This window comes from Streptomyces sp. NPDC052040, assembly GCF_044548405.1.
Classification (GTDB): Bacteria; Actinomycetota; Actinomycetes; order Streptomycetales; family Streptomycetaceae; genus Streptomyces.
The window spans coordinates 803,145-969,828 of the sequence record NZ_JBIUBV010000001.1; the positions used below are offsets into that span (position 1 = coordinate 803,145).

A 166,684-nucleotide genomic window follows, 5' to 3' on the forward strand; every position below is an offset into this window, starting at 1 on the left:
GCCGTCCCCCGCGTCCCAGAAGTATCCGTAATTCCCGAACCGCTCATGGTTCCAGGGCCTTTCGTCTCGTACCGCCTGCGCTTACAGATTGGAATAGATCATGACAGACATCGACGGGGTGTCCGGCGGCAATGCCCATCTCTCGGAGGTCCCCCGAGCGGTGAATGGTTCCACTCGTGGCGTCACCCGGGTTGTCAATGCCCCGCTGCCCACCAAATACGGTGATTTCGAAGCCGTCGGCTACCTCGACCACGACCGCGGCGACGAACAAGTCGCCCTGGTCTACGGCGACATCGAGGAAGAAGGCATGCTGGTCCGCCTGCATTCCGAATGCCTCACCGGAGACGCCTTCGGGTCCACGCACTGCGAGTGCGGCCCCCAGCTCTCCACCGCACTGCGGCAGATCGTGGCCGAGGGGCGCGGCATCCTGGTCTATCTGCGCGGTCACGAGGGGCGCGGCATCGGCCTGCTCGGCAAGCTGCGCGCGATGAAGCTCCAGGCGGAGGGCCTGGACACGGTGGAGGCGAATCTCGCCCTCGGCTTCCCGGTCGACGCGCGCGACTACCGGGTCGCCGCGGAGATGCTGCACGACCTCGGCGTACGGTCCGTGCGGCTGCTCTCCAACAACCCGCGCAAGCGGGAAGCGCTCGTCCGGCACGGCATCACGGTCCAGGAGCAGGTCTCGCTGCTGATCCCGCCGTGCGAGAACAACATCACCTATCTGCGGACCAAGCGGGAGCGGCTCGACCACTACCTTCCGCACCTCGACGCGGTGGTGCACTCCTCCTGAACGGGTGCGCGGCGGCCCCCGCAGCCGGCCGCCGCGCCCGCACTCCTCGGGACCGTCCGCCGGTAGACCGCGGAGCCCCCTGGACGTGCTGTACCCGGATGACCCGGATGCCCTGGTGACGTGGGCCCGGATCCCGGAAACAATCAAGGAATGACCGACGACGTCCTGCGCCTGACCGACGAGCAGGTTCTGGAACTGCTGGACACCGACCGCGCGATCCGTTCCCAGCGGGCCGCCTTCACCGCGCTCGGGGAGGGCACCGCCGACCTCCCCGGCAAGATCATGCACCCCAGCCGCCACGACGACAGCGTGGTCTTCTGCTATCTCGCCCGGCTGTCCCCGGACACCGGAACCGTCGCCAAGGTCGGCAGTGTGAACCCGGGCAACACGGCCGCCGGACTGCCCACGGTCCACGCGGTGATCAACGCTCTCGACCCGGTCACGGGAGAACTGGTCGCCGTCCTGGACGGCACCGCGGTGACCACCCTCCGAACCGCCGCCGCCAGCGCCGTGGCCTTCGACACCCTCGCCACCGCCGACAGCGCGGAACTCGGCCTGCTCGGCTCCGGTACCCAGGCACGGGCGCACGCACGGGCCGTCGCCCGGGTGCGCCCACTGCGCTCCGTACGCCTCTGGAGCCCCTCACCGGAGCGGCGCGCCCGGGCCGCCCGCGATCTCGCCGCCGAACTCGGCATCCCGGTCGTGGCGGTGGACACACCGCGCGAGGCCGTCACCGGACTGCCGATGGTGGCCGCCTGCACCCTCAGCAGCACCCCCGTCCTGCACGGTGACTGGCTCACCCCCGGATGCACGGTCGTCAGCGTCGGGTCCTTCGAACCCACACGCAGCGAGGTCGACCAGGAGACCGTGCGGCGGGCTGCGGCCGTGGTCGTGGACGACCCGGAGACGGCCCGGGACCACACGGGGCCGGTCGTCACCGCACTGCGGGACGGACTGCTCACCCCGGACGACCTGATTCCGCTGGGCGCTGCGGTGACCGGCCGCCGACAGGCGCGGACCGGATCCGATGACATCGTGCTGCACCTCAGCGTCGGAATCGGCGTCCAGGACGCGGCCGCGGCCTGGGCCGTGATCGACGCCGCCCGCGGCCGGGAGCACCGCTCATGACCGCCCGTGCGAGCGTCGTCGTCATCGGCGGCGGGGTGATGGGGATCAGCGCCGCCTACCATCTGGCCCGCGCGGGCGTCCCCGATGTCGTCCTGGTCGAGCGCGGTGAACTGGGCGCGGGCTCCACCGCACGGGCCGCCGGCGGCGTCCGGGCGCAGTTCTCCGACGAACTCAACATCCGGCTCGGCGCGCGCAGTCTGGAGGCGTTCGCCCGCTTCGCCGAGGAGCCGGGGCAGGACATCGGACTGCACCGGGTCGGCTATCTGTTCCTGCTCTCCACCCCCGAGGAGGTCACCTCCTTCGAGGCCGGGGTCGCACTCCAGAACTCCCTCGGCGTGCCCAGCCGCATGATCGACCCGGCCGAGGCGCGGCGGCTGTCGCCGCTCATCACCACCGACGGGCTGCTGGCCGCCGCCTACTCACCCGACGACGGCCACTGCACCCCCGAGTCGGTGGTGCTCGGCTACGCGGCCGGGGCACGCAGGCACGGCGCCCGGATTCTGCGGCACTGTGCGGCCACCGGCATCGAACGGCGGGGCGACACCATCACCGCCGTCCACACCGAACGGGGCCGCATCGAGACCGGCACCGTGATCTGCGCCGCGGGCGCCTGGTCGCGGGCCGTTGGCGCGATGGCGGGTGTGGAGCTGCCGGTGGAGCCGCTGCGCCGTCAGATCGCCGTCACCGAGGCCGCCCCCGGCCTGCCGCCCGGGCTGCCCATGACCATCGACTTCACCACCAGCTTCTACTTCCACTCCGAGGGCCCCGGCCTCCTCGTCGGCATGTCCGACCCCGAGGAACGGCCCGGCTTCGACACCGGCACCCACGACCGCTGGATACCCCGGCTGTGCGCGGCGATGGAACACCGGGCGCCCGCCCTGCTCGACCTGCGCCGCACCGGCGGCTGGGCGGGACTCTACGAGGTCACCCCCGACCACAACGCCCTGATCGGCGAGGCGACTTCACCCTCCCGCTTCCTGTACGCCACCGGGTTCTCCGGCCATGGCTTCCTCCAGGGGCCCGCCGTCGGCGAGGTCCTGCGGGATCTCTGTCTGGGCCGCGTACCCTTCGTCGACGTCAGCCCCCTGAGCGTCGAACGCTTCGCCGCCGACGCCCCGCGCCCGGAGGTCAACCGCGTATGACCGCACTCCATCTGTGGCTCCGCCACGAGACCCGCACCACCGAGCGGCGCACCCCCCTGGCGCCGTCCGACGCCCGACGGCTCGTCGACGGCGGAGCGACCGTCACGGTCGAGGACTCACCGCAGCGGGTCTTCCCGGCCGAGGAGTACGAGGCGGCGGGCTGCCGTCTCGCCGCCCCCGGCTCCTGGACGACGGCACCCCGGGACGCGGTGGTCCTCGGCCTGAAGGAACTCCCGGACGAGCCGCCCTCACTGAGTCACCGTCACATCTTCTTCGGACACGCCTACAAGGGGCAGCCCGGCGCCACGGACCTGCTGCGCCGCTTCCTCCGGGGCGGCGGGACACTGCTGGACCTGGAGTATCTGGTGGACTCCACCGGGCGCCGACTGGTCGCGTTCGGCTACTGGGCCGGTTATACGGGTGCCGCCCTCGCCCTGCTGCACCACCGCGCGCGGCTGACCGCGCCGCTGCGGCCCACATCGAAGGAGGAGCTGGACGACCGGTTGCGCGCGGCCTCGGGCCCGGCGAAGGCCCTGGTGATCGGTGCGCTCGGGCGCAGCGGGCGCGGGGCGCGGGCCGCGCTCGGCGTCGCGGGTGCCGACCCCACCTGCTGGGACCTGGCCGAGACCCGCGATCTGGACCGGACGGCCCTGCTGGACCACGAGTTGATGGTCAACACCGTGCTCACCACGAGCCCGGTGCCGCCGTTCCTGACGGACAAGGATCTCGACGACCCCGCCCGCCGTCTGCGCACCGTCTGCGATGTGACGGCGGACATCGGCTCGCCGCTGAACCTCCTGCCCGTCTACGACACCCCCACCGACTGGGAGAACCCGGTCCGGCGGCTGCGCGAGGAGCCCGTCCTCGACCTCATCGCGATCGACAATCTGCCCTCCCTGCTGCCGCTGGAGGCGAGCACGGACTTCTCCGCCGCGCTGACCCCGCTGCTGGCGGAGTTCGCAGCGGGCGGGGACGGCGGCGGAGCCTGGCAACGCTGCCGGGAGCGCTTCGACGCGGCGGTCCGCGGACTCCGCACCGGGGAGGGAGCCGACGGCTGATGCCCGAGCCCCCTCCGACCCGGCACGCAGCACGGCATCCGCCTCGGCTCCGGCCGCACGGGCCGTCCGTCACATCCTGCACATCCCGGCCGGTCAGTCGGTCAGCGCCGCGTGGAGCAGCCGCTTCAGCTCCGGATACACCGTGTGCGAGCCCTTCGGACGCAGCTGGGTGAGGAACTGGACCGTCAGATCGTGCTCCGGGTCGACCCAGAAGGTGGTGGTGGCGACCCCGCTCCAGCCGAACGTACCCCGGACCGCGGGGGACTGGCCGAGTGCGGGGTCGGTGACGACCGAGACCCCGAGTCCGAACCCGAGGCCCGCCCGGCCGGCATCTTGGTGCACCGGGCTGCCGAAGGAGCGCAGGTCGGCACCGCCGGGGAGCTGGTTGGAGGTCATCGCGGCGACCGTGTCCGCGCCGAGCAGCCGGACACCGTCCAGTTCGCCGCGGCGGCGCAGGAACTCCATGAAGCGGTGGTAGTCGTACGCCGTCGCGACCATGCCGCCGCTGCCGGAGAGCAGCCGCGGCCGCCCGTGCAGGGGCAGGCCCGGCACCGGGGCGATCCCGCCGTCCTCCGTCTCGCCGTAGAGCTCCGCGAGCCTGGGCGCCTGCTCCTCGGTGACCCAGAAGCCCGCGTCCGCCATGCCCAGCGGGGCGAAGATCCGCTCGCCGAGGAAGGCGGCGAGGTCCTGTCCCGACACCACCTCCACCAGGCGTCCGAGCACATTGGTCGCCACGGAGTAGTTCCACTGGGTCCCCGGCTCGAACTGGAGGGGCAGCCGGGCATAGGCCTCACAGGTTCCGGCGAGATCCGTACCGGGCAGCACGGACGACTCGATGCCCGCCTCCCGGTAGCAGGCGTCCACGGGGTGCGCGTGGTAGAAGCCGAAGGTCAGCCCCGCCGTGTGGGTGAGCAGATGGCGGACGAGAAGGGGCTGCTCGGCCGGGCGGGTCCGCAGCTCCGGTCCGGAGCCGCCGGTATGGACCCGCGGCTCGGCGAAGGCGGGCAGGAAGTCCGCGAGGGGTGTGTCCAGCCCGAACCGGCCCTCCTCCATGAGCATCAGGGCGGCAACCGAGGTGACCGGCTTGGTCATCGAGTACATCCGCCACAGGGTGTCGGTCCCGACCGGGAGCCGTTTCCGCACATCGCGGTACCCGTACGCCAGGAGGTGCGCGAGACGGCCGTGCCGGGAGACGGCCACCAGACAGCCGGGCAGCGCCCCCTCGTCGACCTGGCGTGCGAAGTGCCCGTCGAGGCGGGCCAGGGCCTTCGGGTCGAGGCCGACCTCGTCCGGCTCCACCTCTTGACGCAGCTGTCCCATCGTTCCCCTCCGGTCCCACCCGGCGCCGTCCCCGGGCTGTGGGGATCAACATGCCACGGCCCCGCCCGGCTCCCGGGCGGTCCCGCGCCGCTGCGATCCGGATCACGGCCGGGAATGTGCGACCGGGTCGGACCGGTTGATCCTGATATGACTGAGGACGCCACGCAGAACGCACTGCTCGCACTGCTCTCCGCGGAGCACGGCGGGGTACTGGTCACCCTGAAGCGCGACGGCCGCCCGCAGCTGTCGAACGTCGTCCACACCTACGACCCCGAGGAGCGGATCATCCGGGTCTCCCTCACGGACGACCGTGCCAAGACCCGCAACCTGCGTCGGGACCCACGGGCCTCGTACCACGTCACCAGCCCCGACCGCTGGGCGTACACGGTGGCCGAGGGCACCGCCGAGCTGTCCCCCGTCGCACAGGAGCCGTACGACCCCACCGTGGAGGAACTGGTCCGCCTCTACCGCGACCTCTCCGGCGAACACCCCGACTGGGACGACTACCGCACCGCCATGGTCCGCGAACACCGCCTCCTCCTGAGGCTGCGGGTCGAGCGGGCCTACGGGGTGCCGCGGAGCTGACAGCCCTGCGGGACCACGGAAGCGATGCCCCTGCGCACCACGCGGACATGGGCGCGCCCGCGGAACGCCGTCTCCGGCCCCCCGACGACCGCCGGGGGGCGCCCCCGGTGGGGTCAGAGGTCGAACTCGTGGGGCGGCAGGTCGAGGGCGAAGCAGGCCTCGCGGACCACTGCCTGCTCGTCCTTGTCGAAGTCCCCGTCGGCGCCGCCGATGACGATGCCGATCTGGATCACGGCGCGGGCCTCGGCGGGCTTCTTCTTCGCCTTGCCGATCTCCTGGAGCACGCTGACCTTGCCGAAGGCGAAGTCGGTGGTCAGCTTGTTCAGATTGTCCTCGAAGCGGCGGCGCAGGTCGTCCGCCGGGAAGTTCTGCAACACCTCGTTGGTGGCGATGAGCTGGGCGACGCGCTGGCGCTCCGAAGGGTCCACCGTGCCGTCCGCGGCGGCGACCAGCGCGCACATGGCCATGCTCGCGTCGCGGAACGCGCCGCTCTTCAGATCGTTCTTCTTCGCCACGAGCTGGGTCTGCATCGTCGAGGCCGATTCCTTGATGCGGTCCCACAGGGCCATGCGAACTCCCAACGTCGTCGAGGCCGGCCCGCCCCCGCGGGACGGGCCGTGACCTCGCGTTTCTACAGCAACGTAGAAGGAAACTGACGGGGAGCCGCGGAAGTTCCGCCCGCGTTCCACTCCGCGATCACGGGCCAGCCGTGCTCGGTGGAGAGCCTGCTGACCGTCGCCGTCTCCAGGCGCAGCAGCCGCCCCTCGGCGGCCGACAGGCCGAGGTAACGGGCGGCCAGGACGCGCAGGAAGTGACCGTGGGCCACCAGCATCGCGTCGCCCTCCGCGAGGGCGGGCGCGACCCGGGCCAGCACCCGGTCGGCGCGCCCCGCCACCTCCTCGGGCGACTCGCCGGGGCGCCCGGGCGGGCCGGGCGGTGTCCCGTCGGTCCACAGGCACCAGTCGGGCCGGGTGCGGTGGATCTCGGCGGAGGTGATGCCCTCGTAGCCGCCGTAGTCCCATTCGTGCAGGTCGGCGTCTGGTACGGCGCCGGGCAGCCCGGCGAGTTCGGCCGTGCGGACCGCGCGGCCGAGCGGGCTGGTGAGGGTGAGAGCGAAGGTGCGTCCGGCGAGCAGCGGAGCGAGGGACTTGGCCTGTTCCTCGCCCCGCTGGGTGAGCGGGAGATCGGTCCAGCTGGTGTGCTGTCCCGAGACGCTCCACTCGGTTTCGCCGTGGCGGACCAGCAGAAGGTCGCCCACGGCCGGTTACTCCTTCGCCGACTCGACCGCGTGGCCGCCGAACTGGTTGCGGAGCGCCGCGATCATCTTCATCTGCGGCGAGTCGTCCTGCCGGGAGGCGAACCGCGCGAACAGCGAGGCGGTGATCGCGGGCAGCGGCACCGCGTTGTCGATGGCGGCCTCCACCGTCCAGCGGCCCTCGCCGGAGTCCTCGGCGTAGCCGCGCAGCTTGTCCAGGTGCTGGTCCTCGTCGAGGGCGTTGACCGCGAGGTCCAGCAGCCAGGAGCGGATGACCGTGCCCTCCTGCCAGGAGCGGAAGACCTCGCGGACGTTCTCCACCGACTTGACCTTCTCCAGCAGCTCCCAGCCCTCGGCGTAGGCCTGCATCATGGCGTACTCGATGCCGTTGTGGACCATCTTGGAGAAGTGCCCGGCGCCCACCCGTCCGGCGTGGACGTACCCGTAGGGGCCCTCGGGCTTGAGCGCGTCGAAGATCGGCTGGAGGCGGTCGACATGCTGCTTGTCGCCGCCGACCATCAGCGCATAGCCGTTCTTCAGGCCCCACACGCCGCCGGAGACACCCGCGTCGACGAAGCCGATGCCCTTGATGCCCAGTTCGGCCGCGTGCTTCTCGTCGTCGGTCCAGCGGGAGTTGCCGCCGTCGACCACGGTGTCCCCGGGCTCCAGCAGCTCCTTCAGCTCGTCGATGACGGACTGGGTGGCGCCGCCGGCCGGGACCATCACCCAGACCGTGCGCGGTGCTTCCAGCCGCTCGACCAGCTCGGGCAGCGACGTGACGTCGGAGACGTCCGGGTTGCGGTCGTAGCCGATGACGGTGTGGCCGGCGCGGCGGATCCGCTCGCGCATGTTGCCGCCCATCTTGCCGAGGCCGATGAGGCCCAGCTGCATCTGCGTCATATCAGTTCACTTCTTCCTGAGCGTGCGGTAGGCGGCCACGAGGGCGGTGGTGGAGGGGTCGAGACCGGGCACCTCGGCGCCCTCGGTCAGGGCGGGTTCGACGCGCTTGGCGAGGACCTTGCCCAGTTCGACGCCCCACTGGTCGAAGGAGTCGATGTTCCAGACCGCGCCCTGGACGAACACCTTGTGCTCGTAGAGGGCGACGAGCTGGCCGAGGACCGAGGGGGTCAGCTCGGTGGCGAGGACCGTGGTGGTGGGGCGGTTGCCCTTGAAGGTGCGGTGCGGCACCTGCTCCTCGGGCACCCCCTCCGCGCGTACCTCGTCACCGGTCTTGCCGAAGGCGAGCGCCTGGGTCTGGGCGAAGAAGTTCGCCATCAGCAGGTCGTGCTGGGCCTTCAGTTCGCCGCTCAGCTCCTCGACCGGCCGGGCGAAGCCGATGAAGTCCGCCGGGATCAGCTTGGTGCCCTGGTGGATGAGCTGGTAGTAGGCGTGCTGCCCGTTGGTGCCGGGGGTGCCCCAGACGACCGGGCCGGTCTGCCAGTCCACCGGATGCCCGTCGCGGTCCACGGACTTGCCGTTGGACTCCATGTCCAGTTGCTGGAGGTAGGCGGTGAACTTCGACAGATAGTGGCTGTACGGCAGCACCGCATGCGTCTGTGCGTCGAAGAAGTTGTCGTACCAGATCCCCAGCAGGCCCAGCAGCAGCGGGACATTGGCCTCCGGCGGAGCCGTCCTGAAGTGCTCGTCGACCAGGTGGAAGCCGTCCAGCATCTCCCGGAACCGCTCCGGGCCGATGGCGATCATCAGCGAGAGGCCGATCGCCGAGTCGTAGGAGTAGCGGCCGCCGACCCAGTCCCAGAACTCGAACATGTTGTCCGGGTCGATGCCGAACTCGGCGACCTTGCCGGTGTTCGTCGACAGCGCGACGAAGTGCCGGGCGACCGCCTTGGTGTCGCCGTCGAACGCGGCGAGCAGCCAGGACCTGGCCGAGGTGGCGTTGGTGACCGTCTCGATCGTGGTGAAGGTCTTGGACGCCACGATGAACAGCGTCTCCGCCGGGTCCAGGTCCCGCAGCGCCTCGTGCAGATCGGCGCCGTCGACGTTGGAGACGAAGCGGAACGTCAACTCGCGTGCGGTGAAGGGCCGCAGCGCCTCGTACGCCATCGCCGGTCCCAGGTCCGAGCCGCCGATGCCGATGTTGACGACATTCCTGATGGGCCGTCCGGTGTGGCCGGTCCACTCGCCCGAGCGGACCCGCTCCGCGAAGCCGGCCATCTTGTCGAGGACCGCGTGCACCTGGGGCACCACGTTCTCGCCGTCGACCCGGACCACCGCGTCCCGCGGGGCGCGCAGCGCGGTGTGCAGCACCGCCCGGTCCTCGGTGACATTGATCCGCTCGCCGCGGAACATGGCGTCCCGCAGGCCGAACACATCGGTGGCGGCGGCCAGTTCCTGGAGCAGGGCGAGGGTCTCGTCCGTGATCAGGTTCTTGGAGTAGTCGACGAGCAGATCGCCGACGCGCAGGGAGTAGCGCTCGGCCCGCCCGGGGTCCTGTGCGAACAGGCCCCGCAGATCGGGGTGGAGCAGCGGACCCGCGCGGTGGTCCTCCAGGGCCGTCCACTCGGGGCGACGGGTGAGCCTGGGGCTGTCAGACATGGCTTGCATTCTCCTTGGCGCCCTCGCCGCGCAGGGCGATGGCATACATCTCGTCCGCGTCGAGGCGGCGCAGTTCCTCGGCGATCAGTTCGGAGGTGGGGCGGACCTTCAGCGCGAGGGTGCGCGGGGGCTGGTCCGGCAGGGTCAGGGTGGCCAGCGGGCCCTCGGGGCGGTCGATGACGATCTCGCCCTTCGTGGTGCCCAGCCGGACGGCCGTGACGACCGGTCCGCCGGTGACGACCCGCTCCACCGGAACCCCGAGCCGGGCGCCCAGCCAGCGGGCCAGCAGCTCGGCGCTGGGGTTCTCGGCCTCGCTCTCGACGACCGCGTGGGTCAGTTCGGGGCGGGCCTGGTCGAGCGCCGCGGCCAGCATCGAACGCCAGGGCGTCAGCCGCGTCCAGGCGAGATCGGTGTCGCCGGGGGCGTAGGAGACGACCCGGGCCTCCAGGGCGTCGAGCGGGTGCTCGACGGCATACATGTCGGTGATGCGGCGCTGCGCGAGGGCGCCCAGCGGGTCCTGGGAGGGGTTCTCCGGGGCGTCCACCGGCCACCACACGACCACGGGGGCGTCCGGCAGCAGCAGGGGCAGCACCACCGAGTCGGCGTGGTCGGACACCTCGCCGTACAGCCGCAGGATCACGGTCTCGCCGGTGCCCGCCTCCGAACCCACCCGGATCTCGGCGTCGAGCCGGGACGCGGTGCGGTCCCGGGGGGTGCGGGCGTGCCGCTTGATGACCACCAGGGTGCGCGAGGGGTGCTCGCGCGAGGCGTCCTCGGCGGCCTTGACCGCGTCGTAGGCGTTCTCCTCGTCGGTCACGATGACCATGGTCAGGACCATGCCCACGGCCGGGGTGCCGATGGCGCGGCGGCCCTGCACCAGCGCCTTGTTGATCTTGCTTGCCGTGGTGTCGGTCAGGTCGATCTTCATGGCCTGCGCCAGCTCCGTCCGTCTCGTGCGAGCATCTCGTCGGCTTCCTTCGGACCCCAGGTGCCCGACGGGTACTGCGCGGGCTTGCCGTGGGTGTCCCAGTACTCCTCGATCGGGTCGAGGATCTTCCAGGACTCCTCCACCTCCTCGGTACGGGGGAACAGGTTGGCGTCGCCGAGCAGTACGTCCAGGATCAGCCGTTCGTACGCCTCCGGGCTGGACTCGGTGAACGACTCGCCGTAGGCGAAGTCCATCGTGACGTCCCGGATCTCCATCGAGGTACCCGGCACCTTCGAACCGAAGCGGACGGTCATGCCCTCGTCGGGTTGCACCCGGATGACGATCGCGTTCTGCCCGAGTTCCTCGGTGGCGGTGGAGTCGAAGGGGGAGTGCGGGGCGCGCTGGAAGACCACCGCGATCTCGGTGACCCGGCGGCCCAGCCGCTTGCCGGTGCGCAGATAGAAGGGGACGCCCGCCCAGCGGCGGTTGTCGATCTCCAGCTTGACCGCGGCGTAGGTGTCCGTCTTCGACTTGGGGTCGATGCCCTCCTCCTGGAGGTAGCCGACGACCTTCTCGCCGCCCTGCCAGCCGCCCGCGTACTGTCCGCGCACGGTGTGCTGCCCGAGGTCCTCCGGCAGCCGCAGCGACTTCAGCACCTTCAGCTTCTCGGTGAGCAGCGCCTCCGCGTCGAAGGCGATGGGCTCCTCCATGGCGGTCAGCGCCAGCAGCTGGAGCAGGTGGTTCTGGATGACGTCGCGGGCGGCGCCGATGCCGTCGTAGTACCCGGCTCGGCCGCCGATGCCGATGTCCTCGGCCATGGTGATCTGGACGTGGTCCACGAAGGACCGGTTCCAGATCGGCTCGTACATCTGGTTGGCGAAGCGCAGCGCCAGGATGTTCTGGACGGTCTCCTTGCCCAGGTAGTGGTCGATGCGGAACACCTGGTCGGGACCGAACACATCGTGCACGATCGCGTTCAGCTCACGGGCGCTCGCCAGGTCGTGGCCGAACGGCTTCTCGATGACCGCGCGCCGCCAGGAGCCCTCCGGACCGTCCGCGAGGCCGTGCTTCTTCAGCTGCTGAACGACCTTCGGGAAGAACTTGGGCGGTACGGAGAGGTAGAAGGCGTAGTTGCCGCTGGTGCCCCGGGAGGCGTCCAGCTCGTCGACGGCGGTGCGCAGTTGCTTGAAGGCGGTGTCGTCGTCGAAGTCGCCGGGGATGAAGCGCATCCCCTCAGCGAGCTGCTGCCACACCTCCTCGCGGAACTCGGTACGGGCGTGCTCGCGCACCGCGTCGTGCACCACCTGGGCGAAGTCCTGGTCGGCCCAGTCGCGCCGGGCGAAACCGACCAGCGAGAAGCCCGGCGGCAGCAGGCCCCGGTTGGCGAGGTCGTAGACCGCCGGCATCAGCTTCTTGCGGGACAGGTCGCCGGTGACACCGAAGATGACCAGACCGGAGGGGCCCGCGATACGGGGGAGCCGTCGGTCGCGGGCGTCGCGCAGCGGGTTGTCCCAGTCGGCGGCCGGGACGGCCGGGCCGCCCTTGCGGTCCCCGGTGCCGATCTTTTCGGCGGCGTCCGAGGCCTGCGCGGCCGCGTCGGAGGCGTCCGCCCCTGCGGCCTCGGCCTCGGGCGCCTTGGTCTCCTCGGCGCCCTCCTCGGCCGACGACGCCTTGGTCCTGGCACGTTCCTTGCTCATGCTGCGTCAACCCCCTTGCTGTTCAGCGATGTCGTCACGGCATCCAGCAGGTCCTGCCAGGCCGCCTCGAACTTGGCCACGCCCTCGTCCTCGAGCTGCTTGACCACCTCGTCGTACGAGATGCCGAGCCGCTCCACGGCCGCGAGGTCGGCGCGGGCCTGCGCATAGCCGCCGGTCACCGTGTCGCCGTGGATGTCTCCGTGGTCGGCGGTGGCGTCGAGGGTCGCCTCCGGCATGGTGTTCACCGTGCCCGGCGCCACCAGCTCGTCGACGTACAGGGTGTCCTTGTACGCCGGGTCCTTCACTCCGGTCGAGGCCCACAGCGGACGCTGCTTGGTGGCCCCGGCCGCGGTGAGGGCGGCCCAGCGCCCACCGGCGAAGACCTCCTCGTACGCCTCGTAGGCGAGCCGCGCGTTCGCCAGCGCGGCCCGGCCCTTGAGGGCGAGCGCCTCGTCCGTGCCCAGCTTCGTCAGGCGCTTGTCGATCTCGCTGTCGACCCGGGAGACGAAGAAGGAGGCCACGGAGTGGATGGCGGACAGGTCGAGCCCGGCCTCCCGCGCCTTCTCCAGACCGGCCAGATAGGCGTCCATCACCTGGCGGTAGCGGTCCAGGGAGAAGATCAGCGTCACATTGACGCTGATGCCCTGCGCGACCACTTCGGTGATGGCCGGCAGACCGGCCTCGGTCGCCGGGATCTTGATCATCACATTGGGGCGGTCGACGAGCCAGGCGAGCTGCCGGGCCTCGGCGACGGTCGCCCGGGTGCGGTGGGCGAGCCGGGGGTCGACCTCGATGGAGACCCGGCCGTCGCGGCCGTCCGTCGCCTCGTACACGGGCCGCAGTATGTCGGCGGCGGCGCGGACGTCGGCGGTGGTCATCATCCGGACGGCCTCTTCGACGCTCACCCCGCGCTCGGCCAGATCGGCCAGCTGCTCCTCGTAGCCCTCACCGGAGCCGATGGCGGCCTGGAAGATGGACGGGTTGGTGGTGACGCCCACCACGTGCTTGGTGGTGAGGAGTTCGGCGAGGTTGCCGGAGGCGATCCGCTTGCGGGACAGGTCGTCCAGCCAGATCGACACGCCCGCCTCGGACAGGCGCTTCAGGGGCTCCGCTGCTGCGGTTGCTTCGGTCACTGTGATCATCTTCCTCGGTGCGATCGGATCAACCGCGGACGGCGGCGAGGGATTCCCGCGCGGCGGCGGCCACGTGCTCGGCCGTGAAGCCGTACTGGGCGAACAGGGTCTTGGCGTCGGCGGAGGCACCGAAGTGCTCCAGGGAGACGATGCGTCCACTCTCACCGACGTACCGGTACCAGGTCAGGGCGATGCCCGCCTCGACCGCCACGCGTGCCTTCACGGACGGCGGAAGGACACGCTCGCGGTACTCGGCGGACTGCTGCTCGAACCACTCCACGGACGGCATCGACACCACCCGGGTACCCACGCCCTCGGCCTCCAGCCGTTCGCGCGCGGCGACGGCGAGCTGCACCTCGGAGCCGGTGGCGATGAGGATCACGTCCGGGGTTCCGGTGGAGGACTCCCGCAGGACGTAACCGCCCCTGACCGTCTCGGGGTTGGGGGCGTAGGCCGGGACGCCCTGGCGGGTGAGCGCGAGGCCGTGCGGGGCCGGGTCGGTGGAGTGGCGGCGCAGGATCTCGGCCCAGGCGAGCGCGGTCTCGTTGGCGTCGGCCGGTCGGACCACGTTCAGACCCGGGATGGCGCGCAGGCTGGCCAGGTGTTCGACCGGCTGGTGGGTGGGGCCGTCCTCGCCCAGGCCGATGGAGTCGTGCGTCCACACATAGGTGACGGGGAGCTGCATCAGGGCCGACAGCCGCACCGCGTTGCGCATGTAGTCGGAGAACACCAGGAAGGTGCCGCCGTAGATACGGGTGTTGCCGTGCAGGGCGATGCCGTTCATCTCCGCGGCCATGGAGTGCTCGCGGATGCCGAAGTGGATCGTGCGGCCGTAGGGGTCGGCCTCCGGCAGCGTGTTGCCCCTGGGCAGGAACGAGCTGTTCTTGTCGATGGTGGTGTTGTTGGAGCCGGCCAGGTCGGCCGAGCCGCCCCACAGCTCCGGGATGACCGCACCGAGGGCCTGGAGTACCTTGCCGGACGCGGCACGGGTGGCCACCGAGGTGCCCTCCTCGAACACCGGCAGCGCGTCCTCCCAGCCTTCGGGAAGCTGACCGGCCAGCACACGGTCCAGCAGCGCGGCGCGCTCCGGCTGGGAGGTGCGCCACTCGGCGATCCGCTTGTCCCAGGCGGTGTGCGCCTCGGCCCCGCGGTCCAGGGCCCGGCGGGTGTGGGCGAGGACCTCGTCGGAGACCTCGAAGGTCTTCTCGGGGTCGAAGCCGAGGAGGCGCTTGGTGGCCGCGACCTCCTCGTCGCCCAGCGCCGAGCCGTGCGAGGCCTCGGTGTTCCGGGCGTTGGGGGCGGGCCAGGCGATGACGGTGCGCATCGCGATGATCGAGGGGCGCCCGGTCTCGGCCTGCGCCGCCTTGAGCGCCGTGTACAGCGCGTGGACGTCGATGTCACCGCTCTCCGCGGGCTCGATGCGCTGCACATGCCAGCCGTAGGCCTCGTAGCGCTTCAGCACGTCCTCGGAGAAGGCGGTCGCGGTGTCGCCCTCGATGGAGATGTGGTTGTCGTCGTAGACGAAGACCAGATTGCCGAGCTTCTGATGGCCGGCCAGCGAGGACGCCTCCGCGGAGATGCCCTCCTCCAGGTCGCCGTCGGAGACGATCGCCCAGACGGTGTGGTCGAAGGGGGAGGTGCCCTCGGGGGCGTCGGGGTCGAACAGGCCCCGCTCGTAGCGGGCGGCCATCGCCATGCCGACCGCGTTGGCGACACCCTGGCCGAGGGGACCGGTGGTGGTCTCCACCCCTGCGGTGTGCCCGTACTCCGGGTGGCCGGGCGTCTTGGAGCCGTGGGTGCGGAAGGCCTTCAGGTCCTCCAGTTCCAGTTCGTAGCCGGACAGGAAGAGCTGGGTGTAGAGAGTGAGCGAGGTGTGGCCGGGGGAGAGGACGAAGCGGTCACGGCCGGTCCACTCGGGGTCCGCGGGGTCGTGCCGCATCACCTTGTGAAAGATCGTGTACGCGGCAGGGGCCAGGCTCATCGCGGTGCCCGGGTGGCCGTTGCCGACCTTCTGCACGGCGTCGGCGGCCAGAATCCGGGCCGTGTCGACGGCCCGGCGGTCGATGTCGGTCCATTCGAATCCGTCTGAGCTCTGCGCACTCATCTTCAAGAAGTCCTCACTGGATGCCTGATCTGTGGCGGAACACCGTCAAACCTAAAAGTCTGACTTTTGCCGGGGAAGGTGCGCCTGTGTCAGCCTTCGGTGAAAGTGGGACATCGAGATCGGTTTCGAGGCGGCACGAGTAGGACATGGCGGACAGAACCATGCAAGACGGGGACGGCATCAGGACGTACCCGTTCCCCGTCGGCCTGAGCGTCGGCGGTGTCGGAATCCAGGTGGGCCCCATGGGGTCCGGCCGCACCTGGCACGAGGACGCGCCCCTGGACCGCGTCCACCGCATCGACTTCCATGTGGTGATGTTCTTCGACGGCGGTCCCGTGTCGCACATGGTGGATTTCGCCGAGCACCGCGCGGACGCCGGTGATGTGCTGTGGATTCGCCCCGGCCAGATCCACCGCTTCTCGCGCACCAGTGAGTACCGCGGCACCGTCCTGACGATGCAGCCCGGCTTCCTGCCGCGTGCCACCGTCGAGGCCACCGGCCTCTACCGCTACGACCTCCCGCCGCTGCTGCACCCCGACACCGGGCAGCAGGCCGGACTCCGCGCCTGCCTGGACCAGCTGCAACGCGAGTACGAGGACACCAGCACCCTGCCGCTGAGTCTGCACACGGCGGTGCTGCGCCACTCCCTGACGGCCTTCCTGCTCCGGCTCGGGCACCTCGCGGCCAGCTCCGCCGAGGCGGCGCACTCCCGGGCCGACACCACCTTCACCCGGTTCCGGGACGCCGTGGAGCAGGACTTCGCCAGCAACCACAGCGTCAGCGCGTACGCCGACGCCCTCGGCTACTCCCGCCGCACCCTGGTGCGCGCCGTCCGCGCCGCCACCGGCGAGACCCCCAAGGGCTTCATCGACAAACGGGTGGTCCTGGAGGCCAAGCGCCTGCTCGCGCACACCGATCTGCCGATCGGCCGGGTGGGCGCCGCCGTCGGCTTCCCCGACGCGGCGAACTTCTCCAAGTTCTTCCACCAGCACACGGACATCGCACCGGCCGCCTTCCGGGCGGAGCTGAGATGACCGGGCTTCGGGCGGAGCCGGGGTGACGGGGCTTCGGGCGGAGCCGGGCTGACCGGGGTCCGGGCGCGGGCGGGGTGACCGAGGGGGCGGCCCGGTGGGCCGCCCCCTCGAAGAACCGCCCGCTCAGTGCCCGAAGTCGAACCAGTTCACATTCACGAAGTCGCTCGGCTGGCCGCTGGTGAAGGTGAGATAGACGTCATGGGTGCCGGTCACCGGTGCGATGTTCGCCGGTACGGTCCGCCAGCTCTGCCAGCCGCCCGTACTGGCCACCGAGAAACTGCCGACCGGTGTGGCGGTCCGGCTGTCGAGCCGCACCTCCACCAGTCCGCTCACCCCGCCCGCCGCGCCGCTCGCGACCCGGCCGTAGAACTGGGTGGCCGCCGTGGAGCCGAAGTTCACGCCCTTGTAGAGCGCCCAGTCGCCGTTCGCCAGCGAGCCGATGTCCTGGCCGCCGCCGCTGTCCGTGGTGGTCTCGGGGACCACCCCCGACTGGCCGTCGCAGGACTCCGCCTGGATTGCGGAGTACGCGTCCCGGTTGCCGGACGGCGGCGGCCCGGTGGGCGGTGGCGTGGTGCCGCCGCCCGAGGACTGGAGCACCTGGACGTAGTCGACCGCCATCGGGTGGCCGGGCTCGGTGCCGCCGTCCGGTCCGCCGCCGAAGGCGCCCGGGAAGCCGCCGCCCATGGCCACGTTCAGGATGATGAAGAAGCCGTGGTCGGTGGCATTGGCCCAGGTGGTCGCGTCGACCTGGTTCGCCCGTACGGTCTGGAAGGTGACGCCGTCGAGGGAGAAGCGGATCTCCTCGGGGCTCGTCGAACGGTCCCACTCCATCGCATAGGTGTGGAATCCGGCCTGGCAGGTCGTGCCGGTGCAGGCCGTGGAACTGCCGATGCCCGTCGTCTCGTTGCAGGGTCCGCCCGGGCTGGTGCCGCAGTGCATCGTCGCCCAGTCGGTGTTGAGGCCCTGGACGTTCTCCATGATGTCCAGCTCGCCCACGCCCGGCCAGTTCTGGTAGTTCCCCCGGAAGGGCGCGCCCAGCATCCAGAAGGCCGGCCAGTAGCCCTTGGCCGCGGCGCCCGTCGCGTTGGGCAGCTGGATCCGGGCCTGCACTCGCAGTTTGCCGCCCGCCGGGGGCCGGAAGTCGGTGCGGTTGGTCTCGATCCGGCCCGAGGTCCAGTGCCCGGAGGCGTCGCGGCGCGGGGTGATCAGAAGGTTGCCGTTGCCGTCGAGCGCGACATTGCCGGTGCTGGAGGTCATCGACTCGACCTCGCCGGTGCCCCAGTTGGCGGCGCCGCCCGGATAGGACGTGCCGGTGTCGTACTGCCAGTCGGCGGTGTTCACCCCGGAGCCCGCCGCGCCGTTGAAGTCGTCGAGGAAGACCTGGGTCCAGCCCGAGGGGGGAGCGGGGGCGGAGGCGTCCGCGGGCAGGGTGACGGCGGTGGCGGCGGCCACGGCCAGAGCCGTCGTGCCGAGCGCGGCGAGCAGGACACGGCGCAGGGGCCGCCGTCGCGAGGGGGTGCCGGAAGGATCCTTCATGGGCTGCCTCATTCGTACGGAGTGGGGGTGTACGGGGTGGGGGAGCTACGGAGTAGGGGCGTGCGGGTGGGAGCCGGTGGGGGTGCCGAGGACCGTGAGAGCGCTCTCACGCGCCGCGCCGCCAATGTGCTCTCGGTCACTCCAGCCGTCAAGAGGTAAATCCCCGAAAGTCCTTGCGAGGCCGGGGAGTTCAGGCATCGAAGCGAGAGGGCCCGGTCCCGCGCTCCGGGACGCCCGCCCCGGCCTTTGCGCCCGGGAAGCCCCCTGCCCCGACCGGACCGTCCCTCCCTGACGCGTGGTTTGACTCCTTGAAGCGGGCGGGTGCCGTCCCGGGCCGCCGCGGAGTCGGGCCGAAACCACGGTTGTCCCGGTGCCACCCGAAAAGGAGAGAGTAGGAGCCGTCAGCACAAACGGACATCCGCCGGGCAGCCCCGGCCCGACCTCGCCGGAGGTGCAAGTGAGCCCGGACCCTGAGCGGCACACCGTGGCCATCGTCGGAGCGGGCGCAGCCGGCGCGCTGACCGCCGTCCAGCTGTGCGAGACGGCCACCCGCCGCCGCACGCCCCTCGACCTCGTCCTGGTCGATCCCGCGCCCGAGGCGGGACGCGGCGTCGCCTACGCCACCGCCGACCCCCGGCACCGGCTCAACGTGCCCGCGGGCGGCATGAGCTGCTACCCCGACGACCCCGGCCATCTCACCCGCTGGCTCTGCCACCACGGGGAACGCGCCGTCACCGCCGCCGACTTCATCCCCCGCTACCGCTACGGCGCCTATCTCGCCGACACCCTCGGCCAGGCCCTCGTCCGCGCGCACGGGGTGGTCCGGGTCCGGCGGCTGCGGTCGCGTGCGGAGGCCTGCGCGGACACCCCCGACGGGCGGCTGCGCCTCCGGCTCGCGGACGGCGGATCGCTGACGGCCGACAGCGCGGTGCTTGCCACCGGGCCCGCCGCCGGGCGCAGCGCCTGGGCCCCGGCCGGGCTGTCGGCCTCCCCGCGGTTCATCACCACGCCCTGGGCGCCGGGCGCGCTGGCGGGGCCGCTCGCCGACACCGCCGACGTCCTGCTGGTGGGGACCGGGCTCACCGCGGTGGACCTGGCCCTCACCCTGGACCGCCCCGGCCGGGTCGTCCACGCCGTCTCCCGCGGGGGCCTGCTGCCGCAGCCGCACGCCCTGAACCCCCTGCGTACCGTGGCCCCGCCCCGCATCCCGGCCGGGGTACCCCTCGACGCGGTGCGCAGGGCCGTCTTCCGGCACGTCGGCCGGACCGTCCGGCTGCTCGGCGACTGGCGGCCCGCCCTCGACAGCCTGCGCCCGCACACGGCCGGGCTGTGGCAGGGCCTGACCCCCGCGGAACGGGCCGAGTTCCTACGGCGCGACGGGTCGCTGTGGAACACCCACCGGCACCGTATGGCGCCCGCCACGGCGGAGGCGCTGGACCGGCTGCGGGCCGCGCGGCGGCTGCGGGTGCGCCCCGGCCGGATCGCCGCCGCCCGCACCGGCCCGGACGGAGCGGTGGCCGTCACCCTCGCCGACGGCCGTACCCTGCACGCCGGTTGGGTCATCGACTGCACCGGCCCCGGCCACCACCTCGACGACCCCCTGTGGCAGTCGCTCGCCGAGGCCGGTGCCGTCGTGCCCGGCCCTCTCGGCCTGGGGGTCGCCACCCGGGACGGCAGGCTGCTGGATGCCGCGGGCCGGGCGGAACGGGCGCTGTTCACGCTCGGTGCCCCGCGCCGCGGCGAGCTGTGGGAGACCACCGCGATCCCGGAGATCCGGACGCAGGCGGCGGACGTGGCACGGCAGGTGCTGGCCCCGCTCGCGCCGCCGCCCCGCCGGGGCAGGCGCCCCCTCGACACCCACGGCCTCCCCCTGTCCACGCACGCCGAGGCCGCCGCCGCCCACCGCGCCGGGCTGGAGCGGGTGCTCAAGGTGCGTTCCGGCGCCGAGGAGTCGTTCCGGCGGGCCGTCACCCTGGACCCCGGGTTCGCCCTCGGCCACGCCGCCCTGGCCCTGCTCGGCCATGAGTGCGGCGCACAGGTCGACGTGGACCGGGAACTCGCCGAGGCCCAGCGGTGCGCCCGGGAGCGGGCCGACGCACGGGAACGCTCGTTCGTGGCGGTCGTCACGCACCGCGTCCAGGGCACCGACCCCGACGGCTCCGCGCTGCTCGGCCACCTCGACGCACACCCCGGCGACGCGCTGGCGCTGGCCGCCGCCGTGCCCACCATCGCCTTCTCCGGGGTCCGCGACCTCGACGACGACTATGCGCTGCGGCTGGTGGAGCGCACCTCGCCCGCGTACGACGGCCACTGGTTCCACACCTCGCTCCTGGCCTTTCTGCGCCAGGGGCAGGGCCGCTTCCACGAGGCGGGTGAACTCGCCCACCGCGCCCTGGCCGCCGAGCCCGCCTCCGGCCACGCGGTGCACGCCCTGGCCCATGTCCACTACGAGAGCGGCGCCCATGAGGCGGGCCGCGACTGGCTCGACTCCTGGGTCTCGGGGCGGGGGCGCGGCGCGGTGCACCGCGCGCACTTCTCCTGGCACATCGCCCTGCACGAACTGGCCCTGGACGACCCCGCCGCCGTACGGCGCCGCTGGCTGGCGCAGCTGGCCCCCGGGCGGGTGTCCGGGGTGCGGGCGCTGGTGGACTCGGGGTCGCTGTTGTGGCGGGCGCGGCTGAGCGACAGCTGGCCGGGCGAGGCGCCCGCCGCCGACGAGGTGCTCGACGCGGTCGAACGCGAGGTCCTGGAACGGCCCGCCACGGCGTTCACCGCGCTGCACGCGGCCGTCGCGCTCGCCGCTGCGGGCGATGTGGCGGCCCTGCGACGGCTGCGCGACCACGCGTTCGGCGCCGACGCGGTCCAGCGGGAGGTCGTCGTACCGCTGTGCGAGGCGCTGGCCGCGCTCGTCGAGGAGCGCTTCCAGGACGCGGCCCGGGACCTCACCGCGCTGCTGCCGACGGTACGCAAGGTCGGCGGCAGCGCGGCCCAGCGCGAGGTCGTCGAGGAGACCCTGCTGTACGCCCTGGTCTCCGCGGGACGCTGCGAGGCGGCCCGCCGCCTGCTGGACTCCCGCCTGGACCGCAGACCGGCCTCCCGGGACCGGCGGCTGCTGGCCGCGCTGCCGGGGTGAAAGGAGTGAGCCGCGGTGCTGCCGGGGTGAAAGGGAGGAGCTGCCGCGCTGCCGGGCCGGGGTGAAAGGGGTGAGCCGCGGTGCTGCCGGGTGGTGCGGCGCGCGTGGGCCTCACACCGCCGCGGGCCGTCCCGCGGCGGCGCCCCGGCCCGGGCGGTCCGCCAGGGCCCCCGGCCGCCCGGCGCGCCGTTCCGCCTTCCCCTGCCCCTGACCCTGACCACACGGGCGGGCCCCCGGGCCCCGGGGACGTCGTAGGCGCGAACTCCCTGCCCGACGAGCCGCGGACCACCGGAGGCGGGGCGGTCCGGTGCCGGGACGGCCGCCTCGGGCGCGGGTCCCCGCAGCCGTATCCGGGGCCCGCACACCTCGGTGCCGCGCGGGGCCCCGGGCTCGTCCCGGGCCGTGCGGACCCGGAGGGTCAGCCAGGCCTCGCCGCCCCACCCGGGAAGGGCGAACGGAAGCCCCACCGCCGCCGATTCCCCCGGAACGAGCCGGGGCAGCTCGGCCGGGGCCCTGAGCGTGCGGCCGTCGGCGAGCGACAGCTCCCACTCGGCGGTCAGCCAGTCCAGGCCCCGGCGGCGCTGGTGGTTGCGGAGCACGATGCCCTCGTGCCGGAAGCACCTCATCCGCACCGGGTCCGCGTCCTCCCGGCGCGCGGACCTCGCCGGTCCGGGGACACGGACCGCACCGTCGCGGAGGAGCGGCGCCCCGTCCTCGCGGCCGCCGCCCGACGCGCCCTCGTACCCCGGGCCGCGCAGAACGAGCACGGCACCCCCGTCGTCACCGCGGCCGTCCGCTCCCACATCGCTCACAGTCCGGACCATGCCGTGGCCCCGGAACCGCCCGGTGACGCCGCCCTGAAGGCCGGGGGTGGGTCCGATGGCGGCGGGTCGTCGGCGACGGCACGGGCGAGGGCGGGGGCTAGGGTGCACAGCGGTGCCGTGGGACACATCGGCACCGCCTCCACCGGGCGGCCCGGCAGCAGCGTGGTCCCGGGGACCTGGACGTGGGGGCGGCGACGGGAGGGAGAGGCGGAGACGTGAGGCTGACGATTCTGGGCGGCGGCGGATTCCGGGTGCCACTCGTCCACGGCGCGCTCCTCCGGGACCGCGGCGAGGGCCGGGTGACCCGGGTGGTGCTGCACGACGTGGACGCCGGGCGGCTCTCCGCGGTGGCCCGGGTGCTGGCCGAGCAGGCCGCGGGCGTCCCGGACGCGCCCGAGGTGACCGCCACCACCGATCTCGACGAGGCGCTGCGCGGCGCCGACTTCGTCTTCTCCGCGATCCGTGTCGGCGGTCTGGAGGGCCGCGCCCACGACGAGCGGGTGGCGCTCGCCGAGGGGGTCCTCGGCCAGGAGACGGTCGGCGCGGGCGGTATCGCCTACGGGCTGCGGACCGTCCCCGTCGCCGACGACATCGCACGCCGGGTGGCCCGGCTCGCCCCCGACGCCTGGGTCATCAACTTCACCAACCCCGCGGGCCTGGTCACCGAGGCCATGTCCCGTCGGCTGGGCGACCGGGTGATCGGCATCTGCGACTCGCCCGTCGGGCTCGGCCGCCGGATCGCCCGGGTGCTCGGTGCCGCGGACCCCCGCGAGACCTTTGTCGACTACGTCGGCCTCAACCATCTCGGCTGGGTCCGCGGACTGCGCGTCCGGGGCCGTGACGAACTGCCGCGGCTGCTCGCCGACCCGGCCCTGCTCGGCTCGTTCGAGGAGGGCCGGCTGTTCGGTGCCGACTGGCTGCGGTCCCTGGGCGCGATCCCGAACGAGTATCTGCACTACTACTACTTCAACCGGGAGACGGTGGCCGCCTACCGCGAGGCCGAGCGGACCCGCGGCGCCTTCCTCCGCGACCAGCAGGCCCGCTTCTACGAGGAGATGCGGCGCCCGGACGCCGGGGCCCTCGCCGCCTGGGACCGCACCCGGGCCGAACGCGAGGCCACCTACATGGCCGAGAACCGCCGTACGGCGGACGCGGGAGAACGCGAGGCCGAGGACCTCTCCGGCGGCTACGAGCAGGTCGCCCTCGCCCTGATGCGGGCCATCGCCCGCGATGAGCGCGCCACCCTGATCCTGAACGTGCGCAACCGGGGCACCCTGTCCGTGCTGGACACCGACGCGGTCGTCGAGGTCCCCTGCCTGGTGGACGCGAACGGGGCGCACCCCCTCGCGGCCGACCCGCTGCCCGGCCATGCCACCGGTCTGGTCTGCGCGGTCAAGGCGGTGGAGCGAGAGGTGCTGTCCGCGGCCGAGTCCGGTTCCCGCGCGACGGCGGTGAAGGCGTTCGCACTCCATCCGCTCGTCGACTCCGTGCGGGTCGCCCGGCGGCTGGTCGACGGCTACACCGCCGTCCACCCCGGGCTCGGGTATCTCGGCTGACCCCGCCGGACCACGGAGGGGATGCCCGGACGACCGGGCACCCCCTCCGTCCGCTCAGCCGGTGAACCCGGCGTTGATGGACGTGAACTGCCAGTTGTCCTGGCCGATGCCGGAGCAGTTGTCCACCACCCCGCCGCCCGCGCACGGCCGGTCGCGGTTGACGGCCCAGAAGGCGAGCCGCGCGATGTGGTGGGAGTTGGCCCAGTCACGGATCTGGGTGAAGATCGCCGGTGTGGTGTTCTCCTGCTGGTCGGACAGGCCGTTCATCCCGGAGATGCCCATGTGTGCGTAGGCCGTTGCATCGTCCCAGCCGAAGGTGGACTTCAACTTGGCCTTCAGGGCCTCGGCCGCGTTCACCGTGTTGCCGTACATGTCCGAACCGCCGCCGAAGTCGAACGGCATGATGGTGAAGACGTCGATGTCCGCGCCGAGCGACTGGGCCTGCTCGATGAGCCGGTTGCCGTAGTAGGTCGGGCCGGTCGTCGCGGTGCCGAAGGTGACGATGGTCCGCAGACCGGGGTTGTCGGCCTTGACCGTCTTCAGCGCGGTCAGGATCCTCGCCTGCACGGCCTCGTTCTCGAACTCGTCCGAGTTCTCGATGTCCATGTCGATCGCCTTCAGCGAGTAGGCGTCGATGACCTTCTGGAGGGCTCCGGCGAGCGCGCCCGCGGAGGAGCAGTTGGCGCCGAGCTTGCTGCCCGACCAGCCGCCGAAGGACGGCACGATGTCACCGCCCGCGGCCCGGATCTGGTTGATGGCGGTCTGGTCCGCGCCGCCGGTCAGCGGGCGGCTGCCGTCCCAGGCGGGGGTGCAGCCGCCCGAGTCGAGCACGAACGCCATGGTGAACCACTTGATCCCGGTCGCGTTCATCACCGTGGCCGGGTTGGGCGGGTCGCCCCAGCCCTCGTAGAGGTACGGCGCGGCCTGCTTGAAGCCGGTGGTGCCGCCGCCGCTGCCCGGGTCCGTGGTGACCGCCACCGCGTTGGAGGCGGCAGAGGTGTTCCCGGCCGCGTCCCGGGCCTTCACGGTGAAGGTGTAGCCGGTGGCGGGGGAGAGCCCGGACACCGTCGCGGAGGTACCGGAGACGCTCGCCACCCGGCTCGCGCCGCTGTAGACGTCGTAGGCGCTCACTCCCACGTTGTCCGTGGCCGCGTTCCACGCGAGCGACACACTGGTGGAGGTCTTGCCGGTGGAGGTCAGGCCGGTGGGCGCGGTGGGTGCCTGGGTGTCCGTACCGCCCCCGCCGCCGGGGCCGTCCAGGCTGAAGTCGTCGGCGTAGTAGCTCCCTTGGGCGTACCAGCCGTGGACGTAGACCGTGGCGCTGGTCTGCGAGGCGCCGGTGGTGAAGGAGACGGAGAGCCGGCTGTACGCCGACGGGGACGTGGTCCAGGTCGAGGCGCCGCCGTTCACCCCGAGGTAGACATAGCTGCCGCGGACCCAGCCGCTGAGCTGGTATGTCGTGTTCGGCTGGACCGGAACGCTCTGACTGCACTGCGCGGTGTCGCTCGAACTCACCGCTCCCTGAAGGGCTTTGGAGCCGCCGTTGACGGGGCTGGAGACGACCGAACCGAGGTTTCCGGTGCAGGACCAGGGGGACAGGCCCGACTCGAAACCGGGGTCGGGGAGGATGTTGGCCGCCTGGGCGGTCCCGGGAAGGGCGACCGCGCCGCCCAGGGCCAGGGCGGCGGAGCCGACGACGGCCAGGAAGGCACGTCTGAAACGTCCGAGGAGTGTGCGCACGCGATCTCCCTGAAGGCAAAGGGGGGTTCGTCAGGGCAGGAAGTGCAGAAGGGTGCGCAACCAAGTTGGTATGGACCAATCTCGGTGTCAAGGGTCGCGGAAGGGCCGGTCCTTACGGGACGGGCCGTGCGGCCGCTGTACCTGAGGTCTAGAGGGGCAGAGCCGGTGCCGCCCCGCTGCCGACCTCGACCGGGCCGATCGGCGCCGCGGGCGGCACGGGCGCCTGCCCCGGCTCGCCAGCCCGCTGCTGCCCCACCTCGGCCGCCTGCTGCTGCGGCTCCTCCGTCCGCTGGCGCGGAAGCGAGACCGGGCGCACCGGCCGCGGCCCCGACACCACCGCGTAGTCCGCGCCCAGGAACGGCGGCTCCACCGTCCCCGGATCCTCGCCGAGCGCCAACTGCACCGCCGCCCAAGGCGCGTTGACGCCGCACTGCGACAGCTGGTGCAGTCCGCCCGCCGGGCGGGTGTTCACATCCAGGAGCACCGGCTCCCCGTCGTACATCCGGAACTGGATGTTGGACAGATGGTGCAGCCCGAAGCCCTCCGCGAGCCGCCTGGCGGGCTCCAGCCACCGCTCGTGCAGGGTGAAGCCCCGGCGGCGCCCGTTCTTGGTGCGGCCCACCGCCATCCGGATCAGATTGTCCGTGCCGGTCAGGCAGTCGACGGACACCTCCGGCTCCGCCAGTCGCGGCATCACCAGCCAGTCCACCGGCTCCTCGGCCTCCCGCACCGCCCGGGCCACCAGGTCCAACGGCACCTGGGGGCCGGGGAATCCGTTCAACTGCGCCATGGAGAACGGGGCGCGGGTGATGACACGGAAACCCACCCCGCCCGCGCCCGCCGCAGGCTTGAAGCACGCCCGGTGGCCACCCGCCTCCAACTCCTCTACCGCGGCGACAAGCTGGTCCTCGTCGGTCACCCGCCACCACGGCGGCACCGCAACCCCGATCGACCTGGCGGCGTGATAGGCCGTGTCCTTGTCCCGGAACACCGCGACCGCCTCGGCGGGCGGCGCCAGCAGAGCCGTACCGACGGCCGCGAACTCGGCGCGGTGCGCGACGATCGCGTCCTGGTGCAGACGCGGAACGAAGACGTCGATACCGCGCCGCACACACTGGTCGAGGGCGTACTCCACGTACGCGGCCGGGGACAGCCCCTCCGGCTCCGGCTCGGCCGTGTCCGCCGCGGCGAGCACGGGCGAGTCCGGGTCACCGTGCGTGGCATGGATCTCCACGGCCCGGTCACAGGGGTTTCTCCGCAGCTGATCCATGAAGAACACGTTCTCCGCGTACGTGCGGTTGAGCCAGACGCGTACGCGAGAGACCATGCAGGCCGCCTTTCACGGTGCGCGGGCACGGCGAAGCAGACCGTGCCCGGCCAGGGGAGAGGGAGGAACACCGAACCGCCCTGCGCAATGGCGCCCGTGGCGGTGGTGACGCGCCGATCATAAGGCCTCCCGCCCCCTCCCCGTGCTACGCCCGGGTTACGGATTCCCCCTTGTTCTCCGACCGGGACGAGGCCGGGGGCCGGGTGCGAGCTCCTCGGCCGCGTCTCCCGGGGTGAGGGGTGCCGACAGGGGAAATCCAGCCGTTTCCGGAGCGGTCCGGGGTCCGGGGCGGGTCGCTCTTGTCGCCCGGTGGGGCGATGTGGTCTTGTGTTCCCATTCGGGATCTCGAAAGGTGGCGAGGGTGGAGTCGACGGACGGCCGTGGACAGCTGCTCGCCATCAGCGACCTGCACATTGCATACCCGGAGAACCGCGCCCTCGTCGAGCAGTTGCGGCCCACCTCGGACGAGGACTGGCTCCTCGTCGCCGGGGACGTGGCCGAAACCGTCGCCGACATCCGCTGGGCCCTGGAACTGCTGGCAGGCCGCTTCCGCAAGGTGATCTGGGTGCCGGGCAACCACGAACTGTGGAGCCACCAGAAAGACACTGTCACCCTGCGCGGCGTCGCACGCTATGAACATCTGGTGGCCATGTGCCGGGAGTTGGGTGTGATCACACCCGAGGACCCCTATCCCGTCTGGGACGGTCCGGGCGGCCCGGTGGCCGTGGCGCCGCTCTTCCTGCTCTACGACTACTCGTACCTGCCGCAGGGCTGCACGACCAAGGAGCAGGGGCTCGAATACGCCCACGGCACCGGCATCGTGTGCACCGACGAGTATCTGCTGCACCCCGACCCCTACCCGAGCCGCGACGCCTGGTGCCGGGCCCGGGTGGCCGAAACCGAGCGCAGGCTCATGGAGATCCCCGACGATCTCCCGACCGTCCTGGTGAACCACTACCCCCTGCACCGGCACCCCACGGACGTCCTGCGCCACCCCGAGTTCGCCATGTGGTGCGGCACCGCGCTGACCGCCGACTGGCACCACAGGTTCCGCGTCGCCTGCATGGTCTACGGCCATCTGCACATTCCCCGCACCACCCACCACGAGGGCGTCCGCTTCGAAGAGGTGTCGGTGGGCTATCCCCGGGAGTGGCGCCCGCGCGCGACGCCGCCCGGACAACTGCGCCGTATTCTGCCGATGGAGGTCTCAGCAGGTGATCGAGGAGCTGCTCCCGGGGTCGGTCGCGGTCGTGGAGGCACACGGACGTGACGCGCTCGGCGACGGCGTCGTCCTCTATCCCGAGGAAGAGGCGGTCGTGGCGCGGGCCGTGGAGAAGCGGCGGCGCGAGTTCCGGGCGGCGCGCGGCTGCGCCCGCCAGGCCATGGAGAAGCTCGGGGTGGCACCGGCCCCCGTCCTGCCCGGTGAGCGCGGCGCGCCCCGCTGGCCGGACGGGGTGATCGGCAGCATGACGCACTGCGACGGCTACTGCGCCGCCGCCCTGGCGCACCCCGGCGACCTGGTCTCCCTCGGCATCGACGCGGAACCGCACGACCGGCTGCCGGAAGGCGTCCTGGAAGCGGTCGCGCTGCCCGCCGAGCAGACCAGGCTGGCGGACCTCGCCCGCAGCCACCCGTCCGTCCACTGGGACCGGCTGCTGTTCAGCGCCAAGGAGTCCGTCTACAAGGCGTGGTTCCCGCTGACCCGGAAGTGGCTCGACTTCCTGGAGGCCGACATAGAGATCGACCCGGTCTCCGCTCCCGGCGCGCCCGGCCGTTTCCGGGTACGGCTGCTGGTCCCCGGGCCCGTGGTCGACGGCCACCGCATCGAGACCTTCGACGGCCGCTGGACGGTGGACCGTGGCCTGACCTCGACGGCCATCGCGGTCCCCCGCCCCTGACCTCGCGGGCGACCTCCCGGGGGATCTCCCGGGAAACCTCGCCGGGCAGGACACCTACCGCGCGACCACGGAGTCGACGATCATGCGGGTGACCGCCTCGACGCCTCCCGCGGCCAGCGCCCGGCGCTGAAGCTCCGCCCCCGTGCCCCGCTCCAGCAGCCGGGTGACCAGCGAGGTCACCAGCCGGGTGTCCCCGTAGGCGTCCAGCGCGGGTCCGGCCCGCTCCAGGAGACCGCCCACCACATCGGCGGCGGGGCGCCGGACGCCGCCGGGGTCGATCAGATCCCCGCTCAGCCCGTGGCGGGCGGCCTGCCACATCGCCGCCCGTACGAATTCGGCCTCGCCCCCGGGCGCCGGGCCGCCCGCCGCCGCATCGCGCACGGCGGTGTCGGCGAGGGCGCGGATCAGACCCGTGAACATCACGGCGTCGTCCGCGCGCAGTTGGACGTCCAGGCAGCGGATCTCCACCGTGGGGTAGCTCTCGGACAGCCGGGCCTGCCAGTACAGCTGGCCGGGGTCGCTGATCACGCCCGTCGCGAGCAGCCTCCCCACCCGCCGGTCGTAGTCCGCGGCGTCGGCGAACAGCGGCGGCACACCGCTCACCGGCCAGCGGTCGAAGACGATGGTGCGCCAACTGGCGAAACCGGTGTCATGCCCCTCCCACAGCGGGGAGTTCGCCGACATGGCCGTCAGCGTCGGCAGCCAGGCGCGCAGGCGGTTGAGCACCTCGACGCCCGTCTCCCGGTCCGGCACCGCCACATGCACATGCATACCGTTGACCAGTTGCTCGGCCACCAGCTGAGGGGCCTGCCGCTGCATCTCCCGGTAGCGCGCCCGGTCGGTGACGGGCACGGGCAGCTCCTCCGCCGGGGGCGGTGTCCCACCGGCCATGACCCGGCAGCCGCAGGCCCGCGCCGCCTCCGCCACGGCGTGCCGCAGCCGCAGCAGATGCCCCCCGGCCTCCTCCAGGGTGGCGCACACCGGGGTGGCCACCTCGATCTGCGCCTGGAGCAGCTCCGGCTGGATCTCCTCGTCGGAGACGGACGACGCCAGTCCGGCCCGGGCCCGCACCTTCTCCCCCCGCGGGACCAGACGGCCCGTGACGGGATCGATCAGCAGGTACTCCTCTTCGACACCGACCGTTGTCATCGCCGTCCCTTCCCTCCCCCCGGGCCCCGCTGCCGCAGCGGCACCGGGCCGGGCGCGGCCCGCCCGGCCCGTCCACGCCGGGGTGCGCAGAACAAGTTCCGCGCCCGGGCCGCCTCAAACCGGCCCGGGCGCCGGGCGCCGGTACCCGGCCAACCGCTCGGCCCCCGGGGCCGTCCGCCCGCCGCCGCCCGGCGTACCCGTCGGCTCACGGGCACCCCCACCGCCTCAGGGCACTCCGGTCATGGACACCACCGCCCGCACAACCGCAGAAACTCCTCCTCGGTGCCCCGCACCCCCGCCTGAGCCAGCGCGTGGTCCGCCTCGGCGAGGGCGGCGGTCGGGATCACGGGCGGTCGTCCCGGATCCAGCGGCTCGTCGAACGCCGCTCGTACGGTCTGAAGGAGGCGCAGATAGGCCTGCACGGCGGCGCGTTGGCGGTCGGTCACTACGGCGGACGGCATCGGTCGGCTCCCCGGTTCGGCCGCGCGGCCCGTGGGCGCGCGGTGGTCCATGCGGATGCGCGTCCCGTGCGCGGCCCCTCGCCGCGCGCATCGGTGACGCACCCCCAGCTTGCCGTTCACCACTGACAATCCCGGGGCCGAAGCCGCGGGTTCGCCCGCTCAGCGGAACCGCAGCCGTGCCGAAACCCCTTGCGGAAAAGGGTTCCACACCGGGAAACGACGGTACCGGGGCCCGGCGGTGGGGGAGTTGGCCGCGGTGGGGGAGTTGGCCGAGGTATGGCGCAATTGCCCGGCTCGCAGAGTGCTGCCCCTGTGCCTCTGTGCCGGACGCCGGTTGAGGACCACCGAGATATGACTACTGTGGCGATCTGGATGTTCCACGAGCCATACGGACCGGCCGCCGTCCCGGTGCGGGCGACCGCCGGACGGCTTCGGGCACCGACGTCGAAGAACGGGGAGTGACGACGTGAAGACCAGGCGCGAGAAGAGGATGAAGGAACTCAGCGTCGAACTGCTCGCCTGCCTGGGCAGCGCCGCGCCGGGTGACGACGACGAGATCTTCGCGGCGCTCGGCGGCATCCTCACCGGTCTGCGCGGCCGCCCGGTGGTGCTGAAGCGGACCGCCTTCCCGCCCGGCACGGCAAGCGGACTCTGGCTGGACCTGGAGGACATGGACATCGTCGCCGTCCGCGACGACACCACCAACAGCGAACACGAACACGTCATCCTGGGCCATGAGATCTGGCACATGTTCGAGGGGCACTGCGGGGCCCACATCCCCGCGGGCCGGGTCGCCGCGCGGGCGCACAGCTTCCACGCCGGGGGCGTCGAGGACGTCGTACGACGCCTCCTCGCCTGCCGGGACAGCCGGTTGGGCGCGCTGGGCGCGGACCGGCTCGGCGTTGCCGCCCGCACCCGCTTCGACGACCGGCACGAGGCGGAGGCCGAGATGTTCGGACTGCGGCTGGGCACCGATCTGCGCACCTTCCGCCGCACCCACTGGCGCGCCGACCTGGGCCAGGTGGCCGGGCGCATCGAGGACTCGCTCGGCAGAGGTCTCTGGGTCTGAGACGTGGACGGCCGGTTCTACTATCTGACGGCCCTGCTCCTGTGGAGCGGCCTCGCCATCAGAATCCCCAGACTGCTGCACAGCAGACGCGATCCCGCGCTGGTGTCGCTGTGCGCGGTCGTCCTCGCGGCGGGCATCTCCTTCACCCTGTCCGCCCCCGCCAGCGTCGCCGCCGTCAACCGTCTGACGGGGGTCCCGAACATCGCCGCACCGCTGGTGTACACGGTGGTGACCGCCTTCAGCGCCGCCTGCCTCGTCGTGATCGTCTACTGGCGCGGCGGCGATCCGGGGCAGGTGCGCCGGGTCGCCCGCCGGTGGATGGTCGCCTACGCCCTGGTCATCGTTGCCCTCTGGGCGCTGTTCGCGGCGGGCGACGCGCCGGTGGAGCGCCTGACCGACCTGGACACCTACTACGCCACCACCCCGGGCCTCGCCGAGATGATCACCCTGTATCTGGTGGCCCACCTGGTGGCGGCCTTCACCACGACGACCCTGTGCTGGCGCTGGGCCCGCAAGGTGACCGGCTGGACCCGCCGGGGCCTGGTGGTCCTCGTCCTGGGCTGGCTGCTCAACGGCGTCTTCGGGGTGGTGAAGCTGGCCGCCGTGGCGGGCCGCTGGACCGGACGGCACTGGGACCCCCTGAGCACCGACGTCGCCCCCGGTGTGGCAGCCGTCGCGGCCGCCCTGGTCACCATCGGCTACGCCCTGCCGCTGGTCGGCCCCCGGGCGGAGAGCATCGCCGCCTACGCCCGGCTCCGGCCGCTGTTCCGACTCCTGGTGGACCCCGCCGACACACGCTACTGGGTGCCGCTGTCCTGGTGGTCGCTCGGCGACATCGACCTCCGTCTCACCCAGCGGGAGACCGGGATCCGCGACAGCATCACCCGCCTGGAGCCCCGCTTCGACGAACGGATCCGCGAACAGGCCTACCACCGGGCGATCTCGGCGGGAGCGAGCGCACCGGAGGCCGAGGCCATCGGTGCCGCCGCCATGGTGGCCGCCGCCACCCGGCCCGGCGCCCCGGACGGCCTCCCGCCCGGCGGGCACGGCTGCACCGCACTCGACGGCAGCCTGAGCGACCTGGTCCGGGTCTCCCGGGCCGTCCACACCCCCATCGTCACCGAGGCGCTGCGCACGGACGGCAGCCCGGAGAGCCGACGGACATGAACTTACCCGCCCGGGCGGGGGCCCCTGGGGTCTTTCGTTGGGATCAGGCCGGATCAGGGAGCGGTGCCAGGGCCCGCGAGCTCGGCGTGATCCACACGAGAGGCCCTAGGCCCGCGCCCTCCGGGGCCGCCGCATCATGAGGGCCAATCTCGGCTTCTACGTCGCCGGCGGACTGCTGCTCCTGGCCTGCCTGCTCAAGCTGCCCGCGCTGGTCCGCGCCCGGGGCCGGGACTGGCTGCTGTCCTCGATCTGCGCCCTGCTGCTGGTCGGCTCCGGAGTCCTCTTCACCTCCGCCCCCCGCACGATCATCCTGGTCAACCGGACCACCGGGGTGTCCAACTTCTCCGCCCCGCTGGTCTACTGCGCGCTCACCGGTTTCTCCGCCGCCTCGGTCGTGCTCGTGCTGAACTGGCGCGGCGGCCCGGACAAGGCCCACACCCGGCGGCTGTCACAGCGGATCATCGCGCTGTATCTCCTGGTGTGGATACTGATCATCGCCCTGTACGCACTCGGTGACGCCCCCGTGGAGCGCCGCACCGACTTCGATGTGTACTACGCCGACACACCCTGCATCCGCGAGATGATCCTGCTGTACCTCCTGGCCCACGGTCTGGCGTCCTATCTGTGCAGCCGCCTGTGCTGGCGCTGGTCGCGCGATGTGCGCGGCACCATGCGGATCGGCCTGCGCGCCCTCGCCCTGGGCTATCTGATGCACTACGCCGGTTACGACGCCGCCAAGCTGGCGGCGATCGGCGCCCGCTGGGCGGGACTCGACTGGGACGTCCTGGCCACCGGGGTCGCGCCCAGCATGGGCCAGCCCAGCGCCCTGCTCGTCGCCGTGGGCTTCATCCTGCCGCTCGTCGGACGGCGCAGCGAGGACGCCGTCCGCTACTGGCAACTCGGCCCGCTCGCCCGGGCGGTGAGTGGCGTGCCCGGGGCGCCCGGACTCCCCCCGCTGCCGCTGTCCCGCTGGGCGCCCGAGTACCGGCTGAGGTTGACGCAGCGTCAGACCTATATCTCCGACCGCATCGTGGCGTGCCGGGGCTTCTTCGACGCGCGGATCCGGGACGAGGCGCACGCCGCCGCCCTCGACCGGGGAGCGGGCGCCCAGGACGCCGCGATCATCGCCGAGGCGGCGATGATCGCCGCCGCCGTGGACATATGCAGTGCCCTCGGCTCCCGGGCCGGGGGCGGCCCTCCGTCCGGCCGGGAGCCCGCCGGGCCGCCCGGCCCCTCGCCCTGCACGGGTGATCTGGCCCGGCTCTCCCGGGCCCTGCGGACCCGTGTCGTCAAGGACGTCCGCCGGGCCGTACGGGAGCAGACTCCGGCCTGATCCGGGGGCCCGCAGACCGTGCCCGGCGGTCAGACCTCCCCGCCGAAGGGCGCGGTGCCGAGGACCGCCTTCCGCTCCTGCTCGGTCAGCGGAACACCGTCGAGCGGCGGCTTCTTCCGGCCGAGGTACACCAGGGCGAGCATGTCGGGCATCAGCAGCCGGGACGGGGGCGCCTCCATGCTCATCACGTCCAGCAGCACCCGCAGCGCCCGCGGATTGCGCGATCCGGCGTCGACGGCCCGGTCGACGAAGGCGGCGAGCGCCCGCTCCAGCCGGGTGGGGGGCTGTTCCTGTGCCCCCGGGTAGAACACGTCCTGGCCCACCGCCAGACTCCAGGCGCTCTCGACGGGCCGGGCCGCCGCCCTCTGGATGCGCCGGGCCGTCCCCGGGGCGGTGAGCGGCTGCCGCTCCAGCACCCGGCGCATGGCGAGCACGGCCAGGGCGGAGGCGCTCAGCCCGTGCCCGTAGACCGGGTTGTACCCGGCCACGGCGTCGCCGAGGACGGCGAACCCGTCCGGCCAGCGGGCCGCCTTCTCGTAGTAGCGCCGCTTGTTGGCGGTGCTGCGGGTGGTGACCACGTCGCCGAGCGGTTCGGCCTCGGCGAGCAGTTCACCGATCACCGGATGGGGCAGGGAACGGGCGAAGTCCAGGAAGGCGTCCAGGTCCGCGGTGGGTTCGCCGCCGCGCGTTCCCGAGAGGGTCACCAGCCAGCGGCCCCCCTCGACGGGGACGAGGACGCCGCCCCGGCCGGGGGCCTGCCGGGGGTCGGCCTGGACATTGACGACGGGAAAGCCCTCGGCGGTGGTCCCGGGCGCCCGGTAGAGCCTGCTGGCGTAGGCGACCCCGGCGTCGACCGTGCGCTCGGTGACCGGCGGAAGGCCCAGCTCCCGCAGCCACACCGGGGCCCGTCCGGCCCGGCCGCCCGCGTCCACGACCAGATCGGCGGCGAGCACCTCCGTCCCGTCGGCCGAGCGCACGCGCACCCCGGCGACCCGGTCCGCGTCGCCCTCCAGGGACAGTGCCTCGGTCCCGGACCGCAGGGCGATCCGGGGGTCCTCAAGGACCCGTTCCCGTACGACGGCGTCCAGCAGGTCGCGGCTGCACAGCAGATTGGTGTGGCGGCTGTGCTGGAAGCGGCGGAACCACTGGCCCGAGGGGGCCTTGGACACCAGATCGGTCATGATCCGCGCCGTGCGCGCCCCGCGCGCGACCAGCAGGCCGACCACGCCGGGGAGGAGTTCCTCCAGCGCCTTCACCCCGCCCGACCACAGGATGTGCGCGTGCCGGGCCTGCGGCAGCCCCTTGCGCGGGGCGGGACCGTCCGGCAGATGGTCGCGTTCGACGACCGTGACATCGGCGTGCCGGGCGAGCACGGCCGCGGCGAGCATGCCCGTCATCCCCCCGCCGATCACCACGGCGGTACGGCGGGCGGCGGGTCCGTCGGACATGGCCTGGTACTCCTTGTGTTGCGGGGTGGGGAACTCGGGGGCGGCGGTCCGTCAGGGACGCAGCCGGGAGGTGTGGTCCACGAGCCGGCGCAGCACGGACGCATGGGTCCCGTCGCCGCCGAGCCGGTCCAGGAGGCCGTACGCCGTGCCGCGGAACTCGCCGAGGTCCTTCTCGCAGTAGGCCAGCGCGGACGGGCCGAGGAGCAGTGCGGCGAGGTCCGAGCGGGCCCCGGCGGAGGTACGGGCGGCGGTCTGGAGGGCGAGGATCCGCTCCCGGGCGTCGGGCGACGCCTCCTCCAGGGCACAGGCCAGGGCATAGGTCACCGTGCCGTTCAGCAGATCCTCGTGACGGCCCGAGGCGAGGTCCTCGTAGTCGTTGAAGACCTGCCACAGCAGACCGAAGACATCGCCGAACTCGCGCCACAGCGCGACGCGTTCGCCGTCCGCCCCGGCCAGGATCGCGGCCATCGCCGTGATCATGGCGAAGGGGGCGCCGGACTTTCCGCGGTACGCCGCGAGGACCGTGTCCCGGGTCGCGTCGCCGGTGTTCTTGCGCATGTCGTCGAGCTGGCCCTCGGCGGCCGTGGTCCCGCAGTCCAGCAGCTCCGCCGTCAGGGCGGGCCGGACGGCGGCCGGGACGCCGGGCGCCTCCAGCACCCGCAGCGGCAGCAGATGACCGGTGACGATGGCGGCGAGCAGCGCCTCGTGGGGACCGAGACCCTCGGGGAGGGCCGAGGTCTGCCCGTCGGCCAGGTCGTCGAGATAGCAGGCCGATGTCCACCACAGGATGTGCACGGCCGACAGCGGCAGGGCCGGGGCGGGGGAGCCGGTCTCCGTGCCGTGCACCAGCAGCGGCAGCACGGACAGCGGGTACCTCATCTGCTGGTGCCCGAGCAGGCGGCCGACCGCGTCGCGCAGCGCGGGCGCGGCGGCGCCGGTACGGGCGAGGGCGGCCTCGACCTCCGCGTCGATACCGGCCGAGAACTCCCGGTGCAGATCCAGATATGTCGTCATACGGAGCCCCCATATGGCTGTGGTCGGCGTGGGGCCCGCTCTTCCGTCGGCGCGGGCGCGGGCACGGTCCGGGGACGGCCGAGGCGTGCTCGGCCGCAGGTCGGGTCGGTCATGTCAGCCGCGCCCCGGCCGTGCCCCGGACGGCCGCGACGACCGGGGATCTGCGCAGCGCAAGGGACATGCGTACGAGGTCGCGGGGGCCGTCGTGGGGCCCCGCGGCGGTTTCGGCGGAGCTGATGACCCTGCCCTCCGGATCGTCCGCCCTGGCCCGCACCGCGGCCGTGACCATGGCCGCGTCGGCCTCCGCCCGGGCCTGGGCCGGGTCGGAACCGGCGGCCACGGCGGCGTCGTAGGCATCCGCGCGGACCCCGGAGTCGAAGTAGGGATACAGGCTCAGCATTCCGTCGTGGATGTCGGACTCCCGCCGGGTGACCAGGAGTTCCACCGACGACCACCAGGAGATGCGCCCCTCGCGGCCGCCGTGGGCGGACACCGGCCGCAGCTCGCGCCACAGCGGTCCCAGCCTGCGGTACGTCGACCAGGTGGTCCACTGGTCCCCGACGCGACGGCCGGCCAGCGGCAGGCAGAAGCCGACCGCGCTGATCTGCCCGCCGATGGAGGCGAGCGCGGGCGCGACGGAGGTACTGAGGTCGTCGAGGTTTCCGCCGTCCCAGCGGGCGGCCACGGCCGTGAACTTGGTGGCCAGATAGGCCAGGTGGAACAGGTACGAGGTCACGATGATCAGCAGCCCGGCCCGGAGCCAGCCGCGGACCTGGAGGGCCCACCGCCAGCACAGCACGGTCATCGCGAGGCCCGCCACGGCCAGCGCCGCCAGATAGAGCACGATCATCTCGCGGATGAACGGGGTCCGGGCGTAGTAGGTGTCGAAGTCCCGCAGCCGCTCCACCGGTGCGTCGCCCAGGGCGAACAGCACCACCAGTGCGGCGATCACCACCCCGTAGCCCAGGGTGATCCGCCGGGTCAGCGCCCGGGTGACCGCGGCGGGCCCGCCGCGCCAGTTGACGACGAGCACCAGACAGGCGGCGCTGTAGGCGCTCAGCAGCGCGTACACCAGCGGCGCCGAGACATTGGTGATGCCGGTGAGGTGGTTGACCTTCACGATCGTCGGCGGGGCGGCGAAGAAGAAGACCGCCCCGGCCAGGGCGAGCAGCGCGCAGACCGAGCGCAGCAGTGGATCCCGCCAGGAGTGCGCCAGAGCAGGGGACTTGACGGCGAAGGCGACCGCCAGCGCGGCCGAGGGTATGTAGTAGCTCGAACCGTCCATCGGTGTCGGCATCCCGGGCCGCTCAGCGGGCCTGCGGGCCGCGGTAGCCGAGCGACGCCTCGATCCGGCCCGCCAGGCCGTCCCGCTCCACGGGCCCGCGCAGCGACGAACCCGCAAGCCACGCACGGCACTTGCTCGCCAGCAGCAGGCCGAAGCTCTCGGCCTCCTGCTCGTCCGAGAGGTCGAAGCGGGTGCGGGCGGCGACCGAGAGGACGGTCGCCCGGAGGTCGGCGGTGTCGCTCAGCAGGCGTGCCGCGACCGCCGTCCCGTCCACGGAGTGGCTCCGGTGGCCCGCGTTCATGTGCCACAGCTCGTGCCCGAGGATCACCAACTGGTGGTCGGGAGCGGTGCGTTCCTCGACCACCACCAGATCCTGTTCGGCCATGTCCAGCCACAGTCCGCTCGCGGTGCCGGGCGGGAAGGGGGCCATCCGGAACCGGACGGGGCGGCCTCGGCGTCTGCTCATGCCCGCGCACAGCGCGGAGTACAGCTCGGCGGGTGCCGCCGGAGCCGGGAGCGACAGCTCCGCGACCAGTTCGCCGCACAGACGGCGCATTTTCCTTCCGATGCCCACGGTTCTCCCCTGGATCAGGACTCGGGCCGCTTGACGCTCTCCAGCAGCATGTCCAGCCACTCGGCGACCTTGTCGCGGTGCTGGTCGGTGGGCAGCTGGGCCGCCCGCCAGGCGATGCCGCGGACGCCGTGGTCCTGGAGCAGCCGCTCCAGCGGGTCGTCGGCGGCCCCGGACGCCGCGCGCTCCCGGTCGGCGAGCTGCTGGAGGAGTTCCTGTTCCGAGCGCTGGAGGGCGTTGACGAGTGCCTCGGGGTCCTCGGCGGTGAGGAATCCGGCGTGCACTCTGAAGAAGCGCTGAATGGCGTCGCAGTGCTCCATCGTGGGGCGCCGGTCGCCGTTGATGAGGGCTCCCGCCTGCTGGCGGGACATCCCCGCGCCGTCGGCGATCTCCTGCTGCGTGTACTTGCGGCCGTTGGGCTTGAGCCGGGTGCGGCGCAGCAGGTCGAGCCGCTGGAGGAAGCGCGCCTGGAGATCCTGCTCCCCGGCGGCCACCCCGCCGAGCAGGGCCTTCACCACCGGCTCCGGGACGCCGGAGGCGACCGACAGGCGTGCGACGTCGAAGACCTCCTGGTGCGGCGCGCCCACCCGGTCGGCGAGGGCGGTGACACGCGCCACGACGGCCGGCAGCAGACCCGTCGCCGTGGCGCCCGGAACCTCGAAGCCATCCGTCACCGACAGATCTCCTACGTCTCTTCTCACATCGTTCTCATGGTCGTCCGGAACCATCCGGAGGTTAGCCGTTCCCTCGAACTCACATCCAGGTCTCGCCACAACTGTGGCGAGATTCGGCCGTCAACCGGCGCTAAATGCCACGATAGTTGACACCACTCGACCCGGGGCAGCAGGATCGGGGCGCCGCGTGAAGGCCGCAAGGGCAAGAGGGGTGACCTCCCGATGGCGTTTCAGGCAGGAGGACAGCGGTCGAGGCCGCGGCCGGTCCCCGAGACTCCGGAAGCGAGGGCGTATCTGCACGACTACGCCGCGCTGCTGGAGGCCGCCCCCTTTCCGTCCGTGGTCTTCGACCACCGCTGGGACGTCGTCCTCGCCAACACGGCGTTCGACACCCTCTTCGGCGCGGTGGCGCCGCATCCCACCGCCATGCCCGGCGACAACTTCCTGCGCTTTGTGCTCTTCCACCCGGACGCGGGCACGATCCTCGGTGAGCACGAGTCGCGTTGGTGCCTGCCGATGCTGGCCCACTTCGCGGCGGCGGTGGAGCGCCACGGCCACGACCACGGGCTCCAGTCCATCCGCCGGGACATCGCCCAGGACCCGATCATGGAAGCCGCCTACCGGCAGGGTCTGCCGCACTGGATCCGCGCCTTCGGCCCGCACGCCACGGAACACGACGGGGCGGTGCGTCCGCTGCTGCACCCGGATCCGCGGTGGGGCGGCGACTGCCGGGTGGTGGGGGAGACCCCCAAGACCCTTCAGGACATGGGGTATTCCAAGCTGACCCTGGTGCTGCGCGAGGCGCCCCGCCCGGCTCCCCCGGCCGCCCGGGGCCCGCGCCGCACCCGGCGCGCCGGGCACCTCAGCGTGGTGCCCGCCCAGCCGGACTGAGACCCTCCCCCTCGCCCCGGCTCCGTCGGTGTTCAGGTCACCGACGGCGCCGGGGTCCGCCGCCGTGCGTCACGGCACGGCGGCCCGCGTGATGCCGCCCCGTGCGGGGCCCCGGCGCCGTGCGGACCCAGGGGCGGCCACCGGGGCGGCCGGGCCCGGCTTCCGTACCGTCCCGTGTTTTGAACATATGGCGCGGGGGATACGAGAAGTAGGATTTATCGGGCAAACCATAAGGGGATGCGGCCCGATGTCAACGGGAATGCTACTGGCGATCATCATCCCCGTCGTGGTGGTGGTGGCCTTGATCGCACTGGGGTCCTCCCTCGTCATGCGCCGACGGCGACTGCGTCGGCGCTTCGGCCCCGAATACGACCGGACGGTGGAGGAGGCCGGCGGCCGGAGGGCTGCCGAACGCGAGCTCCAGGCCCGCGAGCGGCGGCATGAAGCGCTCGACATCAAACCCCTGCCCAGCAGTGTCCGCGACCGGTACGCCCGGGAGTGGTCCGCCGTGCAGGAGGAGTTCGTGGACCGGCCCGAGGACGCCGTGCACGACGCCGACCGGCTGGTGACCTCCCTGATGCACGAGCGCGGCTATCCGACGGAGGGTTTCGAGGACCGGGTGCGCGACCTCTCGGTGGAGCACGGCCGGACCCTGGAGCACTACCGGGCCGCCCACGAGGTCGAGCGGCTCGGACCCCGGCGGACGGCCACGACGGAGCAGATGCGGAACGCCATGGTCCACTACCGTGCGCTGTTCGAGGAGCTGCTCTCCGACGGCGGCCGGACCCAGGCCGCGGGAGCGTGACGTCTCCCGCCGCGCCCTTGTCGCCCGGCCACCATGTGACACACCCCTGACAGGGAGGACACCATGGTCATCCTGGGGATCATCCTGCTGATCATCGGCTTTGTGGCGAAGATCGCCATTCTCTGGACGATCGGCATCATCCTGGTCGTCGTCGGGGCCGTACTGTTCCTGCTCGGCTCCCTCGGCCACGCCGTCTTCGGACGACGCCACTACTGGTAGCGGTACGGTCCGGCCGCCGCGGCCCTCGGCCCGCGGCGGCCGGACCGCTGCCGCCGCGCGGACCCGGCCCGGAGCCGGGGCTCCGGCGCGTACGGGTTTGACCCGGGCGATTACGTCAACGGGAACGGTATGGCCCAGTCGAAATCAGAAACGGAACGCAAATACACGGCGCCTGCGGCCGACGACATCCCGTGGCTGTCCGACCTGACCGGTGTGGAACCGGTCGCCGCGCTGGCCGACCAGGGGGTCCAGGACCTTGACGCCGTCTACTACGACACCGCCGACCTGCGGCTGGCCCGCAGCTCGGCGACGCTGCGGCGCAGGACGGGCGGCACGGACGCCGGGTGGCACCTCAAGCTGCCCCGCGGCGGCGACACCCGGGAGGAGGTGCAGGTCCCGCTGTCCGAGGAGATCCCGGACGAGCTGCGCGAGCTGGTCCTGTCCCGGACGCGCGGCGCACCGCTGCGGCCGGTGGTGCGCATCCGCTCGACCCGCTCCGTGCGCGATCTCCTGGACGCCGACGGCGGCACCCTCGCCGAACTGAGCCTGGACTCGGTGCGCGCGGACTCGCTGCTGGACCAGGGCGGCCATGCCGTATGGACCGAGATGGAGGTCGAGCTGGCGCACGGCGATCCCGCGCTGCTCGACGCCATCGAGGAGGCCCTGGCCAGAAAGGGCATCGACCGCGCGGAGTCGCCCTCCAAGCTGGCCCGGGCGCTGACGGAGACGGCCCCCGCCGGGACCGTGGCCCGGGAACCGGGCCCCGTCGAGGACCCCGCCACCGCGGGCGGCCAGGTCTGCGCCTATCTGCGCGAACAGGCGCGGACCCTGGTGGACCTGGACCCGGCGGTCCGCCGCGGCACACCCGACGCGGTGCACCGGATGCGGGTCGCCTGCCGCCGTCTGCGCAGCACCCTGCGCTCCTACCGCTCCGTCCTGGACCGCGCCGCCACCGACCCGCTCCGCGCCGAACTGAAGTGGCTCGCCGGGGAGCTGGGGGCCGAGCGCGACCAAGAAGTGCTCGACGAGCGGCTCGACCGCGCCGTACGGGAGCTGCCCGCCGAGCTGGTGCTCGGTCCCGTCGCCGCCCGCCTCACGGCATGGGACGCGGCACAGCGGGCCGACGCGCACCGCCGCACCCTCGACGCCCTGGCCTCGCCCCGCTACACGGCCCTGCTGGAGCGGCTGGCGGAGCTGACCTCCCGTCCGCCGCTGCGCGCCAAGGCCGCCCGGTCTCCCGGGAAGGTGATGACCAGGACGCTGGAGAAGGAGTACGAGCGGCTGCGGCGAAGCATGGCTCCCGCGCTGGAACTGCCGCCGGGGCCGGACCGGGACACCGCGATCCACCAGGCCCGCAAGGCCGCCAAGCGGCTGCGCTACGCCGCCGAGGTGGCCCGGCCGGCCCTGGGCGGGACCGCCCGGCGGCTCGGCAGGCGCGTCAAGGCGGTGCAGCAGGTGAGCGGCGACCACCACGACGGGGTCGTCGCCCGGGACGCCCTGCGGCGGCTGGGCATCGCGGCGCAGGCCGCGGGGGAGCCCGGTTTCACCTGGGGCCTGCTGCACGGCCAGGAGCGGGCCGCGGCGGGCGTCCGGGAGGAGCAGCTTCCGGGGGTGTGGAAGCGGGCCCGGCGCAGCCGTCCGGGCGGCGCACACCGCTGAACCGAACCCCGGCGGCATCCGGGAGACGGCCCCGGCACCGCGTCCACCGCGGTGCCGGGGCCGCGTCGCGGGGCAGGGCCCGGCGCGGGCCGCAACGGTCGTACCGGTGATTTCACATGGGCGCCATCGCACCCTTTCCTGACGTTTGGTGTTCCTGGAACACTCCTTTCGCGCAGGTTCTTTCAGCACCGGGCGTCGTCCGCCCGCTCAGGACAAGAGGTCACCCCTTCATGCCTCATGCGAATCGGCGCCGCTTCCTCCAACTGGCGGGCGGCACCGCCGCGTTCAGCGCGCTCTCGGGCAGCATCGAGCGCGCCGCGGCCCTTCCGGCGCACCACCGTTCCGGCACCATCGAGGACGTCGAGCACATCGTCGTCCTGATGCAGGAGAACCGTTCCTTCGATCACTACTTCGGCACCCTCCGAGGCGTACGCGGCTTCGGCGACCCGCGTCCGGTCGCCCTCCAGAACGGCAAGCCGGTCTGGCACCAGTCGGACGGCACCAAAGACGTCCTGCCGTTCCACCCCGACGCCGACGACCTGGGCCTCGCCTTCATCCAGGACCTCCCGCACGGCTGGAACGACGGGCACGCCGCCTTCAACGGCGGCAGGTACGACACGTGGGTGCCCGCCAAGTCCGCGACCACGATGGCGTATCTGACCCGCGAGGACATCCCCTTCCACTACGCGCTCGCCGACACCTTCACCATCTGCGACGCGTACCACTGCTCGTTCATCGGCTCCACCGACCCCAACCGCTACTACATGTGGACGGGTTGCACCGGCAACGACGGCAAGGGCGGCGGCCCGGTCCTCGGCAACGACGAGGCCGGATACAGCTGGACGACCTACCCCGAGCGCCTGGAGGCCGCCGGGGTGTCCTGGAAGATCTACCAGGACGTCGGTGACGGCCTCGACGCCAAGGGCTCCTGGGGCTGGATCCAGGACGCCTACCGCGGCAACTACGGCGACAACTCGCTGCTCTATTTCAACCAGTACCGGAACGCGGCGCCCGGCGATCCCCTCTACGACAAGGCGCGCACCGGCACCGACGCCCGCAAGGGCGAGGGCTTCTTCGACCGGCTCAAGGCCGATGTCACCTCCGGCAAGCTGCCGCAGGTCTCCTGGATCGTCGCCCCCGAGGCGTTCACCGAGCACCCCAACTGGCCCGCCAACTACGGCGCCTGGTACGTCTCCCAGGTCCTCGACGCGCTCACCTCGGATCCGCAGGTGTGGGCGAAGACGGCCGTGTTCCTCACGTACGACGAGAACGACGGCTTCTTCGACCACCTCGTCCCGCCGTTTCCGCCGGGCTCCGCGGCGCAGGGCAAGTCCACGGTCGACGCCGGGCTGGACCTCTTCAAGGGCGATGCGAGCCACCCCGCCGGTCCCTACGGGCTCGGACAGCGGGTGCCGATGCTGGTGCTTTCGCCCTGGAGCAAGGGCGGATACGTCTGCTCCGAGACCCTGGACCACACCTCGATCATCCGGTTCATCGAGCGCCGGTTCGGCGTCCACGAGCCGAACATCTCGCCCTGGCGGCGCGCGGTCTGCGGCGATCTGACCGCCGCGTTCGACTTCTCCCGCAAGGACGCGAGGCCGGTGTCGCTCCCGGCCACGGACGGCTACCAGCCGCCGGACCACGACCGCCACCCCGACTATGTGCCGACCCCGCCCGCGAACCCGGCACTGCCCCGGCAGGAGCGTGGCTCGCGGCCCGCCCGGCCGCTCCGGTACGCGCCCGCCGTGGACGGTTCCGCGGACACCGCGACGGGGAAGTTCACCCTGTCCTTCGCCTCCGGCGCACAGGCCGGTGCCGCCTTCCTGGTCACCTCCGGCAACCGCACCGACGCCCCCTGGACCTACACCACCGAGGCGGGCAAAACCCTCTCGGACACCTGGAACTCGGCCTACTCGGGCGGCTCCTACGATCTGACCGTGCACGGCCCCAACGGCTTCCTGCGGACCTTCCGGGGCCCGAACCACACGGCCGGACCGGAGGTCACGGCCCGGCACACGGGCGAGGACCTCGAGCTGACCTTCACCCACCAGGGCTCCGGCACGGTGCGTCTCAAGGTGGTCTGCGGCTACGGCGGTCACACCCGGGCGGTCTCGGTGCGAGCCGGTGCCACCGTGCGGCGCACCTTCACCCTGGCGGCCAGCAGGCGCTGGTACGACCTCACCGTGACCTCCGAGGACCCCGCCTTCCTGCGCCGCTTCGCCGGACACGTCGAGAACGGACGGCCGGGCGTGAGCGACCCCGCGATCGCCACCGAGTGATCCGGAGTCCCGGAGTACAGGCCCCCGGTATCGGCGCCCGGCCGGGTACCGGGGGGTCCGGGGTAGTGTGCCCCGGTGACCACGCAATCGAACACACCTGCTGGCTGGTACCCGGATCCGGACGGTACGTCCGGGCTTCTGCGGTACTGGGACGGCGCCCAGTGGACCCAGCACACCCACGCCGACCAGGGCGGCGCCCCCGACCGGGCGCCGCACCAGGCTCCCCCCGCACAGCAGCCGCAGCAGCACCAGGCCCACGGCGGCCCAGCAGCGGCGGCGAACCCGCGGGTGCAGCGCCAGGTGCAGCAGCAGGCGGGGGTCGCCCCGAGCGGCGCGGGCGGCGGCACCCTGTTCAGCGAACCGGTGCTGGTCGTGAACCAGAAGGCCAAGCTGATCGAGCTGACGAACGAGTACAGCGTCTTCGACCAGAACGGCAACCAGCTCGGCTCGGTCACCGAGGTCGGTCAGGGGCTGCTGCGGAAGGTGCTGCGCTTCGTCTCCAGCCTCGACCAGTACCTGACGCACCGGCTGGAGATCCGCGACGCCCACGGACAGCCGCAGCTGCGGCTGGTCCGGCCCATGAAGATCTTCAAGTCACGGGTGCTGGTGCAGCGCCCGGACGGTCAGCCGGTCGGCGAGATCGTCCAGCAGAACGTCTTCGGGAAGATCAACTTCGCGGTGATCGCGGACGGCCGCCAGCTCGGTGCGATCAAGGCGGAGAACTGGCGCGCCTGGAACTTCGCGATCGTCGACCACGACGGCAACGAGGTCGCCCGGATCACCAAGACCTGGGAGGGCCTGGCCAGGACCATGTTCACCTCGGCGGACAACTACGTCCTCCAGATCCACTACCAGCTGCCCCAGCCGCTGCTGAGCCTGGTCGTGGCGGCGGCGCTCACCGTGGACACCGCGCTCAAGCAGGACTCCCGGGGACTCGGCTGACCGGGCGGCCACCCCGGGTGCCGGGGCGGCCCTGACATGACGGAGGCCGGTACGTCGGTGACGACGTACCGGCCCCGGTGCGTTCACAGCGCGGTCAGATGCTCCTGCGAGGGAGGTGCGGGCTGCGGGGGCACCAGCGGCGCCCGCCCGGCGGCCGCCCCGGACTCCAGTGCGAGCACCGCGGCCACGGGGTGGTCCGGGTCCGCCACGGCCTCCGCCCGGCAACCGCCCCCGCCGGGCAGGGACGGACCGCCGTCCGCCGCCGGGACCGGCCGCGACAGCGTCACCACGCCCCAGGAGGCGAGCGCCGCGCCCGCCGCCGTGAGCAGCAGGCCCGCCGTACCGCCCTGGAGGTGCTCGCCCAGGAAGGAGAGGCCGATCACGCCGGCCGCCACCGGATTGGCGAGGGTCACCACGGCGAGCGGTGCGCCGAGCCCGTCCCGGTAGGCCGTCTGGGACAGCAGCAGACCGCCCGTCGCGAACGCCGTCACCAGCAGCGCCACCGTCACCACCGGCACGCTGAGCACCGGCTGCGACCGGTCCGTGGCCGCCACCGTCACCGTCTGGGTGAGCGCCGAGGCGACACCCGACGCGAAGCCGGAGGCGGTCGCGTGCCGCAGCCCGGTACGGCCCGGCCGGAGCCGGGAGTGGGGGAGGGCCAGGGTGCCGATCAGGGCGGCCGTCGCGCCCGCCACGGCCAGCGCCTCCGGCAGGCTCAGTACGGTGTCGGGCTCCGGCCCGGAGGCCGTCACCAGCAGCGCGGCCAGCCCGGCCAGGGTGAGCGCGGTGCCCCGCCACTCCAGCGCCCCGACCCGGCGCCCCGCCGCCCGCGCGCCGAGCGGCACCGCCGCGACCAGGGTGAGCGCGCCGAGCGGCTGGACCAGGGTGAGCGGGCCGAACTTGAGGGCGGCCACGTGCAGTAGGGCGGCGCAGGCGTTGAGGGCCACCGACCACCACCAGGCACCGTTGGCGAACAGGCCCAGCACCCCGGTGCCCGCGGACCGGGCGGCGAGCCGCTCCTGGGCCACGGCGGCGGCCGCGTAGGCGACGGCGGAGAACAGGGACAGGGCGACGGCGAGCAGCGGGGCGGTCATCGGGCCGCCCCCACAAGACCGGGGCCCTCGGCCGCCGGGGATCCGGCATCCGGCGTGCCCCGCGGGGGCACCGGGCGCGGGACGCTCGGTGCGGCCTCGGCGGCCCGCGGCGCGGGCACCGGGCGCGACGGCACCGGGCGTGCGGTCTGCTGGACCTTCGCGGGGGCGCGGACCACGGCCAGGGAGATGCCGAGCAGGGCGGTCGCCACGATCGCGTCGAGCCAGTAGTGGTTGGCCGTGCCGACGATCACGACCAGGGTGATCAGCGGATGCAGCAGCCACAGCCAGCGCAGCCGGGAGCGGGTGGCCGCGATCAGGCCGATCGCCACCATCAGGGCCCAGCCGAAGTGCAGCGACGGCATGGCGGCGAACTGGTTCGCCATCGAGTCGGTCTGCGGGTGGGCGCCGTAGACCGTGGGGCCGTAGACCTGCCCGGTGTCCACCAGGCGGGCCACGTCCAGCATCCGCGGCGGGGCGAGCGGAAAGGTCAGATGGAGCGCCAGCGCGGCGCCGGTGAGCAGGGCGAGGACCCGCCGCGCCCACAGATAGTGCGCCGGGCGCCGCAGATACAGCCAGACCAGGACGGCGGCGGTGGCCGTGAAGTGCACGGACACGTAGTAGAGGTTGGCGGCGCGGACGAGGGCCTCGCCGTGCAGCAGCACCGACTGCACGGAGCCCTCGCCCGGCAGATGCAGGGAGCGCTCCCAGTGCCAGACGCGGTGTGCGTTGCGGTAGGCCTCGGCGGTGTGCCCGTTCGCCAGCTGCCTGCCGAACTTGTAGACGAGGAAGAGTCCGGCCACGAGCAGCAGCTCACGGACGAGGGGCGGCCGTATCGCGGCTGCCCCTGCGTTTTCAGGCTCGGTTCGGGAATCCATCCCCCGGCCCCTTTGCTGACGGTCTTGCGTGAGGTGGTGCGTGGTGAGCCCAGGAAAGGGTCCACTCGGTGTCCGAGTAGGTCCTTGCCAAGGCTCATCGATACGACAGTGTACCGATACGCTTGCGTACCGGTACACTCGCGTATCGATACACTGGTGTGAGGCGGCCCACGGGCCGGGACCACGACGGAGGAGCCAGCCATGACGTCGCAGGCAGCGGACGCACCGGAGACGGTTGCCGCCTCGCGCCGCTCCAAGCTCACGCCCGAGCGTGAACAGGAGTTCTTCGACGCCGTGCTCGAACAGATCCGTGAGTGCGGATATGACTCGGTCACCATGGAGGGCATCGCCACCAGCACCCGGTGCAGCAAGTCGACGCTCTACCGGCAGTGGAAGACCAAGCCCCAGTTCGTGGCCGCCGCGCTGCGGTCCAACCGCTGCTTCCGGATCGTCGGCGTCGACACCGGTTCCCTCGCCGAGGACCTGCGCGAGGCCGCCCGGGCCACCGCCGCGTGGTCCAGCCGCGACACCAAGCTGGTCCAGGCCCTCGGCCCGGCCGTGATGCAGGACCAGGAACTCGCCCAGGCGCTGCGCGAGGCGCTCATCGAGCCCGAGACCACGGCGCTTCAGGAGATCATCCGGCGCGGGGTCGAGCGCGGCGAGGTGCCCGCCGACCACCCGGCCCTGGAGTACATCCCGGTCCAGCTGCTCGGCGTGCTGCGCGGCCGGCCGATGCTGGAGGGGCAGTACGCGGACGAGGAGTACCTCGTGCGCTTCGTCGAGGCGGCGGTGCTTCCGCTGCTGGGACTGACCTAGAGACCGGGCCGCCGTCCGCGGGATGACCGGACGTCGGCCCGTTCGCGCCGCACCGTGGGGACGGGGGCGGCGCGCACCCCGGCCGGGCGGGGCTCCTTCTGAGCGGAAGGGAGCCCCGCCCGGCCCGCTTGTGCACCGGGCCGCCGCTCAGACGGTCTGTCCGCTGCCGCCCGCGGAGGCGGCCTTGATGCCCTGGGCGACCTGGTCCAGGACGGACGGCTTCGGCGCGCCCGAGCCCATGTCGATGCCGAAGCGGACGACGACGAGCTGTCCGGAACGGCCCGGCGAGGGGAACACCAGCGACTCGACACAGCCGTCCGCGCCCTTGCCGGTCACCGCCTTCCAGCGGACGAGATAGCCCTGCTGCCCGGCCACCGTCACCGCCTTGGCGGCCAGCACCTGGTGCGAGGTGATACCGCCGTAGGACGAACCGCCGTAGGACTCCTCGGCGTTCTTGGCGATGTCCTGCTCGGCCGCCGCCCGCGCCGTGGTCGCGGTGAGCCCCTGCGCCTTCGCGGACGCCGAGTACGCCCCGCCGGAGTTGCAGGTCTTCGAGGTGTCGCCGGGGCACTTGTACTGGTGCTTCGACTGGATCGCCGCCCCGCCGTCGGTGATGCCTCCGCTCCAGCCGTCGGGCACCGGAATGCTGATCCCGTTGAACGGGTCAGTGGTGAAACCGTCCTCGGTCCCGGGCAGTCCGCCGTCCGGGCCTCCGGACCCGCCCTGCCCGCCGAAGGGGTCGCCCTGGCCCCCGCCGTCGCCCTGACCCCCTTGGCCCCCTTCGCCGCCTTGCCCGCCCTGGTCCCCGAACGGGCCGCCGCCCTGCCCCCCTTGCCCACCGAAGGGATCGCCCTGGCCGCCCCCGCTGCCCTGGCCGCCCTGACCCCCGCGGCCGCCTTGTCCTCCCTGGCCGCCGAAGCCGCCCCCGCTGCCCGGCCCCCGGGACTGCGCGGAGCCGCCGCCCCCGTCGTGCGCGGTGAGCGCGTAGACGCCGCCGCCTATACCCACGAGGACGGCGACCGTGACGGCCACGGCCAGCCCGGTCCGCAGCCCGCGCCGTGCCGGGGCGGGCGGAACGGGCGGATAGGGCACGGCACCGAACGGGCCGCCGAACGGCCCCCCGGGCTGACCGTCGGCGCCCGGCGGCTGCGCCGGGGAACCCCATACGGCGGTCGGGTCCGCCGGGCGGGTCCGGTCCGTCCACGCCCCGCCGTCCCACCAGCGCTCGGTGGCGGGCCCGTCACTTGTCTGCCCCGGGTCGGGGTACCACCCGGGAGGAGTCGCCTGCGTCATGGGACCACCGTAGGAGGCATGCGTGAAAGGGGGATGAGAGGCCCCGGAGCCCGGCGGGCCGTCGGCGTCCGCTCCGGGGGCGGTTTTGCGAGGAGTTGACTGGTGAAACCTTTCCCCGGCTGGTTGGCGGCCCCTTTCGTCGCCCCGCGACCTCACGAGTCACCCATCACGGCAACAGGTGCCCCGACCCGGCTCCGCCGGAGCGCCGGGACGGCTAGGCTCGGTGCCTGTACGTCGTTTGGGCGACCTGGGGAGGTACCGGGATGACGGAGGTACGGCCCGGCGCGGCCGCCTCGGCTTCCCTGTGGGAACGCGACGCGGAACTCGCGGTCGTCGGCGAGGCGGTGGACGCCTTGCGCGACGACGGCTCACCCTCCGCGTCGGGGAGCCTGCTGGTGATCGGCGGTGAGGCGGGCATCGGCAAGACCGCGCTGCTCACCGAGACCCGCCGCCTCGCGGAGCGGCGCGGCTGCACGGTGTGGTCGGCACGCGGCGGCGAGACCGTCACCTCCGTTCCCTTCAACGTCGTACGCCAACTGCTCCAGCCCGCGCTGCTCTCCCTGATGCCGGAGGAGGCGCGCGAGTACCTGGGCGACTGGTACGACGTCGCGGGCCCGGCCCTCGGCATAACCGAACCCGGCGACCGGCAGGCCGACCCGCAGGGTGTGTGCGACGGCCTGGTCGTCGCCGTCTCCCGGCTCGCCAAGCGGGAATGGCCCCTGGTGCTGCTCATCGACGACGCGCACTGGGCCGACCAGGAGACCCTGCACTGGCTCGCCGCCTTCTGCGAACGCCTCGGCGAACTGCGGGTGCTGGTCGTCGTCGCCCTCCGTCCCGGGGAGGCCACCGGGGACGGCGCCCGTCATCTGGACGCCATCGCCGCGGCCGCCCACCGCCCGGTCAGCACCCTGAGCGAGCTGACTCCCGAGGCGACCGCCGGACTCACCCGCACCACCCTCGGCTCCCACGCCGACGCGCCCTTCTGCCGCGAGGTGTGGGCCGTCACCGGCGGCAACCCCTACGACACCGTGGAACTCCTCGCCAAGGTGCAGGACAGCCAGCTCGAACCGGTCGAGGCATCGGCCGCCGAACTGCGCGCCCTGAACCGCTCGGCCCGCGGCAACGGCCTGGTCGCCCGGCTGGAGAGCCTCGGCATCGAGGCCACCCGCTTCGCCTGGGCCGCCGCCATCCTCGGCACCGGCATCACCGTGGACCTGGTGGCCCGGCTCGCCACCATGCGCCACGAGGAGGCGGTGCGCTGCGCCGAACTCCTGGGCGCCGCCCGCATCCTGGCCGAACCCGATCCGGCGGCCCGCCATGCAGCCGACGGCGAGCTGGAGTTCGTCCACCCGCTGATCGCCACCGCCGTCTACCGTTCCATCCCCGACGGGCTGCGCACCGCGATGCACGGCATCGCCGCACAGGTCGTCACCGACTCCGGACTCGGCGCCGCGGCCGCCTCCCGCCATCTGCTGGAGGTCCACCCGGACGACGACGAGGAACTCGTCGAGCAGATGCGCGAGGCGGCCCGCGAACACCTCGCCGTCGGCGCCCCCGAAGCGGCCCGCCGCTGTCTGGAGCGGGCCCTGCTGGAGCCGCCACTGCCCGAGGTGCATCCGTATGTCCTCTACGAACTGGGCTGCGCCACCCTGCTGACCTCGCCCGCGACCACCATCGACTACCTCCAGGCGGCCCTGGCCATGCCCGGACTCGACGGCCAGGTGCGCATCGACGCCGTCTGCCGCCTCTCCCAGGCACTGCTGCACAACGACCAGCTGGACGAGGCGGTCCGCACCGTCGACGCGGAGGCCGCCCGCCTCGGACCCGGCCCCGCCCGGATGCGCCTCCAGGCCGTGCACTACATGTGGGAGGGCATCCACGCCGGGGAGGAGGACTCCCCGCACCGCTCCCGCGAACTGGCCGAACTCGCCCGCACCTGCACCGGCCGGGACAACTCCGAACGCGCCCTGCTCATCCTGCGCGGCTTCGACGCGATGACCCACGGCGAGAACGCCGAGGAGGTCGTGGAGCTGTGCGACCGCGCCCTCGTCAACGGCCGCCTCGCTCCCGGACTCGGCTGGACCGACACCGAGTGGGGCATCGAACTGCTGCTGATGCTGGGCAGTGCGTACGCCTACACCGACCGCCTCGACCGGGCCGAGAGCCTCTTCACCGAGGCCCTGCGCGCCTACGAGTCCGCCGGGTGGAGCGGCGGCCACCTCGCCCTGGCCCACGCCTACGTCGGACTCGCCCACCGCAGGCGCGGACGCCTGAGGGAGGCGGAGACGTCCCTGCGCGAATCACTGCGCCTGGCGGAGCGCGTCGGCCGGGGACTGCCCCTGTACTGGTCCGCCACCTGCGGACTCGTCGACACCCTGCTCGCCCGCGGGCACACCGAGGAGGCCTGGTCGATCGCCGAGCGCTACGGCTTCGCACCGCCGTACCCGTCGACCATCGTGCTGCCCGACATCCGGTGCGTCCGCGGTCGGCTGCTGCTCGCGGTGGGCCGCACGGAGGAGGGCGTGGGCGAGCTGGAGGCCGCAGAGAAGGCGGCAGCCGGGCGCGGCCACAACACCGTCCTGGCTCCCTGGGCCACGGACCTGGCGCGTGCGCTCGCCGCCGACGATCCGCGCCGGGCCGCCGAACTCGCCGTCACCGCGCGGCGCCAGGCGGAGCGGTTCGGTACGGACACCGCGATCGGCGAGGCCCTGGGCGTGGCCGCCGCCCTGGAGACCGGCCAGCGTGCCACCGCGCTCTACGCCCGCGCGGTGGACTGCCTGGAGTCCTCGCCGTCCGCCTACGAGCATGCGGTGGCCCGGGTCGACTACGGCATCGCCGCCCGCTCGGCGGCCGACCTGACCAGGGGACTGACGCTGGCCCGGTCCTGCGGGGCGGACGGTCTGGCGGCCCGGGCGGAGCAGGCACTGGAGGGCGTCCGGGTGACCGGCTGAGGCACCCCTGTGGTCCGTTCAGCGCACCGCACCCGCCGCGCGATGGATCACCGGCCTAGACTGGCGGCCACGGCAGCCCCCGCACGCGCATCCGGCAAGGAAGGCGGCACCACCGTGGAGCAGACCCTCGTCAGCCCGTCTCCGCACACCGCCGCCGGCTGGTGGGTCACCGCGGACCAGGCACGGCACGCGGCGCAGAGCGGACTGTCGGACGCGGTGACGGCACCCGCGCTGCTCCGTACGCTCGCCGAACTCGACCGGGCGCGCCGGGAGACGGTCGTCGCCGTCGGCGCGGCCGTGGAGGCGCTGCTCGAAGGCGGTGTCGCCTGGGAGGCGATCGCGGCGGCCCTCGGACACACCTCTCCGCAGGACGCGCAGTCCGCGCTCGCCCCCGCCCGCAGCGCCGCCGGTGCGGCGATCGAACGCCGGCTCGGCCGCCGGGTGTAGTGCCCGCACTCGAACGGCGGCTCGGCCGCCGGGTGCGGCGCCCCTGACGTACGGTCAGCCGGGAGTGCCGAGGATCTCGGCGAGGTCGTACCGCACCGGCTCCTCGAGCTGGGCATAGGTGCACCCGGCGGGGTCGCGGTCCGGGCGCCAGCGGCGGAAGCGCGCGGTGTGCCGGAAGCGCACCCCGTTCTCCATGTGGTCGTACGCCACCTCCGCCACCCGCTCGGGCCGCAGCGGCACCCAGGACAGGTCCTTCTTCCCCGACCAGCGGCTGGGAGCCCCGGGCAGCCGTGCCGTCTCGTGCGCCGCCTCGTCGGACCAGGCCGCCCACGGATGGTCCCCGGCCTCCTCCAGCCGCAGCGGCTCCAGCTCCGCCACGAGTTCCGCGCGCCGCTTCATGGTGAACGCGGCAGCCACGCCCACATGCTGGAGTACGCCCCGGCCGTCGTACAGCCCGAGCAGCAGGGAGCCCACCACCGGTCCGCTCTTGTGGAAGCGGTAGCCCGCGACCACCACATCCGCCGTGCGCTCGTGCTTGACCTTGTACATCACCCGTTCGTCGGGCCGGTAGGGCAGGTCGAGCGGCTTGGCGATCACTCCGTCCAGGCCCGCGCCCTCGTACTGGCTGAACCATTCCTCGGCCACCGCCCGGTCCGTCGTCGCGGGCGCGAGATGCACCGGTGGGGTCACCGAGGACAGCGCCCGTTCCAGCAGACCGCGCCGCTCGGTCAGCGGGGCGGGCAGCAGAGAGCGGTCGTCCAGCGCCAGCAGATCGAAGGCCACGAAGGAGGCCGGGGTCCGCTCGGCCAGGGTGCGCACCCGGGAGGCCGCCGGATGGATCCGCTCCGTCAGCGCGTCGAAGTCCAGATGCCCCTCCCGGGCGATCACGATCTCCCCGTCCACCACGCACCGCTCCGGCAGGCGCTCCCGCAGTGCCGCCACCAGCTCGGGAAAGTACCTGGTCAAGGGCTTGCCGGTACGGCTGCCGAGCTCCACTTCGGCGCCGTCGCGAAAGACGATCGCCCGGAAGCCGTCCCACTTCGCCTCGTACTGCATGTCCGCCGGGATCGTCGCCACGGGCTTGGCGAGCATGGGCTTGACGGGCGGCATCACCGGCAGATCCATGGCTCCGACTCTAGGAGCCGAGGCCGGGCCCCGCCCTTTCTGCCCGTCCGCCACGCCGGGCGATGGGCCCGTCGTGCGAGGCCCCTGCCGTGCGCCTACCGTGGCTCGCATGGGCGATGCGGTGGAGCTGGAGGCGGGCGGCCGGACGGTACGGCTGTCCAACCCGGGCAAGATCTTCTTTCCGGAGCGCGGTTTCACCAAACTGGACCTCGCGCAGTACTACGTCACCGTCGGACCCGGCATCCTGCGCGCCCTGCGCGACCGGCCCACCACCCTGGAGCGGTACCCCGACGGTGTGACCGGTGAGTCCTTCTTCCAGAAGCGGGCGCCGAAGAACATGCCCGACTGGATCCCCACCGCCCACATCACCTTCCCCAGCGGCCGCAGCGCCGACGAGATGTGCCCCACCGAGGCCGCCGCCGTGGTGTGGGCCGCGCAGTTCGGCACGCTCACCTTCCATCCGTGGCCGGTGCGCCGCGACGACGTCGACCACCCCGACGAACTCCGTATCGACCTCGACCCCCAGCCCGGCACCGACTACGCCGACGCGGTGCACGCCGCCCATGAACTGCGCGCCGTACTCGACGAGTTCGGCGGACTGCGCGGCTGGCCCAAGACCTCCGGCGGGCGGGGACTGCATGTCTTCGTGCCCATCGAGCCGCGCTGGACCTTCACCGAGGTGCGCCGCGCCGCCATCGCGGTGGGGCGCGAGCTGGAGCGCCGGATGCCGCGCCGGGTGACCATCGCCTGGTGGAAGGAGGAGCGGGGCGAGAAGATCTTCGTCGACTACAACCAGACGGCCCGCGACCGCACCGTGGCCTCCGCCTACTCCGTGCGCCCCCGGTCGAACGCCACCGTGTCCGCGCCGCTGCGCTGGGAGGAGGTCCCCGACGCGGTGCCCGACGACTTCGATCTGGCCACCATGCCCGCCCGGTTCGCCCGGCTCGGCGATGTGCACGCGGACATGGACGACCACGCCTTCTCCCTGGAGGCACTCCTCGACCTGGCCCGCCGCGACGAGCACGACCACGGCCTCGGGGATCTGCCCTATCCGCCGGAGTACCCGAAGATGCCCGGCGAGCCGAAGCGGGTCCAGCCCAGCAGGGCCCGTAAGGACGGCACATCACCGGCCTGAGAGAAATGCCGATATGAAGAGATAAGGGGTATTTGCCCTCAAGGGGGATAAGCTCACGACGTGCCGCTGCCGTCCCCGGCTCGTCCCAGCGGCCCTTCTCCGAGAACTCGGCACAGGATGGGGAGTCCGGCATGGACAGACGCAGCTTCAACCGCCGGATGCTGCTGGGGAGTGCGGCTGTTGCGACCTCGCTGGCCGTGGCACCGGAGGCCGCCGGTACGGCACTGCGCACAGCACCGCCGGGCGGCAAGGTCCGGCACATCAAGATGTACGCCGAGAGGCTCCACGGCGGACAGATGGGTTACGGGCTCCAGCGGGGGGAGGCGAGCATCCCCGGCCCGCTGATCGAGCTGACCGAGGGCGACACCCTCTACATCCACTTCGTGAACACGATGGACATCACGGCGAGCCTGCATGTGCACGGTCTGGACTACGCCATCAGCCAGGACGGAACCCGCCTTAGCCACAGTGCGGTACCCCCCGGCGGCTCCCGCACCTACATCTGGCGCACCCACACACCCGGCCGCCGCCCCGACGGCAGCTGGCGGGAGGGCAGTGCGGGCTACTGGCACTACCACGACCATGTCGTCGGCACCGACCACGGCAGCGGCGGGGTCCGCAGGGGCCTGTACGGGCCGGTGATCGTGCGCCGCGCGGGAGACATCCTCCCCGTCAGGACACACACCATCGTCTTCAACGAGACGATGATCAACAACCGCAGGCCGCACTCCGGACCCGACTTCACGGCGACACTCGGGGACCGCACGGAGTTTGTGATGATCACGCACGGCGACGCCTTCCACACCTTCCATATGCACGGCCACCGTTGGGCGCACAACCGCACCGGTCTGCTGAGCGGCCCGGAGGACCTGAGCCCGATCATCGACAACAGGATCGTGGGCCCGGGCGACTCCTTCGGCTTCCAGGTGCTCGCGGGAGAGGGCGTCGGACCCGGCGCGTGGATGTACCACTGCCATGTGCAGCACCACGCCGACAAGGGCATGGTCGGACTGTTCCTGGTGAAGAACCCGAACGGGTCGATGCCGTCCTACCAGTCGCACGAGCGCTGACCGGCTGCCGGTTTCACCGGAGCCCGTAGTCGAGCAGCACATCCTGGAGCCGGTGCACGCCAGGGGTGCGGGCGATGGCGGCGATCCGGCCCGCCTGCCCGGCCGCCGCGGGAGCGTCTTTCGGGGCGGCCGCGAGCGCGGCCCCCCCGATCACCGGGAGGGGCGGACCGGCGGACAACTGCCGGACGAGGTCGGTGTGGGACAGGCCGAGGGGCAGCAGGACGAGGCAGCCCTCGTTGCCCGGCAGGCTGAGCGCCCGGCCGTCCGTGGCGGGCGCCAGTCTGCCCAGGACCTGGTGGAGCAGCCGTCGCGCGGCCACCGGTTCCTGGGGCACCGTGGAGCGGACGGCGAGCACCAGATAGCCGGGTTCCAGGGGGAGTCCGCACCGATCGGCCACCTCCTGCGGCGCGTCACCGCGGAGCAGTGCCGCGGCCAACTCCGCCGTGCCGCCTGCTGGTCGGCCGTTCCCGGGAGGAACGCCTCGGTCACCTCCTCGACCAGCGCGCCGACCGTCGTGAACAACCGGCGGGTCAGCCACAGCAGGGCGGCCTCCTCCCCTGGGTGGGCGGCGGCGCAGAGCACGTCCGTCACCACCTCGACACCCACGTGGTACGCCTTGGACATCCGCCTCCAGCACGACGCCCCGGCGGACGGACGGACGGACCGGCTGGCTGCCCGCACCCTCCGGCCCGTTCTCCGTGATCCTGCGCATGTACGCACCCAAGTCCGCTGTCCTGAACGGCACATGGACCCCGCCCGCGATCACCATGACCAGCTAGGGCCTCTCGTGTGGATCATGCCGGGCTCGCGGGGTCTGGCCCGATCCAGACGAAAGACCCTAGGGCCTACCGGAAGGGGCGGCCGCGGGGCCCCGGCCCCCACGGCGGGAAGGCGCTCCCACCGCCCGGCGGCCGCGGGCTATTCTGGCCCGTGACCGCCGAGTGAGGGGGCCCACGTGACCGATGCCGTGCCGCGCCCCACCCTGGAGGCCGTGGCCGCCCGGGCCGGGGTCTCGCGGGCCACCGTCTCCCGGGTGGTCAACGGCGGGGGAGGGGTGCGCGAACCGCTGGCCGCCCGGGTGCGCAGGGCCGTGGAGGAACTCGGCTATGTGCCCAACCAGGCCGCGCGGAGCCTGGTGACCAGACGGCACGACGCGGTTGCCGTCGTCATCGCCGAACCCGAGACCCGGGTCTTCGCCGATCCCTTCTTCGCACTCCAACTCCGCGGCATCAGCCAGGAACTGACGGCCCATGACTGCCAGCTCGTCCTGCTGCTGACGGAGGGCCGCGCCGACCACGCCCGGGTCGGCCGCTATCTCGCCGGCGGCCATGTGGACGGGGCCCTCGTCTTCTCGCTGCACCTGGAGGACCCGCTGCCCGAACTGGTACGGCGCGCCCGGGTACCGACGGTGTTCGGCGGGCGGCCGGGCTGGAGCGACGCCACCCGCAGCGCCCTGTACGTGGACAGCGACAACCGCGGCGGGGCGCGCGAGGCCGTACGCCATCTCGTGGGCCTCGGCCGCCGCCGGATCGCCCATATCACCGGCGCACTGGACCAGACGTCCGCGGTGGACCGGCTCGACGGGTTCCGGGACGTCCTGCCCGACGCCGAACCCCGGCTGATAGCCGAGGGGGACTTCACCCCGGCGGGCGGTGCCCGCGCGATGGCCCGGCTGCTGGAGCGGTGCCCGGACCTGGACGCCGTGTTCGCCGCGAACGATCTGGCCGCGTCCGGCGCCCTGCGGGTGCTGCGCGCGCGGGGACTGCGGGTGCCCGAGGACATCGCCGTCGTCGGCTTCGACGACATGCTGCCGGTCGCCGAGCACACCGATCCGCCGCTGACGACGATCCGTCAGGACATCGAGGAGATGGGGCGGTTGATGGCCCGGCTGCTGCTGCGCGGACTGGACCGCCGGGACGGCACGGCCGGACCCGGCACCGCACCCACGGCAAAGGACGGTCCGTCCGGCGTGGTGCTCCCGACAACACTGGTGCGGCGCGCGTCCGCGTAGGACGGACGGCCCGTCCTCGCATCCGGGGCGGCGAGTGCGCAGGCACGGTGGGACGGCGGCCTCCGCCGCTCAAGTTGCCCCTGCCCGCGGATTCGCTCAGCCCTGCTGGCGCGGGGCGCTCTTCAGGACCGCGAAGCGTGCTCCGAACGGGTCGGCGAACCGGGCCACCCGGCCCACCCCCTCGAGGTCCTTCGCCGGCATCCGGACCGTGCCGCCGAGCCGGTCGGCGTCGCTCACCGCCGCGTCCGCGTCCAGGACGGAGAAGTACGGCAGCCAGTGCGCGGCGGACCCCGTCTCCACAGCGTCTTCGCCCAGCGGCACCAGACCGCCGAACATGGCGTCCAGGCCCGCGCCCGCCGGACTGACACAGGTGTACATGGCTCCGGGGAAGGGCACGCCCTCGGTCTCCCAGCCGAGCACCCGGTGGTAGAAGGCGGCGGCACGGGCGATGTCCGGGGTGTACAGCTCGACCCAGCACAGCCCTCCGGGGGCGCCCGCCACCTCGATGCCCTTGGTGCGGCCCGGCTGCCAGATGCCGAAGGGCACCCCCGCGGGATCGGCGAGGATGGCCATGCGGCCCTCGTCCATCACATCCATCGGCTGGACGCGCACACTGCCTCCGGCCTGCTCCGCCGCCTTCGTCGTGGCCTCCGCGTCGGAACTCTGGAAGTAGACGGTCCAGGAGGGCGGACCCTGCTCCTCGGTGATCTCCATACCCCCGGCGGCCGTCCGGCCGGAGAGCTGGAAGAAGCCGTACTCCCCGGCCTCGGGTCCCGCCGACTCGAACTGCCAGCCGAAGAGACCGCCGTAGAAGGAGACGGCGCCGCCGAGGTCCGGGGCGCCGACATCGAGCCAGTTCGGAGCGCCGTCGACGAAGCGGGTGGTGAGCATGGCTGCTCCTTCGAGGGTTCTCGGGGGATGGTCTCGGAGGGGGTCCCGCGGTCCTGCACTGCCGAGTCTTCCACCGCCCACGGACAATCGCCGCCCAACTCCCCGGTTCTGCCCCCGTGACATTCGGTGACCGGTAGGGTGTGATTGTGTGAGTACCTCCGGGGCATGTGCTGCCGCGCGCCGCCGTGCGTCACGGCCCCCGCGCGGTCACCCTGGAAGCCGAGGGCGGGGCTCCCGGGCGGGGCGTTGATTCGCCGTTGATCGGACGTTTTTCGCGGCACGCCACGCTCTCCACCATGCACATCGAAGCGAGCACCGTAACCGACATCGCCTGGCACGAGCAGGCGCTCTGCGCGCAGACGGGAGCCGATTTCTTCTTCCCGGAGCCGGGCAGTTCGGTACGTGAGGCGAAGCGCATCTGCGGTCTGTGCCCGATCCGCTCCGCGTGCCTGGAGTACGCGCTCGCCCACGACGAACGGTTCGGCGTCTGGGGCGGTCTGTCCGAGAAGGAGCGCCTGCATCTGCGGCAGGCCCGAGTGAACCGGTGAGCCCCGGCCGGTCCGCCGCGCGACGCGCCGGACCGGCCAGGGAAGCTGCGCGCGCCGGGGCATGAGGCCGGGGGAGTCGTGTCGGGCGCCGCTCGTCCGGGACGTGGTCTACGCGCGTCCGGATGCGGTTCCGCAGGTGCGGGACGATGCTGGAAACATGTCCGGACGGGCCCCTGTCACCGTTCATCCGCCGTCGGGCACCGGCGGCCGACGGGTGACCGCGCGCGGGGAGAGCCTGGGGCTCGCCTTCACCGACGAGGACGTGATCGAGTTTCTGGGCCGTGCGGGCCTGCCCGACGCCGAGGACCTGCTCGACGATCCCGCGTGGGTGAAGTGGCGCGGAGCGGAGGCGCACCACTACGAGGCGGTGTAGGGAACCCGGGACGGCTTGGAACCCGGGACGGCTCCCGCCCCCGGCTTCAGTCCGCGCCGACCGGTGTCAGGACCGCGAGCGTCTCCGCCGCCTCGCGCAGCGCCGCCCCGAGTATCAGCGGCGGATGCAGCGCCCCGCACGCCGGGGGTGGAACGATCCACTCCAGGGTGCGCGCGGGCCGGTGCGGCGGCGGTAACGCGACCCACGCCCCCTTGCTCGCATGACGGATCCCCGCCCCGGACCAGTGACGAGCCGGGTCCGGCGGCACGAGGAACCCGACCCGGTGCGCCGCCGAGTCCACCAGTGTCGGACCGGGAGCGCGCAGCGGCTCGTGCCACAGGATGTCCAGGGTGAGCAGGCCGAGCCGGCGCGGGACGCTCACCAGGTCCCAGAGGCGCCCCGCCTCCATCAGCACGGTCCCGTCGCCCCGGCACCACGCCCGCTCACCTGCCCGGGGGCCCGGCCCGGCGGCCGTCGGCCACTCCACGCCGTATGTCCACATCGCATTCGTCATGAGCAGCTCCAGGGGCCGGGTGGCCCGACCAGGCGTCGTCGGAGGCGGAGCCGGGTGAATGCCCGCAGGGGAAACACCAACCGGCATATGCATGCTGAGGGATGGGCCCCCGCCGCAAAAGGGTGGCGCGGCCTGGCGTTTGCTGCTGAAACGTTGCGGCACCTCCGAGGGGAGCCCGGTGGCCCCTCGCGCTACGCCCCCTTGCGCGCCGCCAGCCGGGCCTTGCGCGCCGCCAGCCGCTCGTCGAACCGCAGCGCCTCGGTGTCCAGCCCGTCCATGAACAGCCCCAGTTCCTCCTGGGCCCGGAGGCCGTCGGGACCGAGGCCGTCGATCTCCATGACCTTCAGGAAGCGGAGCACCGGCTGAAGGACGTCGTCGTGGTGGATCCGCAGGTTGTAGACCTCGCCGATCGCCATCTGCGCGGCGGCGCGCTCGAAGCCCGGGATGCCGTGTCCCGGCATCCGGAAGTCCACCACGACATCCCGCACCGCCTGCATGGTGAGGTCGGGGGCGAGCTGGAACGCGGCCTTCAGCAGATTCCGGTAGAAGACCATGTGGAGGTTCTCGTCGGTCGCGATCCGGGACAGCATCCGGTCGCAGACCGGATCCCCGGACTGGTGGCCGGTGTTGCGGTGCGAGATACGGGTGGCCAGCTCCTGGAAGGCGACATACGCGACGGAGTGCAGCATGGAGTGCCGGTTGTCCGACTCGAAGCCCTCGCTCATATGGGCCATGCGGAACCGTTCCAGCTGGTCGGGGTCGACCGCGCGGGAGGCGAGCAGATAGTCCCGCATCACGATGCCGTGCCGGCCCTCCTCGGCGGTCCAGCGGTGCACCCAGGTGCCCCAGGCCCCGTCACGGCCGAACAGGGAGGCGATCTCGTGGTGGTAGCTGGGGAGGTTGTCCTCGGTCAGCAGATTGACCACCAGCGCGATCCGGCCGATCTCGGTGACCTTGGACTGCTCCTTCTCCCAGGCCGTGCCGTCCTCGAAGAAGGCGGGGAAGTTGCGGCCGTCGCCCCAGGGCACGTACTCGTGCGGCATCCAGTCCTTGGCGACCGCCAGATGGCGGTTCAGCTCGTTCTCGACCACTTCCTCCAGGGCGTACAGCAGCCGGGCGTCGGTCCAGGCGGACGGGCTGCCGAGGTGCGGGGAAGTGATCGTCACGAGAACTCCAGGGGGGACGCAGAGCAAAGCGGCGGGGACCATCAGAACTTACGGGATCGTAGGCTACGAGGCCGTAGGTTACGAATCCGTAGGTTAAGTGCGCTGTAAAGAAGGCGCCCAGGCGGGTGCGCGCGCCGGGCTCCACCTGCCCCCGTGTGCCGTCGGCGGACACGCCGAGGACCCCGTGGACGAGGGTCCACGGGGTCGTGCGGGGCCCGGCTCCCGGTCGGCTCGCGCGGCCGTACCGAGAGGCAGGTCACATCGCTCGCACCGCCTCCGGTGTGGTCTCCGTGAGGGAACCGTCGAGCAGCAGCCAACGGGTGATGCCGATCGACTCCAGGAACGGCAGGTCGTGTCCGGCCACGATCAGCGCGCCCTCGTACGATTCGAGCGCCGTCGCCAGCTGGCGCACGCTCCCCATGTCCAGGTTGTTGGTGGGTTCGTCGAGCATCAGCAGCTGCGGCGCGGGCTCGGCCAGCATCAGCGCGGCCAGCGCGGCACGGAAGCGCTCGCCGCCCGACAGGGTCCCGGCGGACTGGCCGGCCCGCGCCCCCCGGAACAGAAAGCGCGCCAGCCGCGCCCGGATGCGGTTGTCGGTGGCGCCCGGCGCGAACCGGGCCACGTTCTGCGCGACCGTCAGCCCCTCGTCGAGGACGTCCAGCCGCTGCGGCAGAAAACGCACCGGCACATGCGCCACCGCCTCGCCCGACACCGGTGAGATGTCGCCCGCGATGGTCCGCAGCAGGGTGGTCTTCCCCGCGCCGTTGCGCCCCACCAGCGCGATCCGCTCCGGGCCGTGCACATCGAGGTCGCCGGTCACCCGCGTGCCGTAGGGCAGTTCGAGATCCCGCAGGGAGAGCACCGACCGCCCCGGCGGGACGGCCGTGTACGGCAGATCGATCCGGATCTCGTCGTCGTCCCGCACCGCACCCGCCGCCTCGTCCAGCCGCTCCCTGGCCCCGGCGAGCCGCTCCTCGTGCATGATGCGGTGCTTGCCCGCGGACTCCTGGGCCGCCCGTTTACGGGCTCCCATGACGATCTTCGGCTCGCGCTTTTCGTCCCACATCCGCTGGCCGTACCGCTTGCGGCGGGCCAGCTTGGTCTGGGCGTCCGCCAGTTCGCGCCGCTGCCTGCGGACGTCCGCCTCCGCGACGCGCACCATGCGCTCCGCCGCCTCCTGCTCGGCGGCCAGCGCCTCCTCGTAGGCCGAGAAGGTGCCGCCGAAGCAGACGACCTCCCCGGCCCGCAGGTCCGCGATCCGGTCGACCAGGTCGAGGAGTTCGCGGTCGTGGCTGACCACGACCATCACCCCGGGCCAGGACTCGACCGCCGCGTACAGCCGTCGGCGGGCGTGCAGGTCGAGGTTGTTGGTGGGCTCGTCGAGCAGCAGCACATCGGGGCGGCGCAGCAGCAGCGCGGCCAGCCGCAGCAGGACGGACTCGCCGCCGGAGACCTCGCCGACGGTGCGGTCCAGGCCGATGTGACCGAGGCCGAGTTCGCCGAGCAGCGCCGTGGCGCGCTCCTCCACGTCCCAGTCGTCGCCGAGGGCCGTGAAGTGCTCCTCGGCCGCGTCGCCCGCCTCGATGGCGTGCAGTGCGGCGCGCTGCGCGGCGATACCGAGGGCCTGGTCCACGCGCAGCGCGGTGTCGAGGGTGATGTTCTGCGGCAGATGGCCGATCTCGCCCGTGACGCGCACGGTGCCGTCCGCGGGGGCGAGTTCACCGGCGATCAGCTTGAGCAGGGTGGACTTGCCCGCCCCGTTGACGCCGACGAGCCCCGTTCTGCCGAGGCCGAGGGAGAGCTGGAGGCCGTCGAAGACAGGGGTGCCGTCGGGCCAGGAGTAGGACAGGGCGGTACAGGTGATGGCAGGGGCGTGTGCGGTGGATGACATGCGGGCCTCGCGACTGCTCGGAGCGGGTGGGGGCGACGCGTGGGAGACACCGCAGGGGGCGACGGTCCGCAGACGCGGAAGAACCCGGGTCCGGGAGGCGGGACGGCTCGTACGCCGAGGTCGCACACGAGGCACACAGACGCGGACAGCGCTGTGTGACACGGTGTCTCAGGACCTCAGACGAGCAACGTCCTTCTCCTATCGACGGCAACAGGACCGCGTATCACGGTAGGGAGGGGGGCGGAGGGCGTCAAAGCATTTATCGCTGCCTCGGCGGGCCCAACGTCTGGTGGGCCGCCGGGTGCGGTGGGGCGGCTGGGTCGCGGTGGGGCGGTCGAAGTCCTGGTGGGGCGGCGGCTGGGGTCGTTGGTACGTCCGGGTTCGGTGGGGCGGCCGGTATCCGTGCGCGTACGGGGCACTCGTACCGCGGACCGAACCCGCGCGCCAGGAGGCATCGTGTCCGACGACTTCCCCTCGCTGCCCGCCCGGCTGTATCTGCTCTGCTGCGACCCCGGCCGGGCCGGGTCCGGCCATGACCCCGCCCTCGCCCGCCTGGTGCGGTCGGGCGCCCTCGCCGAGCTGGCGGGGCGGGGACTGCTCACCGGCACGGACGGCGCGGATGGCGTGGTCGAGCCGCGCGATCTCGACGCCCACAGCGGCGACCCCGCCCTGGACGGACTCCTCGAACTCGTCATGGAGTCCCGGCCCCGCCCCTGGGCCTCCTGGGTGACCTGCTACGCCGGGGTCACCCTCGACGCCGTCCGCGCGCAGCTCACCGCCGCGGGCCTGCTGCGCGCCGATCGCGGGAAGGGCTTCGGATTGCTGCGGCCCGTACGGTACGAGCCGGTGCGGGCGCAGCCGGTGCGGGAGCTGCAACGGCGGGCGCGGCACACGCTGACGGGCCCCGGGCCGGTCACCGCGGTGAGCGGGGACGACGCGGTCCTGGCCGTTCTGGCCGTGGCGGGCGGGGTGTGCACGGTGACGGGTCCCGCGGACCGTGTGTGCCCCGGAGACTGCGCGTGCCACGGGGACCGCGTCGAGGCGCTGACGGAGCACGCCGCCCGGGCGGTGCCCCCGCTGAAGGAGATCGTTCGCGGGCTGTGGAGCGCGGTGTCCGGGCCGGGTGCCGCCGCGCGGCCCGGCGGCTGACATCCGCGGGGAGGCCCTCGGAAGCGCGGCCCGGCGGCCGACCCGTGGGCGGCGTCAGATGCGCTGCCCCGCCGGGACCCGCCTGCGGCAGCCGGGCCGGGCCGGGTTCAGCAGGCGTCCCGCATCAGTTCGGCCAGGTCGTGGTCCAGGTCCACCTGGAGGTGTTCGCGACCGACCGGCACCAGCTCCGTAGACCGCCGCAGAAAGCGACGGATCTCCTTGGAGTGGACGTGCACCACGGCGGTGCCCTCCGGAGCGTGGAACTCCAGCACGGTGCGGTCGTACCCATAGGGCCGCACTCGGACGTCCCCGTGTCCCTCGGCGCCCTTCAGGCCCGCCGTGAGCAGCTCGCGCGCGAAGGTCCAGCACACCTCGACGCCCTCCAGGGTGGCGGGCGCCGGGAAGGTCATCCGGACGGCGAAGGGGTCGCGCCGGTCGTAGTGGAGCGTCGCCGGAATGCTCGGCATCCTCGGCGCGGCGGCGACGAGACGGGCCTCCACGGGCTGCTCGATGAGGGTGGACAACGCCTTGCTCCCTTGTGACGGCTGGATGGACTCCGGGCGGATCGGGCCGGGCATCGGAAGAGACGATGGAATCGGCCAATGCGTGCATCTGAAAAGCACGTGACCTCTGTCACCGAAACCATGCCCGTGGTGCTGGCGTTGCGGATGGTGCGCCGCCCCCGGACTCCCGGACACCGGGGAGGACACGGGACACGGCGGCACGGTTCCCCGTGCGGGCCGTCTGGACGGCGCCGCGCCGGTGGGCTAGCTTCCCGCGCCATGACAGGGATGGGGAACAGGGGACGCGGGATCCGTACGGTGGCCGCGGGGGTGTGCGCGGCGGTGCTGGCCGTCCTGCCGACGGCCTCCGCACAGGCGTACGAGTCGGCCGCCTCCGCGCAGGCGCACGGCTCTACCGCCCTCGCGCGGGTGCAGAGGCCGACGGCTCCCGCGCAGGCGTACGGCGGGCACGACGCGGCATCGCGGCCGGGGCCGCAATGGCGGCTCACGGACACCGGCAGCGGCGCCCGCTTCCGGGGACTGGCAGCGGTCAGCCGCAACACGGCCTGGCTGGCCGGGTCCCAGGGCACCGTGCTGCGCACCACGGACGGCGGCGCGCACTGGCGGAATGTCTCCCCGCCGGGTGCCGCCGCTCTGGAGTTCCGCGACGTCCAGGCGTTCGACGCCCGGCACGCGGTGGTGTTGGCGATCGGCGAGGGCGACGCCTCCCGCCTGCTGCGCACCGAGGACGGCGGCCGAACCTGGACCGAGGCGTTCCGCAACACCGACGCCGGGGCCTTCTACGACTGCCTCACCTTCTTCGACCGCCGTCACGGTCTCGCCGTGAGCGACCCGGTGGACGGCAGGTTCCGCCTGCTGTCCACCGGCGACGGCGGGCGCTCCTGGCGGGTCCTGCCCACGGCCGGGATGCCCGCCGCTCAGGACGGCGAGGCCGGTTTCGCGGCGAGCGGGCAGTGCCTGGTCGCCTCGGGCCCGCACGACGTCTGGCTCGCCACGGGCGGTGGCGCCGAGGCGCGTGTGCTGCACTCCGCGGACCGCGGACTGACCTGGACGGCCGCCGTGACACCGGTCCCGGCGGGCGACCCGGCGCGCGGCGTCTTCGCGCTCGCCTTCCGTGACCGCACCCATGGGCTCGCGGTCGGCGGCGACTACCGCGCCGACCAGCCGTCACCGCGGTCCGCCGCGGTGAGCCGGGACGGCGGCCGCACCTGGACCCCCGCCGCCGAGCCCCCGCCCGCCTACCGCTCGGGCGTCACCTGGCTCCCGCACAGCCGTTCGGCCGCGCTTGCCGTCGGCCCGTCCGGTACCGACCTCACCACGGACGGCGGCCGCACCTGGCGGACCGTCGACACCGGTTCGTACGACACCGTCAGCTGCGCCCCCGACCACGGCTGCTGGGCCGCGGGCGAGAAGGGCCGGGCCGCCCGCCTCGCCCCCTGAACGGCGCATCCCCGGCGCTCCCGCCCGACCGTTCTGCCCGACCGGGGGCCGCGGCCACACCGAGAACCACGAGAACCACGAGGACACCGAGATCACCGAGAACAAGGCCCCGGCCCCCGTGCCCGTCGGTGACCCCGGCGAAAACGGGGTACCCGGGGCTGATCCATACCGAAAGGAAGTGACCGGCCATGCCACGCGGCTCCAGTCCCAAGCGGGAACGTCAGTACGAGCACATCAAGGAGAGCGCGCAGGACCGGGGGGAGAGCCCGCGCCGCGCCCAGGAGATAGCGGCGCGCACCGTGAACAAGGAACGCGCCAGGGCCGGTGAGTCCAAGACCGCGAGCCGTACCTCGCTGAAGGACATCTCGTCCGGCAGGCGGGGCGGACTGCGGTCGGGGCACGGTTCGCAGGGGCCGACGTACGACCAGCTGTACGAGGAGGCCAAGCGGCGCAACATCCGGGGCCGTTCGGACATGAACAAGGGCGAACTGAAGCGGGCGCTGGGCGAGAAGTGACCCGGGCCCGCGGGGACGTACGCTCGGCGGCACCATGACGATCGTATGCATCCCCGCGGGCTGGCCCGCGACCGAGGAAGAGGCCCGCGCCGTCCAGGACGAACTGCGCGGCCGGGTGGCCCTGGACGAGCCGGGGCCGCCGCCCGGAACCGGCCGGGTGACCGGGGTCGATGTCGCCTACGACGACGAGCGCGGCGTCGTCGCCGCGGCGGCCGTCGTCCTGGACGCGGCCACGCTCGACGTGGTCGAGGAGGCCACCGCCGTCGGCGAGGTGTCCTTTCCGTACGTACCCGGCCTGCTCGCCTTCCGCGAGATACCGACCGTACTGGCCGCCCTGGACGCCCTCGGCCGGGACCCGGGCCTGGTGGTGTGCGACGGCTACGGTCTTGCCCACCCGCGCCGCTTCGGGCTGGCGAGCCACCTTGGCGTGCTCACCGGCCTGCCCGTGATCGGCGTGGCCAAGAACCCCTTCACCTTCACCTACGAGGAGCCGGACGCACCGCGCGGCAGCGCCAGCCCCCTGCGCGCGGGCAGCGACGAGGTCGGCCGAGCCCTGCGGACCCGGGCGGGCGTCAAACCGGTGTTCGTCTCGGTCGGTCACCGCGTCGGCCTCGACCGGGCCTGCGCCCACACCCTCGCGCTCACCCCGCACTACCGCCTCCCGGAGTCCACCCGGCGCGCGGACGCCCTGTGCCGACGGGCCCTGCGCGAGGCGGTGGAGGGCACGGCCGAAACGGCCTGACCCACCCGGGAAGCGGCCCGCCCCGGAACCGCCGCGACGCCCGCGACGCCCGCGACGTCCACGACGTCCACGACGCCCGCGACGTCCACGACGTCCACGACGCCCGCGACGCCCACGACGTCCACGACGCCCGCGACGCCCACGACGCCCACGGCGGGCCGCGAGCCCGCCGAGAGGCTGCCGGAGCCGCCCGGCAGGGGGCCGCCGTAGCTCGGAGTCGCCCGGCTTGGGACCGCCGCGCCGTCTGCGACGGGCTGCGAGCCCGCCGCGGAACTGCCGGAGCCGCCCGCCACGGGGCCGCCGTGGCCCGGAATCGCCCGGCCCGGGCCAGCCGCGGCCCGGGACCGCCCAGCCCCGTCATGAGACGCGTCCGGGCGCTCGCCCGGCCCCCGCGCTAGCGCCGCGCCGCCACCCGGAAGGTGATGCCCGCCGTGCGCAGCCGGTCGATCAGGGCGTCGCCCATCGCCTCGGCGGTCGTGACCTGGCCGGATGTGTGCGGAAGCTCGTCGAGGGCGAGTGACAGGGCCGACTCGGCGAACATCTTCGCCGTCTCGCCGTAGCCCGGGTCCCCGCCCGCGACCTCCGTGAAGACGCGCCGCCCGCCGCCCTCGCCCACGAACCGCACCGTGAACCAGCTCCTGGCCCGCCGCTCGGGATCCGGACCCTCGCCGGGAGCGAGCCGGTCCGACAGCCGGCGCCGGACGGGCGGCAGTTGCGCCGCCGTGAACAGCGCGCCCGCCGCCGCCACCCCGCCCAGCGCATACGGCAGGGTCCGGACCGCCGCGTAGTGCCGGTAGCGGAAGTCGGGCCCGTAGCACTCCAGTGCCCGGGCCGAACGGCGCACCACCTGGGCGTCGATGGTGGGCAGCGGCAGCGCCCAGGCGCCGACCTCCTTGGCGAACCGCGGTGCGCCGACGGGGGCCTGTGCCCGCCGTCCCGGCAGGCGCGGTTCATGGCGTCCGCGCTCCCGGGCGGCCGCCAGCATCCGCGGGCCGCGCGCCATCTGGCCCAGCGCGGAGGCGAGGGTTCCGCCCGAGAACATCGCCTCCGCACGGACGTAGCCGTCGACCCTCAGCGGCACCCCTTCGGGGAGCTGCCGGACGGTGAAGTACGCCCCCAGATCGTGCGGAACGGAGTCGAAACCGCACGAGTGCACCAGCCGCGCCCCCGTCTCCCGGGCACGGGCGTCGTACCGCACATAGACCAGATCGACGAACTCGGCCTCGCCGCAGAGGTCCAGGCAGTCGGTGCCTGCTTCGGCGCAGGCGGCCACCAGTTCCTCGCCGTACTCCAGATAGGGCCCCACGGTGGTGGCCAGCACCCGGGTGGAGCGGGCGAGTTCCCGCAGCGAGGCGGGGTCCCCGGCGTCGGCCCGCAGCACCTCGGGCCCGCTGGTCCCGGAATCCTCCGCCAGTTGCTCCCGCAGCCGCTCCAGCTTCCCGGTACTGCGGCCCGCCAGGGCCCAGCGCAGCCCCTCGGGGGCGTGCGCGGCGAGGTACCGCGCGGTGAGCGTGCCCACGAAGCCCGTGGCTCCGAACAGCACGACGTCGTATGCGCGCTCCGTCTTCAGCCTGCCCATGACACCTCTCCGCCCGTGCCGTTGTCGGTGGCTGAGGCTAGCGTGAGAGCCGGATCGCCGGTCGAGGAGGTCGGCCCGGCGGCCGCGACCAGGAGCTTCGTCCATCCGGGTGGCCCCCGGGGCGTCCGGCCGGGACCCGCACGGTTCTCCCGCGGCTAAGCGCTTGCTCGTTCAGGTATTGCCCGAACTGGAACACGTTCTTAACATCGGTGGTGTCACATCGGTGATGTCACGAGGCTGGGGGCCTGATGGCAGAGGCAGGGTCGCCGGGGCAGGGCCCCCTGGCCGGAGTACGGGTGGTCGAACTGGCGGGCATCGGGCCGGGCCCGTTCGCCGCCATGCTCCTCGCCGACCTCGGCGCCGACGTCGTACGGGTGGACCGGCCCGGCGGCCCGGGCCTCGCCATTCCCGCCGGGTTCGACCTCACGAACCGCGGCAAACGCTCGGTTGTCGCCGACCTGAAGACCGAGCACGGCCGCACCGTCGTCCTCGACCTCGCCGAACGCGCCGACATCCTCATCGAGGGGTACCGCCCCGGCGTCGCCGAGCGCCTGGGCGTCGGCCCCGACGCCTGCCACGCCCGCAACCCGCGGCTCGTCTACGGCCGGATGACCGGCTGGGGCCAGGAGGGCCCGCTGGCCGCGCGCGCCGGGCACGACATCGCCTACATCGCCGTCACCGGCACGCTCGGCCTGATCGGCTCCCCGGACGCCCCGCCCGCCGTCCCCGCCAACCTCCTCGGCGACTACGCGGGCGGTTCGCTCTATCTCGTCGTCGGCGTGCTGGCCGCCCTCCACCACGCGCGTGCGACCGGCGCCGGGCAGGTCGTGGACGCGGCGATCGTCGACGGCGCCGCGCATCTGGCCTCGATGATCCACGGCATGCTCGCGGCGGGCGGCTGGCAGGACCGGCGCGGGGCCAACCTCCTCGACGGCGGCTGCCCCTTCTACGGCACCTATGAGACGGCCGACGGCCAGTACATGGCGGTGGGCGCCCTTGAGCAGCACTTCTACGCCGAGTTCGCCGATCTGCTGGGCCTCGGCGACCTGGCACCGGACCGCGGCGACCTCCCCCGCTGGGGTGAACTGCGGGAGGCCGTGGCCGCCCGCTTCAAGACCCGGACCCGGAGCGAGTGGACCGCGGTCTTCGAGGGCTCCGACGCCTGTGTGGCCCCCGTCCTCTCGCTGCGCGAGGCCCCGGCACACCCCCATCTCGCGGCCCGGGGCACCTTCACCGACCACGGTGGCATCACCCAGCCGGCCCCGGCCCCCCGCTTCTCGGCCACCCCCACGGCGGTACGCGGCGGACCGGCACTGCCGGGCACCGGCGCCGAGGAGGTAGCCCGCGACTGGGACGTCCCCCGACTCGCGGCGGAGGACGACGCATGAGGCCCCAAAACGAGCCGCCGAACCACCCCCGCACCCGGACGGCCCCGCCGAACCGTTCCAGCCCCCGGACCGCCGCCCGCCGCCGCACCCCGCACGCCGTACCGGGCTCCCGGAAGCGGCACCCCGCCGCGGCCCCCCGCACCGGCGGCCGTACCCCGACCCCGCACGACCGGACCACCGGGATCATGCAGAGGATCCCCGGTCGTCCCACGCTCGGCCGACCCTCCCGAAAGGCTTATCAGTGAGCACCGAAGCGTATGTGTACGACGCGATCCGCACCCCCCGCGGACGCGGCAAGGCCAATGGCGCCCTGCACGGCACCAAGCCCATCGACCTGGTGGTGGGACTGATCCACGAGATCCGCACCCGCTTCCCGGACCTCGACCCGGCCGCGATCGACGACATCGTGCTCGGCGTCGTCAGCCCGGTCGGCGACCAGGGCTCCGACATCGCCCGGATCGCCGCCATCGCCGCGGGCCTGCCCGACACGGTGGCCGGAGTCCAGGAGAACCGCTTCTGCGCGTCCGGTCTGGAAGCCGTCAACCTGGCCGCCGCCAAGGTCCGTTCGGGCTGGGAGGACCTCGTCCTCGCGGGCGGCGTCGAGTCGATGTCCCGGGTGCCGATGGCCTCGGACGGCGGCGCCTGGTTCGCCGACCCGATGACCAACCTCGCCACCGACTTCGTGCCCCAGGGCATCGGCGCCGACCTGATCGCCACCATCGAGGGCTTCTCCCGGCGGGACGTCGACGACTACGCCGCACTGTCCCAGGAACGTGCCGCGGCCGCCTGGAAGGACGGCCGCTTCGACCGGTCCGTGGTCCCCGTGCGCGACCGCAGCGGACTGGTCGTCCTCGACCGCGACGAGCACCTGCGGCCGGGCACCACCGCCGACTCCCTCGCCCGGCTCAAGCCCTCGTTCGCGGACATCGGCGAACTCGGCGGCTTCGACGCGGTGGCGCTCCAGAAGTACCACTGGATCGAGCAGATCGACCACGTCCACCACGCGGGCAACTCCTCCGGCATCGTCGACGGCGCCGCACTCGTCGCCATCGGCTCCAAGGAGACCGGCGAGCGGTACGGACTGCGCCCCCGGGCCCGGATCGTCTCCGCCGCGGTCTCCGGCTCCGAGCCGACGATCATGCTGACCGGCCCCGCGCCCGCCACCCGCAAGGCCCTCGCCAAGGCAGGACTGACCATCGACGACATCGACCTGGTCGAGATCAACGAGGCCTTCGCCGCGGTCGTCCTGCGCTTCGCCAAGGACATGGGCCTGCCCCTGGACAAGATCAACGTCAACGGCGGCGCCATCGCCCTCGGCCACCCGCTCGGCGCGACCGGCGCCATGATCCTCGGCACCCTGGTGGACGAGCTGGAGCGGCAGGACAAGCGGTACGGGCTGGCCACGCTGTGCGTGGGCGGCGGCATGGGCGTCGCCACCGTCGTCGAACGCGTCTGACCTCCCCCAACGGATCGAACGGATCGTACGGAGCACCCCTGATGAAGCTTGAGCCCACCACCATCCGCTGGGAGCAGGACGCCACCGGCGTCGTCACCCTCGTCCTCGACGACCCGAACCAGTCCGCGAACACCATGAACCAGGCGTTCAAGGAGTCCCTCGCGGCGGTCGCCGAGCGCGCCGAGGCCGAGAAGGACTCCATCCGCGGCATCATCTACACCTCCGCCAAGAAGACCTTCTTCGCGGGCGGCGACCTCAAGGACATGATCAAGGCCGGTCCCGAGGACGCCCAGCAGGTCTTCGAGGCCGGCCTGGCGATCAAGAACTCGCTGCGCCGGATCGAGACCCTCGGCAAGCCGGTCGTCGCGGCCATCAACGGCTCCGCCCTCGGCGGCGGCTACGAGATCGCGCTCGCCTCGCACCACCGGATCGCCCTGGACGCCCCCGGATCCAAGATCGGCCTTCCGGAGGTCACCCTCGGCCTGCTGCCGGGGGGCGGCGGTGTCACGCGCACCGTACGCCTGATGGGCATCGCCGACGCCCTGCTGAAGGTGCTGCTCCAGGGCACCCAGTACACGCCCCGGCGCGCACTGGACAACGGCCTCGTCCACGAGGTGGCCGCCACCCCCGAGGAGATGCTCGACAAGGCGCGCGCCTTCATCGACGCCCACCCCGAGTCGCAGCAGCCGTGGGACTTGCCGGGCCACCGGATCCCGGGCGGCACGCCGTCCAACCCCAAGTTCGCCGCCAACCTGCCCGCCTTCCCCGCCAGTCTGCGCAAGCAGCTGAACGGCGCCCCCTACCCGGCGCCGCGCAACATCCTCGCGGCGGCCGTCGAGGGCTCCCAGGTCGACTTCGAGACCGCCCAGACCATCGAGGCGCGCTACTTCGCCGAACTGGTCACCGGGCAGACCGCGAAGAACATGATCCAGGCGTTCTTCTTCGACCTCCAGGCGGTGAACTCCGGCGCCAACCGCCCCCAGGGCATCGAACCCCGCAAGGTCCGCAAGGTGGCCGTGCTCGGCGCCGGGATGATGGGCGCGGGCATCGCCTACTCCTGCGCCCGCGCGGGCATCGAGGTCGTCCTCAAGGACGTCTCCGCCGAGGCCGCCGCCCGGGGCAAGGGCTACTCGGAGAAGCTGTGCGCCAAGGCCGTCGCCAAGGGGCGTACGACCCGGGAGAAGGCGGACGCGCTGCTCGCCCGGATCACGCCCACCGCCGAGGCCGCCGACCTCCGTGGCTGCGACGCCGTCATCGAGGCCGTGTTCGAGGACCCGGCGCTCAAGCACAAGGTGTTCGAGGAGATCGAGCACCTCGTCGAGCCGGACGCGCTGCTGTGCTCCAACACCTCCACCCTGCCGATCACCCTGCTCGCCGAGGGTGTGGAGCGGCAGTCCGACTTCATCGGGCTGCACTTCTTCTCACCCGTCGACAAGATGCCGCTCGTCGAGATCATCAAGGGCGAGCGCACCGGCGAGGAGGCCCTCGGGCGCGCCTTCGACCTGGTGCGGCAGATCAACAAGACGCCGATCGTGGTCCATGACTCGCGCGGGTTCTTCACCTCCCGGGTCATCGGCCAGTTCATCAACGAGGGCGTCGCGATGGTCGGGGAGGGCCTCGAACCCGCCTCCGTGGAGCAGGCGGCCGCCCAGGCGGGCTACCCGGCCCGGGTGCTGTCCCTGATGGACGAGCTGACGCTCACCCTGCCGCGCAGGATCCGCAACGAGTCCCGGCGCGCCGTCGAGGAGGCGGGCGGCACCTGGACCCCGCATCCGGCCGAGGCCGTCATCGACCGCATGGTCGACGAGTTCGGGCGCCCGGGCCGCAGCGGCGGAGCGGGCTTCTACGAGTACGGTGAGGACGGCGGGCGCGGCCTGCTGTGGCCGGGCCTGCGCGAGCACTTCACCCGGCCGGGACACACCATCCCCTTCGAGGACATGAAGGAGCGGATGCTGTTCTCCGAGGCGCTGGACACGGTCCGGCTCCTTGAGGAGGGCGTACTCACCTCCGTGGCCGACGCCAACATCGGCTCGATCTTCGGAATCGGCTTCCCGGGCTGGACCGGAGGTGTCCTCCAGTACATCAACGGCTACCAGGGCACCGCCGAGACCGGCAACGGCCCGTCCGGCTTCGTGGCCCGCGCCCGGCAGCTCGCCGAGCGCTACGGCGAGCGGTTCACGCCGCCCGCGCTGCTGGTGCAGAAGGCGGAGCGCGGCGAGCACTTCACCGACGCACGCTGAACCGGCACCGCCCGGGGGCGGGACCGGCCACCACGCCGGCCCCGCCCGCCGGTCCGACCCGCCGCCGGTCCCGCCCGCCTGCGGGTCTCGTCTGCCGGGAGTCCGGGCCCGCGGTCAGGGCCCCCGCGGAGCCTCCTCGTCCCCCAGCCACTCCCGCAGCTCCTCCCGCAGGGACCGCTGGAACGTGGTGAGCAGGGCCTGCACCACCAGGGGCTGCATATGGGCCGAGAGCGACTTCACCTCGGTGGAGTCGCGCTCGGCGACCGCGTCCCGCAGCAGTGACGACAGTTCCCGCGCCGCCGCCCGCGAGTGCTCGATCAGCACACTCCGGGCGGCGAGGACCGTGTCCAGGCCGAGGGGCACGTCGAGCAGCTCGACGCCGAGCCCCAGCAGCCCCGGATCGACGCGGTGGCCGCCGTCGTCCGGGACGGCCACGTTCATCGCCGCCAGCCGCTGGAGCTCCTCCTCGCCGAGCGGCCGCCCCGCCCGCCGCTCCAGCTCCTCGCGGGTCAGCACGGCGACCGTGTCCGGCGCCCAGGAGGCCACCACGGCCCGGTGAATGGCGAGGTCCCGCGCGCTCAGGTCGGCCGGCAGACGGCCGAGGTGCCGCTCGATCGCGGCCAGCGTCATGCCCTGGCGCTGAAGCTCCTCGATGAGCGCCAGCCGGGCCAGATGCGTCTGCCCGTAGCGGCCCACCCGCCGGGGGCCGATCACGGGCGGCGGCAGCAGCCCCTTGGCGCTGTAGAAGCGGACGGTGCGGACCGTGACCCCCGCACGCGCGGCCAGCTCGTCGACGGTGAGGGACGGCTCCTCGGTCTCGGTCGTCATGTGCAGCAGTATCGCTGTCCCACCACCGCTGTGACACCGGAATCGAAGGCGGCACGGCCCTGTGACGAACGGGCGACGGGAATGTGGCGATCATGTGAGAAGAACCGCTATGTGACGTACGCCATCGCATATGAGGTGATCCACGGGGGAAAGTGGCGCCTTGGTCTGTGCCGCGTCAGCGGTGGCCCGGGCCGTGCCCCATCCGGACACCCGCGCATCTTCTCTGCGCCGGGCTGACCAGAGAGTAGATCCATTCGTGAGCAAGGACGCCGTGAATACGGCCGCGGTTGCATCCCCTGCGGATGTGGCCCGGACGCCCGCGGACGCGGGCGATGCCGGCTACAGCAAGGACCTCAAGCCCCGCCACGTGAACATGATCGCGATCGGCGGTGCCATCGGTACCGGTCTCTTCCTGGGGGCCGGCGGCCGACTGCACAACGCGGGGCCCGCCCTCGCGCTGGCCTACCTGGTCTGCGGCGTCTTCGCCTTCTTTGTCGTCCGTGCCCTCGGTGAGCTGGTGCTCTACCGGCCGTCCTCCGGGTCCTTCGTGTCGTACGCGCGTGAGTTCCTGGGCGAGAAGGGCGCCTATGTCGCCGGGTGGATGTACTTCCTCAACTGGTCGACAACCGGTATCGCCGACATCACCGCCATCGCGCTCTACACCCACTACTGGAGCTTCTTCACCTCCATCCCGCAGTGGGTGCTCGCCCTGATCGCCCTCGCGGTCGTGCTGGCCGTGAACCTGATCTCGGTGAAGATCTTCGGCGAGATGGAGTTCTGGTTCGCGATCATCAAGGTCGCGACCCTGGTGAGCTTCATGCTCGTCGGCATCTTCCTGCTGGCCACCCAGCACAAGGTCGGCGGCCAGACCCCGGGCCTGAGCGTCATCAACGACCACGGCGGCTTCTTCCCGCACGGCATGATGCCCGTCGTCCTGGTGATGCAGGGCGTGATCTTCGCCTACGCGGCACTTGAGCTGGTCGGTGTCGCCGCAGGTGAGACCGCCGAGCCGGAGAAGATCGTCCCGCGCGCGGTGAACTCGATCATGTGGCGGGTGGGCCTCTTCTACGTCGGCTCGGTCGTCCTGCTCACGCTGCTGCTGCCGAGCTCCGTCTACTCCGGCGACCAGAGCCCCTTCGTCACCGTGCTCTCCAAGATCGGCATCCAGGGCGCCGGCGATGTGATGAACCTGGTGGTGCTGACCGCCGCCATGTCCTCCCTGAACTCCGGCCTCTACTCCACCGGCCGCATCCTGCGCTCCATGGCCATGGCCGGTTCGGCGCCCCGCTTCACCGCGCGGATGAACCGCAGCCAGGTCCCGTACGGCGGCATCATGCTCACCTGTGCGGTCTGCGTCCTCGGTGTCGGCCTGAACTACCTGGTGCCGAGCCAGGCCTTCGAGATCGTGCTGAACGTGGCCTCCCTCGGCATCATCAGCACCTGGGTGATCATCATGATCTGCCACCTGATCTTCGTCCGCCGCGCCAAGGAGGGCCTGCTCACCCGGCCGTCCTTCAAGCTGTGGGGCAGCCCCGTGACCGAGATCGTCACCGTGGCCTTCCTGATCGCCGTCCTGGGTCTGATGTGGGACGACGCCGAGGTCGGCCGCAAGACGCTGCTGCTGATCCCGGTGGTGGCCGTACTGCTCGTCGGCGGCTGGTTCGCGCTGCGCCGCCGGAGGGACACGATCGCCGACCAGGAACTGACCGACCTGTCGAAGTAGCGCGATGTAGCGAAGTAGCGAAACAGCGGTCCGGCGGAAGGCCCGGGGCACGGCGCCCCGGGCCTTCCGCGTGCCCGGGTCAGCGCCCGTGCACGTCGTTCGTCGCCTCGATCTTCGTCCAGGACTTCGGCCGGACCGGAGCGGCCTGCGTCCTCGCGACGGCCGCGCCCCGGGCCGCGGACGCGGCGGGCTTGGACGGCTGGAACAGCCAGGTGTCGAAGAGCCCGGCCAGCGGCTTGCCGGACACCTTCTCCGCGTAGGTCTGGAAGTCGGCGACCGACGCGTTGCCGTAGGCGTGGTCCTTCGGCCAGCCCTTCAGGATGGCGAAGAACGCGTCGTCCCCGACCGCGTTGCGCAGCGCCTGCACGGCGAGCGCGCCCCGGTCGTAGACCGCGATGTCGAACTGGTCGTCCGGCCCCGGGTCACCCGGCTTGACCGTCCAGAAGGCGTCGTCGGCCGGATGCGAGGCGTAGACGTAGTCCGCCAGCTGCTGGGCCGTTCCCTCGCCCTCGTGCTCGGACCACAGCCACTGCGCGTACCGGGCGAAGCCCTCGTTGATCCAGATGTCCTTCCAGCCCTTGAGGGACACGTCGTCGCCGTACCACTGGTGCGCCAGCTCATGGACGACGACCGAGGTGTTCGCGCCGTTCGCGAACTGCTTGGGGCTGTAGTAGACCCGGGTCTGCGTCTCCAGCGCGTACCCGGTCGTCGTGTTCGGCACATAGCCGCCGACCGATTCGAAGGGGTAGGGGCCCAGATAGCCGGTCAGCCAGTCGACGATCTCCCCGGTCCGCTCCACGCTGGCCCGCGCGGCTCCGTCGTTGTCGCCGAGGTCCTTGCTGTACGCGTTGATCACCGGGACGCCCGCCGAGGTCTTCCCGGTGGTGATGTCGAACTTCCCGACCGCCAGGGTGGCCAGATAGGTCGCCTGCGGCTTGGCGGACCGCCAGTTGTAGCGGGTCCAGCCGAGCTGGGAGCCGGTCGACTGGAGCGTGCCGTTGGAGATCGCCTGGGTGCCGTCGGGCACGGCCACCGAGACGTCGTAGGTCGCCTTGTCACTGGGGTGATCGTTGCTCGGGAACCACCACCACGCCGACTCGGGCTCGTCGGCCGCGACGGCACCGTCCGGGGTGCGGTGCCAGGCGGTGAAGCCATAGGCGCTCTTCGTCGACGGCACCCCGTGGTAGCGGACCACGACGGTGAGGGGGGTGCCCTTCGGCAGCGGGGCAGCCGGGGTGATCACCAGTTCCTGCTGGCCGGAGGTGGTGAAGGACGCCTTCGCGCCGTTCACCCGCACCTCGCTGACATCGAGCAGGAAGTCCAGGTCGAACCGGGACAGATCCTGGGTCGTCCGCGCGAGGATCGTCGCCGTGCCCTCCAGCTCGTCCGACTGCGGCTGGTACTTCAGCCGCAGGTCGTAGTGGGAGACGTCGTATCCGCCGTTGCCGTAGTACGGGTAGTAGGGGTCGCCGATCCCCGGGGCACCGGGCTGGAAACCGGCCGCCGAGGCCGGGACCGCCAGCAGCAGGGAGGCCGCCGCGAGTGCGCCCGGTGCGATGAGTCTGCGGTACACGAGAGCTCCAAGTCGTAGGGGCACGTGATCTGTTCGGAGCCTATTCACTCCCTGTGCGCCCAGGCATGTCCATGGCACCGGCTGTCACACGATCGCCATCCGGCCGTCATCCGCACGGCCGTCCCCCCGGCCAATCCCGGCCATCACCTCCCCCGCGCCCCGCGCGTTCGCCAAAAGCCCCCTTCTGTACGGGAGTTGTCCGCTGTACCGTCCGCGCATGCCGAAACGCACACACCTCACGACCCTCTGGAGAACGCTCGCGACGGCGGCCGTGGCCGCCCTGCTGGCCGTCTTCCTCGCCCCACCGGCCGCCCAGGCCGCACCCCGGGAGAGCACACCCGTCTACTCGTACGAGCACGCCATCCGCGAATCCGTCTGGGTGGACACCGGCCTCGACGCCGACGGCGACGGACGGACCGACCGGGTCGCCGCCGACATCGTGCGCCCCAGCGAACCCGCCGCGCAGGGCCGCCGCATCCCCGTGATCATGGACGCCAGCCCGTACTACTCCTGCTGCGGGCGGGGCAACGAGAACCAGGTCAAGACCTATGACGCAAGCGGCCATGTGGTCCAGATGCCGCTCTTCTACGACAACTACTTCGTGCCCCGCGGCTATGCCTTCGTCGGCGTCGACCTGGCCGGAACCAATCGCTCCGACGGCTGCGTGGACGTCGGCGGCCGCTCCGACGTCCAGTCGGCCAAAGCCGTCATCGACTGGCTGAACGGCCGGGCCAAGGGCTACACCACCCGCACCGGCACCACCCCCGCCCGGGCCACCTGGACCAATGGACGCACCGGCATGATCGGCAAGAGCTGGGACGGCACCATCGCCAACGGAGTCGCCGCCACCGGCGTCCGGGGCCTGAAGACCATCGTGCCGATCAGCGCCATCTCCTCCTGGTACGACTACTACTTCGCCCAGGGCGCCCCGCTCTACGACTCCGGCCCCGACTGGCTCTCGCAGTACGTCGACAGCCCCGCCGCCCTGGCCAAGTGCGCCGCCGTGCAGAAGCGGCTCGTCGACGGGGCACCCCGCACCGGCGACTGGACACCGCTGTGGACCGAACGCGACTACGTCAAGGACGCGAGCAAGGTCCGCGCCAGCGTCTTCCTGGTCCACGGCATGCAGGACCTCAATGTGCGCACCAAGAACTTCGGCCAGTGGTGGTCGGCGCTCGCCCGGAACGGCGTCCACCGCAAGATCTGGCTCTCCCAGACCGGCCATGTCGACCCCTTCGACTTCCGGCGCGCGGCCTGGGTGGACACCCTGCACCGCTGGTTCGACCACGAACTCCTCGGCTACGACAACGGCATCGACCGCGAGCCCATGGCCGACATCGAGCGCCACCCCGACCAGTGGACCACCTCCGCCCTCTGGCCGCCCCGGACCACCGCCGCCACCACCCTCCGGCCCGCCCAGGGCGCCCGGGCCGGTGTCGGCACCCTCGGTCTGCACCGCGGCACCGGCACCGAGACCTTCACCGACGACCCGGGGCTGAGCGAGACCGACTGGGCGGCACACGCGGACGAGCCCACCGCGGGCAAGGCCGGGTTCCTCACCCCGCCGCTCTCCCGTGACCTGCGGGTGTCCGGCTCCTCCACGGTGACCGTCACCGTCACACCGACCACCGCCACGGCCCACCTCTCCGCCGTGCTGGTCGACCTCGGCCCCGACACCATCCGCGACTACGGCGACGACGGCGAGGGCATCACCACCCTCACCGACCGCACCTGCTGGGGCGCCAGCACCTCGGGCGACAGCGCCTGCTTCCGGACCACCGCGGCCACCAGGGCCGATGTCACCGCCACGGTCTTCAGCCGCGGCTGGGCCGACCTCGGGCACTACGCCTCGCTCCGCAAGGACGTTCCGCTGACCCCGGGCCGCGCCTACCCGATCACGCTCGACCTGGCCGCCACCGATCATGTGGTGCCGAAGGGCCACCGGCTCGCGCTGATCGTCGCGGGCACCGACAAGGACCTCATCGACCCCGCGTCGACCACCCCGACGCTGACCGTCGACCTGTCCCGTACGGCGGCCCGGCTGCCACTCGTGGGCGGCGCGACCGCCTTCAACCGCGCCCTGACGGCCACCCCGACCCCCACACCCACCGCGCCCACGGCCGCCACAGTGCGAGCCCCGGCGGCCACCGCCCACCGCATCCCGGGCGACACCCACTGAACGACGGGGCCCCGACGCCGCTGAACGTCGGGGCCCTGACGCCCGCTGGCGTCCGGGCCTCGACGGCCGGTGAGGGCCGGGCCCTGGCATCTGCTGACGTCCGGGCCCAAAAGCTCGCTGAACATTCGGGCCCCAACGCCCGCTGGCGTCCGGGCCTCGACGGGCGGTGAGCCCCGGGCCCTCGGCGCCCGCTGACGTCCGTATCCCGGCCCCCCGCGGGCGGCCGGGATACGACGCCCGGTGGCGTCCGGGCCCCGACGGCCGGTGAGCCCCGGCCCCTGGCGCCTGCTGACGTCCGGGCCCCCAGGCCCGCTGACGTTCGGGCTCAGACGCCCGGAGAGGGCCGGATCCCGACGCCCGCGGGAGGACCGGGCACACGGTCCGGCCGGTGGGCCGGGCACACGTGCCCGCCGGTCCGGCTCGCCCGCCGGTCCGGCCGCCGTGCTTCCCCCCGCCTCCCGGCCCCCGCGCCGGGACGCGCCCCGGGACGCGCCTCGACCCCCGCGCCGGGACACGCCCCGGGAGGCGCCCCGGCGCTGCCGCCCGTCGCGCCACCGCCGGGGCGCGGCGCACCGCGGCGCACCGCGGCGATCCGTACGGCCCCCGCGCACCGGGGCCCAGCGGGGCTTTCGCGTTGGGAGCAGCCGGGCGCGCTCGCTAGGATCGGCGGTCTGATGACTGCCACCCTCGTCGCCAAGGACCTCGCCGCCGGCCACGGCGACCGCTCCCTGTTCTCCGGACTGGACCTCGTCGTCGCGCCCGGCGATGTGATCGGACTCGTCGGCGCCAACGGCGCGGGCAAGTCCACGCTGCTGCGGCTGCTCGCCGGACTCGCCGCCCCCGAGCGGGGCGAACTGCGCCTGTCCCCGCCGACCGCCACGATCGGCCACCTCCCGCAGGAGCCCGACCGCAGGCCGGGGGAGAGCGTCCGGGAGTTCCTGGCGCGCCGCACCGGAGTGGCCGAGGCCCAGCGGCTGATGGACGAGGCCACCCAGGGACTCGTCGACGGAGCGCCCGGCGCCGACGACGCCTACGCGGTGAGCCTGGAGCGCTGGCTCGACCTCGGCGGCGCGGACCTCGACGAGCGCGCCGAGGAGGTGGTCGGCTCCCTCGGACTGGGCGTCGGCCTGGACCAGCCCATGACCTCCCTGTCCGGCGGCCAGGCGGCCCGCGCCGGTCTCGCCTCCCTGCTGCTCTCGCGCTACGACGTCTTCCTGCTCGACGAGCCGACCAACGACCTGGACCTGGACGGCCTGGAACGCCTGGAGCGCTTCGTCGCCGGACTGCGAGCCGGGACGGTGGTCGTCAGCCACGACCGCGAGTTCCTCACCCGCACGGTCACCAAGGTCCTCGAACTCGACCTGGCGCAGCAGCAGATCAACCTCTACGGCGGCGGCTACGAGGCCTATCTCGACGAGCGCGAGTGGTCCCGGCGGCACGCCCGCGAGGAGTACGAGGAGTACGCCGACAAGCGGGCCGCCCTCCAGGACCGGGCCCAGATGCAGCGTTCCTGGATGGACAAGGGAGTGAAGAACGCGCGCCGCAAGGCGAACAACGACAACGACAAGATCGGCCGCAAGTTCCGCAGCGAGGCCAGCGAGAAGCAGGCCGCCAAGGCCCGGCAGACCCAGCGCATGATCGAGCGCCTGGACGTCGTCGAGGAGCCCCGCAAGGAGTGGGAGCTGCGCATGGAGATCGCGTCGGCCCCCCGCTCGGGCGCGGTCGTGGCGACGCTACGGGACGCCGAGGTACGGCGCGGGGACTTCACCTTCGGACCGGTGTCGTTGCAGATCGACTGGGCGGACCGGGTGGCGGTGACGGGCGCGAACGGAGCGGGCAAGTCGACCCTGCTCGGCGCGCTGCTGGGCCGTACCGCCCTGGATGCGGGCCAGGCCGCCCTGGGCCCGGGGGTCCTGGTCGGCGAGGTCGACCAGGCCCGTGCCCTCTTCCATGGCTCGGAAACCCTGCTGGACGCCTTCTGCGCGGCCGTCCCGGAGACGGAACCGGCCGAGGTCCGCACCCTGCTGGCCAAGTTCGGCCTGAAGGCGGACCATGTGCTGCGCCCGGCGGCCACCCTCTCCCCGGGAGAGCGCACCAGGGCCGCCCTCGCCCTGCTCCAGGGCCGCGGGGTCAACCTGCTGGTGCTGGACGAGCCCACCAACCACCTCGACCTGCCGGCCATCGAGCAGCTGGAAGCGGCCCTGGACTCCTACACGGGCACGCTGCTGCTGGTCACCCACGACCGCCGGATGCTGGACGCGGTCCGGCTCACCCGCCGTCTGGACGTGGCGGACGGCAAGGTCACGGAGCGCTAGGGCCTGTCTGATAAATGATCAAGCTATGGGCGGGCGTAATTGTCGGCCGCGTGGCCACGACGGCAGCCGTAGCCGTGGAAGGGCAGACCCTTCAAACGGACGCATCGGCGCGTGAAGGGCTGAGCCGCATGACCAGTGAAGCCGATGAACTGCGTGAGCGGGCGACACGTCTGGCAGTCGAAGCCCGCTGGTACCTGGAACTTGACTGGTCCTGCACTACTGGTACGGCAGGGACGACGTGGGCGCGCATCCCTGGGTCCCGTACGCCGGATAGTCCGTCCGCCCCGTCGGAGAGCGGACCCGCACGGATCGGGGCGGCGGGCCGTTGCCGTCGTCACCGCGGCGCTCACGGCTCCGTCGTGAGCATTTCCGGAAACAGAATGGCCTGAAATATCACGGCGCGGCATGGACGCCTCTGACTCCATGCCGCAGAATCTAGCTCGCGGTCGGTCCGTGAAGATCGCGAACTTCTTTTCCTTGGGATGCTCGCCCTGCGGCAGGCGCCTTCAGCGGCACACGTTGCGCTCGGCCGTTCTCTGCTCATCACTGATCAAGCGCTGCGCTGCGGCGGTTGACCACCGTGCTCAGTCTCCCCTCTCCAGATCGAGGTTGCATGCGCACTAAAATATTGGGCTGCCTGTTCGGCGTGGCCTCGATGACCGCTGTCGCGCTGATCGGCGCCCCCGGCGCTCAGGCCGCTCCGCCCACCGCCTCCCACTCGGCCCACGCGGCCACCATCAGCGTGCCGGCCGGCGAGAACAGCGCGACCATGACGGTGGGCGGAAGCACAGTGACCGTCACCAGGTCAGCACCCTCCGTCGCCGTACTCACCTGCACCGTCAGCCCCGGCAAGCCGTACCACGGCGCTGCCGGCGTGACATCCACGGTCTGGGCCTACTGCAACAGCAACGCGGCCACACTGTCGTTCGGGACCGCCCTGTACTTCTACGGATCCAACGTCAGCCAGAACAATGCGACCAAACACAACTGCACATCGTGCTATGTGACCGTTACGGCGCCCTACGAGGCCGGCCAATGGAAATCGGGCGCGATTCTTGGATACTTCGACAGCAGTGGGAACGGGCAGTTCACCGCTGATGCGTACAGCGCAACGGCGAGTCTGTAAAGACCCGTTGTCGGCCTCTCGTGTGGATCATGCCGGGCTGATCCGGCCCGATCCAAACGAAAGACCCCAGCCGTCGGCACCCCGGACGTCACGGGTGCGGGCCCCCGCGCCTGGCGGGGGCCCGCACCCGGGCGGCTCAGCGGCGGCCGTCCTTGGCGTTCAGCAGGCCCGCGCGGCGCAGGGCGTCCGCCATCGCGCTGTTGGCCGGCGGGGGAGCCTGACGTGAGCCGCCGCCCTGCCGGGAGGCACCACCCCCGCCCTGCCGGGAGGCGCCGCCGCCCTGGCGGTTCTGCCGCTGCTGCGGGGGGCGCCCGCCGCGCTGCCGGCGTCCGCCCCCGCCGCCCTGGGGGCTCTCCGCCGCGGCCTCGTCGTCCAGCCGCAGGGTCAGCGAGATCCGCTTGCGCGGGATGTCGACGTCCAGCACCTTCACCTTGACGATGTCGCCCGGCTTCACCACGTCCCGCGGGTCCTTGACGAAGGTCTTGGACATCGCGGAGACATGCACCAGACCGTCCTGGTGGACGCCGATGTCCACAAAGGCGCCGAAGGCGGCGACATTGGTGACCACGCCCTCCAGGACCATCCCCGAGGACAGGTCGGAGAGCTTCTCCACGCCCTCCTTGAAGGTGGCCGTCCGGAACGCGGGCCGCGGGTCGCGCCCGGGCTTCTCCAGCTCCTTGAGGATGTCGCTCACGGTCGGCAGACCGAAGGTCTCGTCCACGAACTCGGACGCCTTCAGCGACCGCAGCACACCGGTGTTGCCGACCAGCGAGGCGACCTGCTGCCCCGTGGTCTTCACCATCCGGCGGACCACCGGGTACGCCTCCGGGTGCACGCTGGAGGCGTCCAGCGGGTCGTCGCCGCCCCGGATCCGCAGAAAGCCCGCGCACTGCTCGTAGGCCTTGGGGCCGAGCCTGGCCACGTTCTTCAGCTGGGAGCGGGAGGTGAAGGGGCCGTTGGAGTCCCGGTGCGCCACGATGTTCTCGGCGAGCCCCGAGGAGATGCCGGAGACCCGGGAGAGCAGCGGCGCCGACGCCGTGTTGACGTCCACGCCCACGCCGTTCACACAGTCCTCGACCACCGCGTCCAGCGAGCGCGACAGCTTCACCTCGGACAGGTCGTGCTGGTACTGGCCGACACCGATGGACTTCGGGTCGATCTTCACCAGCTCGGCCAGCGGGTCCTGGAGACGGCGTGCGATGGAGACCGCCCCGCGCAGCGACACGTCCATGTCCGGCAGTTCCTGGGAGGCGAACGCCGAGGCCGAGTACACCGAGGCGCCCGCCTCGGAGACCATCACCTTGGTGAGCTCCAGCTCCGGGTGCCTGCCGATCAGCTCGGCGGCCAGCTTGTCGGTCTCGCGGGACGCCGTGCCGTTGCCGATCGCCACCAGCTCGACCGCGTGCTCCCGGGCCAGACGCGCCAGCTTGGCGATCGCCTCGTCCCACTTGTTCGCCGGGACGTGCGGGTGGATGACGTCCGTCGCCACGACCTTGCCGGTCGCGTCGACCACGGCCACCTTCACACCCGTACGGAAACCGGGGTCCAGACCGAGCGTCGCCCGCGTACCGGCGGGAGCCGCCAGCAGCAGGTCGCGCAGGTTCGCCGCGAAGACCGCCACCGCCTCGTCCTCGGCGGCCGTCCGCAGCCGCAGCCGCAGATCGATGCCGAGATGGACCAGGAGGCGGGTGCGCCAGGCCCAGCGGACCGTGTCCGTCAGCCACTTGTCGCCCGGGCGCCCCCGCTCGGCGATGCCGAAGCGGCCGGCGATGATCGGCTCGTACGACGAGGGGCCGTCCGTGGGCTCCTCCGGCTCCAGGACGAGGTCGAGGACCTCCTCCTTCTCGCCGCGCAGGATCGCGAGGACGCGGTGGGAGGGCAGCTCGGCGAAGGGCTCGGTGAAGTCGAAGTAGTCGGAGAACTTGGCCCCGGCCTCCTCCTTGCCGTCGCGCACCTTGGCGGCCAGGCGCCCGCGCACCCACATCCGCTCGCGCAGCTCCCCGATCAGGTCCGCGTCCTCCGAGAACCGCTCGGTGAGGATCGCCCGCGCGCCGTCCAGCGCGGCCTGGGGGTCGGCCACTCCCTTGTCGGCGTCGACGAACGCGGCGGCCGCCGCGAGCGGCTCCACCGACGGATCGCCGAGCAGACCCTCGGCCAGCGGCTCCAGACCGGCCTCGCGGGCGATCTGCGCCTTGGTGCGCCGCTTGGGCTTGTACGGCAGATAGATGTCCTCCAGGCGCGCCTTGGTCTCCGCGCCCCGGATCTGCGCCTGGAGCTCCTCGGTGAGCTTGCCCTGCTCGCGCACCGACTCCAGGATCGCCGTGCGCCGCTCCTCCAGCTCCCGCAGATAGCGCAGCCGTTCCTCGAGCGTGCGCAGTTGCGCGTCGTCGAGCATCTCGGTCGCTTCCTTGCGGTAGCGGGCGATGAAGGGCACGGTCGAGCCGCCGTCGAGCAGCTCGACCGCGGCCTTCACCTGCCGCTCCCGTACGCCGAGTTCTTCGGCGATCCTGCCTTCGATGGACCCTACTGCAAGGGACCCGGGTGTCGTCACGATCCCGTACCGCCTTCTCCACTGGGTTGCGCGGCAATTGTGGCAGGTCGCACCGACAACAGGGGGTCAGGGCGGCGATCCGGACACGGCACGGGGCGTCCCCGGGCCCCCGCCGCCCCCGGACGGAGGCACGTCGGGGGCGCCGCGCGCCCGGCCGTCCCGGGGCCGCCGCCCGGCCGGACGGCCTGGCCAGAGCCCGGAACGGCCGGGCCTGCGGGGCGGCGTCCCGGCTCGGCCGGTCCGCGGCGGCCGCCCGCCCGGCGGACCGTCCCCCGGGCCGTCCCCCGCGCCGCCCCTCGGCGTGTCCGCCGGGCGCGGCCCGGGACTCAGCGCGAGATCAGGTCCCGGGGGAAGGCACCGGCCTCCTGGGCCCTCGTCAGCAGGGCGCCCGCCAGCTCCATCAGGCGCCCGACGCCCTCGGCGCCGAGGTGCTCGTAGGGGGCCCGGTCCAGGCGGTCGGTCTCCTCCTCCAGCTCCCGGCGCAGCGCGGTGCCCGCCTCGGTCAACTCGCCGTCCGGGCCGAGCAGTCCCCGCTCGCACAGCCGCCCGCGGGCCGCGTCCAGCTCCTCCTCGCTCCAGCCGCGGGTGGCGAGGATCCACTTCCGGGACATGCCCTTGCCCGTCGCACTGTGCGTCACCAGGGCCTCCAGCGGGTCGAGTTCCGCCCGCAGCAGCACCGCGAGATGACCGTCCCCGCGGTGTTCGCGCAGCAGGGTGGCCGCGTGCCAGAGCGCCAGATGCGGTTCCTCGGGCACCGGCAGGTCGGCGTGCGCTGCGTACAGGGGGCGCGCGTGCGGGGCGCACGCCTCGGTGGCGCGCAGTGCCAGCCGGGCCGCCTCGGCCGTCTCCCCGGCGGCCAGTGCCTCCTCGCCGAGCACCCGCCGCAGCGTGGTGTCGACGGCACGCAGCCGGGCCGCGAGCACCGCTTCGGGGGACGCGGTCTCCCACACGGCGGGCACATGCCGTGCCACCAGGCCGGGGGAGAAGTTGTAGAACGCCGCCGCCACCACGCCCGCGCCCACGGCTCCCATGGCGGCGGACCGGCTCGCGAAGTAGGCGGCCCGCGGGTTGTCGACCCCCAGGGCGGTCATTTCCTGTTGCAGATCCGGTGAGAAGTAGATCGTCGCGTGGAGGGGGTTGATCACATTGTGGCAGCGCCGCACGGCGCGCTCCGGAAGTGATGTCGTCATGCCCCGAAGGCTACTGACCGGTCGGAAACCGATGCTGCCGAGGCGTCGGAGCAGAAAAATCGGGTTATTCCTCTCACAGAGTGAGCACCGCGGCCCCGACCGCGTACCGCTCCACCGCCATCGAACGACCGGCCGACGAAGGGAAACCCGTGCAGATCGCCATCGTCCTCTACGACCGCTTCACCGCACTCGACGCGGTGGGCCCCTATGAGATCCTCTCCCGCCTGCCCGGCGCGGAGACCGTGTTCGTCGCCGAACGGACCGGGCCCGTACGCACCGACACCGGAGCCCTCGCCCTGCTCGCCGACCGGACCCTGGCCGAGGTGTCCGCGCCCGACATCGTGGTCGTCCCGGGCGGCCCCGGCCAGACACCGCAGATGGAGAACGCGGCACTCCTCGACTGGCTGCGCGCCGCCGACGCCACCACCACCTGGACGACCTCCGTGTGCACCGGCTCCCTGCTGCTGGGCGCGGCCGGGCTGCTCACGGGCCGCCGCGCCACCTCGCACTGGCTGGCCCTGGAGGAGCTGGGACGGTTCGGCGCCCGGCCCACCGGTGAGCGGGTGGTGTTCGACGGCACGTACGTCACCGCCGCCGGGGTCTCCGCCGGCATCGACATGGGGCTCGCCCTGCTCGGCCGGATCGCGGGCGACGACCACGCCCGCGCCGTACAGCTGATGACGGAGTACGACCCCCGGCCGCCCTACGACGCGGGGGCCCCGCACAAGGCCCCGGCGCACCTCGTGGAGAAGGCGCGCGCGGGGAGCCGGTTCACCGCGACGGAGTCCAGGTGAACCGGGGCGGTCTGCGCTCCATGAACGCGGCGACGCCCTCCGCGGTCTCGGTCCCGGCGCGCGCGTGCCGGGCCCAGTGGGCGTCGCGGTCCGTGCGCCCGTTGGCGAACTCCTTGGCCGCGGCCTGGGTCAGCTGGGAGCGGGAGGCCAGCACCCGGGTGAACTCGGCCACCCGTTTGTCGAGTTCACCCTCGGGCAGCACCTCCTCGACCATGCCCGCCCGCAGTGCCCGGCCGGTGTCGATCAACTCGCCCGAGAACAGCAGGTACTTGGCGGTTCCGGCGCCCACCAGGGCCACCAGCCGACGGGTTGAGGAGGCCGGATAGACGATGCCCAGCCGGGCCGGGGTCACCCCGAAGAGCGCCCCCTCTTCCGCGAACCGCAGATCGCAGGCGACCGCGAGCTGTGATCCGCCGCCCACGCAGTGGCCGCGGATCGCCGCCAGCGTGGGCTTCGGAAAGGTGGCCAGTGCCTCCTCGGCCAGGACCGACAGATGCTGCGGGCCCTCCTGCGACCCCTGGAAGCCCGTGATGTCGGCCCCCGCGCAGAAGGTGCCGCCCTCGCCGGTGAGCACCAGTGTCCGTACGTCCGGATCGGCGGCGAGGGTGTCGAGCAGCGGTGGCAGCGCCTCCCACATCGCCTCCGTCATCGCGTTCCGCTTGGCGGGGTTGTGGATGACGACGGTCGCGACTCCGTCCGTGACGCGATGCAGCAGCTGCGGCTCCATGGGCCGGATGCTATCCGTACCGCACGGACGTGTGGGCGCCGAGGGCCGAGACAGGAGGCCGCCGCCGTGCCCGGACCCGGCCGGGGGTCCGGCACCGGAACCCGTACAACCCGAAGAGTTCCGAAGTCGCCACGGGGAAGAACAGGATCGGTCATGCAGTGGACCGTGCCGTGCACCAAGGGTCGAAATGTCGTCGATACCAGCCGACTTGCGTTCAGTCATTCGGGACGGACCAGCGCATTCCCAACACTCGACGCGTGGTGACAATCGAGCGCGAGGGTGGCGACCGGGCTATGGACAACAGAGGGCGGGGGGCCGACCCGCGCCCTGACCGCGGCGGGGCCGAGCCGGACGGCCCGCAGCCGCCCGCGCCGCTGCCGTACGAGGGGGTCTGGCGCTTCACGGCCGCTGCCGTGGAGGCCTCGGTTCCGCAGGCCAGGCACGCCGTCCGGGATCTGCTCGGCCGCCAGGGCGTGCCCGTCTCGGACGACACCGTGCACGCCCTGCTGCTGATCGTCTCCGAACTGGTCACCAACGCGGTACGGCACGCGGCGCTGCTGTCGCCGATACTCGCCGTCGAGGTCGCCGTGGGCCCGGAGTGGGTGCGGGTCTCGGTCGAGGACGAGCACCCCTACCGGCCGAGCGCGCTGGAGGCCGACCACGGGCAGACCGGCGGCCGGGGGCTGCTGCTGGTTCGCGAGATCACCAGGGAATCCGGCGGGGTCTGCAATGTCGAGCACACGGCGAGCGGCGGCAAGGTGATCTGGGTCGCGCTCCCGCTCAAGCCCACCCGTTTCCTGTGAGGCGGTCCCGCACCGCCACGGCTCGTCCCGGGGCGGGCGGAGCCGTGGCCGCGGACGGGGACCGGCGGCCGGTACGGACACCCCGGCCGACGCCCCGGATCACCAGCCTGCGGACGGGCCCGTCAGCTCCCTGACCGCCGGGCGCGCCGCGTCCAGGACCGTCATGAACCACGACGAGAACGGGTCCTTCGCATGCCGCTCGGCCAGCTCGGCGGGCGTCACGAAGGCGGTCGCCCCGACCTCCTCCGGATCCGGGCGCACGGGGGACTGCACCAGTCCGACGAAGAGGTGGTTGTACTCCTGCTCCACCAGCCCGGAGTCCGGGTCCGGGTGGTTGTAGCGGACCGTGCCCGCCTCGGCCAGCAGCGACGGGGAGATCCCCAGCTCCTCGTAGGTCCGCCGGGCCGCCGCAGCGAACGGGGCCTCGCCAGGGTAGGGGTGGCCGCAGCAGGTGTTCGACCACACACCGGGGGAGTGGTACTTGCCGAGCGCCCGCTGCTGGAGCAGGAGCCTGCCGCGCTCGTCGAAGAGGAACACCGAGAACGCGCGGTGCAGCTGTCCCGGCGGCTGATGGGCTGCGAGCTTCTCCGCCGTGCCGATCGTGGTGCCGTCCTCGTCGACCAGCTCCAGCAGGATCGCTTCAGCGGTGCCGTTCGGCGAACGGTGCGTCGCGGTGGCAGGTGTGATCGGCATACCCATCCTTCGCATTGGTTGTCCAGTCCCCAGTCTGCCGCACGAATCCGGCACTCCCGGCACTTCCCTGCTTCCCGCATGTCCCTCCCGGCCGGTCCGCACGGGCCTCGGAGGCCTTGCGGAACACAGCCCGGACCAGGCCGGGGAGCCGGTCGTGAGCGTGCCCGGCGCCGCGGAGCGCGAACCGTTCCCGCCGTGCGCTCCGGGTGCCCGGCGCTCGGGCGCGCGCCGTACTTCCGGCGCGCACGCCCGGCGTGCACGCGGGGCCCGCAGGGCCGCACGCCGGTCCCCGGAGAGCCGCACGCGGAGTCCGGCGGCCGGTGACCAGCCCCGTGCCGGTGACCGGCCCTGTTGTGGGCCCTCACCCTATGCCCCGGGGGTCGGCCCGGACCGAGCCCGGCCCCCGGTCCCGAGCGGCATGGCCGGAGGGTGAGAAGGCCGTGAAGGTGCGGCGACAGCAGGGCGCCGATGCGCCCACCCGCGGCCCCCGGGGGACGGCCACAGGTCCGGTATTCCCCGCGATGACGGGTGTGTGACCGGTCTGTCCGGTCGCGGCACCGCCGTGATGCCGGGAATGTAGGGGTCTGGGTCCGCGGTTTGTTGCACACCCGTCCGATCCCCGATGATGATCGCGGCGGCGGACGCACAGACCGGGTTGATCACCCCGTGAACGGCCGGTGAACACCGGCTTCCCGGTATCGGATAGCCTTCGCCGACATGCCGCCCGGCCCCCGGCCCGGGCGCCCCCACCACGTACACACGACCGGCGCCCGTACGCGTCGGGCCCCAGGGAGTGAGTTCGTCTGCCGACCGCCATCCTCACCGGACAGCCGGTCCCCGGATCGTCGCTCGAGGGCGATCTGCGGGCCCTCGGCTTCGACGTGCGGGTCGCCACCGACGCCGGTGACGCCGAGACGCTCCTCGCCGCCGTACCGGCGGACCAGCGGGTCGCGATCGTCGACAGCCGCTTCGTCGGACACCCGCACGCGCTGCGGCTCGGTCTGACCGACCCCCGCTTCCCGGCCGCCGCCGTCCCCGGCGCCGTGACGGTGCAGGCCGCCGCCCGGCAGGCGCTGACCCGGGCCCTCGCCCGCGAGAACACCGCCGCGACCGAGGCCGCCCACCCGCTGCCCGCGGCCCCCTCCCCGCTCCCGGTGCCCGAGCGGGCGGACGTCCCGGCCCCGACCGACAACCTCCCCGAGCGCCTCACCGAGGCCCTCGACGCGGACGACGTCGCGGTCCACCGCCCCGAGCTGGGCACGCTCGTCGCCGCCGTCCCCGCCGACCCCCAGGCCCGCAACGAGGCACGCCAGGCCGTCGCCGCCGTCGACGACGAGGCCGTACGCCTGCGCAGCGCGGTCAAGGCCCGCGACGGCTTCTTCACCACGCACTTCATCAGCCCCTACTCGCGCTACCTCGCCCGCTGGTGCGCGCGCCGGGGTCTGACCCCCAACCAGGTCACCACCGCCTCGCTGCTCACCGCCCTGATCGCGGCCGGGAGCGCGGCCACCGGCACCCGGACCGGCTTCATCGCCGCGGGCGTCCTGCTGATCCTGTCCTTCGTCCTGGACTGCACCGACGGCCAGCTCGCCCGCTACTCGCTCCAGTACTCCACGCTCGGCGCCTGGCTGGACGCCACCTTCGACCGGGCCAAGGAGTACGCCTACTACGCGGGTCTCGCCCTGGGCGCGGCCCGCGGCGGCGACGACGTCTGGGCGCTGGCCCTCGGCGCGATGGTCCTCCAGACCTGCCGACATGTCGTCGACTTCGCCTTCAACGAGGCGAACCACGACGCGACCGCGAACACCAGCCCCACCGCCGCCCTCTCGGACCGCCTCGACAGCGTCGGCTGGACGGTCTGGCTGCGCCGGATGATCGTGCTGCCGATCGGTGAGCGCTGGGCGCTGATCGCCGTCCTGACCGCGGCCACCACCCCCCGGATCACCTTCACCGTGCTGCTGATCGGCTGCGCCTTCGCCGCCGTCTACACCACGGCGGGCCGGGTGCTGCGCTCGCTCACCCGCAAGGCCCGGCGGACCGACCGCGCCGCCCGGGCGCTGGCCGACCTCGCGGACAGCGGCCCGCTGACCGAACTGCTCGACCGCTCCGCCCGTGGCCCCGGCCGCGGCGCGGCCCCCTGGCTGGCCCTCGCGGCCGCCGTCCTCGCCGTGGCTCCCGCCCTGGTCTGGGGCGCGGGCTGGCAGAGCGTCCTGGGCGCCGCCGTCGCCGCGGTCCTGTCCGCCGCCGCCGTGCTGCGGCCCCTCAAGGGCTCCCTCGACTGGCTGGTGCCGCCCTTCTTCCGGGCCGCCGAATACGGCACGGTGCTGGCACTGGCTGCCAAAGCCGGGGTGAACGGAGTACTGCCTGCGGCTTTCGGGCTGGTGGCGGCCGTCGCCTACCATCACTACGACACGGTGTACCGCATCCGCGGTGACGCCGGAGCGCCGCCGCGCGGGCTGGTGCGCGCGGTCGCGGGGCACGAAGGCCGGACACTCCTGGTCACCGTGCTGGCCGCGCTGCTCACCGCCGCGCAGTTCCGGGTCGCGCTCACGGCCCTCGCCGTCTATGTGGCCCTGGTGGTGCTCGTGGAGAGCATCCGCTTCTGGGTGACCGCCCACCAGGGTGGCGCACCCGCCGTACACGATGAAGGAGAACCCGCATGATCGGCCTCGTGCTGGCGGCAGGCGCCGGGCGGCGCCTGCGCCCCTACACCGACACCCTGCCCAAGGCTCTGGTGCCGGTGGGGCCCACGGGCATGGAGGAGGACCTCACGGTCCTGGACCTCACCCTCGGCAACTTCGCCGAGGTCGGTCTGACCGAGGTCGCGATCATCGTCGGCTACCGCAAGGAAGCCGTGTACGAGCGCCGGGAGGCCCTGGAGCGCAAGTACGGCGTGAAGCTCACCCTCATCGACAACGACAAGGCCGAGGAGTGGAACAACGCCTACTCCCTGTGGTGCGGCCGTGACGCCCTGCGCGACGGTGTGATCCTCGCCAACGGCGACACCGTGCACCCGGTCTCCGTCGAGAAGACGCTGCTGGCCGCCCGCGGCGAGGGCAAGCGGATCATCCTCGCCCTGGACACGGTGAAGCAGCTCGCCGACGAGGAGATGAAGGTCGTCGTGGACCCCGACAAGGGAGTCCGCAAGATCACCAAGCTGATGGACCCGGCCGAGGCGACCGGCGAGTACATCGGCGTCACCCTGATCGAGGGCGACGCCGCCGCCGAGCTGGCCGACGCGCTGAAGACCGTGTGGGAGACCGACCCGCAGCAGTTCTACGAGCACGGCTACCAGGAGCTGGTCAACCGCGGCTTCACCATCGACGTGGCGCCCATCGGCGATGTGCCGTGGGTCGAGATCGACAACCACGACGACCTGGCCCGGGGACGGGAGATCGCGTGCCGCTACTGACGAGGCTCATTCCCTCGCCGGTCGTCGTCGACATCCGCCCGGGTGCCCTGGACGACCTGGCGACCGTGCTCGCGGACGAGCGCATCTCCCACTCGGGCAAGCTCGCCGTCGCGGTCAGCGACGGCTCGGGCGCCCGGCTGCGCGAGCGGCTCGCCCCGACCCTGCCCGGCGCCACCTGGTACGAGGTCGGCGGCGGCACCCTGGACGACGCGGTCCGGCTGGCCGGCGACATGAAGGCGGGCCACTACGACGCGCTCGTCGGCCTGGGCGGCGGCAAGATCATCGACTGTGCCAAGTTCGCCGCGGCGCGCGTCGGCCTGCCGCTGGTCGCCGTGCCCACCAACCTGGCCCACGACGGTCTGTGCTCGCCCGTCGCGACCCTCGACAACGACGCGGGCCGCGGCTCCTACGGTGTGCCGAACCCGATCGCGGTGGTCATCGACCTCGACATCATCCGCGAGGCCCCGGTGCGCTTCGTGCGCGCGGGCATCGGCGACGCCGTGTCGAACATCTCCGCGATCGCGGACTGGGAGCTGTCCAACCGGGTCAACGGCGAGAAGATCGACGGTCTCGCCGCGGCGATGGCCCGGGGAGCCGGTGAGGCCGTGCTGCGCCACCCCGGCGGCATCGGTGAGAACGACTTCCTTCAGGTGCTGGCCGAGGCGCTGGTCCTCAGCGGTATCGCCATGTCGGTGTCCGGGGACTCCCGTCCCTCCTCCGGCGCCTGCCACGAGATCAACCACGCGTTCGATCTGCTGTTCCCCCGCCGCGCGGCCGCCCACGGCGAGCAGTGCGGACTGGGCGCGGCCTTCGCGATGCATCTGCGGGGGGCGCACGAGGAGTCGGCGTACATGGCCCAGGTGCTGCGCCGCCACGGGCTGCCGGTCCTGCCGGAGGAGATCGGCTTCACGGTGGACGAGTTCGTCCGGGCCGTGGAGTTCGCTCCGCAGACCCGGCCCGGCCGCTACACGATCCTCGAACACCTCGACCTGAAGACCGACCAGATCAAGGACGCGTACGCCGACTATGCCAAGGCCATCGGTAGCTGAACTCCGCCCCGTCGTGCACCCCGCCGGGGTGAAGGACCGGCGCAGCGGTGAGCACTGGGCGGGACGCCTCTACATGCGCGAGGTCTCCCTGCGCATCGACCGCTATCTGGTCAACACCAGGGTCACGCCCAACCAGCTGACCTATCTGATGACCCTGTTCGGCGTCCTCGCCGCCCCGGCGCTGCTGGTGCCGGGCATCGCGGGCGCCGTCCTGGGCGTGGTCATGGTGCAGCTCTATCTGCTCCTGGACTGCGTGGACGGCGAGATAGCGCGCTGGAAGAAGCAGTTCTCGCTCGGCGGGGTCTATCTGGACCGGGTCGGCGCGTATCTGTGCGACGCGGCGGTGCTGATCGGCTTCGGGCTGCGCGCCGCCGACCTCTGGGGCTCCGGCCGGATCGACTGGCTGTGGGCCTTCCTCGGCACCCTCGCCGCCCTGGGCGCCGTCCTGATCAAGGCCGAGACCGACCTCGTCGGTGTCGCCCGGCACCAGGGCGGGCTGCCGCCGGTCAAGGAGGCGGCCGCCGAGCCGCGCTCCTCCGGCATCGCGCTGGCCCGCCGGGCCGCCTCGGCGCTGAAGTTCCACCGCCTGGTGCTCGGGATCGAGGCCTCCCTGCTGATCCTGGTCCTGGCGGTCCTGGACGCGGTACGCGGCGATCTGTACTTCTCCCGGCTCGGGGTCGCCGTACTGGCCGGCATCGCGCTGCTCCAGACCCTGCTGCACCTGGTGTCCATCCTCGCCTCCAGCAGGCTGAAGTGAGCGGCGGCATAAAGGTCGGGGCGGTCGTCATCACGATGGGCAACCGCCCCGCCGAGCTGCGCGACCTCCTCGACTCGGTCGCCAAGCAGGACGGCGGCCCGGTCGAGGTCGTCGTGGTCGGCAACGGCTCGCCCGTCCCGCACGTCCCCGACGGCGTCCGCACCATCGAGCTGCCCGAGAACCTCGGTATCCCCGGCGGCCGCAACGTCGGCATCGAGGCGTTCCGCCGCGCCGACGGCCGCCCCGGCTACGACGTCGACGTCCTGCTCTTCCTGGACGACGACGGCCTGCTCGCCCGGAACGACACCGCCGAGCTGTGCCGCCGTGCCTTCGCCGCCGACCCGGCGCTGGGCATCATCAGCTTCCGTATCGCCGACCCCGGCACCGGCGAGACCCAGCGCCGCCATGTGCCGCGGCTGCGTGCCTCGGACCCCCTGCGCTCCTCGCGGGTGACCACCTTCCTGGGCGGCGCCAACGCCGTCCGCACGGAGGTCCTCGCCGAGGTCGGCGGACTGCCGGACGAGTTCTTCTACGCCCATGAGGAGACCGACCTCGCCTGGCGTGCCCTGGACGCGGGCTGGATGATCGACTACCGGTCCGACATGGTCCTGTACCACCCCACGACCGCGCCCTCCCGGCACGCGGTCTACCACCGGATGGTCGCGCGCAACCGCGTGTGGCTGGCCCGCCGCAACCTCCCCGCCGTCCTCGTCCCGGTCTATCTGGGCGTCTGGATGCTGCTGACCCTGCTGCGCCGCCCCTCGCGGGCCGCCCTGAAGGCATGGTTCGGCGGTTTCCGCGAGGGCTGGACGAGCACGTGCGGCCCCCGGCGCCCCATGAAGTGGCGTACGGTGTGGCGGCTGACCCGACTGGGCCGGCCCCCGATCATCTGACAAGCTCGATAGCCGGAAACACACCGTGGGACCCACATCCCGGCTCCCACGCGTGCGCGGCCCCGCCGCGCTTTCTGAACACGGAGAGTTTGCCAACCAGTGAGTGAGACTACGCACGACGGCGGCGTCGCGCTGAGCGCCCGCCCGTCGCCCGACGACGGACTGACCCCGGCCGAGCTGGCCGCCAAGTACGGGCTCGCCGTGAGCGGCGCACGGCCCGGCCTCGGCTCCTACGTCCGCCAGCTGTGGGGGCGGCGCCACTTCATCCTCGCCTTCTCGCAGGCGAAACTGACCGCTCAGTACAGCCAGGCCAAGCTGGGCCAGGTGTGGCAGGTCGCCACCCCGCTGCTGAACGCGGTCGTGTACTACCTGATCTTCGGGCTGATCCTGAAGGCCAGCCGGGGCATGACGCACGGTACGTACATCCCCTTCCTGGTGACCGGCGTCTTCGTCTTCACCTTCACCCAGAGCTCGATCATGGCCGGTGTGCGGGCCATCTCCGGCAATCTGGGCCTGGTGCGCGCCCTGCACTTCCCCCGCGCCTCGCTGCCGGTCTCCTTCGCGCTGCAGCAGCTCCAGCAGCTGCTGTTCTCGATGGTCGTGCTGTTCGCCGTGGCCGTCGGCTTCGGCAGCTATCCGCGCATGTCCTGGCTGCTGATCGTCCCGGTCCTGCTGCTCCAGTTCCTCTTCAACACGGGCCTCGCGCTGATCGTGGCGCGGATGGGTGCCAAGACCCCGGACCTGGCCCAGCTGATGCCGTTCCTGCTGCGCACCTGGATGTACATGTCCGGTGTCATGTTCTCCATCCACAACATGCTCGTCGGCCGCCCCGAATGGGTGGTCCGCGCCTTGCAGGTGAACCCGGCGGCCATCTACATGGACCTGATGCGCTTCGCGCTCATCAAGGACTACGGCCCGGGGAACCTGCCCCCGCACGTCTGGGCCATCGCGGTGTTCTGGGCCGTGGTCGTCTTCGGCGGCGGTTTTGTGTACTTCTGGAAGGCGGAGGAGCGGTACGGCCGTGGCTGAGCAGAACTCCGGGGCCCTGATCCCCACCGTCATCGCGGACGAGCTGCACATCGTCTACCGCGTCAACGGCGCCAAGTCCGGCAAGGGCAGCGCGACCGCCGCCCTCAGCCGCATCCTCAGGCGCGGCTCCGACGACGAGGCGCGCGGCGTGCGCAAGGTGCACGCGGTCCGCGGCGTGTCGTTCGTCGCCCACCGCGGCGAGGCCATCGGGCTCATCGGGTCCAACGGCTCCGGCAAGTCCACCCTGCTGCGCGCCATCGCCGGGCTGCTGCCCGCCGAGCGGGGCAAGGTCTACACCGACGGCCAGCCCTCGCTGCTCGGTGTGAACGCGGCCCTGATGAACGACCTCACCGGCGAGCGCAATGTCATCCTGGGCGGTCTCGCCATGGGCATGTCCCGTGAGCAGATCAAGGAGCGCTACCAGGAGATCGTCGACTTCTCCGGCATCAACGAGAAGGGCGACTTCATCACGCTGCCCATGCGGACCTACTCCTCCGGCATGGCGGCGCGGCTGCGCTTCTCCATCGCGGCCGCCAAGGACCACGATGTGCTCATGATCGACGAGGCCCTGGCCACCGGCGACCGCGCCTTCCAGAAGCGCTCCGAGGAGCGCATCCGGGAGCTGCGGAAGGACGCCGGCACGGTGTTCCTGGTCAGCCACAACAACAAGTCGATCCGTGACACCTGCGACCGGGTCCTGTGGCTGGAGCGCGGCGAGCTGCGGATGGACGGTCCGACCGACGAGGTCATCAAGGAGTACGAGAAGTTCTCGGGCAAGTAGCCCGCGGTGGCCGGGGGCCCGGCCGGAGTGTTCCGGCCGGGCCCCGCTACTGCAAAGGAAGCGCCAACTCTCTTTGCCGGTAGGAATCTTGACGCCAATCGGTGTGTTGTTGTGATCTGCGGGACACCCCGCCGGAGGGCCGTTAGTTGTACAACGTAAGCTGTACCGGTGCTGATTCGCGGCAACTGGGGCGATAATGACCTACACCCTCCTACCTGCGGCGCTGCGTGGACGGCCGGGCGGCGTGTCCGAAATAGGATGTATTGGGTCGGCAGTGTAGAACGGGAGATGTGACGGCAATGGCTACGGAAAGTCTCCAGCTCCGCGAGGCATGTGCCGTCTCCGCGCCGGGCGGCGAGCGGTGACCCAAGCCGGGACGACGCGCACCGGCGACCCGGAGCGCGCCACCCTCGACAAGGCCGCGGCCGAGAACTTCCCCGTGGCGCCCTTCTTCCTGCCCCGCGCCTGGCGCGCCGACCTGATGGCCGTCTACGGCTTCGCCCGGCTCGTCGACGACATCGGCGACGGCGATCTCGCCCCCGGCGGCGCCGACGCCCGCCTCCTCGGCGTGTCGCCCGAGCGGGCCGAGGACCGCCTCGCCCTCCTGGACGCCTTCGAGGCCGACCTGCACCGGGTCTTCGACTCCACCCCGCGCCACCCCCTGCTGCGCCGCCTCCGGCCCACGGTCCGGCGCGCCGGACTCACCCCCGAGCCGTTCCTCGGCCTGATCGCCGCGAACCGCCAGGACCAGCTGGTCAAGCGCTACGAGACCTATGACGACCTCCTCGCCTACTGCGAGCTGTCCGCCAACCCGGTGGGCCGGCTGGTGCTGGCCGTCACCGGCACTTCCACCCCCGAGCGCGTCCGTCACTCCGACGCGGTCTGCACGGCGCTCCAGATCGTCGAGCACCTCCAGGACGTCGCCGAGGACCTCGGCCGGGACCGGATCTATCTGCCCGCCGCCGACATGAAGCGGTTCCATGTCCAGGAAGCGGACCTCGCCACGCCCACAACAGGCGCATCGGTGCGCGCGCTGGTTGCATACGAAGCAGAACGCGCCCGCGGTCTCCTGAATGAAGGCGCCCCCCTGGTGGGTAGCGTCCACGGCAGGCTGAGACTGCTGCTCGCGGGTTTCGTGGCGGGGGGAAGGGCGGCGATCGGCGCGATCGCCGCCGCCGAATACGACGTACTTCCCGGCCCGCCCAAGCCCGGCAAGCTCCGGTTGCTGCGCGAGGTGGGCGTGACTCTGCGAGGAGAGGGGTGATCCGGACCGTGGAGTCGGAACAGCACGTGCCCCCGCCGGTACTCGCCGCATACAGCTACTGCGAGGCCGTGACCGGGCAGCAGGCCCGCAATTTCGCCTACGGCATCAGGCTGCTGCCCACGCCGAAGCGCCGGGCGATGTCGGCGCTCTACGCGTTCTCCCGGCGGGTCGACGACATCGGCGACGGCGCGCTGGCGCCCGAGGTCAAGACCGAGCGGCTGGAGGAGACCCGGGCGCTGCTCGACCGCGTCCGGCACGGCAAGGTGGCGGAGGACGACACCGACCCGGTCGCCGTCGCCCTCACCCATGCCGCCACGCACTTCCCGATCCCGCTCGGCGGCCTCGACGAACTCATCGACGGCGTGCTCATGGACGTCCGCGGCCGGACCTATGAGACCTGGGACGACCTGAAGGTCTACTGCCGCTGTGTGGCCGGGGCCATCGGACGCCTCTCGCTCGGCGTGTTCGGCCCCGAGCCGGGGGCGCGCGGAGCCGAGCGCGCGCCGGAGTACGCGGACACGCTGGGCCTGGCCCTGCAACTCACCAACATCCTCCGGGACGTCCGCGAGGACGCCGAGGGCGGCCGGGTCTATCTGCCCGCCGACGACCTCGCCAAGTTCGGCTGTTCGGCCGGGTTCTCCGCCCCGACCCCGCCCGAGGGCGCCGACTTCGCGGGGCTGGTGCACTTCGAAGTGCGCCGCGCCCGCGCCCTCTTCGCCGAGGGCTACCGGCTGCTGCCCATGCTCGACCGGCGCAGCGGCGCCTGCGTCGCCGCCATGGCGGGCATCTACCGGCGGCTCCTGGACCGCATCGAACGGGAGCCCGAGGCCGTACTGCGCGGCCGGGTCTCCCTGCCGGGCCGCGAGAAGGCCTATGTCGCCGTGCGAGGCCTCTCCGGCCTCGACACCCGCACCGTCTCCCGTCGCACGGTCAGGAGGCGCGGCTGATGGACGGTTCCCTCGCGGCCGGGTCCACCGGTGGAGCACCTCGGGCAACCCTCCGGTGCGGCGCGGCGTCCCTGACTGCGACGCTCCGCCGTGCATCGTTCAAGCACCACGGCGGACCGGCAGGGGAGGAAGCACGATGAGCGACGGCACAGGTCCGGCGGCCCCGTCCCCGGACGGCCCGGGCCACCGCGGGACGCCGTCCGGGGACGGGACGTCCGCCGTGGTGGTCGGCGGGGGACTGGCCGGGATCACGGCCGCCCTGGCGCTCGCCGACGCCGGGGTGCGCGTCACCCTGCTGGAGGGCCGCCCGCGCCTGGGCGGACTCGCCTTCTCCTTCCACCGGGGCGAGCTGACCGTCGACAACGGCCAGCACGTCTATCTGCGCTGCTGCACCGCCTACCGCTGGTTCCTCGACCGCATCGACGCCTCCGCGCTCGCGCCCTTGCAGGATCGTCTCGACGTGCCCGTTCTCGACGCCGACGGCGCCCCGGGACGGCGACTCGGCAGACTGCGCCGCGACGCACTGCCCGTACCCCTGCATCTCGGGCGCAGCCTGGCCACCTACCCCCACCTCTCCCTCGCCGAGCGCGCCAGGGTCGGGCGTGCCGCACTGGCGCTCCGAGCCCTGGACCTCGCGGATCCCGCGCTGGACGAGCAGGACTTCGGCAGCTGGCTCGCCGCGCACGGCCAGTCGGCGCGCGCCATCGAGGCACTGTGGGACCTGGTCGGGGTCGCCACCCTCAACGCGGTGGCCAAGGACGCCTCGCTCGGGCTCGCCGCGATGGTGTTCAAGACGGGTCTGCTGTCCGACCCGGGCGCGGCCGACATCGGCTGGGCCCGCGTCCCGCTGGGCGAACTGCACGACCGGCTGGCCCGCAAGGCGCTCGACTCCGCGGGTGTCCGCACCGAGGTCCGTGCACGCGTCACCTCCCTCTCCCGCCGTGAGAACGGCGGCTGGAGCGTCCAGGTTCCCGGCGAGCGCATCGAGACCGACGCGGTCGTCCTCGCCGTACCGCAGCGCGAGGCGCACGACCTGCTGCCCGCCGGAGCCCTCGACGCCCCCGAACGACTGCTCGACATCGGCACCGCCCCGATCCTCAACGTCCATGTCGTCTACGACCGCACGGTGCTCACCGGCCCGTTCTTCGCGGCGCTCGGCTCCCCGGTGCAGTGGGTCTTCGACCGCACCGAGGCCTCCGGACTGCGCGAGGGCCAGTATCTGGCGCTGTCCCAGTCGGCCGCCCAGGACGAGATCGACGAACCGGTGTCGGTGCTGCGCGAGCGTTATCTCCCGGAGCTGGAGCGGCTGTTGCCCGCCGCCCGCGGCGCCCGAGTGAAGGACTTCTTCGTGACCCGGGAGCGCACGGCGACGTTCGCGCCCGGTCCCGGCGTCGGGCGGCTGCGGCCCGGCGCCCGCACCAAGGCCCCCGGCCTCTGCCTGGCCGGAGCGTGGACCGCCACCGGGTGGCCCGCGACCATGGAGAGTGCGGTCCGCAGCGGTGTCAGCGCGGCGGGCGCCGCGCTGGACGCCCTGGGCCGGTCCGGCGCCCACCTCCCCGACCTCTTCGAGGAGGCGGCATGACCATGAGCGTTCCCGCGCACAGAGCCGGTTCCCGCACCCCCGGTATCGCAACAAGAGGAGAGACTGTGCCCACTGTGCCCCCGGCCGAGACGGCCGCTCGAGAGAACGCGGTGGACGTGTCCGCGCTCCTGGAGCGCGGCCGGACCCTGGCCACCCCGGTGCTGCGGGAGGCAGTGGACCGCCTGGCACCGCCCATGGACACCGTCGCCGCCTACCACTTCGGCTGGATCGACGCCGAGGGCAACCCGGCCGACGGCGACGGCGGCAAGGCCGTGCGTCCCGCCCTCGCCCTGCTCTCCGCGCAGGCCGCCGGCCGGGCCCCCGAGGTCGGCGTGCCCGGCGCGGTCGCGGTGGAGCTGGTGCACAACTTCTCGCTGCTGCACGACGACCTGATGGACGGCGACGAGCAGCGCCGCCACCGCGACACCGTCTGGAAGGTGCACGGTCCCGCACAGGCCATCCTCGTCGGCGACGCCCTGTTCGCCCTGGCGGGCGAGGTGCTGCTGGAGCTGGGCAGTGTGGAGGCCGGGCGCGCCGCACGGCGGCTGACCGCCGCCACCCGCGCCCTGATCGACGGTCAGGCACAGGACATCTCCTACGAGCACCGCGACCGCGTCAGCGTCGAGGAGTGCCTGGAGATGGAGGGCAACAAGACCGGCGCCCTGCTCGCCTGCGCCTCCTCCATCGGCGCCGTCCTCGGCGGCGCCGACGACGCGACCGCCGACACCCTGGAGAAGTACGGCTACCACCTCGGCCTTGCCTTCCAGGCCGTCGACGACCTGCTCGGCATCTGGGGCGACCCGGAGGCCACGGGCAAGCAGACCTGGAGCGATCTGCGCCAGCGCAAGAAGTCCCTGCCGGTGGTGGCCGCGCTGGCAGCGGGCGGCCCGGCCTCCGAGCGGCTCGGACGACTGCTCGCCGAGGACGCCAAGAGCAGTGACTTCGAGAACTTCTCCGAGGAGGAGTTCGCCGCGCGGGCCGCGCTCATCGAGGAGGCGGGCGGCCGCGAGTGGACCGCCCAGGAGGCGCGCCGCCAGCACACCATCGCGGTCGAGGCCCTGGCCTCGGTCCGGATGCCCCAGGAGGTGCGCGCGCAGTTCACCGCCCTCGCCGACTTCGTCGTCGTACGGAAGAGATGATCAGTATCGGTCGAACCCACCTCGCGTAGTCGCCGGCCGGTGCCTCCCCGACGCCCGACCTTCCTCGGGCGGAGGGGAGGACCCCCACCGCGCGGACCCACCGGCCGACGGCGGACCCAGCAGCAGCACGACTCGCACGACTGCACGAAGGGGAAGCCATGACAGCGACGACCGACGGAAGCACCGGAGCACTGCCGCCCCGCGCTGCCTCGGCCAGCGACACCGACGTACCGCTCCCGGAGGCGGCCGGGGCGGACGGCACTCGCGACACCGCCGAGCGCGCCCTGCGGCGCGCGACCGATTTCCTGCTCGCGCGGCAGGACGCCGAGGGCTGGTGGAAGGGCGACCTCGAGACCAACGTCACGATGGACGCCGAGGACCTGCTGCTCCGTCAGTTCCTGGGCATCTCCGACGAACGGACCACCCGGGCCGCCGCCCTGTTCATCCGCGGTGAACAGCGCGAGGACGGCGCCTGGGCGACCTTCTACCGCGGGCCAGGCGAAGTGTCCGCCACCGTCGAGGCCTATGTCGCCCTGCGGCTGGCGGGAGACCCGCCCGACGCACCCCACATGGCGAGGGCGTCCGCCTGGGTGCGCGAGCGGGGAGGCATCGCCGCCGCCCGTGTCTTCACCCGGATCTGGCTCGCCCTCTTCGGCTGGTGGAGATGGGAGGACCTGCCGGAACTGCCGCCCGAGATCATCTATCTGCCCCGCTGGGTCCCCCTCAACATCTACGACTTCGGGTGCTGGGCGCGCCAGACGATCGTCCCGCTGACCGTCGTCTCCGCGAAGCGCCCGGTACGGCCCGCGCCCTTCCCCCTGGACGAGCTGCACACCGACCCGGACGACCCCAGCCCGGCCCGGGACCTCGCCCCCGTGGTGAGCTGGGACGGCGTCTTCCAGCGGCTGGACAGGGCGCTGCACGTCCTGCGCCGGGTCGCCCCGCGGCGGCTGCGCAGGGCCGCGATGAACAGCGCAGCCCGCTGGATCGTGGAGCGGCAGGAGAACGACGGCTGCTGGGGCGGAATCCAGCCGCCCGCGGTGTACTCGGTGATCGCCCTCCATCTGCTCGGCTACGACCTCCAGCACCCCGTGATGCGCGAGGGCCTCGCCTCCCTGGACCGTTTCGCGGTGTGGCGCGAGGACGGCTCCCGGATGATCGAGGCGTGCCAGTCCCCGGTGTGGGACACCTGCCTCGCCACCATCGCGCTCGCCGACGCGGGCCTGCCCGCCGACCATCCGCAACTGGTGAAGGCAGTGGACTGGATGCTCGGCGAAGAGATCGTCCGGCCCGGCGACTGGGCGGTGCGGCGCCCCGGACTCCCGCCCGGCGGCTGGGCGTTCGAGTTCCACAACGACAACTACCCGGACATCGACGACACCGCCGAGGTGGTCCTCGCGCTGCGCCGGGTCGGCCATCCCGACCCGGACCGGGTCGAGCGCGCCATCGGACGCGGGCTGCGCTGGACCCTCGGCATGCAGTCCAAGAACGGCGCCTGGGGCGCCTTCGACGCCGACAACACCAGCCGGTTCCCCAACCGGCTGCCCTTCTGCGACTTCGGCGAGGTCGTCGACCCGCCGTCGGCCGATGTCACCGCGCATGTCGTGGAGATGCTCGCGGTCGAGGGCCTCGCCCACGACCCGCGCACCCGTCGCGGCATCGACTGGCTGCTGGCCGAACAGGAGCCGGACGGATCGTGGTTCGGGCGCTGGGGCGTCAACTACGTATACGGGACCGGCTCGGTGGTCCCCGCGCTGACGGCGGCCGGTCTGCCCGCGGCCCACCCGGCGATCCGCCGGGCCGTCGCCTGGCTGGAGCGGGTGCAGAACGACGACGGGGGCTGGGGCGAGGACCTGCGCTCTTACCACGACCCCGGGCAGTGGAGCGGCCGGGGCGCCTCCACCGCCTCCCAGACCGCCTGGGCACTGCTCGCGCTGCTGGCCGCGGGGGAGGGGGAGGGCAAGGCGGCGCAACGCGGCATCGAGTTCCTGGTCCGCACCCAGAACGAGGACGGCTCCTGGGACGAGCCGTACTTCACGGGCACCGGCTTCCCCTGGGACTTCTCCATCAACTACCACCTCTACCGCCAGGTCTTCCCGCTCACCGCGCTCGGCCGCTACCTCCACGGCGAGCCGTTCGCCGGGGCCAAGGGGAGCTGATGAACCGGCAGCCCGGGACGGCACCGCTGCTGATCGCCTGCGCGCTCGGCATCGAGCACCTCGCCCTGCGCAGCGGCGACCGCACCGGCGCCGGCGGGCGTGTCACCCTGCTCCGTACGGGCATGGGACCCCGCGCGGCGGAACGCTCGGTCACCGGCGCGCTCGCCGACCCGGCGCATGCCGGGGCCGCCGTCCTCGCGACGGGGTTCTGCGCGGGGCTCGCCCCCGGTATGCACCCCGGAGACCTGGTGGTCGCCGAGGAGACCCGGGACCCCCACGGCACCACCCCCTGCGTCGGCCCCGAACTGCTGGTGAAGGAACTGACGCGCCGCCTTCCGGGGCGCACGGTCCACACCGGGCCGCTGACCGGCTCGGACCATGTCGTCCGAGGCCAGGAGCGGTCGGAACTCTTCGCGACCGGAGCGATCGCGGTCGACATGGAGTCCGCGGCCACCCTTCGCGGTGCGCTGCTCACCGGCGTCCGCCCGGTTGCGGCCGTCCGGGTGGTCGTGGACGCTCCAGAACATGAACTCGTCCGGATCGGCACGGTGCGCGGTGGAATATCAGCCTTCCGCGTACTTCGTGCCGTTCTTCCCGCTTTTTTCGAATGGCACCGTTCCTTGCTGCTCCCCAGGAGGTGAGCCAGATGGCCATGCCGCTGCGCCAGTCCATCAAGGTGGCGACCTATCTCTTCGAACAGAAGCTGCGCAGGCGGGACAAGTTTCCGCTCATCGTGGAGCTGGAACCCCTCTTCGCCTGCAATCTGAAGTGCGAGGGCTGTGGCAAGATCCAGCACCCGGCGGGGGTGCTGAAGCAGCGCATGCCGGTGGCCCAGGCGGTGGGCGCGGTGCTGGAGTCCGGCGCGCCCATGGTGTCCATCGCGGGCGGTGAGCCGCTGATGCATCCGCAGATCGAGGAGATCGTGCGGCAGCTGGTGGCCCGGAAGAAGTACGTCTTCCTGTGCACCAACGCCATGCTGATGCGCAAGAAGATGGAGAAGTTCACGCCCTCCCCGTACTTCGCGTTCGCGGTGCACATCGACGGGCTGCGCGAGCGGCACGACGAGTCCGTGGCCAAGGAGGGCGTGTTCGACGAGGCGGTGGAGGCCATCAAGGAGGCCAAGCGGCGCGGCTTCCGGGTCACCACCAACTCGACCTTCTTCAACACCGACACCCCGGGGACCATCATCGAGGTGCTCAACTTCCTCAATGACGACCTGAAGGTGGACGAGATGATGATCTCGCCCGCCTACGCCTACGAGAAGGCGCCCGACCAGGAGCACTTCCTCGGTGTGGAGCAGACCCGCGAGCTGTTCCGCAAGGCGTTCGCCGACGGCAACCGGCGCCGCTGGCGGCTCAACCACTCCCCGCTCTTCCTCGACTTCCTCGAGGGCAAGGTCGACTTCCCCTGCACGGCCTGGGCGATCCCGAACTACTCGCTCTTCGGCTGGCAGCGGCCCTGCTATCTGATGAGCGACGGGTATGTGCCGACGTACCGGGAGCTGATCGAGGAGACCGACTGGGACAAGTACGGCCGCGGCAAGGACCCGCGCTGCGCCAACTGCATGGCGCACTGCGGCTACGAGCCCACCGCCGTGCTGGCCACCATGGGATCCCTCAAGGAGTCGCTGCGGGCCATGCGGGAGACGATCGCCCCGAACCCCGGAAACGACGGCTGACACCATGACCGCCGTTTCCTTGGGTGTCCCCGAGGTACCGGCCCGTCCGATCGCCCCGCGACGCCTGTCGCGGCAGATCCAGGTCGGGCCGGTGGCGGTCGGGGGCGGGGCGCCGGTGTCGGTGCAGTCGATGACGACGACGCGGACGTCGGACATCGGTGCCACGTTGCAGCAGATCGCGGAGCTGACGGCGTCGGGCTGCCAGATCGTGCGGGTGGCGTGTCCGACGCAGGACGACGCGGACGCGCTGGCGGTGATCGCGCGGAAGTCGCAGATCCCGGTGATCGCGGACATCCACTTCCAGCCGAAGTACGTGTTCGCGGCGATCGAGGCGGGCTGTGCGGCGGTCCGGGTGAATCCGGGCAACATCAAGCAGTTCGACGACAAGGTCCGGGAGATCGCGACGGCGGCCAAGGACCACGGCACGCCGATCCGGATCGGGGTGAACGCGGGCTCGCTGGACCGGCGGCTGCTCCAGAAGTACGGCAAGGCCACCCCGGAGGCCCTGGTGGAGTCGGCGCTGTGGGAGGCGTCCCTCTTCGAGGAGCACGACTTCCGCGACATCAAGATCTCGGTGAAGCACAACGACCCGGTCGTGATGATCGAGGCCTACCGCCAGCTCGCCGAGCAGTGCGACTACCCCCTCCACCTCGGTGTCACGGAGGCGGGACCCGCCTTCCAGGGCACCATCAAGTCCGCCGTCGCCTTCGGCGCGCTGCTGTCCCGGGGCATCGGCGACACCATCCGCGTCTCCCTGTCCGCCCCGCCCGCGGAGGAGGTCAAGGTCGGCATCCAGATCCTGGAGTCCCTCAACCTGCGTCAGCGCGGCCTGGAGATCGTCTCCTGCCCCTCCTGCGGCCGCGCCCAGGTCGACGTCTACAAGCTGGCCGAAGAGGTCACGGCGGGCCTGACCGGCATGGAGGTCCCGCTGCGTGTCGCGGTCATGGGCTGTGTCGTGAACGGCCCGGGCGAGGCCCGCGAGGCCGACCTCGGCGTGGCCTCCGGCAACGGCAAGGGCCAGATCTTCGTCAAGGGCGAGGTCATCAAGACCGTGCCGGAGTCGAAGATCGTGGAGACCCTGATCGAGGAGGCCATGAAGCTGGCCGAGCAGATGGAGGAGGGCGGCGCAGGGGCCGGAGCACCGGCAGTCACCGTGAGCTGAACAGCACGGACGTGAGAGGGGGCCCGAGCGTGACCATTCTGGAGAGCATCCGGGGACCACGTGACCTGAAAGCGCTGTCCGAGGCGGAACTGAAGCAACTGGCCGGGGAGACAAGGGAGTTCCTGATCCACGCGGTGGCAAGGACGGGGGGACACCTGGGGCCCAACCTGGGGGTGGTGGAGCTCACCGTCGCCCTGCACCGGGCCTTCGAGTCACCCGTGGACCGCATCCTGTGGGACACCGGTCACCAGAGCTATGTGCACAAGCTCCTGACAGGCCGCCAGGACTTCTCCAAGCTGCGCGGCAAGGGCGGCCTGTCCGGCTATCCCTCGCGCGAGGAGTCCGAGCACGACATCATCGAGAACAGTCATGCCTCCACCGCGCTCGGCTGGGCCGACGGCCTCGCCAAGGCCCGCCAGGTGCAGGGGGAGAAGGGCCATGTCGTCGCGGTCGTCGGGGACGGCGCGCTGACCGGCGGCATGGCCTGGGAGGCGCTCAACAACATCGCGGACGCCAAACACCGCCCGCTGATCATCGTCGTCAACGACAACGAGCGCTCCTACGCCCCCACCATCGGCGGCCTCGCCAACCATCTGGCCACCCTGCGCACCACGGACGGCTACGAGAAGGCGCTCGCCTGGGGCAAGAAGGTGCTGCAACGCACGCCCGTCGTCGGCAAGACCGTCTACGAGGCCCTGCACGGCGCGAAGAAGGGCTTCAAGGACGCCTTCGCCCCCCAGGGGCTCTTCGAGGACCTCGGTCTGAAGTACGTGGGGCCCATCGACGGGCACGACATCCGGGCCGTCGAGTCGGCGCTGCGCCGCGCCAAACGCTTCCACGGCCCGGTGGTGGTCCACTGCCTCACCGAGAAGGGCCGCGGCTACGAGCCCGCGCTCGCCCACGAGGAGGACCGCTTCCACTCCGTCGGCGTGATGGACCCGCTCACCTGCGCGCCCCTGACGCCCTCCGGGGGCCCCTCCTGGACCTCCGTGTTCGGCGAGGAGATCACGAGGATCGGGGAGGAGCGCGAGGACGTCGTGGCCCTCACCGCGGCCATGCTGCACCCGGTCGGCCTCGCCCCCTTCGCGGAGCGCTTCCCGGACCGGGTGTGGGACGTGGGCATCGCGGAGCAGCACGCCGCCGTGTCCGCGGCCGGACTCGCCACCGGCGGACTCCACCCGGTCGTCGCCGTCTACGCCACCTTCCTCAACCGGGCCTTCGACCAGCTGCTGATGGATGTCGCCCTGCACCGCTGCGGTGTCACCTTCGTCCTCGACCGGGCCGGGATCACCGGCACCGACGGGCCCTCCCACAACGGCATGTGGGACCTGTCGGTCCTCCAGGTCGTACCGGGCCTCAGGATCGCCGCCCCGCGCGACGCCGACCAGCTCCGGGCGCAGCTGCGGGAGGCGGTGGCGGTCGACGACGCGCCGACGCTGATCCGCTTCCCGAAGGAGTCGGCGGGCCCCGCGATCCCGGCCGTGGACCGCGCCGGCGGCCTGGACGTGCTGCACCGCGGGACGCGGCCTGAGGTGCTCCTCGTCTCCGTGGGCGTCATGGCGCCCGTCTGCCTCCAGGCCGCCGAACTGCTCGGGGCCCGAGGCATCGGCTGTACGGTCGTCGACCCGCGCTGGGTCAAGCCCGTCGACCCGGCCCTGCCCGGACTGGCCGCCGGGCACCGGCTGGTCGCGGTCGTCGAGGACAACAGCCGGGCCGCCGGGGTGGGCTCCGCGGTCGCGCTGGCACTCGGGGACGCCGACATCGACGTACCCGTGCGCAGGTTCGGCATCCCGGAGCAGTTCCTCGCGCACGCCAAGCGCGCCGAGGTCCTCGCCGACATCGGCCTCACGCCCGTCGAGATCGCGGGGCGGATCAGCGCCTGCCTGGCCGCCCAGGACGAGCCGTCCAAGGAGAAACAGGAATGACCAACCCCTCCGGCAGCGGTGGGTTCGACCTCGCCGCGCTCCTGGCCGAGCGCGGCGCCGAGCGCTACGAGCTGCACGCCCGGTACCTCAACCACCAGCTCCCGCGGATGCTGCACACCATCGGCTTCGACAAGGTCTACGAGCGAGCCGAGGGCGCCCACTTCTGGGACGCGGACGGCAACGACTACCTGGACATGCTCGCCGGATTCGGGGTGATGGGCCTGGGCCGCCACCACCCCGTGGTCCGCCAGGCGCTGCACGACGTCCTGGACGCCCAGCTGGCCGACCTGACCCGCTTCGACTGCCAGCCGCTGCCCGGTCTGCTGGCGGAGAAGCTGCTCGCCCACAGCCCCCACCTGGACCGGGTGTTCTTCGGCAACAGCGGTACCGAGGCGGTGGAGACCGCGCTGAAGTTCGCCCGGTTCGCCACCGGCCGGCCGCGGGTCCTGTACTGCGCCCACGCCTTCCACGGGCTGACCACCGGCTCCCTCTCGGTGAACGGCGAATCCGGCTTCCGCGACGGCTTCGCCCCGCTGCTGCCCGACACCCCGGTCCCGCTCGGCGATCTCGACGCCCTGGCCGGGGAACTGGCCAAGGGCGATGTGGCGGCCCTGATCGTCGAACCCATCCAGGGCAAGGGCGTGCACGAGGCCCCGCCCGGCTATCTGCGGGGCGCCCAGGAACTGCTGCACCGGCACAAGGCACTGCTGATCGCCGACGAGGTGCAGACCGGGCTCGGCCGCACCGGAGACTTCTACGCCTACCAGCACGAGGACGGTGTCGCACCGGACCTGGTGTGCGTGGCGAAAGCGCTCTCGGGCGGCTATGTGCCGGTCGGCGCCACCCTCGGCAAGGAGTGGATCTTCAAGAAGGTCTACTCGTCCATGGACCGGGTGCTGGTGCACTCGGCCAGTTTCGGGTCCAACGCCCAGGCGATGGCCGCCGGTCTCGCGGTCCTCGCCGTCATGGAGAACGAGGGGACCGTCGACCGCGTACGGGTCGTGGGCGAGCAGCTGAAGTCCCGCCTCACGGCGCTCGTGGACAAGTACGAGCTGCTCAGTGACGTACGCGGCCGGGGCCTGATGATCGGCATCGAGTTCGGGCGGCCCAGCTCGCTGCGGCTGCGCGGACGCTGGACCGTGCTCCAGGCCGCCCGCAAGGGCCTCTTCGCGCAGATGGTCGTGGTCCCGCTGCTGCAACGGCACCGGATCCTCACCCAGGTCTCCGGCGACCATCTGGAAGTGATCAAGCTGATCCCGCCGCTGGTCCTCGACGAGCAGGACGTCGACCGGTTCGTGGAAGCCTTCACCGCGGTGATGGACGACGCGCACGGCGGCGGGTTGATGTGGGACTTCGGCAGGACCCTGGTCAAGCAGGCGATGGCCCACCGCTGACCGGAACGGCCCAGCGGCTGACCCGAACGGCCACCGGCCGACCGGAACGGCCCACCGCTGACCGGAACGCCCCAGCGGACTTTGCCTCAGAGGCAAGAAATTTGCCGCTGAGGCAAAGCTCGGGCTGAATGGGAGGCATGAGCTTCCCCGAAGACGGGCCGGGCCTCCCCGAGGAGCTGCCCACGGTCGCACCGCAACTGCGGGCACTGCGCCGCCGCGCCTCGCTCACCCTGGAGGCCGCGGCCGGTGCCGCCGGGCTCTCGCCCGCCCATCTGTCCCGTCTGGAGACCGGCCGTCGCCAGCCCTCGCTGCCGATGCTGCTCACGCTGGCCCGCATCTACGGTACGACGGTCTCCGAACTGCTCGGCGAGACCGTCGCCGACCGGGACGCCGTCGTCCGCGCCCCCGCCATGGAGCCGACCCGGGCGGGCGGCTGGACCTACTGGCAGGCCGGTGCCCCCGGACGCGGGATGCAGGCCCTCCGGGTCCACATCCCGCACGGCACCCAGGGCGACATCGTGCGCGTCCACCCCGGCGAGGAGTGGCTCTACGTCCTCACGGGACGGCTGCGGCTGCGCCTCGGCGACACCGTGCATCTCCTCGACCCGGGGGACAGCGCCCACTTCGACTCGCTGACCCCGCACCGCCTGGCGGCCGCCGACCACGGCGGAGCCGATCTGCTCTTCGTCCACACCCTGATGCAGAGCCCGCTCACCGCACTCTGCCTCGGCCCTCACCCCGGAGAAACGCCATGAGCGACATCGAGGACAAGTTCCCGCGTTCCCTGTGGGTGCGCCTGATCATCTATCTCGCGGTCGGCCATCTCTTCGCCGGTTTCATCTGGCTGCTCTTCGAGATGGGCGCGAAGTAGGAGACCGGCCCCGCACGGCCCGGGCCACTCAGTCCAGCAGGCGTCCCCGCAGCCGCTCCCGCAGCCGCGGGGTCACCCCGAGACCCCGCTCCAGATAGGCGTCCACCCCGCCCCAGGTCTCCTCGACGGTCCCGAGCGCCGCCGCCAGATACTCGGCCCGGGCGTCGAAGAGGGGGCTCAGCAGCTCCATCACCTCGGGAGAGTAGGTGTCGGGCGACGAGCCGTTGCGGCGCACCTTGTAGCGGCGGTGCGTGGCATTGGACTCCAGATAGTCCGCGAGGATCGCCTCCCGCTCCACCCCGAGGGCGAGCAGCGTCACGGCGATCGAGAGACCTGCGCGGTCCTTGCCCGCCGCGCAGTGCATCAGCGCGGGCACACTGTCCTCGGCCAGCGCGCGCAGCACCTGGGAGTGCTCGGCCGTGCGCTCCCGGACGATCGCGCGGTACGAGGCGATCATCCGGTCGGCGGCCCGGCCCTCGGAGAGCAGCCCGCGCAACTGATCCAGATCGCCGTCGCGCACCATCCGCCAGAACTCGGCCCCGTCCGCCGGATCCGACAGCGGGAGATTGACGTTCCGCACGCCCGCCAGCTCGACGTCCGGCCCCTCCAGCTTCATGTCCGCCGCGTTGCGGAAGTCGAAGACCGTGTGCAGTCCGAGAGAGGAGAGGAAGGCCGCGTCCTCCTCCGTGGCGTGCGCGAGATGGCCGCTGCGGAAGAGCACGCCGTGCCGTACACGCCGCCCGTCCACGGTCGGCAGGCCGCCCACATCACGGAAGTTGCGCACTCCGGTCAGCTCCGGCTCGGTGGACGGGATCTGCTGCGTCACGGGGGCTCCTCCCATACGACCGCCCACGCCGCTCGCCGACGGGCCGCGCCTCGACGATACGACATGGGCCGATCGGACCGACGGCGCGGACTTGGCGCCGGACGGAACCCCCACCAGGAGCCGTCGCCGCGTCCAGCGATGCACGTCGGGCCGTTCAACACCCCTGCTCGGAGAGTTATTCCACATCGACGCACATGATCCGAGTGGTCTATCTCACCGTCCGTCAACCCCTTCCTACGGTCGCGTAGCTCACATCCGAAGGTGAATCATGGGCCGACGTGGCAGACGATTCGAAGAGTGACAGCAGATCAGTGATCGGGTCGTACGTGGCGGTGGGGGACAGCTTCACCGAGGGCGTCGGCGATCCCGGCCCCGACGGGCAGTTCGTCGGATGGGCCGACCGGTTCGCGGTGCTCCTCGCCGACCTGCGCCCCGAGGGCGACTTCCGGTACAACAACCTCGCGGTACGTGGCAAACTGCTCGACCAGATCGTCGAGGACCAGCTCCCCAGGGCCCGGGAACTCGCCCCGGACCTGGTCTCCTTCTGCGCGGGCGGCAATGACATCATCCGGCCCGGCACCGACCCCGACGAGGTCGCCGAGCGCTTCGAGCGCGCCGTCGCCGACCTCACCTCCGCCGTCGGCACGGTGATGGTCACCACCGGCTTCGACACCCGCGGCGTGCCCGTGTTCAAGCATCTGCGCGGCAAGATCGCCACGTACAACGGGCATGTCCGGGCCATCGCGGACCGGTACGGCTGCCCGGTGCTGGACCTGTGGTCGCTGCGGACCGTCCAGGACCGGCGTGCCTGGGACGGCGACCGGCTGCACCTCTCGCCCGAGGGGCACACCAGGGTCGCGCTGCGGGCCGGCCAGGTGCTCGGCATCGAGGTACCGGCCGACCCGGACCAGCCCTGGCCGCCGTTGCCGCAGCGCGGCACCCTCGAAGTACGGCGCGACGACATCCACTGGGCGCGTGAGTACCTGGCCCCCTGGATCGGCCGCCGACTGCGCGGCGAGTCCTCCGGGGACCGGGTGGTCGCGAAGGGTGCCCTGTCGCCGGACGACATCAGGATGCGGATCGCTCAGGCGGTCTGACGCGGACGGGGGTCTTGGCCCGGATCACCGGCCCGGACGGACCGGGCTGGATCGGTCCGGACTGTCCGGGCCGGGACCGAGGCCAGGCGGACGGCCCGGTGCTCTCGCTCTTGGCCCGGGCCGGTGATCCGGACAGCGGGTCCGCGGTGGTCCCGGCCGCCCCGGGCACCCGGGCGCTTCAGGCGAACGGGCTGTGACGGCGTCGAGAGGCGCCGGGTCGCGCGGGCCGGCCCCGGCCGTGTCCGGGGGCGTCAGCCCCTCGTCGCCGTCAACTGGGAACGCTCCACGCCCAGTTCACGGGCAAGCGCCTCGTCCACCCACTCCTGGGCGCGCGCCCGTGACACGGTGCCCTCGTACGCCGTCATCTGCACGGCCAGCCCGTCGAGCAGTGCCGTGAGCCGCAGTGCGGTGGCCGCCGGGTCGGGGCAGTGGAACTCGCCCGCGGCCACCCCCTCCGCCACCACCTCGGTGATCGCGTTCTTCCACTCCCGGTCGAGACCGCGCGCGACCTCCCGCAGCGCGGGCTCGCGCAGCGCCGCCGCCCACCCCTCGATCCACAGCCGCCACCCCTTGGCCTGCCCGGTCGGCGCATACCAGCGCACCGCCGCCCGCAGCCTGCGCAGCGCCGACGTACGGCGGCCGAGCAGTTTCCGCAGATGGCCGAGGTCGCCCTCGGCGGCGTAGGTGAAGGCCTCCGCGACCAGCCTCTCCTTGGTCGAGAAGTGGTACAGCACCAGCGCGTTGCTCACCCCGAGGGCCGAGGCCACGTCGGCGATCCGCACCGCCGCCACACCCCGCTGCTCGATCTGACCGACGGCGGCCCGCAGCATCTCCTCACGCCGCTCGGCCACGCTCAACCGCACCCTCGTCACGCGGCAACCCTACGTCAGCGGTACCGGCCGAACCGCTCGGCGATCATCGGCAACCGGTCCGCGACCAGGGCGTGCGCGGCCGCCCTCGGACTCGTCCCGTCCGCCTCCGCCCGGTCCAGCATCCGGCCGACCAACTCCCGCATCGCCCGCCGGGTGTACGTGAACGCCTGGTCCGCGTCCGCCTCGACGTCGCCGAACAGGGTCCACCACCACCAGGCGTTCGTACCGGAGTTGACCACCACGTCCGGCAGCACGGTCACCCCCCGCGCCGCGAGCAGCTCCTCTGCCTCGGGCAGCACCGGCATATTGGCCGCCTCGGCGATCCACCGGGCGCCGATCACCGCCTGGTTCTCCGTGTCGACCGCGTACGACACCGCCGCGGGCACGAGCACCTCCGCCTCCGCCGACAGCCAGGCGTCGCCGGGCAGTTCCCGGTCGGCGGGGCGCAACGCGGCGCGGTCCACCGTCCCGTAGGCGTCGCGTGCCGCGAGCAGCGCCTCCACATCGAGTCCGTCCGGATGGGCGAGGGTGCCCTTGATGTCCGCGACCGCGACGACCGGGAGCCCGGCACGGGCCAGGAAGCGCGCCGTGGCCCCGCCCATGGTGCCGAACCCCTGCACGGCCACCCGGGTCCCGGCCCGGGGGGCGCCCGCCCGGTCCAGCGCGGTCAGCACGGACTCGGCGACTCCGCACCCGCCGACCAGGGCGTCCAGCCCGATCCCGTCCACCTCGACCGTGAACGCCTCGGCGAGCCGCCGCCGCGCCGCCGTCTCGTCCTCCAGCAGCGGATACACCGCCTGCACCGACGACACGAGCCCCGCCTCGGCGGCCGCCCGGTCCACCAGCTCCTGGCTGAGCCCCAGGTCCTCGCCGGTGGTCCACATGGTCTCGACATACGGCTTCACGGCCCGCAGATAGCGCACCAGGACGTCGTACGCCTCCGGGGCGCGGGGGTCGCAGTCGATACCGCCCTTGGCGCCGCCCAGCGGGACGTACCGGCCCTCGGGGTTGTAGTGCAGCGCCTCCTTCATGGTCATGCCGCGGGCCAGCCCGGTGACCTCGTCCAGGGTGCAGCCCGGCCGCATCCGCAGCCCGCCGCTGGCGACCCCGCGCACCAGCCGGTCCACGACGAGGTATCCGCGTCGGCCGGTGATGTGGTCGGTCCACACGAGCGATATGAAAGGGGCGTTCCGATCCATGGTCATCCGCTCACTGTACTGACTGGCCATTCAGTTGTGGACCGGGTTTCCGAGGGTCCTCCCGGTACGGGCGGCCGAGAGGAAAGGGCGGTCCCGACGTCGACGGACGGCGTGGCCCCGGCCCCCGGCGGGGGAGGGCGGAAGAAGAACGCGCGACCCGTGGTTGCAGTGCTACGGGCCCGGTGTGCCGCAAGGTGCGTGCGGGCCCGCACACCGCGCCGGAGCCGGACCGCCGCCCTGTGCCGTGGCTCGTCCGGCACTGTCACAGGGCCCGCCCATAATGGAAGCCCGCACCGATTCCTTGGAGGACCCGTGACCGGTTCCCGTTCCCTGAGCTCCGGGCTCCGCGCACTGCGGCCCACCGCCTTCGGTGCGGATCCGGGCGGGGAGCGCCTGGCGCGCATCCGCAGATCACCGAATTTCGCGAACGGCGCCTTCGTGAACCCGGAGGGCACCCGGATCCGCCCGTCCGGGAACTCCACGCTGGAGCTGGCGAAGGTCTACTTCCAGAAGGAGTCCCGGGCCCGCCGGGTCCCGGCCGGCACGATCCCGGTGCACCCGACGACCTATGCCGATCTGGCGAAGCCCCCGGCCGACGGGCTGCGGCTGACCTGGATGGGGCACTCCAGCGTGCTCGCCGAGATCGACGGACAGCGGGTGCTCTTCGACCCGGTGTGGGGAGAGCGCTGCTCGCCCTTCGACTTCGCCGGACCCCGGCGGCTGCACCCGGTCCCGCTGCCACTGGCCGCGCTCGGCCCGGTCGACGTCGTGGTCATCTCCCACGACCACTACGACCACCTCGACCTGCCCACCATCAAGGCGCTGGCGGGCACGGACACCCTGTTCGCGATACCCCTCGGCGTCGGCGCCCACCTCGAACACTGGGGCGTGCCCGCGGACCGGCTGCGCGAGCTGGACTGGAACGAGTCGGCGAAGGTCGGCGGCCTCACCCTGACCGCCACCCCGGCCCGCCACTTCTGCGGCCGGGGGCTGCGCAACGGCCAGCACACCCTGTGGGCGTCCTGGTCCGTGGCCGGTGACCGGCACCGGATCTACCACAGCGGCGACACCGGCTACTTCGACGGTTTCAAGGACATCGGCGCCGCCCACGGCCCCTTCGACGCCACGATGATCCAGATCGGCGCCTACTCCGAGTTCTGGCCCGACATCCACATGACACCGGAGGAGGGCATGCGCGCCCACCTCGACCTCCAGGGCGGCCGTCCGCACGGGGTGATGCTGCCGATCCACTGGGGCACCTTCAACCTCGCCCCCCACGCCTGGTCCGAGCCCGGCGAATGGACCAAGGCCGCCGCCGACGCCGTAGGCCAGACCGCCGCTTTCCCCATCCCGGGCCGGCCCTTCGAGCCGTCCGGGGACCTGCCCACCCGCCCGTGGTGGCGGGACGTGTCCGCACCGCTCCATGGCACATGGCCGGTGCCCGAGGTGCCCCGGACGACGGCTCGTGAAGACCTCGAACTGCTGGCGGAGGGCTGACCGGCCGGGCTGGTTCGCCATTCCGCAGATCGTGCGGCGGCGTCGGCTACGCGCTGCGGGCTCCGGTTCAGTCTGAACCGGAGCCCGGCTCGTTTCCCTCGCCGCGCCGGGTCAGACCCGCGGGGGTGGGGCGATGCCCCGGCTCAGTGCCTCCAGGGCCTGGACCTGATCCTTGTCGACGTCTACCGCCGCCATGGACCCGTCGGAAAAGTGCAGTTCCACGCGTCTCGACAGCGATGTGTGCCGGACGTCGACATTTCGCAGCTGCTGCGGCAGCATCTCGCCCAGACGGAAGCCTTCCCTGTGCAGGCGCTCGCGTGGAAGATCGCGGGGCTGTGGCCCCTTGGCCAAGACCGTGTCCATCAGCAGGATCCTGGAGTCGGTGAAGACCATGAGCGCGCTGATGCTGTCGTAAGAGCTCGAGGCGGCGGATCCGATGCGCACAGCGATCGCGAACTGGCCCGCCTGGCTCTGCCATCCACCCTTGAAACCGGTTCCGCGCACGACACGCCGAATGGTGCGGGTGATGCCGAAATCGTAGTTCTCAAAGGCATGTACGACCTCGAGGACGGCCTCGAAGGCGCCGGCCATCACACCGAGCAGGCCCGTTGCGTGCTTGCCGGGTCGCACCTTGCGGGGCAGTTTGCGGCGGATCATGTCGCTCAGCTTCACCTCGACGATCCCGAGCAGCCGCTCATGCGGATGCAACCACGGTGTCATCAACGGCACATGGGAGCCGCCATCCCACATGCGCGGTTCGAAGACGGGCTCCGGCGGGCCGTACTGGTGGGCTTTCATCCGAAGCCCTCCTCGATGCGTGTTCTCGGTACCCGGGAGGGAGCCTCGTCCCTGCGGCCGTCGAGCTGCCCGGTCAGGGCATCCACGGCGGTGTCCTTGCTCGGCTCGCCGTGACGTGCGTGGACGACGCTCTCTCCCGGCACGGTGAGGGCAGTCGTCGGCGTCCAGGTCCTGTCGTACGGTCAACTGCCAGCACATGGCCGGACCGTGATGTGGCGACCGGGATCGTGCGGGAGTCGCGCCGACCGCTTCCGCATGGAAGCGACCGGCTTCGATCGGCTCTGATGCGTCCTCTGAGCACATCCGTGACGCGGTTATCGGGCTGTCGTACGACGGCTCATACCAGAGCAGGAAGCTCTCCGTAGGACTTTGTCAACAGGGTCCCAGGCCTCTCCCGCGGGCGACTACTCTGAGTCGCCGTCGATCGACGCAGAGCCCGGAGAGGGCTCTGTCCGACCGGTGCCGCGATGCCGTATGCCCGATTCGCGGGGATCCGCGGGAGCCCCACGCCCCGACGCACCCAGGACGAGGACGCCGATGTCTCACCTTCGCGCACCGGCCGCACGCGCAGACCGCCGTGAGGGCGGTCGGCACGGGCGGCCGGTCGCCCAGCCCGCCCCCGCACCGGCCGAGACCCCCCTACGGCACCAGTTGATGCGCCTGGCGGTCCTACCGCCGGTCGCGGTCGCCCTCAGCGCCTGCGCCGCCGTGCTCTTCACCATCCGCAGCACCGGCGCGCGTCCCACCACCACGCTCTGGACCGTGCTCGCGGGCGCCCTCGCCGTGACCCTCGCGGGCATCGTCATCGCCGCCGTGGCCGCCCGACGCGCCACCGCCTCCGTACGGGAACGTCTGCACACGCTGCGCGGCGCCAGCGCCCGCGGCGAGGCCGACCTGCGCACCCTGGTCGAGGCGCTGCGCCGCGGCGAGACACCGCCGACACCCGGACCGCGGGGCGGACCCGGCACGGGTGCCGACGAATTCGAGCTGCTCGCCGCCGAGTTGGCGCACGCCCACGACAACGCGGTCGCCGCCGTACTCGGAGCCTCCCAGCTCTCCAGCCGGACCGGCAGCGAACAGAAGCTGGAGGTGTTCCTCAACCTCGCCCGGCGCCTCCAGTCCCTGGTGCACCGGGAGATCTCGATCCTCGACGAGCTGGAGAACGAGATCGAGGACCCCGACCTGCTCAAGGGCCTCTTCCACGTCGACCACCTCGCCACCCGCATCCGCCGCCACGCGGAGAACCTCGCGGTGCTCGGCGGCGCCGTCTCCCGCCGCCAGTGGAGCACCCCGGTGCCCATGACCGAGGTGCTGCGCTCCGCGACCGCCGAGGTCGAGCAGTATGTGCGGGTCCGACTGGTGCCCCCGGTCGAGGGCACCCTGCGCGGGCACGCCGTCGCCGATGTGGTCCATCTGCTCGCCGAACTCGTGGAGAACGCCACGGTGTTCTCCCCGCCGCACACCCAAGTGGTGCTCCGCGCGGGCCTGGTCACCTCCGGGCTCGCCGTCGAGGTCGAGGATCGCGGGCTCGGTATGCCCCCGGCCGAGCTGAGCAGGATGAACGCCCTGCTCGCCGACCCCGACCAGGTCAATGTCGCGGGTCTGCTGGCGGACGGCCGCATCGGCCTGTTCGTGGTCTCCCAACTCGCCCGCCGCCACGGCATCCACGTACGGTTGCAGGCCAATATCTACGGCGGTGTGCAGGCCGTCCTCGTCGTGCCCCCCGGCCTGCTGGGGGAGGACTCCGGTACGGCGGAATCCATGGCGGCGGGTCCCCCACGGACGGGGGAGAGCGGCCGGGCGCCCCTCATGGCCGCCGGGGTCGCCGGTGTCCGCGAGGCCGACGGCGCGGGCACCCACACCCAGGCCCTCCCGCAGTGGGACGGTGCCGTCGGCCGCCCCGCGTCCGGAGCCCTGGAGCACCCCGTGCCCCGGCACCTCCACGACGACCGGACCGCCCACCCCCAGGGCGACCGGACCGCCGTCGGGCGCGCACGATCACCGCTCCCCGCGCCCGCGCGTGACGCCGGTGACCTCCGCCCCGAGTCGGCCGTCCGGCCGCCCCTCCCGGGGATTCCCGGCGGTGCCGCCCCACTGCCGGACGCCCCCGCGCAGGTTCTGGGCGGGCCGCCGAGGACGGGCAGGTTCCCGATGGCCCCGGGCGGCCGCCCAGTACCGCAGCCGGGCATCGCGGACGGGGAGCCGGGCAGGCCCCACCTGCCCCGCAGACGCGCCCAGGAGCACATCGCACCCCAGCTCCGGGGCAGCCGCCCCGCGCCCGCCTCCCAGGACACGGGCACGCTCGCCGGTCACGATCCGGGCCTGATGGCCGCCTTCCGCCGGGGAATCTCCCTCGCCGAGGCACGGCAGCAGCAGGATGCCGAGCCCGCCGGGACGACGGGCCGCGCGGAAACCGGAGCCCCGACCGCGCACCGCCCCGACCTGACGGTCCGTCGCCGCGGGACCACACCGTCCGGATGACCACCCCCACCCCGTCCGCTCGCGCGGACCTGCGTACCCCAAGGAGTCGATCCACCATGGAGAGCGACGTGCCGACCGCCCACGCTTCCGATCTCGACTGGCTGATGAGCGGCCTCGTACAGCGCGTACCCCACACCAGGAGCGCGGTGCTGCTCTCCTGCGACGGACTGGTGAAATCCGTGCACGGCCTCGACACCGACAGCGCCGACCACATGGCCGCCCTGGCCTCCGGCCTCTACTCGCTCGGCCGCAGCGCGGGGGTCCGCTTCGGGGACGGCGGCGACGTACGGCAGATCGTCGTCGAACTCGACTCGACCCTGCTCTTCGTCACCACCGCCGGATCCGGTACCTGTCTCGCCGTGCTCGCCGAACGCGAGGCCGACGCGGCCGTTCTCGGCTACGAGATGGCGATGCTGGTCAAGAGCGTGCGGCCCTATCTGGCCACCGCGCCCCGCCGCGGCGCCGTACAGCCCCCGGTGCCCAGGTCTTGAGGCTGACCGCGGCCGGTGACGGCCCCTGGCTCGACGGCGCGGCCGGGCGGCTGCTCCGCCCGTACACGGCCAGCAGCGGCCGCACCCGGCCGAGCACCGCGCTCGATCTGCTCTCCCAGGTGATGGCCACCGGCACGACCGCCCTCGGTTCGCTCGGACCGGAGCACTCCGAGGCGCTCGGCCGGTGCACCGCCCCCGTGTCGGTCGCCGAGGTCGCCGCACACCTGAGGCTGCCCGCCGTGGTCACCAAGGTGCTGCTGTCCGACCTCGTCGACTGCGGTGCCCTCACCGCCGGACCCCCCGCCTTCCACCACAACCCGACAGACCGGTCTCTGCTGGAGGCAGTGCTCGATGGACTACGACGACAGCTCTGACCCCTTTCCCACCGCGCTGAAGATCCTGGTGGCGGGAGGGTTCGGAGTAGGCAAGACGACCTTCGTGGGCGCGGTGAGCGAGATCGCCCCGCTGAGCACGGAGGAGCTGCTCACCACGGTCAGCGCCGCGACCGACAGTCTCGACGGGATCGAGAACAAGGTCGAGACGACCGTGGCGATGGACTTCGGCCGTATCACCCTGGACTCGGAGCATGTGCTGTATCTCTTCGGCACACCCGGCCAGGAGCGGTTCTGGTTCATGTGGGACGAGCTGTCCGAGGGCGCGCTCGGAGCGGTCGTACTGGCCGACACCCGTCGGCTGGAGGACTGCTTCGCCGCCATCGACTTCTTCGAGCAGCGCGGACTCGGCTTCATCGTCGCCCTCAACGAGTTCGACGGCGCCCACCGCTACGACCCGGGGGAGGTGCGCTCCGCCCTCGACCTCGATCCGGCGATCCCCGTGGTGTGCTGCGACGCGCGGATCTCCAGTTCGGGGGTGGAGACCCTGCTCACGCTCGTCCGCCACCTCCTCTCGCTCGCCCCCGCGGTACCGGCACCTCGGCGCGGAGCCCGCACATGACCCTGAGCCGACTGCTGCTGACCCCCGAGGACCGGGACGCCTCCGAGCGCGTCCGCAGGCTGCTCCGGCTCGGCCTCGGGGTGCACGGCGAACCGGAGTTCGACGCCTTCGCGGGCCGGATGGCGGAACTCACCGCGGCGCCCTACGCGATGGTCACCTTCATGGACGAACACCGGCAGTTCTTCGCGGGACTCCACCAGCCCGGCGACCGCCCGCTGACCGCGGTCGCCGGAGCGCCGGACGGCGGCGCGGCGACGGCCCGTCACCTGGGCCGCGAGTACGGCTTCTGCCCGCATGTCGTCGTCCGGGGCCGGGCGCTCGTCCTGGAGGACGTCCGCGACTATCCGCGCTTCGCGGGCAACCCGCTGGTCGACGAGATCGGCATCCGCTCCTATCTCGGGGCGCCGCTCGTGGACCGTACGGGCACCGCTCTCGGCACGGTGTGCGCCGCCGATGTGGAACCGCGCCCCTGGGGCAGGGCGGGCCTCGCGACCATCAAGGCACTGGCCGCGGAACTGGCGGAGGAGATCGCGCGCCGGGAGGACGACCCGCCCCTGGCCGACCCCGGCCCGGACCGCCCCGGCACCTCCGCCGACGCCTCCGGGACACCATGACCGGCGCGTCGCCCGGCCGCTCCCCGCGGCGCGCCGAAGGGTGAAACCGCAGGTGACAGAGGGGGCGTGAAGGTAAGCTGTGGCGGCGCTTAAGAAATCCTCGATGGACCCGCGCCGCGCCGTACGGCACATTGCTACGTGATTCCACTTCTTACCCCGGTGCGGGCCACTTCGCCGTGCCCGGAACCGGGACCTCACCCACAGGAGCCGTAGCGTTGAAGGCGCTGGTCAAGGAGAAGGCGGAGCCCGGACTCCGGCTCATGGACGTCCCGGAACCCGCCGTCGGACCCGGCGACGTACTGATCAAGGTCCTGCGGACCGGGATCTGCGGCACCGACCTGCACATCCGGGCCTGGGACGGCTGGGCCCAGCAGACCATCCGTACCCCGCTCGTGGTCGGACACGAGTTCGTCGGCGAGGTCGTCGGGCTCGGCCGCGATGTCGTGGACGTCTCGGTGGGGGACCTGGTCAGCGGAGAAGGCCACTTGGTGTGCGGGAAGTGCCGCAACTGCCTGGCCGGACGCCGTCATCTGTGCCGGGCGACGGTCGGCCTCGGGGTGGGGCGCGACGGCGCCTTCGCCGAGTATGTGGCGCTGCCCGCGGGCAATGTCTGGGTGCACCGCACTGCCGTGGACCTCGACATCGCCGCGATCTTCGACCCGTTCGGCAACGCCGTGCACACTGCCCTGTCGTTCCCGCTGGTCGGCGAGGACGTCCTGATCACCGGTGCGGGACCGATCGGCCTGATGGCCGCGGCCGTGGCCCGCCACGCGGGCGCACGCAACGTGGTCGTGACCGATGTGAGCGAGGAGCGCCTCGCGCTGGCCCGCAAGCTCGGTGTCAGCCTCGCCCTGAACGTCGCCGACGCGACGATCGCCGACGGCCAGCGGGAACTGGGCCTGCGCGAGGGATTCGACATCGGCCTGGAGATGTCCGGCCGCCCCGAGGCGATGCGCGACATGATCGCCAATATGACGCACGGCGGCCGGATCGCCATGCTCGGGCTGCCCTCCCAGGAGTTCCCCGTCGACTGGGCCCGGATCGTCATCTCCATGATCACGATCAAGGGCATCTACGGCCGTGAGATGTTCGAGACCTGGTACGCGATGTCGGTCCTGCTCGAAGGCGGCCTGGACCTCTCTCCCGTGATCACCGGCCGCTACGGCTTCCGCGACCACGAAACGGCGTTCGAGGACGCGGCGAGCGGCCGGGGCGGCAAGATCATCCTGGACTGGACCGCGTAGCACGTCCCTCCGCGGTCCCGCGGTACCTCCGCGGCCCCGTGCAAGCACTCCGCCGTCCCGCGTAAGCATTCTGAGGAGCTTTCCATGTTCGACTCCGTGCGCGACGATCTGCGCGCCACCCTCGACGAGATCCGGGCCGCCGGGCTGCACAAGCCCGAGCGGGTGATCGGCACCCCGCAGTCCGCCACCGTCGGCGTCACCGCGGGCGGCCGCCCCGGCGAGGTGCTCAACTTCTGCGCCAACAACTACCTCGGTCTCGCCGACCACCCCGAGGTCGTCGCCGCCGCCCACGAGGCGCTGGACCGCTGGGGCTACGGCATGGCCTCGGTGCGGTTCATCTGCGGCACCCAGGAGGTGCACAAGGAACTGGAGGCGCGGCTGTCGGCGTTCCTCGGCCAGGAGGACACGATCCTGTACTCCTCCTGCTTCGACGCCAACGGCGGTGTCTTCGAGACCCTCCTCGGCGCCGAGGACGCGGTGATCTCCGACGCCCTCAACCACGCCTCGATCATCGACGGCATCCGGCTGTCCAAGGCGCGCCGCTTCCGCTACGCCAACCGCGACATGGCCGATCTGGAGCGCCAGCTGAAGGAGGCCACCGAGGGCGGCGCCCGCCGCAAGCTCGTCGTCACCGACGGTGTGTTCTCCATGGACGGCTACGTCGCCCCGCTCCAGGACATCTGCGACCTCGCCGAGCGCTACGACGCGATGGTGATGGTCGACGACTCGCACGCCGTCGGCTTCGTCGGCAAGGGCGGCCGCGGCACCCCCGAGCTGCACGGCGTCATGGACCGGGTGGACATCATCACCGGCACCCTCGGCAAGGCGCTCGGCGGCGCCTCCGGCGGCTATGTCGCCGCCCGCGCCGAGATCGTCGCCCTGCTGCGCCAGCGCTCGCGCCCGTACCTCTTCTCGAACACGCTCGCCCCGGTGATCGCGGCGGCCTCGCTGAAGGTGCTCGACCTGCTGGAGTCGGCGGGCGACCTGCGCGAGAAGCTGATCGCGAACACCGCTCTCTTCCGCCGCCGGATGACCGAGGAGGGCTTCGACATCCTGCCCGGCGACCATGCGATCGCCCCGGTGATGATCGGCGACGCGTCGAAGGCCGGACGCATGGCCGAGCTGCTGCTGGAGCGCGGCGTCTACGTCATCGGTTTCTCCTACCCGGTGGTGCCGCAGGGCCAGGCCAGGATCCGGGTGCAGCTGTCCGCCGCGCACTCCACGGACGATGTGAACCGGGCGGTGGACGCGTTCGTGGCGGCCAGGAGCGAGCTGGAGGGCTGACCACCCGCGCGACTTGCGATAATCGGTTGCATGATCGAAGCGCGGCGGCTGCACATCCTCCGAGCCGTGGCGGACCACCGCACGGTGACGGCCGCCGCCGCCGCGCTCCATCTCACCCCCTCCGCCGTGTCCCAGCAGCTCGCAGCGCTGGAGCAGGAGACCGGCCACCGGCTTGTCGAGCGCAGCGCCAAGGGGGTGCGGCTGACCCCGGCCGGCGAGATCCTGCTCGGCCACACCCACACCGTGCTGGCCCAGCTGGAGCGGGCCGAGGCCGAGCTGGCCGCCTATGGCGCGGGCTCGGCGGGCACGGTGACACTCGCCTCCTTCGCCACCGGCATCGGCCTGGTGGTCGCCCCGGCCCTGGCGCGGCTCGCCCGCACCGCACCCGGCATCCGGGTCCGGGTCCAGGACGCCGAGGGCGACGAGAGCCTGCCCATGGTCCTGGACCGCCAGGTGGATGTCGCGGTCGCCGTGGAGTACCGGGGCGCGCCCGCCGCGGACGACCCCCGGCTCACCCCCGTACCGCTCTACGCCGAGCCCTTCGACGCGGTGGTCCCGGTCACCCACCGGCTCGCCGACGCCCCCGAGGTCCCGCTGTCCGAGCTGGCCAAGGACCCGTGGATCGGCCCCTACCCCGGCAACCCCTGCCATGACGTCGTCGTCCTGGCCTGCGAGCACGCCGGGTTCCAGCCCCGCCTGGAGCACTCCTCCGACGACTTCCGCGCGGTCGTCGCCCTGGCCTCGGCCGACGCGGGCGTGGCCCTCGTCCCCCGCTCCGCCCTGCGCGGCATGGACCTGACGGGCGTGGTCGTCCGCCCGGTCGACGGGGTCGCCCCCACCCGGCGGGTCTTCGCCGCCGTACGCCGCGGGGCGGAGACGCATCCGCTGATCAGCCCGGTCCTGGACGCGCTGACGGCTGCCGCCATGGAGGACTGAGGGGCCGGCGCGGGCCCGGGCCCGCGCCCGGCTTCCGCGACGACGGTCTCGTAGCCGCCGGGGTGCCGGGGTGTGTGGCCCCGAGTCGATCGGCGGCCCGGTCGCGTGGGCGGCTGGGTGGCGGCGAGCCGTAGGGCCGTGCGGGCGGGGTCGGCGATGTCAGTGGGGTTGGCTAGCGTGCGGTGCATGCCGGACGCCGAAGACGTACGCCGTATCGCCCTGTCACTGCCCGAGACGGCCGAGAAGACCGCCTGGAGCATGCCCACCTTCCGGGTCGCGGGGAAGATGTTCGCCACGCTGCCCGAGGACGAGACGTCCATGGCGGTGCGCTGCCCCAGGGAGGAGCGGGAGGAACTGGTGCTCGCGGAGCCCGGGAAGTTCTGGGTCGCCGGGCACGAGTCACAGTTCGCCTGGATCCGGGTGCGGCTCGCCACCCTGGAGGACGAGGGCGAGCTGCGGGACATCCTGGCCGACTCCTGGCGCCAGGCGGCCCCGCCCCGGCTTCTGGAGCACCATCCGGAGCTGGGGCTGCCGACCGGAGGGTGACGCGCGCGGGAGCGGTGTCCTCACCGGCGCTGTGCCGTATGGGTGCGCGACCACCGTCCCGAGTGCGGTATTGTTTCTGTGCGCGTTCGGCCAAGGGAAACCCCAGGTCAGACGGGTATCGGGACGTGGCGCAGCTTGGTAGCGCACTTGACTGGGGGTCAAGGGGTCGCAGGTTCAAATCCTGTCGTCCCGACCATGCGGAATCGCAGGTCGGAGGCCGTTCTCTCATCCGTGGGAGGGCGGCCTTTCGTGCGTCCGGGCCGTCGTCCTCGGGGACAACCGAGAACTGTGGCGGCGTACCGTGTCCGCGTGGCAAACAAAGGCCTGGGTCGGACCCTGCGCCACTTGCGCCGTCTGGTCTCCCTGACGCAAGAAGAGCTGGCCGAGCGCTCCCGCGTGTCCGTCGATGTGATCCGCCAGCTTGAACAGGGGCGGAAGCACTCGGCACGGCTTCCCGCACTCCACGCACTGGCCAACGGCCTCGGTGTCGAGCTGACCACGCTTCTTGGTGACCCGCCCGCCGTCTCCACGGGCGAGACCGACGGTCCACGCTTCGTGGCCGTCCGCAGGGCCGTCATGCCCGTGCTCTGGGGGGCGGAGCCTGAGCCGCCCGGCGCCGACTTCTCGCTGGACCGTCTCCGTGAGCAGATCGCGGACGGCTGGACGCGGTACCACGCCGCCGAGTTCGACACGGTGATGAAGGCGCTCCGGACTTGCTCTCGGACGCGCGCACCGCCACGGCTTCGGACAACGAGGGCGATCGGGGGGCCGGTTTCGCGGCCCTGGGCAAGGCGCTTCAGCTCGCCGGACATGTCGCCGTGCGGATGGGCAAGACGGACCTTGCGCTGACGAGCCTGGAGCGTGCCATAGATGCTGCGGGGCGGTCGTCCGACCCGCAGCTGCCGATGATCGTCAACTCCACGGCCTGGACCTACCAGAGGCAGGGACGCCTGGAGGACGCGTTGAGCATTGCCCTTCGTGCCGCCGGCGACATGGTGAACGCAGGCAGCGACCGGACAGCCGACGGACTGAAGGTGTGGGGGGCTCTGACCATGAGCGCCGCCACGTCGGCCGCGCGGAGCGGCGACTATGAACGCGCGGCGGCGATGATGGAGACGGCGGAGAAGGAAGCCGCACGGGTCGTGAAGCTTCCTGACGGTGGCGACAACCGCATGGTCAGCATCTTCAGTCCGTCCTCGGTCCGCATCGAACGTGTCCGTCTCGCCGTGCAGTACGGGCACCCCGAGAACGCCTTGGCACTGGCCAAGGGGATGCGGTTGAGCAAGGACACCCCGCCGTCCTGGCGCACATGGCTGCTGCTGGACGTGGCCCGGGCCCACACCGACACCGGGGACGCGGCCGGGGCGGTGAAGACCCTGGAGTCCCTGCGCCGGGTGGCGCCGACATGGATGCAGCACCACACACTGGCCGTGGCCATCGTGCGCGACCTGTGGGCGCTCCCCAACCACCCCTCAGCCCCAACTGATCGTTTCAGAATGAATGGCGTTGAGGAGCTTGGCAGTTGAGTGTTGCGTCGGCAGGATCTGTTGGGTGCCTGCTGATCTTGTGCCCGATGACCTGTGGAAGCGTGTGGCCCCGCTGTTGCCGGCTCGTCCGCCCAGGCGGCATCGGTATCCCGGGCGGTTGCCTGCGGATGACCGGGCTGCGCTGCGTGGCATCGTCTGCGTGCTGTGCAAGAGCGTGAGCTGGCGGGACGTTCCCGCGGAACAGGTCGGCTGCGGCGGCGTGACGGCCTGGCGGCGTCTGCGGGACTGGACCGAAGCGGGCGTCTGGCCGCAGCTGCACGAGGTGCTGCTGGCAGAGCTGCGGGGCGCGGGCCTGTTGGACATGGACGACGCCTCGATCGACGGCTCGCACGTCCGGGCGCTGAAGGGGGGGGCTCACACCGGACCTTCGCCGGTCGACCGGGCCCGGCCCGGCAGCAAGCACCACTTGATCGTCGACAGGCATGGCACTCCCTTGGCCGGCCACGTCACCGGCCAGGCCGGCTGTTCGCCGACCGCGGCTACGACTACGACAAGTACCGCCGGCTGCTCCGGGCCCGCGGCATCACACCGAAGTTCGCCCGGAAAGGCACCGCGCACGGATCCGGACTGGGGAAGACCCGCTGGGTCGTCGAGCGGACCTTCGCCTGGCTCCACCAGTTCAAACGACTCCGGATCCGCTACGAGATACGCGCCGACCTCTCCAACTCGCCTGCCGTACCCATGCCCTACCCCGGCTCTGCAAGCCACTGACCAGAACTGACGCCGGAACTACAGCTGCCGTGACTGTTCCGGCCGGCCGCCTCGTGCTTGTCGTAGCCGAGGTGATTGGTGATCTCGCCCTCCGGGGCGGACTCGAGGACCCGCTTCGTCAGCTGCTGCAGCAGCCCGCCCTGACCGGTCAATTGCAGGCCCCCGCTCCGGGCCCGGTCCACCAGCATCGCGATCAACTGGATCCGCAATCTGCGGAGCCTGAGCCGCCTCAGCGGCCTCGACCTGCCTCAACTCCACACTCTGATCCGTCACTTGGCTTCTCCTCCTTGCTGGGCGGATCAGCCGTTAGTTTTCCACTCCCGACGTGCCGACGAGGCCTCTCCCGGATGTCCTACGGGTGACCAGGTAATGGTCTCGATCTGGGTATGTCCTCCGCCCGCCTGCACTGCGGGAGGGGCGCACCCCACAGCGCGCGCAGTGTTGGCGACCGAGCGGAACTTTAATATAACTTGGTCTACCTATGGACTTAACTTGACCATGCGGCCATACTTGTTGAACCCCGACTGAAGTAAAAACTGCAAGGAGTCACGTCCGTGATCAGACGACTGTGCGTGCTAACGACTGCAGGCGCTGCGATAGCTCTCTCGATGCCAGTATCTAACGCAGCTGCCGACGGACTCGCCAGTCCTGTTCAGGAAGCCACGCGGGATGCTGGTACCGCCTTCGGTGACCTGACCGGGACCAACGAGGTCAGCAAATTTCACAACGACTGGATAAGGAACGATGTTCCGGGCGCCAAACGCACCTGGTTCTCTTACCCGAACAAGGGATTGGAGATGACGATCGGCGGAGGCGGGTCCGTCAGCGTCGGAGTCGCCAATAACATCAACTCTGACCTGCTGCCCTACACGACGCAGGCTCCGCTCATCGTCTCGCCTAACGCGCCCTTCACCGTCAAAAACACAGGCCCTCAGACGACTGGGAACAACGACCCCGTCGAGGGTAATGAAATCGCCTGGCAGAAAGATTGGGGATTTGGCTGGTCGCACGCCACCTTCACCATCACATGTGACCGGCCCGGCACAGGAGACCTCCGACTCGTCGACATACGTGTCGGACAAGTCGTTAACCCAGGCGGAGGCGGAAGCGGCTTGGAAATGCCAGAGCGCGGCGTGGCAGCCAAGCAGCCATACAAGATCACGTGCGGTAGCCCCTCACAAGTGAATCCCGCTCAGAATCGCTACCAGCCTGGGCAGCAGGTGGAAGCATCCTACGAGCTAGGGGCGCCAGTACCGCCCGGAGATAAATGGATAGGCCTCTACAGGAGAGGCGCTGCACTCGAAAAAGAATCACCCATAGCCCGAATAGACATTTCGACCCCGAGCGGAAAGGTTAACTTCGGTTCCCTCGAGACAGGGCTGTACGAGCTATACGCCTTCAGCGGCAATCAGGCACTCACGGACGCGGCCGTGGTCACGGTGGACAAACCATGCGAGAGTCTCCCCTCCCCCTGGCAGTGCTGAGAAGAGGCGCCGGCAGACACGGCAGCTGTAGTTCTTGATCAAGGCTGGTCGTGGCGGTGGTGTCGTTGCTGGTGGCAGGCGGTGGCGACGGCTTGGTGATGGCGTCTGAAGGCGATCCAGTGCAGGACGTGGCCGCGGTCTTGGGCGGGTGGTGGCAGCACGAGGGCTCGCATGAGACGGACGAGCTCGGGACAGGTCAGCGGGACGAGTCCGGGCTGTCGCTGGGAGCCCTCATGGACCGCGGCGGCCGTGAGAGCGAGGACGGCGGCGGCGATCAGGGAGAACAGTGACCAGCGCATCCAGGAGTTCCAGCAGGTCACCTGAGCCTGGTCAAAGCCGGTGAAACCCTTGCCGAGCTGGAAGGTCTCCTCGATCCGCCACCTGCGCGAGATCACTTCCACCAGCGCGCCGAGCGAGACGTCGCCGGGCGCCCGGCAGCGGAAGTAGGACACCTCACTGGTGTAGCGGTGCCGCCGCGCGACCAGCACACTCGTCCCCGCCCCGGCCCCGGCAGCGTGCTCGTGCTCGTGCTCGTGCTCGTGCTCGTCGGGAGTGTCATCGGGGCGGACGTCGCGCCAGGCCCGGTCGTACTCGCGGGTGCCCTTGGTGCCGTGTCCGGTCTGCCGGCGCATCCACTGCTCGGGCCGCACCTTGTTGATCAGTTTGCGGGCCTCCCACCTGCGGCCTGATCCGTCGGTGACCTGGTACGTGGCGGCGATGCCGACCGCATAGCCAAGACCCAGCGACCGTATGACCCGACGTAGTTCGCGCCCGCAGTACACCTCGTCGCTCGCGAACCAGCGGGCCCCGGTCCCCGTGGCAACCGCGCCGGTGACCATGGCCAGCGCCTGCTGCGGCTTCGTCGCGAAGACAATCTCCTCCGGCACCCCGGTCGCCTCGCGGCGTTCCTCGTCGGCGGCCCATCCGCCGGGAGATACAGGACACGGTCGATGATCACTCTCACCGTCGCCGTGACCGCCGCCAGGTGCACCGCCACCTGGCACAGACCGACACCGCCGATCGTCCCCGAGTACTGGCGTCCTACCCCCACGCAGTCCGTGGAGGACTTCGCGTCGCCCGTCTCGTCCACCACCAGCACCACGTCCTGGCCGGCGAGTTCACCCGCGACCAGCCGAGCGATCTCCCGCCGGGCCCGTTCATGGTCGAACCGGGCACGCGACAGCAGGTGCTGCAGCCGGTGCGGGCCCGGATGCCCCAGCGCCTGCCCGAGCGTCCAGCAGTTGCGCGTGTCCACCTCCAGCAACAGCCCCGCGGTCAACTCCGCCGCAGTCAAACGCGCTTCACGCCGCGCGAAGCAACCCGCGACCACCCTCATCGCCGCCCCGAACGTCTCGCTCCACGCCTGCCCGGCTATGGTCGCTTCCACGGCCACCGCGTCCTGATACGTCACCACAAACGTTCATGATCACGGTGGCCGTACCCATGCCCTACCCCGGCTCTGCAAGCCACTGACCAGAACTGACGCCGGAACTACAGCTGTCGTGGCTGAACCTCAACGAAGTCGCCGACCATAAAGAACAAGCTGAATGCGTGTTCCCAAACCTGAGACACAGAGGTAAAGTGAGGGTAAATTTTCCTCGTGGAGGTGGTTTGTGAAGACCCATCAGAACGCGGCTGTCATCGCTGCCGGCGTCGCGCTCGCTACGCTGCTCGGGGCGGCACCGGCGTCCGCAAAGATCACCGCGCCGGACAGAGACGGAAAGCCGACAGCCCTGTACGAGGAGGGGGACCTCTCCTCGTACCTCAGCTTCCTCAACATCCCGGACCGGATCAGTTCGGGGCATCTCCCAGCCTATGACTCAGTCAACGACCGGGAAGTCAGCACGGCGGACGCCACCAACGCGGTCAGTATCGCTCAGGTCAGCCAGTACATCAGGGACAAGTTTGCAGACACCGGCTCCATAGATATTCGCGTCAATCCCGGGGAAGTTCCCCTGGGCGGCGGAATGTCTGTCAATGCAAGTGGCAGGAGCACAAAGACCAAGGTGGCCTTCATGTCCGGGCCTCACTGGGGGAAGACGGACTACGGGTTCGTGGGGAAGCTGGAGGAGAAGTACCCCCGAGTGGCCACCACGGACGGAGTGGGAAGCCTGATGAACCTCACTTACACCGTGTCGTCCACAACGACCAATACGACGGCTCACACGACCGGCTGGACCCTTGGCGGTAAGGTCAGTGCGAATGCCTCCGGGAAAGACGGTACACCGGGAGTCGGAGGCGAGTTCAACTTCTCTTACACCGATACGACGACCACTACGGACACGCAGTCAGGGACCATCTCGCAGGCTATGGACCTGCGTGTGCCCGACAGGGCAACCGGCTGGCTTGAGGCCCGCTTCAACGGCGGAGTGTATGTGGGATGGGTCGTCGCCACGACCGGCGACCACCGCTACAGCCTCTACCCGGCCAGGGTGAGCTACAAGACACCAGACAGGGACGTTGCCCGAAACGTGACGTGGGTTCCCCGCGGACGCACCACGCCCATCTTCTGAGCTTGTCCGACCTTTTTCAAGCGGGGGTCTGAGCTGTCATTCGTGGGATGGGCAGGCCCGGGGGTTCTGGGTATGGCTAACGGTAGCCCCGGGATCGGTGGGACCGCGTCCAGCAGTGGCAGGAGCTGGGTGACGTCGTGCCGGTTGCCGCCGGTGAGCGTGACGGCGAGCGGGGTTCCGTGGCGGTCGACGATCACATGGTGCTTGGAGCCGGGACGGGCGCGGTCGACGGGCGAGGGTCCGGTGTGGTCCCCCCTTTGAGTGCTCGCACGTGGGACCCGTCCACAGCGCAGTCGCTCAGGTCCAGCAGGTCGGCGCGGCGAAGCTCGGTCAGCAGGGCGGCGTGCAGGCACGGCCAGACACCGGCCTCTGTCCAGTCCCGCAGCCGGCGGCAGGCCGTCACCCCCGAGCAGCCGACGGTCTCCGCGGGTACGTCGCGCCAGGCGACACCGGTCCGCAGTACGTACAGGACGCCGGCGAGTGCTGCCCGGTCCGGAACACGCAGCCGTCCGGGGTAGCGGTGGCGTCGTTCGGGAGCGGGCGGCAGCAGCGGAGCAACCCGCTCCCACAGGTCGTCAGGAACAAGGTCAGCACGCATCCCTGCCACCCTGCCGACCAAGATCGCCGAGCGCAGGACCCACAGCTCAACTCATTCTGAAATGATCAGTTAAAGGCCGGTGACGAGGTTCGTGGAGCGGGCAGGGGCTTTTGCTACTGGTCCGACAGCGAATAGAAGGGCATCTTCCGGTAGGTCGGCAGTGCGGGATCGTCGGCCCTGGGCTGGAACGCCACCAGTGGGGTGACCAGCCAGGTGGCGAGCTTGCGTTCCTGGCGAGCGAGCCACTGTGCCTGATAGAGCATTCCGCTGCCTGTGCCCACCAGCGAGAGCCCGGCCGGGACTCCGAACCTGTAGGCGCTGAACAGACCAATCCCCAAGCCGATCAGCAGTGGCACGGCCATGTTCCGGGAAATGGCTTCGAAAGTCGCTTCGCGGGCGGTCACCGGTGCACCCTGCGGAGCGGGGGTGACCTGGTCGAGCCGGGCCTGGAACCAGGCGCGGCGGGGGCCGGCGAACCAGAGGAAGGGCACCGCAAAGAGCGCCGTCGCGAGCAGAACAGCGGCCACCGTGCCGAGTCCACCCGTATTACCGAAGGCGACAGGCAGCGAACCGACCATTCCCACCAGCAGAGTCAACGTGCCCATGGAACGGGTGGAGGCGACCGCTCCGGCGAGGCGGGGGTGAGTGTTCATGCGTTCCTTCTGTCCGGCGTCCGAAGATGGTCGGTCCACGCCCTGGGGGAGCGGTCCGGGTGAGGTGCCGTGTGGTGCGGTGGTGGTCAGGCCGTGGCTGCGGGAGCCGGAGCGGGGGTGTGGTGCGGTTGTTGCATGTGGGTGAGTCTGCGGACGAAGACGATGGCGAGAATCGCCGCCACCGCGTTGAGGAGGTCGCCGAGTGCGATGATGGCGACCGCGTGGCGCAGACCGTCGAGGGTGTTCGAGGAGTTGCTGAGGCTGGAGCCGGCCCGGGCGATGACGGCGGAGGCGACGGTCAAAGTCCACCAGGCCGTGAGCGGGGTCTTCGGGACGGTGCGCCATGAGCCGTCGGGGGCGGTCTGGGCGCTGGCCTGCCAGATTTCGCTTGCGACGCGGTAGGGCAGCCACAGATTGCCGACGGGGACCAGCCAGGCGCCGATGGCCCATCCGCGGGCCATGGTGCATATGTCCTGAGCGAAGTACTCGGCGTTGACACGTGCCCGGTAGAACCAGGCGATGAAGACGACCCCGGTGACCAGGACGGCGCCGATCTGGGCCTTGCCGGCCACGTCGAGGACGTGTGCGTCGTGGGCGAGCTGATCGGTGCGGTCGGCCAGCGCGGTGCCCAGGTGGCTGTACAGGCCGGCATCGGCCCACAGGGCGAAGACGTCGACCGCGGCGGCGACACCGAGCAGCACCGAGACGGCCGCGGCCAGACCCGACACCGAACGCAGCGCAGAACCGCCGACCGGTCTGTCGGCAGGATCGTAGGGACCGTAGGACATGACAAAACTCCCCCGACGGAATGCGTCCTCACCCGCGAGTGAGGATCAGTTGAATGTGTACGCGCCACCGCGCGGGCCAGGGCGGGCTGCGGGGTTCCTTCTCTGGCCGTCCAGGCACCGGAAAGGCGGACCGCGTCGCTGCCCCGTTACGATTCCCGGCCGTCTCGCCTGCTCAGGGCGGCGGACGTGAACGCCTCCGGTCAGCACAGGAGTTCTAGGCGCGTCGCGGTGATCCTACCTGTGAAGAACCTGTGCGTGAACACCACGGCCGCCTCGGGCTGCACCACGGTGCACAGCCGCATACGTGAGCGCCGTTCGTCGATCGGGATGGCCGTGCCGCTTGCAGGTGTACAGGGCCAGAAGTAGATCCCGTTGTCAGCCGCGCGTCACTCCGACACGGAACTCGTCGAAGATGCTCAGCGGGGACGTCATGTACTGCACTCCCAGGGCTCGGCGGGAGGTGGCAAAGTCCGCCCATTGGACACGGAAGAGTGGCTCTGCGCGGCTCGAACGAAGACAGTCGTACAGTGCGTCGAGGTTCGAGCCGAAGTAGCCTCCAGGACCGTTGACGGCCTCACCAAGGGCGCAGTACAGCCCGGCCTTGGTGGTGATGCGGCCGCCGTCGAGGGCAACGACCTCCGAAGTTCCGCCGAGCTTGCCTTGGCGGTCGGCCGTGAACCACGCGTTCTGCACGACGTGCAGCCAGCTCTCGTGATACGAGTCGGGGTAGCCGGCCCACTCCCCGTATGTGACAGGCTCCGCGGAAGCCCATCTGCGCCAGATCTCTCCGGCTTTCGGGTATTCGCACGTGTAGCCGGAGAAGGAGAGGGAGCCGTCCTGGGCAGGGGGAGTGAGACGCACCCGTCCGAGGTAATAGCCGCCGGTTGGTTGCTGTCTGTGTCCGAGTACCTCCAGGTATCCGCCCTCGGTGCTCCGGAGATGGGCGTGAAGTGACCGGACTCCGGTGAAGATCAGTGTCCGCGGCGTGTCCAGGTCGACGTCGACGAAGAAGCCATGCAGGTCGTCGGCTGCCAAAAGGACGTCCTGTGTCTCCTGGGCAGTGAGGCGATAGAGGGGTGGGCCAAGGATTTCGTGGATCAATTGCATCAGACCAATCAAAGTGGGTTTGCCCTGCGCCGATCGGGACACGCGGTGGGGCGTTGGACACCCGGTGGCAGGACTGCGGGTGGTCCGAAAACCGAGAGACGGATGGCTGTGCAATGCGGGATGCCCGGCCGGGTTCACCCCGGCCGGGCACCTCCTCGCGCTGACGTGGCTTGATCAGAGACTTGTGCGTGCCACCTCTTCACGCATCAGCCGATGCCGGGCTCCACGTCGCACCGGCGCGGCATGGCGGCCTCAATAGCCGAACCGCAGATCGGGCAGGCTGCGCAGGATGGCCCGCACCTCGTCCTTCGTCCCGCCTGTACGCGTCTGGAAGTCGCGATCGTCACCCGACTCGACCGCTTCGCTCATCAGCGACAACACGAGGAAGAACTCCTCCCGGGGCATGGAGACCACGATCTCCGCACCACGATCCTCCACCTGCATGGTCCAATCCCTCTGTTCCGGCCTGAAGCGCGTGTGACAGGGCGGAAGAGCCCCGCCGGTCCAGGACCAACGGGGCTCTTCCGTCCGGCGTACTAGTCTGCGGGACCCAGGGTCCAGGATCCCTCGAGAGTCGTCCGCGCTCCGCCGGCCGTCACCCGTAGGTCCTCCCACTCGACTGCTGCCGAGAGAGCGTCCTCGCTCCAGATGGAGTCCGGCCCCGCGTTCACTCGCTCCACCTTGTCGCCGACTTCCAGAAGCAGCTGAAGGTCCTCATGTGCGAGCGAGCCGTCGGCCGCTCTGGCGCGAGCTACATGCAGTACGTCATCGAACTGAAGCAGCAGCTCGTCCGCCCCCACGGCCGACTCCCGCAGGTATGCGACCTGACGATCGGCCGTGGCGCTGAGCAGGTCCAGCACGGCCAGGGACCACTGGTGGAAGCCTGCCAGCTTTCGATCATCGGTCACCTGATGATCCCTCCCAGGTCTCCTTCCGGGCCCACGACTCGCCAGTAGGCGCCAGGGCCATGATGACCGCCACCAGGATTCCACCTGAGCATCCGCCCGGTCGGATTCCCACGCTCGGTGTACTCGCGGATCACCCAACCGCCACCTTGGTTGAGTCCCCTTCCGAGCCCTTCTTCCCGACGAAGAACGGACGAACCTGATCCGGCGTGACGCCGCCGCTCAGCACGGAGGGCGTGTCGAAGATGTCATCCGCCGAACGGACCCCGGGAAGCTGTCCGGCCTGCTCACTGAGATTCTTGCGCAGGCGTTCACGGCTGGCCGCACTCGTAGGGCAGTCCGAATTGTGGACGAGGATCGGCGTCTCGCCTGCCAGTACGTAGTACGTGTGCAGATCGGTGACGGTGAGGTTGTAGGTCCGGGCGGTCTTCTCGAAGGAGCGGTTGTTTCGGACGGTGACGGTGGTGCCGTCGACGGTCCGGAGGGTCGCCCCTGCGCGCAGCCGGCCGGCCCCCACCCAGGCCCCGGCCGACGGTGACCAGAACGGATGCTCGTTCGTGGCGGTGAGATGCTCGATGCCGCGGCGGGTGGCGATGGTGAGGTCGTTGAAGCGCTTGTCGTGTTCGGTGATGATCAGGTCGGTCACCGTCCGGGCTCCGGTGACTCCCCTCACCGGGTCAGTGGCGAGAACAAGGTCTCCCATGCCGACGGACTCGATGTTCTTCGTCGAGCCGTCCGCCATGAGCACCTTGGTGCCGGCAAGGAAGCACTTGAGGCAGGCTTCCGCTTCCTTCGCTGCCTTTGCGGCGCGGGATGCCTCAGCGATCTCCTCGACGCCGTCGGCGGCCTTCTTGAGCAGTCTCAGCTTGCCGATGGGGAGTACGCCGACAACGGCGAGGGTGCACTTGCCGAGCGTGGGGTCCTTGGCGCAGTCGATGAGGTCATTGATGCCGAGAACCTCCATGCCGCCCTTGAGCAGGAGCTTGGCCAGGTCCGGGGACGCTTCAGGCAGTTCGACCGGCTGGCCGGCCAGCCCACACGGCGGGAGCTCGTCCCGGGACATGTAGGCGATGCAGTGCTTCTCGTTCTTTGCCTGCTCCTCCTTCTCGCGCTGCTGCCTGCGCTGCTCCTCCGCCTGCTTCCTGGCCGCGGCTTCCTCGGCCCGGCGTTTGGTGGCCACGTCCGACCATGCCTTGGATGCCTCGGTCTTGGCCTCGGAGGCACTCTTGCGCGCCACCATGGCCTGCCAAGAGGCGTCGTCGGCCGCGTCGTTGGCGGCGGAGGCCGAGTCCCGCGCGTATGAGGCGGACCATTCTGCCTGGTCGGCGGATTCGTTGGCGTCGGCGGCGTCCTGGTCGGCGCGGTCGGCGGCGCCGCGGGCGGTCTTTGCGGAGTCGGCTGCCTGGTCGGCGCTGGTCTGTGCCTGGGCGGCGGACTTCTTGGCGTTGGCGGCGTACGTGTTCGCCTGCTCGGCGTTCTGCTGTGCCTCGGCCGCCGCCTGCTTGGCTTCGTCCTTGGCGTTCTTGGCGGTTGCGGCTGCCTTGGCTGCCAGGGCGCTGTCCTTGCGCGCGTTGGCGGCTACGCCGTCGGCCTCGTCGAGGAGGCGCTGCATCTGGGCGGTGTGGGTCTGGGTGAGTTTGTCCTTGCGGTCGGCCATGTACTGGCCGACCTGGATGAACTCGTGGAGCTGGTCGGCGGGGCCGGTCAGCGCGACCTTCGCGGCTGCCTTCACCTCCGGTCCGCCGTCGTTGACGAGCTTGGCCGCGAGGACCCGTTCGTCCTGGTTGCGGGCCTGGTACTGGCCGCCGTTGAGGAAGGACTGCATGGCCCCGGGGCTGCCGTCGGCGAGGGCGGCCTTGGAGGCGTCCTTGACGGCCGGTCCACCGGCGTTGTTGATCTGGGCGACGAGGACCCGGTAGTCGGTGGTGGCCACCGTGTACTGGCCTGTGGTGTAGAAGTCGCGGATCTGCTGGTCGCTGCCCTTGAGGGCCTCGGTCGCGCCGGTGCGCACACTCTCGTACGGGCTGGACTGGGACAGGTCGGTGACCTGCTGACGGATCTCGTCCGTCTCCGCCTGCTTCGCACCGGTACGCAGATAGTCCAGGACCGCGTCATCATCGCCGGACAGGGCCCGGGCGGCCGCTTCCTGCCGCCAGGCTCCGTACTGCTTCAACGCGCGCAGCGCCACGGCGCGGCCCTCGGCCGCGATGGCCTTGGTGTCGGCCTGGGGTTTGTCGGCCTCGGCCGCCAGCGCCGCGGTGTCCTCGCCGATCTGCTTGTCCTCCAGGGCGACCTTGGCCAGCTGGGAGGTGAAGGCGTCCGCACCGTCCTTCTGCGACTGGGCGGATTCCATCGCCGCATTCGTGCGGGTCGCGAGATCCTCGGCCTCGGTCTTGCGGGCGATGGTGAACACCTTGTGCGCGGTGGCGGCGGCCTTGGTCGCGGTGTCGGCGGCTTCCTTGGCCTTGCCGGCCTGCTTGGCCGCCTCGTCGGCCGCCTTCGAGGCCTCGCCCGCGTGCTTGGCGGCCTCCTCCGCGGCATCCGCCGCGTTCTCCGCGTGCGTGGCCGCGGAGTTCGCCGCGTCCCGTGCGTCAAAGGCGGCCTGGGCGGACTCGCCTGCCAGGGCCTCGGCCGCGTTCGCGGCCCGGTTCGCCTCGCGGGCGTGGCGACGGGTCTCAGCAGCGGCGGCCTGCGCTTCGCCGGAGTGGACACCGGCGGCATCCGCCGCCCGGTTGGCATCGTCGGCGGCATCCGCAGCCGCGTTCGCGTCACTGACCGCACCCAGCGACGCCTTGGCCGCGGCACCGGCGGCCAGCGAAGCCCTGGCTGCCTGTTCGGCGGCGGCCGCAGACGACTTCGCCAGCGCTCCGGCGGCGCGGGCCTGCTTGGCCGAGTCCCGTGCCGCGCCCGCCTTGCTCTTGTCGTTGGCCGCATCGGCGGCGGCCTTGGAGGCGGCTCCGGCCGCGTTGGCGGCAGCGGTCGCCGCCGCGGCGGTCTGCGCGGCGGCCAGCGCCGCGATGCGCGCCGAACGGTCGGCGGCGTTCGCCGCGCTGATCGCAGTCTGCGCGGCCCCGGCGGCGGCCCGTGCCGCCTCGGCTGCCTGCCGTGCCTTGGCCGCAGCCTCCTGCGAGTCGTTCTTCGCCGCGGCGGTCTCCTTCGCGGCGGTCTGCGCTGCCTCCTTGGCCAGAGCCGAAGCGGCAACCGCCTTGGCCGACGCCTCCTGCGCCGACTTCGTGGCGTCGTCCGCCTCCGCCCCGGCCTGCTCGGCCTGCTCGGTCAACTGCTCGATCGTGGCGTGCTCCTGGTCACGATCGCGCGCGGTGAACTGCCCGACCTCCAGGAACTCGACGATGTCGTCCGGGGTTCCCTGCAAGGCGACCTTCCCGGCCGCCTTCATCGCCGGACCACCCGAGCCGATCAGCTTCGCGACCTCGACCCGGTTGTCCGTCTCACGCGCCGTGTACTGGCCCTCGGCCAGGAACTTCGCGACGTCTTCCGGCGAGCCTTGCAGCGCTGCCTTGCCCGCCTCCTTGACCCCGGGGCCGCCGAGGTTGATGACCCTTGCGGTCTCGACGCGCTGGTCCTGCTCCTGGGGAGCCTGCCAGCCCCCGGTCAGGAACGCGGCCACGTCGGCCGGCGTCTTCTGCGGTGCGAGCGCGGCCTTCGCCGCCTCACGCACCGCCGGACCGCCGGCGTTGATGACCCGGGCGACATCCACCCGGTCGTCCACAGCCTGAAGAGCCGGCTCGTCGTGGAGGAACGCGCGGATGTCGTCGTCACCGCCGAGCAGCGCCCGCTCGGCAGCCTCCTTGACACCAGTGCCACCGGTGCTCCAGTACTCGACCACCAGCCCGCGGGAGATGAAGAGGTCCGAGTCGTCGTCCGCCGCCGTGGCGGGCGAGGCAGCGAGGAGCCCGGCCGCCAGGGCGACCGGCAGCAGGCCCGCGGTCGCGCTGCGCAAGGTGGTCCGACTCCGGGCCCGTATGTACTCGGTGGCCCGGATGCGCGACGCCCGCACAGGGCGCCAGCGTTTTCTCATGCGAAGTCCTTTTGTGCCTAATGGCCTGCACGACTCCCACCGCGGGCGCCGCCGCCCACCTCTGCGTCCGTCCCGTCACAGCGAACGGAACCGTGCATGCAATGCGCTGGTCAGACGCAACTGGGCAGGGCAAGCCAGGGCAGGGCCGCAACTGGCCTGAATCGTGGGGGAGATGGGGGGTGCTTCACGTGTACTTTACATGTGCTTCACTAGTGCACCCCATTTGGGGAATGTCAAGCACGCATTGACCGGAAGGAACTCCTGATGACGTCTCGCACCGGAAGAGCCCTTGTTGTGGGAGCTATAGCGGTTGCCGTTGGGCTTCGTCACACTTGCGTGGGGCGCGGGGGACTCCCCGGCTGAACCCGGGCCTGCCGACGCCCAAATGCCGTCCGCGGTCGAGACGTTCGACTATCCCGGAGCGGCGAAGATCCAGGCGGAACAGAAGATCACCCTCAAGCGCGGCGACGGCCACATCATGCTCACGGACTGCAATTCGGCCTTCGACATCAAGGTCGAGTCCCGCAGCGCGGGCATGTTCTACTGCTTCAAGGTCAGCGGCAAGCAGGGGTACCTGACCATGGAACTCCCCGACGCCTACGGCATTTGGACCCAGGACCACCCGGTCCGCGCCACGCTCACCGCGGACGGCAAGCAGACCGTCGTCAACGCCCCCAAGAACGACTTCACGCCGGTCGGCGAGTCAGGCGACACCAGCAAGCGATCCGTCCTCGTCGAACTCCGCGTCGCAGGCTGAGCCCCTGCACGAGCACCACCGTCGGCCGATTCGGGCAGACCATCCCGAACGTGCCGCGCCGACCAAGCTCGCCAGTCTTCTTCTCACCGACTCACCGACTCACCGACTCACCGACCTCACAGGAAACGGGGAATCTTCATGTCCGGCTTTCGTCCGCGCACCACGCGGACCAGCGGCCTGATCGCCGCTGCCACCCTGGCGGCCGCCGCCCTGTCGGCCACGCCCGCGACTGCTGTATCGGGCCCGCAGGCTCCCGCCGCAACATCGGCCGCCATCGCACGGCTCAACATCGTCGACGACGACGGTCAGCGCGGCTGTTCGGCCACTCTCGTCGCCCCGCAGTGGCTGCTAACGGCCGCGAGCTGCTTCACCGACACCCCGGGCAAAGCCCTCGCCTCCGGCGCCCCGAAGCTGAAGACGACCGCCACCATCGGCGGCACCGCCCAGCAGGTGGTGAATCTGGTGCCACGAGCCGGCCGTGACGTGGTGATGGCTCAACTGGCCAAGCCGGTCAGCGGCATCACCCCGGTCCCGGTCTCCGGTACTGCCCCCGCCGCTGGGGACGAGGTCCAAGCCGCCGGGTTCGGGCGCACGCACGACGAGTGGGTGCTCGACCAGGTCCACACGGCCGCCTTCACCGTCCAGAACACCGGCGCCACTACCCTCGACCTGGCCGCCAAGTCGGACGGCGCGGCGGTCTGCAAGGGCGACACCGGCGGCCCGGTGCTGACCGCCGCCGACGGGCACACCGCAGTCGCGGGTGTCAGCAGCCTGTCCTGGCAGGGCGGTTGCCTGGGCACCGACCCGGCGGAGACCCGCACCGGGGCCGCGGCCGCCCGTGCCGACGACCTGGCCTCCTGGGTCCAGCAGGTCGCCTACAGCCCGACCTTCGCGGCGGCGCCGTGGAAGAACGCCGTGCAGATGACGACCGGCTACTACACCGGCGGCTCCGACGGCGGCACCCGCCGTATGGACCTGATCGTCGTCTGGAACGACGGCGAAGTCACCCTCTACCAGGGCGGCGACGGCAGTGACCCCGCCCACCCCTTCACCGCCGAGCACCAGCTGGCGCGCCCGAAGAGCATCTGGGCCAAGGCCCTGTCCGTGACCAGCGTCAACACCGGCGGCGACACGGACGGGCTGGTGGTGCGCTGGATCGACGGCGAGATGACCCTCTACCCGACCGTCGACGCCAAGGGCTTCCACGGCGAGAAACAGCTCGCCCCGCCCAAGACCGCGATCTGGAAGGACGACGTCCACCTCCTGACCGCCGGCCGCTTCACCCCGGGCGGCCACCGCGACGACCTGCTGGTCGACTGGAAGGACGGCCACGTCTCCGTCTTCAGCGACCTGGCCGCCAACGGGCTGAAGAAGCAGACCCAGACCGTCGCCAAGAACAACACCTGGCCGTCCGCCACCCAGCTCACCACCGGCTCCTTCACCGGCAAGGACACCGACGACCTGCTGGTGCGCTGGATCGACGGCGAGACCACCATCTACCCCGGCCTGACCGCCAAGGCCCTTCCCGGCGAGATCAAGATCCGCCCCGCAAAGTCGAACTGGAAGGACACCACCGTGGTCGCCGCCGGCGCCTTCACCACCAACACCGCCGCCGACGACATCCTCGTCCGCTGGAACGACGGGCACGTCTCCCTCTTCCCGGGCACGGACGCGGGCGGCCTGCACGACGAAGTCCCGCTCGCACCTGCCGGCTGACCACCGGCCACAGATCCCGAGGGGCGGCACCCGGCAACCGACGGACCGCCCCTCGGCCTGGCCTCCGCAACGCCGCCCGGCCCCGACACATCCTCACCCCCGCCTCCTTCGCCGTCGTCCTCCGTGCGCTTAAAGGCCGTTGGCCGAGTTCCTGGGGGTCGGCGAATAGCGTGGTGAAAGTGGGACGTTGCGGCCCTGTCAGCTTTCCCGGCATCTCGCTTACATGAGCGGAGAGCCCCGGTGTCCGTGCGACCGGCCCCGGGGCATGGCCGATGGAGAGAGCAGACACATGCCGCAACCTGCGATGCGGGTCCGCCGGACCGGACACCCCGGCTATAGCGAGACCCTGCCGCGCGAACCCGAGAGCGCCGCCACCGCGCGGCGTCTCACGAACGCCGCCCTTTCCCACTGGGGTTTGGAGGAGTTGGCCGAGGACGCCGCGCTGATCGTCTCCGAACTGGTGGCCAATGCCGTCCATCACGCCCGGCGGGAATCCATCCGCGTAGTGGTGGAGCGCACTGCCGTGCGCACGGTACGCGTGTCCGTCGCGGACTTCTCCCCGGCGCGGCCCGTCGAGCGAGAGGCGGCCGATGGTGACGAGGGTGGCCGCGGCCTGATCCCGGTGGCGGCGTTGGCGGCCGACTGGGGCACGGACGAGCGGCACTGGGGCAAGATCGTGTGGGCGTGTTTGGGGGGATGCGGGTGACCACTGGAGACTCTCCCACGCGCAGCATCGCCCGAGCCCAGCTGTCGCAGCTGATCGAGATGTTCGGCGTGGACGGGTGCCTGCGGATCGGCACGCTCCATGAAACCGACACGACCGGCTGGGCCCCGGGCTTCGCCATCGATAGCGGGGAGTTGGAGGGCGGCGAGCGGAGTTGAGTGTCACCTGGGAGAGGTTGCGTCCCGGGCGGGGGCATCGTTGAAGCTAGCGTGCGGATCCTTCGGCCAGTCCCTTGAGGGTCAGCAGTTGTTTGCGCATCATGATGAGATCGCCCCAGGCCATGAGGCGGCGGCGCAGTCTTCGGCGTAGGGTTCCGCCGGTCTCTGCGACGACCTTCACGATCAGGCGTGACCCGTCGGCGTGCGGACGTACGGTGTAGCTCACCGCCATCTGGCCGTGCCGCTCGGCAAGGGGTTCGGGGAGTCGGCCGGTGATGTGCTCGTCGGTCTGGAAGCCGGTGATCTCGAAGACGAGGAACGGCTGTCCCACGGAGAGGTCCGGCAGGCCCGGGACGAGTTCGTGCGGACTTCTGCGGCCCCGGAAGTCGATCCAGTCGTAGCTGTACGGGGCGATGGTCAACTGGCGCAGCCAGCGGAAGACGAGGTCGGGCGGAGCCGCGACATCGACCGCCCGTATCCAGACTTCGGACGGCGCGGTGACCATCCCGTCGCACGGATACGGCGCACTGCGCTCATTGCTGGTGGCCCCCCAGACCCGCCCGGTAAAATCCATACCAAGACCCTATCGTCCGCCAGGACGTCGGCGGGCGGCCCCGGTCAGCGTTCCCGGCGGACGGCCAGGAGGGCCGCGTCGTCCGTCAGGCCCGCGTCGGCGTGGGCGCGGACGTCCACGAGCAGCTGGTCCAGCAGGGCGTCCGGGTCCCGGTGCGGCAGCGAGGCGCAGCGCTGGGCGAGCGGGTAGAAGCGGTTGGCCGCGTCGCGTGCCTCGGTCACGCCGTCCGTGTAGAGCAGCAGCAGGTCCCCGCAGTCGAAGTCGAGCGTCCGGGAGTGGTAGTCACCGCCGACCAGCCCGAGGAGGGCCAGCGGCGGGGCCTCCTCGGGCGGCGAGACCTCATCCACCGCTCCGGCGTGGTACAGCAGCGGCGGCGGGTGCCCGCAGTTGACCACCACGGCTGGTTCCGGTGCCTCGGGGAACCCCACCAGCACCGCCGTGACGAACTCCTCGCTCTCCGGGCGCCGGGCGAGCGCCATGTCCAGCCGCCGGGCGACCGCCGCCAGGTCCGGTTCCGCCCGGGCGGCCTCGCGGAAGACTCCCAGGACATCGGCGGCGGTCTCCACGGCGCCGAGCCCCTTACCGCACACGTCGCCGACGAGCAGCCGCACGCCGTACGGGGTACGCAGTACCTCGTACAGATCGCCGCCGATCCGTGCCTCGGCCTCCGCGGCCACGTAGCGGACCGCGACCACGAGCGGGCCCATCCGCCTCGGCACCAGCCGCAGCAGTGCCCGCTGGGCCGCCTCGGCGATCGTGCGCACGCTGGTCAGCTCCCGTTCCTGGGCCGCCAGTGCCGCGACATTGGCGCAGCCGAAGAAGGTGACCACGGCGACGGTGGCCGCCGCGGTCGCCATGACCACCATGGGCACATCGGCGTCGTAAAATGCCATGCCCACGACCAGCAGGACGGCGATCAGGCCGACCACCAGCGGGTCGGCGATCCGCCGGGTGCCCACGCTCGCCAGTACCGGGAGTACGGCGAGGACCGGGGCGAAGGTGATACCGGGCCCGGTGGCGAAGTCGGCCGCCACGGCCGCCACGGCCAGCAGATAGCCGCCGATCGTGAGCCGTCGCGACCAGCGGGGCAGGAACCGGGCGCGGCGCAGGACCACCTTGGGTGGCCCTTCGGGTTTCACGACATCAAGCACTGGACTGCCTTTCCGTCCCGCTCGCCGCCTCGGCCGAGCCGTTCTCCCCTCAGCGTCACTCACCTGCCGCTTCCCCGCTACAGAGGTCCGCCTCCGGCTGCGGGGCGAGGGGGAGCCCGGGGAAGCGTTTCCTGGTACGAGGTGTTCTTTGGGCAAAGGGATCGGCATCGATCACCCAATGATCACTCAATGGCCTTGTCCTGTGCATGACTCACGCGATGGGATGCGCCCAGCCTATTCGTGCGGCTTCGGCCCACTCAGGGAGAATTCATGCGCATAGCCCGTACAGGGCGGGGCGTCGCGGCCTCCACGGCCGCCACCGCCGCCCTCACCGTCGCCGCTCTGGCGACCGCCCCGCTGCCCGGCGGTACCACCGCCGCGCACGCCGCCGTACCGCACACCAAGGCGGTACCGGCCATCGCCGGGCACACCCTGGTCCACGGCCTGAGCAGCCCGGTCTCCATCGAGCAGTGCCAGGCCAAGTGGAAGATCAACTGCTACACGCCGCTCCAGTACCGCACCGCGTACGACCTGAACCCGCTGTACCGCAAGGGCGTCACGGGCAAGGGGCGCACCATCGTCATCGTGGACTCGTTCGGATCCCCGACGATCCAGCACGACCTCGATGTCTACAGCAAGCAGTTCGGCCTGCCCAGCACCAAGGTCAACGTGGTCAAGTGGGGCAAGGTCCCCGTCTTCGACCCCAAGAACTCCGACATGACGGGGTGGGCCGGCGAGACCACCCTCGATGTCGAGATGGCCCACGCCGTGGCGCCCGGCGCGAAGATCGTCGTGGTGGAGACGGCGGTCGCCGAGACCGAGGGCACCACCGGCCTGCCGGAGATGATGAACGCCGAGAAGTACCTGATCGACCACGGTGTCGGCGATGTCATCAGCCAGAGCTTCGGGGCCACCGAGAACACCTTCCCCGGCTTCGAGAAGGGTGACTTCTCCAGCATCCAGAAGCTGCGCTACGCCTTCGCGGACGCCTACCGCAAGCATGTGACCGTGCTGGCCTCCTCCGGCGACGGCGGTGCCACCGACAGCACCGCGGACGGCAAGGGCTACTACAAGGAGCGCGTCAACTCCTGGCCCTCCTCCGACCCGCTGGTCACCTCCATCGGCGGCACTCAGCTCCACCTTGACGACAAGGGCCAGCGCGTCAAGCCGGACAGCGTCTACAACGACTACGGCGCGGGCGGCGGCGGCCAGTCCCACGTGTTCGGCCGCCCGGGCTACCAGAACGGCGTGCGGGGCATCGTCGGCAACCGCCGCGGCACCCCGGACGTGTCGATGGCTGCCGCGGTCAACGGCGGCGCCTGGGTGTACTCCAGCTTCGACCCGACCGCCACCGGCTGGGACGTCAGCGGCGGCACCAGCGAGGCCTGCCCGCTCTTCTCGGGTGTCATCGCCCTGGCCGACCAGGCGGCCGGACACCGGGTGGGCAACATCAACGAGGCGCTGTACCGCCTCGACCGGCGCAAGGACACCGGGATCGTCGACGTCAAGGACGGTACCGACAACAGCTACGAGGGTGTCACCGGCTACAAGGCCGTGCCCGGCTATGACATGGCCACCGGCGTGGGCACCGTGGACGCGCTGCGCTTCGTGCCCGCCCTCGCGCGGGAGAGCCGCCGCGGCTGACCTGCCGCTGTCGCACCGGGGCTGCTCCTGACGGAGCCGCTGCCGGGGAGCTCCTGACGGAGCCGCTTGCAGGAAGCTTCCAGGAAACAGGACGGCCCGGGCTTTTCAGCCCGGGCCGTCCGTCGTCCGTGGTCCCGCGGGTCCTGTGGCCCGTGGTCCGTCGTCCTGCCCGAGGGCAGGGGTGGGCGGGAGGGCACCACGGTCAGGTGCGCCCGGTCGGCCGGAACAGTTCCGGGTTGTCCCGCACGTACTCCCGTACGCCCTCCGCGGGCCGACCGGTGATCTCCTCCACCACATGGGTCATCCGGTCGTAGCGGTTCTCCGCGTGCAGTCGCGCCATCGTCGTCACATGGTCGACGACATGGTCCGGCAGGCTCTGTGCGCGCATCGCCCGCTCGAACTCGTCGAAGGGCACGTCGACATAGGTCACCGGGCGTCCCAGCATCGCGGAGAACTCCTCTGCCATGGACCACATGTCCTGCGAGCGGGGGCCGGTCAGTTCGAGGGCACGGCCGATGTACGGGCCGGGGTCGGCGAGCACGGCGGCGACCACCCGTGCCACGTCCGCGGCCGCCACGGGAGAGGTACGGCCCCGCCCGAAGGGCAGCCGGATCGTCCCGTCCCGCGCGATCGAGGCGTAGCAGAACACCCGGAACAGGGGGTTCTCCAGAAAAACCGTCGGCCGTACCTCGGTGACAGGGAGGCCGGACCAGTCGAGCAGCTGCTCGGTGAGCCAGTGCTCGCGCTGCTGTGTGGACTCGGCCGTGCTGGTCAGGTCCATCTGGGAGACCGTCAGCTGGGACATGTTGACGTAGACCTCCAGCCGGCCGTGGGCGCGCGCCGCGGCGGCGGTGACCAGCGCCGCCCGGAGGTACTGGTCGGACACGCCCATGCCGAAATACAGGCGGTGACAGCCGTCCAGCGCCCGGACCACATCGGCCGGGCGCGTCAGGTCTCCCACGGCCACCTCGGCGCCCAGGGCCCGCAGCGCGTCGGCACGCTCGTCCTCCCGGTGCACGAAGGCCCGTACCGAGAGCCCCCGCCGCCGGAGGTCGGCGGTCACCCGGTGCCCCACGGACCCCACGCTCCCGGCCGCGCCCGTCACCAGAATGAGCGGAGTGTCGACCACCATGGCTCCCGGGTGTTCCGACCGTTCAGTGGGCTCGGTCCGCCGATGGCGGAGGCGGTCCCCGCCGATCCGCGGCGGAGCGGGACAACCCAGGCGCGCCCCGGCGGCACGGCGTGCCGCCGCCGACGGGGCTGCCCGGTCCCCGTCATCGCGGTAGGGCCACGACGGTGGAGCGCCCGAGGATCTTCCCTCGGGCGTCGAGCGCCCTCACCTGGAAGTACGGGCCCCGGACGGCCGTGGGGACGGCGGTCTCGAACCCTGTCCGGGGCGTGCGCCCGACGACCACACGCAGCGAGCGGGGGTCCCTCCCGGCGAGCACCTGCCAGGCACGCGTTTCGGTCGAACCGTTCCAGGACGCGTAGACGGTGCTCCGGCCGCCCGTTGTCCGGGCCGCCGCGCTCGGCGGGTAGTAGGGCTTACCGGTCCACGCGTGGCGGAAGGCCCGGTACGAGATGTCGGAACCCGGCATACGCGCGTCGTAGAGCAGGTTTCGCGCGCCCTGGCCCTCGGAGTTTCCCGCACCCGAGTACTCGGAGTAGTACGACTCCTGACCCCAGCCGATGAACTCATGGGCGCGGGGGAGGCCTTGGGTGTCCCCCTGGGACGCCGAGTAGAGCCCCGGTGCGTGGTAGTAGGTCCGCGCCGCCGTCGCACGGCGGGTGTGGGGGTCGATTTCCAGGATCAGGCCGTGCGACTGCTGTTCGGGCGGGTTCGGCTCATTGCAGCAGCCGTCGTCGAACATGCTGATCCGGTGGCCCGGCCGGAAGCGGGCGTCGTGCTGCCAGAAGAACTCTGCGTCCGGACCGAAGGTGAAGTCGCTCTTCCTGCCGCCTAGTTGCCAGACAATCCCACCCGTCTTCCGGGTGATGTCGTAGACGGCCCACATGTTCCGGGCGGAGACCAGCAGATGGCCTTCAGAGTCCTCGTCGATCGAGTTCATGTGGTACGCGTCCCACACACCGCCGGAGGAGGAGGCGTCCGAGGCGGGCACCTCGGAGTAGGCGGGGTCCACATGCCGCAGCATGTCCCAGGAGAAGACGAGCTTCCCGGTGGCCAGATCCACTTCCTGCACCTCGCTGTCCTCGATGGCTCCGTTCCTCGGGCCGCCGTAGCGGGTGAGGTCCATCGGCACCGGCTTGGAGGCGATGAACAGCGCGGTCCCCCTGCGGGTCAGCAGGAACTCGTGCTCGTCCGCGTTGAAGCCGTGGCGTGCGAAGACCGTTCGGAGCAGGTGGTAGTGGTCGTCGTAGACGTAGTAGCACCCGCCGGGCTCCGGCGCCCCGCCCGGCAGGTTCGTGTACCAGGGGGGAATGGCGAGGCTTCCCTGCCACCAGGTCAGCACCGGCTGAGACCTGTGGGTCCTGGGGTCGCGGTACCTCTGCACCCGGAAGTCGGCGTTCTGGAGGTTCGAGTAGGACAGCGGCCGGAACCACACCGGACTGCCGGAGTCGTCGACGATCAGCGAACCCGTCTGGCCGACCGGGCGGCTCAGGTTGTACGGAGCGACGAAGATGTGTCCGTCGGCCGTGCCCGGCCTCCTGGTGGTGACCGTGACCCGCATGGGGTGGAGGGCCGGGGCGGACACGAAGCTCCACACCCCGGGTCCCGAGGTGATCGGTGCGGGGACGTGCCCCGTCGGGGGGTACGGCCGTGTCGCGCACGGCGGACGGCCCTGGGCCCCGGGACGGGCTGCCGATTGCGCGGGCCCGCGTCCGTCCGCCAACGCGTCCGGCTTCGTCCCGAGCCCCGCCGTGCCGGTCGCCACCAGCACCGTCGCGATCGCCCCCCACCGACGCCATCCGCCCCTGGTCATGCCCCTGAGCATCGTCTTCTCCTGTTCCCCGTGATGCGGGGAGCCCGCATCACGGGGAACGATCTCCCGGGCGGCGACGATGGACGGGGAGGCAGCCGCGCCCGGTAACCGGTCCGGCTCAGGGACGGCACCCGGTCGGACCACGGAAGCTGTCCGGGCGCCGCCTTCCGGTCACGCCGGGGTCTCCGGGCGGCCGGGTGCGCCCCAGAGGGTGTGGAAGCTGCCCTCGCGGTCGGTGCGCCGGTAGGTGTGGGCGCCGAAGTAGTCGCGCTGGCCCTGGGTGAGGGCGGCCGGAAGGCGTTCTGCGCGCAGACCGTCGTAGTACGACAGGGCCGCCGAGAACGCGGGCGCGGGGACGCCCCGGCGGGCCGCGATGGCCACGACCTCGCGCCACGGCACCTGCGCGTCCTTGATCTCCGCCGCGAAGCCCTCGTCGGACAGCAGGCTCACCAGACCCGGGTCCGCGGCACAGGCGGCGCGGACCCGGTCCAGGAAGGCAGCCCGGACGATGCAGCCCCCGCGCCAGATCCGGGCGACCGCGCCCAGGTCGATGCTCCAGCCGAACTCCTCGGCGGCGTCCACGATCATCTTCCAGCCCTGGTCGTAGGCGATCAGCTTCGAGGCGTAGAGGGCCTGCTCCACCTGCGCGGTGAAGCGGTCGGCCTCGTACGGGCCGAGCCCCCCGCCGGTGCCCCCGGGCAGCCCCCGGTAGACGGCGCGCAGGGCGGTCTGGCCGGAGGCGGCGCGGGCGAAGGTGGCCTGGGCGATCGCGGTCACCGGGGAGCCCAGCTCCAGCGCGGTCTGCACGGTCCAGCGCCCGGTGCCCTTCTGCCCGGCGGCGTCGGCGACCACGTCCACGAACGGGCGGCCCGTCGCCGCGTCCACCTGGGACAGCACCTCGGCCGTGATCTCGATCAGATAGGAGTCCAGACGGCCCTTGTTCCAGGCGCGGAAGATCTCGGCGATCGCCGCGGGGGAGTGGCCGGCGACCTGGCGCAACAGATCGTAGGCCTCGCCGATCAGCTGCATGTCGGCGTACTCGATCCCGTTGTGCACCATCTTCACGAAGTGCCCCGCGCCGTCCGTGCCCACATGGGTGGTACAGGGCTCGCCGTCGACCTTGGCGCTGATCTTTTCGAACATCGGGCCGAGCGTGGCATACGACTCCGGTGAGCCGCCGGGCATGATGCTCGGCCCGTTGAGCGCCCCTTCCTCACCCCCGGAGACGCCCGCGCCGACGAAGTGGAGCCCGTGCTCGCGCAGGGCGCGCTCCCGGCGCCGGGTGTCCGCGAAGTGGGCGTTCCCGCCATCGATGATCATGTCGCCGGGCTCCAGGAGCGGGACGAACTCCTCGATCACCGCGTCGGTGGCCGGGCCCGCCTGCACCATGATCATGAGACGTCGGGGGCGTTCGAGCGCCGCCACGAACTCCTCGGCCGTCCCGGCGGCCACGAACGCGCCCTCGTGCCCGAACTCCTCGACCAGCGCAGCGGTCCGGGCGGCAGTGCGATTGTGCACGGCGACGGTGTATCCGTTCCGGGCGAAGTTCCGGGCCAGATTGCGGCCCATCACCGCCAGCCCCGTGACGCCGATCTTCGCGGTCGCCTGCATGCTGTGCTCCTCGAATCCGTATCCGTCCCGTACCCGGTGTCCGGGGCGGGCGGATGTCCTCGGTACGGCTGCTGCCGCTGTACCGGGGACGTACGGATCGAAGGGCCCGGGTTGCTCACGCCGCGGCCGGAAAGGACCTTCGTCGGGCGCCCCGGTCGGGGAGCGGCGGGAGTCAGGTGCCCAGGAGGTGCAGGGAGGCCCACAGCGCCAGGACGGCGCCCGTCAGGGCCGTCGGGACCGCGAGGGCACCGAGCCGGGTGAACTCCCGCAGGTCCACGCCATGGCTGTGCTGATGGACGATGCGCCGCCACAACAGGGTGGCCAGCGATCCCGCGTAGGTGAGGTTGGGGCCGATGTTCACGCCGAGCAGGACCGCGAGCACCGCGCCGGGGCCGGACGGGGCGGCCAGCGGCAGCAGCACCAGGACCGCGGGCAGATTGTTGATCAGGTTGGCCAGCAGGGCCGCCAGGGCCGCGATGCCCAGCAGGGCGGGCAGCCCGGACCCGCCCGGGACCAGTCGGCCGAGGGCGTCCCCGAGCCCGTTGTCGACGACGGCGCGCACCACGATCCCCAGGGCGAGCACAAACGCCAGGAAGGACGGCGCCGCCGCCCGCACCACCGTGAGCGGGGTGGCCCTGCGCTGCACCAGCGCCCGCCCGGCGAGGACCAGCGCGCCGCCCAGCGCCGACCACGCCGGGTCGACGCCGACCGCGGAGGCGACCACGAACCCGGCGAGCGTGCAGGCCACGGTCACCAGGGCGAACAGCGGCAGCCGGGGCGGTTCCCCCGCGTCCTCGGCGGTGGCACCGGCCGCCAGGTCACGGCGGAAGAAGCGCCGGAAGACCAGGTACTCGATGCCGACGGCCACCAGCCACGGCAGGGTCATCAGGGCGGCGAACCGGGTGAAGCTCAGCCCCGCCGCGCCGAACGCCAGCAGATTGGTGAGATTGGAGACCGGCAGCAGCAGCGACGCCGTGTTGGACAGATGGGTGCAGGCGTACAGATGCGGCTTGGGACGGGCGCCCATCCGGGCCGCAGTGGCGAACACCACGGGGGTGAGCAAGACGATCGTGGCGTCCAGACTGAGTACGGCGGTGATCACCGAGGCGAGCGCGAAGACGGCGGTCAGCAGCCGCCCGGGGCTGCCCGCCGCCCAGCGCGCCATCCAGGCGCCGCAGGCCCGGAACAGCCCCTCCGTGTCGCAGAAGTGCGCCACCACCAGCACGGCGGCCAGGAAACCGACCACCGGCCCCAGCCGCTCCGCCTCGGCCCGGGCGTGGTCCAGCGAGAGGGCGCCGCTCGCCACCGCGATACCGGCGGCAGGCACCGCCACCACCGCCTCCGGCAGCCCGAACGGACGGATCACCGCACCGGCCAGCACGGCGACGAGCAGCAGGATCGAGAGGGTCTCGGCGATCGGGGTGTTCAGGGCGCGGTCCTTACCGTGAGCGGGGTCGAGGCTGTCCCTGCCTCACACCGGGCCGGTCAGCCCGTCCATCACATCAGACCGCGCAGCCGTCACCGGCACCACGGGGCCGGTCGCGCCGGGTCGGGGGACCGCCGGTCCGGTCGCGCCGGGTCGGGGGACCGCCGGTCCGGTCGCGGCGCTCAGGGTGCCCACCCGCTCATCCGCGCTCCCGCAGCCGCCATCCGTGGTCCACCGGCCCGATGCCGGATCCCAGTGCGAAACCCGCCGCGATGGCCGCCGTGACGTACTCCTTGGCCCGGCGGACCGCCTCGGGCACCGGCAGGCCCTGTGCCAGCCCCACCGCCACGGCCGAGGCGAGGGTGCAGCCCGTGCCATGGGTGTGCCGGTTGTCGTGGCGTTCGGCGCGCAGCCAGTGCTCCTCGTGGCCGTCCGTGAGCAGGTCCACGGCAGCCCCCGGCAGATGCCCGCCCTTGACCAGCACCCAGCGGGGCCCGTACGACAGCAGTTCACCGGCCGCGCGCCGCATGCCCGGCTCGTCGCTCACCCGCAGCCCGGTCAGCTCCGCCACCTCGTCCAGATTGGGCGTGGTGACGGTGGCCAGCGGCAGCAGCCGGGTGCGTACGGCGTCCAGCGCGTCGTCGGCGAGCAGCCGGTCCCCGTGCTTGGAGACGCTCACCGGGTCGACGACGACCGGGGCCGCCGTGCCGGTGAGCAGCTCGGCCACCGCGGTGACCAGCGCGGGCGAGGCGAGCATGCCCGTCTTGACCGCCTGGACGCCGATGTCGTCGACGACACTGCGGTACTGGGCACGCACCGCTTCCACCGGCAGCTCCCAGGCGCCCTGCACCCCGACCGAGTTCTGGGCCGTGACCGCGGTGATCACACTCATGCCGTGGGCGCCCAGCGCCAGCATGGTCTTCAGATCCGCCTGGATTCCGGCACCGCCACCCGAGTCGGAACCGGCGATCGTGAGCACCCGGGGCGGCGCGGTCATGCGCGGCCCTCCTCTCGCTTCTGTCGGCCCTCCCGGGCACGCAGCGGCGCGTACACCGCGAGTGCCACCGCGAAGGCCACGTAGTACGACACATCGGCGCCGTGCAGCGCGTGGGCGACCGGGCCCACGTACAGCCCGGTGTCCATGAACGGCACCGCGGCGGCGAAGGCCACCGCGAAGGCCAGCAGCGGGGGCCACGGCGAGCGGGGCCGGGCCGCCGCGGCGACGAGATCGACGGGGGCGCCGCGCCGGGCGAGCCAGTCGACCGCCACGATCGCCACGAACCCGGGGATCCAGTAGCCGACGAACAGCAGCACGTTCTGGAAGCGGGCCGTGGTGTCGGCGGCGTGCATCCACAGCACCAGCGGGAAACCGAGCAGCACGGCGAGCGCGGCCGCCGCCGGACGCGGCAGGCGCACCCCGATCGTCTGGAGGGCCAGGGAGCCGCTGTAGTCGTTCATCGCGTTGCTGCACAGCGCCGCCAGCGCCACGGCCAGCAGCCCGAAGGCGCTCGCCGCGCCCCCGCCCAGCAGGGTGTCCACCCCCGCGGCCGTCTGGTCGGTCAGCACGGAGGCACCCCACAGACCGAGCGCCTGCACGGCGGTGAAGGACACCACAAGACCGAGGAGCGTGTACCAGAACATCCGGGACCGCGAGGTGTCGCGCGGCAGATAACGGCTGAAGTCACTGGCGTACGGCGCCCAGGACAGCGCCAGACTGAGGGCGATGGTGCTGGTCAGAATGAAGGCGCCCGCCCGGTCGGCGCCGTGCACGGAACCGGTCGTGGCCGGGTGGACGCTGCCGGACATCCGCAGGGCGAGCAGCGCGAAGGCGGCCGCGAGCACAAAGGTCATCACGATCTGGAGGCGGTGGATCGCCTCGTAGCCGAGGACACCCAGCACCCCCTGCGCCAGCATGATCGCCAGGACGCCCAGCCAGAACGGCCAGCCGCACAGCCGGGCGAGCGCATCGCCGCCGAAGAGACCGATCAGGGCGTCCCAGGCGATGGACGACAGCCACTGCAACACACCGGGCAGCGCCACGGCCCGCCCGAACGCGAGCCGGGCGAGCGGCAGCTGCCCGGCGCCGGTGCGGCTGCCCCAGGTGCTCAGACACGCGGTGGGCACCGCGCCGAGCACCGTGCCGAGCACGACGGCGACGAGCGCGGTGGTGACATCGAGGCCCAGCGAGATGCCGATGGTCCCGGTGAACACACCGGTCATGGTCAGATTGGGCGCGAACCACACGGTGAACAGCCGACCGGCCCCGCCGTAGCGATTGCTCTCGGGGACCGGCTCGATACCGTGCCCCTCGATCCGGAGGTCGCCGGGAGCGCTCGGCATCCGGCCGTCGAAGACGGCTCGCCGGGCGTCGGCGGGCAGCCCGCCGGGAACATGCGCCAAAGGCATGGAAGACATCCCTCCGCCAGTACGAACTGGTTCAGGTTCGACGGGTGTGATCTCAGCCCCTGGAGGGGGCACCCCGTGTCCGGTACGGCGGCAAGACTAACCCGAGCCCCGGGATATGCCCTACGCAAGCAGCCGCCGCCCGGAATCCGGCGGCGGTCCGCTTGCCCTGGGTACCCGGTCGCCAACTCCCCGTGTCACGCGGCACGGGGAGTTGGCGCCCGGGCGCCCGGGCACCGCTTGGTGACCTATGCCGCGTGTTCCACGATCTCGCGGGCCATCTTCCGGTCCAGGGCGGCGCGCACCAGCGCGGCGGACAGCACCGCCGGTTCGGTGTCCCCGGCGAGCCGGACCAGTCGGCCCGGGTCCCTGGGCAGCCCCAGCCGCTCCGCCCCCGACAGGGCCTTGGCGTCCAGATAGGGCGCCACCTCCGGCCAGACCCGCTGCACCTCCCGTAGGAAGATGTCGGCGCCGGCGGGCCCCACCCCGGGGACCTCCTGGAGCAGTGAGCGCAGCGCCCGCACGTCTCCGTCGGCCTCCTTGCGCATGCGCCGCAGATCGCCGCCCCAACGTTCCGTCAGAAGCTGTGCGCCATCGCCGAGTTGGGTCGCCGTCCGCTCGTCGTAGCGCCGGTATCCGCCCCGGCCCAGCGCGTCCACCCGCTCCTGCCAGGAGGCGTCGGCCATCCGGCGGGGATCCCGCAGACCCGCGTCCGTCAGCGCCCGCACCGTCTCCAGAGCGATGGAGGTACGGATGCGGGCGCTGAGCAGCAGGGCCATCAGCAGCAGCCGGTAGAGCGGCTGAGGGGTGTCCTTCAGCGGGATGCCCGCTTCCTCGGCGTAGGTGCGGCCGTGGTCGTGGACGAGTTCCGCCACCACCCGGTCCTGGGTGTCCCGGCGGGCCACGGCGGACTCACGCCCCGGCTCTGAGCGGGTCGTGGCCGATCGCCATCAGACGCCTTCGCCGTGCGTCGGCAGCACCATCGGTACTCCCGGCGTCCCCGGCGTCCCCGGCGTCCCCGGCATTCCCGCCATCCCCGGTGTGCTCGCCGTTCCCGTCCCGGGTGACCTCGGCGGCTGCCCGGTCGGGGTGGTCGGTGACGGTCTCCACCACCTCGTACATCACCTGGATGTCGGCGTCGGTGAGATCCGTGCGCCGCTTCTGGAGGATGGCGAGGACATGCTCCCCGGTGGGCGCTTCCGTCCCCTCCTCCGGCGGTCCGGTGCCCTCGGCGGCTTCCTGGATCCGCAGACAGGCGGCGATTTCCTGGGAGGTCATGTTCACCACGCGGTGGAACTCGGCCCACAGCGTTTCCATCTCCAGGGCGTCGGTCATGGCGTACTCCTCTCGCCCTCGGCGCCGGGGCCCGGCTCAGGCTGCCGGGCCCCGGCCGTGTGTCAGTCCTCCCGCGGCCAGTTCTCGGCCTCGAACATCCAGCGCTGCTTCTCCAGTTCCGCGGTGAGCCCGATCAGCAGGTCCTGGCTGACCGGATCGGCCTTCTCCGTGGCCTCGATCCGGGCACGCAGCCGACCGATCACCGTCTCCAGCAGCTCCACCATCAGCCGCACGACATCCGTGTCGCGCAGCCAGCCGTCCTTGGTGCCCGGCAGGCCGAGCGTGGCGGCGACGGTCTCCGGGCGCCCGTCCGGCGAGACGCCGAGCGCGGCCGCCCGCTCGGCCACCGTGTCGGCGTACGAGCGTGCCGTGTCCACCACTTCGTCCAACTGGAGGTGGATCGAACGGAACCTCGGTCCGACGATGTTCCAGTGGGCCTGCTTCCCGATGAGCGACAGCCCCAGCAGATCCACCAGGGTCTCCTGGAGGGCCTCCCCCGTGATCCGGCGGGCGGGTTCGGGCAGCGTGCTGCGCACCACGGTCATCGTGCACTTCTCCTTCTGGGTCGTTCTGTCGTCCTCCGGAGCAGTGCGGCGCGCTCACGCTCGCCGGTGCCGCCCCACACGCCCGCCGTCTGCCCGCTGCGCAGCGCCCATTCCAGGCACTCGCCGATCACCGGGCAGCGGTGGCAGACGCGCTTGGCGGCGGCGGTCTCCTCCAGTGCGGGTCCTGCCGACCCGACGGGGAAGAACAGATCGGGGTCCTCGCCCTCGCATGCCGCGTACCGCAACCACTCCATGGCCGCCCGGGTGCCCGGGACGGATGCGGCGAAACCCGGTGGCCTACGCCGGGAACGCGCCGGACGCTTCCCGGCGGGGCGCCCGCGGTCTATAGTCCGAAACTAGCGGTGCTAATTATTGGTGAGGCCGATCAGGAGTCCCGTCGTGCGTACCGTCCACTTCGCGGCAGCCCGCCGCACCCCCATCGGCAGACTGCGCGGCGCCCTGTCCACCGTGCGGCCCGACGACCTCGCCGCGACGGTGATCCGCGCCCTGGTCGCGGAGGTCCCCGGACTCGATCCGGCCCGGATCGACGACGTCTACTGGGGCGCGGCCAACCAGGCGGGCGAGGACAACCGCAATGTGGCCAGGATGGCGGCCCTCCTCGCCGGACTGCCCGCATCCGTCCCCGGTGCCACGGTCAACCGGCTCTGCGCCTCCGGCCTTGAGGCGGTGACGACGGCCGCCCGCACCATCGCCGCGGGCGAGGCCGACATCGTGCTCGCGGGCGGCTCCGAGTCCATGAGCCGCGCCCCCTTCGTGCTGCCCCGGCCCGACGAGGCGCTGCCGCACCGCATCGAGACCGTGGACACCCGGCTCGGCTGGCGCCTGGTCAACCCCGCGATGAAGGACCTCCACGGACTGCTCTCCATGGGCGAGACCGCCGAGGAGGTCGCGGAGCGCCACGGCATCGGACGTGCCCGCCAGGACGAGTTCGCGCTGCGCAGCCACCGGCGTGCCGCCGAGGCGCACAAGAACGGCCGCTTCGACGCCGAACTGCTGCCCGTGACCGGTCCGGACGGGGTCGTGGTCACCGCCGACGAAAGCGTGCGCGAGGACACCTCGCTGGAGAAACTCGGCCGCCTCAAGCCGGTCTTCCGCGAGAACGGCAGCGTCACCGCGGGCAACGCCTCGCCCATGAACGACGGCGCGGCCGGACTCCTCCTCGTCAGCGAGGAGGTCCTCGGCGAACTGGGTCTGGAGTCCCTCGGCCGCTATGCGGCAGGTGCCTCGGCCGGTGTCCACCCCGATGTGATGGGCATCGGGCCCGTCCCCGCCACCGAGAAGGCCCTCGCCCGCGCGGGCTGGACCCTCGACGGCATCGAGGAGGCCGAGCTGAACGAGGCGTTCGCCGCCCAGACCCTGGCCTGCGTCGACCGCCTCGGTCTCGACCCGGACCTGGTCAACCCCGACGGCGGCGCCATCGCCCTCGGCCACCCCCTCGGCTGCTCGGGCGCCCGCATCCTCACCACCCTGCTCCACCGCATGCACCGCACCGGCGCCACCCGCGGTCTCGCCACCATGTGCGTGGGCGTGGGCCAGGGCAGCGCCGTGCTCGTGGAACGGCCCTGACCACACGGCCCCGGACCCGCCCCCTCCCCACTGCCGTTGGGGCGCGTGATCTACTGCGACGGCACGGACGACCGAGGAGAAGCCCGGGACCGACGGGCTGGGACCGCGAGGCCGGGGCCCAGTAGCCGGGACGAGGGGCCGGGAGCTGGAAGCCGGGACGATGACGCTCTGGAACATATCGGCGGGGGGATTCGCCGCGCTGGCGCTCGCGGCGTTGCTCGTCGGCTTCTCCAAGACCGCCGTCAGCGGTGCCAACACCATCAGCCTGGCGGTCTTCGCCGCGGTGCTCCCCGCCCGCGCCTCGACCGGCGTCCTGCTGCCCGTGCTGATCGTCGGCGATGTCCTCGCGGTGCTCACCTACCGGCGGCACGCCCACTGGCCCACCCTGTGGCGCCTGTTCCCGGCCGTCGCCGTGGGGGTCGTTCTCGGCACCCTCTTCCTGGTGTGGGCCGACGACGGGATCGTACGCACCTCAATCGGCGCGATCCTGCTGCTGATGACCGCGGTCACCCTGTGGCGCCGCCGCACGGCCGACAGGCCGGAGGACCCGGACGCGGTGGCCACCCGCCCCGGCCGGATCAGAGCCCGTTCCTACGGCGTTCTCGGCGGCTTCACCACCATGGTCGCGAACGCGGGCGGCCCGGTGATGTCGATGTACCTCCTGTCCGCCGGCTTCCGCAAACTGGGCTTCCTCGGCACCTCCGCCTTCTTCTTCCTGATCGTCAACGTCTCCAAGGTGCCCTTCAGCGTGGGCCTCGGCCTGATCAACGGCCGCTCGCTGCTGCTGGACGCGGCACTCGCGGTGTTCGTACTGCCGGGCGCGCTCCTCGGGCGCTGGGCACTGGACCGGATCAACCAGCGCCTCTTCGAGCAACTGGTGATCGTGGCGACCGTGCTGGGCGCACTCCAACTGCTGCTGCGCTGAGCCGGACCGCCGTGCCCAGGGGCGCCCGGGCGGCGGTCGGCGAGGCAACGGGCGCCCACGGAGCCGCCTAGTGTCACTCGCCCCGCAGCCGGGGTGCGCAAGCCCGTGCGTCCAGCGGGGCCGGATCCCCCTCCACGGTCGCCGCCGACGCCCGGGCCCAGGCCATCAGTCCGGTCACATCCAGGTCGTACGGCCGGTCCTGTCCGGTCTCGGCCGACCACGCCTCGACCGCGCGGGCGCCGCGCCGCAACAGTCTTGCGCCCCCTGTCGCATTGCCTCGGGCCGCGTGGGTGAGGCCGACGGCCAGTTGGGCGAGCCCGCGCCACAGCTCGCGCTCCCCGTCGGGCCCCGACTTCCAGGCATCCTCGAAGACCTCGTGCGCATGGAACGGCCGCCCGGCGTCCAGCAGCGCCTGCGCCTCCTGGACGGTCTCCCGCGGACTGCGGACGACCCCCTCCGGCTGACGCTCCACCCCCGGCGCGCCATACGGCAGCGGCCGCCCCAACCCGTCCCGCGGCCGCGCGTTACGGGCCCGCCCCTCCGCGTCCCGGTCGCGCGCCCGGCCCCCGCCACCCTCCGATACGTGATCCATACCCCGATTCTCCCTCCACCCCGGTCCCCTGCGGGACAGCCCCCACCGTGCGGTAAAGTGCTGTCCGCGCCATCACGCGGAGCACCGCGGACAGCGCATCGGGACGTGGCGCAGCTTGGTAGCGCACTTGACTGGGGGTCAAGGGGTCGCAGGTTCAAATCCTGTCGTCCCGACTGGAGACAGTCGCAGATCAGGGCCGGTTTCGGAGACATCCGAAACCGGCCCTTGATCATTTTTTGGGGACCAGGTGGGGGCCAGCGTTCCTTGACCGTTACCTCTTCCACCGCACCGGCGGCATGATCGGCAGTCTGTCCCAGCTCACCGTGGCGCCGCCGTGCCGGCCATCGAGGACGGCCGCGAAGCCATCACCGAAGACCTGCTGGAGTGCGTCCCGATCGACTTCGCCGCCGGGCAGTCCGAACGGCTCACCTCTCCGGCCAAGGCGAACGGGCGGCGGAGGCGCGCGGCCTGAGCTAAGGGAGGTCGGGCAGGTCAAGGAGCGTGAGCATCGCGGGGAGCAGGTCGGTGTTGAGCGGGTCCGGGTTGGTGCTGTCGATCGCGCCTTCCAGGGTGAGGGTGGTGTATCCGTGGACGAGGGACCAGACGGCGTAGCTGGGGATGAGCGCGGGGTCGGTGTCGTGTGCTGGTTCGGCGTTTTCGCCGTGCAGGGCGCGGTGCAGGGCGCGCAGGGCCCGGTGTTTCTGCTCGGCCAGTTCGGGTGCGGTGTAGTCGAACTGGGTCATCCGCCACATCAGGTCGAACAGGGCGCGGTTCTCGCCCGCGAACAAGACGTACTCGGCGGCGATGCGCTGGACGCGTTCCGGGGTGCCGAGTCCGGTGAGGTCGAGTGCTTCCAGCCGGTCGCAGAGCTGACGGTAGGCGTGGGTGGCGAGGGCGCCGAGCAGTCCGCGTGCATCGCCGAAGTGGTGCTTGGGGGCGGACTGTGACACCCCCGCGCGCCGTGCGGCCTCTCGCATGCTGAACCCGGCGACGCCTTTCTCGGTCAGCACCATGAGGGCGCTGTCGAGCAGCGCGGCGCGCAGGTTGCCGTGGTGGTAGTGCTCTCCGGCGAGCGGTTCCTTGCCCATCCCGTCATCTTGACGGTGGGCAGATGATCCGTAAACTGCTCACTGTCAAGATGGGGGGATGGGAGCGTACATGGCAGACAAAGTGCTGGTCACGGGCATCTCGGGATTCATCGGTGGACACCTCGCCGCCGAGTTGCTGCGGCGCGGGTACGAAGTAAGGGGCTCGGTGCGGTCGCGCTCCCGTATCGGCGAGGTGCATGCCGCGATGACGGCCGCGGGCGCCGAAACTGCTGATCTCGAAATCTGTCAGCTCGACCTGATGTCCGACCGGGGGTGGGCGGAGGCCGCCCAGGGGTGCCGGTACGTCGCGCACGTGGCGTCCCCGTTCGTACTGGAGAAGCCGAAAGACCCCGACGAACTGATCCGTCCCGCCGTCGAAGGTACGGCCCGGGCGGTCACGGCAGCCCTGGACGCGGGCGCGGAACGCGTGGTCATGACCTCGGCGCTGGCGACGATGCAGTTCGCCCGCGCACCCAAGGGGCACCTCTGCACCGACGCCGACTGGACCGACCCGGACGACCCGCGCCTCAACGCGTACACCGTCTCCAAGATCAGGGCCGAGCGTGCCGCGCTGGAACTCGCGCAGCAGCGCGGTGCCCCGGACCGGCTTGCCGTCATCAACCCCGGCGCGGTGATCGGGCCGCTGCTGACCGACGATCCCGGAACCTCGGTCACCGCGATCCAGCAGATCATGTCGGGAGCACTCCCGATGATCCCCGACCTCCGGCTCCCCTGGGTCGACGTACGAGATGTCGCCGACGTCCACATCGCCGCGATGTCCTCCACGAGCGCCGCCGGCCGCCGCACGATCATCGCCACCGACCCGATGTCACTCATCGAAGTGGCCGCAGTGATCCGCGAACGCCTCCCCCGGGCAAGCCGCAAACTGCCCAAGCGCGCGATGCCCACCTGGTTCACCTGGCTCGCCAGTGCCTTCGAACCCCAACTGCGCGACAACCGATGGTTGATCGGCCAGAAGCAACGCTTCGACCACACCCCGGCCGAAACCCTCCTCGGACGTCCGCTGCGGCCGATCCCCGACGCCATCGAGGAAACAGGACGCAGCCTGGCCGACCGGCAGCTCATCTGAACCCCGAGCTCACAGAGCCGACCGCCGCAGCATCGGGGGCTGGGTGGCCGGGGTGTTCAGGACGTATTCGCGTGAGGCGTGTACTTCGTTGCGCAGGGTGGCCAGGTCGACGTCGAGGACGTGTCCGTTCCATTTGCGGGGCTCGCCGTTGATGAGGACGGCGCTGATGTTGCGGGTGTCGGAGCCCAGCACGATCGTGCCGATCGGGTCGTTGAGCGGCATGTTGTTGAGGTCCTCGGCCTGGATGACCAGCAGGTCGGCCTTCTTGCCGGGGGTGAGTGAACCGGCCACGGTGGACAGGCCGTTGGTGCGGGCGCCCTGGAGGGTGGCGAAGTCCAGCACGTCGTGGGTGGTGATGCGGGAGGGCTGCCGGTCCGTGCCATGGGCGGCGTTGACCGCGCGCATCCGCTGGATGGCGTGCAGGGCCCGCATCTGGGTGAACATGTCGCTGGCCAGGGCGACTTCCACGTCGATGCTCAGTCCGGGGCGGATGCCGACGGACAGGGCCTCGTCGACGGCGGGGATCGCGGTCTCCAGGCCGATCTGGGCGTCGGAGGTGGGGGCGAGCGCCACGGTGGTGCCGGTTTCGCCCATCGCCTTCCATGCCTCGGGGGTCAGTCCGGTGGCGTGGATGAGAGTGACGTCGGGGCTGAGGGCGCCGTCCTCGGCCCAGCGCAGGACCGCCTCGGAGGAGGACGTGCCGAAGACGGCGTCCACGCTCACCCCGACACCCAAATCGCGTGCGAAGCGGGCCGGTTCGGGGCCATAGGCGAGTGCCGGTCCGGCGATCTCGTCGGTGGCGAGCGTCGCCAGGCGCAGGGTCAGCAACTGGTCGGTACTGTTGAAGTACTGGTCCTGGACGCGCCTCAGGTCGCCGGGCCACTGCCGGTCCCAGTCGCCGAAGTGCGGGCCCATGGAGGCGTGCACGCCGCGGATGCCGGTGTCGCGGAGGGCCTCGATGGCGGCGTCGGTGTGCTCTCGGGTGCGGGAGTTGTGGGAGAAGTCGAGCATGGTCGTGATGCCGCTGTCGATCGCGGTGAGGGCGGCCAGCCGGGTGCCGGTGTACATGTCCCCGGGCCGGTAGACCGTGGCGTAACCGGCCAGGGTGGACCGGACGTAGCCGCCGAGGTCGTCGACGTCCGGCATGATCCGGCGCAGCTGGGCTTCCCAGGCGTGTCGGTGAGTGTCGACGAATCCGGGAGCGAGGATGGTGCCGGTGGCGTCGACGACCACGGCGTCGCCCGCTCCGAGGCCGGGGCCGACGGCGGCGATGGTGTCGCCCTCGACGAGGAGGTCACCGCGGGCGATGACGCCGATGCCGGGGTCCATGGTGACGATGGTCGCGCCGGTGAACAGGATGCGCCGCCGGTCGGCGGTGCGGCGCCGCAGCTCCTCGAGGACGGCGGCGCTGGTGGTGCCGGTGGCGTTCATGGGAGGGCTTCTTTCCGTACGGCGGAGACAGGGGCGGCCGGGGCGGACCGTGGGGGAGGCGGGGTCAGTTCGTCTGCCGGGGGCAGCTCAGGCTGATCGGGCACCAGCCTCTGTCCTGTCCGTCATGGCAACCAGGTCGCGGTCTCCCTGGGTGCCGGGCACCCATGAACGGATGCGGCTCGACCGTCGGGCCGGGAGTGGGGGGGGGGGGGTGGCCCCCCCCCACCCCCCCCCCCCCCCGGGGGGGTGACCGGGACCCGGGACTGCGCCGGGGGGGTGCCCCCAACCCCCGGGGGGGGAGCCCCCCCTTTACA

Annotated in this window: 147 protein-coding genes, 2 tRNA genes, 5 pseudogenes and 1 riboswitch (1 of these 155 running past the window's edge); of the genes and pseudogenes, 87 read left to right on the top strand and 67 right to left on the bottom strand. The window is 71.9% G+C overall.

Annotated elements, in window-relative coordinates; all coding sequences use genetic code 11:
• Window positions 1-47 carry the beginning of a creatininase family protein gene (locus tag ACIHAA_RS03390; protein WP_399812409.1) on the bottom strand. Its footprint begins 817 nt before the window's first position, so the window shows 47 of its 864 coding nt (coding positions 1-47); it begins with the start codon at window positions 45-47; its stop codon lies off the left edge, out of view.
• A 53-nt stretch (window positions 48-100) separates the two neighbouring features.
• Between ACIHAA_RS03390 and ribA the strand changes: the two genes are divergently transcribed.
• The 4 genes from ribA to ACIHAA_RS03410 all read left to right on the top strand — a co-directional run bounded on the left by ribA (window position 101) and on the right by ACIHAA_RS03410 (window position 4,118).
• On the top strand, window positions 101-790 hold the full coding sequence (ribA, locus tag ACIHAA_RS03395) for a GTP cyclohydrolase II (RefSeq protein ID WP_399812411.1): 690 nt from the start codon (window positions 101-103) through the stop codon (window positions 788-790).
• Between the two features lie 150 nt (window positions 791-940).
• Window positions 941-1,918 (top strand): ornithine cyclodeaminase family protein, encoded by a 978-nt coding sequence (locus tag ACIHAA_RS03400; RefSeq protein ID WP_399812413.1) that lies wholly within the window; start codon window positions 941-943, stop codon window positions 1,916-1,918.
• A complete protein-coding gene (locus ACIHAA_RS03405; RefSeq protein ID WP_399812416.1) occupies window positions 1,915-3,060 on the top strand; it encodes an NAD(P)/FAD-dependent oxidoreductase in 1,146 nt (381 codons plus the stop codon). The genes ACIHAA_RS03400 and ACIHAA_RS03405 overlap by 4 nt, the downstream gene beginning before the upstream one ends.
• Window positions 3,057-4,118: a saccharopine dehydrogenase gene (locus ACIHAA_RS03410; RefSeq protein ID WP_399812418.1), complete on the top strand. Its 1,062-nt coding sequence runs from the start codon at window positions 3,057-3,059 to the stop codon at window positions 4,116-4,118. The genes ACIHAA_RS03405 and ACIHAA_RS03410 overlap by 4 nt, the downstream gene beginning before the upstream one ends.
• Before the next feature lie 93 nt (window positions 4,119-4,211).
• Here the strand turns inward: ACIHAA_RS03410 and ACIHAA_RS03415 are convergent, their stop codons facing one another.
• On the bottom strand, window positions 4,212-5,438 hold the full coding sequence (locus ACIHAA_RS03415) for a serine hydrolase domain-containing protein (protein ID WP_399812421.1): 1,227 nt from the start codon (window positions 5,436-5,438) through the stop codon (window positions 4,212-4,214).
• A 147-nt stretch (window positions 5,439-5,585) separates the two neighbouring features.
• On the opposite strand from ACIHAA_RS03415, the gene ACIHAA_RS03420 reads away from it, so the two are divergent.
• On the top strand, window positions 5,586-6,023 hold the full coding sequence (locus tag ACIHAA_RS03420; RefSeq protein ID WP_399812424.1) for a PPOX class F420-dependent oxidoreductase: 438 nt from the start codon (window positions 5,586-5,588) through the stop codon (window positions 6,021-6,023).
• A gap of 113 nt (window positions 6,024-6,136) precedes the next feature.
• Here the strand turns inward: ACIHAA_RS03420 and ACIHAA_RS03425 are convergent, their stop codons facing one another.
• The 8 genes from ACIHAA_RS03425 to tkt form a co-directional block, all read right to left on the bottom strand.
• A complete protein-coding gene (locus ACIHAA_RS03425) occupies window positions 6,137-6,592 on the bottom strand; it encodes a tellurite resistance TerB family protein (protein WP_399812426.1) in 456 nt (151 codons plus the stop codon).
• Between the two features lie 62 nt (window positions 6,593-6,654).
• Window positions 6,655-7,281: a histidine phosphatase family protein gene (locus ACIHAA_RS03430; RefSeq protein ID WP_399812429.1), complete on the bottom strand. Its 627-nt coding sequence runs from the start codon at window positions 7,279-7,281 to the stop codon at window positions 6,655-6,657.
• 6 nt (window positions 7,282-7,287) lie between these two features.
• On the bottom strand, window positions 7,288-8,169 hold the full coding sequence (gene gnd / locus ACIHAA_RS03435) for a phosphogluconate dehydrogenase (NAD(+)-dependent, decarboxylating) (protein ID WP_399813704.1): 882 nt from the start codon (window positions 8,167-8,169) through the stop codon (window positions 7,288-7,290).
• A gap of 15 nt (window positions 8,170-8,184) precedes the next feature.
• Window positions 8,185-9,834: a glucose-6-phosphate isomerase gene (pgi, locus tag ACIHAA_RS03440; RefSeq protein WP_399812432.1), complete on the bottom strand. Its 1,650-nt coding sequence runs from the start codon at window positions 9,832-9,834 to the stop codon at window positions 8,185-8,187.
• Entirely contained in the window at window positions 9,827-10,762 is a 936-nt protein-coding gene (opcA, locus tag ACIHAA_RS03445) for a glucose-6-phosphate dehydrogenase assembly protein OpcA (RefSeq protein WP_399812434.1), read from the bottom strand. The genes pgi and opcA overlap by 8 nt, the downstream gene beginning before the upstream one ends.
• Window positions 10,759-12,459, bottom strand: a complete 1,701-nt coding sequence (gene zwf, locus ACIHAA_RS03450; protein WP_399812436.1) for a glucose-6-phosphate dehydrogenase — start codon at window positions 12,457-12,459, stop codon at window positions 10,759-10,761. The genes opcA and zwf overlap by 4 nt, the downstream gene beginning before the upstream one ends.
• A complete protein-coding gene (gene tal, locus ACIHAA_RS03455) occupies window positions 12,456-13,601 on the bottom strand; it encodes a transaldolase (RefSeq protein WP_399812437.1) in 1,146 nt (381 codons plus the stop codon). Before tal ends, zwf begins: the two co-directional genes overlap by 4 nt.
• Window positions 13,602-13,620: 19 nt before the next feature.
• Window positions 13,621-15,696 carry a transketolase gene (gene tkt, locus ACIHAA_RS03460; RefSeq protein WP_399812439.1) on the bottom strand — a complete coding sequence of 692 codons (2,076 nt, stop codon included), beginning with the start codon at window positions 15,694-15,696 and terminating at the stop codon, window positions 13,621-13,623.
• A 146-nt stretch (window positions 15,697-15,842) separates the two neighbouring features.
• On the opposite strand from tkt, the gene ACIHAA_RS03465 reads away from it, so the two are divergent.
• On the top strand, window positions 15,843-16,730 hold the full coding sequence (locus ACIHAA_RS03465; RefSeq protein ID WP_399812442.1) for an AraC family transcriptional regulator: 888 nt from the start codon (window positions 15,843-15,845) through the stop codon (window positions 16,728-16,730).
• A 123-nt stretch (window positions 16,731-16,853) separates the two neighbouring features.
• Here the strand turns inward: ACIHAA_RS03465 and ACIHAA_RS03470 are convergent, their stop codons facing one another.
• Window positions 16,854-18,266, bottom strand: coding sequence for a glycoside hydrolase family 16 protein (locus tag ACIHAA_RS03470; RefSeq protein ID WP_399812445.1), 1,413 nt, complete (start codon window positions 18,264-18,266; stop codon window positions 16,854-16,856).
• A gap of 457 nt (window positions 18,267-18,723) precedes the next feature.
• On the opposite strand from ACIHAA_RS03470, the gene ACIHAA_RS03475 reads away from it, so the two are divergent.
• Window positions 18,724-21,399, top strand: a complete 2,676-nt coding sequence (locus ACIHAA_RS03475; RefSeq protein WP_399812448.1) for an FAD/NAD(P)-binding protein — start codon at window positions 18,724-18,726, stop codon at window positions 21,397-21,399.
• Window positions 21,400-21,770: 371 nt separating this feature from the next.
• Here the strand turns inward: ACIHAA_RS03475 and ACIHAA_RS03480 are convergent.
• Window positions 21,771-22,025: pseudogene (locus tag ACIHAA_RS03480) on the bottom strand (DUF4981 domain-containing protein); the annotation flags it as partial.
• Between ACIHAA_RS03480 and ACIHAA_RS03485 the strand changes: the two are divergent.
• Window positions 22,008-22,442: a hypothetical protein gene (locus ACIHAA_RS03485; RefSeq protein ID WP_399812451.1), complete on the top strand. Its 435-nt coding sequence runs from the start codon at window positions 22,008-22,010 to the stop codon at window positions 22,440-22,442. The pseudogene ACIHAA_RS03480 and the gene ACIHAA_RS03485 sit on opposite strands and share 18 nt — an antisense overlap.
• Window positions 22,439-23,779, top strand: a complete 1,341-nt coding sequence (locus ACIHAA_RS03490) for a 6-phospho-beta-glucosidase (RefSeq protein WP_399812454.1) — start codon at window positions 22,439-22,441, stop codon at window positions 23,777-23,779. Before ACIHAA_RS03485 ends, ACIHAA_RS03490 begins: the two co-directional genes overlap by 4 nt.
• A gap of 54 nt (window positions 23,780-23,833) precedes the next feature.
• Here the strand turns inward: ACIHAA_RS03490 and ACIHAA_RS03495 are convergent, their stop codons facing one another.
• Both ACIHAA_RS03495 and ACIHAA_RS03500 read right to left on the bottom strand, forming a co-directional pair.
• The gene (locus ACIHAA_RS03495; RefSeq protein ID WP_399812457.1) at window positions 23,834-25,519 is read right to left on the bottom strand and encodes a carbohydrate binding domain-containing protein; all 1,686 of its coding nucleotides are present in this window, start codon (window positions 25,517-25,519) and stop codon (window positions 23,834-23,836) included.
• A gap of 148 nt (window positions 25,520-25,667) precedes the next feature.
• Window positions 25,668-26,846 carry an ATP-grasp domain-containing protein gene (locus tag ACIHAA_RS03500; protein ID WP_399812460.1) on the bottom strand — a complete coding sequence of 393 codons (1,179 nt, stop codon included), beginning with the start codon at window positions 26,844-26,846 and terminating at the stop codon, window positions 25,668-25,670.
• Between the two features lie 361 nt (window positions 26,847-27,207).
• On the opposite strand from ACIHAA_RS03500, the gene ACIHAA_RS03505 reads away from it, so the two are divergent.
• On the top strand, window positions 27,208-28,116 hold the full coding sequence (locus tag ACIHAA_RS03505; protein WP_399812463.1) for a metallophosphoesterase family protein: 909 nt from the start codon (window positions 27,208-27,210) through the stop codon (window positions 28,114-28,116).
• Window positions 28,061-28,744, top strand: a complete 684-nt coding sequence (locus ACIHAA_RS03510; RefSeq protein ID WP_399812466.1) for a 4'-phosphopantetheinyl transferase — start codon at window positions 28,061-28,063, stop codon at window positions 28,742-28,744. The genes ACIHAA_RS03505 and ACIHAA_RS03510 overlap by 56 nt, the downstream gene beginning before the upstream one ends.
• Before the next feature lie 54 nt (window positions 28,745-28,798).
• On the opposite strand, the gene ACIHAA_RS03515 is transcribed toward ACIHAA_RS03510, so the two are convergent.
• Complete coding sequence (locus tag ACIHAA_RS03515) at window positions 28,799-29,893, bottom strand: glutamate--cysteine ligase (protein WP_399812469.1); 1,095 nt, start codon at window positions 29,891-29,893, stop codon at window positions 28,799-28,801.
• Window positions 29,894-30,132: 239 nt separating this feature from the next.
• Window positions 30,133-30,354, bottom strand: coding sequence for a hypothetical protein (locus ACIHAA_RS03520; RefSeq protein ID WP_399812471.1), 222 nt, complete (start codon window positions 30,352-30,354; stop codon window positions 30,133-30,135).
• 466 nt (window positions 30,355-30,820) lie between these two features.
• Here ACIHAA_RS03520 and ACIHAA_RS03525 point away from each other — a divergent pair, with 466 nt between their 5' ends.
• The 3 genes from ACIHAA_RS03525 (at window position 30,821) to ACIHAA_RS03535 (ending at window position 33,923) form a co-directional block, all read left to right on the top strand.
• Entirely contained in the window at window positions 30,821-31,423 is a 603-nt protein-coding gene (locus ACIHAA_RS03525) for a toxin-antitoxin system, toxin component (protein WP_399812473.1), read from the top strand.
• Window positions 31,424-31,426: 3 nt separating this feature from the next.
• Window positions 31,427-32,590, top strand: coding sequence for an MAB_1171c family putative transporter (locus ACIHAA_RS03530; RefSeq protein WP_399812475.1), 1,164 nt, complete (start codon window positions 31,427-31,429; stop codon window positions 32,588-32,590).
• A gap of 136 nt (window positions 32,591-32,726) precedes the next feature.
• Window positions 32,727-33,923, top strand: a complete 1,197-nt coding sequence (locus ACIHAA_RS03535) for a DUF6545 domain-containing protein (protein ID WP_399812478.1) — start codon at window positions 32,727-32,729, stop codon at window positions 33,921-33,923.
• Window positions 33,924-33,952: 29 nt separating this feature from the next.
• Here ACIHAA_RS03535 and ACIHAA_RS03540 read toward each other — a convergent pair whose 3' ends face one another.
• The 5 genes from ACIHAA_RS03540 to ACIHAA_RS03560 all read right to left on the bottom strand — a co-directional run bounded on the left by ACIHAA_RS03540 (window position 33,953) and on the right by ACIHAA_RS03560 (window position 38,915).
• The gene (locus tag ACIHAA_RS03540) at window positions 33,953-35,371 is read right to left on the bottom strand and encodes an FAD-dependent oxidoreductase (protein WP_399812480.1); all 1,419 of its coding nucleotides are present in this window, start codon (window positions 35,369-35,371) and stop codon (window positions 33,953-33,955) included.
• Window positions 35,372-35,422: 51 nt separating this feature from the next.
• Window positions 35,423-36,385, bottom strand: coding sequence for a polyprenyl synthetase family protein (locus ACIHAA_RS03545; protein WP_399812482.1), 963 nt, complete (start codon window positions 36,383-36,385; stop codon window positions 35,423-35,425).
• Window positions 36,386-36,494: 109 nt separating this feature from the next.
• Window positions 36,495-37,670 (bottom strand): MAB_1171c family putative transporter, encoded by a 1,176-nt coding sequence (locus ACIHAA_RS03550; RefSeq protein WP_399812484.1) that lies wholly within the window; start codon window positions 37,668-37,670, stop codon window positions 36,495-36,497.
• Between the two features lie 22 nt (window positions 37,671-37,692).
• Window positions 37,693-38,226, bottom strand: a complete 534-nt coding sequence (locus tag ACIHAA_RS03555) for a toxin-antitoxin system, toxin component (RefSeq protein WP_399812486.1) — start codon at window positions 38,224-38,226, stop codon at window positions 37,693-37,695.
• 32 nt (window positions 38,227-38,258) lie between these two features.
• Complete coding sequence (locus ACIHAA_RS03560) at window positions 38,259-38,915, bottom strand: helix-turn-helix domain-containing protein (RefSeq protein ID WP_399812489.1); 657 nt, start codon at window positions 38,913-38,915, stop codon at window positions 38,259-38,261.
• Window positions 38,916-39,137: 222 nt separating this feature from the next.
• On the opposite strand from ACIHAA_RS03560, the gene ACIHAA_RS03565 reads away from it, so the two are divergent.
• From ACIHAA_RS03565 to ACIHAA_RS03590, 6 genes are all read left to right on the top strand, one after another.
• Window positions 39,138-39,806: a hypothetical protein gene (locus ACIHAA_RS03565; protein ID WP_399812492.1), complete on the top strand. Its 669-nt coding sequence runs from the start codon at window positions 39,138-39,140 to the stop codon at window positions 39,804-39,806.
• Between the two features lie 247 nt (window positions 39,807-40,053).
• Entirely contained in the window at window positions 40,054-40,611 is a 558-nt protein-coding gene (locus ACIHAA_RS03570) for a hypothetical protein (protein ID WP_399812494.1), read from the top strand.
• Window positions 40,612-40,674: 63 nt separating this feature from the next.
• Window positions 40,675-40,830: a DUF6131 family protein gene (locus tag ACIHAA_RS03575; protein ID WP_399812497.1), complete on the top strand. Its 156-nt coding sequence runs from the start codon at window positions 40,675-40,677 to the stop codon at window positions 40,828-40,830.
• A 129-nt stretch (window positions 40,831-40,959) separates the two neighbouring features.
• Complete coding sequence (locus ACIHAA_RS03580; RefSeq protein ID WP_399812499.1) at window positions 40,960-42,489, top strand: CHAD domain-containing protein; 1,530 nt, start codon at window positions 40,960-40,962, stop codon at window positions 42,487-42,489.
• A gap of 230 nt (window positions 42,490-42,719) precedes the next feature.
• Complete coding sequence (locus ACIHAA_RS03585; protein ID WP_399812502.1) at window positions 42,720-44,768, top strand: phosphocholine-specific phospholipase C; 2,049 nt, start codon at window positions 42,720-42,722, stop codon at window positions 44,766-44,768.
• A 75-nt stretch (window positions 44,769-44,843) separates the two neighbouring features.
• Window positions 44,844-45,710, top strand: a complete 867-nt coding sequence (locus tag ACIHAA_RS03590) for a phospholipid scramblase-related protein (protein WP_399812505.1) — start codon at window positions 44,844-44,846, stop codon at window positions 45,708-45,710.
• A gap of 83 nt (window positions 45,711-45,793) precedes the next feature.
• Here the strand turns inward: ACIHAA_RS03590 and ACIHAA_RS03595 are convergent, their stop codons facing one another.
• Window positions 45,794-46,804, bottom strand: coding sequence for a DMT family transporter (locus tag ACIHAA_RS03595; RefSeq protein ID WP_399812508.1), 1,011 nt, complete (start codon window positions 46,802-46,804; stop codon window positions 45,794-45,796).
• The gene (locus ACIHAA_RS03600) at window positions 46,801-47,679 is read right to left on the bottom strand and encodes a phosphatase PAP2 family protein (RefSeq protein WP_399812511.1); all 879 of its coding nucleotides are present in this window, start codon (window positions 47,677-47,679) and stop codon (window positions 46,801-46,803) included. Before ACIHAA_RS03600 ends, ACIHAA_RS03595 begins: the two co-directional genes overlap by 4 nt.
• 201 nt (window positions 47,680-47,880) lie before the next feature.
• Here ACIHAA_RS03600 and ACIHAA_RS03605 point away from each other — a divergent pair, with 201 nt between their 5' ends.
• Window positions 47,881-48,495 (top strand): TetR/AcrR family transcriptional regulator, encoded by a 615-nt coding sequence (locus tag ACIHAA_RS03605; RefSeq protein ID WP_399812513.1) that lies wholly within the window; start codon window positions 47,881-47,883, stop codon window positions 48,493-48,495.
• A 147-nt stretch (window positions 48,496-48,642) separates the two neighbouring features.
• Here ACIHAA_RS03605 and ACIHAA_RS03610 read toward each other — a convergent pair whose 3' ends face one another.
• Window positions 48,643-49,788 (bottom strand): DUF2510 domain-containing protein, encoded by a 1,146-nt coding sequence (locus ACIHAA_RS03610; RefSeq protein WP_399812515.1) that lies wholly within the window; start codon window positions 49,786-49,788, stop codon window positions 48,643-48,645.
• A gap of 263 nt (window positions 49,789-50,051) precedes the next feature.
• Between ACIHAA_RS03610 and ACIHAA_RS03615 the strand changes: the two genes are divergently transcribed.
• Window positions 50,052-52,739, top strand: coding sequence for an ATP-binding protein (locus ACIHAA_RS03615; protein ID WP_399812518.1), 2,688 nt, complete (start codon window positions 50,052-50,054; stop codon window positions 52,737-52,739).
• A 114-nt stretch (window positions 52,740-52,853) separates the two neighbouring features.
• Window positions 52,854-53,186 (top strand): hypothetical protein, encoded by a 333-nt coding sequence (locus tag ACIHAA_RS03620; RefSeq protein ID WP_399812522.1) that lies wholly within the window; start codon window positions 52,854-52,856, stop codon window positions 53,184-53,186.
• 54 nt (window positions 53,187-53,240) lie between these two features.
• On the opposite strand, the gene ACIHAA_RS03625 is transcribed toward ACIHAA_RS03620, so the two are convergent.
• On the bottom strand, window positions 53,241-54,311 hold the full coding sequence (locus tag ACIHAA_RS03625) for an ATP-dependent DNA ligase (RefSeq protein WP_399812524.1): 1,071 nt from the start codon (window positions 54,309-54,311) through the stop codon (window positions 53,241-53,243).
• A 109-nt stretch (window positions 54,312-54,420) separates the two neighbouring features.
• On the opposite strand from ACIHAA_RS03625, the gene ligD reads away from it, so the two are divergent.
• Window positions 54,421-55,446 (top strand): non-homologous end-joining DNA ligase, encoded by a 1,026-nt coding sequence (ligD, locus tag ACIHAA_RS03630; RefSeq protein WP_399812526.1) that lies wholly within the window; start codon window positions 54,421-54,423, stop codon window positions 55,444-55,446.
• A 131-nt stretch (window positions 55,447-55,577) separates the two neighbouring features.
• Entirely contained in the window at window positions 55,578-56,516 is a 939-nt protein-coding gene (locus tag ACIHAA_RS03635) for a multicopper oxidase domain-containing protein (protein ID WP_399812529.1), read from the top strand.
• Between the two features lie 13 nt (window positions 56,517-56,529).
• Here the strand turns inward: ACIHAA_RS03635 and ACIHAA_RS03640 are convergent, their stop codons facing one another.
• A complete protein-coding gene (locus ACIHAA_RS03640) occupies window positions 56,530-56,913 on the bottom strand; it encodes a hypothetical protein (RefSeq protein WP_399812531.1) in 384 nt (127 codons plus the stop codon).
• Window positions 56,914-57,471: 558 nt separating this feature from the next.
• Between ACIHAA_RS03640 and ACIHAA_RS03645 the strand changes: the two genes are divergently transcribed.
• Window positions 57,472-58,527, top strand: coding sequence for a LacI family DNA-binding transcriptional regulator (locus ACIHAA_RS03645; RefSeq protein ID WP_399812533.1), 1,056 nt, complete (start codon window positions 57,472-57,474; stop codon window positions 58,525-58,527).
• A 96-nt stretch (window positions 58,528-58,623) separates the two neighbouring features.
• Here the strand turns inward: ACIHAA_RS03645 and ACIHAA_RS03650 are convergent, their stop codons facing one another.
• Window positions 58,624-59,418 (bottom strand): VOC family protein, encoded by a 795-nt coding sequence (locus ACIHAA_RS03650; RefSeq protein WP_399812535.1) that lies wholly within the window; start codon window positions 59,416-59,418, stop codon window positions 58,624-58,626.
• A gap of 296 nt (window positions 59,419-59,714) precedes the next feature.
• Here ACIHAA_RS03650 and ACIHAA_RS03655 point away from each other — a divergent pair, with 296 nt between their 5' ends.
• Window positions 59,715-59,966 (top strand): WhiB family transcriptional regulator, encoded by a 252-nt coding sequence (locus ACIHAA_RS03655; protein WP_399812539.1) that lies wholly within the window; start codon window positions 59,715-59,717, stop codon window positions 59,964-59,966.
• 157 nt (window positions 59,967-60,123) lie between these two features.
• Window positions 60,124-60,339, top strand: coding sequence for a hypothetical protein (locus ACIHAA_RS03660; RefSeq protein WP_399812542.1), 216 nt, complete (start codon window positions 60,124-60,126; stop codon window positions 60,337-60,339).
• A 46-nt stretch (window positions 60,340-60,385) separates the two neighbouring features.
• On the opposite strand, the gene ACIHAA_RS03665 is transcribed toward ACIHAA_RS03660, so the two are convergent.
• From ACIHAA_RS03665 to ACIHAA_RS03675, 3 genes are all read right to left on the bottom strand, one after another.
• The gene (locus ACIHAA_RS03665) at window positions 60,386-60,853 is read right to left on the bottom strand and encodes a hypothetical protein (protein WP_399812544.1); all 468 of its coding nucleotides are present in this window, start codon (window positions 60,851-60,853) and stop codon (window positions 60,386-60,388) included.
• A 191-nt stretch (window positions 60,854-61,044) separates the two neighbouring features.
• Window positions 61,045-62,019, bottom strand: a complete 975-nt coding sequence (locus ACIHAA_RS03670) for an acyl-ACP desaturase (RefSeq protein ID WP_399812547.1) — start codon at window positions 62,017-62,019, stop codon at window positions 61,045-61,047.
• A gap of 256 nt (window positions 62,020-62,275) precedes the next feature.
• Window positions 62,276-63,910 (bottom strand): ABC-F family ATP-binding cassette domain-containing protein, encoded by a 1,635-nt coding sequence (locus tag ACIHAA_RS03675; RefSeq protein ID WP_399812549.1) that lies wholly within the window; start codon window positions 63,908-63,910, stop codon window positions 62,276-62,278.
• A gap of 456 nt (window positions 63,911-64,366) precedes the next feature.
• Between ACIHAA_RS03675 and ACIHAA_RS03680 the strand changes: the two genes are divergently transcribed.
• A complete protein-coding gene (locus tag ACIHAA_RS03680; RefSeq protein ID WP_399812551.1) occupies window positions 64,367-65,059 on the top strand; it encodes a GPP34 family phosphoprotein in 693 nt (230 codons plus the stop codon).
• A 107-nt stretch (window positions 65,060-65,166) separates the two neighbouring features.
• Here ACIHAA_RS03680 and ACIHAA_RS03685 read toward each other — a convergent pair whose 3' ends face one another.
• Entirely contained in the window at window positions 65,167-65,583 is a 417-nt protein-coding gene (locus ACIHAA_RS03685) for an SsgA family sporulation/cell division regulator (protein WP_399812553.1), read from the bottom strand.
• Between the two features lie 267 nt (window positions 65,584-65,850).
• Here ACIHAA_RS03685 and ACIHAA_RS03690 point away from each other — a divergent pair, with 267 nt between their 5' ends.
• The 3 genes from ACIHAA_RS03690 to ACIHAA_RS03700 all read left to right on the top strand — a co-directional run bounded on the left by ACIHAA_RS03690 (window position 65,851) and on the right by ACIHAA_RS03700 (window position 68,280).
• Window positions 65,851-67,023, top strand: coding sequence for a WD40/YVTN/BNR-like repeat-containing protein (locus ACIHAA_RS03690; protein ID WP_399813706.1), 1,173 nt, complete (start codon window positions 65,851-65,853; stop codon window positions 67,021-67,023).
• 188 nt (window positions 67,024-67,211) lie between these two features.
• The gene (locus tag ACIHAA_RS03695; RefSeq protein WP_399812557.1) at window positions 67,212-67,538 is read left to right on the top strand and encodes a plasmid stabilization protein; all 327 of its coding nucleotides are present in this window, start codon (window positions 67,212-67,214) and stop codon (window positions 67,536-67,538) included.
• A 34-nt stretch (window positions 67,539-67,572) separates the two neighbouring features.
• On the top strand, window positions 67,573-68,280 hold the full coding sequence (locus ACIHAA_RS03700) for an endonuclease V (RefSeq protein ID WP_399812559.1): 708 nt from the start codon (window positions 67,573-67,575) through the stop codon (window positions 68,278-68,280).
• Window positions 68,281-68,674: 394 nt separating this feature from the next.
• Here the strand turns inward: ACIHAA_RS03700 and ACIHAA_RS03705 are convergent, their stop codons facing one another.
• On the bottom strand, window positions 68,675-69,859 hold the full coding sequence (locus ACIHAA_RS03705) for a saccharopine dehydrogenase family protein (protein ID WP_399812561.1): 1,185 nt from the start codon (window positions 69,857-69,859) through the stop codon (window positions 68,675-68,677).
• Window positions 69,860-70,107: 248 nt separating this feature from the next.
• On the opposite strand from ACIHAA_RS03705, the gene ACIHAA_RS03710 reads away from it, so the two are divergent.
• From ACIHAA_RS03710 to ACIHAA_RS03720, 3 genes are all read left to right on the top strand, one after another.
• Window positions 70,108-71,247 carry a CaiB/BaiF CoA transferase family protein gene (locus tag ACIHAA_RS03710; RefSeq protein ID WP_399812564.1) on the top strand — a complete coding sequence of 380 codons (1,140 nt, stop codon included), beginning with the start codon at window positions 70,108-70,110 and terminating at the stop codon, window positions 71,245-71,247.
• 241 nt (window positions 71,248-71,488) lie between these two features.
• Window positions 71,489-72,703: an acetyl-CoA C-acetyltransferase gene (locus tag ACIHAA_RS03715; RefSeq protein ID WP_399812566.1), complete on the top strand. Its 1,215-nt coding sequence runs from the start codon at window positions 71,489-71,491 to the stop codon at window positions 72,701-72,703.
• A gap of 41 nt (window positions 72,704-72,744) precedes the next feature.
• A complete protein-coding gene (locus tag ACIHAA_RS03720; RefSeq protein WP_399812568.1) occupies window positions 72,745-74,943 on the top strand; it encodes a 3-hydroxyacyl-CoA dehydrogenase NAD-binding domain-containing protein in 2,199 nt (732 codons plus the stop codon).
• A gap of 114 nt (window positions 74,944-75,057) precedes the next feature.
• Here the strand turns inward: ACIHAA_RS03720 and ACIHAA_RS03725 are convergent, their stop codons facing one another.
• Window positions 75,058-75,771: a MerR family transcriptional regulator gene (locus ACIHAA_RS03725; protein WP_399812570.1), complete on the bottom strand. Its 714-nt coding sequence runs from the start codon at window positions 75,769-75,771 to the stop codon at window positions 75,058-75,060.
• Between the two features lie 256 nt (window positions 75,772-76,027).
• Between ACIHAA_RS03725 and ACIHAA_RS03730 the strand changes: the two genes are divergently transcribed.
• Window positions 76,028-77,494: an amino acid permease gene (locus ACIHAA_RS03730; RefSeq protein ID WP_399812573.1), complete on the top strand. Its 1,467-nt coding sequence runs from the start codon at window positions 76,028-76,030 to the stop codon at window positions 77,492-77,494.
• A 79-nt stretch (window positions 77,495-77,573) separates the two neighbouring features.
• Here the strand turns inward: ACIHAA_RS03730 and ACIHAA_RS03735 are convergent, their stop codons facing one another.
• Window positions 77,574-79,067 carry a M1 family metallopeptidase gene (locus tag ACIHAA_RS03735; protein ID WP_399812576.1) on the bottom strand — a complete coding sequence of 498 codons (1,494 nt, stop codon included), beginning with the start codon at window positions 79,065-79,067 and terminating at the stop codon, window positions 77,574-77,576.
• Between the two features lie 217 nt (window positions 79,068-79,284).
• On the opposite strand from ACIHAA_RS03735, the gene ACIHAA_RS03740 reads away from it, so the two are divergent.
• The 3 genes from ACIHAA_RS03740 to ACIHAA_RS03750 all read left to right on the top strand — a co-directional run bounded on the left by ACIHAA_RS03740 (window position 79,285) and on the right by ACIHAA_RS03750 (window position 84,687).
• A complete protein-coding gene (locus ACIHAA_RS03740) occupies window positions 79,285-81,246 on the top strand; it encodes a Xaa-Pro dipeptidyl-peptidase (protein WP_399812578.1) in 1,962 nt (653 codons plus the stop codon).
• Window positions 81,247-81,920: 674 nt separating this feature from the next.
• On the top strand, window positions 81,921-83,561 hold the full coding sequence (locus tag ACIHAA_RS03745; protein WP_399812580.1) for an ABC-F family ATP-binding cassette domain-containing protein: 1,641 nt from the start codon (window positions 81,921-81,923) through the stop codon (window positions 83,559-83,561).
• A gap of 571 nt (window positions 83,562-84,132) precedes the next feature.
• Complete coding sequence (locus ACIHAA_RS03750) at window positions 84,133-84,687, top strand: hypothetical protein (RefSeq protein WP_399812583.1); 555 nt, start codon at window positions 84,133-84,135, stop codon at window positions 84,685-84,687.
• Between the two features lie 136 nt (window positions 84,688-84,823).
• Here the strand turns inward: ACIHAA_RS03750 and ACIHAA_RS03755 are convergent, their stop codons facing one another.
• Window positions 84,824-87,238 carry a Tex family protein gene (locus ACIHAA_RS03755; RefSeq protein ID WP_399812586.1) on the bottom strand — a complete coding sequence of 805 codons (2,415 nt, stop codon included), beginning with the start codon at window positions 87,236-87,238 and terminating at the stop codon, window positions 84,824-84,826.
• Window positions 87,239-87,564: 326 nt separating this feature from the next.
• Window positions 87,565-88,428 carry a hypothetical protein gene (locus ACIHAA_RS03760; RefSeq protein WP_399812588.1) on the bottom strand — a complete coding sequence of 288 codons (864 nt, stop codon included), beginning with the start codon at window positions 88,426-88,428 and terminating at the stop codon, window positions 87,565-87,567.
• Window positions 88,429-88,577: 149 nt separating this feature from the next.
• Between ACIHAA_RS03760 and ACIHAA_RS03765 the strand changes: the two genes are divergently transcribed.
• Entirely contained in the window at window positions 88,578-89,222 is a 645-nt protein-coding gene (locus tag ACIHAA_RS03765) for a DJ-1/PfpI family protein (protein WP_399813707.1), read from the top strand.
• Here ACIHAA_RS03765 and ACIHAA_RS03770 read toward each other — a convergent pair.
• Window positions 89,200-89,949 carry an enoyl-CoA hydratase/isomerase family protein gene (locus tag ACIHAA_RS03770; RefSeq protein WP_399812590.1) on the bottom strand — a complete coding sequence of 250 codons (750 nt, stop codon included), beginning with the start codon at window positions 89,947-89,949 and terminating at the stop codon, window positions 89,200-89,202. The two genes, ACIHAA_RS03765 and ACIHAA_RS03770, sit on opposite strands and share 23 nt — an antisense overlap.
• Before the next feature lie 293 nt (window positions 89,950-90,242).
• Between ACIHAA_RS03770 and ACIHAA_RS03775 the strand changes: the two genes are divergently transcribed.
• A complete protein-coding gene (locus ACIHAA_RS03775) occupies window positions 90,243-90,752 on the top strand; it encodes an ATP-binding protein (protein WP_399812592.1) in 510 nt (169 codons plus the stop codon).
• A 99-nt stretch (window positions 90,753-90,851) separates the two neighbouring features.
• On the opposite strand, the gene idi is transcribed toward ACIHAA_RS03775, so the two are convergent.
• Window positions 90,852-91,445 (bottom strand): isopentenyl-diphosphate Delta-isomerase, encoded by a 594-nt coding sequence (gene idi, locus ACIHAA_RS03780; RefSeq protein WP_399812595.1) that lies wholly within the window; start codon window positions 91,443-91,445, stop codon window positions 90,852-90,854.
• Window positions 91,446-92,248: 803 nt separating this feature from the next.
• Between idi and ACIHAA_RS03785 the strand changes: the two genes are divergently transcribed.
• From ACIHAA_RS03785 to ACIHAA_RS03880, 20 genes are all read left to right on the top strand, one after another.
• On the top strand, window positions 92,249-94,108 hold the full coding sequence (locus ACIHAA_RS03785; protein WP_399813708.1) for a DUF5941 domain-containing protein: 1,860 nt from the start codon (window positions 92,249-92,251) through the stop codon (window positions 94,106-94,108).
• On the top strand, window positions 94,105-94,857 hold the full coding sequence (locus ACIHAA_RS03790) for a sugar phosphate nucleotidyltransferase (RefSeq protein WP_399812598.1): 753 nt from the start codon (window positions 94,105-94,107) through the stop codon (window positions 94,855-94,857). Before ACIHAA_RS03785 ends, ACIHAA_RS03790 begins: the two co-directional genes overlap by 4 nt.
• Complete coding sequence (locus tag ACIHAA_RS03795; protein WP_399812601.1) at window positions 94,845-95,906, top strand: iron-containing alcohol dehydrogenase family protein; 1,062 nt, start codon at window positions 94,845-94,847, stop codon at window positions 95,904-95,906. The genes ACIHAA_RS03790 and ACIHAA_RS03795 overlap by 13 nt, the downstream gene beginning before the upstream one ends.
• Entirely contained in the window at window positions 95,884-96,663 is a 780-nt protein-coding gene (locus ACIHAA_RS03800) for a CDP-alcohol phosphatidyltransferase family protein (protein ID WP_399812604.1), read from the top strand. Before ACIHAA_RS03795 ends, ACIHAA_RS03800 begins: the two co-directional genes overlap by 23 nt.
• 8 nt (window positions 96,664-96,671) lie before the next feature.
• The gene (locus ACIHAA_RS03805) at window positions 96,672-97,556 is read left to right on the top strand and encodes a glycosyltransferase family 2 protein (RefSeq protein ID WP_399813710.1); all 885 of its coding nucleotides are present in this window, start codon (window positions 96,672-96,674) and stop codon (window positions 97,554-97,556) included.
• A gap of 99 nt (window positions 97,557-97,655) precedes the next feature.
• Window positions 97,656-98,585, top strand: a complete 930-nt coding sequence (locus ACIHAA_RS03810; RefSeq protein ID WP_399812607.1) for an ABC transporter permease — start codon at window positions 97,656-97,658, stop codon at window positions 98,583-98,585.
• Window positions 98,578-99,366 carry an ABC transporter ATP-binding protein gene (locus ACIHAA_RS03815; RefSeq protein WP_399812609.1) on the top strand — a complete coding sequence of 263 codons (789 nt, stop codon included), beginning with the start codon at window positions 98,578-98,580 and terminating at the stop codon, window positions 99,364-99,366. The genes ACIHAA_RS03810 and ACIHAA_RS03815 overlap by 8 nt, the downstream gene beginning before the upstream one ends.
• Before the next feature lie 361 nt (window positions 99,367-99,727).
• A complete protein-coding gene (gene hpnC, locus ACIHAA_RS03820; protein ID WP_399812612.1) occupies window positions 99,728-100,630 on the top strand; it encodes a squalene synthase HpnC in 903 nt (300 codons plus the stop codon).
• Window positions 100,627-101,577 carry a presqualene diphosphate synthase HpnD gene (gene hpnD, locus ACIHAA_RS03825; RefSeq protein WP_399812616.1) on the top strand — a complete coding sequence of 317 codons (951 nt, stop codon included), beginning with the start codon at window positions 100,627-100,629 and terminating at the stop codon, window positions 101,575-101,577. The genes hpnC and hpnD overlap by 4 nt, the downstream gene beginning before the upstream one ends.
• Window positions 101,577-101,717 (top strand): DUF6380 family protein, encoded by a 141-nt coding sequence (locus ACIHAA_RS03830; RefSeq protein WP_399812618.1) that lies wholly within the window; start codon window positions 101,577-101,579, stop codon window positions 101,715-101,717. Before hpnD ends, ACIHAA_RS03830 begins: the two co-directional genes overlap by 1 nt.
• Window positions 101,714-103,159: a hydroxysqualene dehydroxylase HpnE gene (hpnE, locus tag ACIHAA_RS03835; RefSeq protein WP_399812621.1), complete on the top strand. Its 1,446-nt coding sequence runs from the start codon at window positions 101,714-101,716 to the stop codon at window positions 103,157-103,159. The genes ACIHAA_RS03830 and hpnE overlap by 4 nt, the downstream gene beginning before the upstream one ends.
• A 65-nt stretch (window positions 103,160-103,224) precedes the next feature.
• Window positions 103,225-104,298, top strand: coding sequence for a polyprenyl synthetase family protein (locus ACIHAA_RS03840; protein WP_399812624.1), 1,074 nt, complete (start codon window positions 103,225-103,227; stop codon window positions 104,296-104,298).
• 158 nt (window positions 104,299-104,456) lie between these two features.
• A complete protein-coding gene (shc, locus tag ACIHAA_RS03845) occupies window positions 104,457-106,457 on the top strand; it encodes a squalene--hopene cyclase (protein ID WP_399812626.1) in 2,001 nt (666 codons plus the stop codon).
• On the top strand, window positions 106,457-107,098 hold the full coding sequence (locus ACIHAA_RS03850) for a 1-hydroxy-2-methyl-2-butenyl 4-diphosphate reductase (protein ID WP_399812628.1): 642 nt from the start codon (window positions 106,457-106,459) through the stop codon (window positions 107,096-107,098). Before shc ends, ACIHAA_RS03850 begins: the two co-directional genes overlap by 1 nt.
• Window positions 107,099-107,103: 5 nt before the next feature.
• Window positions 107,104-108,135, top strand: coding sequence for an adenosyl-hopene transferase HpnH (hpnH, locus tag ACIHAA_RS03855; RefSeq protein ID WP_399812631.1), 1,032 nt, complete (start codon window positions 107,104-107,106; stop codon window positions 108,133-108,135).
• A gap of 4 nt (window positions 108,136-108,139) precedes the next feature.
• The gene (gene ispG / locus ACIHAA_RS03860; protein ID WP_399812635.1) at window positions 108,140-109,297 is read left to right on the top strand and encodes a flavodoxin-dependent (E)-4-hydroxy-3-methylbut-2-enyl-diphosphate synthase; all 1,158 of its coding nucleotides are present in this window, start codon (window positions 108,140-108,142) and stop codon (window positions 109,295-109,297) included.
• Between the two features lie 29 nt (window positions 109,298-109,326).
• Entirely contained in the window at window positions 109,327-111,222 is a 1,896-nt protein-coding gene (dxs, locus tag ACIHAA_RS03865; RefSeq protein ID WP_399812638.1) for a 1-deoxy-D-xylulose-5-phosphate synthase, read from the top strand.
• Window positions 111,219-112,616 carry an aspartate aminotransferase family protein gene (locus tag ACIHAA_RS03870; RefSeq protein ID WP_399812641.1) on the top strand — a complete coding sequence of 466 codons (1,398 nt, stop codon included), beginning with the start codon at window positions 111,219-111,221 and terminating at the stop codon, window positions 112,614-112,616. The genes dxs and ACIHAA_RS03870 overlap by 4 nt, the downstream gene beginning before the upstream one ends.
• A gap of 137 nt (window positions 112,617-112,753) precedes the next feature.
• Window positions 112,754-113,371, top strand: a complete 618-nt coding sequence (locus tag ACIHAA_RS03875) for a helix-turn-helix domain-containing protein (protein WP_399812644.1) — start codon at window positions 112,754-112,756, stop codon at window positions 113,369-113,371.
• The gene (locus ACIHAA_RS03880; RefSeq protein WP_399812647.1) at window positions 113,368-113,487 is read left to right on the top strand and encodes a DUF6126 family protein; all 120 of its coding nucleotides are present in this window, start codon (window positions 113,368-113,370) and stop codon (window positions 113,485-113,487) included. Before ACIHAA_RS03875 ends, ACIHAA_RS03880 begins: the two co-directional genes overlap by 4 nt.
• A gap of 28 nt (window positions 113,488-113,515) precedes the next feature.
• Here ACIHAA_RS03880 and ACIHAA_RS03885 read toward each other — a convergent pair whose 3' ends face one another.
• Window positions 113,516-114,313, bottom strand: a complete 798-nt coding sequence (locus ACIHAA_RS03885; protein WP_399812650.1) for a tyrosine-protein phosphatase — start codon at window positions 114,311-114,313, stop codon at window positions 113,516-113,518.
• A gap of 311 nt (window positions 114,314-114,624) precedes the next feature.
• Here ACIHAA_RS03885 and ACIHAA_RS03890 point away from each other — a divergent pair, with 311 nt between their 5' ends.
• On the top strand, window positions 114,625-115,410 hold the full coding sequence (locus ACIHAA_RS03890; protein ID WP_399813712.1) for an SGNH/GDSL hydrolase family protein: 786 nt from the start codon (window positions 114,625-114,627) through the stop codon (window positions 115,408-115,410).
• A gap of 251 nt (window positions 115,411-115,661) precedes the next feature.
• On the opposite strand, the gene ACIHAA_RS03895 is transcribed toward ACIHAA_RS03890, so the two are convergent.
• Together ACIHAA_RS03895 and ACIHAA_RS03900 are read right to left on the bottom strand one after the other, a co-directional pair.
• On the bottom strand, window positions 115,662-116,282 hold the full coding sequence (locus ACIHAA_RS03895) for a TetR/AcrR family transcriptional regulator (protein WP_399812652.1): 621 nt from the start codon (window positions 116,280-116,282) through the stop codon (window positions 115,662-115,664).
• A 14-nt stretch (window positions 116,283-116,296) separates the two neighbouring features.
• Window positions 116,297-117,487 (bottom strand): Glu/Leu/Phe/Val dehydrogenase dimerization domain-containing protein, encoded by a 1,191-nt coding sequence (locus tag ACIHAA_RS03900; protein WP_399812654.1) that lies wholly within the window; start codon window positions 117,485-117,487, stop codon window positions 116,297-116,299.
• A gap of 306 nt (window positions 117,488-117,793) precedes the next feature.
• Between ACIHAA_RS03900 and ACIHAA_RS03905 the strand changes: the two genes are divergently transcribed.
• A complete protein-coding gene (locus ACIHAA_RS03905) occupies window positions 117,794-118,978 on the top strand; it encodes an MBL fold metallo-hydrolase (protein ID WP_399812657.1) in 1,185 nt (394 codons plus the stop codon).
• Between the two features lie 111 nt (window positions 118,979-119,089).
• Here ACIHAA_RS03905 and ACIHAA_RS03910 read toward each other — a convergent pair whose 3' ends face one another.
• Window positions 119,090-119,776: a hypothetical protein gene (locus ACIHAA_RS03910; RefSeq protein WP_399812660.1), complete on the bottom strand. Its 687-nt coding sequence runs from the start codon at window positions 119,774-119,776 to the stop codon at window positions 119,090-119,092.
• Window positions 119,777-120,313: 537 nt separating this feature from the next.
• On the opposite strand from ACIHAA_RS03910, the gene ACIHAA_RS03915 reads away from it, so the two are divergent.
• The 12 genes and pseudogenes from ACIHAA_RS03915 (at window position 120,314) to ACIHAA_RS03970 (ending at window position 130,584) form a co-directional block, all read left to right on the top strand.
• Window positions 120,314-122,257 carry an ATP-binding protein gene (locus tag ACIHAA_RS03915; RefSeq protein ID WP_399812663.1) on the top strand — a complete coding sequence of 648 codons (1,944 nt, stop codon included), beginning with the start codon at window positions 120,314-120,316 and terminating at the stop codon, window positions 122,255-122,257.
• 56 nt (window positions 122,258-122,313) lie between these two features.
• Window positions 122,314-122,748 carry a roadblock/LC7 domain-containing protein gene (locus ACIHAA_RS03920; RefSeq protein ID WP_399812666.1) on the top strand — a complete coding sequence of 145 codons (435 nt, stop codon included), beginning with the start codon at window positions 122,314-122,316 and terminating at the stop codon, window positions 122,746-122,748.
• Between the two features lie 2 nt (window positions 122,749-122,750).
• Window positions 122,751-123,122, top strand: a complete 372-nt coding sequence (locus ACIHAA_RS03925) for a DUF742 domain-containing protein (protein ID WP_399813714.1) — start codon at window positions 122,751-122,753, stop codon at window positions 123,120-123,122.
• A complete protein-coding gene (locus ACIHAA_RS03930) occupies window positions 123,100-123,702 on the top strand; it encodes a GTP-binding protein (RefSeq protein ID WP_399812669.1) in 603 nt (200 codons plus the stop codon). Before ACIHAA_RS03925 ends, ACIHAA_RS03930 begins: the two co-directional genes overlap by 23 nt.
• Window positions 123,699-124,316 (top strand): GAF domain-containing protein, encoded by a 618-nt coding sequence (locus tag ACIHAA_RS03935; RefSeq protein ID WP_399812672.1) that lies wholly within the window; start codon window positions 123,699-123,701, stop codon window positions 124,314-124,316. Before ACIHAA_RS03930 ends, ACIHAA_RS03935 begins: the two co-directional genes overlap by 4 nt.
• Window positions 124,317-124,531: 215 nt before the next feature.
• Window positions 124,532-125,560 (top strand): L-threonine 3-dehydrogenase, encoded by a 1,029-nt coding sequence (gene tdh / locus ACIHAA_RS03940; RefSeq protein ID WP_399812675.1) that lies wholly within the window; start codon window positions 124,532-124,534, stop codon window positions 125,558-125,560.
• 84 nt (window positions 125,561-125,644) lie between these two features.
• On the top strand, window positions 125,645-126,844 hold the full coding sequence (locus ACIHAA_RS03945) for a glycine C-acetyltransferase (protein ID WP_399812678.1): 1,200 nt from the start codon (window positions 125,645-125,647) through the stop codon (window positions 126,842-126,844).
• Between the two features lie 30 nt (window positions 126,845-126,874).
• Window positions 126,875-127,780 carry a LysR family transcriptional regulator gene (locus tag ACIHAA_RS03950; protein WP_399812681.1) on the top strand — a complete coding sequence of 302 codons (906 nt, stop codon included), beginning with the start codon at window positions 126,875-126,877 and terminating at the stop codon, window positions 127,778-127,780.
• A gap of 186 nt (window positions 127,781-127,966) precedes the next feature.
• Window positions 127,967-128,326: an MmcQ/YjbR family DNA-binding protein gene (locus ACIHAA_RS03955; RefSeq protein ID WP_399812685.1), complete on the top strand. Its 360-nt coding sequence runs from the start codon at window positions 127,967-127,969 to the stop codon at window positions 128,324-128,326.
• A 119-nt stretch (window positions 128,327-128,445) separates the two neighbouring features.
• Window positions 128,446-128,522 (top strand) — tRNA-Pro (locus ACIHAA_RS03960).
• Between the two features lie 113 nt (window positions 128,523-128,635).
• Window positions 128,636-129,852: pseudogene (locus ACIHAA_RS03965) on the top strand (helix-turn-helix domain-containing protein).
• Between the two features lie 25 nt (window positions 129,853-129,877).
• Window positions 129,878-130,584: pseudogene (locus ACIHAA_RS03970) on the top strand (transposase).
• Here the strand turns inward: ACIHAA_RS03970 and ACIHAA_RS03975 are convergent.
• Window positions 130,560-130,793, bottom strand: coding sequence for a hypothetical protein (locus ACIHAA_RS03975; RefSeq protein ID WP_399812688.1), 234 nt, complete (start codon window positions 130,791-130,793; stop codon window positions 130,560-130,562). The pseudogene ACIHAA_RS03970 and the gene ACIHAA_RS03975 sit on opposite strands and share 25 nt — an antisense overlap.
• Before the next feature lie 345 nt (window positions 130,794-131,138).
• On the opposite strand from ACIHAA_RS03975, the gene ACIHAA_RS03980 reads away from it, so the two are divergent.
• Window positions 131,139-132,068, top strand: a complete 930-nt coding sequence (locus tag ACIHAA_RS03980; RefSeq protein WP_399812691.1) for a hypothetical protein — start codon at window positions 131,139-131,141, stop codon at window positions 132,066-132,068.
• Window positions 132,069-132,106: 38 nt separating this feature from the next.
• Here ACIHAA_RS03980 and ACIHAA_RS03985 read toward each other — a convergent pair whose 3' ends face one another.
• Together ACIHAA_RS03985 and ACIHAA_RS03990 are read right to left on the bottom strand one after the other, a co-directional pair.
• Complete coding sequence (locus ACIHAA_RS03985; RefSeq protein WP_399812693.1) at window positions 132,107-132,955, bottom strand: hypothetical protein; 849 nt, start codon at window positions 132,953-132,955, stop codon at window positions 132,107-132,109.
• Window positions 132,956-133,017: 62 nt separating this feature from the next.
• A pseudogene (locus ACIHAA_RS03990) lies at window positions 133,018-133,404 on the bottom strand (transposase); the annotation flags it as partial.
• A 277-nt stretch (window positions 133,405-133,681) separates the two neighbouring features.
• Here ACIHAA_RS03990 and ACIHAA_RS03995 point away from each other — a divergent pair.
• Window positions 133,682-134,581: a hypothetical protein gene (locus ACIHAA_RS03995; RefSeq protein WP_399812696.1), complete on the top strand. Its 900-nt coding sequence runs from the start codon at window positions 133,682-133,684 to the stop codon at window positions 134,579-134,581.
• Between the two features lie 86 nt (window positions 134,582-134,667).
• On the opposite strand, the pseudogene ACIHAA_RS04000 reads toward ACIHAA_RS03995, so the two are convergent.
• From ACIHAA_RS04000 to ACIHAA_RS04030, 7 genes and pseudogenes are all read right to left on the bottom strand, one after another.
• Window positions 134,668-135,179, bottom strand: a pseudogene (locus ACIHAA_RS04000) (IS5 family transposase); the annotation flags it as partial.
• A gap of 113 nt (window positions 135,180-135,292) precedes the next feature.
• Window positions 135,293-135,832 carry a hypothetical protein gene (locus tag ACIHAA_RS04005; RefSeq protein WP_399812699.1) on the bottom strand — a complete coding sequence of 180 codons (540 nt, stop codon included), beginning with the start codon at window positions 135,830-135,832 and terminating at the stop codon, window positions 135,293-135,295.
• An 86-nt stretch (window positions 135,833-135,918) separates the two neighbouring features.
• A complete protein-coding gene (locus ACIHAA_RS04010; RefSeq protein WP_399812702.1) occupies window positions 135,919-136,620 on the bottom strand; it encodes a DUF4328 domain-containing protein in 702 nt (233 codons plus the stop codon).
• A 375-nt stretch (window positions 136,621-136,995) separates the two neighbouring features.
• Window positions 136,996-137,727 (bottom strand): barstar family protein, encoded by a 732-nt coding sequence (locus ACIHAA_RS04015; protein ID WP_399812705.1) that lies wholly within the window; start codon window positions 137,725-137,727, stop codon window positions 136,996-136,998.
• Window positions 137,728-137,979: 252 nt separating this feature from the next.
• Complete coding sequence (locus ACIHAA_RS04020; RefSeq protein WP_399812708.1) at window positions 137,980-138,171, bottom strand: hypothetical protein; 192 nt, start codon at window positions 138,169-138,171, stop codon at window positions 137,980-137,982.
• Between the two features lie 92 nt (window positions 138,172-138,263).
• Window positions 138,264-138,635: a hypothetical protein gene (locus ACIHAA_RS04025; RefSeq protein ID WP_399812711.1), complete on the bottom strand. Its 372-nt coding sequence runs from the start codon at window positions 138,633-138,635 to the stop codon at window positions 138,264-138,266.
• A gap of 130 nt (window positions 138,636-138,765) precedes the next feature.
• Complete coding sequence (locus ACIHAA_RS04030) at window positions 138,766-142,593, bottom strand: polymorphic toxin-type HINT domain-containing protein (protein ID WP_399812713.1); 3,828 nt, start codon at window positions 142,591-142,593, stop codon at window positions 138,766-138,768.
• A 463-nt stretch (window positions 142,594-143,056) separates the two neighbouring features.
• On the opposite strand from ACIHAA_RS04030, the gene ACIHAA_RS04035 reads away from it, so the two are divergent.
• The 4 genes from ACIHAA_RS04035 (at window position 143,057) to ACIHAA_RS04050 (ending at window position 146,026) form a co-directional block, all read left to right on the top strand.
• Window positions 143,057-143,428, top strand: coding sequence for a hypothetical protein (locus tag ACIHAA_RS04035; RefSeq protein WP_399812716.1), 372 nt, complete (start codon window positions 143,057-143,059; stop codon window positions 143,426-143,428).
• Between the two features lie 138 nt (window positions 143,429-143,566).
• Window positions 143,567-145,144 carry a trypsin-like serine protease gene (locus tag ACIHAA_RS04040; RefSeq protein WP_399812719.1) on the top strand — a complete coding sequence of 526 codons (1,578 nt, stop codon included), beginning with the start codon at window positions 143,567-143,569 and terminating at the stop codon, window positions 145,142-145,144.
• Window positions 145,145-145,433: 289 nt separating this feature from the next.
• Window positions 145,434-145,850 (top strand): ATP-binding protein, encoded by a 417-nt coding sequence (locus tag ACIHAA_RS04045; RefSeq protein ID WP_399812722.1) that lies wholly within the window; start codon window positions 145,434-145,436, stop codon window positions 145,848-145,850.
• On the top strand, window positions 145,847-146,026 hold the full coding sequence (locus ACIHAA_RS04050; RefSeq protein ID WP_399812725.1) for a hypothetical protein: 180 nt from the start codon (window positions 145,847-145,849) through the stop codon (window positions 146,024-146,026). The genes ACIHAA_RS04045 and ACIHAA_RS04050 overlap by 4 nt, the downstream gene beginning before the upstream one ends.
• A 46-nt stretch (window positions 146,027-146,072) precedes the next feature.
• Here ACIHAA_RS04050 and ACIHAA_RS04055 read toward each other — a convergent pair whose 3' ends face one another.
• Window positions 146,073-146,600 carry a hypothetical protein gene (locus tag ACIHAA_RS04055; protein WP_399812728.1) on the bottom strand — a complete coding sequence of 176 codons (528 nt, stop codon included), beginning with the start codon at window positions 146,598-146,600 and terminating at the stop codon, window positions 146,073-146,075.
• Between the two features lie 44 nt (window positions 146,601-146,644).
• On the bottom strand, window positions 146,645-147,739 hold the full coding sequence (locus ACIHAA_RS04060; protein WP_399812731.1) for a PP2C family protein-serine/threonine phosphatase: 1,095 nt from the start codon (window positions 147,737-147,739) through the stop codon (window positions 146,645-146,647).
• A gap of 282 nt (window positions 147,740-148,021) precedes the next feature.
• Between ACIHAA_RS04060 and ACIHAA_RS04065 the strand changes: the two genes are divergently transcribed.
• Window positions 148,022-149,395: a S8 family serine peptidase gene (locus ACIHAA_RS04065; protein ID WP_399812734.1), complete on the top strand. Its 1,374-nt coding sequence runs from the start codon at window positions 148,022-148,024 to the stop codon at window positions 149,393-149,395.
• A gap of 202 nt (window positions 149,396-149,597) precedes the next feature.
• On the opposite strand, the gene ACIHAA_RS04070 is transcribed toward ACIHAA_RS04065, so the two are convergent.
• From ACIHAA_RS04070 to ACIHAA_RS04115, 10 genes are all read right to left on the bottom strand, one after another.
• Window positions 149,598-150,527, bottom strand: coding sequence for an NAD(P)H-binding protein (locus ACIHAA_RS04070; protein ID WP_399812737.1), 930 nt, complete (start codon window positions 150,525-150,527; stop codon window positions 149,598-149,600).
• Window positions 150,528-150,669: 142 nt separating this feature from the next.
• Window positions 150,670-152,109, bottom strand: a complete 1,440-nt coding sequence (locus ACIHAA_RS04075; RefSeq protein ID WP_399812740.1) for an arylsulfotransferase family protein — start codon at window positions 152,107-152,109, stop codon at window positions 150,670-150,672.
• A gap of 399 nt (window positions 152,110-152,508) precedes the next feature.
• Window positions 152,509-153,948: an NADP-dependent phosphogluconate dehydrogenase gene (gene gndA, locus ACIHAA_RS04080; protein WP_399812744.1), complete on the bottom strand. Its 1,440-nt coding sequence runs from the start codon at window positions 153,946-153,948 to the stop codon at window positions 152,509-152,511.
• Between the two features lie 172 nt (window positions 153,949-154,120).
• Window positions 154,121-155,377, bottom strand: coding sequence for an arsenic transporter (locus tag ACIHAA_RS04085; protein ID WP_399813715.1), 1,257 nt, complete (start codon window positions 155,375-155,377; stop codon window positions 154,121-154,123).
• Window positions 155,378-155,573: 196 nt separating this feature from the next.
• Window positions 155,574-156,371: a bifunctional hydroxymethylpyrimidine kinase/phosphomethylpyrimidine kinase gene (thiD, locus tag ACIHAA_RS04090; protein WP_399812747.1), complete on the bottom strand. Its 798-nt coding sequence runs from the start codon at window positions 156,369-156,371 to the stop codon at window positions 155,574-155,576.
• Window positions 156,368-157,780 (bottom strand): purine-cytosine permease family protein, encoded by a 1,413-nt coding sequence (locus ACIHAA_RS04095; RefSeq protein ID WP_399812750.1) that lies wholly within the window; start codon window positions 157,778-157,780, stop codon window positions 156,368-156,370. The genes thiD and ACIHAA_RS04095 overlap by 4 nt, the downstream gene beginning before the upstream one ends.
• Window positions 157,772-157,866: riboswitch (TPP riboswitch) on the bottom strand. (Overlaps the previous gene by 9 nt.)
• Before the next feature lie 159 nt (window positions 157,867-158,025).
• Window positions 158,026-158,682: an endonuclease gene (locus ACIHAA_RS04100; RefSeq protein WP_399812752.1), complete on the bottom strand. Its 657-nt coding sequence runs from the start codon at window positions 158,680-158,682 to the stop codon at window positions 158,026-158,028.
• Window positions 158,683-158,689: 7 nt separating this feature from the next.
• The gene (locus ACIHAA_RS04105; protein ID WP_399812755.1) at window positions 158,690-159,112 is read right to left on the bottom strand and encodes a DUF3140 domain-containing protein; all 423 of its coding nucleotides are present in this window, start codon (window positions 159,110-159,112) and stop codon (window positions 158,690-158,692) included.
• 62 nt (window positions 159,113-159,174) lie between these two features.
• A complete protein-coding gene (locus tag ACIHAA_RS04110; RefSeq protein WP_399812757.1) occupies window positions 159,175-159,657 on the bottom strand; it encodes a Dps family protein in 483 nt (160 codons plus the stop codon).
• Window positions 159,654-159,911 carry a WhiB family transcriptional regulator gene (locus ACIHAA_RS04115; RefSeq protein ID WP_399812759.1) on the bottom strand — a complete coding sequence of 86 codons (258 nt, stop codon included), beginning with the start codon at window positions 159,909-159,911 and terminating at the stop codon, window positions 159,654-159,656. The genes ACIHAA_RS04110 and ACIHAA_RS04115 overlap by 4 nt, the downstream gene beginning before the upstream one ends.
• Before the next feature lie 145 nt (window positions 159,912-160,056).
• On the opposite strand from ACIHAA_RS04115, the gene ACIHAA_RS04120 reads away from it, so the two are divergent.
• A complete protein-coding gene (locus tag ACIHAA_RS04120; protein ID WP_399812761.1) occupies window positions 160,057-161,244 on the top strand; it encodes a thiolase family protein in 1,188 nt (395 codons plus the stop codon).
• Between the two features lie 160 nt (window positions 161,245-161,404).
• Window positions 161,405-162,169, top strand: a complete 765-nt coding sequence (locus ACIHAA_RS04125; protein WP_399812763.1) for a sulfite exporter TauE/SafE family protein — start codon at window positions 161,405-161,407, stop codon at window positions 162,167-162,169.
• Window positions 162,170-162,242: 73 nt separating this feature from the next.
• On the opposite strand, the gene ACIHAA_RS04130 is transcribed toward ACIHAA_RS04125, so the two are convergent.
• Window positions 162,243-162,761 (bottom strand): DUF309 domain-containing protein, encoded by a 519-nt coding sequence (locus ACIHAA_RS04130; RefSeq protein ID WP_399812765.1) that lies wholly within the window; start codon window positions 162,759-162,761, stop codon window positions 162,243-162,245.
• Window positions 162,762-162,860: 99 nt separating this feature from the next.
• Here ACIHAA_RS04130 and ACIHAA_RS04135 point away from each other — a divergent pair.
• Together ACIHAA_RS04135 and ACIHAA_RS04140 are read left to right on the top strand one after the other, a co-directional pair.
• Window positions 162,861-162,934, top strand: a tRNA-Pro gene (locus ACIHAA_RS04135).
• A 161-nt stretch (window positions 162,935-163,095) separates the two neighbouring features.
• Window positions 163,096-163,233, top strand: a complete 138-nt coding sequence (locus tag ACIHAA_RS04140; protein ID WP_399812767.1) for a hypothetical protein — start codon at window positions 163,096-163,098, stop codon at window positions 163,231-163,233.
• 1 nt (window position 163,234) lies between these two features.
• Here ACIHAA_RS04140 and ACIHAA_RS04145 read toward each other — a convergent pair whose 3' ends face one another.
• Window positions 163,235-163,849, bottom strand: coding sequence for a TetR/AcrR family transcriptional regulator (locus ACIHAA_RS04145; RefSeq protein ID WP_399812770.1), 615 nt, complete (start codon window positions 163,847-163,849; stop codon window positions 163,235-163,237).
• A gap of 70 nt (window positions 163,850-163,919) precedes the next feature.
• Here ACIHAA_RS04145 and ACIHAA_RS04150 point away from each other — a divergent pair, with 70 nt between their 5' ends.
• Entirely contained in the window at window positions 163,920-164,939 is a 1,020-nt protein-coding gene (locus ACIHAA_RS04150) for an NAD-dependent epimerase/dehydratase family protein (RefSeq protein ID WP_399812772.1), read from the top strand.
• 9 nt (window positions 164,940-164,948) lie between these two features.
• On the opposite strand, the gene ACIHAA_RS04155 is transcribed toward ACIHAA_RS04150, so the two are convergent.
• On the bottom strand, window positions 164,949-166,370 hold the full coding sequence (locus ACIHAA_RS04155) for an amidohydrolase family protein (protein WP_399812774.1): 1,422 nt from the start codon (window positions 166,368-166,370) through the stop codon (window positions 164,949-164,951).
• Window positions 166,371-166,684: the final 314 nt, after the last annotated feature.

What these genes read in the sequence shown, in the direction of transcription:
- ACIHAA_RS03935 (WP_399812672.1), top strand. Translation starts at nt 123,699, where the DNA reads ATGACCCTGAGCCGACTGCTGCTGACCCCCGAGGACCGGGACGCCTCC.
- ACIHAA_RS03635 (WP_399812529.1), top strand. Translation starts at nt 55,578, where the DNA reads ATGGACAGACGCAGCTTCAACCGCCGGATGCTGCTGGGGAGTGCGGCT.
- ACIHAA_RS04105 (WP_399812755.1), bottom strand. Translation starts at nt 159,112, where the DNA reads ATGACCGACGCCCTGGAGATGGAAACGCTGTGGGCCGAGTTCCACCGC.
- ACIHAA_RS03920 (WP_399812666.1), top strand. Translation starts at nt 122,314, where the DNA reads ATGGAGAGCGACGTGCCGACCGCCCACGCTTCCGATCTCGACTGGCTG.
- ACIHAA_RS03770 (WP_399812590.1), bottom strand. Translation starts at nt 89,949, where the DNA reads ATGGAGCCGCAGCTGCTGCATCGCGTCACGGACGGAGTCGCGACCGTC.
- ACIHAA_RS03515 (WP_399812469.1), bottom strand. Translation starts at nt 29,893, where the DNA reads ATGACAACGGTCGGTGTCGAAGAGGAGTACCTGCTGATCGATCCCGTC.
- ACIHAA_RS03720 (WP_399812568.1), top strand. Translation starts at nt 72,745, where the DNA reads ATGAAGCTTGAGCCCACCACCATCCGCTGGGAGCAGGACGCCACCGGC.
- ACIHAA_RS04070 (WP_399812737.1), bottom strand. Translation starts at nt 150,527, where the DNA reads ATGGTGGTCGACACTCCGCTCATTCTGGTGACGGGCGCGGCCGGGAGC.
- ACIHAA_RS03570 (WP_399812494.1), top strand. Translation starts at nt 40,054, where the DNA reads ATGTCAACGGGAATGCTACTGGCGATCATCATCCCCGTCGTGGTGGTG.
- ACIHAA_RS03565 (WP_399812492.1), top strand. Translation starts at nt 39,138, where the DNA reads ATGGCGTTTCAGGCAGGAGGACAGCGGTCGAGGCCGCGGCCGGTCCCC.
- ACIHAA_RS03695 (WP_399812557.1), top strand. Translation starts at nt 67,212, where the DNA reads ATGCCACGCGGCTCCAGTCCCAAGCGGGAACGTCAGTACGAGCACATC.
- ACIHAA_RS03700 (WP_399812559.1), top strand. Translation starts at nt 67,573, where the DNA reads ATGACGATCGTATGCATCCCCGCGGGCTGGCCCGCGACCGAGGAAGAG.
- ACIHAA_RS03725 (WP_399812570.1), bottom strand. Translation starts at nt 75,771, where the DNA reads ATGACGACCGAGACCGAGGAGCCGTCCCTCACCGTCGACGAGCTGGCC.
- ACIHAA_RS04010 (WP_399812702.1), bottom strand. Translation starts at nt 136,620, where the DNA reads ATGTCCTACGGTCCCTACGATCCTGCCGACAGACCGGTCGGCGGTTCT.
- ispG (WP_399812635.1), top strand. Translation starts at nt 108,140, where the DNA reads ATGACCGCCGTTTCCTTGGGTGTCCCCGAGGTACCGGCCCGTCCGATC.
- ACIHAA_RS03615 (WP_399812518.1), top strand. Translation starts at nt 50,052, where the DNA reads ATGACGGAGGTACGGCCCGGCGCGGCCGCCTCGGCTTCCCTGTGGGAA.
- ACIHAA_RS04130 (WP_399812765.1), bottom strand. Translation starts at nt 162,761, where the DNA reads ATGGATCACGTATCGGAGGGTGGCGGGGGCCGGGCGCGCGACCGGGAC.
- hpnH (WP_399812631.1), top strand. Translation starts at nt 107,104, where the DNA reads ATGGCCATGCCGCTGCGCCAGTCCATCAAGGTGGCGACCTATCTCTTC.
- ribA (WP_399812411.1), top strand. Translation starts at nt 101, where the DNA reads ATGACAGACATCGACGGGGTGTCCGGCGGCAATGCCCATCTCTCGGAG.
- ACIHAA_RS03675 (WP_399812549.1), bottom strand. Translation starts at nt 63,910, where the DNA reads ATGTCATCCACCGCACACGCCCCTGCCATCACCTGTACCGCCCTGTCC.
- ACIHAA_RS03950 (WP_399812681.1), top strand. Translation starts at nt 126,875, where the DNA reads ATGATCGAAGCGCGGCGGCTGCACATCCTCCGAGCCGTGGCGGACCAC.
- ACIHAA_RS04020 (WP_399812708.1), bottom strand. Translation starts at nt 138,171, where the DNA reads ATGCAGGTGGAGGATCGTGGTGCGGAGATCGTGGTCTCCATGCCCCGG.
- pgi (WP_399812432.1), bottom strand. Translation starts at nt 9,834, where the DNA reads ATGTCTGACAGCCCCAGGCTCACCCGTCGCCCCGAGTGGACGGCCCTG.
- ACIHAA_RS03690 (WP_399813706.1), top strand. Translation starts at nt 65,851, where the DNA reads ATGGGGAACAGGGGACGCGGGATCCGTACGGTGGCCGCGGGGGTGTGC.
- ACIHAA_RS03870 (WP_399812641.1), top strand. Translation starts at nt 111,219, where the DNA reads ATGACCAACCCCTCCGGCAGCGGTGGGTTCGACCTCGCCGCGCTCCTG.
- ACIHAA_RS03655 (WP_399812539.1), top strand. Translation starts at nt 59,715, where the DNA reads ATGCACATCGAAGCGAGCACCGTAACCGACATCGCCTGGCACGAGCAG.
- ACIHAA_RS04115 (WP_399812759.1), bottom strand. Translation starts at nt 159,911, where the DNA reads ATGGAGTGGTTGCGGTACGCGGCATGCGAGGGCGAGGACCCCGATCTG.
- ACIHAA_RS03535 (WP_399812478.1), top strand. Translation starts at nt 32,727, where the DNA reads ATGAGGGCCAATCTCGGCTTCTACGTCGCCGGCGGACTGCTGCTCCTG.
- hpnE (WP_399812621.1), top strand. Translation starts at nt 101,714, where the DNA reads ATGAGCGACGGCACAGGTCCGGCGGCCCCGTCCCCGGACGGCCCGGGC.
- ACIHAA_RS04045 (WP_399812722.1), top strand. Translation starts at nt 145,434, where the DNA reads ATGCCGCAACCTGCGATGCGGGTCCGCCGGACCGGACACCCCGGCTAT.
- ACIHAA_RS03610 (WP_399812515.1), bottom strand. Translation starts at nt 49,788, where the DNA reads ATGACGCAGGCGACTCCTCCCGGGTGGTACCCCGACCCGGGGCAGACA.
- ACIHAA_RS04095 (WP_399812750.1), bottom strand. Translation starts at nt 157,780, where the DNA reads ATGCCTTTGGCGCATGTTCCCGGCGGGCTGCCCGCCGACGCCCGGCGA.
- ACIHAA_RS03660 (WP_399812542.1), top strand. Translation starts at nt 60,124, where the DNA reads ATGTCCGGACGGGCCCCTGTCACCGTTCATCCGCCGTCGGGCACCGGC.
- ACIHAA_RS04005 (WP_399812699.1), bottom strand. Translation starts at nt 135,832, where the DNA reads ATGAACACTCACCCCCGCCTCGCCGGAGCGGTCGCCTCCACCCGTTCC.
- ACIHAA_RS03580 (WP_399812499.1), top strand. Translation starts at nt 40,960, where the DNA reads ATGGCCCAGTCGAAATCAGAAACGGAACGCAAATACACGGCGCCTGCG.
- ACIHAA_RS03545 (WP_399812482.1), bottom strand. Translation starts at nt 36,385, where the DNA reads ATGACGACATATCTGGATCTGCACCGGGAGTTCTCGGCCGGTATCGAC.
- ACIHAA_RS03900 (WP_399812654.1), bottom strand. Translation starts at nt 117,487, where the DNA reads ATGACCATGGATCGGAACGCCCCTTTCATATCGCTCGTGTGGACCGAC.
- ACIHAA_RS04055 (WP_399812728.1), bottom strand. Translation starts at nt 146,600, where the DNA reads ATGGATTTTACCGGGCGGGTCTGGGGGGCCACCAGCAATGAGCGCAGT.
- ACIHAA_RS03945 (WP_399812678.1), top strand. Translation starts at nt 125,645, where the DNA reads ATGTTCGACTCCGTGCGCGACGATCTGCGCGCCACCCTCGACGAGATC.
- ACIHAA_RS03595 (WP_399812508.1), bottom strand. Translation starts at nt 46,804, where the DNA reads ATGACCGCCCCGCTGCTCGCCGTCGCCCTGTCCCTGTTCTCCGCCGTC.
- ACIHAA_RS03955 (WP_399812685.1), top strand. Translation starts at nt 127,967, where the DNA reads ATGCCGGACGCCGAAGACGTACGCCGTATCGCCCTGTCACTGCCCGAG.
- ACIHAA_RS03405 (WP_399812416.1), top strand. Translation starts at nt 1,915, where the DNA reads ATGACCGCCCGTGCGAGCGTCGTCGTCATCGGCGGCGGGGTGATGGGG.
- ACIHAA_RS03705 (WP_399812561.1), bottom strand. Translation starts at nt 69,859, where the DNA reads ATGGGCAGGCTGAAGACGGAGCGCGCATACGACGTCGTGCTGTTCGGA.
- ACIHAA_RS03605 (WP_399812513.1), top strand. Translation starts at nt 47,881, where the DNA reads ATGACGTCGCAGGCAGCGGACGCACCGGAGACGGTTGCCGCCTCGCGC.
- ACIHAA_RS03550 (WP_399812484.1), bottom strand. Translation starts at nt 37,670, where the DNA reads ATGGACGGTTCGAGCTACTACATACCCTCGGCCGCGCTGGCGGTCGCC.
- gndA (WP_399812744.1), bottom strand. Translation starts at nt 153,948, where the DNA reads ATGCAGGCGACCGCGAAGATCGGCGTCACGGGGCTGGCGGTGATGGGC.
- ACIHAA_RS04145 (WP_399812770.1), bottom strand. Translation starts at nt 163,849, where the DNA reads ATGGGCAAGGAACCGCTCGCCGGAGAGCACTACCACCACGGCAACCTG.
- ACIHAA_RS03650 (WP_399812535.1), bottom strand. Translation starts at nt 59,418, where the DNA reads ATGCTCACCACCCGCTTCGTCGACGGCGCTCCGAACTGGCTCGATGTC.
- ACIHAA_RS03880 (WP_399812647.1), top strand. Translation starts at nt 113,368, where the DNA reads ATGAGCGACATCGAGGACAAGTTCCCGCGTTCCCTGTGGGTGCGCCTG.
- ACIHAA_RS03915 (WP_399812663.1), top strand. Translation starts at nt 120,314, where the DNA reads ATGTCTCACCTTCGCGCACCGGCCGCACGCGCAGACCGCCGTGAGGGC.
- ACIHAA_RS03875 (WP_399812644.1), top strand. Translation starts at nt 112,754, where the DNA reads ATGAGCTTCCCCGAAGACGGGCCGGGCCTCCCCGAGGAGCTGCCCACG.
- ACIHAA_RS03625 (WP_399812524.1), bottom strand. Translation starts at nt 54,311, where the DNA reads ATGGATCTGCCGGTGATGCCGCCCGTCAAGCCCATGCTCGCCAAGCCC.
- ACIHAA_RS03830 (WP_399812618.1), top strand. Translation starts at nt 101,577, where the DNA reads ATGGACGGTTCCCTCGCGGCCGGGTCCACCGGTGGAGCACCTCGGGCA.
- ACIHAA_RS04065 (WP_399812734.1), top strand. Translation starts at nt 148,022, where the DNA reads ATGCGCATAGCCCGTACAGGGCGGGGCGTCGCGGCCTCCACGGCCGCC.
- ACIHAA_RS03520 (WP_399812471.1), bottom strand. Translation starts at nt 30,354, where the DNA reads ATGCCGTCCGCCGTAGTGACCGACCGCCAACGCGCCGCCGTGCAGGCC.
- shc (WP_399812626.1), top strand. Translation starts at nt 104,457, where the DNA reads ATGACAGCGACGACCGACGGAAGCACCGGAGCACTGCCGCCCCGCGCT.
- ACIHAA_RS03740 (WP_399812578.1), top strand. Translation starts at nt 79,285, where the DNA reads ATGCCGAAACGCACACACCTCACGACCCTCTGGAGAACGCTCGCGACG.
- ACIHAA_RS03910 (WP_399812660.1), bottom strand. Translation starts at nt 119,776, where the DNA reads ATGAAAGCCCACCAGTACGGCCCGCCGGAGCCCGTCTTCGAACCGCGC.
- idi (WP_399812595.1), bottom strand. Translation starts at nt 91,445, where the DNA reads ATGCCGATCACACCTGCCACCGCGACGCACCGTTCGCCGAACGGCACC.
- ACIHAA_RS03410 (WP_399812418.1), top strand. Translation starts at nt 3,057, where the DNA reads ATGACCGCACTCCATCTGTGGCTCCGCCACGAGACCCGCACCACCGAG.
- gnd (WP_399813704.1), bottom strand. Translation starts at nt 8,169, where the DNA reads ATGCAGCTGGGCCTCATCGGCCTCGGCAAGATGGGCGGCAACATGCGC.
- ACIHAA_RS04015 (WP_399812705.1), bottom strand. Translation starts at nt 137,727, where the DNA reads ATGCAATTGATCCACGAAATCCTTGGCCCACCCCTCTATCGCCTCACT.
- ACIHAA_RS04110 (WP_399812757.1), bottom strand. Translation starts at nt 159,657, where the DNA reads ATGACCGTGGTGCGCAGCACGCTGCCCGAACCCGCCCGCCGGATCACG.
- ACIHAA_RS03425 (WP_399812426.1), bottom strand. Translation starts at nt 6,592, where the DNA reads ATGGCCCTGTGGGACCGCATCAAGGAATCGGCCTCGACGATGCAGACC.
- ACIHAA_RS03665 (WP_399812544.1), bottom strand. Translation starts at nt 60,853, where the DNA reads ATGACGAATGCGATGTGGACATACGGCGTGGAGTGGCCGACGGCCGCC.
- ACIHAA_RS03540 (WP_399812480.1), bottom strand. Translation starts at nt 35,371, where the DNA reads ATGTCCGACGGACCCGCCGCCCGCCGTACCGCCGTGGTGATCGGCGGG.
- ACIHAA_RS04035 (WP_399812716.1), top strand. Translation starts at nt 143,057, where the DNA reads ATGCCGTCCGCGGTCGAGACGTTCGACTATCCCGGAGCGGCGAAGATC.
- tkt (WP_399812439.1), bottom strand. Translation starts at nt 15,696, where the DNA reads ATGAGTGCGCAGAGCTCAGACGGATTCGAATGGACCGACATCGACCGC.
- ACIHAA_RS03465 (WP_399812442.1), top strand. Translation starts at nt 15,843, where the DNA reads ATGGCGGACAGAACCATGCAAGACGGGGACGGCATCAGGACGTACCCG.
- ACIHAA_RS04150 (WP_399812772.1), top strand. Translation starts at nt 163,920, where the DNA reads ATGGCAGACAAAGTGCTGGTCACGGGCATCTCGGGATTCATCGGTGGA.
- ACIHAA_RS03420 (WP_399812424.1), top strand. Translation starts at nt 5,586, where the DNA reads ATGACTGAGGACGCCACGCAGAACGCACTGCTCGCACTGCTCTCCGCG.
- ACIHAA_RS03790 (WP_399812598.1), top strand. Translation starts at nt 94,105, where the DNA reads ATGATCGGCCTCGTGCTGGCGGCAGGCGCCGGGCGGCGCCTGCGCCCC.
- ACIHAA_RS03555 (WP_399812486.1), bottom strand. Translation starts at nt 38,226, where the DNA reads ATGCGCCGTCTGTGCGGCGAACTGGTCGCGGAGCTGTCGCTCCCGGCT.
- ACIHAA_RS03470 (WP_399812445.1), bottom strand. Translation starts at nt 18,266, where the DNA reads ATGAAGGATCCTTCCGGCACCCCCTCGCGACGGCGGCCCCTGCGCCGT.
- zwf (WP_399812436.1), bottom strand. Translation starts at nt 12,459, where the DNA reads ATGAGCAAGGAACGTGCCAGGACCAAGGCGTCGTCGGCCGAGGAGGGC.
- ACIHAA_RS03585 (WP_399812502.1), top strand. Translation starts at nt 42,720, where the DNA reads ATGCCTCATGCGAATCGGCGCCGCTTCCTCCAACTGGCGGGCGGCACC.
- tal (WP_399812437.1), bottom strand. Translation starts at nt 13,601, where the DNA reads ATGATCACAGTGACCGAAGCAACCGCAGCAGCGGAGCCCCTGAAGCGC.
- ACIHAA_RS03415 (WP_399812421.1), bottom strand. Translation starts at nt 5,438, where the DNA reads ATGGGACAGCTGCGTCAAGAGGTGGAGCCGGACGAGGTCGGCCTCGAC.
- ACIHAA_RS03500 (WP_399812460.1), bottom strand. Translation starts at nt 26,846, where the DNA reads ATGGTCTCTCGCGTACGCGTCTGGCTCAACCGCACGTACGCGGAGAAC.
- ACIHAA_RS03850 (WP_399812628.1), top strand. Translation starts at nt 106,457, where the DNA reads ATGAACCGGCAGCCCGGGACGGCACCGCTGCTGATCGCCTGCGCGCTC.
- ligD (WP_399812526.1), top strand. Translation starts at nt 54,421, where the DNA reads ATGGGCGATGCGGTGGAGCTGGAGGCGGGCGGCCGGACGGTACGGCTG.
- opcA (WP_399812434.1), bottom strand. Translation starts at nt 10,762, where the DNA reads ATGAAGATCGACCTGACCGACACCACGGCAAGCAAGATCAACAAGGCG.
- ACIHAA_RS03600 (WP_399812511.1), bottom strand. Translation starts at nt 47,679, where the DNA reads ATGGATTCCCGAACCGAGCCTGAAAACGCAGGGGCAGCCGCGATACGG.
- ACIHAA_RS03400 (WP_399812413.1), top strand. Translation starts at nt 941, where the DNA reads ATGACCGACGACGTCCTGCGCCTGACCGACGAGCAGGTTCTGGAACTG.
- ACIHAA_RS03930 (WP_399812669.1), top strand. Translation starts at nt 123,100, where the DNA reads ATGGACTACGACGACAGCTCTGACCCCTTTCCCACCGCGCTGAAGATC.
- ACIHAA_RS04040 (WP_399812719.1), top strand. Translation starts at nt 143,567, where the DNA reads ATGTCCGGCTTTCGTCCGCGCACCACGCGGACCAGCGGCCTGATCGCC.
- thiD (WP_399812747.1), bottom strand. Translation starts at nt 156,371, where the DNA reads ATGACCGCGCCGCCCCGGGTGCTCACGATCGCCGGTTCCGACTCGGGT.
- ACIHAA_RS03800 (WP_399812604.1), top strand. Translation starts at nt 95,884, where the DNA reads ATGCCAAGGCCATCGGTAGCTGAACTCCGCCCCGTCGTGCACCCCGCC.
- ACIHAA_RS04125 (WP_399812763.1), top strand. Translation starts at nt 161,405, where the DNA reads ATGACGCTCTGGAACATATCGGCGGGGGGATTCGCCGCGCTGGCGCTC.
- ACIHAA_RS03745 (WP_399812580.1), top strand. Translation starts at nt 81,921, where the DNA reads ATGACTGCCACCCTCGTCGCCAAGGACCTCGCCGCCGGCCACGGCGAC.
- ACIHAA_RS03710 (WP_399812564.1), top strand. Translation starts at nt 70,108, where the DNA reads ATGGCAGAGGCAGGGTCGCCGGGGCAGGGCCCCCTGGCCGGAGTACGG.
- ACIHAA_RS03760 (WP_399812588.1), bottom strand. Translation starts at nt 88,428, where the DNA reads ATGACGACATCACTTCCGGAGCGCGCCGTGCGGCGCTGCCACAATGTG.
- ACIHAA_RS03775 (WP_399812592.1), top strand. Translation starts at nt 90,243, where the DNA reads ATGGACAACAGAGGGCGGGGGGCCGACCCGCGCCCTGACCGCGGCGGG.
- ACIHAA_RS03575 (WP_399812497.1), top strand. Translation starts at nt 40,675, where the DNA reads ATGGTCATCCTGGGGATCATCCTGCTGATCATCGGCTTTGTGGCGAAG.
- ACIHAA_RS04155 (WP_399812774.1), bottom strand. Translation starts at nt 166,370, where the DNA reads ATGAACGCCACCGGCACCACCAGCGCCGCCGTCCTCGAGGAGCTGCGG.